The sequence below is a fragment of the Agrococcus jejuensis genome, assembly GCF_900099705.1.
GTDB classification, from domain to species: Bacteria; Actinomycetota; Actinomycetes; order Actinomycetales; family Microbacteriaceae; genus Agrococcus; species Agrococcus jejuensis.
Map to the genome: position 1 here is coordinate 282240 of NZ_LT629695.1, position 226955 is coordinate 509194.

General features: G+C 72.8%; 207 protein-coding genes, 1 tRNA gene, 3 rRNA genes and 1 riboswitch (2 of these 212 cut by a window edge). Of the genes, 61 read left to right on the forward strand and 150 right to left on the reverse strand.

Annotated elements, in window-relative coordinates; genetic code table 11:
• The 4 genes in view from BLQ67_RS01330 to BLQ67_RS01345 are tightly spaced (at most 12 nt apart) and all read right to left on the reverse strand, a layout consistent with a single transcriptional unit that may run on beyond the window.
• On the reverse strand, positions 1–655 hold the 5' portion of the coding sequence (locus tag BLQ67_RS01330) for an ABC transporter permease (RefSeq protein ID WP_092501753.1). It extends 35 nt beyond the left edge of the window; the window shows 655 of its 690 coding nt (coding positions 1–655); it begins with the start codon at positions 653–655; its stop codon lies off the left edge, out of view.
• Positions 655–1284: an ABC transporter permease gene (locus tag BLQ67_RS01335; protein ID WP_092501755.1), complete on the reverse strand. Its 630-nt coding sequence runs from the start codon at positions 1282–1284 to the stop codon at positions 655–657. Before BLQ67_RS01335 ends, BLQ67_RS01330 begins: the two co-directional genes overlap by 1 nt.
• Before the next feature lie 12 nt (positions 1285–1296).
• Complete coding sequence (locus tag BLQ67_RS01340) at positions 1297–2109, reverse strand: ABC transporter ATP-binding protein (RefSeq protein ID WP_092501757.1); 813 nt, start codon at positions 2107–2109, stop codon at positions 1297–1299.
• A complete protein-coding gene (locus BLQ67_RS01345) occupies positions 2106–2741 on the reverse strand; it encodes a TetR/AcrR family transcriptional regulator (RefSeq protein ID WP_197674621.1) in 636 nt (211 codons plus the stop codon). The genes BLQ67_RS01340 and BLQ67_RS01345 overlap by 4 nt, the downstream gene beginning before the upstream one ends.
• 149 nt (positions 2742–2890) lie before the next feature.
• Between BLQ67_RS01345 and BLQ67_RS01350 the strand changes: the two genes are divergently transcribed.
• Both BLQ67_RS01350 and BLQ67_RS01355 read left to right on the forward strand, forming a co-directional pair.
• Complete coding sequence (locus BLQ67_RS01350; protein WP_092501759.1) at positions 2891–3622, forward strand: SOS response-associated peptidase; 732 nt, start codon at positions 2891–2893, stop codon at positions 3620–3622.
• Positions 3623–3645: 23 nt separating this feature from the next.
• A complete protein-coding gene (locus BLQ67_RS01355) occupies positions 3646–4680 on the forward strand; it encodes an App1 family protein (protein WP_231945121.1) in 1035 nt (344 codons plus the stop codon).
• A gap of 25 nt (positions 4681–4705) precedes the next feature.
• Here the strand turns inward: BLQ67_RS01355 and BLQ67_RS01360 are convergent, their stop codons facing one another.
• The 7 genes from BLQ67_RS01360 to BLQ67_RS01390 all read right to left on the reverse strand — a co-directional run bounded on the left by BLQ67_RS01360 (position 4706) and on the right by BLQ67_RS01390 (position 11714).
• Positions 4706–5899, reverse strand: coding sequence for a phosphotransferase family protein (locus BLQ67_RS01360; protein WP_157674616.1), 1194 nt, complete (start codon positions 5897–5899; stop codon positions 4706–4708).
• 19 nt (positions 5900–5918) lie between these two features.
• Positions 5919–6428 carry a hypothetical protein gene (locus tag BLQ67_RS01365; protein ID WP_092501763.1) on the reverse strand — a complete coding sequence of 170 codons (510 nt, stop codon included), beginning with the start codon at positions 6426–6428 and terminating at the stop codon, positions 5919–5921.
• 79 nt (positions 6429–6507) lie between these two features.
• Positions 6508–7599, reverse strand: a complete 1092-nt coding sequence (locus tag BLQ67_RS01370) for a lipid II:glycine glycyltransferase FemX (protein WP_092501765.1) — start codon at positions 7597–7599, stop codon at positions 6508–6510.
• Positions 7600–7653: 54 nt separating this feature from the next.
• Positions 7654–8724, reverse strand: coding sequence for a lipid II:glycine glycyltransferase FemX (locus BLQ67_RS01375; protein ID WP_157674617.1), 1071 nt, complete (start codon positions 8722–8724; stop codon positions 7654–7656).
• 20 nt (positions 8725–8744) lie between these two features.
• Complete coding sequence (locus BLQ67_RS01380) at positions 8745–9806, reverse strand: lipid II:glycine glycyltransferase FemX (protein ID WP_092501769.1); 1062 nt, start codon at positions 9804–9806, stop codon at positions 8745–8747.
• Positions 9803–10858 (reverse strand): lipid II:glycine glycyltransferase FemX, encoded by a 1056-nt coding sequence (locus tag BLQ67_RS01385; protein ID WP_092501770.1) that lies wholly within the window; start codon positions 10856–10858, stop codon positions 9803–9805. The genes BLQ67_RS01380 and BLQ67_RS01385 overlap by 4 nt, the downstream gene beginning before the upstream one ends.
• A 10-nt stretch (positions 10859–10868) precedes the next feature.
• A complete protein-coding gene (locus tag BLQ67_RS01390; protein ID WP_092501772.1) occupies positions 10869–11714 on the reverse strand; it encodes an EI24 domain-containing protein in 846 nt (281 codons plus the stop codon).
• A 72-nt stretch (positions 11715–11786) separates the two neighbouring features.
• Between BLQ67_RS01390 and BLQ67_RS01395 the strand changes: the two genes are divergently transcribed.
• The 4 genes from BLQ67_RS01395 (at position 11787) to BLQ67_RS01410 (ending at position 14667) form a co-directional block, all read left to right on the forward strand.
• Positions 11787–12701: a DMT family transporter gene (locus BLQ67_RS01395; RefSeq protein WP_092501774.1), complete on the forward strand. Its 915-nt coding sequence runs from the start codon at positions 11787–11789 to the stop codon at positions 12699–12701.
• A gap of 118 nt (positions 12702–12819) precedes the next feature.
• Complete coding sequence (locus BLQ67_RS01400; protein ID WP_092501776.1) at positions 12820–13899, forward strand: DUF475 domain-containing protein; 1080 nt, start codon at positions 12820–12822, stop codon at positions 13897–13899.
• 10 nt (positions 13900–13909) lie between these two features.
• The gene (locus BLQ67_RS01405; protein ID WP_092501778.1) at positions 13910–14167 is read left to right on the forward strand and encodes a Rho termination factor N-terminal domain-containing protein; all 258 of its coding nucleotides are present in this window, start codon (positions 13910–13912) and stop codon (positions 14165–14167) included.
• Between the two features lie 2 nt (positions 14168–14169).
• Complete coding sequence (locus BLQ67_RS01410) at positions 14170–14667, forward strand: DUF6328 family protein (protein ID WP_092501780.1); 498 nt, start codon at positions 14170–14172, stop codon at positions 14665–14667.
• On the opposite strand, the gene BLQ67_RS01415 is transcribed toward BLQ67_RS01410, so the two are convergent.
• Positions 14664–16118, reverse strand: a complete 1455-nt coding sequence (locus BLQ67_RS01415; protein WP_092501782.1) for an MFS transporter — start codon at positions 16116–16118, stop codon at positions 14664–14666. The genes BLQ67_RS01410 and BLQ67_RS01415 overlap by 4 nt on opposite strands.
• Entirely contained in the window at positions 16115–17956 is a 1842-nt protein-coding gene (locus BLQ67_RS01420) for a hypothetical protein (protein ID WP_092501784.1), read from the reverse strand. The genes BLQ67_RS01415 and BLQ67_RS01420 overlap by 4 nt, the downstream gene beginning before the upstream one ends.
• Positions 17957–18218: 262 nt before the next feature.
• Here BLQ67_RS01420 and ku point away from each other — a divergent pair, with 262 nt between their 5' ends.
• The 5 genes from ku (at position 18219) to BLQ67_RS16280 (ending at position 24080) form a co-directional block, all read left to right on the forward strand.
• Complete coding sequence (ku, locus tag BLQ67_RS01425) at positions 18219–19049, forward strand: non-homologous end joining protein Ku (RefSeq protein ID WP_092501785.1); 831 nt, start codon at positions 18219–18221, stop codon at positions 19047–19049.
• Between the two features lie 10 nt (positions 19050–19059).
• Complete coding sequence (ligD, locus tag BLQ67_RS01430) at positions 19060–21411, forward strand: non-homologous end-joining DNA ligase (protein WP_172802230.1); 2352 nt, start codon at positions 19060–19062, stop codon at positions 21409–21411.
• A 147-nt stretch (positions 21412–21558) separates the two neighbouring features.
• A complete protein-coding gene (locus BLQ67_RS01435) occupies positions 21559–22899 on the forward strand; it encodes an HNH endonuclease signature motif containing protein (RefSeq protein WP_092501787.1) in 1341 nt (446 codons plus the stop codon).
• Positions 22900–22938: 39 nt separating this feature from the next.
• Positions 22939–23895, forward strand: a complete 957-nt coding sequence (locus BLQ67_RS01440) for a methyltransferase family protein (RefSeq protein WP_092501789.1) — start codon at positions 22939–22941, stop codon at positions 23893–23895.
• 26 nt (positions 23896–23921) lie between these two features.
• Positions 23922–24080, forward strand: a complete 159-nt coding sequence (locus BLQ67_RS16280) for a hypothetical protein (protein ID WP_157674618.1) — start codon at positions 23922–23924, stop codon at positions 24078–24080.
• 16 nt (positions 24081–24096) lie between these two features.
• Here the strand turns inward: BLQ67_RS16280 and BLQ67_RS01445 are convergent, their stop codons facing one another.
• The 24 genes from BLQ67_RS01445 to BLQ67_RS01555 all read right to left on the reverse strand — a co-directional run bounded on the left by BLQ67_RS01445 (position 24097) and on the right by BLQ67_RS01555 (position 50434).
• On the reverse strand, positions 24097–25110 hold the full coding sequence (locus BLQ67_RS01445) for a quinone-dependent dihydroorotate dehydrogenase (protein ID WP_092506716.1): 1014 nt from the start codon (positions 25108–25110) through the stop codon (positions 24097–24099).
• Positions 25111–25112: 2 nt separating this feature from the next.
• The gene (gene nrdR / locus BLQ67_RS01450; RefSeq protein ID WP_092501791.1) at positions 25113–25580 is read right to left on the reverse strand and encodes a transcriptional regulator NrdR; all 468 of its coding nucleotides are present in this window, start codon (positions 25578–25580) and stop codon (positions 25113–25115) included.
• Between the two features lies 1 nt (position 25581).
• Complete coding sequence (gene hisD / locus BLQ67_RS01455) at positions 25582–26865, reverse strand: histidinol dehydrogenase (protein WP_092501793.1); 1284 nt, start codon at positions 26863–26865, stop codon at positions 25582–25584.
• A gap of 53 nt (positions 26866–26918) precedes the next feature.
• Positions 26919–30419, reverse strand: coding sequence for a DNA polymerase III subunit alpha (gene dnaE / locus BLQ67_RS01460; RefSeq protein ID WP_092501795.1), 3501 nt, complete (start codon positions 30417–30419; stop codon positions 26919–26921).
• Between the two features lie 73 nt (positions 30420–30492).
• The gene (locus tag BLQ67_RS01465; RefSeq protein ID WP_092501797.1) at positions 30493–31410 is read right to left on the reverse strand and encodes an RluA family pseudouridine synthase; all 918 of its coding nucleotides are present in this window, start codon (positions 31408–31410) and stop codon (positions 30493–30495) included.
• Positions 31410–31988, reverse strand: coding sequence for a signal peptidase II (gene lspA / locus BLQ67_RS01470; RefSeq protein WP_092501799.1), 579 nt, complete (start codon positions 31986–31988; stop codon positions 31410–31412). The genes BLQ67_RS01465 and lspA overlap by 1 nt, the downstream gene beginning before the upstream one ends.
• Positions 31989–32627, reverse strand: a complete 639-nt coding sequence (locus tag BLQ67_RS01475; protein WP_092501801.1) for a DivIVA domain-containing protein — start codon at positions 32625–32627, stop codon at positions 31989–31991.
• Positions 32628–32736: 109 nt separating this feature from the next.
• On the reverse strand, positions 32737–33027 hold the full coding sequence (locus BLQ67_RS01480) for a YggT family protein (RefSeq protein WP_092501803.1): 291 nt from the start codon (positions 33025–33027) through the stop codon (positions 32737–32739).
• A 1-nt stretch (position 33028) separates the two neighbouring features.
• The gene (locus BLQ67_RS01485; protein WP_092501805.1) at positions 33029–33496 is read right to left on the reverse strand and encodes a cell division protein SepF; all 468 of its coding nucleotides are present in this window, start codon (positions 33494–33496) and stop codon (positions 33029–33031) included.
• A 25-nt stretch (positions 33497–33521) separates the two neighbouring features.
• Positions 33522–34193 (reverse strand): YggS family pyridoxal phosphate-dependent enzyme, encoded by a 672-nt coding sequence (locus BLQ67_RS01490; protein ID WP_092501807.1) that lies wholly within the window; start codon positions 34191–34193, stop codon positions 33522–33524.
• 11 nt (positions 34194–34204) lie between these two features.
• Entirely contained in the window at positions 34205–35386 is a 1182-nt protein-coding gene (gene ftsZ, locus BLQ67_RS01495; RefSeq protein WP_092501809.1) for a cell division protein FtsZ, read from the reverse strand.
• Positions 35387–35579: 193 nt separating this feature from the next.
• On the reverse strand, positions 35580–36584 hold the full coding sequence (locus BLQ67_RS01500) for an FtsQ-type POTRA domain-containing protein (protein ID WP_092501811.1): 1005 nt from the start codon (positions 36582–36584) through the stop codon (positions 35580–35582).
• Positions 36581–37987, reverse strand: a complete 1407-nt coding sequence (gene murC, locus BLQ67_RS01505) for a UDP-N-acetylmuramate--L-alanine ligase (RefSeq protein WP_092501813.1) — start codon at positions 37985–37987, stop codon at positions 36581–36583. The genes BLQ67_RS01500 and murC overlap by 4 nt, the downstream gene beginning before the upstream one ends.
• Positions 37984–39063: a UDP-N-acetylglucosamine--N-acetylmuramyl-(pentapeptide) pyrophosphoryl-undecaprenol N-acetylglucosamine transferase gene (locus tag BLQ67_RS01510; RefSeq protein ID WP_092501815.1), complete on the reverse strand. Its 1080-nt coding sequence runs from the start codon at positions 39061–39063 to the stop codon at positions 37984–37986. The genes murC and BLQ67_RS01510 overlap by 4 nt, the downstream gene beginning before the upstream one ends.
• Complete coding sequence (ftsW, locus tag BLQ67_RS01515; protein ID WP_157674619.1) at positions 39063–40181, reverse strand: putative lipid II flippase FtsW; 1119 nt, start codon at positions 40179–40181, stop codon at positions 39063–39065. Before ftsW ends, BLQ67_RS01510 begins: the two co-directional genes overlap by 1 nt.
• Positions 40182–40218: 37 nt before the next feature.
• Entirely contained in the window at positions 40219–41751 is a 1533-nt protein-coding gene (murD, locus tag BLQ67_RS01520) for a UDP-N-acetylmuramoyl-L-alanine--D-glutamate ligase (protein WP_092501819.1), read from the reverse strand.
• Positions 41741–42886 carry a phospho-N-acetylmuramoyl-pentapeptide-transferase gene (gene mraY / locus BLQ67_RS01525; protein WP_092501821.1) on the reverse strand — a complete coding sequence of 382 codons (1146 nt, stop codon included), beginning with the start codon at positions 42884–42886 and terminating at the stop codon, positions 41741–41743. Before mraY ends, murD begins: the two co-directional genes overlap by 11 nt.
• Complete coding sequence (locus BLQ67_RS01530) at positions 42883–44283, reverse strand: UDP-N-acetylmuramoyl-tripeptide--D-alanyl-D-alanine ligase (protein WP_092501823.1); 1401 nt, start codon at positions 44281–44283, stop codon at positions 42883–42885. The genes mraY and BLQ67_RS01530 overlap by 4 nt, the downstream gene beginning before the upstream one ends.
• On the reverse strand, positions 44280–45809 hold the full coding sequence (locus BLQ67_RS01535; RefSeq protein WP_231945122.1) for a Mur ligase family protein: 1530 nt from the start codon (positions 45807–45809) through the stop codon (positions 44280–44282). The genes BLQ67_RS01530 and BLQ67_RS01535 overlap by 4 nt, the downstream gene beginning before the upstream one ends.
• 16 nt (positions 45810–45825) lie before the next feature.
• Positions 45826–47628, reverse strand: coding sequence for a peptidoglycan D,D-transpeptidase FtsI family protein (locus BLQ67_RS01540; protein WP_172802231.1), 1803 nt, complete (start codon positions 47626–47628; stop codon positions 45826–45828).
• Positions 47629–47683: 55 nt separating this feature from the next.
• Positions 47684–48265, reverse strand: a complete 582-nt coding sequence (locus BLQ67_RS16565) for a hypothetical protein (protein ID WP_172802232.1) — start codon at positions 48263–48265, stop codon at positions 47684–47686.
• The gene (rsmH, locus tag BLQ67_RS01545) at positions 48262–49212 is read right to left on the reverse strand and encodes a 16S rRNA (cytosine(1402)-N(4))-methyltransferase RsmH (RefSeq protein ID WP_172802233.1); all 951 of its coding nucleotides are present in this window, start codon (positions 49210–49212) and stop codon (positions 48262–48264) included. Before rsmH ends, BLQ67_RS16565 begins: the two co-directional genes overlap by 4 nt.
• A 95-nt stretch (positions 49213–49307) precedes the next feature.
• Entirely contained in the window at positions 49308–49739 is a 432-nt protein-coding gene (mraZ, locus tag BLQ67_RS01550; protein ID WP_092501831.1) for a division/cell wall cluster transcriptional repressor MraZ, read from the reverse strand.
• A gap of 314 nt (positions 49740–50053) precedes the next feature.
• Complete coding sequence (locus BLQ67_RS01555) at positions 50054–50434, reverse strand: DUF3040 domain-containing protein (RefSeq protein ID WP_092501833.1); 381 nt, start codon at positions 50432–50434, stop codon at positions 50054–50056.
• 74 nt (positions 50435–50508) lie between these two features.
• Between BLQ67_RS01555 and BLQ67_RS01560 the strand changes: the two genes are divergently transcribed.
• A complete protein-coding gene (locus tag BLQ67_RS01560) occupies positions 50509–51633 on the forward strand; it encodes a polyprenyl synthetase family protein (protein ID WP_092501835.1) in 1125 nt (374 codons plus the stop codon).
• 14 nt (positions 51634–51647) lie between these two features.
• Here the strand turns inward: BLQ67_RS01560 and BLQ67_RS01565 are convergent, their stop codons facing one another.
• The gene (locus BLQ67_RS01565) at positions 51648–52685 is read right to left on the reverse strand and encodes a restriction endonuclease (RefSeq protein WP_157674620.1); all 1038 of its coding nucleotides are present in this window, start codon (positions 52683–52685) and stop codon (positions 51648–51650) included.
• 47 nt (positions 52686–52732) lie between these two features.
• Positions 52733–53059: an Rv2175c family DNA-binding protein gene (locus tag BLQ67_RS01570; RefSeq protein ID WP_331711984.1), complete on the reverse strand. Its 327-nt coding sequence runs from the start codon at positions 53057–53059 to the stop codon at positions 52733–52735.
• Positions 53060–53193: 134 nt separating this feature from the next.
• On the opposite strand from BLQ67_RS01570, the gene pknB reads away from it, so the two are divergent.
• Complete coding sequence (gene pknB, locus BLQ67_RS01575) at positions 53194–55146, forward strand: Stk1 family PASTA domain-containing Ser/Thr kinase (RefSeq protein ID WP_092501839.1); 1953 nt, start codon at positions 53194–53196, stop codon at positions 55144–55146.
• Between the two features lie 77 nt (positions 55147–55223).
• Here the strand turns inward: pknB and BLQ67_RS01580 are convergent, their stop codons facing one another.
• The 3 genes from BLQ67_RS01580 to BLQ67_RS01590 all read right to left on the reverse strand — a co-directional run bounded on the left by BLQ67_RS01580 (position 55224) and on the right by BLQ67_RS01590 (position 58279).
• The gene (locus BLQ67_RS01580; protein ID WP_172802234.1) at positions 55224–56588 is read right to left on the reverse strand and encodes a class II 3-deoxy-7-phosphoheptulonate synthase; all 1365 of its coding nucleotides are present in this window, start codon (positions 56586–56588) and stop codon (positions 55224–55226) included.
• Positions 56589–56637: 49 nt separating this feature from the next.
• Positions 56638–57354 (reverse strand): lysophospholipid acyltransferase family protein, encoded by a 717-nt coding sequence (locus BLQ67_RS01585; protein WP_092501841.1) that lies wholly within the window; start codon positions 57352–57354, stop codon positions 56638–56640.
• 85 nt (positions 57355–57439) lie between these two features.
• Positions 57440–58279, reverse strand: coding sequence for a GntR family transcriptional regulator (locus BLQ67_RS01590; RefSeq protein WP_157674622.1), 840 nt, complete (start codon positions 58277–58279; stop codon positions 57440–57442).
• Positions 58280–58443: 164 nt separating this feature from the next.
• On the opposite strand from BLQ67_RS01590, the gene BLQ67_RS01595 reads away from it, so the two are divergent.
• The 6 genes from BLQ67_RS01595 to BLQ67_RS01620 all read left to right on the forward strand — a co-directional run bounded on the left by BLQ67_RS01595 (position 58444) and on the right by BLQ67_RS01620 (position 65882).
• A complete protein-coding gene (locus tag BLQ67_RS01595; protein ID WP_231945124.1) occupies positions 58444–59439 on the forward strand; it encodes a 2-keto-3-deoxygluconate permease in 996 nt (331 codons plus the stop codon).
• A gap of 71 nt (positions 59440–59510) precedes the next feature.
• Complete coding sequence (locus BLQ67_RS01600; protein ID WP_092501847.1) at positions 59511–60773, forward strand: RuBisCO large subunit C-terminal-like domain-containing protein; 1263 nt, start codon at positions 59511–59513, stop codon at positions 60771–60773.
• A complete protein-coding gene (locus BLQ67_RS01605; protein ID WP_092501848.1) occupies positions 60773–62083 on the forward strand; it encodes a four-carbon acid sugar kinase family protein in 1311 nt (436 codons plus the stop codon). The genes BLQ67_RS01600 and BLQ67_RS01605 overlap by 1 nt, the downstream gene beginning before the upstream one ends.
• A 29-nt stretch (positions 62084–62112) precedes the next feature.
• Positions 62113–63156: an alcohol dehydrogenase catalytic domain-containing protein gene (locus BLQ67_RS01610; RefSeq protein ID WP_092501850.1), complete on the forward strand. Its 1044-nt coding sequence runs from the start codon at positions 62113–62115 to the stop codon at positions 63154–63156.
• 10 nt (positions 63157–63166) lie between these two features.
• The gene (locus BLQ67_RS01615) at positions 63167–63982 is read left to right on the forward strand and encodes a sugar phosphate isomerase/epimerase family protein (RefSeq protein ID WP_092501852.1); all 816 of its coding nucleotides are present in this window, start codon (positions 63167–63169) and stop codon (positions 63980–63982) included.
• Positions 63983–64061: 79 nt separating this feature from the next.
• Entirely contained in the window at positions 64062–65882 is a 1821-nt protein-coding gene (locus BLQ67_RS01620; protein ID WP_231945125.1) for an AMP-dependent synthetase/ligase, read from the forward strand.
• Positions 65883–65944: 62 nt separating this feature from the next.
• Here the strand turns inward: BLQ67_RS01620 and BLQ67_RS01625 are convergent, their stop codons facing one another.
• Genes BLQ67_RS01625 through BLQ67_RS01635 form a run of 3 tightly spaced genes read right to left on the reverse strand, consistent with a single transcriptional unit; the run spans position 65945 to position 71186 of the window.
• Positions 65945–66436: a peptide deformylase gene (locus tag BLQ67_RS01625; protein ID WP_092501854.1), complete on the reverse strand. Its 492-nt coding sequence runs from the start codon at positions 66434–66436 to the stop codon at positions 65945–65947.
• Positions 66433–67791 carry an FAD-dependent oxidoreductase gene (locus BLQ67_RS01630; protein ID WP_092501856.1) on the reverse strand — a complete coding sequence of 453 codons (1359 nt, stop codon included), beginning with the start codon at positions 67789–67791 and terminating at the stop codon, positions 66433–66435. Before BLQ67_RS01630 ends, BLQ67_RS01625 begins: the two co-directional genes overlap by 4 nt.
• Entirely contained in the window at positions 67788–71186 is a 3399-nt protein-coding gene (locus BLQ67_RS01635) for a pyruvate carboxylase (protein WP_092501858.1), read from the reverse strand. Before BLQ67_RS01635 ends, BLQ67_RS01630 begins: the two co-directional genes overlap by 4 nt.
• Before the next feature lie 75 nt (positions 71187–71261).
• On the opposite strand from BLQ67_RS01635, the gene BLQ67_RS01640 reads away from it, so the two are divergent.
• Positions 71262–72179: a ParA family protein gene (locus tag BLQ67_RS01640; protein ID WP_092501860.1), complete on the forward strand. Its 918-nt coding sequence runs from the start codon at positions 71262–71264 to the stop codon at positions 72177–72179.
• Positions 72180–72258: 79 nt separating this feature from the next.
• On the opposite strand, the gene BLQ67_RS01645 is transcribed toward BLQ67_RS01640, so the two are convergent.
• From BLQ67_RS01645 to BLQ67_RS01665, 5 genes are all read right to left on the reverse strand, one after another.
• Positions 72259–72810 carry a MerR family transcriptional regulator gene (locus BLQ67_RS01645; RefSeq protein ID WP_407922477.1) on the reverse strand — a complete coding sequence of 184 codons (552 nt, stop codon included), beginning with the start codon at positions 72808–72810 and terminating at the stop codon, positions 72259–72261.
• A gap of 164 nt (positions 72811–72974) precedes the next feature.
• Positions 72975–73676, reverse strand: a complete 702-nt coding sequence (gene ftsR, locus BLQ67_RS01650; RefSeq protein WP_092501862.1) for a transcriptional regulator FtsR — start codon at positions 73674–73676, stop codon at positions 72975–72977.
• The gene (locus BLQ67_RS01655; protein ID WP_092501864.1) at positions 73673–74122 is read right to left on the reverse strand and encodes an FHA domain-containing protein; all 450 of its coding nucleotides are present in this window, start codon (positions 74120–74122) and stop codon (positions 73673–73675) included. Before BLQ67_RS01655 ends, ftsR begins: the two co-directional genes overlap by 4 nt.
• Before the next feature lie 170 nt (positions 74123–74292).
• Positions 74293–74607, reverse strand: a complete 315-nt coding sequence (locus BLQ67_RS01660; protein ID WP_092501866.1) for an AzlD domain-containing protein — start codon at positions 74605–74607, stop codon at positions 74293–74295.
• A complete protein-coding gene (locus tag BLQ67_RS01665; RefSeq protein WP_092501868.1) occupies positions 74604–75338 on the reverse strand; it encodes an AzlC family ABC transporter permease in 735 nt (244 codons plus the stop codon). Before BLQ67_RS01665 ends, BLQ67_RS01660 begins: the two co-directional genes overlap by 4 nt.
• Before the next feature lie 58 nt (positions 75339–75396).
• Here BLQ67_RS01665 and BLQ67_RS01670 point away from each other — a divergent pair, with 58 nt between their 5' ends.
• The gene (locus BLQ67_RS01670) at positions 75397–75987 is read left to right on the forward strand and encodes a DNA-3-methyladenine glycosylase I (RefSeq protein ID WP_092501870.1); all 591 of its coding nucleotides are present in this window, start codon (positions 75397–75399) and stop codon (positions 75985–75987) included.
• A 105-nt stretch (positions 75988–76092) separates the two neighbouring features.
• The gene (locus BLQ67_RS01675; RefSeq protein ID WP_092501872.1) at positions 76093–76626 is read left to right on the forward strand and encodes a DUF4395 domain-containing protein; all 534 of its coding nucleotides are present in this window, start codon (positions 76093–76095) and stop codon (positions 76624–76626) included.
• On the opposite strand, the gene BLQ67_RS01680 is transcribed toward BLQ67_RS01675, so the two are convergent.
• The 3 genes from BLQ67_RS01680 to BLQ67_RS01690 are packed head-to-tail and all read right to left on the reverse strand — an operon-like array spanning position 76623 to position 79316.
• Positions 76623–77657: an LLM class flavin-dependent oxidoreductase gene (locus BLQ67_RS01680; protein WP_092501874.1), complete on the reverse strand. Its 1035-nt coding sequence runs from the start codon at positions 77655–77657 to the stop codon at positions 76623–76625. The genes BLQ67_RS01675 and BLQ67_RS01680 overlap by 4 nt on opposite strands.
• Before the next feature lie 11 nt (positions 77658–77668).
• The gene (locus tag BLQ67_RS01685; protein ID WP_092501876.1) at positions 77669–78850 is read right to left on the reverse strand and encodes an acetyl-CoA C-acyltransferase; all 1182 of its coding nucleotides are present in this window, start codon (positions 78848–78850) and stop codon (positions 77669–77671) included.
• A 52-nt stretch (positions 78851–78902) separates the two neighbouring features.
• Positions 78903–79316, reverse strand: coding sequence for a VOC family protein (locus tag BLQ67_RS01690; protein ID WP_092501878.1), 414 nt, complete (start codon positions 79314–79316; stop codon positions 78903–78905).
• Positions 79317–79937: 621 nt separating this feature from the next.
• Between BLQ67_RS01690 and BLQ67_RS01695 the strand changes: the two genes are divergently transcribed.
• Positions 79938–80270: a GIY-YIG nuclease family protein gene (locus BLQ67_RS01695; protein WP_231945126.1), complete on the forward strand. Its 333-nt coding sequence runs from the start codon at positions 79938–79940 to the stop codon at positions 80268–80270.
• Between the two features lie 47 nt (positions 80271–80317).
• Here BLQ67_RS01695 and BLQ67_RS01700 read toward each other — a convergent pair whose 3' ends face one another.
• From BLQ67_RS01700 to nhaA, 3 genes are read right to left on the reverse strand one after another with little or no spacing between them, the layout of a single operon-like run.
• Positions 80318–80653, reverse strand: coding sequence for a DUF7882 family protein (locus tag BLQ67_RS01700; protein ID WP_092501882.1), 336 nt, complete (start codon positions 80651–80653; stop codon positions 80318–80320).
• 41 nt (positions 80654–80694) lie between these two features.
• Positions 80695–80979 carry a hypothetical protein gene (locus BLQ67_RS01705; protein WP_092501884.1) on the reverse strand — a complete coding sequence of 95 codons (285 nt, stop codon included), beginning with the start codon at positions 80977–80979 and terminating at the stop codon, positions 80695–80697.
• A gap of 24 nt (positions 80980–81003) precedes the next feature.
• Positions 81004–82305, reverse strand: a complete 1302-nt coding sequence (nhaA, locus tag BLQ67_RS01710; RefSeq protein ID WP_092501886.1) for a Na+/H+ antiporter NhaA — start codon at positions 82303–82305, stop codon at positions 81004–81006.
• Between the two features lie 325 nt (positions 82306–82630).
• Between nhaA and BLQ67_RS01715 the strand changes: the two genes are divergently transcribed.
• The 8 genes from BLQ67_RS01715 (at position 82631) to BLQ67_RS01750 (ending at position 91753) form a co-directional block, all read left to right on the forward strand.
• Positions 82631–82720: a potassium-transporting ATPase subunit F gene (locus BLQ67_RS01715; protein ID WP_092501888.1), complete on the forward strand. Its 90-nt coding sequence runs from the start codon at positions 82631–82633 to the stop codon at positions 82718–82720.
• The gene (gene kdpA / locus BLQ67_RS01720) at positions 82720–84411 is read left to right on the forward strand and encodes a potassium-transporting ATPase subunit KdpA (RefSeq protein ID WP_092501890.1); all 1692 of its coding nucleotides are present in this window, start codon (positions 82720–82722) and stop codon (positions 84409–84411) included. The genes BLQ67_RS01715 and kdpA overlap by 1 nt, the downstream gene beginning before the upstream one ends.
• Positions 84408–86561, forward strand: coding sequence for a potassium-transporting ATPase subunit KdpB (gene kdpB / locus BLQ67_RS01725; RefSeq protein ID WP_092501892.1), 2154 nt, complete (start codon positions 84408–84410; stop codon positions 86559–86561). The genes kdpA and kdpB overlap by 4 nt, the downstream gene beginning before the upstream one ends.
• Before the next feature lie 10 nt (positions 86562–86571).
• Entirely contained in the window at positions 86572–87183 is a 612-nt protein-coding gene (gene kdpC, locus BLQ67_RS01730) for a K(+)-transporting ATPase subunit C (protein WP_092501894.1), read from the forward strand.
• Between the two features lies 1 nt (position 87184).
• The gene (locus BLQ67_RS01735) at positions 87185–89695 is read left to right on the forward strand and encodes an ATP-binding protein (RefSeq protein ID WP_092501896.1); all 2511 of its coding nucleotides are present in this window, start codon (positions 87185–87187) and stop codon (positions 89693–89695) included.
• A complete protein-coding gene (locus BLQ67_RS01740; RefSeq protein WP_092501898.1) occupies positions 89692–90417 on the forward strand; it encodes a response regulator in 726 nt (241 codons plus the stop codon). Before BLQ67_RS01735 ends, BLQ67_RS01740 begins: the two co-directional genes overlap by 4 nt.
• The gene (locus BLQ67_RS01745) at positions 90414–91295 is read left to right on the forward strand and encodes an SDR family NAD(P)-dependent oxidoreductase (protein ID WP_092501900.1); all 882 of its coding nucleotides are present in this window, start codon (positions 90414–90416) and stop codon (positions 91293–91295) included. The genes BLQ67_RS01740 and BLQ67_RS01745 overlap by 4 nt, the downstream gene beginning before the upstream one ends.
• 254 nt (positions 91296–91549) lie before the next feature.
• Positions 91550–91753, forward strand: a complete 204-nt coding sequence (locus BLQ67_RS01750) for a cold-shock protein (RefSeq protein ID WP_092501902.1) — start codon at positions 91550–91552, stop codon at positions 91751–91753.
• Positions 91754–91786: 33 nt separating this feature from the next.
• Here BLQ67_RS01750 and BLQ67_RS01755 read toward each other — a convergent pair whose 3' ends face one another.
• Together BLQ67_RS01755 and BLQ67_RS01760 are read right to left on the reverse strand one after the other, a co-directional pair.
• Positions 91787–92131, reverse strand: a complete 345-nt coding sequence (locus BLQ67_RS01755) for a DUF222 domain-containing protein (RefSeq protein WP_092501904.1) — start codon at positions 92129–92131, stop codon at positions 91787–91789.
• A gap of 103 nt (positions 92132–92234) precedes the next feature.
• Positions 92235–93803, reverse strand: a complete 1569-nt coding sequence (locus BLQ67_RS01760) for an FAD-dependent oxidoreductase (RefSeq protein WP_092501905.1) — start codon at positions 93801–93803, stop codon at positions 92235–92237.
• 77 nt (positions 93804–93880) lie between these two features.
• Here BLQ67_RS01760 and BLQ67_RS01765 point away from each other — a divergent pair, with 77 nt between their 5' ends.
• From BLQ67_RS01765 to BLQ67_RS01780, 4 genes are all read left to right on the forward strand, one after another.
• Positions 93881–94444 carry a helix-turn-helix domain-containing protein gene (locus tag BLQ67_RS01765; protein ID WP_092501907.1) on the forward strand — a complete coding sequence of 188 codons (564 nt, stop codon included), beginning with the start codon at positions 93881–93883 and terminating at the stop codon, positions 94442–94444.
• Between the two features lie 84 nt (positions 94445–94528).
• Entirely contained in the window at positions 94529–96562 is a 2034-nt protein-coding gene (locus BLQ67_RS01770; protein ID WP_157674624.1) for a bifunctional metallophosphatase/5'-nucleotidase, read from the forward strand.
• A gap of 48 nt (positions 96563–96610) precedes the next feature.
• On the forward strand, positions 96611–97972 hold the full coding sequence (locus BLQ67_RS01775; RefSeq protein WP_172802235.1) for an SWIM zinc finger family protein: 1362 nt from the start codon (positions 96611–96613) through the stop codon (positions 97970–97972).
• Positions 97969–100362 (forward strand): DUF6493 family protein, encoded by a 2394-nt coding sequence (locus tag BLQ67_RS01780; protein WP_092501909.1) that lies wholly within the window; start codon positions 97969–97971, stop codon positions 100360–100362. Before BLQ67_RS01775 ends, BLQ67_RS01780 begins: the two co-directional genes overlap by 4 nt.
• A 4-nt stretch (positions 100363–100366) precedes the next feature.
• Here BLQ67_RS01780 and thiD read toward each other — a convergent pair whose 3' ends face one another.
• The 3 genes from thiD to thiM all read right to left on the reverse strand — a co-directional run bounded on the left by thiD (position 100367) and on the right by thiM (position 103307).
• Complete coding sequence (gene thiD, locus BLQ67_RS01785; RefSeq protein WP_092506722.1) at positions 100367–101821, reverse strand: bifunctional hydroxymethylpyrimidine kinase/phosphomethylpyrimidine kinase; 1455 nt, start codon at positions 101819–101821, stop codon at positions 100367–100369.
• Positions 101818–102474, reverse strand: a complete 657-nt coding sequence (gene thiE / locus BLQ67_RS01790) for a thiamine phosphate synthase (RefSeq protein WP_092501911.1) — start codon at positions 102472–102474, stop codon at positions 101818–101820. The genes thiD and thiE overlap by 4 nt, the downstream gene beginning before the upstream one ends.
• Complete coding sequence (gene thiM, locus BLQ67_RS01795; protein ID WP_231945127.1) at positions 102471–103307, reverse strand: hydroxyethylthiazole kinase; 837 nt, start codon at positions 103305–103307, stop codon at positions 102471–102473. The genes thiE and thiM overlap by 4 nt, the downstream gene beginning before the upstream one ends.
• Positions 103299–103393: riboswitch (TPP riboswitch) on the reverse strand. Its footprint overlaps the gene before it by 9 nt.
• Positions 103394–103500: 107 nt before the next feature.
• Between thiM and BLQ67_RS01800 the strand changes: the two genes are divergently transcribed.
• Entirely contained in the window at positions 103501–105225 is a 1725-nt protein-coding gene (locus BLQ67_RS01800; RefSeq protein ID WP_092501912.1) for an ABC transporter transmembrane domain-containing protein, read from the forward strand.
• Positions 105222–106967: an ABC transporter ATP-binding protein gene (locus tag BLQ67_RS01805; RefSeq protein WP_172802236.1), complete on the forward strand. Its 1746-nt coding sequence runs from the start codon at positions 105222–105224 to the stop codon at positions 106965–106967. Before BLQ67_RS01800 ends, BLQ67_RS01805 begins: the two co-directional genes overlap by 4 nt.
• Before the next feature lie 64 nt (positions 106968–107031).
• On the opposite strand, the gene BLQ67_RS01810 is transcribed toward BLQ67_RS01805, so the two are convergent.
• Positions 107032–107658 (reverse strand): TetR/AcrR family transcriptional regulator, encoded by a 627-nt coding sequence (locus tag BLQ67_RS01810; RefSeq protein ID WP_157674625.1) that lies wholly within the window; start codon positions 107656–107658, stop codon positions 107032–107034.
• A gap of 183 nt (positions 107659–107841) precedes the next feature.
• Positions 107842–108300 carry a GNAT family N-acetyltransferase gene (locus tag BLQ67_RS01815; RefSeq protein WP_092501918.1) on the reverse strand — a complete coding sequence of 153 codons (459 nt, stop codon included), beginning with the start codon at positions 108298–108300 and terminating at the stop codon, positions 107842–107844.
• A 75-nt stretch (positions 108301–108375) separates the two neighbouring features.
• Between BLQ67_RS01815 and BLQ67_RS01820 the strand changes: the two genes are divergently transcribed.
• Positions 108376–108903: a hypothetical protein gene (locus tag BLQ67_RS01820; protein ID WP_092501920.1), complete on the forward strand. Its 528-nt coding sequence runs from the start codon at positions 108376–108378 to the stop codon at positions 108901–108903.
• 130 nt (positions 108904–109033) lie between these two features.
• Here the strand turns inward: BLQ67_RS01820 and BLQ67_RS01825 are convergent, their stop codons facing one another.
• Entirely contained in the window at positions 109034–110347 is a 1314-nt protein-coding gene (locus BLQ67_RS01825) for an SLC13 family permease (RefSeq protein WP_092501922.1), read from the reverse strand.
• Between the two features lie 103 nt (positions 110348–110450).
• Complete coding sequence (locus BLQ67_RS01830) at positions 110451–111815, reverse strand: homoserine dehydrogenase (RefSeq protein ID WP_092501924.1); 1365 nt, start codon at positions 111813–111815, stop codon at positions 110451–110453.
• Between the two features lie 167 nt (positions 111816–111982).
• Here BLQ67_RS01830 and otnK point away from each other — a divergent pair, with 167 nt between their 5' ends.
• From otnK to BLQ67_RS01860, 6 genes are all read left to right on the forward strand, one after another.
• Positions 111983–113218 (forward strand): 3-oxo-tetronate kinase, encoded by a 1236-nt coding sequence (otnK, locus tag BLQ67_RS01835; RefSeq protein ID WP_092506724.1) that lies wholly within the window; start codon positions 111983–111985, stop codon positions 113216–113218.
• Positions 113215–113895, forward strand: coding sequence for a class II aldolase/adducin family protein (locus BLQ67_RS01840; RefSeq protein ID WP_092501926.1), 681 nt, complete (start codon positions 113215–113217; stop codon positions 113893–113895). Before otnK ends, BLQ67_RS01840 begins: the two co-directional genes overlap by 4 nt.
• 37 nt (positions 113896–113932) lie before the next feature.
• The gene (locus BLQ67_RS01845) at positions 113933–114715 is read left to right on the forward strand and encodes a DeoR/GlpR family DNA-binding transcription regulator (RefSeq protein WP_092506725.1); all 783 of its coding nucleotides are present in this window, start codon (positions 113933–113935) and stop codon (positions 114713–114715) included.
• Positions 114716–114811: 96 nt separating this feature from the next.
• A complete protein-coding gene (locus tag BLQ67_RS01850; RefSeq protein WP_092501928.1) occupies positions 114812–115180 on the forward strand; it encodes a DUF6804 family protein in 369 nt (122 codons plus the stop codon).
• A 38-nt stretch (positions 115181–115218) separates the two neighbouring features.
• Entirely contained in the window at positions 115219–115521 is a 303-nt protein-coding gene (locus BLQ67_RS01855; protein WP_092501930.1) for a glutaredoxin family protein, read from the forward strand.
• 181 nt (positions 115522–115702) lie between these two features.
• Positions 115703–119140 carry an IPT/TIG domain-containing protein gene (locus tag BLQ67_RS01860; RefSeq protein WP_157674626.1) on the forward strand — a complete coding sequence of 1146 codons (3438 nt, stop codon included), beginning with the start codon at positions 115703–115705 and terminating at the stop codon, positions 119138–119140.
• 64 nt (positions 119141–119204) lie between these two features.
• Here BLQ67_RS01860 and BLQ67_RS01865 read toward each other — a convergent pair.
• From BLQ67_RS01865 to BLQ67_RS01875, 3 genes are all read right to left on the reverse strand, one after another.
• Positions 119205–119278: transfer RNA gene (locus BLQ67_RS01865), tRNA-Pro, on the reverse strand.
• Positions 119279–119350: 72 nt separating this feature from the next.
• The gene (locus tag BLQ67_RS01870) at positions 119351–119863 is read right to left on the reverse strand and encodes an NUDIX domain-containing protein (protein WP_231945128.1); all 513 of its coding nucleotides are present in this window, start codon (positions 119861–119863) and stop codon (positions 119351–119353) included.
• Between the two features lie 187 nt (positions 119864–120050).
• Positions 120051–121550, reverse strand: a complete 1500-nt coding sequence (locus BLQ67_RS01875; protein WP_092501934.1) for a S10 family peptidase — start codon at positions 121548–121550, stop codon at positions 120051–120053.
• A gap of 44 nt (positions 121551–121594) precedes the next feature.
• On the opposite strand from BLQ67_RS01875, the gene BLQ67_RS01880 reads away from it, so the two are divergent.
• Complete coding sequence (locus tag BLQ67_RS01880; protein ID WP_092501936.1) at positions 121595–122158, forward strand: hypothetical protein; 564 nt, start codon at positions 121595–121597, stop codon at positions 122156–122158.
• Between the two features lie 12 nt (positions 122159–122170).
• On the opposite strand, the gene BLQ67_RS01885 is transcribed toward BLQ67_RS01880, so the two are convergent.
• The 9 genes from BLQ67_RS01885 to BLQ67_RS01925 all read right to left on the reverse strand — a co-directional run bounded on the left by BLQ67_RS01885 (position 122171) and on the right by BLQ67_RS01925 (position 138943).
• Positions 122171–122956, reverse strand: coding sequence for a 4'-phosphopantetheinyl transferase family protein (locus BLQ67_RS01885; RefSeq protein WP_092501938.1), 786 nt, complete (start codon positions 122954–122956; stop codon positions 122171–122173).
• Positions 122953–123750, reverse strand: a complete 798-nt coding sequence (locus BLQ67_RS01890; protein WP_092501940.1) for an ABC transporter permease — start codon at positions 123748–123750, stop codon at positions 122953–122955. The genes BLQ67_RS01885 and BLQ67_RS01890 overlap by 4 nt, the downstream gene beginning before the upstream one ends.
• A complete protein-coding gene (locus BLQ67_RS01895) occupies positions 123747–124745 on the reverse strand; it encodes an ATP-binding cassette domain-containing protein (protein WP_092501942.1) in 999 nt (332 codons plus the stop codon). The genes BLQ67_RS01890 and BLQ67_RS01895 overlap by 4 nt, the downstream gene beginning before the upstream one ends.
• Positions 124742–124966: an MbtH family protein gene (locus tag BLQ67_RS01900; protein ID WP_092506727.1), complete on the reverse strand. Its 225-nt coding sequence runs from the start codon at positions 124964–124966 to the stop codon at positions 124742–124744. Before BLQ67_RS01900 ends, BLQ67_RS01895 begins: the two co-directional genes overlap by 4 nt.
• A gap of 135 nt (positions 124967–125101) precedes the next feature.
• On the reverse strand, positions 125102–135484 hold the full coding sequence (locus BLQ67_RS01905) for a non-ribosomal peptide synthetase (RefSeq protein WP_092501944.1): 10383 nt from the start codon (positions 135482–135484) through the stop codon (positions 125102–125104).
• 82 nt (positions 135485–135566) lie between these two features.
• Entirely contained in the window at positions 135567–135785 is a 219-nt protein-coding gene (locus tag BLQ67_RS01910) for a hypothetical protein (RefSeq protein ID WP_157674627.1), read from the reverse strand.
• A gap of 156 nt (positions 135786–135941) precedes the next feature.
• Positions 135942–137366, reverse strand: coding sequence for a glyceraldehyde-3-phosphate dehydrogenase (locus BLQ67_RS01915; protein WP_231945129.1), 1425 nt, complete (start codon positions 137364–137366; stop codon positions 135942–135944).
• Positions 137367–137553: 187 nt separating this feature from the next.
• On the reverse strand, positions 137554–138063 hold the full coding sequence (locus tag BLQ67_RS01920) for a hypothetical protein (protein ID WP_092501951.1): 510 nt from the start codon (positions 138061–138063) through the stop codon (positions 137554–137556).
• Between the two features lie 82 nt (positions 138064–138145).
• Positions 138146–138943: a siderophore-interacting protein gene (locus BLQ67_RS01925; protein WP_092501953.1), complete on the reverse strand. Its 798-nt coding sequence runs from the start codon at positions 138941–138943 to the stop codon at positions 138146–138148.
• A 195-nt stretch (positions 138944–139138) separates the two neighbouring features.
• Here BLQ67_RS01925 and BLQ67_RS01930 point away from each other — a divergent pair, with 195 nt between their 5' ends.
• The 3 genes from BLQ67_RS01930 to BLQ67_RS01940 all read left to right on the forward strand — a co-directional run bounded on the left by BLQ67_RS01930 (position 139139) and on the right by BLQ67_RS01940 (position 141260).
• The gene (locus BLQ67_RS01930; protein ID WP_092501955.1) at positions 139139–140386 is read left to right on the forward strand and encodes an MFS transporter; all 1248 of its coding nucleotides are present in this window, start codon (positions 139139–139141) and stop codon (positions 140384–140386) included.
• Between the two features lie 83 nt (positions 140387–140469).
• Positions 140470–140763 carry an ATP-dependent Clp protease adapter ClpS gene (gene clpS, locus BLQ67_RS01935; RefSeq protein ID WP_092501957.1) on the forward strand — a complete coding sequence of 98 codons (294 nt, stop codon included), beginning with the start codon at positions 140470–140472 and terminating at the stop codon, positions 140761–140763.
• Positions 140760–141260: a DUF2017 family protein gene (locus BLQ67_RS01940; RefSeq protein ID WP_092501959.1), complete on the forward strand. Its 501-nt coding sequence runs from the start codon at positions 140760–140762 to the stop codon at positions 141258–141260. Before clpS ends, BLQ67_RS01940 begins: the two co-directional genes overlap by 4 nt.
• Positions 141261–141431: 171 nt before the next feature.
• On the opposite strand, the gene BLQ67_RS01945 is transcribed toward BLQ67_RS01940, so the two are convergent.
• On the reverse strand, positions 141432–141890 hold the full coding sequence (locus BLQ67_RS01945) for a VOC family protein (protein ID WP_092501960.1): 459 nt from the start codon (positions 141888–141890) through the stop codon (positions 141432–141434).
• Positions 141891–141958: 68 nt separating this feature from the next.
• Between BLQ67_RS01945 and pdxY the strand changes: the two genes are divergently transcribed.
• The 3 genes from pdxY to BLQ67_RS01960 are packed head-to-tail and all read left to right on the forward strand — an operon-like array spanning position 141959 to position 144582.
• The gene (gene pdxY / locus BLQ67_RS01950; protein ID WP_092501962.1) at positions 141959–142810 is read left to right on the forward strand and encodes a pyridoxal kinase PdxY; all 852 of its coding nucleotides are present in this window, start codon (positions 141959–141961) and stop codon (positions 142808–142810) included.
• 2 nt (positions 142811–142812) lie between these two features.
• On the forward strand, positions 142813–143745 hold the full coding sequence (locus BLQ67_RS01955; protein ID WP_092501963.1) for a GTP pyrophosphokinase: 933 nt from the start codon (positions 142813–142815) through the stop codon (positions 143743–143745).
• 42 nt (positions 143746–143787) lie between these two features.
• Entirely contained in the window at positions 143788–144582 is a 795-nt protein-coding gene (locus BLQ67_RS01960; protein WP_092501965.1) for a DNA/RNA non-specific endonuclease, read from the forward strand.
• 4 nt (positions 144583–144586) lie between these two features.
• On the opposite strand, the gene der is transcribed toward BLQ67_RS01960, so the two are convergent.
• From der to BLQ67_RS01995, 7 genes are all read right to left on the reverse strand, one after another.
• Complete coding sequence (der, locus tag BLQ67_RS01965) at positions 144587–146038, reverse strand: ribosome biogenesis GTPase Der (RefSeq protein WP_092506728.1); 1452 nt, start codon at positions 146036–146038, stop codon at positions 144587–144589.
• 65 nt (positions 146039–146103) lie between these two features.
• Positions 146104–146772, reverse strand: coding sequence for a (d)CMP kinase (cmk, locus tag BLQ67_RS01970; protein ID WP_092501966.1), 669 nt, complete (start codon positions 146770–146772; stop codon positions 146104–146106).
• Positions 146754–147833, reverse strand: coding sequence for a prephenate dehydrogenase (locus BLQ67_RS01975; protein ID WP_092501968.1), 1080 nt, complete (start codon positions 147831–147833; stop codon positions 146754–146756). The genes cmk and BLQ67_RS01975 overlap by 19 nt, the downstream gene beginning before the upstream one ends.
• A 43-nt stretch (positions 147834–147876) precedes the next feature.
• On the reverse strand, positions 147877–148620 hold the full coding sequence (locus tag BLQ67_RS01980) for a pseudouridine synthase (RefSeq protein WP_092501970.1): 744 nt from the start codon (positions 148618–148620) through the stop codon (positions 147877–147879).
• Positions 148617–149258 (reverse strand): SMC-Scp complex subunit ScpB, encoded by a 642-nt coding sequence (gene scpB / locus BLQ67_RS01985; protein WP_092501972.1) that lies wholly within the window; start codon positions 149256–149258, stop codon positions 148617–148619. The genes BLQ67_RS01980 and scpB overlap by 4 nt, the downstream gene beginning before the upstream one ends.
• Positions 149248–150123 (reverse strand): segregation and condensation protein A, encoded by an 876-nt coding sequence (locus BLQ67_RS01990; RefSeq protein ID WP_231945130.1) that lies wholly within the window; start codon positions 150121–150123, stop codon positions 149248–149250. The genes scpB and BLQ67_RS01990 overlap by 11 nt, the downstream gene beginning before the upstream one ends.
• 8 nt (positions 150124–150131) lie before the next feature.
• Positions 150132–151019 (reverse strand): ParA family protein, encoded by an 888-nt coding sequence (locus tag BLQ67_RS01995; protein ID WP_092501973.1) that lies wholly within the window; start codon positions 151017–151019, stop codon positions 150132–150134.
• A 189-nt stretch (positions 151020–151208) separates the two neighbouring features.
• Between BLQ67_RS01995 and BLQ67_RS02000 the strand changes: the two genes are divergently transcribed.
• Positions 151209–151460 (forward strand): DUF3253 domain-containing protein, encoded by a 252-nt coding sequence (locus BLQ67_RS02000; RefSeq protein WP_092501975.1) that lies wholly within the window; start codon positions 151209–151211, stop codon positions 151458–151460.
• A gap of 119 nt (positions 151461–151579) precedes the next feature.
• Here BLQ67_RS02000 and BLQ67_RS02005 read toward each other — a convergent pair whose 3' ends face one another.
• Positions 151580–155050, reverse strand: coding sequence for a TM0106 family RecB-like putative nuclease (locus BLQ67_RS02005; protein WP_092501977.1), 3471 nt, complete (start codon positions 155048–155050; stop codon positions 151580–151582).
• Between the two features lie 133 nt (positions 155051–155183).
• Between BLQ67_RS02005 and BLQ67_RS02010 the strand changes: the two genes are divergently transcribed.
• Positions 155184–155780: a DedA family protein gene (locus BLQ67_RS02010; protein WP_092501979.1), complete on the forward strand. Its 597-nt coding sequence runs from the start codon at positions 155184–155186 to the stop codon at positions 155778–155780.
• On the opposite strand, the gene xerD is transcribed toward BLQ67_RS02010, so the two are convergent.
• The 9 genes from xerD to BLQ67_RS02050 form a co-directional block, all read right to left on the reverse strand.
• Complete coding sequence (gene xerD, locus BLQ67_RS02015; protein WP_092506730.1) at positions 155764–156675, reverse strand: site-specific tyrosine recombinase XerD; 912 nt, start codon at positions 156673–156675, stop codon at positions 155764–155766. The genes BLQ67_RS02010 and xerD overlap by 17 nt on opposite strands.
• A gap of 7 nt (positions 156676–156682) precedes the next feature.
• Positions 156683–157306: an NUDIX domain-containing protein gene (locus BLQ67_RS02020; protein ID WP_092501980.1), complete on the reverse strand. Its 624-nt coding sequence runs from the start codon at positions 157304–157306 to the stop codon at positions 156683–156685.
• Positions 157303–158982 carry a CTP synthase gene (locus BLQ67_RS02025; RefSeq protein WP_172802237.1) on the reverse strand — a complete coding sequence of 560 codons (1680 nt, stop codon included), beginning with the start codon at positions 158980–158982 and terminating at the stop codon, positions 157303–157305. The genes BLQ67_RS02020 and BLQ67_RS02025 overlap by 4 nt, the downstream gene beginning before the upstream one ends.
• A gap of 54 nt (positions 158983–159036) precedes the next feature.
• Positions 159037–160731 (reverse strand): DNA repair protein RecN, encoded by a 1695-nt coding sequence (gene recN, locus BLQ67_RS02030; RefSeq protein ID WP_092506731.1) that lies wholly within the window; start codon positions 160729–160731, stop codon positions 159037–159039.
• Positions 160728–161639, reverse strand: coding sequence for an NAD kinase (locus BLQ67_RS02035; protein ID WP_092501984.1), 912 nt, complete (start codon positions 161637–161639; stop codon positions 160728–160730). The genes recN and BLQ67_RS02035 overlap by 4 nt, the downstream gene beginning before the upstream one ends.
• Positions 161640–161668: 29 nt before the next feature.
• A complete protein-coding gene (locus BLQ67_RS02040; RefSeq protein WP_092501986.1) occupies positions 161669–162481 on the reverse strand; it encodes a TlyA family RNA methyltransferase in 813 nt (270 codons plus the stop codon).
• The gene (locus BLQ67_RS16935; protein ID WP_260979943.1) at positions 162478–162606 is read right to left on the reverse strand and encodes a hypothetical protein; all 129 of its coding nucleotides are present in this window, start codon (positions 162604–162606) and stop codon (positions 162478–162480) included. Before BLQ67_RS16935 ends, BLQ67_RS02040 begins: the two co-directional genes overlap by 4 nt.
• A 58-nt stretch (positions 162607–162664) precedes the next feature.
• Positions 162665–163441, reverse strand: coding sequence for an isocitrate lyase/PEP mutase family protein (locus BLQ67_RS02045; RefSeq protein ID WP_092501988.1), 777 nt, complete (start codon positions 163439–163441; stop codon positions 162665–162667).
• Positions 163442–163541: 100 nt separating this feature from the next.
• Positions 163542–164510 (reverse strand): NAD-dependent epimerase/dehydratase family protein, encoded by a 969-nt coding sequence (locus tag BLQ67_RS02050; RefSeq protein WP_092501990.1) that lies wholly within the window; start codon positions 164508–164510, stop codon positions 163542–163544.
• Between the two features lie 95 nt (positions 164511–164605).
• On the opposite strand from BLQ67_RS02050, the gene BLQ67_RS02055 reads away from it, so the two are divergent.
• Complete coding sequence (locus BLQ67_RS02055; RefSeq protein WP_092501992.1) at positions 164606–165343, forward strand: aminoglycoside 3'-phosphotransferase; 738 nt, start codon at positions 164606–164608, stop codon at positions 165341–165343.
• A 108-nt stretch (positions 165344–165451) separates the two neighbouring features.
• Here BLQ67_RS02055 and rrf read toward each other — a convergent pair.
• From rrf to tyrS, 4 genes are all read right to left on the reverse strand, one after another.
• Positions 165452–165568 (reverse strand): 5S ribosomal RNA (gene rrf, locus BLQ67_RS02060).
• A gap of 102 nt (positions 165569–165670) precedes the next feature.
• Positions 165671–168791: ribosomal RNA gene (locus tag BLQ67_RS02065) — 23S ribosomal RNA — on the reverse strand.
• A 415-nt stretch (positions 168792–169206) separates the two neighbouring features.
• A 16S ribosomal RNA gene (locus BLQ67_RS02070) occupies positions 169207–170730 on the reverse strand.
• Together the 16S, 23S and 5S rRNA genes form the textbook arrangement of a ribosomal RNA operon.
• 602 nt (positions 170731–171332) lie before the next feature.
• Positions 171333–172622, reverse strand: a complete 1290-nt coding sequence (gene tyrS / locus BLQ67_RS02075; RefSeq protein WP_231945131.1) for a tyrosine--tRNA ligase — start codon at positions 172620–172622, stop codon at positions 171333–171335.
• A gap of 125 nt (positions 172623–172747) precedes the next feature.
• Between tyrS and BLQ67_RS02080 the strand changes: the two genes are divergently transcribed.
• Together BLQ67_RS02080 and BLQ67_RS02085 are read left to right on the forward strand one after the other, a co-directional pair.
• On the forward strand, positions 172748–173359 hold the full coding sequence (locus BLQ67_RS02080) for a DNA-binding protein (RefSeq protein ID WP_197674622.1): 612 nt from the start codon (positions 172748–172750) through the stop codon (positions 173357–173359).
• Positions 173352–173867 (forward strand): hypothetical protein, encoded by a 516-nt coding sequence (locus tag BLQ67_RS02085; protein WP_231945132.1) that lies wholly within the window; start codon positions 173352–173354, stop codon positions 173865–173867. The genes BLQ67_RS02080 and BLQ67_RS02085 overlap by 8 nt, the downstream gene beginning before the upstream one ends.
• 21 nt (positions 173868–173888) lie before the next feature.
• Here BLQ67_RS02085 and argH read toward each other — a convergent pair whose 3' ends face one another.
• The 17 genes from argH to infC form a co-directional block, all read right to left on the reverse strand.
• Complete coding sequence (argH, locus tag BLQ67_RS02090; protein WP_092501994.1) at positions 173889–175289, reverse strand: argininosuccinate lyase; 1401 nt, start codon at positions 175287–175289, stop codon at positions 173889–173891.
• A gap of 9 nt (positions 175290–175298) precedes the next feature.
• On the reverse strand, positions 175299–176480 hold the full coding sequence (locus BLQ67_RS02095; protein ID WP_157674628.1) for a heparan-alpha-glucosaminide N-acetyltransferase domain-containing protein: 1182 nt from the start codon (positions 176478–176480) through the stop codon (positions 175299–175301).
• Positions 176481–176494: 14 nt separating this feature from the next.
• Positions 176495–177418 (reverse strand): ornithine carbamoyltransferase, encoded by a 924-nt coding sequence (argF, locus tag BLQ67_RS02100; protein WP_092501997.1) that lies wholly within the window; start codon positions 177416–177418, stop codon positions 176495–176497.
• A complete protein-coding gene (gene argB, locus BLQ67_RS02105) occupies positions 177415–178326 on the reverse strand; it encodes an acetylglutamate kinase (RefSeq protein ID WP_092501999.1) in 912 nt (303 codons plus the stop codon). The genes argF and argB overlap by 4 nt, the downstream gene beginning before the upstream one ends.
• Before the next feature lie 7 nt (positions 178327–178333).
• Positions 178334–179491: a bifunctional glutamate N-acetyltransferase/amino-acid acetyltransferase ArgJ gene (gene argJ, locus BLQ67_RS02110; RefSeq protein WP_092502001.1), complete on the reverse strand. Its 1158-nt coding sequence runs from the start codon at positions 179489–179491 to the stop codon at positions 178334–178336.
• Complete coding sequence (gene argC, locus BLQ67_RS02115) at positions 179488–180531, reverse strand: N-acetyl-gamma-glutamyl-phosphate reductase (RefSeq protein ID WP_092502003.1); 1044 nt, start codon at positions 180529–180531, stop codon at positions 179488–179490. Before argC ends, argJ begins: the two co-directional genes overlap by 4 nt.
• 34 nt (positions 180532–180565) lie before the next feature.
• Complete coding sequence (locus BLQ67_RS02120; protein ID WP_092502005.1) at positions 180566–181210, reverse strand: SIMPL domain-containing protein; 645 nt, start codon at positions 181208–181210, stop codon at positions 180566–180568.
• 54 nt (positions 181211–181264) lie between these two features.
• Positions 181265–183727, reverse strand: a complete 2463-nt coding sequence (gene pheT, locus BLQ67_RS02125; protein ID WP_092502007.1) for a phenylalanine--tRNA ligase subunit beta — start codon at positions 183725–183727, stop codon at positions 181265–181267.
• A complete protein-coding gene (gene pheS, locus BLQ67_RS02130; protein ID WP_092502009.1) occupies positions 183727–184761 on the reverse strand; it encodes a phenylalanine--tRNA ligase subunit alpha in 1035 nt (344 codons plus the stop codon). The genes pheT and pheS overlap by 1 nt, the downstream gene beginning before the upstream one ends.
• A 47-nt stretch (positions 184762–184808) precedes the next feature.
• Positions 184809–185723 (reverse strand): amino acid ABC transporter permease, encoded by a 915-nt coding sequence (locus tag BLQ67_RS02135; RefSeq protein ID WP_092502011.1) that lies wholly within the window; start codon positions 185721–185723, stop codon positions 184809–184811.
• A complete protein-coding gene (locus tag BLQ67_RS02140; protein ID WP_092502013.1) occupies positions 185720–186367 on the reverse strand; it encodes an amino acid ABC transporter permease in 648 nt (215 codons plus the stop codon). Before BLQ67_RS02140 ends, BLQ67_RS02135 begins: the two co-directional genes overlap by 4 nt.
• 56 nt (positions 186368–186423) lie before the next feature.
• Positions 186424–187329: a glutamate ABC transporter substrate-binding protein gene (locus tag BLQ67_RS02145; protein ID WP_092502015.1), complete on the reverse strand. Its 906-nt coding sequence runs from the start codon at positions 187327–187329 to the stop codon at positions 186424–186426.
• A gap of 29 nt (positions 187330–187358) precedes the next feature.
• Positions 187359–188096 (reverse strand): amino acid ABC transporter ATP-binding protein, encoded by a 738-nt coding sequence (locus BLQ67_RS02150; protein WP_092502017.1) that lies wholly within the window; start codon positions 188094–188096, stop codon positions 187359–187361.
• Between the two features lie 110 nt (positions 188097–188206).
• Positions 188207–188992 (reverse strand): TrmH family RNA methyltransferase, encoded by a 786-nt coding sequence (locus BLQ67_RS02155; RefSeq protein WP_092502019.1) that lies wholly within the window; start codon positions 188990–188992, stop codon positions 188207–188209.
• 7 nt (positions 188993–188999) lie between these two features.
• Positions 189000–189386, reverse strand: coding sequence for a 50S ribosomal protein L20 (rplT, locus tag BLQ67_RS02160; protein WP_092502021.1), 387 nt, complete (start codon positions 189384–189386; stop codon positions 189000–189002).
• A 24-nt stretch (positions 189387–189410) separates the two neighbouring features.
• On the reverse strand, positions 189411–189605 hold the full coding sequence (gene rpmI, locus BLQ67_RS02165; RefSeq protein ID WP_092502023.1) for a 50S ribosomal protein L35: 195 nt from the start codon (positions 189603–189605) through the stop codon (positions 189411–189413).
• An 8-nt stretch (positions 189606–189613) separates the two neighbouring features.
• Positions 189614–190813 (reverse strand): translation initiation factor IF-3, encoded by a 1200-nt coding sequence (gene infC / locus BLQ67_RS02170; RefSeq protein ID WP_407922478.1) that lies wholly within the window; start codon positions 190811–190813, stop codon positions 189614–189616.
• Positions 190814–190956: 143 nt separating this feature from the next.
• Here infC and BLQ67_RS02175 point away from each other — a divergent pair, with 143 nt between their 5' ends.
• Entirely contained in the window at positions 190957–191292 is a 336-nt protein-coding gene (locus BLQ67_RS02175) for a DUF1844 domain-containing protein (RefSeq protein ID WP_092502025.1), read from the forward strand.
• A gap of 31 nt (positions 191293–191323) precedes the next feature.
• Here BLQ67_RS02175 and BLQ67_RS02180 read toward each other — a convergent pair whose 3' ends face one another.
• From BLQ67_RS02180 to BLQ67_RS02205, 6 genes are all read right to left on the reverse strand, one after another.
• Positions 191324–192136 (reverse strand): SseB family protein, encoded by an 813-nt coding sequence (locus BLQ67_RS02180; RefSeq protein ID WP_092502027.1) that lies wholly within the window; start codon positions 192134–192136, stop codon positions 191324–191326.
• A complete protein-coding gene (priA, locus tag BLQ67_RS02185; protein WP_092502029.1) occupies positions 192133–192882 on the reverse strand; it encodes a bifunctional 1-(5-phosphoribosyl)-5-((5-phosphoribosylamino)methylideneamino)imidazole-4-carboxamide isomerase/phosphoribosylanthranilate isomerase PriA in 750 nt (249 codons plus the stop codon). The genes BLQ67_RS02180 and priA overlap by 4 nt, the downstream gene beginning before the upstream one ends.
• A gap of 37 nt (positions 192883–192919) precedes the next feature.
• Positions 192920–193558, reverse strand: a complete 639-nt coding sequence (hisH, locus tag BLQ67_RS02190) for an imidazole glycerol phosphate synthase subunit HisH (RefSeq protein WP_092502031.1) — start codon at positions 193556–193558, stop codon at positions 192920–192922.
• Positions 193555–194160, reverse strand: coding sequence for an imidazoleglycerol-phosphate dehydratase HisB (gene hisB, locus BLQ67_RS02195; protein ID WP_092506735.1), 606 nt, complete (start codon positions 194158–194160; stop codon positions 193555–193557). Before hisB ends, hisH begins: the two co-directional genes overlap by 4 nt.
• Before the next feature lies 1 nt (position 194161).
• Entirely contained in the window at positions 194162–195250 is a 1089-nt protein-coding gene (locus tag BLQ67_RS02200; RefSeq protein WP_092502034.1) for a histidinol-phosphate transaminase, read from the reverse strand.
• A gap of 130 nt (positions 195251–195380) precedes the next feature.
• On the reverse strand, positions 195381–195710 hold the full coding sequence (locus BLQ67_RS02205) for a LysM peptidoglycan-binding domain-containing protein (RefSeq protein WP_092502036.1): 330 nt from the start codon (positions 195708–195710) through the stop codon (positions 195381–195383).
• A 263-nt stretch (positions 195711–195973) separates the two neighbouring features.
• Between BLQ67_RS02205 and lexA the strand changes: the two genes are divergently transcribed.
• Entirely contained in the window at positions 195974–196603 is a 630-nt protein-coding gene (gene lexA, locus BLQ67_RS02210) for a transcriptional repressor LexA (protein ID WP_092502038.1), read from the forward strand.
• Between the two features lie 67 nt (positions 196604–196670).
• Here lexA and metE read toward each other — a convergent pair whose 3' ends face one another.
• The 3 genes from metE to hflX all read right to left on the reverse strand — a co-directional run bounded on the left by metE (position 196671) and on the right by hflX (position 201391).
• Positions 196671–198923 carry a 5-methyltetrahydropteroyltriglutamate--homocysteine S-methyltransferase gene (gene metE, locus BLQ67_RS02215; protein WP_092502040.1) on the reverse strand — a complete coding sequence of 751 codons (2253 nt, stop codon included), beginning with the start codon at positions 198921–198923 and terminating at the stop codon, positions 196671–196673.
• Positions 198920–199828, reverse strand: coding sequence for a methylenetetrahydrofolate reductase (locus BLQ67_RS02220; protein ID WP_092502041.1), 909 nt, complete (start codon positions 199826–199828; stop codon positions 198920–198922). Before BLQ67_RS02220 ends, metE begins: the two co-directional genes overlap by 4 nt.
• Before the next feature lie 78 nt (positions 199829–199906).
• Complete coding sequence (gene hflX / locus BLQ67_RS02225) at positions 199907–201391, reverse strand: GTPase HflX (RefSeq protein WP_092502043.1); 1485 nt, start codon at positions 201389–201391, stop codon at positions 199907–199909.
• Positions 201392–201417: 26 nt separating this feature from the next.
• Here hflX and BLQ67_RS02230 point away from each other — a divergent pair, with 26 nt between their 5' ends.
• On the forward strand, positions 201418–202017 hold the full coding sequence (locus tag BLQ67_RS02230; RefSeq protein ID WP_092502044.1) for a class I SAM-dependent methyltransferase: 600 nt from the start codon (positions 201418–201420) through the stop codon (positions 202015–202017).
• 12 nt (positions 202018–202029) lie between these two features.
• Here the strand turns inward: BLQ67_RS02230 and dapF are convergent, their stop codons facing one another.
• From dapF to dapA, 17 genes are all read right to left on the reverse strand, one after another.
• The gene (dapF, locus tag BLQ67_RS02235; RefSeq protein ID WP_092502046.1) at positions 202030–202878 is read right to left on the reverse strand and encodes a diaminopimelate epimerase; all 849 of its coding nucleotides are present in this window, start codon (positions 202876–202878) and stop codon (positions 202030–202032) included.
• A gap of 10 nt (positions 202879–202888) precedes the next feature.
• On the reverse strand, positions 202889–203785 hold the full coding sequence (miaA, locus tag BLQ67_RS02240; RefSeq protein ID WP_092502048.1) for a tRNA (adenosine(37)-N6)-dimethylallyltransferase MiaA: 897 nt from the start codon (positions 203783–203785) through the stop codon (positions 202889–202891).
• Positions 203785–205260, reverse strand: a complete 1476-nt coding sequence (gene miaB / locus BLQ67_RS02245) for a tRNA (N6-isopentenyl adenosine(37)-C2)-methylthiotransferase MiaB (protein ID WP_092502050.1) — start codon at positions 205258–205260, stop codon at positions 203785–203787. Before miaB ends, miaA begins: the two co-directional genes overlap by 1 nt.
• Before the next feature lie 64 nt (positions 205261–205324).
• Entirely contained in the window at positions 205325–205810 is a 486-nt protein-coding gene (locus tag BLQ67_RS02250) for a hypothetical protein (protein ID WP_092502052.1), read from the reverse strand.
• 131 nt (positions 205811–205941) lie between these two features.
• On the reverse strand, positions 205942–206364 hold the full coding sequence (locus BLQ67_RS02255) for a hypothetical protein (RefSeq protein WP_092502054.1): 423 nt from the start codon (positions 206362–206364) through the stop codon (positions 205942–205944).
• Between the two features lie 57 nt (positions 206365–206421).
• Positions 206422–206928, reverse strand: a complete 507-nt coding sequence (locus tag BLQ67_RS02260) for a regulatory protein RecX (protein ID WP_092502056.1) — start codon at positions 206926–206928, stop codon at positions 206422–206424.
• Positions 206925–207980: a recombinase RecA gene (gene recA, locus BLQ67_RS02265; RefSeq protein ID WP_092502058.1), complete on the reverse strand. Its 1056-nt coding sequence runs from the start codon at positions 207978–207980 to the stop codon at positions 206925–206927. The genes BLQ67_RS02260 and recA overlap by 4 nt, the downstream gene beginning before the upstream one ends.
• Before the next feature lie 246 nt (positions 207981–208226).
• Complete coding sequence (locus BLQ67_RS02270) at positions 208227–208448, reverse strand: DUF3046 domain-containing protein (protein ID WP_092502060.1); 222 nt, start codon at positions 208446–208448, stop codon at positions 208227–208229.
• A 74-nt stretch (positions 208449–208522) separates the two neighbouring features.
• Positions 208523–208852: a helix-turn-helix domain-containing protein gene (locus tag BLQ67_RS02275; protein WP_092502062.1), complete on the reverse strand. Its 330-nt coding sequence runs from the start codon at positions 208850–208852 to the stop codon at positions 208523–208525.
• 107 nt (positions 208853–208959) lie between these two features.
• The gene (locus BLQ67_RS02280) at positions 208960–209463 is read right to left on the reverse strand and encodes a CinA family protein (protein ID WP_092502064.1); all 504 of its coding nucleotides are present in this window, start codon (positions 209461–209463) and stop codon (positions 208960–208962) included.
• Positions 209460–210065 carry a CDP-diacylglycerol--glycerol-3-phosphate 3-phosphatidyltransferase gene (pgsA, locus tag BLQ67_RS02285; RefSeq protein WP_092502066.1) on the reverse strand — a complete coding sequence of 202 codons (606 nt, stop codon included), beginning with the start codon at positions 210063–210065 and terminating at the stop codon, positions 209460–209462. Before pgsA ends, BLQ67_RS02280 begins: the two co-directional genes overlap by 4 nt.
• 29 nt (positions 210066–210094) lie before the next feature.
• A complete protein-coding gene (locus BLQ67_RS02290) occupies positions 210095–212803 on the reverse strand; it encodes an FtsK/SpoIIIE family DNA translocase (protein ID WP_092502068.1) in 2709 nt (902 codons plus the stop codon).
• Positions 212804–212902: 99 nt separating this feature from the next.
• Positions 212903–214108 (reverse strand): ABC transporter permease, encoded by a 1206-nt coding sequence (locus BLQ67_RS02295; RefSeq protein ID WP_092502070.1) that lies wholly within the window; start codon positions 214106–214108, stop codon positions 212903–212905.
• Positions 214105–214809: an ABC transporter ATP-binding protein gene (locus BLQ67_RS02300; RefSeq protein ID WP_092502072.1), complete on the reverse strand. Its 705-nt coding sequence runs from the start codon at positions 214807–214809 to the stop codon at positions 214105–214107. The genes BLQ67_RS02295 and BLQ67_RS02300 overlap by 4 nt, the downstream gene beginning before the upstream one ends.
• Positions 214806–215993 carry an efflux RND transporter periplasmic adaptor subunit gene (locus BLQ67_RS02305; protein WP_197674623.1) on the reverse strand — a complete coding sequence of 396 codons (1188 nt, stop codon included), beginning with the start codon at positions 215991–215993 and terminating at the stop codon, positions 214806–214808. The genes BLQ67_RS02300 and BLQ67_RS02305 overlap by 4 nt, the downstream gene beginning before the upstream one ends.
• 117 nt (positions 215994–216110) lie before the next feature.
• On the reverse strand, positions 216111–217784 hold the full coding sequence (locus tag BLQ67_RS02310) for a ribonuclease J (RefSeq protein WP_092502074.1): 1674 nt from the start codon (positions 217782–217784) through the stop codon (positions 216111–216113).
• 16 nt (positions 217785–217800) lie between these two features.
• Positions 217801–218772, reverse strand: a complete 972-nt coding sequence (gene dapA / locus BLQ67_RS02315) for a 4-hydroxy-tetrahydrodipicolinate synthase (protein ID WP_231945134.1) — start codon at positions 218770–218772, stop codon at positions 217801–217803.
• Positions 218773–218804: 32 nt separating this feature from the next.
• Between dapA and BLQ67_RS02320 the strand changes: the two genes are divergently transcribed.
• Positions 218805–219323, forward strand: a complete 519-nt coding sequence (locus BLQ67_RS02320; RefSeq protein ID WP_092502078.1) for a GNAT family N-acetyltransferase — start codon at positions 218805–218807, stop codon at positions 219321–219323.
• Here the strand turns inward: BLQ67_RS02320 and BLQ67_RS02325 are convergent.
• The 4 genes from BLQ67_RS02325 to BLQ67_RS02340 are packed head-to-tail and all read right to left on the reverse strand — an operon-like array spanning position 219310 to position 221829.
• A complete protein-coding gene (locus BLQ67_RS02325; RefSeq protein WP_092502080.1) occupies positions 219310–219840 on the reverse strand; it encodes a dihydrofolate reductase in 531 nt (176 codons plus the stop codon). The two genes, BLQ67_RS02320 and BLQ67_RS02325, sit on opposite strands and share 14 nt — an antisense overlap.
• Before the next feature lie 8 nt (positions 219841–219848).
• The gene (locus BLQ67_RS02330; RefSeq protein WP_092502082.1) at positions 219849–220646 is read right to left on the reverse strand and encodes a thymidylate synthase; all 798 of its coding nucleotides are present in this window, start codon (positions 220644–220646) and stop codon (positions 219849–219851) included.
• 50 nt (positions 220647–220696) lie between these two features.
• On the reverse strand, positions 220697–221128 hold the full coding sequence (locus BLQ67_RS02335; RefSeq protein WP_331711985.1) for a hypothetical protein: 432 nt from the start codon (positions 221126–221128) through the stop codon (positions 220697–220699).
• A complete protein-coding gene (locus BLQ67_RS02340) occupies positions 221125–221829 on the reverse strand; it encodes a 4-hydroxy-tetrahydrodipicolinate reductase (RefSeq protein WP_092502084.1) in 705 nt (234 codons plus the stop codon). Before BLQ67_RS02340 ends, BLQ67_RS02335 begins: the two co-directional genes overlap by 4 nt.
• Positions 221830–221883: 54 nt before the next feature.
• Here BLQ67_RS02340 and BLQ67_RS02345 point away from each other — a divergent pair, with 54 nt between their 5' ends.
• Complete coding sequence (locus BLQ67_RS02345; RefSeq protein ID WP_092502086.1) at positions 221884–222351, forward strand: GNAT family N-acetyltransferase; 468 nt, start codon at positions 221884–221886, stop codon at positions 222349–222351.
• 31 nt (positions 222352–222382) lie between these two features.
• Here BLQ67_RS02345 and BLQ67_RS02350 read toward each other — a convergent pair whose 3' ends face one another.
• The 4 genes from BLQ67_RS02350 to BLQ67_RS02365 form a co-directional block, all read right to left on the reverse strand.
• Positions 222383–222985, reverse strand: coding sequence for a histidine phosphatase family protein (locus BLQ67_RS02350; protein WP_092502088.1), 603 nt, complete (start codon positions 222983–222985; stop codon positions 222383–222385).
• 124 nt (positions 222986–223109) lie between these two features.
• Complete coding sequence (locus BLQ67_RS02355) at positions 223110–224441, reverse strand: M16 family metallopeptidase (RefSeq protein WP_092502090.1); 1332 nt, start codon at positions 224439–224441, stop codon at positions 223110–223112.
• An 83-nt stretch (positions 224442–224524) separates the two neighbouring features.
• Positions 224525–225430: a ribokinase gene (locus BLQ67_RS02360; RefSeq protein ID WP_092502092.1), complete on the reverse strand. Its 906-nt coding sequence runs from the start codon at positions 225428–225430 to the stop codon at positions 224525–224527.
• 87 nt (positions 225431–225517) lie between these two features.
• On the reverse strand, positions 225518–226955 hold the 3' portion of the coding sequence (locus tag BLQ67_RS02365) for a polyribonucleotide nucleotidyltransferase (RefSeq protein WP_092502094.1). The gene runs 806 nt beyond the window's last position; only the last 1438 of its 2244 coding nucleotides appear in the window; the start codon falls outside the window, past its right edge; it ends in the stop codon at positions 225518–225520.

The window sequence follows — 226955 nt, forward strand, 5'->3', positions numbered from 1 at the left end:
GCACGAGCGCGAGCAGCAGGTCGACGACGATCGCGAGCACCGCCACGAGCAGCGACGCGCCGAGCATGAGGTCGTAGTCGTTGAGGTTGATGCCAGCGGCGATGATGAGGCCGAGCCCGCTGAGGCCAGCGAACGAGGCGATCGTCGCGGTCGCGATCACCATGAGCACGGCCGAGCGGAGGCCGCCGACGATCACGGGCGCTGCGAGCGGCAGCTCGACCTTCGTGAGGATCTGCCACTCCGTCATGCCCGACGCCCGCGCGGCGTCGATCGTGACGCGGTCGACGCCTTCGATGCCCGAGTACGCGCCGGCAAGGATCGACGGGATCGCGAGGATCGCGAGCGCGACGACGCAGCCGACGAGCTGCGCGGGCCGCGTGCCCAGCGGCCCGGTGAGCACCATGACGAGCAGGAAGAGCACGCCGAGCGCCGGCGCCGCGCGCGCGGCGCTCGTGATGGCGATGACTGCCTGCCTGCCCTTGCCGGTGTGGCCGATCCAGCAGCCGAGCGGCAGCGCGACCACCGCGGCGATCACGACGCACAGCAGGGAGATCCACAGGTGCTCGACGAGGCGCACGGGCACGGGGTAGAGCGCGCGCTCCGCCCACTGCTCGGGGGCGAAGATCCACGCGATGGCGCTGAGCAGGAACTCCATCAGCGCCTCCAGGGCATCGCGAGGCGGCCGGCGAGCTGCAGGATCGCATCGAACACGGCCGCGAGCAGCAGGGTGCCGACGAGGCCGGTGACGACGGCGGCGAGGTTGCCCGTCGCGCGCCCGTTCGTGAAGAGGTAGCCGAGGTTGTCGCTGCCGATGAGTGCGCCGACCGTCACCATCGCGACGGTCGAGACCGAGATGACGCGCAGGCCCGCGAGCAGCACGGGACCCGCGAGCGGCAGCTCGACCCGCACGAATCGCCCTGCGCGACCGAAGCCGATGGCCGTCGCCGCCGACAGCGTCGCCGGCGGCAGCGACGTGAACGCGTCGGTCGAGCTGCGCACCATGATCGCGACGGCGTACAGCGTGAGCGCGACCGTGAGGTTGATCTCGTCGAGGGTTCGCGTCGCCAGGATGAGCGGCAGGATGAGGAAGAGCGGCAGCGACGGGATCGCGTAGAGCAGGCTGCCCGTCGACAGGATGATGCCGCGCGCGACGCGGCTGCCCGCCGCGAGCCGGCCGAGCGGCACGGCGATGAGGAAGCCGACGACGATGGGCGCGATCGACAGGCGCGCGTGGTTGAGCGTGAGGGACCACACCTGATCCCAGTTGGCGACGACCCAGTCCATGCCGGACCGACCTCAGGCGGCGTCGAGCGTGCCGAGGGGCGTGCCGTCGCGGTCGACGACGACCTGGCGGCCGTCGACCTCCTCGACGTGGAGCGAGCGCTCCCCCGCGCTCGCGCCGATGAACTCGCGCACGAAGTCGTTGGCGGGCTCCGCCACGATCTCGGCGGGCGTGCCCGCCTGCGCGATCACGCCCTCCTTCTCGAGCACGACGACCTGGTCGGCGAGCGCGAACGCCTCCTGGATGTCGTGGGTCACGAACAGCACGGTCTTGCCGAGCTCGCGCTGCAGCCTGCGCGTCTCGCGCTGCAGCTCGAGGCGCACGATCGGGTCGACGGCACCGAAGGGCTCGTCCATGAGCAGGATGTTCGGATCGGCCGCGAGGGCGCGCGCGACGCCGACGCGCTGCTGCTGGCCGCCCGAGAGCTGGTGCGGGTAGCGGTCGGCGAGGTCGGCGTCGAGGCCGACGGTCGCGAGCAGCTCGAGCGCGCGAGTGCGCGCGGCGCCGCGGGCCGTGCCGTCGAGCATCGGCACGGTCGCGACGTTCTGCCACACGGTGCGGTGCGGCAGCAGTCCAGCGGCCTGGAGCACGTAGCCGATGCCGCGGCGCAGGCGCACGGGATCCTTCGTCGCGACGTCCTCGCCGTCGATGAGCACGCGGCCCGACGTCGGGTCGACCATGCGGTTGACCATGCGCATGAGGGTCGTCTTGCCCGAGCCCGACGACCCCACGAGCACCGTGCAGGTGCGCGGCGGGATCTCGAGCGAGCACTCGCGCACCGCGACCGCCTGGCCGTAGTGCTTGGACACCTGCTCGAAGGTGATCACGATCGCGGGGCGAGCCCGATCTTGGCCTCGGCGAGGCCGTGCTCGAGCGACATCTCGAGGATCTCCTCGTCGCCGAAGCGGTCGCGCTGGAACGCGAACATCACCAGCGCGTCGGCGACGCGGAAGCCGCGGCGCAGCGCCGAGCGGGCCGCGTCGTCGTCGGGCACGCCGAAGCGGGCGACGAGCACGCCGAGGGTCTCGGCGGCGATGAGCTCGGTCGAGTCGGCGGGACGCTCTGCGCCAACGTCGAGCCAGTCGCCCGTGCGCACGGAGCGGAACGAGGGGATCTCGCGGTACGCGCCGATGAAGTCGCGCAGCAGGGCCGTGACCGCGTCCTCCCACACCACGTGGTCGGGGTCCGACAGCGTGCGCTCGAAGCGGGCGCGGAGGCGCTCGAGGTTGCGGCCCGCGAGGGCCACGAGCACGGCGATGCGGTCGGGGAAGTACCGGTAGACCGTGCCGATGGAGGCGCCGGCCGACTTCGCGACCATCGCGGTCGTGAGCAGCTCGGAGCCGACGTCGTCGACGCAGTGCGCTGCCGCGTCGAGCAGGGCCTCGATGCGTGCGGCAGCCCGAGGCTGCACCGGCTCGCTGCGGACCGCCACCGATGCGGCGTCCGGGTGCACCGTCATGGGCATGGGGTTCGCTCCGTCCTGCTGGAGCATCGCTCATCGATCTTCGAGCGACGCTCAGTTCGCAAGACTCTACTCCCGACACGTGTCGGACATGCGTCGGACGCGCCCACCTGTGGAGACCGGTGCGGACATGGCACGATGGCCGCGTGTGCGGACGCTACGTCATGGCTGCGGATCCCAGCGATCTCGTCGCCCTGTTCGAGGTCGACGAGATGGGCGACCTCCCCGATCGCTCGTGGAACGTCGCGCCCACCGACCTCGCTCCCGTGGTCGTCGAGCCGCCGTCGCGCGACGGCACGCCGCCTGCGAGGCGGCTCGAGGCGGCCAGGTGGGGACTCGTGCCCACGTGGGCGAAGGATCTCTCGGGCGGCGTGAAGGCCATCAACGCGCGCAGCGAGACCGTGGCGGAGCGCCGCACCTTCTCGGCCTCGCTCGGCATGCGGCGCGCCCTCGTGCCCGCGAGCGGCTGGTACGAGTGGCGCAAGCCCGAGAAGACGCCCTTCTACGTGCACGCCGACGACGAGCGCCCCGTCGCGTTCGCGGGCCTCTACTCCTGGTGGAAGAGCCCGGAGGGCGCCTGGGTGCTCTCGTCGACGATCCTCACGGCCGACGCCACCGGGCAGCTCGCCGACCTGCACGACCGCATGCCCGTCGTGCTCGGCCCCGAGCTGTGGGACACGTGGCTCGACGCCGAGACCGAGGGCGACCAGCACCTCGTCGACGCCGTCGTCGAGGCGGCGGCCGAGCAGGTCGAGTCTCTCGTGCTGCGCGAGGTCGGCCGCGCCGTCGGCAACGTGCGCGCCGACGGCCCCGAGCTCGTCGCGCCGGCACCGGCCGACGCGGGCGAGCCCGACGCGTCGACCGACGCGCACGGGTAGCGTGGGATCGATGAGGCATCGACGTGGCTGAGCTCGACCCCCTGGCCCACGTGCCCGACCCCATCCTCCATCGCGCCGCGCGCATCGAGGACTGGGTGCAGGAGCGCCGTGAGGCTCGCGCGCTGCGCGGCGGCCGACGCCCCGCCGTCATCCCCTACGCGGGCTACGGCGGCGACGGCTGGGTGCGCGTGCTGTGCCGCGTGCTGCTCGTGACGCCCGGCGAGGAGCAGCGGGCGCTCTACGAGAACATGCGCGGCTGGCGCACGTTCACGTCGATCAGCCTCGCCTCGGCCGAGGTCACGGTCTCGTCGGGCGGCACGACCGCGACCGTGACGGCCGACCGCGGCGGCGTCGTCGACGCCGTCGTGCCCGTGTCGCTCGAGCCCGGATGGGGCGAGGTCACGCTGACCGTGCCGGGCTCCGAGCCCGTGCAGGCGCCGATCTTCGTCGTCGACCCCGCCACGAAGGTGGGCGTGGTCTCCGACGTCGACGACACCGTCATGGTCACGCTGCTCCCCCGCCCGATGCTCGCGGCGTGGAACGCGTTCGTGCTCGACGAGCACGCGCGCCGCCCCGTGCCCGGCATGGCCGTGCTCTACGACCGCGTGCGGCGGGCGAACCCGACGGCGCCGTTCATCTACCTCTCGACGGGCGCGTGGAACGTCGCGCCCGCGCTGCGCAGGTTCCTCTCCCGCAACCTGTACCCGCCGGGGCCGCTGCTGCTCACCGACTGGGGCCCGACGCACGACCGCGTGTTCCGGTCGGGCCAGGTGCACAAGCGCACGCAGCTGCGCAGGCTCGTGCGCGACTTCCCCGACATCCGCTGGCTGCTCGTCGGCGACGACGGGCAGCACGACGAGGCGATCTACGCCGCGTTCGCCGAGGAGCACCCCGAGTCGGTCGCGGCCGTCGCCATCCGCCAGCTGTCGCCGCAGGAGGCCGTGCTCGCGGGTGGTCGCAAGCACGAGCGGCAGGACTCCGCCGTGCCGTGGCACTTCGCGCCGAACGGCGGCGGGCTCGTGCGCAGCCTCCGCGAGGACGGCATCGCGCTCGACTGACGCCGGGCCGGAGCCGGCGCCGCCGTCAGCGCTGCTGCTGCAGCGTCGTCGCGAGGGCCAGGTCGGCCTCGTCGAGCAGGCGCGCCGCGACGGGCAGGTGATCGTCGCCGCGGCCCGCGACCGCGAGGGCGTGCCCCGTGAGGTGGATGGCGGCGATCGCCGCCGTGCGCCCGCCGTCGTCCCAGCGCGACCGCAGCGTCGCCGCGAGCCTGCGCAGCGCCTCCGCATCCGTGCGCGCGCCTGCGGATGCCGACTCGAACGCCGTGACGACGACGTGCGCCGCGAGGGCTGCGGCGTCGTCGGCCGGGTCGCCGAGGCCCGCGGTGTCGATGTCGATGAGCCCCGTGATGCGCCACGGCTCATGGCGGTCGACGAGCAGCTGCCCCAGGTGGAGGTCGCCGTGCACCGTCACGGGCGTCGGCACGGCGGTCGAGCCGTAGAGCGCCCGCACGCGCGCGACGATGTCGGCGGCGCGCGGCGCGAGCACGGGCGACGTCTCGGCCATCCGCGCCGCGTACCAGTCGGCGCGCCGCGCGAGCGACTCGCGGGCGGCGACGCCCACGCGCACGCTCGCGAGCTGCGCGACGACGTGCTCGACGCCCTGCAGGAACCTCGGATCGTCGGCGATGCGCGCGACGTGCTCGAGCGCGGGGTCGCCCGGCATGCGCTCGAGCAGCAGCAGGCCCGCCTCCGAGTAGCCGAGGCTGCGCGGCACCGGCAGGCCCGCGGCGTGCAGCGCGACGTGCAGGTCGTGGATCGTCGCGGCGAGCGCGGGCTGCACGACCTTCGCGAAGTGCTGCGTGCCGCCGGTGTCGACGCGCAGCACCGCGCGCTTGCCCGGCCGGTACGACTCCATCGTGAGCGTGGCGCCCGACGCCTCGATGCCGAACTTCGCCAGCACGACGCCCGCCGCCTCCGGATACGACACGGCGGGCAGCGAGGGCAGCGACGGGTCCTGCGGGTACGTCCACGCCGTGAGCCGGTCGCCCGTCGCCCGGTCGACGAGCTGCACCGTGTGCTCGCCCACGGGCGCGTCTGGCGACGTGTTCACGTAGATCGTGACGTGCTCGACCTGGTCGTCGGGGGCGCGCAGCGTGCACGCGTAGCCGAGGATGATGCCGTCGGACACCGGCTCGAGGTCCTGCTGCCGGAACGACAGCAGCTCACGGCCTGTGCTCGCGGCGAGGCGCCGGAGGATGCCTGCGGCGTCGTCGAGCATGGACCCCATCCAACACGACTCAGGTGGGCAGGGGCTCCGACGACACGATCGGGTGCACCGGCAGCCACTGCAGGCGCCAGAACTCGGTCGCCGACAGCTCGAACGAGTGCGTGTCGCGCGACACCATCGCGCGCACGTGGTCGGGGTCGAGGTGCGGCCGCGCGAGCAGCGTGACGGCGGGCTGGCGCACCATGGCGCTGCGACCGAAGTGCACGCTCACGATGTCGGCCGTCGCTGGGGTGTCGCTCACGACGCACGCCGTGCGGATGAGCTTCGTGGCGCCCATGGCCTTCCACGCGAAGTGGTCGCCCTTCCAGCGCAGCTCGGCGACGAGCTCGCGGTCGCCCTTGTCGGGGCGGTGGTACTCGTACGTCTCGCGCAGCTTGAGCGGCGATCCCTCGACGACGTCGATCGTCACGCGCGTGTTGCGCCGGTTCGGCGAGAGCCAGTACGGGAAGGTCGTGGCTCGGACGGCCCACTCGCCGCGCAGGATGCGGGCCAGCTCGGCAGGATCCCCGACGCGCGCCATGCAGCCAGCGTAGCCGCCTGTCCCCCATCGTTCGCTGCGCGCGTGCGGCGTGCCGCGCGTGCAGCGTGCGCTCGGCGGGCTACCAGATGCCGCCGGGCCGGCGTCGCACGCGCCACTCGAGCGGCAGCAGCAGCCGCACGAACAGCTGGAACCGCCGCTCGTCGAGCACGAGGTCGTGGCTCGGCAGGTGGTCGACGATCGGCCCGAACTGCAGCTTGAAGATGCCGGGTCCGTGCATGGGCTGCTCGGGGTCGTGCGCGAGCCACGACGGCGGCGTGACGTAGGCGTCGTAGATCGTGCGCCCGTCGCGCGAGCGGAACCACTGCATCGCCGTCCAGCGCATGAGGGCCGCGCCGCCGCGGATCGCGCGGTCGGGCACCGAGCCGCCGTCCTTCGCGATCGCCGTGCGGCCGTAGCCGATCATGAACGCCGACGCCTGCGGCCCCTCGTGCGCGCCGTCGTAGCCGAACCAGAAGTGCCCCTGGCCGCGGGCGCACAGCTCGCTCCAGAGCCGGTGGTAGTAGGCGTAGGGCCGCGTGAGCTCGCTGCCGCGCCCGCCCGAGATCGTCTGCATGAGGCGGTACATCGTGCGGTACGTGTCCTCGCCGGGCTCGACCTTCTCGACGCGGTAGCCGTTGCGATCGGCGGAGCGGATGTGGTTGCGCAGGCTCTTCGAGAAGCCGGCGAAGATCGCGTCGGGCTCGCGGTCGAGCGGCACGAGCACGGTGTGGGTGTTCTTCTGGATGACGGCGGACGCGCGCAGCCCCGCATCCTGCAGCACGGCGCGATGCTCGGGCGTGTCGACGACGAACGGCTCGACCTTGAGCGCGAAGACGCCGCGCAGCAGGCCGTGGCGCTCGGCGCGGAACGCGTCGAGCACGTCGGGCAGGTCGTCGATCGACGCGACGCCGGGGCCGGTCGGCAGGTACCAGAAGCGGCCGGCGACGCTGCGGTGCTCGAGGGCGAGCACGTGGATGCGCTCGGGCCCGGCGTCGCCGTCGCGCTCGAGCACGAGGAAGCGGGGCGTGAGGCGATCGGGCGCCTTGAGCGCCGCGAAGGCCGCGCCCTGCGTCCACTGCCCGCCGTCGGGATTCGCCTCGACCCCGGCATCCCAGTCGCGCCGTTCCGCGGGCGTGGCAGCGCGCAGCGACCATCCCCCTGCATGCCCCATGTGCGTCCCCCGCCGAGACACTATCGGCGGTGAGGACGGCTCACATGCAGCGAACTACCAGATGCCGTAGGGCCGCTTGCGGAGGCGCCACTCGATCGGCAGCACGAGACGCGAGAACAGCTGCCAGCGGCGCGGCTCGAGCAGCAGCACGTGGCTCGGCACGTGGTCGGTGATGGGTCCGAACAGCAGCTTGAACTGCCCGGGACCCCACAGCTGCTCGCTGCGGTCGTCGGCCTTCCACGACGGCGGCGTCGCATACGCGTCGTAGATCGTGCGACCGTCGTGCTCCTTGAACCACTGCATCGCGGTCCAGCGCATGAGGTGCGCGCCGCCGCGGATCGCACGGTCGGGCACCGATCCGCCGTCCTTCGCCAGCGCGTAGCGGCCGAAGCCGATCATGAACGACGACGCCTGCGGGCCCTCGTGCGCGCCGTCGTATCCGAACCACAGGTGGCCCTGGCCGCGGTCGCGCAGCTCGGTCCAGAGCCTGCGGTAGTAGCGGTACGGCTTCATGCCCGCGACGCCCTTGCCGCCCGAGACCGTCTGCATGAGGCGGTACATCGTCTCGAGGTTCTCGTCGGTCGGCTCGACCTTCTCGACGCGGTAGCCCTCGCGGCCGGCCTTGCGGATGTGGTTGCGCAGGTTCTTCGAGAACGCGGCGAAGATCGCGTCGGTCTCGGGCTCGAGGTCGACGAGCACGGTGTGCTGGTTCTGCTGCATGCGGTCGGAGGCGACCCATCCGGCATCCGCGAGCGTCGAGCGCACCTCGGGCACGTCGACGACGAACGGCTCGATGCGCACGGCGTAGAGGTGCGGCACGGTCTGCGCGAACGCGCGGAGCGCCGCCGTGAACGCCGGCACGGCCTCGACGGGCAGGCTCGGGCCCTGCGGCAGGTACCACTGGCGGCCGACGATCGAGCGGTGCTCGAGCGCGAGCATCGCGACGACGCCGTCGACGCCCGGCGCACCCTCGAGCACGAGGTGCACGGGATGCAGGGCGTCCTCGTGCTGCTTGAGCGCCGCGTACGCCTCGCCCTGCGCCCACTGGCCGCCGTCGGGGTTCGCCTGCACGAGCGCGTCCCACCCGGCGACCTCCGCCGCCGTCGCCGTCCTCAGCGTCGCCACCGCGTCCACCATCTCCCTCATCACCACAGTCCCGTGTAGCGGCGCTTCGCGCGCCACTCGATCGGTCGCACGTACCGGTCCCACAGCCGCTGCCTGCCGGGCTTGAGCTCGAGGTCGAACGACGGCACGAAGTCGGCGATCGGCGCGAACTGCGTCTTGAATCGCGCGAGCGAGTGCATGAAGTGCGTGTCGTCGTCCTTGCGCCACGACGGCGGGGCGCCCATCATGTCGAAGCCCTCGAAGCCGCGCTCGGCGTAGTGCTGCATGCGCGTCCAGCGGCCGAGGTGCGCGCCGCCGTTGATGCGGCGGTCGGGGCGCGAGCCCTCGTCCTTGTCGATGACGTCGCGGCCGAACGGGATCGTGAACGTGATCGTCTGCGGGCCGTCGCCGCCGTCGTCGCCCACCCACCAATCGGCCATGCCGTGGTCGGTGAACGCCTTCCACACCGTGCGGTAGTACTCCTCGCCGCGCATGCCGCTGAGGCCGTTGCCGCCCGAGATCGTCTGCATGCGCGCCCACATCTGGTCCATGAGCGCGGGCGTCGGCTCGACGCGCTCGACCGTATAGCCCTCGCGCTCGGCGTGACGGATGTTCTTGCGGACCGCCTTCGAGAAGCTCGCGAGGAGGGCGTCGGGGCCCTGCGCGAGGTCGGCGATGACGGTGTGCGTGTGGATCTGCACGTCGTCGGCCTCGACGAGGCCCGCGTCGCGCAGCAGGGCCATGTGCTCGTCGGTGCGGCGCAGGCGCGGCTCGAGCTTCACCGACACGAGGTCGGGGCGGTGCCGCTCGACGTACGTGCGCGTCGCCGCGACGATCGAGTCGAACCGCGGATGCCACGGACCCGACGGCACGTACCAGAAGCGACCGATGACGCCGTGGCGCTCGAGCACCAGCGCGCGCACGGGCTCGGCGCCGTCGTAGACCATGTGGTGCGTGCGGAAGCCGTCCCACCGCTTGACCTCGGCGAACGCCAGGGTCTGCGTGAACTGGCCGCCGTCGGGGTTCTGCGCCACGAGCGCATCCCAGTCGGCGATCTCGGCCGCCGTCGCCTCGCGCAGCTCGTGCACCGTCTCCCCCGTCATCGCAGCGTGTCCGGTCCGGGCTTCAGGCGCCACTCGATCCTGCGCAGCACGCGCTCCCAGAGCCGGTGCCGCACGGGGTGCAGCACGAGGTCGAACGACGGCAGGAAGCTCGTGACGGGCCCGAAGCGCGTCTTGAACTGGCCGAGGCCGTGGAACGGATGCTCCGGGTCGTCGAGCCGGTCGACCGGCGGGGTGCCCGCGAGGTCGAAGCCGGTGCAGCCGCGCGCGATGGCATCCTGCATCGCCGTGAAGAGCAGCAGCGGCGCGCCACCGGCGATGCGCCGGTCGGGGCGCGAGCCGCCGTCCTTGTAGACGGCGGTGCGGCCCGCGAACGTCACGAAGACGCCCGCCTGCGGCTCGTCGCCGTCGTCGTCGAATCCCAGGTACAGCTGCCCGGTGCCGTGGTCGGCGAACGCCTGCCAGAACCGGTCGTAGTAGGCGCGCTCGCGCATGCCGTCCATGCCCTTGCCGCCGGCGACCGTCTGCATCATCGCGTGCATGCGGGCTCGGGTCTCGGGCGTGACGTCGACGCGCTCGACGCGGTAGCCGTCGCGCTCGGCCTTGCGGATGTGCCGCCTCGTCGACTGCGAGAACGACGCGAGCAGCGCCTCCGCCCCCTGCTCGAGGTCGAGCACGACCGTGTGCGTCTGCACCTGCATGTCGCGGCTGGCCTCGAGGCCCGTGGCCTCGAGGCGGGCGACGAGCTCGGGCGTGCGCTCGAGGCGCGGCTCGACCTTGACGACGAGCAGGCCGGGCTGCTGCGCGGCGTAGGCGCGCAGCGCGGCGACGATGCCCTCGAGGTCGTCGCCCGTGGGGCCGAGCGGCACGTACCAGTAGCGGCCGAGCCACACGCGGCCCTCGAGCACGAGCACGTGGATGGTCTGCGCGCCCTCGACGACGAGGAAGCGCGGCTCGAGGCCGTCTCCCCGCTTCACCTCGGCGAACGCCGTCGACTGCACCATGTGCCCGCCGTCGGGATTCGTGAGGAGGAGGTCGTCCCAACGGTCGATCTCGTCGGCCGTGGCTGCGCGCACGAGGGTGGAGCCGGACATTCGTGACAGCCTACGCGAGCGGCGGCGGGGTCGAGGGCACCGCAGGCGGTGCCGGTGGCACGGGCGGCACGTCGTCGGCGCCAGGATCGTGCACCGTCGTGGGCGTGGTCGGCTCGCCGCGCAGCTCGCGCACGAGGAGCATGCCGCCGACGGTCGCGGCGGGCGTGCACAGCACGGCGCCGCCCGGCACGAGGAACAGCAGGTAGACGGCGAGGCCGAAGCCGCGCGCGACGTCGGGAGCCGTGTCGAGCAGCCTGCGGCGCTCGTCGAGGCTCAGGCCGCGCGCATCCGCGGGCATGCTCGACAGCTCGACCGCGAGCGCGCGCGAGCCGACGAGCGCGCCGCCGATCCAGCCGACGACAGGGCCGACCACGGGAATGAGGCCGAGCAGGAAGACGACGAGACCCGTGAGGATCGCGATCCCGGCGAGGCGCAGGCCGTCGTCGACGCCCTTCGCGATCGACTGGCCGACCGTGAGCTCGACCTCGTCGGGGATGCCGCCGAGCTCGCCCTCGGCCGCGCGCCAGATGCGCTCGTAGAACGGGGCGCCGACGAGCAGCGTCACGGCGGCGAAGAGCAGCACGCCGACAGCGGCGGCGCCCGCGACGAGCGCGATCGCGAGCACGACGCGCAGCACGGCCGGCCACGGGTCGCCCCAGCCGTCGGCGAACGGCGTGAGGGACTCGACGATCGACGTCGCGTTGACGCCCAGCACCACGAGACCCGTGACGAGCAGCGCTCCGACGACGAGCGGCGGCACCATGCCGAGGATCGCGAGCCTGGGGTTCCGCCAGCCGATGCGGAAGCCGGCAGCGAGGATCGTCATGCCGTGCAGGAGGGCTCGGATGCGGCGCACGGCCCCATCCTCCCCGACGCCGCGCCACGGCGCGCGGCGAATCGCCAGGTTGCCCGCGCCTAGGCTCGATCCGTGAGCGACGCGCGACCCATCCACACGGCCGCCGTGCTCGCCGCCGCGGTGCTGTGGGGCACGACCGGCACCGTCGCGCACTTCGCGCCCGCCGGCTCGTCGCCGCTGCTCATCGGCATGGCGACGTTCGGCTTCGGCGGCATCGTGCTCGCCGTCATCGCGTGGCGCGCCGTCGCTCGCGTGGTGCGCGACCGCACGGCGTGGCCGTGGCTGCTCGCAGGTGGGGCGGGCGCCGTGCTCTACCCCACCGCCTACTACCCGGCGATGGACCTCGCGGGCGTCGCCGTGGGCAACGTGCTCGCGCTCGGCTCCGGCCCGATCTTCGCTGCAGCGCTCGAGTGGATCCTCGACGGCCGCCGCCCGACGGCGCGCTGGGGCCTCGCGACGGCGATCGCCGCCGTGGGCGTCGCGCTGCTCGCCGTCGGGTCGGGCGAGTCGACCACGGGCTCGAACCCCATCCTCGGCATCGCCCTCGGGCTCGCGGCGGGCGTCGGCTACGCCCTCTACTCGTACGCGGGTGCGCGGCTCATCGCGGGCGGCCGCTCGTCGCAGGGGTCGATGGCGTCGATCTTCCTCGTCGGCAGCGTCGTCATGGTGCCGCTCTTCTTCGCGCTCGGCCCGGGTCCGCTGGCGTCGGGCCACGGCGCGCTGACGCTCGCGTACCTCGCGCTCGTGCCCATGGCGGCGTCGTACCTGCTGTTCGGCTTCGCGCTGCGCGCCCTCACGGCGTCGACGGCGACGACGCTCGCGCTCGCGGAGCCCGTCGTCGCGACGCTGCTCGCGGTGCTCGTCGTGCACGAGCGCCTGTCGACGCTCGCGTGGATCGGCCTCGGCGCCGTCGCGGTCGGCATCGTGCTCGTGAGCCTGCCCGCACGACGTGCCGGGCGCCTCGCGCGCGCTCGCCCGCCGGCCTGATCGCTGGCTCGCCGACCGGCGACGCGCCCGTCCATAGGCTCCGTTCACCTCCACCTGCTCGGCTGGGCCGCCCACGGCCCGACGGGGCGCCGCTCGAACCTTCGAGAGGAGCCCTTGCATGCGCTCGACCGTCCGGCTGCTGCTGCCGCCCGCATCCCTCACGCTCGTCGCGGCCTCCGCGGCGGCCGTGCTGCTCGGCCCCGAGGTCGCGCTCGCCCTGCTCATGCTCGTGGCGCTCGAGATCGCGATGGCCGCCGACTCGTCGGTGCCGATGGCGGGCGTCGCGGGGCGCATCGACTCCCCCGCCCGCCGCGTGTTCCTGTCGCTGGGGCTCGTGGTCGCGGTCGTCGTGACGCGGCTGCTGCTGCCGCCCCTCGCGGTCGCGACCGACGACGGCGACCCGGGCGACGCCGTGGTCGACGCGGTCACCGAGCCGCAGGCGTTCGCGGCCGACCTGCTCGAGGTGCGTCCGGCGATCGCCGCGTTCGGCGCCGTGTTCGTGTGGATGGTGTTCTGCGAGTACCTGTTCAACACCGATCGGCTGCCGCGTCGGCCGTGGATGGGGCGCATCGAGGGCGCGCTCGCCCGGGTACGGCACCCGTGGGTCGCGGGCTGGACGACCGCGGCGGCGGGCACGGCGCTCGTCGCGGCGCTCGTCGACGCCGCGCTCGTGCCGACGGTGCTCGTCGCCGGCGTCGCGGGCGGCCTCGCCTACCTGGGGTCGAAGCTCGTGGGCACGTGGGCGCGGCGGCGCCCGGGTCGCGTGCGCACGCACGTGCACGCCGCCACCGTCATCCTCGAGCGGGCGCTCGTGATCTTCCTCGTGTTCGAGATCCTCGACGGCATCTCGTCGCTGCAGGCCGTGCGCATCGCGCCCGCGCCGGTCGTGCAGGCGCTCGTCGCAGGCACCGCGGTGCTCGTGGGCGCCGTGTTCCTCGCGACGCTCACGTCGGGCGTCGTCTCGGCGGATGCGCTGCGCCGGCTGCGATACCTCAAGGCCGGCGCCGCGTACGTGCTCGGCGTGCTCGCGGTGCTGCTGTGGATCAGCCTCGTCGTGCCCGTGCCGGGCGTCGTCGCGGCGTGGGCGGGCTCCCTCGTGATCGGTGCCGCGCTCGTGTCGTCGCTGCGGCCGCGCGCACGACTGCGCGCCGCGCGCGTCGCGCGTCAAGGGGTTCGTGCGTCGCGCGCCGACGCGTGACGCTGAGGGCATGCCGAACCCATCGATCAAGGACGAGGAGCTCTACCGCGAGCTGCGCGACGACGGCGCGAGCGCCGAGAAGGCCGCGCGCATCGCCAACGCGGCGGCGCGCGACGGCAGGAAGGCCGTCGGACGCCGCGGCGGGAAGGCCGAGGACCTCGACGACCGCACGGTGCCCGAGCTGCGCGCCCGCGCGAAGGAGCTCGGCATCACCGGGTACTCGGGGCTGCGCAAGCAGCAGCTCGTCGACCGCATCCGGTCGCACTGAGCATGGTGGATGCCGACGGCCGCGACGAGACCGAGAACGAGCGCCTCGATCGCAACTGGCACGACATCCTGCAGGAGCTGCGCGTGGCGCTCACGGGCACGCAGCTGATCTCGGGCTTCCTGCTCGCGGTCGCGTTCCAGTCGCGCTTCGACGAGCTCACGCCCGAGCTCGTCGCCCACTACCTCGTGCTCGTCGGCCTCGCCGGCCTCGCGACCCTGCTGGGTCTCGCGCCCGTCGCCGTGCACCGCCTGCTCTTCCGCAAGCGCGTGAAGGAGGCGACGGTGCACCTCGGCAACCGCCTGCTGCTCGCGACGCTCGTCGTCGTGACGCTGCTCGTGATCGGCGTCGCCGCGTTCGTCTTCGAGTTCGTCGCCGGCGCGATCGCGGGCCTGATCGCCGCGATCGTCGCGGCCCTCGTCGCGTGCGGCATGTGGGGGCTCGGGATCGCCGCCCGCATCCGTGCGCGGTCGGACGCGGCGCGCCCCGAGATCGCTCGCTAGTCGGCGGTGGTCGTCGCCGCCGGCGCCGGGGCGTGCGCGCCGCGGTCGCGCGGCATCGCGAGGGCCGCGACGAGCACGAGCGCCGAGAGCACCGCGGTGCCCACGAACACGACCTGCGAAGCCGACACGATCGTCGCGGGGTCGGTGGCGTCGCCGCCCGCCGCATCCACCGTGGCGTTCGCGAGCGCGCCGAGGATCGCGGCGCCGATCGCCTGCCCGATCGAGCGCGCGAACATCTGCGCGCCCGTCACGACGCCGCGCTCCGACCAGTCGACGCTCGCCTGCGCCGCGACGACGCTCGGCACGGCCGTGAACCCGAAGCCCAGTCCGATGAGCAGGCACAGCGCGCCGACGATCCACGGCGACGGGATGCCTGCGAAGGCCGCGAGCGCGATGGCGGCGACGACGAGGATCGTGCCGCCGACGATCGTCGTGGCGCGGAAGCCGATGCGCAGGTACAGGCGACCCGACAGCGACGCGGCGATGGGCCAGCCGATCGTGAGCGTCGCGAGCGCGAGGCCCGCCCAGATGGGCGCGAGGCCGATCGAGCCCTCGAGGTACGTGGGCACGTAGGCGGTGAGGCCGATGAGGCCGCCACCGATCGCGAGGCCCATGAGCGCCGTCGTGCGCAGCAGCGGCCGCGTGAGCAGCATGGGCGGCAGGATCGGCTCCGCCGCACGCCGCTCGACGACGACGAAGAGCGCGAGCAGCACGGCGCCTGCTCCGAGGATGCCGATCGACAGCGGCGACGCCCACGCCCACGCGCGGCCGCCCTCGAGCACGCCGAGGATGAGCAGCGACAGCGACGCCGTGAGCAGCAGCGCACCGAGCCAGTCGAGGCGGTGCTGCGTGCGCTCGACCTTCTCCTGGAACCTGGAGATCACGAGCCAGCCGGCGAGGATGCACAGCGGCACGTTGACGAGGAAGATCCAGCGCCACGCATCCAGCTGCGCGAAGATGCCGCCGAGCGTGGGGCCGACGACGGCCGAGATCGCCCACACCGACGCGAGGTAGCCCTGCACGCGGGCGCGCTCCTGCAGCGTGTAGACGTCGCCGACGATGGTCATCGACACCGGCAGGATCGCGCCGGCGCCGATGCCCTGCACGGCGCGGAAGGCGATGAGCGAGGGCATGTCCCACGCGACGCCGCACAGCAGCGAGCCGACGAGGAACGCGGCGATGCCGAAGAGCATGACGGGCTTGCGGCCGATCGTGTCGGCGAGCTTCGCGTAGATGGGCGTCGTGACCGACGATGCGAGCAGGTAGATCGAGAAGAGCCACGGGAACGACGCGAACCCGCCGAGGTCGTCGACGATCGTCGGCACCGCCGTGGAGAGGATGGTTGCGTCGATCGCGACGAGGCCCGTCGAGAGCATCATCGCCAGCAGCAGCGGGCCGCGCTCCGAGCGGAGGCCGACGGCGGTGAGGGGTGCTGCGCCAGGAGTGCTCATCGAGAGGGCGAACCCCAGATCGGTCCCTGGCATTCCGGCCACGTCGCTCGTCGCTGCGCGGTCGCGACGGTGTCGGCGACGCGGGGGTCGAGCCTGCCGAGCTCGGCGGCGAGTCGCAGCGCGACCTCCACCTCGGTCGCGACGTCGTCGAGCACGCCGCCCTTCGCGCCCGCCATGCGGCGTCGATGCGCCTCGACGTCGGCGACGCGCGCCTGCGACAGGGGCCACTCGGACGAGTTGAGGTGCACGGCGTCGTGCCGTCGGCCCAGCAGCGCCTCGGCGACGCGCCAGCCCGCCGCGGCGAGGGCGACGAGCGCGACCGCGACGAGGCCCGTGAGCTCGCCGGCGCGCACGCTGCGCAGGTACGGCGAGTACGCGTTCGCACCGTCGACGAGGTGCGCCGAGATCGCGGCGCCCGCGGCGACGCCCAGCCACGCGATCGTCGTGGGCAGGGCGCGCAGCCCGGCGAGGCGCTCGCGGAGCTCGGCACCGACGAGCAGTGCGACGGCGAACGTGGCGCACGCGGCCGCGGATGTCGGCGACGTCGGCTGGCGGAAGTCGGATGCGCTCGGCAGCCACAGCAGCGTCGCGACCACCGCCGCGATCGACCAGCACCACCCGCCGACGACCAGTCCCGGCCACAGGCGCGACAGTGCGGTGAGGGGCTTCGTGGCTCGCGCGAGCACGGGCACGCGCGCGGCGGCCACGAGGTCGACGAGCACGCCGGCGTCGAACGGCGCTCCGCGATCCTGCCTCGTGCCTGCGACCGCCGAGACGACCCGGCGCACGAGCCTCGCATCGTGGCCGCGGCCGCGCAGGATCGCGGCGACGACGGGCAGCGGCACGTGCGGTCGCAGCACGATCGCACCGTCGGGATCGTGCGCGAGCCGCGCCGCGAGCGCCGCGTCGAAGCGACCCGCCAGCGGGCCGACGCGCAGCATGGCAGCTCGGGTGCTCGCATCGATGGCATCGGCGGCGTGCAGGCGGTCGGCCTGCGATTCCATCGCCGAGCGCAACGCGGTCCACGTGCCCTTCTGGAGTGCCCCGATGCGATCGCGGAACGTGCGCTCGAGCGCCGCGAGCCGCTCCTCCGGCAGGTCGTCGAGCGGATTCGCGCCGCCCGGCAGCAACCCCGAGCCCGGACCTCGGCGGAGGAGGACGAGCAGCGGGATCCCGACGGCGATCGCCAGTGCGTGCAGGGCGAGGCCCCCGACGACGGCACCGGACCAGCCCGAGAGCAGCGACGTCCGCACGACCAGCAGCACGACGATGAGCAGCAGCCACAGGAGCAGCACGACCATCGCGACGACGCCGCCCGGCCCCACCCCGGGTCGATGCGACGTCGGCGACCGGCGCGCTCCGCTCGGCCGCCCCTGCCGTGACGCCGTGGGTGGCACCGTGGGCGGCGCCTTCGGATCCTCGATCGCGAGCGTGGCCAGCATCGCGACGAGCATGAGGGCGCTCGCACCCGTCCACAGCGCCGCGGCGCCCAGCTCGCCGCGCAGGTCCTCGTCGGGCCGGGCGCCGAGCCAGATGGGCGCGCCGAAGAGCAGGATCGTCGCCGCGAACCCCGCGAGCGCCGCGAAGCCGCCCCAGTATCGCCACGTCGCGATGGCGTGCAGCACCGCGAGCGCACGCCGCACGGTGCCTCCGGCTCCCGACGCGCCGCGCACGGAGGAGACGAACGCGTCGTGCGCCGCGCGCACCCGCTCGTCGACGTCGTCGAGCCCGAGGGTCGCGAGCGAGCCGCGCAGCTCCTCCGCCGAGGGCGATCCCTCGACGCGCATGCCCCCGACCTCGACCGAGGCGCCGTCGACGTCGACGAGCAGCCGACGCACGGGCGGCGGTGGGGCGACGGTCGCTGCGGCGCGCGGCTTCGCACCGCGGGGTCGACGCCACCGGTCCGGGTCCGGCCGCTGCGGCTGCTCGGTGGCGCGCGAGGCATCGCGAGCGCGCTGTCGTCGCTCCCCGCGTCGCTCCCGCCGCGCCATGCCGCTCCCCTCGCCCACGCCATGCTGGCATCCGCCGGCCGTGCCCCTCCTGCACACCGACCTCCCTCAAGGGCTTGTCGAAGGTTCGGCCACGGGCCAAGGTGAGTGCATGCGCGCCATGTGGAAGGGATCCATCGCCTTCGGGCTCGTCAACGTGCCCGTGAAGCTGTACTCGGCCACCGAGACGCACGACGTGCGCCTGCACCAGGTGCACGACGAGGACGGCGGGCGCATCCGGTACCAGCGCAAGTGCGAGGTGTGCGGCGAGGTCGTGGCCTACGCGAACATCGACAAGGCGTACGAGGAGGACGGCAAGACCGTCGTGCTGCGCGACGACGACCTCGCAGCCCTGCCGGTCGAGCGCTCGCGCGAGATCGAGGTCGTGCAGTTCGTGCCGTCGAAGCAGATCGACCCGATCCGCCTCGAGAAGTCGTACTACCTCGAGCCGACCGGCTCGGCCCTCAAGGCGTACACGCTGCTGCGGCGCGTGCTCGACGAGACCGCGCGCACGGCGATCGTGCGCATCTCCATCCGCCAGCGGCAGCGCCTCGCGGTGCTGCGCGTGCACGACGACGTGCTCATGGTGCAGACGATGCTGTGGGACGACGAGATCCGCGCCGCCGAGTTCGCGAGCCTCGACGAGAAGCCGCGCATCCCGGCGAAGGAGCTCGACCTCGCGAAGGCGATCGTCGACCAGCTCTCGGGTGACTTCGCCCCCGACGAGTACCAGGACGACTACCAGGTGCAGCTGCGGCAGCTCGTGGAGGCGAAGCTCGAGCAGGGCGACGCGATCGACACGGCCGCGACGTTCGGCGAGCCCGCCGAGGAGGCCGAGGTGCTCGACCTCATGGAGGCGCTGCAGCGGTCGGTCGAGCGGCGCAAGGCCGGGGCCGCGAAGGGCACGAAGGACTCGGGCTCGAAGCGCTCGAAGTCCGCCTAGGAGCGCGCGCGTGGCCGAGCAGAGCGTGCGCGTCGGCGGTCGCACGCTCGGCGTCTCGAACCTCGACAAGGTGCTCTACCCCGACGCCGGCACGACGAAGGCCGACGTCATGGCGTACCTGCAGGAGGTCGCGCCCGTCATGCTCCCCCACGTGCGCGACCGCCCCGTGACGCGCAAGCGGTGGGTGCACGGCGTCGGCCCGGCATCCGACCCCGGCGAGGTGTTCTTCGTGAAGGCGCTCGAGCAGGGCGCGCCGTCGTGGATCCCCCGCCGCCCCATCGAGCACAAGGAGGGGCCGAAGGAGTACCCGCTCGTCGAGGACGCCGCGACGCTCGCGTGGCTCGCGCAGATGGCGGCGCTCGAGCTGCACGTGCCGCAGTGGCGCTTCGGCCCCGACGCCGCGCGCCGAGACCCCGACCGGCTCGTGCTCGACCTCGACCCCGGCGACGGCGCCGGACTGCCCGAGTGCCAGGAGGTCGCGCTGCTCGCGAAGGACCTGCTGGAGGACATGGGCATGCGTCCCCTGCCCGTCACGAGCGGGTCGAAGGGCATCCACCTCTACGCGCGCATCGACGCGCTGACGGCCGAGAAGGCGTCGGCGCTCGCGAAGGCCATCGCGCTGTCGCTCGAGGAGCTGCATCCCGACCTCGTCGTGTCGTCGCAGCGCAAGGCCAGTCGCGTCGGCAAGGTGCTCGTCGACTGGAGCCAGAACTCCGGCGCCAAGACGACCGTCGCCCCGTACTCGCTGCGCGGGCGACCGCAGCCGACCGTCGCGGCGCCGCGCACGTGGCACGAGATCGAGTCGGATGGGCTCGCGCAGCTCACGTACCTCGAGGTGCTCGAGCGCGTCGCGCGCGACGGCGATCTGCTCGCCGCCCTGGCGCCGCCGCCCATGGTCGACCGACTCGCGGTGTACCGGCAGAAGCGCTCTGCCGACAAGACGCCCGAGCCGATCCCCGAGGATGCGCCGCAGCCGACGTACGGGCGTTCGTTCGTCATCCACGAGCACCACGCGTCGAGCCTGCACTGGGATCTGCGGCTCGAGCACGACGGCGTGCTCATGTCGTGGGCGATCCCCAAGGGCATCCCCACCTCGGGCGCGAAGGACCGCCTCGCGGTGCGCACCGAGGACCACCCGCTCGAGTACGGCCGCTTCGAGGGCGTGATCCCGAAGGGCGAGTACGGGGCGGGCGAGATCCGCATCTGGGATGCGGGCGACTACACCGTGAAGGACTGGGACCCCGGCTTGAAGGCCGTGACGCTGCACGGCCGTGCCGACGGCGGCCTCGGCGGCTCGCCCGTGCGCATCGCGCTCGTGCAGACCGACGGCGACCAGTGGCTCTGCCACCGCATGCAGCTGCCCACCGCATCCGCAGAGCGGCAGTCGCGCTCGCGCGGCGCCGCCGTGCCGCGCACGCTCACGCCCATGCTCGCGTCGACGCGCACGCTCACCGACGTCGGCGACGGCTGGGTGTTCGAGCCGAAGTGGGACGGCTGGCGTGCGCTCGTGACCGTCGACGGCGACGAGGTGCGCCTGCAGTCGCGGTCGGGGCAGTCGCTCACCGACGGGTTCTCGGAGCTGCTCGCGCCCATCCGTCAGGCCGTGACTGCCGAGCGGGCGACGCTCGACGGCGAGCTCGTCGCGGGCTCTGGCGGCGGCGACTTCTCGTCGCTGCAGGGGCGGCTCGGCGATCCGCGCGCTCGCGGTCGGGCGGTGGACCGGGGCGAGCCCGTGACGCTCGTGCTGTTCGACGCGCTCGAGGTCGACGGGCGCTCGCTGCTGCGGAAGCCGCTGTCTGAGCGGCGCGAGGAGCTCGAGCGCGTCGTCGTCGTGTCGCCGCAGGTGGCGATCACCGAGCAGCTCACGGGGCGCGCGTCGGCGATCGTCGAGGCGTCGCAGCGGCTCGGCATCGAGGGGCTCGTGGCGAAGCGGCTGTCGTCTGCCTATCAGCCCGGTGTCCGCAGCGACGACTGGCGCAAGGTCGTGCACGTGCGCACGCACGAGGTCGCCGTCGTCGGGTGGCTGCCCGGCGAGGGGTCGCTCGGGCGCACCTTCGGGTCGCTCGTGCTGGCGGCGCCCTCGGCCTCGGGCGGGCTGCGCTACGCGGGGCGCGTGGGCACGGGGTTCTCCGCGCGCGATCGGGCTGCGATCCGCGACCGCCTGCCCGACCAGTCGCGCGCATCCCGCGCCGTCGACGGCGTGCCTGCCGACGTCGCCGAGCGGATGACGTGGATGCGCGCCGCCGTCGGCGAGGTGCGCTTCACGACGGTCACGGAGGCGGGCGCCTTCCGCCAGCCCGTCTGGCGGGGCCTGCGCCCCGACAAGGCGCTCGACGACCTGACGCCGTTGCCGGAGCGGTAGGCCGCGGGAGACGGCCCCCGACCTCGCGCTCCTCTCCAACCGCTCCGTGAGGTGCGAGCGGAGCGAGCCTCGAAGGGGCACCCGAGCCACCCAACTCGACCCACGACCGCGTGCTCCCGTGTCAGTGGTTGCTGGCAGAGTCAGGTCATGGCGCAGGAGATCGCAGGCACGGGGCAGGGTCCCGACGCTGCCGCGCTCGACGCCATCCAGGCCAACGCCCTGTCGCAGCTCGCCGCGGTGGACGCCGGCATGCAGGCGCTCGAGGCGCACCGCCTCCGACTGCTCGCGTCCCTCGGGCACCTCGCCCTGCATCGCGCAGGCGGTGGGAGCAGCCAGCGGTCCGCGATGGAGATGCGTGCGGTCGCCGCGGAGATCGGCGTGCAGGCTCGGGTGTCGGATGCGACCGTCGAGCGGCAGATCGGCGACGCGATGACCCTCGTCGACACGTGGCCGGTCCTGCTGGACGCGTTTGCGAACGGGCGGATCGGTCGTGGGCACGTGCGGGCGGTCACCGAGGCCGGCGGCGTGCTCTCGAGCACCGCCGTCACGCCGGAGCAGCGTGCGGAGTTCGAGCAGCAGATGGTCGCGCTCGCCGAGGCCACGACGCCCGCGCGTGTGAAGAAGGTCGCCCGCCGAGAGGCCGACAAGCACCTGACCGAGCCGCTCGTCGAACGCCACAAGGCAGCCCGCGAGGACCGCCGCATGACGTGCGACGACCTCGACGACGGCATGTCCTGGATCGGCGCCCTCGTCCCGTCGGTGCTGGCGCACGGCATCCAGGCGCGGTTCCGGGCGGGTGCGAAGGCGAAGTCGAAGGACGACCCGCGCACGATGCAGCAGTGGCAGGCAGACGCGTTCTGCGAGCTGCTGCTCACCGGCGCCGGCCAGCCGACGGTCGAGCGGACGCCCGGTGGCGCTGCGGTCGAGCACGCCGGACTGCTCGCGGCCATCAACCCCATCGTGCAGATCACGATCCCGGTGACGTCCATCACCGGCACGAACGACGCACCAGGCGGCCTCGACGGCGCCCAGCCGGTCGACGCCGAGACCGCCCGCATCCTCGCCGGCGTCGCAGCGACGTGGCAGCGGCTGCTGACCGATCCGATCCGCGGCACGGTCGTCGAGGTCGACACGTACTCGCCGACGGAGGCGCAGCGGCGACTGCTCCGGGCGCGCGACCAGCACTGCCGCTTCCCCGGCTGCGGCGCCAAGGCTCGCGACGACGACGCCGACCACACCATCGCCTGGGAGGACGGCGGCACCACCAGCCTCGGCAACCTCGCCCACCTCTGCCGCCGCCACCACACGCTCAAGCACCACACCGCCTGGGCGGTCAGCCAGCCCACGCCCGGCGTGCTCCACTGGCGATCACCCCTCGGCGCGGACTACGTCGACCGACCACCGCCCGTCGGCCCGCGATTCGTCGAGGTCCATGACCTCGCAGACGAATCCGCGACCGACCCACCCGACGCCGACCTGCCGTTCTGACGCCAGCGTCCCACCGACTCCGCTGGCTACGCTCGCCGCATGGACTCGAGTCGGGCGGCATCGCACGCGCCCGACCCGCGCTTGCGCACGCTCGGGCGCGCGTACTTCGGCGTCCAGTCCGTCGCGGGCGCCGCGTGGTGGCTGAGCGTCTTCCTCAGTCCCGCCGTGCAGCACGCGACGCTCGGCGCGCTGCCCCCGGTCGCCGTCGCCGCCTTCGACCTGCCGCTGTTCGTCGCCGCCTCGGCGCTCGCCGCCGCCGGCATCCGCTGGTCGGCGTGGATCGCCACCGCGTGGACGACCCTCGTCGCCGTCGGCATGGCCGGCTATGCCACGGTCACGCAGCTCGCGGGACTCGGGGCCGTGCTCATGGTCGCCGCAGCCGCCGCGAGCATCGCTGCGGCGATGCTCGTGCTGCTGGGCCGCATCCCGGGCGAGCTCGTCACGCGCGGCCCATTCGCGTTCGTCGTCGCGCCCGTCGTATCGGTGCGGGCGATCGCGGCACGCACGACGCGGCAGATGCTCGTGTTCTGGGGCACGTTCCTCGTCGTGCTGCCCACGATCATCGCGCTCGTCGAGGCGCGCTGGCTGCTGCGCCTCGACGCCCCGCCGGTCGTCCAGGCGCTCGGCGTCCTCCTCTTCGTGGTCGCCTCCGCCCTCGGCATCTGGTCGGCGCGCTCGTTCGCGGTGCTCGGCGAAGGCACGCCGCTGCCGTCGACGCAGCCACGCAGGCTCGTCGTCGCCGGCCCCTACCGCTGGGTGCGCAACCCCATGGCCATCGCCGGCATCGTGCAGGGCATGGCCGTGGGCCTCGCCATCGGATCGTGGATGGTCGTCGTCTGGGCCGCCGCGGGCTCGCTCGTGTGGAACCAGGTCGTGCGACCCGAGGAGGAGGCCGACCTGCACGCCCGGTTCGGTGCCGAGTACGCCGCCTACCGCGACCGGGTGCGGTGCTGGCTGCCGCGCCAGCCCCTTCCGCCGGGCACCGAGCAGGCGTAGCGTCGGCCCCCACGAAGGGAGTCGCCATGACAGAGAAGTCCGTCGACGAGTTCGGTCGCCTGCTCAGCGGCGCGCAGTCCGCCGCACCGCTGCCCGACACCGAGTGGATCCACGACGATCCCATCACCCACGAGCGTCCGACGCCCGTGCCCGACGCCACCGCGGAGGACGAGTCCGGGCTCTAGGCCCGACGGGCGCGGATCAGCGCGCGAGCAGCGCAGGCAGCTCGCGGTTGATCCGCGCTGCCCAACCGGGGCCCTCGTAGACGAACGCCGAGTAGCCCTGCACGAGCGTCGCGCCCGCGGCGAGGCGCTCGGCGACGTCGGCAGCCGTCGTGACGCCACCCACCGAGATGACGCACATTTCGGCGGGCAGCACGCGCCGCAGCACGCGCAGCACCTCGAGCGACCGCGCGGCGAGCGGCGCCCCCGACAGCCCGCCGGCACCGGCGGCCTCGACGGTCGCGGCATCCGTGCGCAGCCCGTCGCGCGAGATCGTCGTGTTCGTGGCGATGACGCCCGCGAGGCCGAGGCGCTGCACGAGCGCCGCGACGCCCTCGATGGCGTCGTCGTCGAGGTCGGGCGCGATCTTCACGAGCACGGGCGTCGCGCCCGCGGCGTCGCGCACGGCCTCGAGCAGCGGCGCGAGGCGCTCCTCGTCCTGCAGACCCCGCAGGCCAGGCGTGTTCGGCGACGACACGTTGACGGCGAGGTAGTCGGCGAGCGGTGCGAGCAGCCGCGTCGACACGAGGTAGTCGTCGATGGCGTCGTCGACGTCGACGACGCGACTCTTGCCGATGTTCACGCCGATCACGGGGCGCGACCGAGCGGCGCGCGCGGCGCGGATGCGGTCGGCAGCAGCCGCCGCTCCCCCGTTGTTGAAGCCCATGCGGTTCACGAGCGCCTTGTCGGCGAGCAGGCGGAACAGGCGCGGCCGGTCGTTGCCGGGCTGCGGGATCGCCGTGAGGGTGCCCACCTCGACGTGGCCGAAGCCGAGGGCGCCGAGGCCCGCGATCATCGACGCATCCTTGTCGAAGCCGGCGGCGAGGCCGAACGGCGTCGGGAACTCGCGCCCGAGCGCGTGCACGCGCAGCGACGCATCCGCACGCACGCCCGGTCGCAGCGACCCGGCGGCTCGCACGACCATCGCACCCATGTGGTGCGCGCGCTCGGCGTCGATCTTCGTCAGCACCCGCTCGTACAGCGCGTCGTACAGCGTCACTCGGCCGCCCCCTGGGTCTCGTGGTCGCGGCGCAGGCCCTCGATGGCCGACTCGAAGTCCTCGAGCGACTCGAACGCCTGGTAGACGCTCGCGAAGCGCAGGTAGGCGACCTCGTCGAGCTCGCGCAGCGGCGGCAGCACGGCGAGGCCGATGTCGTTCGCGTCGATCTGGCTCACGCCCGTCGCGCGGATCGCCTCCTCGACGCTCTGCGCGACCGTCGCGAGGTCCGCATCCGTCACGGGCCTGCCCTGGCACGCCTTCTTGACGCCCTCGATGACCTTGTCGCGGCTGAACGGCTCGACGACGCCCGAGCGCTTCACGACGAGGAGGCTCGCCGACTCCGTCGTCGTGAACCGGCGGTCGCACTTCGGGCACTGCCGGCGGCGGCGGATCGACAGGCCGTCGTCCGACGAGCGCGTGTCGACGACGCGGGAGTCGGGGTGGCGGCAGAAGGGGCAGTGCATGTCAGAGCCTCGCTCGGATCGCCTCGGCGTGCGCGGGCAGGTCCTCGCTCTCGGCGAGCGCGACGACGGCGTCGGCGACGCCGCGCAGACCCTCGAGGTCGTAGCGCACGACCTGCTGCGGCCGCAGGAACGTCGCGGCGCCGAGGCCAGAGACGCGCGCCGCCTGGCCGCCGGTCGGCAGCACGTGGTTCGAGCCTGCGGCGTAGTCGCCGAGGCTCACGGGGCTCGCGGCGCCGACGAAGATCGCGCCGGCGTTGCGGATGCGCGCCACGACGGCGTCGTCGTCGGCCGTCATGATCTCGAGGTGCTCGGGCGCGTAGGCGTCGGACACCGCGATCGCGTGGTCGAGGTCGGCGACGAGGATCGTGGCCGACTGCTCGGCGGCGAGCGAGACGCGCACGCGCTCGGCGTGCGGCGTCGCGGCGACGCGCACCTCGAGGGCGGCGTCGACGGCGTCGGCGAGCGCGAGGGAGTCGGTCACCAGCACGGCGGCGGCGAGCTCGTCGTGCTCGGCCTGGCTCACGAGGTCGGCGGCGACGAGGTCGGCGTCGGCCGTCGCATCGGCGATGACGAGGATCTCGGTCGGGCCGGCCTCGGCATCCACGCGCACGTGACCGCCGACGACGCGCTTCGCGGCAGCGACGAACACGTTGCCGGGGCCCGTCACGACGTCGACGGCGTCGACGACGCCCGGCACGCCGTACGCGAGCGCGCCGATCGCACCGGCACCGCCAGCGGCGAGCACCTCGTCGACGCCGAGCATCGCCGCGGCGGCGAGGATCGTGGGATGCGGCAGCCCGCCGTGGTCGGCCTGCGGCGGCGAGGCGAGCACGATGCGCTCGACGCCCGCGACCTGCGCCGCGACGACGTTCATGACGACGCTCGACGGATACACGGCCTTGCCGCCGGGCACGTAGACGCCCGCACGGGCGACGGGCACCCAGCGCTGCTCGACGACGGCACCCGTGCCGAGCGTCGTCGTGACGCCGGCGGGCACCTGCGCCGCCGTCGCGAGGCGCACTCGGCCGATCGCCGTCTCGAGCGCGGCACGCACCCCGTCGTCGAGCCCGGCGAGCGCGGCATCGAGCGCCTCCCGCGGCACGCGCAGCGTCGGCGGCTGCACGCGGTCGAAGCGCACGGCCTGCGCGACGAGCGCCTCCGCGCCGTCGACGCGCACGGCCTCGACGAGCTCGCGCGCGGCGTCGAGCACGCGGTCGACGTCATGCGCTGCGCGAGGCAGCTCGGGGACGTCGGCGCGCGCGGACAGATCGAGGCGTCGCAGCATGCCTCCAGGGTATTGCGCCCGGGATGCCCGCTCGAACCGCGGCGAGCGCGGCGTCACACGAGCGCCGACGGCCCCAGCAGGCTCTTGAGCTCGCCGAACAGCGCCGACGAGATCTGCACCTGGTGCTGCAGGCGGAACACGCGCGCCGCACCCGGCCGCTCGAGGCGCATCCGCACCTCGGTCGGCCCCTGGTGGCGCTCGAGCACCGCACGCAGGTCGCGCGTCACCGCGAGCGTCGCGCGCCGCTCCATGAGGCGCAGCTCGAGCGGCTTCGTCTCGTCGACGGGCAGCAGGTCGGGGAACTCGAGGTGGTTCGCATGCAGCGTGAAGCCCTCGTCGCGCGTGCGGAAGCGACCCTTCACGACGGCGATGCGGTCGGCCTGCATGTCGTGCTGGAACGCCGTGTACGACTTGCCGAGCACCATGACGTCGACCTCGCCGCCGAAGTCCTCGATCGTGAGGATGCCGTACGGGTTGCCCGACTGCCGCGCGACGCGGTGCTGCGCCGTCGTGATGAGGCCGGCGACCGTCACGGTGTCGCCGTCCTCCGCGTCGTCGCCGAGCGTCTGGATCTGATGGCTCGCGTGCTTCGCGAGCTCGAGGTCGAGCCCGGCGAGCGGGTGGTCGGAGACGTAGAGGCCGAGCATCTCGCGCTCGAACGCGAGCTTGTCGCGCTTCGCCCACTCGGGGCGATCGGGCACCTTCTGCTGGTGCTCCGGCTCGTCCCACAGCGAGTCGAAGTCGAAGCCGACGGCGCCGTGCTCGGCGCGCTTCTTGTCGGTGACCGCCTGGTCGACGGCATCCTCGTGCACCTCGAGCAGCGCACGACGCGTCGAGCCCATCGAGTCGAACGCGCCCGCCTTGATGAGCGACTCGACCGTGCGCTTGTTCGCCGCCGCGACGGGCACCTTCTGCAGGTAGTCGTGGAACGAGTCGTACGGCTCGGGCGAGCGCGCGCCGACGATGGCGTCGACGACGTTCGCGCCGACGTTGCGCACGGCGCCGAGGCCGAAGCGGATGTCGTCGCCGACGGCCGTGAAGCGCAGCGACGAGGCGTTGACGTCGGGCGGCAGCACCGTGATGCCCATGCGACGGCACTCCGAGAGGTAGAGCGCCATCTTGTCCTTCGAGTCGCCGACGCTCGTGAGCAGCGCGGCCATGTACTCGGGCGCGTAGTGCGCCTTGAGGTAGGCGGTCCAGTACGAGATGACGCCGTACGCCGCGGAATGCGCCTTGTTGAAGGCGTAGTCCGAGAACGGCAGCAGGATCTCCCACAGCTTGTCGCGGGCCGCCGTCGAGTAGCCGCGCTCGAGCATGCCGTTCGAGAAGCCCTCGAACTGCTTGTCGAGCTCGGACTTCTTCTTCTTGCCCATCGCGCGACGCAGGATGTCGGCCTCGCCGAGCGTGAAGCCGGCGACCTTCTGCGCGATCGCCATCACCTGCTCCTGGTAGATGATGAGGCCGTACGACTCCTCGAGGATGTCGGCGAGCGGCGCCTCGAGCTCGGGGTGGATCGGCGTGATCGCCTGCTGCCCGTTCTTGCGCAACGCGTAGTTCGTGTGCGAGTTCGCACCCATGGGGCCCGGGCGGTACAGGGCGATGAGGGCCGAGATGTCCTCGAACGAGTCGGGGCGCATGAGGCGCATGAGCGAGCGCAGCGGGCCGCCGTCGAGCTGGAAGACGCCGAGCGAGTCACCGCGCGTCAGCAGGTCGTAGGCGCCGCGGTCGTCGAGCGCGAGCGCCTCGAGGTCGAGCGTCTCGCCACGGTTGGCCGTGATGTTGTCGAGGGCGTCGGAGATGATCGTGAGGTTGCGGAGCCCCAGGAAGTCCATCTTGATGAGGCCGAGCGACTCGCACGTCGGGTAGTCGAACTGCGTGATGATCGCGCCGTCCTGCTCGCGCTTCATCACGGGGATGATGTCGAGCAGCGGGTCGGACGACATGATGACGCCTGCCGCGTGCACGCCCCACTGGCGCTTCAGGTTCTCGAGGCCCAGCGCCGTGTCGTAGACGGTGCGCGCGTCGGGGTCGGCGTCGAGGATGGCGCGGAAGTCGCCTGCCTCCTTGTACCGCTGGTGCTCGGGGTCGGTGATGCCCGAGAGCGGGATGTCCTTCGCCATGATCGGCGCGGGCATCGCCTTCGTGAGGCGCTCGCCGAGGCCGAACGGCTGGCCCAGCACGCGCGTCGCGTCCTTGAGCGCCTGCTTCGACTTGATCGTGCCGTACGTGACGATCTGCGCGACGCGCTCGGTGCCGTACTTCTCGGTGACGTAGCGGATGACCTCGGAGCGGCGACGATCGTCGAAGTCGACGTCGAAGTCGGGCATCGAGACGCGGTCGGGGTTGAGGAAGCGCTCGAAGATGAGGCCGTGCTCGAGCGGGTCGAGATCGGTGATGCGCAGCGCGTACGCGGCCATCGAGCCGGCGCCGGAGCCTCGGCCCGGGCCGACGCGGATGCCGTTCTCCTTGGCCCAGTTGATGAAGTCGGCGACGACGAGGAAGTAGCCGGGGAAGCCCATCTGGGCGATGACGCCCATCTCGTAGTCGGCCTGGGCCTGCACCTTCTCGGTGACGCCGTTCGGGTAGCGACGCTCGAGACCCGAGGCCACCTCCTCGCGGAACCACGACTCCTCCGTGTGCCCCTCGGGCACGGGGAAGCGCGGCATGTAGTTCGCCTTGGTGTCGAACTGCACGTCGCAGCGCTCGGCGATCAGCAGCGTGTTGTCGCACGCCTCGGGCCGATCCTTGAAGATGTGCCGCATCTCGGCGGCCGACTTCAGGTAGTAGCCCTCGCCGTCGAACTTGAAGCGCTTCGGGTCGTGCAGCGTCGTGCCCGACTGCACGCACAGCAGCGCCGAGTGCGCCGTCGCGTCGGCGGCGTGCGTGTAGTGCAGGTCGTTCGTCGCGACGAGCGGCAGGTCGAGCTCCTTGGCGAGGCGCAGGAGGTCGCCCATCGTGCGGCGCTCGACGTCGATGCCGTGATCCATGATCTCGGCGAAGAAGTTGTCCTTGCCGAAGATGTCGCGGAACTCGCCCGCGGCCTTCTTCGCCTCGTCGTACTGGCCGAGGCGCAGCTTCGTCTGCACCTCGCCACCGACGCATCCGGTCGTGGCGATGATGCCGTCCGCGTACTCGGCGAGCAGCTCGCGGTCGAGGCGCGGCTTGAAGTAGAAGCCCTCCATCGACGCGCGCGACGCCATGCGGAAGAGGTTGTGCATGCCGGCGGTCGTCTCGGCGAGCAGCGTCATGTGCGTGTACGAGCCACCGCCCGACACGTCGTCGCCGCCGGCGTCGTCGCCCCAGCGCACGCGCGTGCGGTCGCCGCGGTGCGTGCCGGGCGTCACGTACGCCTCCATGCCGATGATCGGCTTGATGCCGGCGTTCGTCGCCTTCGACCAGAAGTCGAACGCGCCGAAGACGTTGCCGTGGTCGGTCATCGCGATGGCGGGCATGCCCTGCTCGACCGCGGCCTCGACGAGCGGCCCGACGTGGGCGGCGCCGTCGAGCATCGAGTACTCGGTGTGCACGTGGAGGTGCGCGAACTGATCGCTCATGTGGCCTCCATCGTACGAGCGACCACCGACGCGACACGATCCCGACGCGCGCCGGATCGCGTGGATGCGGGCGTCAGCCCTCGAGCACCTCGAGCGCGTGCCGCAGGTCGGCCGAGGGCTCGCTCGTCGTCTCGAGCCACTCCCCCGTCGCGGGATGCGTGAAGCCCAGGCGCACGGCGTGCAGCCACTGCCGCTCGAGCCCGAGGCGCGCCGACAGCGTGGGGTCGGCGCCGTACATCGCGTCGCCGAGGCAGGGGTGCCGCTGCGCGGCCATGTGCACGCGGATCTGGTGCGTGCGACCCGTCTCGAGATGCACCTCGACGAGGCTGCCGTCGCGGAACGCCTCGATCGTCTCGTAGTGCGTCACGGCGTGCTTGCCGCTCGACACGACCGCGAAGCGCCACTCATGGCTCGGGTGCCGACCGATGGGTGCGTCGATCGTGCCGCGCAGCGGATCGGGATGCCCCTGCACCGCCGCGTGGTAGACCTTCTCGACCTCGCGGTCGTGGAACTGCGCCTTGAGCGAGGTGTAGGCGCGCTCGCTCTTCGCGACGACCATGAGCCCGCTCGTGCCCGCGTCGAGACGGTGCACGATGCCCTGGCGCTCGGCGGCGCCCGACGTCGAGATGCGGAAGCCCGCGGCCGCGAGGGCGCCGGGCACCGTCGGCCCCGACCATCCCATCGACGGATGCGCGGCGACGCCAGCGGGCTTGTCGACGACCACGAGGTCGTCGTCGTCGTGCACGATCCGCAGGTCGGGCACCGCGATGGGCTCGACCGTCGGCTCGCGCCTGGCCTCCCACCGCACCTCGAGCCACGCATCTCCGCGCAGCCGATCGGACTTGCCGAGCACGCGGCCATCCTGCACGGCGCCGCCGGCCTCGATCGCGTCGGCGACCGCGGTGCGGGAGAGCCCGAGCACGCGGGCGATGCCGGCATCGGCGCGCTGCCCGTCGAGGCCGGGCGGCACGATGAGGGAGCGCTCCTCCATCAGTCCGAGCTGCTCGCAGCCTCGGACTCGGGGCGCGACGCGGCCTCCGGCGCGGCCTCGGGCGTCGGCTCATCGGTACGGCGCACGCCGTCGAGGCCCTCGCCGCGCAGCACGAGCACGATGAACGCACCCATGGCGCAGACGACGAACATGTCGGCGACGTTGAAGATCGCCGGGAAGCCCCACACCTGGATGAAGTCGATCACGTGACCCTGCAGGCCGCCGGGCTCGCGGATGATGCGGTCGGTGAGGTTGCCGACGACGCCGCCGAGCAGCGCGCCGAGCACGATGGTCCACGCGAGCGACCGCACGCGGAACGCCTGCACGAGGATGACGACCGCGACGACGGCGGAGATGAGCGTGAAGATCCACGTCATCCCTGCCGCCAGCGAGAACGCGGCGCCGGGGTTGCGCACGAAGTGCCACTGCAGCACCTCGCCGAGCACCTGCACCTGCTGCCCCTCCGGCAGCGTCGCCAGCACCCACTCCTTCACGAGGAGGTCGACGCCCCAGGCTGCGACGGCGATGCCGACGAGCAGCCCGACGAGGCGCCAGGCGACGCCGCGGGTGGCGGCCACCTACTGCTGCGCGGGAGCGGAGGAGCCGCCGAACGCGAACGACGTGCGGTCGAGGTCGCGCAGCTGGCTCTCGATGTAGCCGCGCAGGCGCAGACGGTAGTCGCGCTCGAACGTCTTCAGCTCGTCGATCTTCGTCTCGAGGTCGGACTTCTCCTGCTCGAGCGTCGTCTTCGTCTTCTCGAACTCCTTGTCGAGGTCGGCGCGACGCTTCGTCGCGGCCGTCTCGATCTCCTTCGCCTGGCCCTCGGCCTCGGCGACGAGCTCGTCCTTGCGGCGCTGGCCCTCTGCCACGTGCTCGTCGTGCACGCGCTGGGCGAGGGCGAGGAGACCCTCGGGCGACACGGCGGTCGCGGAGGCGTCGGCCTCGGCGGCGGGGGCCGGCGCGGGCGCCTCGACGACGGGAGCCGGCGTGGGCTCGGGAGCGGGCGCCGATGCGACGGGCGCGGCGACGGGGGCTGCGGGGGCGCCGGACTCGAGCTCGGCGACGCGGGCCTCGAGACGCTCCTTCTCGGCGATGATCGCGCGGAACTCCGTCACGATCTCGTCGAGGAAGTTGTCGACCTCATCCTGGTCGTAGCCGTCGCGGAAGCGCGTCGTCTCGAACGTCCTCTCGACGATGTCGTTCGGCGTCAGTGCCATCGTGCAGCCTTTCCTCGAGGATCGGAGTCCACTGTAGTGCGCGGCTCCGGGGGATGGATCGAGTGTCGAGCCTACCGGCCCGACGGGGGTCGCCGAGGCGACCGTGTGGTCAGGAGGCCATGGCTCCCGAGATCACGACGACGACGAGCACGAGCGCCATGACGGCGAGCATCGACAGGTCGAGCATCGCGCCGCCGACGCGCACGGGCTTCACGATGCGGCGCGCGACGCGCAGGATCGGGTCGGTGAGCGTGAGGATCGTCACGGAGACGGCGAGCCAGAGGCCCGTGGGCTTCCAGTCGCGGCGCACCTGGCGCACGACGTCGAGGATCACACGGGCCCAGAGCACGTAGAAGAGGATGTTCGCCGCGACGTACACGGCGAAGGCGACGACCTGCACGTCAGTGCGCGAAGGCGTCGGTCTCGCCGACCTCCATGCGCCCGCCCGCGACCGCGATGTGCTCGGGCGTCAGGAGGTAGACCTTCGTCGTGACGCGCTCGATGCGACCCTGCAGACCCTGCGTGAGGCCCGCGGAGAAGTCGATGAGGCGACGTGCGTCGCCATCGGTCATCTGCGACAAGTTGATGATGACGGGCGTGCCGTCGCGGAACGCGCCGGCGATCTCCTGCGCGTCCTTGTACTGGCGCGGGTGCACCGTGAGGATCTCGTGCATCGACCCGACCTCCTGGGCTGCGGGGCGCAGCGGTGCCACGGCGCGCGGCTTCGACTCGTGGCGCTCGGGGCGGCGCTCGGCACGCTCCTCGCGCTGCTCGGGCTCGGAGGCGCGCACGGCGGGCGACTCCTGCGTCAGCTCGTCCTCCTCGGCGAAGCCGAAGTACACGGCTGCCTTCTTCAATGCGTTGCTCATGCGATCCTCCCGATCTCACTCCAGGCTACGGAGTGGTTGGCCGTTCTCCCGTGATTGCCGTGCCGATCCGCAGGTGTGTCGCGCCGTGCTCGAGCGCGACATGCCAGTCCTGGGACATGCCTGCGGACAGCCAGCGGGCCGTCGGGGCGATGCGGTGCACGCGGTCGGCGTAGGTCGCGAGGCGCGCGAACGCGGATGCGGGCTCCTCGCCGAGCGGCGCGATGGCCATGACGCCCAGCAGGCGCAGCGCCGGCGACGCCTCGACGCGCTCGGCGAGCGCCTCGAGGGATGCGGGCTCGACGCCGCCGCGACCGGGGTCGTCGGTGAGGTTGACCTGCACGAACGCGTCGCGCACCGGCAGCTCGTCGCCGGGCTCGCCGCCCTCGAGCGCATCCACGATCGCCGTGGAGTCGATCGAGTGCAGCACGTGCGCGTACCGCGCGACCTGCCGCGCCTTCTTGCGCTGCAGCTGCCCGACGTAGTGCCACGTGAGGTCGAGCGACTCGAGCTCGGCGGCCTTGTCGCGCGCCTCGGGGTGGCGCGACTCCCCCATGTCGCGCTGGCCCGCCGCTGCGAGCTCCTGCACGAGGGATGCGGGATGGAACTTCGTGACCACGACGAGCGTCGCGTCGGCGCCGTAGGGCGCCGACGCGATCTCGTCGCGGATGGCTGCGAGCCGTTCGGCCGCGGTCGACATCCGCCGGCCTCCTACTGGCGCAGGAAGTCGGGCAGGAACTCGTCCTCGTCCTCGTCGCTGTCGCCGAGCGGCTGCACCGGGCCCGTGAGGTGCTCGGGCACCTCGGGCGTCGGGCCCGCGTGGCGGCCGGCGACGGGCGCGGGCTCCACCGTCTCGGCTGCCGCGGCGCCGCCGAGGAAGCCGCCGACGCCGGCGTCGCGCGCGGGCGTGGAGCGCAGCAGCTCCTCGTCGGTGCGCGCGAGGGGCGCGCCGCCGTCGAAGCCGGCCGCGATGACCGTGACGCGCACCTCGTCGCCGAGCGTGTCGTCGATGACGGTGCCGAAGATGATGTTCGCCTCGGGGTGCACGGCCTCCTGCACGAGCTTCGCCGCGTCGTAGGTCTCGTGGATGCCGAGGTTCGACGACGCCTGGATCGACAGCAGCACGCCATGCGCGCCGTCGATCTTGGCCTCGAGCAGCGGGCTCGCGACGGCGAGCTCGGCGGCCTTGATGGCGCGGTCGGCGCCGCGCGACGAGCCGATGCCCATGAGCGCGGAGCCCGCACCCTGCATGACGCTCTTGACGTCGGCGAAGTCGACGTTGATGAGGCCCGGGGTCGTGATGAGGTCGGTGATGCCCTGCACGCCGGCGAGCAGCACCTGGTCGGCGGTCTCGAAGGCCTCGACCATCGAGATGCCCATGTCGGAGATCTCGAGCAGGCGGTCGTTCGGCACGACGATGAGCGTGTCGACCTCGTTCTTCAGCGCCTCGACGCCGGCCTCGGCCTGCGCCTGGCGGCGCTTGCCCTCGAACGAGAACGGCTTCGTCACGACGCCGACGGTCAGGGCGCCGAGGCTCTTGGCGATCCGCGCGACGACGGGCGCGCCGCCCGTGCCGGTGCCGCCACCCTCGCCCGCGGTGACGAAGACCATGTCGGAGCCCGCGAGGGCCTCCTCGATCTCCTCGGCGTGGTCCTCGGCGGCGCGGCGACCCACCTCGGGGTCGGCACCTGCGCCGAGGCCCTTCGTGAGTTCGCGGCCGACGTCGAGCTTGACGTCGGCGTCGCTGAGCAGCAGCGCCTGCGCGTCGGTGTTGATCGCGATGAACTCGACGCCACGCAGGCCCAGGTCGATCATCCGGTTCACGGCGTTCACGCCGCCGCCGCCGACGCCGACCACCTTGATGACGGCGAGGTAGTTGTTGTTCGAAGTCACGGTCCGGCCCCTCGATCGAAACCTTCAACCTCAGGTAGAGGTTTAGAGATTTCCTCAGCGTTCTTTGTCGGTTCCGACGGTACGGCCGGCGCGCGGCACGATCCCCGAGACACGCCGCGCGGATGCGAGGACGCGCAGACGATGCACCCCGCGCGTGTCGCGGGCGGTCGCCGGGGCCGGCTCGCGGCGTGCGTCAGGGACGCACGACGGGATGCTCGGGCGCACTCACGTCGAACGTGACGGGCGTCGCAGGATCCGCTGCGGCGACCAGCGCCGTGAGCACGTCGGCCTTGAGACCCGCCTCGTCGGCGCTCCCCCACACCACCTGCTGGCCGGACGCGAGCGTCATCGTCACGTCGTCGCTCGTCGTCGCCGTGATCGACGCGACCTGCTCGCGCAGCACCGTCGGCATCGCCACGAGCGACGCGGCGACGGCGCCGAACGCATCCGACCCCACCTCGACGCTCTCGAGGCGCGGGAGCGGCGTGCCGTCGGGCATGCCCAGGTGCACGCCCGCGGGGTCGAGCATCGTGTCCTGCCCGTCGAGCGACGCGACCACGACGGGCTGCCGCTCGACGACGCGCACGACGATCGTGCCGGGCGGCACGACGTCGATGACGAACGACTCGAGACCCGTGAAGCGCTCGAGGTCCTCGCGCACGCCCGCATCCGTCACCGTCGCGATCGGCTGGCCCAGGTGCCCGGCGAGCGCCGCCTGCAGCGCCGACGCCTCGAGCCGCTGCGTGCCCTGCACCTCGATCTCGCGCACCGCCATGAGCGGCGAGTGCACGAGCCCCACGAGCACCGCGAACGCTGCGGCGAGCGCACCGACGACGATGAGCGACCTGCGCAGTCGACGACGCGAGGCCGCCGTGAACCGGCGCACCTCCGACCGCTCCGCCCGCTTGCGGTCGCGGTCGGCCTGCCGCGCGCGAGCCTGCGTGCGCCGCGCGTCGATGCGGTCGAGGCGCAGCTGTCGCAGCTCGGCCTCGCGCAGCAGCCGATCCGTGCGGCTCGCGTGCGACTCGCTGCGGCGGCGCCCACGGCCGCGCGTCACGATCGCGTCGAGGTCCTCCGTCGGCGCAGCCGCGTCGACGACCGCGGGCTCCTCGACGCCCGGCGTCGGCTCGGCCGCCGCCGGCTGCTCGGGCTCCCGCCGCGGCCGCGGCGGTCCGTCGAACCCCTCCGGTCGCCTCACCCGTCGCCGTCCGTCGCCTCGAGCGACTCGAGCAGCTGCGGGATGATGCGGTACACGTCGCCGCACGACAGCGTCATCACGAGGTCGCCGTCCTGCGCGATCTCGCCCACGCGGTCGGCCGCGGCCTGCCAGTCGGGCAGGAAGTCGACCTTGGCGTCGTCGGCGAACGCGTTCGACACGAGCGCGCCCGTGACGCCGGGGATGGGGTCCTCGCGCGCGCCGTAGACGTCGAGCACGATCGTGTGGTCGGCGAGCCGCTCGTACGCGGCCGCGAACTCCGTCGCCATGTCGCGCGTGCGGGAGTACAGGTGCGGCTGGTGCACGGCGATGAGCCTGCCGCCGCCCAGCACGGTGCGGGCGCCCGCGAGGGCGGCCTCGACCTCGGCCGGGTGGTGGGCGTAGTCGTCGTACACGCGCACGCCGCGCCGCTCGCCGTGCGACTCGAAGCGCCTGCCCGTGCCCGCGAAGCTCGAGAGCGCCTCGGCCGCGGCGGCCGGCGCGATGCCGAGCTGCAGCAGCACCGCGAAGGCGCCCGCGGCGTTGACGGCGTTGTGGTGGCCCACGACGTCCATCGCGATCGCGTGCCGCTCCCCCGCGTGCTCGACGACGCAATGGATGCCCGCGCCGGTCTCGACCTCGACGACGCGCACGTCGGCATCCTCGCGCTCGCCGAACGTCACGACGCGCTCGTGGTGCATGAGGTCGCGCACGCGGCGTGCGCCGGCGTCGTCGCTCGAGATGACGACGGCCTCGGAGGCCGCGTCGGCGAACTGCGCGAACGCCGCGTCGAACGCGCCGGGCGTGCCGTAGTGGTCGAGGTGGTCGGTGTCGACGTTCGTCACGAGGGCGACCGCGACGTCGTACAGCAGGAACGAGCCGTCGGACTCGTCGGCCTCGAGCACGAACAGGTCGCTCGGCCCGTGGCCGCTCGAGCCGCCGAGGCCCGCGATCGTGCCGCCGTTCACGTAGCTCGCGCCCGCATCCAGGCGGTGCAGGGCCCACACGACCATGCCGGTCGACGTCGTCTTGCCGTGCGCGCCCGCGACGGCGACGAGCCGCTTGCCGCGCGCGAGCAGGTGCAGCGCCTGCGAGCGGTGCAGCACGGGGATGCCCCGCTCCTGCGCCGCGACGAGCTCGGGGTTCGTCGGCCAGAGCGCGCTCGTCACGACGACGGCGTCGACGTCGGCGGGCAGGTTGGCGGCGTCGTGCCCCACGGCCACGGTCGCGCCGTGCGTCACGAGGGCGTCGACGGTCGCGGAGCCCGAGCGGTCGGAGCCCGACACGCGCACGCCCTCGTCGAGCAGCATGTGGGCGATGCCCGACATGCCGGAGCCGCCGATGCCGATCATGTGCACGCGCTCGATCCCCTCGGGGATGGGCTGCGTCAGGTCGGGCTCGATCATGCGTGGTCCTCCATCGCCGTGCGCACGAGGTCGCACATGCGGTCGTCGCCGTCGGCGATGGCCGAGCCGCGCGTCGCCGCCGCCATCGCCGCGACCCGCTCGGGGTCCGCGAGCAGCGGCACGAGCGCGTCCTCGACCCATCCCTGGGCCAGCAGCGCGTCGTCGACGAGCAGCGCGCCGCCCGCGGCGACCTGGTCGTGGGCGTTGAGCGCCTGCTCGCCGTTGCCGAACGGCAGCGGCACGTACGCGGCGGGCAGGCCCACGGCCATGAGCTCGCTCACGGTCAGGCTGCCCGCGCGGCACACCACGAGGTCGGCGGCCGCGTAGGCGAGGTGCATGCCGTCGAGGTACTCGACGGCCACGTAGTGGTCGACCGTCGCGGGCTCGAAGTCGGTCTGCCTGCCGCCCGAGAGGTGGAGGATCTGCCAGCCGGCGGCCACGATCGCGGGCGCCGCGGCCACGATGGCGCGGTTGATCGACCGCGCGCCCTGCGAGCCACCCGTGACGAGCAGCGTGGGTCGGTCGGCGTCGAGCCCGAGCGTCGCACGCGCCTCGGCGCGCAGCGCGGCGCGGTCGAGCGTCGTGATCGAGCGGCGCAGCGGCATGCCGACGACCGTGCCGGGCAGCGTCGTGGGTGCGTACGTCAGGCCGACGTGGCGCGTCCAGCGCGCGCCGAGGCGGTTCGCCATGCCGGGGCGCGCGTTGGCCTCGTGGATCGCGAGCGGCGTGCGCGCGAGGTGCGCGGCGCGGTACGCCGGCGCGGAGGCGTAGCCGCCGAAGCCGACGACGACGTCGACGTCGCGCTCCGCGAGCAGGCGCCGCACGCGGGACACCGTCGGCGCCCACGAGCGCACGAAGCGCAGCGCCGCGGCATCCGGTCGTCGCGGGAAGGGCAGCTTCGGGATCGTCACGAGCTCGTAGCCCGCGGCAGGCACGAGCTCGCGCTCGAGGCCCTCCTGCGTGCCCAGCACGACGATGCGGGCGTCGGGCTCCCGCTCCCGCAGCCGATCGGCCGTCGCGAGCAGCGGATTCACGTGACCGGCGGTGCCGCCGCCGGCGAAGAGGTAGGACGACATCACGGAACAGTCTGGCGCAGTCGAGCGTCGTGCCGCGCGAGCGACAGCACGATGCCGATCGCGACGAGCGCCGCGACGAGCTGCGATCCACCTGCCGAGATGAGCGGCAGCGGCACGCCGAGCACGGGCAGCAGGCCCAGCACGACGGCGATGTTCACGACGGCCTGGCCGACGAGCCACACGAGCACGCCGCCCGTGACGATGCGCGTCATCGGCAGCGTCGCCTCGCGGATGATGCGCAGCAGCGCGACGGCGAGCACGACGAAGAGCAGCAGCACGACGACCGCGCCCACGAGACCGAGCTCCTCGCCGATGATCGCGAAGATGTAGTCGTTGTCGGCCTCGGCGAGCCACATCCACTTCGCGCGCGAGTTGCCGAGCCCGACGCCGAAGAGGCCGCCGTTCGCCAGCGCCCACGTGCCGTGCAGCTGCTGCCAGCATCCCGAGAAGTAGTCGTCGTCGGTGTTCTGGCAGCCGACGAGGAAGGACTCGAGTCGTCGCACGCGCGAGTCGGCCGAGAGGAGCACGGGGATGGCGGCGACGCCCGCCGCGATCGCGGGCAGCAGCAGATGCCACCACTTGACGCCTGCGAAGAACATCGTGCCGAGCACGAGGAGCGCGAGGATGATGACGGTGCCGAAGTCGTTGCCGCGCAGCACGAGCAGGATGAACGCGCCGGCGACGGGGGCCACGGGGATCCAGGCGTGCAGGAACTTCCGAGCCAGGTCGTCCTTCATCGTGAAGATCGCGGCGATCCACACGCACAGCGCGAGCTTGCCGAGCTCGCCGGGCTGCAGCGTGAAGCCCGCGATCGACAGCCAGTTGCGATTGCCGTTGATGACGACGCCGAGCGGCGTGAAGACCACGAGCGCCTGCAGCGCGATCGCGAGGAGCATGCCCGGCCATGCGAGCCTGCGCCACCAGTGGGCGGGCACGCGGCTCGCGACGAGCATGAGCGGCACGCCGACGAGTGCGAACAGGCCCTGGCGTTGGAAGGCGCCGAGCATGCTGCCGTACTCGGCGCGGCTCTCGATCGCCGACGACGACAGCACCATCACGAGGCCGAAGACGACGAGGAACAGCGTCGTGCCCACGAGCAGCAGCTCGTTGCCCGTCACGGTCGGGAACAGACGTCGCAGTCGGACGACCGCGCTGCTACCGCGCCCGCGGACCGCCGGCGTCGGGGGTGCGTCCACCACCGTCGTGGCCATGGGCACCTCCCTCTCGTTGCTGCTCGTCGCGCACGGCCTGCTGGAATCGCAGACCCCGGTCGGCGTAGCTGTCGAACTGGTCCATCGACGCGGCCGCCGGGGCGAGCAGCACCGTGTCGCCGCTGGATGCGTGCGCCAGGGCAGCCGTGACGGCCGTCCGCATGACGTCTCCAGTGTCGGGCTCGTCGACCTCGACGAGCGGGATGCCGGGCGCGTGTCGTGCGAACGCGGCCACGACCGGGGCGCGGTCGACGCCGATGACGACGGCCGCGCGCAGCCTGCCGACGTGGCGCTCGACGAGCGGGGCGACGTCGACGCCCTTCAGCAGGCCGCCGACGATCCACACGACCGAGCCGAACGCCTGCAGCGAGCCGTTGGCAGCGTGGGGGTTCGTGGCCTTCGAGTCGTCGACGAACCGCACGCCGCCGACCTCGCCGACGAGCTCGGTGCGGTGGTGGTCGAGGCGGAACGAGCGGATGGCCTCGCGGATCGCGGTGGGCTCGACGCCGACGGCGCGTGCGAGCGCCGCGGCGGCGAGCACGTTCTGCGCCATGTGCGGCGTCGCGAGGCCTGCGACCTCGAGGTCGTCGAGCGTCGCGAGCTCGAGCGCCTGCGAGTGGCGGTCGTCGAGGAACGCGCGGTCGGCGACGATGCCCTCGACGATGCCGAGCTCCGACAGGCCGGGCATGCCGAGGCCGAAGCCGATCGCGCGGCAGCCCTCGACGACCTCGGCCTCCTCGACCATCGCCATCGTCGCCGGGTCGGCGACGTTGTAGACGGCTGCGACGCGCGCGTTGCGGTAGACCTTCGCCTTCGCGTCGCGGTAGGCCTGCGCGCCGCCGTGCCAGTCGAGGTGGTCGTCGTCGAGGTTGAGGCACACGGCCGAGTGCGGCCACACCTCGCCGAGCGAGTGCAGCTGGAACGACGAGAGCTCGACGACGAGCACGTCGAAGCCGGCGGGATCGCGCACGGCGTCGAGCACGGGCGTGCCGATGTTGCCGACGGGCGCGACGCGCAGGCCGCCCGCCTGCAGCATGTGGGCCGCGAGCTGCGTCGTCGTGGTCTTGCCGTTCGTGCCCGTGACGAGCAGCCACTCGGCGGCGCGCACCTTGTCGCGCACGCGCCACGCGAGCTCGACGTCGCCCCACACCGTCTGGCCGCGCTCGGCGGCGCCGAGGAGCCACGGATGCGTGGGCCGCAGGCCGGGCGAGGCGATGACGAGCTCGGCGTCGGCGAGCGCCTGCGGCGTCTCGGCCGCGTCGACGACGACCGTCTCGACGCCGAGCACCGTGAGGATGCGCTCGCGCTCGGCGTCGCCGCGCTCGGCGACGACGGTCACGTGCGCGCCGAGCTCCACGAGCGTGTCGGCGGCGGCGAAGCCCGTGACGCCGAGGCCGAGCACGACCGCGCGGATGCCCGACCAGTCGTGGTGCCAGCTCGTCAGCGCATCCAGGTCGCGTGCTGCGTCACGGGACAGGGTGGATCACCCAATCGAGGTAGAAGAGGCCGACGGCCGCGGCGACGAACAGGCCCGAGACGATCCAGAACCGCACGACGATGCGGATCTCCGCCCATCCCTTGAGCTCGAAGTGATGATGCAGCGGGCTCATGAGGAAGATGCGCTTGCCGCGCGTGAGCTTGAAGTAGATGCGCTGCAAGATGACGCTGCCCGTGACGACGAGCGGCAGGCCGGCGACGAGCACGAGCAGCAGCTGCGTGTGCGTGAGGATCGCGAGCCCGGCGAGCGCGCCGCCGAGGCCGAGCGAGCCCACGTCGCCCATGAACAGCTGCGCGGGGCTCGTGTTGTACCAGAGGAAGCCGATGAGCGCGGCGGCGAGGCACGCGGCGACGACCGCGAGGTCGAGCGGCGCCTGCACCGGGTAGCAGCGGTAGAGGTCGGCGTCGACGGCGCCGCCCGGACGCACGGCGTCGGCGAGGCGGCCGAGGCACGCCTGGCCGTTCTGCCAGAAGCCGATGAGCACGAATGCCGAGGCCGAGAAGATCGTCGAGCCCGTCGCGAGGCCATCGAGGCCGTCGAGCACGTTCACGGCGTTCGACGTCGCGACGATGATGAAGACGAACCAGATGACGGCGAGGCCGATGCCGACGACGAGGCCGAGGCGGGTGAGGTCGAGCCATTCGATGTCGCGCACGGCCGAGATGGCCGTCGACGCCGGCGTCTGCCCGTACTGGTCGGGCAGCTGCAGCGCGAGCACGGCGAAGACGACGCCGACCGCGACCTGGCCGGCGATCTTCGCCCAGCCGCCGAGGCCGAGCGACTGCCTCTTGCGCACCTTGAGGTAGTCGTCGACGAAGCCGACGGCGCCGAGCCCGACCATGAGCAGCAGCACGAGCAGCGCGGGGGCGCTCGGGTAGTTCGGCACGCCGTCGAGCGAGCCGACGAGCTTGCCGCCGAAGTAGCCGACGATCGTCGCGACGATGAAGACGAGCCCGCCCATCTGGGGCGTGCCGCGCTTCGTGTGGTGCGACTGCGGGCCGTCGGCGCGGATGAACTGGCCCCAGCCGAGGCGCGTCGCGAGCCGCGTGTAGAGCGGCGTCACGGCGAGCGCGAACACGAGCGAGATGGCGGCGGAGACGAGCAGCACGATCATGCGACGCCTCCGATCGCGTCGCCGAGGTCCTTGAGGCCTGCCGAGAGCGACGACTTCACGAGCACGACGTCGCCGGGCTCGAGCGTCGCGCGCAGCAGCGCGAGCGCCTGCTCCTGCGTCTCGACGTACGTGGTCTCCTGGCCGAACGACGACTCGTGCTCGGCGGCGTCGTGCACGGGCTTCGCGCCCTCGCCGACGACGACGAGCCGGTCGATGCCGAGCCGCACGACGAGGCGGCCGACGCGGTCGTGCTCCTCGACCTGGCTCTCGCCGAGCTCGGTCATGGCGCCGATGACGGCGACCGAGCGGGCACCCGAGGTGCGCGAGACGTGCGCGAGGGTGCGCAGCGCCGCCGCCATCGAGTCGGGGCTCGCGTTGTACGAGTCGTTGATCACGACGACGCCCGTCTCGGGACGCAGGAGCTCCATGCGCCAGCGCTCCGCACGCACCATCGACTCGAGCGCCGCGATGGCATCGGGGATCGCGACGCCGAGCTCGTCGGCGACCGACAGGGCCGCGAGGGCGTTCATGACGTGGTGCTCGCCGAGGATGCGCAGCGTCATGGGCCACGTCGCGTCGCCGCGGTGGATCGTCGCGGACGTGCCGTCGATCGACGAGGCGACGTCGGAGGCCCACACGGTGTCGGGCGCGACGTCGGCGCCGGCGTCGAGGCCGAACCAGCGCACGCGCGCGGCGGTGCGGTCGGCCATCCACGCCACGCGGTCGTCGTCGCGGTTGAGCACTGCGACGGCCGTCTCGGGCAGGTCGCGCACGATCTCGTGCTTGGCGCGCTGCGTGCGCTCGACGCCGCCGAACTCGCCCGCATGGGCGAGGCCCACCTTGAGCACGACCGAGACGTCGGGCATCGCGAGGCGCACGAGCGAGGCGATGTCGCCCTCGCGGCTCGCGCCGAGCTCGAGCACGAGGAAGCGCGTCGACGACGTGGCGCGCAGCATCGTCATGGGCGCGCCGACCTCGTTGTTGAACGACTTCACGGGGCTCACGGTCTCGCCGTGGCGCTCGAGGATCGCCTGCAGCATGTTCTTCGTCGTCGTCTTGCCGTTGGAGCCCGTGATGCCCACGACGGTGCAGTGCTCGCGCACGGCCGCGACGACGTGGGCCGCGAGGGCCTGCAGCGCGGCGAGGCCCGAGTCGACGACCACGTGCGGCACGGCCTCGTCGATGGGGTGCTCGCACACGACGAGCGCGGCGCCGGCGGCGACGGCCGTGCCGACGAACCGGTGGCCGTCGGTGACCTCGCCGGGCATGGCGACGAAGACGTCGCCGGGCTCGACGAGGCGCGAGTCGGTCTGCACCGAGCCCGACACGAGCACGTCGTCGCCGACGAGCGCGCCCTCGACGGCGCGCGCGATGACGGATGCCTGCAGCGCGATCATTCGGCCCAGCCCGCCTCGTGCAGCGCCAGCACGGCCTCGTCGCGCGCGACGAAGGGCTCGCGCACGCCTGCGACGTCGCGGTAGTCGGCGTCGCCGGGGCCCGCCCACAGGATCGTGTCGCCGGGTCCGGCGATCGTGACTGCCAGACGGATGGCGTCCTCCTCGGGGCTCACCTCGTGCACGCGGGCGGGATCGACCGCGCGCGCACCCTCGAGGATCTGCGCACGGATGCTCGCGGCATCCTCGGTGCGCGGGTTGAAGTCGGTGACGACGAGCTCGTCGGCGTACGTGACGCCGATGCGGCCCATCTCGGCGCGCTTCGTCGCGTCGCGGTCGCCGTCGGCGCCGAACACGAACACGAGGCGGCCGGGCGTGACGCGGCGCAGCGCCTCGAGCGTCGCTTGGAAGGCGTCGGGGCTGTGGCCGTAGTCCACGAAGAGCGCGGGGCCGCGGTCGCCCGAGACGCGCTCCATGCGGCCGGGCAGCGTCGAGCGCACGCCGCGGCGCACGGACTCGGCGAGGGCGTCGAGCTCGAAGCCGTCCTCGACGAGCATGAGGATCGCGATGGCGGCGTCGACGGCGAGGTGCCTGCCGATGAACGGGATGTCGACCTCGATCGTGCGCTCGCGCCCCACGAGGGCGAAGCGGGTGCCGTCGACGCGCTCGTCGAGCACGTCGACGCGCCAGTCTGCCTCCGCGTCGGTCGACGACACCGTCGTGACGGGGATGCGGGTCTCCTCGGCGACGCGCCTGCCCCACTCGGAGTCGACGCACACGACGCCGCGCTCGGCGCGGTCGGGCGTGAAGAGCTCGAGCTTGACGGCGAAGTACGCCTCCATCGAGCCGTAGTCGTCGAGGTGGTCGTGGCTGAGGTTCGTGAACGACACGACGTCGAACTCGACGCCGTCGATGCGGTGGCGCTCGATGGCCTGCGCGCTGACCTCGAGCACGGCGGCGCGCACGCCGGCCTCGCGCATGCGGGCGAGCAGCGCGTGCAGCTCGCTCGCCTCGGGCGTCGTGAGCTTGGAGGTGACGATCTCGTCGCCGACGTGGCGCTCGGCCGTCGTCGACAGGCCCGTGACGAAGCCGAGGTCGGCGAGCAGGCCCTCGAGCATGAAGGCCGTCGACGTCTTGCCGTTCGTGCCGGTGATGCCGTAGAGCTTCGGCGGGTCCTCGCGCGTGCGGTAGACCCACGACGCGATCTCGCCGAGCGCCGCGCGGGGCTCGTCGAGCACGATGATCGGCGCGTCGACGCCCGCGACGGCAGCGCCGGCGGCGTCGGTCACGACGGCGACGGCGCCGCGGGCGACGGCGTCGGCGGCGAACTCGGCGCCGTGCCTGCGCAGGCCGGGCAGGGCGGCGAAGATGTCGCCGGGCCGCACGTCGTGCGATGCGTTCGTGATGCCCGTGACCTCGACGCCATCCGCGTCGCCGACCGTCTCGAGCGTGAACTCGTCGACGAGAGCGCTCAGCGGCCTGGGCGTCGGATGCTCGGGCCTCAGGATCGGCGGGACGACTCCCTCCACCGTTCCCCCGTCCATGTCAGTCGTTCCATTCGAGCGGCAGGTCAGGCGCCTGCGACGTGCTCGGCGGGATGTCGTACTCCCGGATCAGGAGACTCACCATATCGTGGAACAGCGGGATGGCTGCCGCGCTCGTGCGCTCCGTCTGCGGCAGGTCGAGCTGCACGTAGACCACGAACTGCGGGTCGTCCGCCGGGAACACGCCGGCCGTCGTCACGATGCGCTGCACGGGGTCGTAGCCGGCCGCCGGGTCGAGCACGACCTCGGCCGTGCCGGTCTTCGCCGCGACGCGGTAGCCGGGGATCGGGAAGGTCACGGCGCCGTAGTCGGTGACGACGTGCTCCATCATCGACAGCAGCGTGTCGGCCGTCTGCTCGCTGATGACGCGCGTGTCCTCGCCCTGGTCGGGCGACACGACGGTGCCGTCGGCGAGCGTGCACGAGTCGATGAGCTGCAGGTCGGAGCGCACGCCGCCGTTCGCGATCGCCTGGTACGCGCCGACCATCTGCATCGGCGTGACCTGGATGCCCTGGCCGAACAGCACGTTGAGCTGCGTCTGCGCGTCGAGGCTCGTCGGGTCGGTCGCGAGCGGGAAGGTCGACTCGCCGGGGAAGCCGACGGTCTCGGACCCGAAGCCGAAGTCGGCGAGGTAGTCGAAGTAGTCGTCGCGGCTCATGTCCTGCGCGAGCGACACCATGCCGACGTTCGACGAGTTCACGAGGATGCCCGTCGCGGTCCACTGCTCGTCGGGGTGTGCGTGCGCATCCGACACCCGCACGGGACCGTCGGGGTCGTAGCGCCACGGCACGGTGCGCTCGGTCGTCGGGTCGACGAGGCCGAGGTCGAGCATCGCCGCCATCGCCATGGTCTTGAAGATCGAGCCGGGCTCGAGGCCCTGCGTGAACGCGAAGGCGCCGTAGTCGGAGGCGTCGGTCGCTGCGGGGTCGTTGGGGTCGACGGTCGGCGTCTGCGCGACGGCGACGAGCGAGCCATCGGTGCGGGCGACGATGACGTTGGCCGACTGCGCCTGGTACTGCTGCCGGTACTGCTCGGCGAGCTGCTGCGCCTGGAACTGCACGTCGGCGTCGATCGTGAGCTCGAGCGTGCCGCCGTCGGCCGACTGCTCGGTGACGACGGTGCTGCCGGGGATCGGCGTGCCGTCGGCGCCGCGCTCGAAGGTCTGCTCCCCCGCCTCGGGCGCGAGGCACGACTGGTCCTGGGTCATCTCGAGGCCCGCGAGCGGACCGTCGGTGCCCATGAAGCCCACGAGGTTGCCGGCGACGGCGCCCGCGGGGTAGACGCGCTGCGGGTTGGCGCGCAGCGTGACGAAGCCGATCGGCAGCTCCTGCTGCAGGTCGCGCATCTGCTGGTACTGCGTGCCGTCGAGGCCCGTGTCGAGCACGAGGTAGTCGGACTCGGGGTTCGCGAGCAGCGCGGCGTCGACCGCCGCCTGGTAGACGAGCGGATCCTCGCCGGTGATCTCGGCGAGCCGCTCGAAGATCTCGCCGCCCGTGACGATCTCGCCGGCCTCGAGGCCGTCGCGCTCGGTGAGGTCGTGCACGAACTGCGGCGAGATCGTGAGGTCCCAGCGGTCGACGGTGCCCGCGAGCACCGTGCCGTTCGCGTCGACGATGTCGCCGCGCGTGCCGTGGATGGGCGCCGTCGCGCCGACGCGTCCGGCCGCCTCGGCGTTGAGCGCCTCGGCGCGCACGAGCTGGATGTCGACGAGCCGCACGACGCACGCGCCGACGAGCGCGACGACGACGATGCCCGTGAGGATCGACCGCACGCGGGTCGTGCGCCTGCTGCGCTCGTTCGTCACGGATCCCCTTCCTCCGGACGGCCTGGCGACCACCCGGCTGCGACGGTAGCGGCGGTCAGCCGCCGACGCCGGGTGCCACGCCCTCGGCGGGCAGAAGCATGCCGGGATACGGCTCGGGCTCGGTGGGCTCCTCGACGACGGGCGCCTGCGGCGCGGGCGTCGACGACTGCAGCAGCTGGTTGCCGACGAGCAGGTCGCCCGTGGTCGAGAGGCTCGGCTGCTGCATGTGCAGCGCGTCGGGACCACCGAGCACCGCGCCCGACGACAGCTGCAGGAACTGGCTCGCCTGGCCCTGCACCATGCCGAGCGACTCGGCGGCGGTCGCGACCTGCTGGGGCGACTCGAGCGTGTCGAGCTGCTCCTGCAGCGTCTGCTGCTCACGGCTGAGCTGCGCCGACGACGACTGCAGGCCCGCGATCTCGTACGCGCCCTCGCCGATCGCCATCGACAGGCCCAGCTGGCCGAGGATGATCGCGCCGAGGCCCGCGAGCGCGACGACGCCGTGCACGACGCTCGGCGCGCGGCGCACCGTGGGACGCGGGAGCGCGACGAGGCGGCGCCGGCGCTCCGGCTCCCGCTCGGGGGTACGTCCCGGTGCCCGCTCGGGCAGCGTGTGGATGCTTTCCAGCGCGCTCATGCTGCTCCTTCGATGCGCTCGGCGGCTCGCAGCCGCACGGGGATGGACCTGGGGTTCCTGGCTCGCTCGTCGTCGTCGGCGAGCTCGGCGCCTCGCAGCAGCAGGCGATACGGGGCCGCATGCTCGGGCAGGGCCGCCGGCACGCCGAGCGGCGTGCGATCGGTCGTGGCCTCGCGCAGCGCCGACTTCACGATGCGGTCCTCGAGCGACTGGTACGCCATGACGACGATGCGACCGCCGGGCTCGAGCGCGTCGAGCGCGGCGGGGATGGCCCGCTCGAGCACGCCGAGCTCGTCGTTGACGACGATGCGCAGCGCCTGGAAGACGCGCTTGGCGACGTGGCCGGGCTTGCGCGCCGCCGCGGGCGTCGCACGGTCGAGGATGTCGACGAGCCGCGAGCTCATGACGATGGGCTCCTGCTGCCGCTCGCGCACGATCGCCTTGGCGTAGCGGCCCGCGAGCCGCTCGTCGCCGTAGCGCTGCATGATGCGGGCGAGCTCGCGCTCGTCGAGCGTCGCGAGCAGGTCGGCGGCCGTCGGCCCCTCCTGGCCCATGCGCATGTCGAGCGGCGCGTCCTTCGCGTAGGCGAAGCCGCGGTCGGCGTCGTCGAGCTGCAGGCTCGAGACGCCCAGGTCGAAGAGGATGCCATCGAGCCGATCGACGCCGGCGTCGGCGAGCGACTCCTCGAGCTCGTCGTACACGTGGCGCACGATGCGCACGCGGTCGCCGAAGCGCGCGAGTCGCTCGCCCGCGAGGCGGATGGCGTCGGGGTCGCGGTCGATGCCGACGAGCGTCATGCCGGGGTGGCGCTCGAGCAGCTGCTCGGCGTGGCCGCCCATGCCGAGCGTCGCGTCGGCGACGACGGCGCCGTCGCGCGACGCGGCGGGTGCGAGCAGCTCGAGGCAGCGCTCGAGCATGACGGGGGTGTGGAGGGAGCTGGCGTCCATGATGTGCGGGGCCTGGTCCGGATCCCGGATCCCCATCCGCGGTCGCGCCACCGGGGAAGGTGCAGCGCGGCCTCGGCTGAGGGTCGAGGACTCGGTCAGAAGATGCCCGGGATCACCTCCTCCGTGGTGCTCGAGAAGTCGGCCTCCTTGGCCGCGTAGTAGTCGTTCCAGGCGTCGGTGGCCCAGATCTCCGCGCGGTCGCCGACGCCGATGACGGTGAGGTCGCGCTCGAGGCCCGCGTACTCGCGCAGCGAGGTCGGGATCGTGATGCGGTGCTGGCTGTCGGGCGACTCGCTCGACGCACCGGAGAGGAAGAGGCGCAGGAAGTCGCGGGCGCCGGCGCTCGTGAGCGGCGCCTGGCGGATGCGCTCGTGCACCTTCTGGAACTCGACGGCCGAGAAGACGTAGATGCAGCGCTCCTGGCCGCGCGTCAGCACGATCCCCGACTCGAGGTCCTGGCGGAACTTCGCGGGGAGGATGACGCGGCCCTTGTCGTCGAGCTTGGGGGCGTGGGTGCCGAGGAACACTGCGCCCCCTCTCCATCCGGCCAGTGGTTGGGACGTGCGTGCTGCACGTTCCTCCACAGTACTCCACTTTCATCCACGCAGAGCAGAGATTCGCTCGAACTCGACGCAAGTTCCCAGGAATCGCGTGGTGGAGCGGGGTGGAGGGGTTTCGCGTGTCCGAGCGTACGACGAAGCCCCGAACCTGCCAAGACGGGCTCGGGGCGATGGCGGTGGAGGGTCGTGGAGGGCCGGGATCCCTGCGGACACGCAGAAGGCCGGCCCCGTGGGGCCGGCCTTCGAAGCTGGTGTGGAGCGGAGTGGAGGCTCCGCGCGCGCTACTGCTGCTGGCGCTTGTCCCACTCGTCGCTCAGGCGATCCATGAGCGAGGAGCGCGTGCGCGCCTTCGGCGCGGCGCCGCCCTTGGGGGCGTCGCCCGACTCGGCCTCGCCCGCCTCGGCGGGACGCGAGGCCGTGAGCGCGAGCATCGCGCCGCCGACCGCGAGACCGAAGCCCGCGACGCCGATGAGGGCGAACTGCACGACGACGCCGATCACCACGACGGCGAGGCCGGCCGCGACGAGCGCGATGCCGAGCGCGACGCGCGTGTAGTTCACGGTGCGAGGGCCCGAGGACGTCGACACGATGTCGGCCTCGTGCTTGTAGAGGTTGCGCTCCATCTCGTCGAGAAGGCGCTGCTCCTGCTCGCTCAGCGGCATGTCATCCCCCAGGGCTCCCGGGATGTCGGTGTTCCCGGACGTGTCAGTGTACGCCCTGGGACTGTCACTAGGCTATGGATGTGTCGCCCGGCTCCCGCTTCTCCACGGCGGTCGACGACCGCATCCGCGAGTTCCTCGTCGAGCGGCGCTCGGCCGCTGCAGCGATCTCCGCGGATCTCTCCCCCATCTTCGACGCGGTCGAGGCGCTCACGACGGGCGGCAAGCGCATGCGCGCCGGCTTCCTGCACTGGGGATGGCACGCCGTGGCCGCCGCGCGGCCCGAGGCGAGCCACACGACCGGCAGCCCCTCGGACCCCGAGTGGGAGGCCATCGTGTCGATGGCCGCGGCCGTCGAGGTGTTCCACGCCGCAGCCCTCGTGCACGACGACGTCATGGACTCCTCCGACACGCGCCGCGGCGCCCCGAGCGTGCACCGCAGGCTCGAGGGCGTGCACCGCGACGCCGAGTGGCGCGGCCGCGCAGACGCCTTCGGGGTCAACGGCGCGATCCTCGTCGGCGACCTGCTGCTGGGCTGGGCCGACGACCTCGCGCGCGCCGGGGCCGGCGCGCTGCCCGCCGACCGTCGCGACGCCGCGATGCAGGTGTTCTCGACGATGCGCGAGGAGGTCGGCTACGGCCAGTTCCTCGACGTGCTCGAGGAGGCGGCGTGGGTGCGGCAGGAGCCGCAGAGCCTGCTGCAGCGCGCGCACACCGTCGCGGTCTACAAGTCGGCGCGGTACTCGGTCGAGGCCCCGCTGCTGCTCGGCGCGACGATGGCGGCCGGCAGCGCGCAGCAGCTCGAGGCGCTGAGCGGCTACGGCGTGCCCGTCGGCACCGCCTTCCAGATGCGCGACGACATCCTCGGCGTCTTCGGCGACCCCGCCGTCACGGGCAAGCCCGCAGGCGACGACCTGCGCGAGGGCAAGCGCACCGTGCTCGTCGAGCTCGCGCGCCGCGAGATGGCGCCGGGTCCGCGCACGACGCTCGACGAGCTGCTGGGCGATCCCGACCTCGAGGCAGCGCAGATCCAGATGCTGCAGCGCACCATCGCCGAGGCGGGCGCGCTCGAGCGACTCGAGGGCATGATCGACCGCGCCGTCGGCGGCGCGCTCGAGGCCCTGCGCGACGCGGAGCTCTCGCGCGGCGCCGTGCTCGAGCTCGAGCGCCTCGCCGCCGCAGCCGCGAACCGCGACCGCTGACGCGGTCGCCGGAGCTATTCCGCGAGAACTGGCAACAGGCCAGTGCTCACAATCTCTTTGCCCAGTCGATTTACCCCGTCGACCACGCCTGACTCAACGTTGTAATGAAGCAGTGCCATCTGCGCAGCATCCGCAAAGGCTTCGGCTTCAGCAGGGTAGATACCCGACGTCATGAAGATTGGTGCGCGGCCGTCGACAAGTGCGACGCCAGCTAGTTCGCGAATCTCTGCAATTCCAACCGCACCCACGTAGTGCTTGACCTGCGCGATGTGGCTGGGCGAGTCGACATCAATCCCACCGTCGCCCGAGAACGCTGTTGTGCGAGCCTCCGGCAGGCCCATGTGGATCAACCAATCGCGGCACCAGTACTCGGCACCGACTGCTGAAGCGCCGTAAGGGCACACGGCGGGCGCGGGGTGGAGACGTTGCCACGATGCAAGGGACTCACTCGCGAGAGCGAGCGTTGCAAGGAGTTCCAGGCGCCGACGCTCGGCCGACAAGCATTCGGTTGCGCTCTGGAGCGCGATCGCGTCGAGCTCATCCGAAGTCCAGGGGGCATGGACGTCGTATGTCCACAGCGCCGTGGTCTGTTCATTGAGGTGGCCTCGGTACACAGCCACGAAGTTGTCGGCCAGATGCTGCCACGTCGGGAAACGATGAATCGTTCCGTCGTCGAGACGCAGATCCCACTGCTGGTGGTGCGGTCGAGCGGACGAGAAAACTACTCGCCCTGCTCGCGCCAGGAGTTCGGCGACCGCTGGGGGGATCCCTTGTCCACCATGCGAGGGCCATCTGCGCACGAGCGCTCCGACGAGTCTTTCAAAATAGTCGACCGCGAACTTTGGCGTCATATCCGTGACGCCGGCTAGCTCCAGCAACTCGGCTAGTCGCGCGGAAACCTGAGAATCGACTTCCTTGCTGGCCTCAGCGGCGCGAGACATTGGCCATCCATCGCCGTCAGCCAGACCCAAACGACCGCGCAGTTCAGATATCCGGCGCGCTCGTTCACTCAGCGGGGCGGTCGATGCATCATCGTCACTGGCAGCGTTCATAGCGTCGACGATGCACGCCGCCGCTGCGCGACTGCTGGACGGGCTCGCTAGCCGAGCGCCTGCGCGACGCGACGCACCTCGGCCTTGCGGCCCGCGCGCAGCGCCTCGATGGGGCTCGTGCCGAGCGACGGCTCGGACTCGAGCAGCCATGCGACGGCCTCGTCGTCGTCGAAGCCGAGGTCGCCGAGCAGCATGACCGTGCCCTTCAGCTCGCCCATGGGCGCGTCGTCGACGAGGAAGACCTCGGGCACGACGAGCACGCCGTCGCGGCGCGTCGCCGGGAGGGCGCGCTCCTCGACGAGGCGGCGGATGCGAGAGGGGCCGAGCCCCATGCGGTCGACGAGGTCGGGGATCGTGAGCCAGGCGGTGTCCACGCCTCCAGTCTGCCGTGTCGCCGACGTGCCCGCACGACGCAGCGCCGAGCAGCCGCCCGTGGTCGCGACGAGAGTCTCCCGTGTCACCCGCGTGCCCGCACGACGCAGCGCCCCGCAGCCTCTACGATCCTGACGTGCCTGCGACCCATGACGACCCCCTCTCCGGGCGTCTCGTCGACGGCAGGTACCAGGTGGGCGATCGCATCGCCCGCGGCGGCATGGCCACCGTGTACGTCGCGACCGACCTGCGACTCGACCGGCGGATCGCGCTCAAGGTCATGCATCCGCACCTCGCCGACGACGACCAGTTCCGCGAGCGCTTCATCCAGGAGGCGCGCCAGGCCGCCCGTCTCGCGCACCCCAACGTCGTCAACGTGCTCGACCAGGGCGAGGAGCCCGGGCTCGCGTACCTCGCGATGGAGCACATCCCCTCGATCACGCTGCGCGACCTGCTGCTCGAGCGCGGCCGCATCCGTCCCGCGCAGGCGCTGCAGGTGCTCGAGGCCGTGCTCGCGGGCCTCTCGTCGGCGCACCGCGCGGGCATCGTGCACCGCGACATCAAGCCCGAGAACGTGCTGCTCGCGCACGACGGGCGCATCAAGATCGCCGACTTCGGCCTCGCGCGCGCCGCGACCGCCAACACGGCGACGGGCAAGGCGCTGCTCGGCACGATCGCGTACCTCTCCCCCGAGCTCGTGACGCGCGGCATCGCCGACGCGCGCAGCGACATCTACGCCGTCGGCATCATGCTGTTCGAGATGCTCACGGGCAAGCAGCCCTACACGGGCGAGCAGCCGCTGCAGATCGCGTACCAGCACGCGCACGAGCAGGTGCCGTCGCCGTCGAGCCTCGAGCCGTCGATCCCCCACGAGCTCGACCTGCTCGTGCACTGGGCGACGCACAAGGACCCCAACCTGCGCCCCGCGGATGCGGGCGAGATGCTCGACGAGGTCGTGCGCATCCGCGCGGGCGAGCGGTCGACGACGAGCGCGCACACGCGCATGCTGCCGGTCGCGACCGCCTCCGACGCCGAGACCACGGTCGTCGAGGCGCAGCGCCCTGCCCCGCGCCGCGGCGGCATCGCGACGGGCGACCTGCCAGCGCTCGACACCGGCGACGTGCCGCCCGCCGCGCGGGCGCTGCAGCGCAAGGCGCAGGCGCGCCGCCGCCGCGGGTTCGTGCTGCTCGTGCTCGTCGTCGTGCTCGCGCTCGTCGCCGCCGGCGTCGGCTGGTGGCTCAACGCCGGCCCCGGCGGCGAGACGACCGTGCCCGACATCGCGCAGGGCACGAGCGAGGTGGATGCGCGCGCCGCGCTCGAGGAGGTCGGGCTCGTCGGCGCCGAGCAGACGGAGGGCGAGTACGCCGCCGACGTGGTCGCCGGCACCCTCATCCGCACGGACCCCGCGCCCGGCGAGACGCTGCGCCGCGGCGAGGCCGTGACGCTCGTGCTGTCGCTCGGCATTGAGATGCTGCCCGCGCCGGAGCTGTCTGGCACGCCGAGCGCCGCCGTCGAGGCGGCGCTCGTCTCCGCCGGGTTCGCGTACTCGGGGTCGCTGCCCGTGTTCGACGACACGACGCCGTCGGGCTCCGTCGTCACCCTCTGGGTCGACGACGGCCAGGGCACGGCCGTCGCGTCGCAGGCCGAGTGGCCGCGCGGGCTCGCGATGCTCGCGATCGTGTCGCGCGGCCCGCAGCCGACGCTCGTCGGCCTCGACCAGGCGAGCGCCCAGACGGTGCTGCAGTCGGTCGGCCTCACGCTCGGCGCCGTGACGCCCGAGGCGAGCCGCGACGTGCCGGAGGGCCAGGTCATCCGCGCCGAGTATCCCGAGGGCACGCAGCCCGACTCGGGTGCCGCGGTCGCGATCGTCGTGTCGAGCGGGCCGCCGCAGGTGCAGATCCCCGCCGACATCCTGTCGATGAGCATCCCCAACGCCGTCGCGGCGCTGCAGGCGCTGAGCTTCCAGGTCGTGCTGGACTCGAACGTGCCAGAGGCGCTGCAGCCGATCGTGCAGCCCAACGCCGTGAGCCCCGAGCCCGGATCGTCGGCCGACGAGGGCTCGACCGTCACGCTCACCGCACAGTACTGATCCCGCGGGCACGCTCCGCGGATGCACGAAGGGCCGGTCCTCGCGGACCGGCCCTTCGTGCATGCGAGACGGATGGATCAGGAGATCGCGCGCAGCTCCTCGGCCACGAGGAACGCGAGCTCGAGCGACTGCATGTGGTTGAGGCGCGGGTCGCACAGCGACTCGTAGCGGCTCTCGAGGTCGGCCTCGTCGATGCGCTCCGAGCCACCGAGGCACTCGGTGACGTCGTCGCCCGTGAGCTCCACGTGCAGGCCGCCCGGGAACGTGCCGGCGGCGCGGTGCGACTCGAAGAAGCCGCGCACCTCGTCGACGACGTCGTCGAAGCGCCGCGACTTGTAGCCGTTGGCCGTCGTCATGCCGTTGCCGTGCATGGGGTCGGTGACCCACACGGGCGTCGACTCGAGCGACTTCGACGCCTCGAGCAGCGCGGGCAGCGCATCGCGGATCTTGCCTGCACCCATGCGGGTGATGAAGGTCAGGCGGCCCGGCTCGCGCTCGGGGTCGAGGCGGTCGACGAGACGCTCCATGTCGTCGGCCGTCGTCGACGGGCCGAGCTTGACGCCGATCGGGTTGCGGACGCGCGAGAAGAAGTCGACGTGCGCGCCATCGATCTCGCGCGTGCGCTCGCCGATCCACTGGAAGTGGCTCGACGTGTCGTACGCGAGGCCCGTGCGCGAGTCGACGCGCGTCATCGGCCGCTCGTAGTCGAGCAGCAGACCCTCGTGGCCCGTGTAGAACTCGACGGCGCGCAGCTCGTCGAAGTTCGCACCCGCGGCCTCCATGAAGCGGATGGCGCGATCGATCTCGCCCGCGAGCGCCTCGTAGCGCGCGTTCGCCGGGTTCTTCGCGAAGCCCTTGTTCCACGAGTGCACCTCGCGCAGGTCGGCGAAGCCACCCTGCGTGAAGGCGCGCACGAGGTTCAGCGTCGAGGCGGCCATGTGGTAGCCGCGCAGGATGCGCTGCGGGTCGGCCGCACGCGACTCCTCGGTGAACGGGTAGCCGTTCACGATGTCGCCGCGGTACGCGGGCAGCGTCACGCCCTCGCGCGTCTCGAAGTCGCTCGAGCGGGGCTTGGCGAACTGGCCCGCCATGCGGCCCATCTTCACGACGGGCATCGCGGCGCCGTACGTGAGCACGACCGACATCTGCAGGATCGTCTTGACGCGATTGCGGATCTGGTCGGCCGTCGCGCCCGCGAAGGTCTCGGCGCAGTCGCCGCCCTGCAGCACGAACGCGTTGCCCGTCGCGGCCGCCGCGAGGCGGTCGCGCAGCATGTCGACCTCGCCGGCGAAGACGAGCGGCGGCAGCGTCGCGAGCTCCGCGCGCACCGCGTCGATGGCATCCGCATCCGGCCACGCGGGCTGCTGCTTGATGGGCAGCGAGCGATACGCGTCGAGCCCGGCGACGAGGGTGGGATCGGGGCTGATGGCTGCGGTGGTCACGAGGGTCGAGTCTACGCGCGCGCAGGTGCCGCGTGACGACCGTGCCGGGTCAGGCGCTCGCGGGCTTCGCCTCGGCGGGCCTCGCCGCCGCGGGCCGCTTCGCCTTGGCGCTCGACGCGTACACGTCGACGTACTCCTGGTCGCTCAGGCGAGCGAGGGCGTACATGATCTCGTCGGTCACCGAGCGCAGCACGAAGCGGTCGGTGTCGAGCCCGTAGTAGCGCGAGAAGTCGAGCGGCTCGCCGAACACGATGCCGACGCGACCCACCTTCGGCAGGAACGTGCCCGTCGGCATGATCTGCTCGGTGCCGATCATGACGCACGGCACGACGGGCACCTGGCCCTCGAGCACCATGCGCGCGATGCCCGTGCGGCCGCGGTAGAGCTTGCCGTCGGGGCTGCGCGTGCCCTCGGGGTAGATGCCGAGCACGTCGCCGCGCGCCAGCACCTTGAGGCCCGAGTCGAGGCTCGCCTCGCTCGCCTTGCCGCCCGAGCGGTCGATCGGCAGCTGTCCCGACGCGAGGAAGAACCAGCGCACGAGCGCGCCCTTGAGGCCGCGACCGGTGAAGTACTCGGACTTCGCGAGGAAGTACACGCGGCGGCGCACGACGAGCGGCATGAGCACCGAGTCGATGAACGACAGGTGGTTGCCGGCGATGATCACGGGACCCGTGGCGGGGATGTGCTCCATGCCCTTGATCCACGGCCGGAACACCGTGAGGATGTACGGCCCCACGATCCAGTGCTTCAGCAGCCAGTTGAACATCGAACGACCACCCCCGGCGCCCCACTCTAGCCAGAGGCTCGCGCGGGGCGCGGCATCGGGTCGCGTGGCGTCTCGTGGCGCTCGGTCAGGCGTCGAGACGCGCGACGGCGCCCTGCAGCGCCGCGAGCTGCGCACGGATGTCGGCGAGCGCCTCGTCGCGGGACCCCGCCCGCACGCGCGCGTCGACGTCGAACACCGTGTCGGGTGCATGCCAGAGCGAGAAGCGCTCGAGCACCGCGCCCGACGCATCCTCGGTCACGCCCTCGAGCAGCAGCAGCGGCGCACCGGTCGAGACGCCCAGCAGCGCAGCGACCTCGGCATCGGCGGGCGCGGCGCGCAGGCGCCGAGGTCCGCCGACGGGGTCGGCGCCCTGCTGCCGCATCCAGTCGAGCAGCGACGCGTCGGTGAGCGCCTCGACCGTCGGATGCGGGAAGCGCGCGCGGGAGAAGAGGGTCTCGCCGACGACGACGGGGGCGTCGTCGATCGACCGCACGCGGCTCAGCGCCCACGCGTCGGCGACCCCGAGCTCGGTGGCGACGGCGCCCGCGACGGTGCGGGGCGCGAGCGACAGCACGCGGGTGCGCAGCGACGCGCCCTGCGCCTCGACGTGCTGCAGGAGGCCGCCAGCGCGATCGGCGCTGCGGTGCAGGGTGCGGCGCGACGCGACGACGCTCCCCCGGCCGCGGCGCCGCTCGATCGAGCCAGCGGCGGCGAGGGCGGCGAGCGCCTGGCGCACGACCGACCGCGAGACGCCGAACGCGTCCTGCAGCTCCTGCTCGGTGGGCAACGGCGTCCCCGGCGCGAGGGCGTCGGCGCCGATCGCGTCGGCGACGCGGCGCCGCAGCTGCTCGTGCAGCGGGTCGCCGGATCGGTCGAGCGGCTCGCGTGCGATGGCCTCGAGCATCCCCGCCTCCTCGTGGGTCACGATGGACCTCTCACCCTAGGCGCGACACGCCGGGTGCCGATCGCTTGACGGGCGGGAGATCCTGCCCCATTGTTGTCCGTATCTTTCGTACGGACAAAGAACGTCCCCGAGATCCGGAGCCCGCAATGACGCAGCCCCCCATGGAGCGAGCATCGCTCGTCCCGATGTTCAAGACCCTCAGCAAGATCCCCGGCGGTCTCGTGATCGTGCCGCTCGTGCTGGGCGTGCTCGCAGCGAACCTCATCCCCGACGCCCTCGCGATCGGCAGCTTCACCACCGCCCTCTTCCGCGACGGCACGCTCGTGCTCATCGGCCTGCTCATCGTCTCGACGGGCGCGCAGATCACCGGCTCCCGCACGGGCGCCGCCGCCGCCGGCACCACGCTCGTCGTGCTGGTGGCCAAGACCCTCGTGCCCATCACGCTCGCGGTCGTGCTCGGCCTCGTCGTCGGCATCGACGGCATCCTCGGCGTCTCCGTCCTCGGCCTCATCGCCGTCTTCGGCAACTCGAACGGCGGCCTGTGGCTCGCGTTCGCGAGCCAGTACGGCGACTCGCGCGACCGCGGCGCCTACATCGCGTCCGCGCTCGACGACGGCCCCTTCCTCGCGCTCATCTTCCTCGGCGCCTCCGGCCTCGGCGACATCCCCTTCCTCGCGATCGTCGCCGCGATCGTGCCGTTCATCATCGGCCTCATCATCGGCCGCCTCGACCGCGAGTGGACGCAGGTGCTCGCCGAGGTGCCCTCGATCGTGATCCCCTTCATGTCGTTCTCGGTCGGCACCGGCATCTCGTTCCTCACGGTGCTCACGGGCGGCCTCACCGGCGTGATCATGGGCGTGCTCGTCGTCGCGTTCACCGGCGGCCTCACCTACCTCGGCTACCGCCACGTGCTCAAGCGCGGCAACCAGAGCGGCATCGGCTTCTCGGCGGGCACGACGGCCGGCAACGCCGTGGCCGTGCCGGCAGCGGTCGCCGCGGCAGACCCGAGCCTCGAGCACCTCGTGGGCGCCGCGACGGCGCAGGCGGCGACCGCCGTGCTCGTCACGGCCGTGCTCGCCCCGCTCACGGCAGGCTGGGTCATGCGCAGGCAGGGCGGCATCGCGAAGGGCTCCTCGTCGAAGGAGTTCCGCGCGGCCGTCGCCGACACGGTCAACGACTGACGTCCCGTGGCCGGCCCACCGGCCGGCCACGGCATCCCCGATCACCCGCACCATCCAGAGGGAGCACCCGCATGCGCGATCCGCGCCGCATCCGAGCCACGTACCTGATCGAGGCGACCGACGTCGCGCGCGCCGCGGCGCTCCTCGCCGGCGAGCAGTCGAGCGGCACGTTCGTGCGGATCGCGGGCGAGACGGATGCGCTGCGCCAGCGCCACGGCGCCGAGGTCGTGTCGCTCGAGGAGCTCGGGCGCACGGCCCCGTCGCTGCCGTCGCGCACGAGCCCCGAGCACGTGACGGCGGCGAGGATCGTCGTCGAGTTCCCGATGGAGACCGTCGGCACCGACCTCGCGACGATCCAGACGACCGTCGCGGGCAACCTCTTCGAGCTCGGCGAGCTCTTCGCGTGCAGGCTCGAGGCGCTGGAGCTGCCCGACGAGCTCGTCGCGGCCCACGCGGGTCCCGCGTTCGGCGTCGCAGGCACGCGCGCGCTGCTCGGCGGCGCGACCGGCGCCATGGTCGGCACGATCGTCAAGCCGAACGTGGGCCTCGACGCCGACGGCTTCCGCACGGTCGTGCGCGCGCTCGTCGGTGCGGGCATCGACCTCGTGAAGGACGACGAGCTCATGACCGACCCCGGCTACCTGCCGCTCGCGACGCGCGTCGCGATCGCCGGCGAGGAGATCGACCGAGCCGCGCAGGTCACGGGACGTCGCGCGCTGTACGCCGCGAACATCACGGGCGACCTCGCGAACCTCGAGCGCCGCCACGACCTCGCGGTCGAGGCGGGCACGGGATGCGTCATGCTCGCGATCCCCGTGATGGGCGTGCCCTCGCTCGAGCTGCTGCGCACGTTCGCGAGCGTGCCCATCCACGGGCACCGTGCGGGCCTCGCCGCCTCGATGCGGCATCCCGGGCTCGGCGTCTCGTACCGCGCGTGGCAGGTGCTCGCGCGTCTCGCCGGCGCGGACCACCTGCACGCGAGCGGGCTCGGCAGCAAGTTCTCGGAGCGCGACGACGAGGTCGTCGACTCCATCCGCGCGCTGCAGGCGCCGCTCGGCGCGACGATCGCGCCCGTGCCCACGCTGTCGTCGGCGCAGACGGTGCGCTCGCCGCATCCGACGTTCGCGGCGATCGGCAACGACGACGTGCTCATGCTCGCTGGCGGCGGCATCATCGGCCACCCCGACGGGCCCGCCGCCGGCGTGCGCAGCCTGCGCGCCGCGTGGGAGGCGGCCGTCTCCGGCGAGCCGCTCGAGGCGGCAGGCGCACGGCTCGCCGGTGCGGGCGACGCGACGCTCGCCCGCGCGCTCGGCACGTTCGGCGCGGCCGCCTGATGGCGCGCACCGCGCAGGTCGGGTTCGTCGCCGACGACCTCACGGGCGCAGCCGACGTGCTCGCGCAGGCGCATGCCGAGGGGCTCGACGCCGCCCTCGTGCTCGACGCCGCGCATCCGCTGCCCGACGACGTCGACGTCGTGGGCATCGCCGGCCCGCTGCGCTCGCTCGACGCGCCCGCGCTCGAGGCCGAGGCGCGCCGCGGCTTCGCCGCGCTCGCGGCGCGCGACCTGCGCGTCGTCATCGACAAGGTGTGCTCGACGTTCGACTCGTCGCCGACGATCGGCTCCATCGGGGCGAGCATCGCGGCGATGCGCGCGACGTGGCCGGGCCGCGGCGCCGTGCCCGTCGTGCCCGCGCAGCCCGAGTTCGGCAGGTACACGGCGTTCAGCCAGCACTTCGGCACGCACGGCGGCGCCGTGCACCGGCTCGACCGGCACCCCGTCATGGCGACGCATCCGTCGACGCCCATGCGCGAGGCAGACCTGCGCCGCGTGCTGCAGGAGCAGCTCTCCGGGCATCCCGCGATCGACGGGCTGCACCTGCCCGCGCTCGCCGACCCGCACGCCCTCCGGGATGCCTGGACGGCGCTCGCCGCGACCGACGCGCCCGCGTTCGTCGTCGACGCCGTCACGCCCGAGCACATGGACGCCGTCGCGACGACGCTGCTCGACGAGGCCGACCGCGGCTCCGCGCCCGCGCTCGTCGTCGGCTCCGGCGGCATCATGGCCGCCCTCGCGCGTGCGCTGCGGCGCACGCCGCGCATCGCGCCGCCCACGACGTCGCCGTCGGGGCCCGTGCTCGTCGTCTCCGCGTCCGCGTCGGCGACGACCGCGGCGCAGCTCGACGACGCGCTCGCCGTCGGCTTCGTCGAGGTCGCGATCCCTGCCGACGCATTCGGCGACCCGACCTCCGAGGCCGACTCGGCCTGGAGTCGCGCCGTCGAGGACGCGCTCGCCGCCGGCCACCACGTCGTCGCGCACACGACGCGCGGCGGCGACGACCCGCGCATCGCCGCCTCCACGGCATCCGCCGCCGACGTCGGCGGGCTCATCGGCCGCCTCGCCGGCCGCATGGCCCGCGCCGGCCGCACGCGCGACCTCGCGATCTGCGGCGGCGACACCTCCAGCCACGCCCTCGTCGCGCTCGGTGCGCGCGAGCTGCGCGTCGACGAGCTCTTCGTGCTCGTCGGCCCCATCTGCCGCACCGACGACGCCTCCGACGCAGCGGGCTGCCGCGTGCTGCTGAAGGGCGGCCAGGTCGGCCCCGTCGACGTCCTGCGGCGCTTCGCAGGCATCCCCACTCGCTGATCACCAGCACCCCTCCAAGGACAGGACGCATGAGAGCAGTCATCAAGCCCGCACCCGCACCCGGCTTCGCGTACCGCGAGGACTGGGCGATCCGCGAGCCCGGCGCCGGCGAGGTGCTCGTCGACGTCGCCGCAGCGTCGCTGTGCGGCACCGACCGCGAGCTGTACGAGTGGACGCCGTCGGCGCAGGCCTTCCGCCTCTCGCCGCCCGTCGCGCTCGGCCACGAGGGCTCGGGCACGATCGTCGCCGTCGGCGACGGCGTCACGGGCTTCGCCGTCGGCGACCGCGTCGCCTTCGAGAGCCACATCGCGTGCGGCACGTGCTTCGAGTGCCGCACGGGCACGGCGCACACCTGCCCGAACACGCGCATCGTCGGCATGCACATCGACGGCCTCTTCGCCGAGCAGGCCGTCGTGCCCGCCCAGGTCTGCGTCAAGGTGCCCGACTCCATCTCGCTCGAGGCGGCTGCGCTGCTCGAGGGCGCCGGCGTCGGCATGCACGCCATCCAGCGCGCGGGCGGCGACGTCGCAGGCCAGAACGTGCTCGTGAACGGCGCGGGCCCCGTCGGCCTCTTCACGGCGCAGATCGCGAAGGCGCTCGGCGCCGCGAACGTCGTCGTCGTCGAGCCCAACCCCTTCCGCCGCGGCCAGGCCGAGTCGATCGGCGCCACGGCCGTCGCGCCCGGCGCGCACGTCGTCGAGCTGTGCCGAGACATCGCCGGTCACCGCGGCGGCTTCGACGCCGCGTTCGAGGTGTCGGGCGTGCGCGGCGTCATGGGCCCCATGCTCGAGTCGCTGCGCCACGAGGGCACGATCGTGACGGTGGGACACCCGAGCCAGCCCGCCGAGCTCGAGATCGCCTCGCAGATCAACAAGCGCGGCATCACGCTGCGCGGCATCTTCGGCCGCCGCCTCTGGGACACGTGGGAGCAGCTGCTGCTGCTCGTCGGCTCGGGGCAGGTCGACCTCGAGTGGATCATCACGCACCGCCTCCCCCTCTCGCAGGCGGACGAGGCCATCGAGCTGCTCACGGGCGACGCCGGCAAGGTGCTGCTCGTGCCGTCGCTCGGCTGACGGCATCCGCATGCGCGCACGCCTCGGCATCAGCACCTACGCCTACACGTGGCGCATGTCCGAGCTCGTCGAGCGTCCCCTGACGCTCGACGAGCTCGTCGTCGACGCCCAGCGGCTCGGCCTCGGCGTGCTGCAGGTCTGCGACCACCCGCCGCTCGAGGTCGCGCCGCCCGACGAGCTCGCGCACCTGCGCGCCCACGCCGACGCGCACGGCATCGCCCTCGAGGTGGGCACGCGCGGCATCGGCGCCGACCATCTGCTGCGCATGCTGGACGTCGCCGTCGCGCTCGGCTCGCCCGTCGTGCGCTCGATGCTCACGGCCGGCGACGATCGCCCGAGCGTCGACGAAGCCGTCGAGCGGCTGCTCGCGGTCGCCGACGCCTACGCCGACGCGGGCGTCGCGCTCGGTCTCGAGACGTACGAGCAGGTGCCGACCGCGACGCTGCTCGACGTCGTCGAGCGCGTCGGCAGGCCCGAGACCGTCGGCATCTGCCTCGACCCCGCCAATCCCGTCGCGGGGCTCGAGCATCCGCGCGACGTCGTCGAGCGCTGCGCCGCCGCGACCGTCAACGTGCACGTGAAGGACTTCGCGTTCACGCGCGCGCCCGGCTGGGTCGGCTTCACCTACTCGGGTGCGCGGATGGGCGAGGGCGCGCTCGACTACGCGCATCTGCTCGAGACCGTGCGCCCCGTCGAGCGCGGCCTCAGCCAGATCGTCGAGCACTGGGTCACGTGGCCGGGCACGATCGACGAGGCCGTCGCGATCGAGGCGGAGTGGACCGAGCACGCCGCCCGCGTGCTGCTCGCCGCGCATCCCGCCGACTGACCCCTCGAGCGCCCCGCGCCCACAGGCTCGCCCCATAGGATCGTGACGAGCCCTCACGTACGGAGCCGAAGGAGCCACCGTGACCGACGCCGGCCAGATCCGACCCGTGCTCGTCGAGCGCGACCCGAATGCGAACACGTGCGACCTGCTGCGCGACCGCATGACGACGTCGCCCGACGCGCCCCTGTTCGCCGTGCCCGACGGAGCGGGGTGGAAGGACGTGTCGACGCGCGAGTTCCACGCGCAGGTCGTCGCGCTCGCGAAGGGCTTCGTCGCCGCCGGCGTCGAGCCCGGCGACCGCATCGGCATCATGTCGCGCGTGCGCTACGAGTGGACGCTCATCGACTTCGCCGTCTGGTACGCCGGCGCGATCCTCGTGCCCGTCTACGAGACGAGCGCCCCCAGCCAGATCCAGTGGATCCTCTCCGACTCGGGTGCGACGCGCATCATCGTCGAGACCGCCGAGATGCTCGCGCGCCTCGACGAGGTGCAGGCCGACCTCCCCGCGATCGGCGACGTGTGGCGACTCGACTCGGGCCACCTCGACGAGCTCGTCGCCAAGGGCGTCGACGTGTCCGACGAGGAGATCGAGCGTCGCAGCCGCCTCGCGAAGGCCGACGACGTCGCGACGCTCATCTACACGTCGGGCTCCACGGGTCGCCCCAAGGGCGTCGTGCTGACGAACGCGAACTTCGTCGAGCTGTCGCGCAACGCCGCGATCGACCTCGGCGAGGTCGTCGCGCCCGGCTCGTCGACGCTGCTCTTCATCACGACGGCGCACGTGTTCGCGCGCTTCATCGCGGCGCTCGCCGTCACGGCGGGCGTCAAGGTGGGCCACCAGCCCGACACGAAGAAGCTCGTCGAGTCGATGACCTCCTTCTCCCCCACGTTCCTCCTCGCCGTGCCCCGCGTGTTCGAGAAGGTCTTCAACGTGTCGGAGCAGAAGGCGGAGGCCGGCGGCAAGGGCAAGATCTTCCGCAAGGCCGCCCAGGTCGCCGTCGAGCACTCGAAGGCCGTCGACGCCGGCAAGGTCCCGTTCGGCCTCGCGCTGCAGTTCCGCGTCTTCGACGCCCTCGTCTACAAGAAGCTCAAGGCGGCCCTCGGCGGTCGCGTGCGCTACGCCGTCTCGGGCTCGGCCCCGCTGTCGACGTTCCTCGGCCACTTCTACCGCTCGCTCGGCATCCGCATCCTCGAGGGCTACGGCCTCACCGAGACGACGGCGCCCGCGACGGTCAACCGCCCCGACAAGTTCAAGATCGGCACCGTCGGCCCCGTGCTGCCCGGCAACGGCGTGCGCATCGCCGACGACGGCGAGGTGCAGGTCGCGGGCATCGCGGTGTTCAAGGAGTACTGGAACAACCCCGAGGCGACCGCGGAGTCGTTCGACGGCGAGTGGTTCAAGACCGGCGACATCGGCGAGCTCGACGCGGATGGCTACCTGAGGATCACCGGCCGCAAGAAGGAGATCATGGTGACGGCGGGCGGCAAGAACGTCGCCCCGACGACGCTCGAGGACCCCATCCGCTCGAACCTCATCGTCGGCCAGGTCGTCGCCGTCGGCGACCAGCGGCCCTTCGTCGGCGCCCTGATCACGCTCGACACCGAGATGCTGCCGACGTGGCTGAAGAACAACGGCCTCGACGAGGGCATGCGCGTCGAGGACGCCATCTCGAACGAGGCCGTCGTCGCCGAGGTCACGCGCGCCGTGCAGCACGGCAACACGCAGGTCTCGCGCGCGGAGGGCGTGCGCAAGTTCGTCATCCTGCCGATCGACTTCACCGAGGACAACGGCCACCTCACGCCGAAGATGTCGATCAAGCGCCACAACATCGTCAAGGACTTCGGCGACGAGATCGAGCGCCTCTACGCCGACCAGTCGTACGGCGTCTCGGTGCCGTAGACCTCACCCACGCACGACGCCCCGGCGACCTCGCGGTCGCCGGGGCGTTCGTCGTGTCGGGCTCAGAACCAGGCGGAGGCGCGGATGTCTGCCATCGCCTGCGCGCGCATGTCCTTCTCGAGCGCCTGCACGTACAGGCGGCCGTCGAGGTGGGCGCACTCGTGCTGCAGCATCTGCGCCATGAGGCCGGAGCCCTCGAGGATCACGCGGCCGCCATCGAGGTCGACGCCCTCGACGCGCGCCCACGGATGCCGCGGCGTCGGGTAGCCGAGGCCGGGCACCGACAGGCAGCCCTCGTCGACGAGCTCGACGTCGCCGCGGACCTCGACGAGCACGGGGTTGAGCACGTAGCCGACGTCGCCGTCGACGTTGTAGCTGAACGCGCGGGCGGCGACGCCGATCTGGCAGGCGGCGACGCCGGCGCGGCCGGGCACGCGCACGGTCTCGACGAGGTCCTCGACGAGCTGCCTCGTGGCGGGGTCGGCGGGGTCGACGGGGTCGCCGGCCGTGCGCAGCACGGGGTCGCCGAACACGCGGATCTCGCGAACGGTCATCGGTTCAGCTCCTTCTCGGCGTCGAGCAGGACGTTCTCGATCACCTCGGTCAATGCGGGATGCGGCCAGTACAGGCTGCGGGCGAGGCCGCGCACCGACTGGCGCTGGCTCGCGGCGAGCACGAGCGGCTGGAGGAGGATGGCGGCCTGCGGGCCGACGACGTGAGCGCCGAGGATCTGCCCGTCGCGGCCGACGACGAGGCGGGCGAACGACGACTCGTCCTCCATCGCCCAGCCGTACGCCGTCGACGCGTACGCGCGGTCGACGACGACGGCGTCGGCGGGCGCATCCTGTCCGCGCATGCCGAACGACGCGACCTCGGGGTGGCCGAAGATCGCCTGCGGGATCGGGCCGAGGAGATCCTCGGTGGCCTCGCCGCGCAGGTTGGCGCGCACGACGCGCGCCTGCTCGTTCGCCACGTGCTTCAGCTGATGCGCGCTCGTGACGTCGCCGAGCGCGTAGACGCCCTCGACGGGCTCGCCACCCGCGAGCACGCGCAGCCGCGCGTCGGTGACGAGGCGGCCGTCGGGGTGCGTGTCGAAGAGCTCGGCGGCGCCGAGCGCGTCGGCGTTCGGGATGCGGCCCGTCGCGTTGAGCACGAGCCCGGTGTCGAGCACGGAGCCGTCGTCGAGGGTCACGCGGCGGTCGTCGCCGACGGCCTCGACGCCGACGACCGTGCGCCCGCGCAGCACCGTGAACCGATCGGCGGCGGCGCGCGTCGCGAGGTCGGAGACGGCGGCGTCCTCGCCCGAGAGCACGCGGTCGCCGCGCAGCACCATCGTGATCTCGACGCCGAACGCCGACAGCACGTGCGCGAGCTCGACCGCGATCGCACCGCCGCCGACGACCACGGCGGTCGGCGGCAGCGTCGGGATGCGCATGACGGTGTCGGACGTGTGCACGAGCGCGGGGTCGACGCCCGGGATCGCGCGCGGCCGCGAGCCGACGGCGATGACGAGGCGCTCGAAGCGGATGCGCTCCCCCGACGCCGTCACGAGCGTGCGCGCGTCCTCGAGGTGCACGTGCTCGCGCACGACGTGCACGCCCTCCTGCCCGAGGCGCCACCGCTCGCTCGAGGCCGCGTTGCCGTCGATGCGGCCGAAGACGCGCTCCTGCACGGCGTGCCAGTCGGCGGTCGCGGCACCCGTGACGCCGATGCGAGCGCCGTGGCGCACCGACTCGACGACGTCGGCGGGGTGCACGAGCATCTTCGTGGGGATGCAGCCGCGGTTGAGGCACGTGCCGCCGAAGGCGGGCGCGTCGTCGACGATCGCGACGGCGCGCCCCGCCCACTCGCGGCCGACGACGGCGTTGCCGCTGCCGGAGCCGACGACGGCGAGCTCGACGTCGATCACGCGATCACCGCGATGAGGTCACCCGCCTCCACGGCGCGTGTGCCCTGGATCGCGAGGCGCTGCACCGTGCCGGCGACCTGCGCCGTGATCGCGGCCTCCATCTTCATGGCCTCGATCGTCGCGACGGGCTGACCCACGGCGACGGTGTCGCCCTCGGCGACCGTCACGGTGACGGCGCCCGCGAACGGCGCGGCGACGTGGCCGGCCTGCGAGGCGTCGGCCTTCTCGGCGGCGGTCTTCTCGACCTTGACCGAGCGGTCGCGCACGTACACGGGGCGCAGCTGGCCGTTGAGGGCCGTCATGACCGTGACCATGCCGTCGTCGCCGGGCTTGCCGATCGCCTCGAGGGCCACGTTGAGCGTGACGCCGGTGCCGATGCCGACGCGGTGCTCCTCGCCGGGCTGCATGCCGTAGAGGAAGTCGATCGTGTCGACGACGGACAGGTCGCCGAACTCCTCGCGCGTCGCGAGGAAGTCCTTGGTCGGCCCGGGGAAGAGCAGCGTGTTGAGCGCCTGCTGGCGGTCGGTGCCGGGCTCGACGAGCGAGGCCTTCTGCTCGTCGGTCAGCTCGGTCACGCCGATCTTCACCGTGCGACCCTCGAGCACCTTCGTGCGGAAGGGCTCGGGCCAGCCGCCTGGCAGGTCGCCGAGCTCGCCGGCCATGAAGCCGATGACGGAGTCGGGGATGTCGTACCGCTGCGGGTTCGCCTCGAAGTCCGCGGGGTCGACGTCCTGCGCCACCAGCTGCAGCGCGAGGTCGCCCACGACCTTCGACGACGGCGTGACCTTCGTGGGGCGACCCAGCATGCCGCTCACCGCCGCGTACATGTCCTCGATGCGCTCGAAGTCGTCGGCGAGGCCGAGCGCGATGGCCTGCTGGCGCAGGTTCGACAGCTGGCCGCCCGGGATCTCGTGCGTGTAGACGCGACCGGTCGGGCCCGGCAGCCCCGACTCGAACGGCTTGTAGAGCCGGCGCACGGCCTCCCAGTACGGCTCGAGGTCGCCCACGGCCTGCAGGTCGAGGCCCGTGTCGCGCTCCGTGTGCGCGATGGCGGCGACGAGCGCCGACATCGGCGGCTGGCTCGTCGTGCCGGCCATGGCGGCCGAGGCGACGTCGACGGCGTCGACGCCCGCTGCGGAGGCGGCGAGGAGCGTCGCGAGCTGGCCACCGGCCGTGTCGTGCGTGTGCAGGTGCACCGGCAGGTCGAACTCGGCGCGCAGCGCCGTCACGAGCTGCGTCGCGGCACCGGCGCGCAGCAGGCCCGCCATGTCCTTGATCGCGAGCACGTGCGCGCCGGCATCCACGATGCGGCTCGCGAGGCGCAGGTAGTAGTCGAGCGTGTAGAGATCCTCGGCGGGGTTCAGCAGGTCGCCCGAGTAGCAGAGCGCCACCTCGGCGACCCTCGTGCCCGTCTCGAGCACCGCGTCGATCGCGGGACGCATCTGGTCGACGTCGTTGAGGGCGTCGAAGATGCGGAAGACGTCGATGCCCGTGCGCGCCGCCTCGTCGACGAACGCGCTCGTGACCTCGGTCGGGTACGGCGTGTAGCCGACGGTGTTGCGGCCGCGCAGCAGCATCTGGATGGGCAGGTTCGGCATGGCCTCGCGCAGCGCGGCCAGGCGCTCCCACGGGTCCTCGCCGAGGAAGCGCAGCGCGACGTCGTACGTCGCGCCGCCCCACGCCTCGACCGACAGCAGCTGCGGCGTGAGGCGCGCGACGTGCGGAGCGACCGCGACGAGGTCGGCGGTGCGCACGCGCGTCGCGAGCAGCGACTGGTGCGCGTCGCGGAACGTCGTGTCGGTGACGGCGAGGGCCTTCTGGTCGCGCAGCGCCTTCGCGAAGCCCACGGGGCCGAGCGTCTGCAGGCGCTGGCGCGCGCCGTCGGGCGCGGGCGTCTCGACGTCGATCGCCGGCAGCTTGAGCGAGGGCTGGATGACGCCATCTGCCGAGCCGTTGGGCTTGTTCACCGTGACGTCGGCGAGCCACGACAGCACCTTCGACGCGCGGTCGCGCGAGGGAGTGATGCGCGTGAGCTCGGGGTGCTCCTCGATGAAGTGCGTCGACACGTCGCCGGCGCGGAACTGCGGGTCGTCGAGCAGGTTGAGGAGGAAGGGGATGTTCGTCGCGACGCCGCGGATGCGGAACTCGCTCACGGCGCGATGCGAGCGCGCGATCGCCGAGGCGAGGTCGCGGCCGCGGCACGTGACCTTGGCGAGCATCGAGTCGAAGTGCGGGCTGATCTCGGCGCCCGGGTTGATCGTGCCGCCGTCGAGGCGCACGCCGGCACCGCCCGGCGAACGGTAGGCGGTGATGCGGCCCGTGTCGGGGCGGAAGCCGTCTGCCGGGTCCTCGGTCGTCACGCGGCACTGCAGCGCGAAGCCGTGCATCGTGATCGCGTCCTGCGTGAGGCCGAGGTCGGCGAGCGTCTCGCCCGCGGCGATGCGGATCTGCGACTGCACGAGGTCGACGTCGGTGATCTCCTCGGTCACGGTGTGCTCGACCTGGATGCGCGGGTTCATCTCGATGAACACGTGCTCGCCCGCGCGGTCGCCCGCGGTGTCGAGCAGGAACTCGACGGTGCCCGCGTTGACGTAGTCGATCGAGCGCGCGAACGCGACGGCATCGCGGTAGAGCTCGGCGCGCTTCTCCTCCGAGAGGTTCGGCGCGGGCGCGAGCTCGACGACCTTCTGGTGTCGACGCTGCACCGAGCAGTCGCGCTCGAACAGGTGCACGGTGCCGCCGGCGGCGTCGGCGAGGATCTGCACCTCGATGTGCCGGGGGCGCACGACGGCCTGCTCGATGAACATCGTCGGGTCGCCGAAGGCCGAGTCGGCCTCGCGCATGGCGGCCTCGAGCGCGGGGCGCAGCTCGTCGCGCGTCTGCACGAGGCGCATGCCGCGGCCGCCGCCACCGGCGACGGCCTTGCAGAAGACGGGGAAGCCGATCTCGTCGGCACCGGCGAGCAGCTCGTCGAGGTCCTTCGACGCGGGCGTCGAGCGCAGCACCGGCACGCCCGCGGCGATCGCCTGCTCCTTCGCCGTCACCTTGTTGCCCGCGGAGGCGAGCACCTTGGCGGGCGGGCCGACGAACGTGATGCCCGCCTCCGCCGCGGCCGTCGCGAGGCGCGGGTTCTCGGAGAGGAAGCCGTAGCCGGGGTAGATGGCGTCGGCGCCGGCCTCCTTGGCCACGCGCACGATGTCGTCGACGTCGAGGTACGCACGCACCGGATGCCCGGGCTCGCCGACCTGGTACGCCTCGTCGGCCTTCTGGCAGTGCAGCGAGTTCCGATCCTCGTGCGCGTACACGGCGACGGTGCGGATGCCGAGCTCGTTGGCGGCTCGGAACGCCCTGATGGCGATCTCTCCACGGTTCGCGACGAGGATCTTGCGGAACATGGGTCTCCCAAGGGATCGTTCGGATGGGGCCTGCCAGCGCGTCCTCCCACCGTAGTCGAGGTAGGCTCCCGTACCGTGCACGTCCTCTCCATCAGCTCACTGAAGGGCGGCGTCGGCAAGACGACCGTCACCCTCGGCCTCGCCTCTGCGGCCTTCGCGAAGGGGCTCCGCACCCTCGTGGTCGACCTCGACCCGCAGTCGGACGCGTCGACGGGCATGGACATCGACGTGCAGGGACGCCTCAACGTGGCCGACGTGCTCGGCAACCCGCGCGACAAGATCGTGCGCCAGGCCATCGCCCCGTCGGGCTGGACCGAGGGCCACGGCGGCACGATCGACGTGCTCATCGGCAGCCCGTCGGCGATCAACTTCGACGGCCCGCACCCCACGATCAAGGAGATCTGGCGCCTCGAGACGGCGCTCGCGACGCTCGAGACCGAGTACGACCTCGTGCTCATCGACTGTGCACCGAGCCTCAACGCCCTCACGCGCACCGCGTGGGCAGCCTCCGACCGCGTCATGGTCGTGACCGAGCCTGGCCTGTTCTCCGTCGCCGCCGCCGACCGTGCGCTGCGCGCGATCGAGGAGATCCGCCGCGGCCTGAGCCCGCGCCTCCAGCCGCTCGGCATCGTCGTGAACCGCGCGCGTCCGCAGTCGCTCGAGCACCAGTACCGCATCCAGGAGCTCAAGGACATGTTCGGGCCGCTCGTGCTCGAGACGATCCTGCCCGAGCGCACGTCGATGCAGCAGGCGCAGGGCGCTGCCCGCCCGCTGCACGTGTGGCCCGGCGAGGGCGCGCAGGAGATGGCGCTGCAGTTCGACGAGCTGCTGCAGCGCGTGCTCGACGCCGCCGCCGCGAACGGCGAGGAGGCTGCCGCAGGGGGCCGCGTGCCCGCGCCGACGGCTGCGATCGACGCGTCGAGCGCCGCAGCGGTCGAGGACGCCGAGGCCGAGGCGACCGGCGAGGACCTGCAGGAGGAGCGTCGCGACTGACGCGACGACCCCGCACATGCGACGAGGCGCCCACCGATCGGTGGGCGCCTCTCGCGTTCCGCGCGGCGCGGCGAAGGTCCTAGGAGGCCTTGGTGCGGGCGGCGCGACGGGCGGCGAGCTCGTCCATGAGCGGCTCGACGGGCGTCGTGTCGAGCTCGATGAGCTCGGACTGCACCTCGCGCACGACGGTGCCGACGGCGATGGCGAACACGCCCTGGCCGCGGTCGAGGAGGTCCATGACCTCGTCGGCGCTCGTGACGAGGTAGACGGAGGCGCCATCGGAGACGAGGCGCACCTGCGCGAGGTCGCCGACGCCCTCGTGGCGCAGGCTCGAGACGGCGACGCGGATCTGCTGCAGCGAGATGCCGGTGTCGAGCAGGCGCTTGACGAGCTTGAGCACGAGGATGTCGCGGAAGGCGTAGAGGCGCTGCGAGCCCGAGCCGCTGGCGGAGCGGATGCTCGGCACGACGAGGTCGGTGCGCGCCCAGTAGTCGAGCTGGCGGTACGTGATGCCCGCGGCCTTCACGGCGTCGGCGCCGCGGTAGCCCTGCACGGCGTCGTCGTCGGGCAGGCCGTCGGTGAACAGCAGCCCCGAGTCGTATCGGGGTGTCGTCTCGTTCTCGGCCATCATGTGCCCTTCTCAACCTTCAAGCAGGAGTTGAACCTTCATCTCGAAGCCTAGAGAGCAGGACCCTCGTCGCGGTGCAGGTCGCACCGGCGTGTCGGGCTCTCGTGGTCGAAGTCTACGCCCGGCCCCCGACGAACGGCCGGAATCGGCGCCGCGGATCCCCCGCGTCAGCGCGTGATGCGCTCGACGGCCTCGCGACCGAGCACCTCGCGGATCGACGCGATCTGCCCGGCGATGTCGCGCGCGGCCTCCGCCGCCTTCGGCTTGCCCTCGCCGCGACGCCCGAGCACGGGCCGCACGGCCGTCTCGATGAGCGCCGCCTCGCGGTCGGCAGACGCGCGCATGCCGCGCAGGTGGCGCGGCTCGATGCCGAAGCGCTGCAGCTCGACGAGCGCCGTCGCGACGCGCAGCGCGTGCTCGTCGTACGGCTCGGCCGCAGGCACGAGGCTCGCGGCGATCGCCTCCTGCACGAGCGCGCGCGACGCGCCCGAGGTCGTCTCGAGCTCGCGACGCGACAGGCGACGGTCGACGCGCAGGATGCTCGGGCCCTCCGACACGACGTTGCCCGCCGTGAACGGCTGCGCCTCGCCCGCATCCACCTGCTCGAGGTGCCCGAGGATGACCTTGAGCGGCAGGTAGTGGTCGCGCTGCAGCGTGAGGATGTAGCGCACGCGGTCGACGTCATCGCCCGAGAACTTGCGGTACCCGCTGGGGGTACGCGCCGGCGCGACGAGGCCCTGGTCCTCGAGGAAGCGCAGCTTCGACGGCGCGAGGTCGGGGAACTCGGGCGTCAGGCGCGCGAGCACCTGCCCGATCGACAGGAGCGTCGTGCGCGTGGCCCCGCTGCGCGGCGCGGCCTGCGCGCTCACGAGGTGGCGCCGAGATCGTGCCGCGACGCGTAGAACGTGAGGCGGAACTTGCCCACCTGCACCTCGGTCCCGTCGCGCAGCGGTGCGCGCTCGACGCGCTCGCCACCCGAGTAGGTGCCGTTGAGCGAGCCGAGGTCGCGGACCTCGAAGCTGCGGCCCGAGCGCGTGAACTCGGCGTGACGACGCGACACGGTCACGTCGTCGAGGAAGATGTCGGCGTCGGGGTGGCGACCGGCCACCGTGACGTCCTGGTCGAGCAGGAATCGGGCGCCCACGTCGGGGCCGCGGCGCACGATGAGCAGCGCCGAGCCCGACGGCAGCGCTGCCACGGCCTCCTGCTCGTCCTGGCCCACGCCCGTCATCATCGACGCGAGCTGCTGCTGGTAGTCCTGACCCCAGGACTGCGTGCTGTCGCCGTCGCGCTGGGCGCCGTCGGGATCGCTCATGCGTCCTCCTGGGTCGGGGTGGCCCTGGCCGGGCCTCACGTTCGAGTGCAGGTTCAGACTACGCGAGTCGTCGACGTCGCCGAGCCGTGCGTCCGGGGCCGAGGCCTCGGGGTTCTGGGCACTCTACGTCACGCGCCCGGCGCGCCGCCATGCCTGCGGGCTCGTGCGCGTCAGGCCCAGCCGGCGAAGCGCCGCAGCACGGCGGCGACCGCCGCGGCGCCGATGACGACGACGAGGAAGGGCACGCGCAGTCGGTAGAGCACGACGGCGAGCACCACGGCGGGCACGCGCGCGTCGACGACGAGCGCCGTGCCGTCGGCGAGCGTCTGCACCGCGACGAGCGCCGACAGCAGCGACACCGTGACGAGCTCGAGGATGCGGCGCGGCCGTGGCCCCTCGAGCGGGCCGGCGGGCACGACGTGCCCGAGCACCTTGAGGCCCGCGACGAGGATCGACGCGGCGAGGATGACGTGCCACGTGGTCATGCGCGGTCCCCCGTCGTGTCCTCGGTCGGCGCATCCGGCGCCGACGCCGGGCGGCCGAGCCAGTTCGTCCAGCCGACGACGATGGCGACGACGACCGCGACGAGCACGGGCACGCCGGCGGGCAGCGCGGGCACGAGCGCGGCGGCGACGACGGCGCTCGCCGCGCCGACCGCAGCCGCCTGGCGCGTCGCGAGGCGCGGCCACAGCAGACCGACGAACGCGGCGGCGGCCGCCGCATCCAGCCCCCACATGCGCACGTCGCCGAGCACGTCGCCCACGAGGGCGCCCGCGAGGGTCGTGGCGTTCCAGCCGAGGTAGATGCCGATGCCCGTGACCCAGAAGCCCACGCGACGCGCGCGCACGTCGGGCTGCGCGAGGCCCACGGCCGTCGACTCGTCGATCGTGAGGATGGCGGCGGGCACGCGCGTCGCGCCGTGCGCGCCGAGCCACGGCCGCACGCTGAGGCCGTAGAGCGTGTTGCGCACGCCGAGGATCGCCGCGGACGCGATGGCGGTCGCTGGCGCGCCGCCGCCGGCGACGACGCCGACGAGCGCGAACTGCGAGCCGCCCGAGAACATCAGCAGGCTCAGCGCGCACGTCTGCCACACGTCGAGGCCGCTCGCGACCGACAGCGCGCCGAAGGAGATGCCGTACGCCGCGGTCGCGATCGCGACCGAGAGGCCCTGGCGCCACGCCTGCCGTTCCGTCGCGCTGCGCTGCGCGCGCGTCACCGCATCCCCCGAGGTCGTCGGCTCACCTGCGTCACCGGATCAGCCTAGGGTCGAGGACATGGCGGATCTGGTGGTGGGCGACGACGGGCTCGCGAGGCCCACGTGGGCCTCGCACGACGCGCTGCTGCGCGACTACTACGACGCCGAGTGGGGCATGCCGGTGCGCGACGAGCGCGGCCTGTACGAGCGGCTGTCGCTCGAGGCGTTCCAGTCGGGGTTGTCGTGGCGCACGATCCTCGCGAAGCGCCCCGCGTTCCGCGCGGCGTTCGCCGACTTCGACCCCGAGGTCGTCGCGGGCTTCGGCGACGACGACGTCGCGCGCCTCATGGCCGACGCCGGCATCGTGCGCAACCGGCGCAAGGTCGACGCGACGATCGGCAACGCCCGCGCGACGCTCGCGCTGCGGGATGCGGGCGGCCTGCCCGCGTTCCTGTGGGGCTTCCAGCCCGCCGAGACGCCCGTGCCCCACTCGTACGCCGAGGTGCCGACGTCGAGCCCCGAGTCGATCGCGCTCGCGAAGGCGTTGCGCAAGGCCGGGTTCGCGCACGTCGGCCCGACGACGATGTACGCGCTCATGGAGGCGGTCGGCATGGTCGACACGCACCTCGTGGGCAGCCACCGCCGCGGGTCGAGCGGCGTCTGGGCCTGAGCGACGTGGGCCTGAGCGACGTGGGCCCGACGCGCTCGCACGCCGCGTGACGAGATGTGACGGGGCACCGTCGCGCCGGTCTGCCGGCCGCCGCATCCTGACCGCATGGCGTTCTCCTTCCCCAACCCCGTGAACGAGGTCGCGGCGCGCGTCGTCGCCGGGCTCGTCGTCGCCTCGACGCTCGCGATCGTCGCGCTGGGCGCGACGGTGCTGCCGCAGGCGGGCTGGGCGCTGTGGGTCGTCGCCGCCGGCTTCGCGCTGCGCGTCGGCTGGGGGCCGCGCTACTCGCCGTTCGGGCTGCTCGCGACGCGCGTGCTCGCGCCGCGCATCGCCGAGCCTCGGCTCGTGCCCGGGCCGCCGAAGCGATTCGCGCAGGCGATCGGCCTCGTCGTCACCGGCGCCGCCGCCATCGCGTTCACGCTGGGGGCGCCCATCGTCGCGTGGGTGCTCGCCGGCGTGATCGTGCTCGCCGCCTCCGCCGAGGCATTCCTCGGGTTCTGCCTCGGCTGCTGGATCTTCGCGCGGCTCATGGCCGCGGGCGTCATCCCCGCGTCGGTGTGCGAGGCGTGCGCCGACGTGACGGCGCGCCTGCAGGAGCGGTCGGCGGCGCTCCCCGCCGAGCGCACGGCTGCTGCCTAGGCGGGCTGCGGGGCGGCGACGCGCGCCGCGGCGATGAGCTCGAGCGCGCGCGTGCGCTCGTCGGCTCGGGTGCCGTGCACGGCGAGCATGACCTCGTCGGCCGACGCCTCCGCGGCGAACGCGTCGATCGCCGCCACGGCATCCTCGCCCGTGCCCACGACCGTGCGGCGCATCATGCCGAGCACCTGACGGCCCTGGGGCGACTCGGCGAGCACGTCGAGGTCCTCGTCGGAGAGCGACTCGGCCGCCGCCGCGCCGCGCAGCAGGAACGAGCGGATGCGCGAGCGGCGCACGACCGCATCCATCTCGGCCGCCTCGTCGCGCGTCGGCGCGACGATGGCGTTGAACGCGGCGATGGCGTACGGCTCGGCGAGCTGCGCCGACGGCTGGAACGACTCCCGGTAGACGCGCATCGCCTGCAGCAGCAGGTCGGGCGCGAAGTGCGACGCGAACGCGTACGGCAGGCCGTACGCGGCGGCGAGCTCGGCGCCGAAGAGGCTCGAGCCGAGGATCGTGAGCGGCACGTTCGTGCCCGCGCCCGGCACCGCCTGCACGCCGTCGACGATCGACGCGCCCGACAGGTACCCCTGCAGCTCGCGCACGTCGTGCGGGAACTGGTCGGCGACGCGCGGGTCGCGACGCAGCGCCTGCAGCGTGCGCTGGTCGGTGCCGGGCGCTCGGCCGAGGCCCAGGTCGATGCGGTTCGGATGCAGCGTCGCGAGCGTGCCGAACTGCTCGGCGATCACGAGCGGCGAGTGGTTGGGCAGCATGATGCCGCCGGAGCCGAGCCGGATCGTCGACGTGTGGGCGGCGACGTGCGCGATGAGCACCGCCGTGGCGCTCGACGCGATCGTCGGCATGTTGTGGTGCTCGGCGTACCAGACGCGCTCGAAGCCCAGCCGCTCGGCGGTCTGCGCGAGGGTCACGCTGCCCGCGAGGGACTCCGCGACGGACTCACGGCGGCTGACGGGGGCGAGGTCGAGGATCGAGAGGCGCACGTCGTAGGGCAACGTGGCTCCCCGCTCCCCCATTCCTGGCGCGGCTAGAGCGCCTCGAGCACGACCGCCGAGCCCTGGCCGCCGCCGCCGCAGATGCCGACGGCGCCGACTGCGCCCGAGCCCGCGAGCTGCAGACGGCGGGCGAGGTGGCCGACGATGCGCGCCCCGGAGGCGCCGATGGGGTGGCCGAGCGCGATCGCGCCGCCGTTCGCGTTCACGATCGCCGGGTCGACGCCCAGCTCGCGCGTCGACACGATGCCGACGGCCGCGAACGCCTCGTTGATCTCGACGGCGACGAGGTCGGAGGCGCTCGCGCCTGCCCGGCCGAGGGCCTGCAGGATCGCGTTCGACGGCTGCGCGTGCAGCGACACGTCGGGGCCGGCGACGAAGCCCGACGCGCGGACCTTCGCGAGGCCGGCGATGCCGTGCTCGGCCGCGTAGCGGCTCGAGACGAGCACGACGGCAGCGGCGCCGTCGGTGATCTGCGACGCGTTGCCCGCCGTGATGGTGCCGTGCTCGCGGTCGAACGCGGGGCGCAGCTGCGACAGCGACTCGGCGGTCGTGTCCCGCCTGCCGCCGTCGTCGGCGGCGACGGTGACCGTCTCGCGTCCCTTGCGCACCTCGATCGGGGCGATCTCGTCGTCGAGCAGCCCCGCATCCTGCGCTGCGGCGAGCCGCTGGTGCGAGGCGGCGGCGAACGCATCCTGCTCCTCGCGACTCACGCCGAGCGCGCCGTTGAACGACTCGGTCGACGCGCCCATCGAGCGGCGCTCGAACGCGTCGGTGAGGCCGTCGTGCTCCATGGTGTCGACGAGCGACAGGGCGCCGAAGCGCTGACCCGTGCGCATGGGCGCGGCGTGCGGCGCGAGCGACATCGACTCCTGGCCGATCGCCAGCACGACGTCGGCCTCGCCGAGCTGGATCATGCGATGGCCGGCGACGACGGCCTCGGTGCCCGAGAGGCACACGGCGTTGATGCCGAGTGCGGGCACCGACATCGGCACGCCCGCGGCGACGGCCGCCTGGCGCGGCGGGTTCTGACCGACGGCGGCGGGCAGCACCTGGCCGACGATCACCGACTCCACCGACTCCGGCGACACCCCCGCCTGCGCGAGCGCCGCAGCGCCGGCGTGACCGCCGAGCACCGTGGACGACGTGGACGCGAGCTGCCCGAGGTAGCGGGCGAACGGGGTGCGGGCGTATCCGGCGACGATCGTGTCGGTCATGGCTGCTCCTTCGCAGTGGCGGTGCCGCCAGCCTACGACCGCAGCGCCGGCGCTACTCGGTCGGCGTCGCGACGACGTTGACCATCCACAGCACGCCGTAGCGGTCGATCAGCATGCCGAAGATGTCGCCCCACGGCGCCTGCTGCAGGTCCTCCATGACGGTCGCGCCGTCGGAGAGGCCCTCCCACCAGCGGCGCAGCAGCGTCTCATCGTCGCCGGAGAGCGACACCTGCGGCGTGCCCCGCTCGAGCGGCATCCCGTCGGGGATGTCGGAGCCCATGAGGGTGTGGCCGGCCTCGGTCTCGAGCTGCGCGTGCATGATCTTGTGCGCCTCGTCGGGCGACCCCATGCCGGAGTCGCCGAAGGTCGAGCTGTCGAGCGTGCCGCCGAGCACGTGATGGTAGAACGCCATCGCCTCGGCGGCGGTGCCGGGGAACGCCAGGTAGGGGTTGAGCGTCGTGGCCATGGTGCGACCTCCTCGTCGATGCCGCCATGGTGCACCCGAGGCGCGAGGGCGCGCCAGGAGTGCCCAACAGCTGGTCGAGGAGCGCGCGAGCCCCTGGGCGAGCACGCGTCACGAGACCACGCGAACGCCGCTCCTGCCCAGCCACGCGCATGGTCGCGTCGAGCGGGCACCTCACGAGGTCTCGTGACGGCTCCTCGCTGCGCTCGGGGCCTCCTCGACCAGCTGGAGGTGAACGCCTCGCAGGAATGAGGGGCCGGTCCCCCAACAGCTGGTCGAGGAGCGCGCGAGCCCCTGGGCGAGCACGCGTCACGAGACCACGCGACCACCGCTCCCGCCCAGCCACGCGCATGGTCGCGCCGAGCGGGCATGTCACGAGGTCTCGTGACGGCTCCTCGCTGCGCTCGGGGCCTCCTCGACCAGCTGTGGGGAGGACACCCGCAGTGAGGGGCCCGCCTCCCCCACAGCTGGTCGAGGAGCGCGCGAGCCCCTGGGCGAGCACGCGTCACGAGACCCGAGTCAGTGCCCGGACGGTGCGTCCCGAACAGGCAGGCGTCGTCCACAGCAGCTTCGACCGCCGAACGCGACGGAAGTGCGGTGCGCCACGCTCGCCGAATGCCGCACATGGACATCCTCGAATGCGCCGACGGCTCGTACTACGTCGGCTCCGCGATCGACGCTGGCTACCGCCTCGCTCAGCATCAGGCCGGCGACGGCGCCGCCTACACGAAGCGGCGGCTGCCGGTCAGGCTCGTGTACGTCGAGGGCTTCCCGACGATCGAAGAGGCGTACCTCGCCGAGAAGAAGGTGCAGGGATGGAGTCGACGCAAGCGCCGGATGCTCATCGAAGGACGACAGGCGGATCTGCCCGGCTCGGGGAGCCGATCCTTCGCCGAGGGCCGTCGTCGCGAACGCGACGCAGCGGCCGATGACCACCCGCCGCAGTCGTGGAGGTGACTCGGGTCTCGTGACGCGCGGCGCCTCCGGCGGCGCGCCAGAGCGGGTCAGTGCTCGGGCGGCGCCTCGCCGCGGTGGATGGCCTCGGCCTCCGCCTCGCTCACGAGCACGAGGCCGCGCGCCGTGTTCGCCATCTCGGCGAGCACCTCGAGCCACACGCCGTTCAGCTGGGGCGGACGCGAGCCCGCGAAGCGGAACTCGAGCGGCACGGACGGCGACATCCACAGGCTCACGCGGCCGGAGCCCGAGTCGGGCTCGACCGTCCACGACACCAGGAAGGACTCCTGGCGGCGCAGCTTCGACGCGATGACCGTCTTGAGGTGCGCGAGCATCCGATCCTCGATCTGGTACTCGGTCGCGCCGGCGTAGGTGAGATGTCCCATCGCCGCCGATGCTAGCGGCAGCGATGGAACATCGGGGGACGTCAGCGCTCGCCGCGCTGGTCGCCCTCCTCGTACCACTGCGCCGCGGTGTCCTGCGCGCCCGGTGCTGCGTCGTCGCCGCTCCATTGCTCGGCGGCGTCCTGGGTCTCCTTCGATGACCCGCCCTCGCTCACCCACTGGTCCGCGGTGTCCTGCGGGCTCCCGTCGTGGGTGCTCTCGGCACCGTCGTCCTTCTCCCACTGCTCGGCGCGGTCCTGATGGCCGCCCGCGGCGACCCCCTCGGTCGCGATGTCGGGGTCCGTGCCCTGCACGTGCTCGTCGGTCATGGCGCCCTCCTCTCGCGGTGGACGCTACGCGCGCTCCCCCGCCGTGTCGTCGGGGTTGACGCGAGCGCCGGATGCTGGCTCGGGATCGCCGATCAGCGGCCACGGGCGGTCGGGCACGCCGTCCTCGTTCATGTCGCGCGACCGCGCTCGCCGCGCATCCCGCCGCAGGTCCACTGCCGCGAGGATCGCCGCCGTCGTCGACGCGACGAGCACGGCGAGCTTCGCCGCGTCGGTGTGCACGGCGTCGGGGAACGACAGCGCGGCGATGAGCAGCGACACCGTGAACCCGATGCCCGTCAGCAGCGCGATGGGCCGCAGGTCGCGGATGCCGATGCCGTCGGGCAGGCGCAGCGGCGTGAGACGCGTGACGAGGATCGTGACGCCGAGCACGCCGAGCAGCTTGCCGACGACGAGGCCAAGCATGATGCCGAGCGCGACGGGCTGCGTGAGCAGCGCACCCGCGCTGCCACCGACGACGGTGACGCCGGCGGCGAAGAACGCGAAGATCGGCAGCGCGATGCCCGACGAGATCGGGCGCACGACGTGCTCGACGCGATGCGTGCGCGCCTCGGTCTCGCCGTGCACGGCTCGCGCGGGGATCGTCGCGCCCAGCAGCACGCCGGCGACGGTCGCGTGCACGCCGGCCTCGTGCATGAGCCACCATGCGACGAGGGCGACGGGGATCATGGCCCACCACGGCATGCGGCGCAGGCGCGCGAGCACGCCGAAGACCGCGACGGCGACGAGCGCGCCCGCGAGCGCCAGCAGGTCGATCGACGCGGTGTAGAAGACGGCGATGACCGTGATGGCCAGCAGGTCGTCGACGACGGCGAGCGTGAGCAGGAACGTGCGCAGCGGCACGGGCAGCCCACGGCCGAAGACGGCGAGGATCGCGAGCGCGAAGGCGATGTCGGTCGCGGTGGGGATCGCCCAGCCGGACGCGGCGCCCACGTCGCCCATCGCGAGCACGACGGTGGCGAAGATCACGGCGGGCAGCGCCATGCCGCCGATGGCGGCGAGCACGGGCACGGCCGCCTGGCGCGGGTCGCGCAGGGCTCCGGCGACGATCTCGTGCTTGAGCTCGACGCCGACGACGAAGAAGAAGATCGCGAGCAGGCCGTCGGCGGCCCACGTCGCGAGCGACAGGTCGAGATGCAGCGCCGCCGGGCCGACGACCGTCTCGGACAGCGCGGCGTACCCGTCGCGCCACGGCGTGTTCGCCCACACGATGGCGGCGAGCGCCGCGACGAGCAGCAGCACCCCGCTCGTGGTCTCCTGCCGCAGCATGCGGCGCACTCGCGCGCCCGGCACGGTGATGGTGGTCATGGGACTCCCCTGATCGCGCAACCGTCACGACTCGAATCGTGACGAGCCGACCAGGCTTCCCGGCACACCAGGCTCCAGGATACCGGAGCCGTGCGGATGCCGTCAGGGTCGCAGCCGTGCCGTGAGGGTTCCGTGAGGATGCCCGTCCACCACCCGTGCGCAGGCGTTGGATCGCTCTCGGCGCCCCGCCGGGCGCCCGCATCCCGCGCCGGATGCGTCGCATCGAACGTCTGGACGCAGATCCCATGCTCGACGTCATCGTCGTGGCGACCGTCGTCGCCCTCTTCGCCCTGCTCGGGCTGCTCGTGAAGGGGGTCGAGCGGCTGTGATCGTGCTCGAGATCCTCGGCGTCGTGCTCGGCGTCGCCGCCATCGGCCTGCTCGTCGCAGCCCTGCTGCGGCCGGAGCGGTTCTGATGGACCCCGTCGCCTCCGCCTGGCTCACCGGCGGCCTCAGCCTCGTCACGGTGCTCGTCGCGCTCGCGATCGTGCACCGTCCCCTCGGCGACCTCCTCGCCCACACCTACACGTCGACGAAGGACCTGCGCGTCGAGCGCGGCCTGTACCGCGTCATGGGCGTCGACCCGCGGTCGGAGCAGACGTGGCAGGCGTACGCGCGCTCGGTGCTCGCGTTCTCGCTGGTCGGCATCCTCGCCGTCTACCTGCTGCAGCGGCTGCAGCCCGTGCTGCCGTACTCGCTCGGCCTGCCGGCCGTGCCCGAGTGGCTGTCGTTCAACACGGCGATCTCGTTCACGGCCAACACGAACTGGCAGTCGTACCTCGCGGAGCCCACGATGGGCTACGCGGTGCAGGCGCTCGGCCTCGTCGTGCAGAACGTCGTCTCCGCCGCCGTCGGCATGGCCGTCGCCGTCGCGCTCGTGCGCGGCTTCGCGTACCGCTCGACCGGCACGATCGGCAGCTTCTGGATCGACCTGACCCGCGGCACCGTGCGCGTGCTGCTGCCGATCTCGCTGCTCGCCGCGCTCGTGCTGCTCGCCGCCGGCGTCGTGCAGAACCTCGCCGGCTTCCAGGACGTGCAGACCCTCGCGGGCCTCACGCAGACCCTGCCGGGCGGTCCCGTCGCGTCGCAGGAGGCCATCCGCCTGCTCGGCACCAACGGTGGCGGCTTCTACAACGCGAACTCCGCGCATCCGTTCGAGAACCCCACGGGGCTCACGAACCTGCTGCAGGTGCTGCTCATGCTGCTCATCCCCTCGGCGATGCCGCGGATGTTCGGCACCATGGTCGGCGACCGGCGCCAGGGATACGCGATCCTCGCGGTGATGGGCGTGCTCTTCCTCGCGCTCTGGGCGGCGGCGATGGCGTTCGAGACCGCAGCGGGCGGCACGGCGACGCAGCTCGCGGGCGCCGCGATGGAGGGCAAGGAGACGCGCTTCGGCGTCGACGGCTCGGTGCTGTTCGGCATCGCCTCGACGGGCACGTCGACGGGCGCCGTCAACTCGATGCACGACTCGTGGACCGCGCTCGGCGGCATGATGCCGCTCGTCGCGATGATGCTCGGCGAGGTCGCCCCCGGCGGCGTCGGCGCCGGCCTGTACGGCATCCTCGTGCTCGCGATCATCGCCGTGTTCGTCGCCGGCCTGCTCGTGGGCCGCACGCCCGAGTACCTCGGCAAGAAGATCACCGCCAAGGAGATCAAGCTCGCAGCCCTGTCGATCCTCGTGACGCCGACGCTCGTGCTCGGCGGCACGGCGCTGTCGTTCGCGATCCCCGCCGTGCGCGCCGATGTCGAGGCGACGTCGATCTGGAACCCCGGCGTGCACGGCCTCACCGAGGTGCTCTACGCGTTCACATCGGCGGCGAACAACAACGGCTCCGCCTTCGCGGGGCTCACGGCCGACACCGACTGGTTCACCGTCGCCCTCGGCGTCGCGATCCTGCTCGGCCGACTCGTGCCGATCATCCTCGTGCTCGCGCTCGCCGGCTCGCTCGCGAGCCAGGATCGCGTGCCGACGACGGCGGGCACGCTGCCCACCCACACGCCGCTGTTCGTCGGCCTCACGACCGGCGTCATCATCCTCGTGACCGCGCTCACCTACTTCCCGGTGCTCGCGCTCGGTCCGCTCGCAGAAGGGCTGGTCGCATGACCACCGTCACCACCGAGGCGCCGACGGCGTCCGCCACCGCGCAGGCACCCGCCGGCCGAGGGATCTCGTGGGCGCAGGTCGCGCAGGCCATGCCCGGCGCCGTGCGCAGGCTCGACCCGCGCCACCTGTGGCACAACCCCGTGATGCTCATCGTGTGGGTCGGCGCGGTGCTCACGACCGTCATCGCCATCGCGGAGCCCTTCCTCGGCGGCCCGGGCACGTCGGGCGGCACGCCCGTGCCCGTCGCGTTCACGGCGATCATCGCCGCGTGGCTGTGGCTCACGGTGCTGTTCGCCAACCTCGCCGAGGCCATCGCCGAGGGGCGCGGCAAGGCGCAGGCCGACACGCTGCGCCAGACGCGCACGAGCACGATGGCGAACCGCGTCGAGGCGTACGACGCCGACGGCGACGTCGGCGCCGAGCGTGCGTCGATGGAGCAGGTCGCGTCGAGCGACCTGCGCCTGGGCGACCACGTGGTCGTGACCGCGGGCGAGCTCGTGCCGGGCGACGGCGACGTCGTGCACGGCGTCGCCTCGGTCGACGAGTCGGCGATCACGGGCGAGTCCGCCCCGGTCATCCGCGAGTCGGGCGGCGACCGCTCGGCCGTGACGGGCGGCACGCGCGTGCTGTCCGACCGCATCGTCGTGCGCATCACGGCCAAGCCCGGCGAGACGTTCGTCGACCGGATGATCGCGCTCGTCGAGGGGGCGGCGCGCCAGAAGACGCCGAACGAGATCGCGCTCGACATCCTGCTCGCCTCGCTGTCGATCGTGTTCGTGCTCGTGACGCTCACGCTCAACCCCATCGCGTCGTACGCGGCGAGCCCCGTGTCGCTCGCCGTGCTCGTGGCGCTGCTCGTGTGCCTCATCCCGACGACGATCGGCGCGCTGCTCAGCGCGATCGGCATCGCCGGCATGGACCGCCTGGTGCAGCGCGGCGTGCTCGCGATGTCGGGCCGCGCCGTCGAGGCGGCGGGCGACGTCACGACGCTGCTGCTCGACAAGACCGGCACCATCACCTACGGCAACCGACGCGCGTCGGACGTCGTGCCGCTCGCGGGCGTCGAGCGCACCGAGCTGCTCGGCCTCGCCGCCGCGTCGTCGCTCGCCGATCCGACGCCCGAGGGCCAGTCGATCGTCGACCTCGCCCGCGCCGAGGGCCTCGACGTGGCCGATCGCGAGCGCGGCGACGTCGTGCCCTTCACCGCCGAGACGCGCATGTCGGGCCTCGACCGGCCCGACGGCACGCGCATCCGCAAGGGTGCCGTCTCGGCCGTCACGGCGTGGCTCGACGCCGAGGGCGCCGCGCTCGACGCGACGCAGCGCCGCGAGCTCGAGGCGGCGACGGATGCGATCTCGCAGTCGGGCGGCACGCCGCTCGTCGTCGCGGTCGCCCCGGCGGAGGGTGCAGCACGGGCGCTCGGCGTCGTGCACCTGAAGGACGTCGTGAAGGAGGGCATCGCCGAGCGCTTCGCCGAGCTGCGTGCCATGGGCATCCGCACCGTGATGATCACAGGCGACAACCCGCTCACGGCGGCGGCGATCGCGAAGGAGGCGGGCGTCGACGACTACCTCGCCGAGGCGACCCCCGAGGACAAGCTCGCGCTCATCAGGAAGGAGCAGGAGGGCGGCAACCTCGTCGCGATGACGGGCGACGGCACGAACGACGCGCCCGCGCTCGCGCAGGCCGACGTGGGCGTGGCGATGCAGTCGGGCACGTCGGCGGCGAAGGAGGCCGGCAACATGGTCGACCTCGACTCCGACCCGACGAAGCTCATCGACGTCGTGCGCATCGGCAAGCAGCTGCTCATCACGCGCGGCGCGCTCACGACGTTCTCGATCGCGAACGACGTCGCGAAGTACTTCGCGATCATCCCCGCGATGTTCGCAGGCGTCTTCCCCGGCCTGCAGGTGCTCAACGTCATGGGGCTGCACTCCCCCGCATCCGCGGTGCTGTCGGCCGTCATCTTCAACGCCATCGTCATCGTGGCGCTCATCCCGCTCGCCCTGCGAGGCGTGCGGTACCGGCCGGTCGCAGCCTCCAGGCTGCTCGGCCGCAACCTGCTCGTCTACGGGCTCGGCGGTCTCGTCGCACCCTTCCTCGGCATCTGGCTCATCGACCTCGTCGTGCGCCTCGTCCCCGGCTTCTGAGAGGCACGTCATGTCCACCACCCGCAGCTCCCTCCGCACCCTCTGGGTGTCGGTGCGCGCCGTCGCCGTCTTCACGGTCGTCGCCGGCGTGCTCTACACGGGCGTCGTGCTCGGCATCGGCCAGCTCGTCATGCCGGCGCAGGCGAACGGATCGCTCGTGACCGACGAATCGGGCGAGGTCGTCGGCTCGTCACTCGTCGGGCAGCCGTTCGCCGACGCCGATGGTGCTCCCCTCGCGCAGTACTTCCAGCCTCGGCCCTCCTCCGCGGGCGACGGCTACGACGGCGCGTCGTCGTCCGGGTCCAACTGGGGACCCGAGCACGCCGACCTCGTCGCGGCCGTCGAGGAGCGCATCGCCCAGGTGTCGGCGTTCGAGGGCGTCGACCCGTCGGACGTGCCCGCCGACGCCGTCACGGCCTCGGGATCGGGCCTCGACCCGCACATCTCGCCCGCGTACGCCGCGATCCAGGTCGACCGCGTGGCCGCGGCGCGCGGCCTCGACGTCGCGACGGTCGAGCAGCTCGTCGCGGAGCACACGGATGCGCCGCTCGCGGGCTTCGTCGGCGAGGCTACGGTGAACGTGCTGGCGCTCAACGTGGCGCTCGACGAGCTGGAGGGCTGACATGGCACGGGGGCGGCTGCGCGTGCTGCTGGGTGCCGCCCCCGGCGTGGGCAAGACCTACGCGATGCTCGAGGAGGGCGCGCGCCTGCGCCGCGAGGGCCACGATGTCGTCGTCGCCCTCGTGGAGACCCACGGCCGCGCGGCGACGGCGGCGATGGTCGAGGGACTCGAGGTCGTCGAGCGCCGCGACGTCGCCCACCGCGGCATGACGCTCGACGAGATGGACCTCGACGCCGTGCTGACGCGCGCACCCGACGTCGCGCTCGTCGACGAGCTCGCGCACACGAACGCGCCCGGATCGCGGCACGAGAAGCGCTGGCAGGACGTCGGCGCGCTGCTCGACGCGGGCATCGACGTGATCTCGACCGTCAACATCCAGCACATCGAGTCCTTGCACGACGTCGTGCAGCGCATCACGGGCATCGTGCAGCGCGAGACGATCCCCGATCGCGTGCTGCGCGCCGCCGACACCGTCGAGGTCGTCGACCTGTCGCCGCAGGCGCTGCGCGACCGGCTCGCGGGCGGCCGCGTGTACCCGGCCGAGCGCATCGACGCTGCGCTCTCGAACTACTTCCGGCTCGGCAACCTCACGGCGCTGCGCGAGCTCGCCCTCCTGTGGCTCGCCGACGAGGTCGATCAGGCACTGCAGCGGTACCGGGCCGAGCAGGGCATCGACACGCCGTGGGAGGCGCGCGAACGCGTCGTCGTGACGCTCACGGGCGGCCGCGAGGGCGAGACGCTGCTGCGCCGCGGGGCGCGCATCGCGGCGCGCTCGTCGGGCGGCGAGCTGCTCGCGGTGCACGTGACGCAGCAGGACGGCCTGCGCGCGGGCGATCCGGATGCGCTCGCCAGGCAGCGAGCGCTCGTCGAGCAGCTGGGCGGCAGCTACCACCAGATCGTCGGCGACGACGTGCCCGAGGCCCTCGTGGGATTCGCGAAGGCCGTGAACGCGACGCAGCTCGTGATCGGCGCATCCCGTCGCGGGCGGCTGCAGACCGCGTTGACGGGTGCCGGCATCGGCCAGACGGTCATCGCGAAGGCCGGCACGATCGACGTGCACGTCGTCACGCACTCGGCGGCGGGCGGCAGGCTGCGTGCCCGGCTGCCGCGCCTCGGCGGGGCGCTGTCGCTGCGGCGCCGACTCGCGGGCTTCGCGCTCGCCCTCACGGCCGGGCCGCTGCTCACGTGGGCGCTGTGGAGCGTGCGGAGCCCCGAGTCGATCACGACCGACGTGCTCGCGTTCCAGCTGCTCGTCGTGGTCGTCGCCCTCGTCGGCGGCCTGTGGCCCGCGGTGTTCGCCGCCGTCATGAGCGGGCTCGTGCTCGACGTGCTGTTCGTGCAGCCGCTGTTCTCGATCGCCGTCGACGACCTCACGCACGCCGCCGCACTCGCGCTGTACGTCGTCATCGCCGTGCTCGTGAGCATCGTCGTCGACCGCGCCGCCCGGCAGACGCGCGCCGCGCGCCGCGCCGCCGCCGAGGCCGAGCTGCTCGCGACCGTCGCGGGAAGCGTGCTGCGCGGCACCGGAGCGGTGCAGGCCCTGGTCGACCGCGCCCGCGAGGCGTTCGCGCTCGACGGCGTCGTGCTCGTCGACGACGGCGCGCCCATCGCGAGTGCCGGCGCCGCGACGGGCGACGCGACCCGCATCGCCGTGGGGGCCGACGCATCCCTCGACCTCCACGGCCGCGATCTCGATGCGAGCGAGCGCCGCCTGCTCGCCGCGATCGTCGCGCAGCTCGAGGCGGCGCTCGAGCGCGACGACCTCGCCGAGACGGCGAGCGAGATCGCGCCGCTCGCCGCGACCGACAAGGTGCGCTCGGCCCTGCTCGCCGCGCTGAGCCACGACCTGCGTCGCCCGCTCGCGGCCGCCGGTGCGGCGGTCGGCGGGCTGCGCGCCGCCGGCGCTCGCCTGTCGGAGGAGGATCGCGCCGAGCTGCTCGCGACGGCCGAGGAGTCGCTCGCGGCCCTCACGACCCTCGTGACCGACCTGCTCGACGTGTCGCGGCTGCAGGCGGGCGTGCTCGCGGTGTCGGCGACGCGCGTCGACCCCGCCGACGTCGTGCTGCCCGCGCTCGAGGAGCTCTCGCTCGGCCCCGACGACGTCGAGCTCGACCTCGGCGACGCGACCGACGTCGTCGCCGACGCCGTGCTGCTGCAGCGCGTCGTCGTGAACCTCGTCGCCAACGCGCAGCGCCACGCCCCCGAGGGCTCCTGCGTGCGCGTCGCGACGAGCACGTTCGCGGGCGTCGTCGAGCTGCGCATCGTCGACCACGGCCCCGGCATCCCGCCCGAGCGCCGCGACGACGTGTTCGTGCCGTTCCAACGCCTCGGCGACACCGACAACACGACGGGCCTCGGGCTCGGCCTCGCGCTGTCCCGCGGCTTCGTCGAGGGGATGGGCGGCACGCTCGAGGCCGAGGACACGCCCGGCGGCGGCCTCACGATGGTCGTGACGCTGCAGGCCGCGGATGCGCTGGATGCCGTGCCCGAGCCGATCGAGGAGGCGTCGTGAAGGTGCTCATCGCCGACGACGACCCGCAGCTGCTGCGGGCGCTGCGCATCACGCTCGGCGCCAAGGGCTACGACGTCATCACGGCGGGCGACGGCGCCGATGCCGTGCGCGTCGCGATCGACGAGCACCCCGACCTCGTGATGCTCGACCTCGGCATGCCGCGGCTCGACGGCGTCGAGGTGATCGAGGCGATCCGCGGCTGGTCGGCGACGCCGATCCTCGTCGTCTCGGGCCGCACGGGTGCCGCCGACAAGGTCGAGGCGCTCGACGCGGGCGCCGACGACTACGTGACGAAGCCGTTCCAGATCGACGAGCTGCTCGCCCGCATCCGCGCCCTCACGCGCCGCATCCCGGCGCAGGAGGCCGACCCCGTCGTGCAGTTCGCCGACGTGCGCGTCGACCTCGCGGCGCGCACGGTCGTGAAGGCGGGCGCGCCCGTGCGCCTCACGCCGACCGAGTGGCAGATGCTCGGCATGCTGCTGCGCAGCCCCTCGCGGCTCGTCACGCGGCAGGCGCTGCTGCAGGAGGTGTGGGGCACGCATCACGTGCGCGACACCGGCTACCTGCGCCTGTACGTGTCGCAGCTGCGCAAGAAGCTCGAGCCCGAGCCCGCGCATCCCCGCCATCTGCTCACGGAGGCGGGCATGGGCTACCGATTCGAGCCCGGCGCGCCGACGACGGTGGACGCGGCGGGCGAGGATGCGGGAGCCTCGGGAGGGTGAGCCGCACGATCCTCGTCACGGGTGCCTCCGACGGCATCGGCGCCGTCGCGGCGCGCCGCCTCGCAGAGCGCGGCCACCGCGTGCTGGTGACGGGCCGCGACCGGGCCCGCACCGAGGCCGTGGCAGCCGCGGTCGGCGGCACGGGCTTCGTCGCCGATCTCTCCCGGCTCGACGACGTGCGCGCCCTGGCGGCCGACGTGCTCGCCGCGACGGACGGCCGCCTCGACGTGCTCGTGAGCAACGCGGGCGGCATCCTCGGCCTGCGGCGCCTCACGGTCGACGGCAACGAGGCGACGATGCAGGTCAACCACCTCGCACCCTTCCTGCTCACGCACCTGCTCGCCGACGCGCTGCGCGCCGGTGCGGGCATCGTCGTGCAGACCGCGAGCGAGGCGCATCGGTGGGGTCGCATCCCGATCCGCGCGACGGGCGCCGACCTCACGCTGCGCCGCGGCTACTCCCCCGGGCGCGCATACGGCACCGCGAAGCTCGCGAACGTGCTCTTCGTGCGCGGCGTCGCCGCGCACCTCGACGACCTGCACGCCGTCGCGCTGCATCCGGGCGTCGTCGCCACGTCGTTCGGCACCGGCTCCACGAGTCCCCTGCGCCTCGTGTACCGAGGACTCGCCCGACGGCTGCTCACGTCCGACGAGCACGCGGGCGAGACGCTGGCGATGCTGGCCGCCGGCACGCCCGGCGCCGAGTGGGCGCCCATGACGACGTGGACGAGCGGCGGCTACTACGACCAGCGGCGCGTCGGCCGCGCCTCGCGGGCCACCCACGATCCTGCGCTCGTCGACGCCGTCTGGCGGGCGAGCGCGGCCGCCACGGGACTTCCGATCCACGACTTGGAGGCGAACCGAGCCAAGAACCCCTAGCATGGAGTCACGGACCCGCACTCCTGGGGTCCGCTTCGAGGGTCATCCGTCGGGTTCGCGCCGGCGGCATCGATGGCTGTTCGCTGCAAACTCGCGACACGCTTCCCCTCCTCCCATCTGCGCGAGGCGCCTTCCGGCACCCTCGCCCCCAAGCTGCGGCCCGTGCACCTGCACCGGGTCGCGATCCGCATCGATTCACCTCGCTGCGCACACCCGGGTCGACGAACGTCGGCCCCGAACGAAGGAAACGACGCATGGCCAAGGGCACCGTCAAGTGGTTCAGCTCCGAGAAGGGCTTCGGCTTCATCGCTCCCGAGGACGGCTCCGCCGACCTCTTCGCGCACTTCTCGGCCATCGAGGGTTCGGGTCGCCGTGACCTGTTCGACGGCCAGGCTGTGGAGTTCGACGTCGAGCAGGGCCAGCGCGGCCCGCAGGCGACGAACATCCGCGCCCTCTGAGCTGACGCTCTAGAACCCGAAGGGCCCGCATCCTCACGGATGCGGGCCCTTCGTCGTTCGTGCGCGCTTCACGTGCGCAGGGGCGAGCGCGTTGCAATGGCGGTCGCGGGCGACGATCGCGCGACGCTGCGCCTTCGTGAAGAGCCGCTGCCGTCGGCCCATGCGCAGCGGATGCCCCTGCTCGTCCTGCACGATCGTCTGCACGAACGCATCGCAGAGGTACCGGGCAGCGATCGACACGGGGACCGTGTCGCCCGTGCGGGACAGCGTCGGGAGGTCGTCGAGGCTGCGAGCCGGTCGCCCGGCGAGCACGTCGGCGGCGACCGTGACGCTTGACCTCGGTGTCGAAGCACGCCGCGATCGAGGCTCGCCGGGGATGGGCGGGCACGAGGTGACGCCCTGAGCGCCTTCATCCGCACATCGCGCGGCAACAGGCGCTCAGCGTCACTTCGTGCCCGCCCATCCCCGCCCCGCGCGACCCCTACCCCTCCCGCCGCAGCAGCACCACCGCGTCGTCGAGCGTCGCCGGCGCGCCGTCGGGCGACGTGACCGCGCGCGTGCGCACCTCCGCGAGCTCGACGCTCCACGCATCCCCCAGCGCGAGCTCCGCGACGATGTCGTCGGGCTGCGGCAGGTCGTGGTGGCCGTGGTGCATGGATGCGGGCGCCCACGACGGCGCCGCGGCGTGCGCGACGACGAGCACGTGCCCACCCGGCGCGACGCGTGCCGCGTGCCGCCGCACGATCGTGCCGCGGTCGAGGTGCACGGGCGACTGCAGGAAGCTGGCCGTGACGAGGTCGACGTCGCCATCGGCCTCCCACTCGGCGAGGTCGGCGGCGACCGCCGTCACGCGGTCGCCGACCCCGGCGCGCTCGGCCGCCTGCTGCGCTCGGCGCGCGGCGGTCGGTGCGATGTCGACGCCCGTCGCGTGCCACCCCTGCTGCGCGAGCCACACGAGGTCGCCGCCCTCGCCCGAGCCGAGGTCGAGCGCACGGCCGGGCGTCAGCGTGGCGACGACGTCGACCATCGACGCGTTCGCGTGCCCCGACCAGTGGCGGCGCTGCGCGTAGCGCTGCTCCCAGTACGCGACGGGCGCCTGCTCGGGCCATGCCTCGGCATCCTGCGCCTGCAGCGCCACGGCCTCCTCCGCGTCGGCGGCGACGAGCGCGGCGTTCGCCCCGCCACCTGCCATCGAGCCCGCGCCCATCGCGAGCGGCACGGTGCCGAACGGCACGACGACGTTGCCGGCGGCGAAGACGCGCGGGTGGCTCGTCGCGCCGCGCGGGTCGACGACGATGAGGTCGCCCATCGGGCCGTCCTGCCGCGCGAGGCCCAGCGGCGCGACGACGGCGTCGTGCGGCACGAGCGTGCCCGCCGTGAAGATGGCGTCGACGCGATGCTCGGCGCCGTCGACCGTGCGCACGTGGTCGATCGCGGTGCCCTCGCCGACGACCTCGGCGACCTCGGCATCCACGATGCGGATGCCGCGGGCACCGATGCGCTCGAGCGCGTCGGCGGGCAGCTCGCCCATCGCGTGCACGAACGCGACGACGTCGTCGGTCCACTGCCGCAGCAGCTCGATCTGGTGCAGGCTCGCGGGTCCCGTCGCGACGACGCCGAGCGTGCGGTCGCGCACCTCCCACCCGTCGCAGTACGGGCAGTGCAGCACCGTGACGCCCCAGCGCTCGGCGAGGCCGGGGATGGGCGGCAGCTCGTCGGTGACGCCGGTCGCGAGCACGGCGGCACGCGCACGGATCGTCGACCCGTCGGCGAGCGTCGCGACGAGGTCGCCGCCGTGCTCGTCGACGCTGGCGACGTCGGCGGCGCGCACCTCGACGCCGTACGCCTCGACCTCGGCGCGGCCGCGGCGCACGAGCTCGGCGGGGTCGAGGCCGTCGTGACCGAGCACGCCGTGCATGTGGGCGGCGAAGCGGTTGCGGGGGCTGCCGGCGTCGAGCACGACCGTGCGCCGACGGGCGCGGCCGAGCATGAGGGCTGCGGAGAGGCCGGCGGTCCCTCCGCCGATGACGAGAGCGTCGTAGCGTTCCATGCCTCCCACTCTCGATCGTGGCATGAGATGATGGCAAGCGCGCTTGCAGAATCGGCAAGCGCAGGATCGGAGGACTCGTGGATGCGCTCGACCAGGTCGGCCCGCGGCTGCGCGCCGCACGCCAGGCCCGCGGCTGGACGCTCGACGACCTCGCGGGCCGCGCCCGCATGTCGGCGTCGACGCTCTCGCGCCTCGAGTCCGGCAAGCGCCAGGCGTCGCTCGAGCTGCTGCTGCCCCTCACGACCGAGCTCGGCATCCGCATCGACGACCTCGTGACGCGCGAGCAGCCCGATCCGCGCGTCAAGCGCCCGATCGTCCGCCGCGACGGCATGGTGCTCGCGCCCCTGTCGCGCGAGCGGTCGAAGGTGCAGGCGCTCAAGGTCACGTACACGCCCGAGCACGAGTGCGGCGAGCCCCGCGTGCACGAGGGCTACGAGTGGCTGTACGTGCTGTCGGGGCGGCTGCGGCTCGTGCTCGGCGACCGCGAGCTCACGCTCACGCGCGGCGAGGCGGCCGAGTTCGACACGTCGGTGCCGCACTCGATGACCGCCGTCGGCGGCAGGCCGTGCGAGGTGCTGAGCATCTTCGACGAGACGGGCGCGCGTATGCAGACGCACACGGCGGAGGCGTCGGCCGACTGACGCTCGTGCGTGGGCGAGTTCATCGGCTCGTCATGTCGGATGCGTAGGTTCGGGGTACCCCCTTCCACCTCGAGAGGATCCTCCATGCCCGCTCGCAGACGCGTCGCCGCCACCGCGGCGCTCGCCACCGCAGCCCTCCTCGCCGCTCCCGCGGCGGCCGTCGCAGCCCCGCCGCCCGGCGGCGTCACGCTCACGCTCATGGCGACGACCGACATCCACGGCCACCTGCAGGACTGGGACTACTTCCAGAACGCGGCCTACCCCACCGAGGACGCGCTCGGCGTGGCCCGCATCGGCACGGCGATCGACGAGGTGCGCGCCGAGCAGGGCGAGGAGTCCGTCGTCGTGCTCGACAACGGCGACGCCATCCAGGGCACGCCGCTCACCTACCTCTACGGCTACGGCGACGAGCGCGACGCCGTGCTCGCCGACGAGGTCGACCACCCGATGGCGCAGGCCTTCGACGCCATCGGGCTCGACGCCGGCACCGTGGGCAACCACGAGTTCAACTACGGTCTCGACCTGCTCGAGGCGTACGAGGACGACCTCACCGCTCCCCTCCTCGGCGCGAACGTCGTCGACGTCGCGTCGGGCCAGCCTGCGCTCGATCCGTACACGGTCATCGAGCGCGTGATCGACGGGCAGACGGTGCGCGTGGGCGTGCTGGGCCTCGTGACCCCCGGCGTGCGCGTGTGGGACCGCCAGCACGTCGAGGGCGTGCTCGAGTTCCAGGACATGGTGACGGCCGCCCAGGAGTGGGTGCCGCAGGTCGCCGCCGAGTCCGACGTCGTCGTCGTGCTCGCGCACACGGGCCAGGGCACCGTCGAGGATGCCGCGTACGACCCGAGCACGCTGCCCGAGGACGTCGCGGGCAACATCGCCCGCATGGTGCCGGGCATCGACGTGCTCGTCGCCGGCCACAGCCACCAGGACCTGCCCGAGACCGTCGTGACGAACGCGGCAGGCGAGCAGGTGCTCATCACGCAGCCCGCGTACTGGGGCACGTCGGCGAGCGAGGTCACGCTCGAGCTCGCGCCGACGGCCGAGGGCTTCGAGGTCTCGTGGGACGAGGGCTTCGCGCCCGTCGTGACGCCGCACTACGGCCGCGACATCCCCGTGGAGTCGCAGACGGTGCTCGACGCGATCGGCGACGAGCACCAGGCGGCCGTCGACTACGTGAACACACCCGTCGCCGAGTCGGTCGAGGAGCTGCCGGCGGCGACGTCGCGCTACGAGGACACCGCGATCATCGACTTCATCAACCAGATCCAGCTCGACACGGTGGATGCGGCGCTCGACGGCACCGAGTGGGCCGACACGACGGTCATCTCGCAGGCGTCGCCGTTCTCGCGCACCGCCCGGTTCCCGCAGGGCCAGGTGACGATCCGCGACATCGCCGGGCTCTACATCTACGAGAACACGCTCACGGGCGTCGAGCTCACGGGCGCGCAGCTGCGCGACTACCTCGAGTACTCGGCGCGCTACTTCGTGCAGACCGAGGTGGGCGCGACGTTCGACCCGGCGACGGGCACGAATGCCGCCTACCCCGACCGCCCGGAGGGCGTGCCGGACTACAACTACGACGTCATCTCGGGCCTCGACTACGTCATCGACGTGTCGCAGCCCGTCGGCTCGCGCATCGTCGGCCTCGCGCACCCCGACGGCACGCCGATCGCGGACGACGAGACGTTCGTCATGGCGGTGAACAACTACCGCCAGTCGGGCGGCGGCGCGTTCCCGCACGTCGCGGCGGCACCCGTCGTCTACGACGACCGCCTCGAGATCCGCCAGCTGCTCATCGACCGGGCCAGCGCCGCCGGCACGATCGACCCGGCCGACTTCTTCGTCGAGAACTGGTCGCTGACGACGGATGCGCAGGTCGAGCCGACGGACCCGCCGGTCGACCCCGAGCCGACGACGCCGGCGCCGAGCGACCCGGCACCCACGTCGCCCGCGCCCACGGACGGCGTCGGCGACGACGTCGCGCCCGGCGCAGGCAGCCAGGGCTCGCTGCCGCAGACGGGCGCCGAGGGGCCGACGGCGGCGCTGATCGCGGTCGCGCTCGCGCTGCTCGTCGGCGGCGCGCTGCTCGCGCGCCGTCGCGTGCTGCGCGGCTGACGCACGGTCGCGGCGCACTAGCCTGGCGCTCATGCCAGCTGGTGCGCCGTGACCGTCGAGCAGGCGTACGCGTACGCGGCGCCCTCGGTGCTCGACCGCGTCGACGACGGTGCTCGCCTCGCGCTCGCGACGAGCGGCGGGGCGACGATCGACGGTGCGTCGGCGCATCCCCAGTGCCTGCGCGCCGTCGCAGGGCATCCCGACGTCGTCGCCGCCGGCCTGCTCGTCGTGGCGCGCGTCGCTCGCACGCGGTACCACGTGCCGCCCGGCACGCTCGCGCGCATCCTGCGCGAGGCCGATCCGGTCGTGACGGTGGCGGCCGACGTCGTGCGCTTCGAGTCGTTCAGCGCCTGCGGCAGCGTCGCCGCACGCCTCGACGTCGACGTGGACGCGCTCGACGTCGAGCACCTCGTGCCCGGTGCGACGAACGTCGACGTCAACCCACCCCTGCGCACCGCGCTCGCGGGCGTGCGGGCCGACGAGCCGCTGCGGATCGAGGTCGGCGACGACGGCGTGCGCGTGCGGACGCGCGACGACGACGTCGTCGAGGAGCGCGTGCCGCTGCCCGATCGCTGGCTGCGCGGCTTCGGCGAGGCGCAGGCCGCGAGCAGCGCCATGCGCCCGACCCTGCGGCTCGACGCCCCCGCAGCGCGCCGGTTCGTGCGCGGGCTGCCGAAGGGCGAGCGCGCCGTGACCTGGGCGACCGCGACCCCGCGCGGCGTGCGCCTCGCGACGGTGCCGACCGCCGGCGCGACGTGCCTCGCCGGGCCCGAGCGCCTGCGCACGCTCGAGCCGCTGCTGGGCGCCGCCCTCGCGCTCGAGGCGCACGGCGCCCCCGTCGACGCGACCTCTGGCCCGCAGGCGAGCGCGTGGGTGCTGTCGCTGCCGGGCGCGCGCCTCACGCTGACGCTCAGCGCCGAGCAGCACCGCGGCTTCTCGGGCGAGGGCAGCCTGCTGCACGCCGTCGCCGGCGCGACGGCCGACGACGACGCCGACCTCGTCGCCGCCCTGCTCGCGTACGACGCGACGATCGACGTCGCCCGCCTCGCCGCCGATGCCGCTCTCCCCCGTGACCGCGTCGACGCGGCGCTGGCGGTGCTCGCGTCGTCGGGCGTCGTCGGGTTCGACGTCCACCGCAGCGCCTACTTCCACCGCCCGCTGCCGCTCGTGCCCGACGTGCTCGCCGCCATGCATCCGCGACTCGTCGCCGCCCGGGCGCTCGTCGCCGACGGCGGCGTGGCGGTCGGCGACGACGGCGTCGTGCGCGTGACGTCGGGCGGGCAGCCGTACCAGGTGCGACTCGGCACCCCCGACCGGTGCACGTGCCCGTGGTTCGCACGGCATCGTAATGCGCGCGGGCCGTGCAAGCACGTGCTCGCCGTACGGATGGTCGTCGAGGCGCGACCGTGACGACCTACGAAGCGATGTGGCAGCTGCAGCGCGACCTGCCCGACCTGCTCGACGCGGGCGTGCCGCTGCGCGACGTCCACGACCTGCTGCCGCCGACCGACCCCCGCTTCGCGTGGGGCACGACGCCAGGCTCCCTGGCGCGCCGACGCGTGATCGACGGCACGGGCGCCGCCGAGTTCGTGCGCCTGCACCTGCACGAGCGCTTCGGCGGGCTGCCCGTCGAGCGCGACGACGACTACGTGCTGCTGCTCATGGGCACGATGGGCCATGGCGCGATGCTCGACGTCGTCGATCGACTCGCCGCCGACGACCCGACCCTCGAGGCCACGATCTGGCGGCTCCTCGAGGTCGAGGGCGGCGGACGCGTCTCGCTCGCCAACCTCGACTCCGGCTCAGGATGGACGGCGTGGTTCGCGCGACGCGCCGAGGCGGACCCCGCCGTGCGCGAGCGACTGCTCGATGCCGTGCTCGACGGCCTGCTGCGCGACTTCTCGGCCTACCGCGCCGGCTGGTTCTCGCGCGCATTCGACGCGTACAGGCCCACGCTCGACGAGCTCGCGGCCCGCGAGGACCGGCTGCTCCGCGTGCTCGGCACCGGCATCCGCGCGAGCGTCGCCCTCGCGGTGCGGCACCTCGCCCGACTGCAGGACGTCGACCGGTGCACGCTCGCGGCGCTGCCTGCTGCTACGCCGAGCCTCGACGGCCAGCCGAAGGCGACGGCGCTCGCCGTGCTCGCGCTGCTCGTGCCCGCCGTGGCCGTCCCCGATGCGCGCCCCGCGGCGCTCGCGGCGATCGCGACCGGGCTCGAGCATCCGCACCGTGACGTGCAGCGGCGCGTCGCGGCGGTGCTCGCCGACCTGGGGGCATCGGCCGCGGTCGACGACGCCGCCGACCTGCTCGCACCGTCGGTCGCGGTCGGGCTGGGGGTCGCGCTCGTGCCCTCGCGCCCGCCGCACGTGCCGACGCCCGTGCCGACCGCGCGCGCCGTCGAGCCGTGGACCGACGAGGAGGCGCTCGAACGTGCGTCGGCGCTGCTCGAGCACCCGGAGGACGCGCTCGAGCACGAGCTCGCGCTCGCCTGGGTCGCGTCGACCCCACGGGCCTCGAGCGTGCTCGCCCCGCTCGCTCGCCGTGCGAGGGCAAGGACGCACGGCGCGGCCGAGGACGTCGCGAGAGTCGTGCTCGCCACCGTGGATCCCGCGCGCATCCCGGCGCTCGACCGCTGCGGGTGCTCCCCCGACGACCCGCATCTGCACGACGGCTTCTGCCCGCGCTGCGGGTGGGCGACGCGCGAGCGCAGCCTGCAGCGGCTGCCGTGGCCGCTGCCGTCGCTGCGCACCGAGGAGGTCGTGGCCCGGCTGCGCGATGGCGCCCCGAGCGTGCCGCTGCTCGCGACGCCGACCTCGACCGACGGAGCCATCGCCCCCGCGACGCTCCTCGATCGGCTCGAGCACCTCGCCGACCTCGGCGCGGCGCCGGCGCCGCTCGACCTCGCGCAGGCGCTGCTGCGCACGCCCGTCGACCCGGCGCACGATGTGCCGGAGCTGCCCGCCGCGCATCCGCTGCACGCGGCGAGCGAGCGCATCCGGGCGCACCTCTCCGACGCCGTGCGGGTCGATGGCGCCGACGACGCGATGCTCGTCTGGCTCGGGCGGGTCGGCGAGTGGCAGGAGGAGCGCGGCGGTCGCGTCGTCACGCGCTCGCATACGTGGTGGCAGCCGCTGCCGACCGGACCGGTCGCGGCCTTCGACGGCACCGACCCCGCCGCGATGCTGAGCGGTCGGGCGAGCGAGCATCGGCTGCACGATCGCGAGCTCGATCCGTCGCCCGCCGCGCTCGCGCTCGCACGCCCGTCGTCGACCGGGCCGCTCGTCGCGCACGGCGTCATGCCCATGCTCGCCGCCCAGCACATGACGGCACCGCAGGGCGAGGATGCCGTGCTCGCGGCCCTCGCGACGCACCGCGGCGCGTGGACGCCCGCGACGATGCAGCTCGTCGGCCTCGGACTCTCGGCATCGCGCGGGCCCGCGCGTGCCGCCGCGGCAGAGCTGCTCGTGGCGGCCGTGCCGACGCGCATCGCCCTCGACGACGCGGTCGCCGGCCTCGTCGCGTGCGCCCGCGTGTGCTCGCTCACGCGCTGGACGACGGCGTTCGCCGACGTCGCGACGCTCTCGCCCGCGCTCGCCGTCGACGTGCTCGTGCGTCTGCTGCCCGCGCTGCCTGCAGACGCCCGCGGCGTCGGCGGGCTCGTGACGCTGCTGCACGACGAGCTCGTGCGCGGCGGCGGCGTCGACGACGCGGCGCTGCGCGCGTGGCTCGCGTCGCTGCGCGGGTCGTCGGCGGCGACGCGAGCCGCGCGCACGATGCTGCGCGACGGGCTCGTGGGCTGAGGCGTCAGCCCAGCATCGCCGCCTCCAGCCGCACGCGCACCGGCGCCTCGAAGAACGCGAGCTCGAGCGCCATCGAGCGGTCGAACGCCGCGTCCATGCGCCCGCGCAGCGTGGGTCCGGCGGCGCACGCCGCGGCATCCGCGATCGCGATCGCCTGCCTCGTCGCCTCGGCGAAGCCCGCGTCGCCGTACGCGACGAGCCAGTCGTGGAACGGATGCGCAGCGTCGTCGAGCGCCGCGAGCCGCGCGCCGACGTCGGCGTAGAGCCAGAAGCACGGCAGCACCGCGGCGACGACCTCGGCGTAGGCGCCGTGCGCCGCCGCCTGCAGGTGATCGACGTACGCGCGCGTGTCGGGAGCGCGGTCGGGCACCTCGGTGACGTGGCTGCGGTGCAACGACGCCTCCTCCTCGATCGCGCTGGCCGCCGAGCGCGCCCAGAACGCCTGCTCGTCGCCCGTCGGCGCGAGCGCGCTCGCACGGGCGAGCACGCGCGCGTACTCGCCGAGGTAGATGGCGTCCTGCGCGAGGTACCAGCGGAACCGCTCGGGCTCGAGCGAGCCGTCGCCGAGGCTGCGCACGAAGGCGCACGCGTCGACGTCGGCGCGCACGCCGGCGGTCCGGGCCCACGCATCCGACGCCCACGACGTCGTCGGCATGGCGCCGCGCAGCGCGTGGAGGTGGTCGACGGGGCCCGCGCCCGCGCCGACGTCGAGCGACTCCCCCGCCGCGATGGCCGCGGCGAGCCACGGCTTGGCGACGTCGAGCGCCGCCCGCCACGTCGCGCCGCCCGCGGCGAGCGTCGCCATGGTCGACGACAGCGTGCAGCCCGTGCCGTGCGTCGACGTCGCCGCGAGGCGCGAGCCCGCGACCACGTGCACGCCGTCGGCGTCGACGATCGCGTCGAGGCACGTGGCGCCGTCGAGGTGGCCGCCCTTCAACAGCACCGCAGCACCCGTGCGCTGGTGCAGCGTGCGCGCCTGCGCGAGCGCCGCATCCCACGTCGCCGCCACGGGCTCGCCGACGAGCACCGCGAGCTCGGGCACGTTCGGCGTCACGAGGTCGGCGGCGGTGCAGAGGCGGCGGATGGCGTCCTCGGCGTCGCTCGCCAGCAGCCGATCGCCGCTCGTCGCGACCATGACCGGGTCGAGCACGACGAGCGGCGGGCGCACGTCGGCGAGCCAGCGCTCGACGACCGCGACGACGGGCGCCGACGCCAGCATGCCGAGCTTGACGGCGTCGATCGCGACGTCGTCGCTCAGCGTGCGCAGCTGCGCGTCGAGGAAGGGCAGCGGCGGCACGTGCACGTCGACGACGCCGCGCGTCGATTGCGCCGTGAGCGCTGTGACGACGGCCATGCCGAAGCCGCCGTGCGCCGCGATGGCCTTGAGGTCTGCCTGGATGCCGGCGCCGCCAGACGGGTCGCTGCCGGCGATCGACAGCACGCGAGGGATGCGGCTCATGCGCGCACCCCCGCCGCGGTCTGCCACGCCGCGACGAGCGCCGCGGCGGCCGCGCGCGGATCGGCGGCGGCGCTCACGGCCGAGACGACCGCGACGCCCGCGAGGCCCGCGACGGCGAGGCCGGGCACGTCGCGCACGTCGACGCCACCGATCGCGATGCACCGCAGGTCGGTGGCGGCGGCGACGGCGCGGATGCCGGCGACGCCGAGGGCGGGCGGATGGTCGGGCTTCGTCGCGGTGGCGCGCAGCACGCCGACGCCGAGGTAGTCGAGCGTGCCGACGGGCATGGCCGCGGCGGCGGCGAGATGCTCGGGCGTCGACGCCGTCCAGCCGACGATCGCCGTCGCGCCGAGGTGGCGCCGCGCGGTCTCTGGCGGCACGTCGGACTGCCCCAGGTGCACGCCGTCGACGCGCGCACCTGCGCCGCGGGCGGCGAGCACGACGTCGAGCCGGTCGTCGACGAGCAGCGACGCACGGCCGGCGACGACCGACGAGAGCGCGACCGCCTGCGCGACGAGCTCGCGCGCCGTCGCGTGCTTCGCACGCAGCTGCACCACGCGCACGCCCGCGCCGACGGCGGCGTCGACGACCGAGAGCAGCCGATCGACCGGCAGCCGCTCGTCGGTGACGAGGTGGATGCCCGCGACGCTCATCGTGCGACCTCCACCATGCGACGCTCGAGGCGCGCCTCGTCGAGGTCCGCGGGCTCGAGCGCCGCGAGGGCGTCGAGGAAGCGCACGGCGAACGAGCCGGGACCGTCGGCACCCGCCGCGGCGACCTCCGCCGCCCGCGCGTGCACGAGCGACGCCGCGACGGCCGCCGACAGCGGTGCGCAGACGCCGAGGAACGCCGCCATCGTCGCGCCGAGCGAGCAGCCGCCGCCCGTCACGCGCGTGAGCAGCGGCGAGCCGCCGGGCACGCGCACGACCTCGCGGCCGTCGGTCACGAGGTCGACGACGCCAGACACGGCCACGACCGCTCCCGTCTCGGCCGCGAGACGCATCGCGGTCTCGGCAGCCGCTTCCGGCCCGTCCGTCGCATCCACGCCGCGACCGCCTCCGCCCGCGCCGGCGAGGGCGAGGATCTCGGAGGCGTTGCCGCGCACGATCGCCGGACCGTGCGCGAGCAGCTCGTGCGCCAACGCGGTGCGCACCGGCAGGGTGCCGACCGCGACGGGGTCGAGCACCCAGCGATCGGTCGCGGCGACGACCTCGCGCGCCGCGGCGCGCTGCTCGGCCGTGGGCGTGCCGAGGTTCACGAGCACGCCGTCGGCGACGCCCGCGAACGCGCCGGCCTCGTCGGGGATGTCGACCATCGCGGCACTCGCGCCGAGCGCGAGCAGCACGTTGGCCGTGAAGCCCGTGACGACGTGGTTCGTGATGCACTGCGTGAGCGGCGCCGCGGCGCGGAGCGCCGCCAGGGCCTCCGCCGGCGTCAGGTGGGCCGCGTGCAGCGGCATCGGGTGGGCAGGGTGGACGTGTGCCATGGATGACATCCCTCCGCGAGTACGAGCTCGATCAGGTTCGCCGGGTGTGATCTCAGCCCCAGGCAGGGGCACCCCGTGTCGTGGAGGCGACGCTAGCACGGTGCGCGCAGCGTGCAGGTAAGGGTACCCTTGCTGCAAGGCCTCGCTGCGCGCTGCGCGCAGGCCCACCCCCAAGCCCCCCCCGGAAGGTCCCATGTCCGCGCGCGCCCACGCATCCCCGCAGGCCGGTCCCTCGAGCTCGGCGACCTCGGCCGGACCCCGGCGACTCGTCGCCGGCACCGCCGTCGGCGCGTGGCGCCGCGTGCTGCCCGGCCTCGCCGGCATCACGGTGCACCAGGTGTGCGAGATCGCCGTGCCCGTCGTCGTCGGCCTCGTGATCGACCGCGGCATCGTCGCGCACGACCCCGTCGCGCTGTGGACGTGGATCGGCGTGCTCGTGGGCGTGTTCCTCACGCTCGCGCTCGCCTTCCAGGTCGGCATCTTCTTCGGCCTGCGCGGCATGGAGGAGGCGCACCACGGGCTGCGCATGCGCACGACGTGGCGCATGCTCGACCCGCGCGGCTTCGGCGACCGGCCGCGCTCGGCGGGCGAGCTGCTCGGCATCGGCGGCACCGACGTGCAGACGGTGTCGGGCGGCGTCATGCTGCTCGTCTTCCCCATCGCCGAGCTCGCCGCCGTGATCGTCGCCGGCATCGTGCTCGTCGGCATCTCGTGGCCGCTCGGCGTCGCCGTCATCGCCGGCGGACCGATCTTCCTGCTGCTGCTCGATCGCATCGGCAAGGCCCTGCGCCAGCGGGCGGAGGCCGAGCAGCAGGTGACGGCGGATGCCGCGACGCTCGCCGCCGACGTCATCGGCGGCTTCCGCACGCTCTCGGCGCTCGGCGCGACGGCGCAGGCGAGCACGCGCTACCGCGCCGCGAGCAGCCGCGCGCTCGACGCGGCGATCGCCGCACGACGCACGGAGGCGTGGTTCGTCGCGCTCTCGAGGATCGCGACGGGCTCGTTCGTCGCCGGCATCGGCATCGCCGCCGTCGCCATGGCCATCGGCGGCTCGATCACCGTCGGGCAGCTCATCACGGTCGTCGGCGTCGTGCAGGTGGTCATGGGCCCGCTGCAGGCGCTCGCCGTCAACGTCGGCGCCACCTGGGCGCGCGCGACGGCCTCCGCGACCCGCGTCCTGTCGCTGCTGCACGCCCCGCCGGCGCACGACGCGGATGGCGATGCCCGCGCGCCGCTCGGCGCGGGCATCCGCATGCGCGACGTCGTGGGCGAGCACGTGCGCGGCGTCTCGCTCGACGTCGCGCCCGGCGAGGTCGTGGGCGTCGTGGCCGACGCGCCGACCGCTGCCGAGCTCGTGGCGCTGCTCGGCGGCACGCGCGTGCCCGAGGCGGGCACGGTCGAGGTCGACGGGCACGACCTCGCAGCGCTGCCCGCGAGCCGTAGGTACGAGCACGTCGTCGCCGCACCGCACGCCGCGCATGCGATCGCGGGCTCCGTTGCGCGCAACGTGCTCGGGCGCTCGTCGGGCGACCCGCATCCGGCCCTCGCAGCCTCGGCGTTCGACGACGCCCTCGCGACCCTGCCGAGCGGCACGGCGACCGACGTGGGTCCCTCGGGCCGCTCCCTCTCCGGCGGGCAGCGGCAGCGCCTCGCCCTCGCCCGCGCCTACGCGGCCCCGGCGGCGGCGCTCGTGCTGCACGACCCGACGACCGCGGTCGACGCCGTCACCGAGCTGCGCATCGCCGAGCGGCTGCGCGACGCGGTCGCGGACCGCGCCGTCGTCGTCGTGTGCTCGACGCCGCAGCTGCTCGCGCGCGCCGACCGCGTCGTGGTGCTCGAGGGCGGCCGCGTCGCCGCCACCGACCGGCACGAGGCGCTCATGGCGTCGAGCGCGACCTACGTGGAGGCGGTCTCGTGAGCGCATCGACCCTGCCGATCGCCTCCGGCCGCGACACCGCGCGGCTCGCGTGGGGCATCCTGCGCCGTCGGCCGTGGACGCTCGCGGGCGCGCTCGTGCTGCTCGCCGGCACCGCGACGGCCGGCCTCGCCGTGCCGACGGGGCTCGGCATGCTCGTCGACGTCGTCGTCGACGGCGGCGACCCCGTGCTCGCGATCGCGCTCATCGCGGTCGGCGTCGTCGGCGGCTCGCTGCTGGGCGCCGCCGGCGCCATCGTGCTCGCGCTCGTGCTCGAGACGGCACTGGCCAGGCTGCGCGAGGACGTCGTCGACGCCGCCCTGTCGCTCTCCCCCGCTGTCGTCGACACGATCCCCGACGGCGAGCTCGTCGCGCGCACCACGCACGACGTCGAGGCCGTCGGCGAGGTGACGACCGAGGCGATCCCCGCGTTCGCGGGCTCGCTGCTCGCGGTCGTCGCGACCGGCATCGGGCTCGCGGCGCTGCATCCGCTGCTGCTCGTGGCGATGCTCGCCGTCGTGCCCGTGCACGCCGTCGCGCTGCGGCACTACATCCGCCGTGCGCCCCGCATGTACGCCGCCGAGCGCGCCGCCGTGTCGGCCAGGTCGCGCGAGATGCTCGCGGCGATGCGCTCGCTGCCGACGCTGCAGGCCTACGGCTGGACCGAGACGGCCGGCGAGCGCATCGGCCACCGCTCGTGGACGGTGCTGCGCTGGGCGCTGCGCACGCGCCTCGTGCAGGCGCGGCTCGGCTTCGGCATGAACATGGCCGAGGCCGCGGGGCTCGCGTCGATCCTCGCGGTCGGCGGCTGGCTCGCCGGCTCGGGCACCGTGACCGTGGGCGAGGTCACGACGGCATCGCTGCTCTTCCTCGCGCTGTTCGGGCCCCTCGCGGTGCTCGTCATGCTCGTCGACGACCTGCAGGCGGCGTCGGCGGCGCTCGCGCGCATCGTGGGCGTCGTGCGCTCGGCGCGCACCGATCGCGGTCGCACGGCCGACGCGAGCATCGACGCCCCCGCCGCCATCGCGGTGACGGGCCTGCGCGCCGGCTACCCCGACCGTGAGGATGCGCTGCACGCCGTCGACCTGCACGTGCCGCACGGGCAGTGGGTCGCGATCGTCGGGTCGTCGGGTGCTGGCAAGACGACGCTCGCCCGTGCGATCGTCGGCCTGCTCGAGGCGCGCGCCGGCTCGGTGTCGGTCGCGGGCCACGACCCCGTGACGCTCGACGAGGCGTCGCGCGCCGAGCGCGTCGTCATGGTCGGGCAGGACGTGCACGTGTTCTCGGGCTCCGTGCGCGACAACCTGCTCGTCGCGGCCCCGAGCGCCGACGACGCCGCGCTCGTCGCGGCGATGGATGCCGTGGCCGGCGCCGCATGGCGCACGCGGATCGGCGATCTCGACGCGCTCGTGGGCGACGGCAACGCGCACGTGGAACCGGTCGACGCGCAGCGCATCGCCCTCGCGCGCGTGCTGCTGTCGTCGGCGTCGATCGTCGTGCTCGACGAGGCGACCGCCGACGCCGACACGCACGACGCCCGTGCGCTCGAGCTCGCCGCTCGGCGCGCGTTCGCGGGGCGCACGGTGCTCACCGTCGCGCACCGCCTGTCGCAGGCGCGCGACGCCGACCGCATCCTCGTGCTCGACGCTGGTCGCGTCGTCGAGGACGGCGCGCACGACGACCTCGCGCACGCGGGCGGCCCCTACGCCACCCTGTGGGCGGCGTGGTCGTCGCAGCGCGGCTGAGGGCGTCCGCACACGACACGGGCCCGAGGGATGCGATCCCTCGGGCCCGTCTTCGCGCGTGGCGTCAGCCGACGACGCGGCGGATGCAGCCGCGCGCGACCAGACGCGCATGCTGCAGGAACGTGGGCTCGCCAGTGGGGTGGTCGCGGAACGCGAGCTCGACGAGCGCGTCGACCATGGGCGCAGCGGTGTCGATCGCGACGACCGCGAGCGCCGCCGGCACGCCGTGGTCGCGCACGAGCGCGTCGACGACGGGCGACGCGACCTCGGTCCACGCCACGTGCTCGCGGTCGGCACCGAGGTCGATCCGGTCGCCGAGGCCGATCGACCGCACGGAGGGCTCGGCGCGGTAGTGCTGCGCGACGGTGTCGACGAAGGCGTCGATCGCCTGCTCGAACGTCGGCTGCCCCATGCTCGTGGCGGCGAGCAGTCGGTCGTGCAGCCGCTCGCGGCTGCGGCGACCGAGCTCGACGAGGATCGCGACGCGATCGGGGAAGTACCGGTAGATGCTGCCGATCGCGAGGCCCGTCGCGTTCGCGATCGCGGCGGTCGTGAGGCGCTCGGCGCCGCGCTCGTCGACGATGCGGGCGGCGGCGTCGACGATCTGCGCCATGCGACGCGCGGCGACCGCGGTCTGCGGTGCGCGCGGGGCGCTGGCGACGTCGGGCGTCATGGTGATGGTTCGTGGCACGGTGAGACCTCCGTACCCGAGACGAGCGACGGATGCCATGCGTGACGCCTCATCTGGCGTTCGTCCCCCGAGCATGTTCGTACGAGGCAGAGTTGCACGATCCGCGTCATCCGTCGGCACGCGCCGATCGTCGCACCGCTCACTCGCGTGCGCACCGAGCGGGGGACGCTGGCCGTCCCCTCGTCAGAGCGATCGGCGCACGACGAACGCGCGCTGCCCCGTCGTCGCGTCGGCGAGCGGCAGGCCCTCGCGGTCGTAGAAGCGCTGCGCGTCGACGTCGGGCTCGTCGACCTCGACCTCGAGCCCCGTCGCGCCGCGCCGCGCCGCCTCCTCGGCGACGAGCGCGAGCACGCGTGCGCCGATCCCGGCACCGCGGGCATCCGGCTCGACGTACAGCTCGTCGAGCAGCGCGACGGTGCCCGCCCACACGTTGGGCCGCAGCGTCACGAGCGCGACGGCGTTCGGCGGCGAGCCTGCGACGACCGCGAACGTGTCGTCGCGCTCGACGAGCGTCGCGAGCCGCTCGGCGAGCACCTCGGCGCGCGGCGTGGGCGTGTCGAACTCGGCGTTGAACGCGTGCAGCAGCCGGGCGACGTCGCGCGCGTCGGCGACGGTCGCGAGACGGAGATCCGCATCGACCATGGGGCGACGATACGCCCGCCCGAGCAGACCGCGGCAGGGGTCGCGCATCCAGCCGCGGGGGCTACCGTGCTCGGCATGCGCCGCGCATCCGCCCTGCTCGCCGCAGTCGTCGCGCTCGCGCTCGCCGGCTGCGTCGTCGCGCCTCCGCCCATCCCCGACCGCGGGGCGGCGATCGGGCTCAGCGGCCACCTCGTGCTCATCGACCTGCCGCCGACCGCCGAGGTCGGCGACCCGATGACGCAGGTCGTGTGCGCCACGTCGTCGGCGTCGGTGAGCATCGGCGACCAGGATCGCGGCCACATCGTGGCGATGACGACGACGGCCGACGCGTCGTGCCCCGACGAGGAGGCGCTCAACGGACGCGTGCCGACGTGGGGGCCGGGCGACGCGCTGCCCGCCGACGCGGTGCCCGTCGACGTCGCGGGCGCCGTCGAGGCGCATCGGTTCGCGTTCGAGTACACGGAGTGCACGAACTCGTGCAGCACCATGACGCGCGAGGTGCTGCTCGCGGTGCTCGACGACGACGTGGCGGTCATGCTGCTGACCCGACGGGTCGACGCGGCGACGTTCGACCGGTGGGTCGAGTCCGTCGCGATCGTCTGACCGCACGTGGCTCGACGCCGCGAACGACGACGCGGCGACATCCCCATCGGGATGCCGCCGCGTGCGTGCGATGCGAGCGCTGCAGGCCGTCGAGCGCTCCAGGCCGTCGAGCGCTGCAGGCCGTCGAGCGCTACAGGCCGAGGAACGGCACCACGAACAGCAGCAGCGTGACGACGGGGCCGATGACGACCATCGACAGTCCCCACGTCGCGAGGTGCTTGTAGAGGCGCGGGCGGTCGTCCTCGTGGCCGGAGGCGACGATCGTCGCGCCGGTCGTGCCGAACGGCGCGCAGTCGACGAGCGACGCCGAGATGGCGAGGGCGTAGATGAAGCCCGTCATCTCGAGGCCGCCGCCGGGCACGAGCAGCGGCACGGCGAGCGGGATGAGCGCGCCGATGATGCCGATCGTCGAGGCGAATGCCGACACGAGGGCGGCGATGACGCACATGACGAACGCGGCGACGAGCGGGATGCTCACCGAGCGGGCGACCTCGCCGAGCTGGTCGATGGCGCCGAGGCGCGTGAGCACGCCGACGTACGTGATGATGCCGCCGAGCAGCAGGATCGTGTTCCAGTCGATCTTGCCGAGCGCCTGCTTGCCGACCTTGGGGTCGACGAACGCGAGCGCGACGGCGAGCGTCAGCGCGACGGCGCCGAGGTTGAGGTCGATGTCGAGCATCGTGACGGCGGCGAAGCCGACGATGAGCACGGGGATCGCGACGAGCGTGAGCACGCCGTAGCGCGTGAGCACGGGAGCCTCGGTGTCGACGGCCGTCGTGACGGCGGTACGGCCGCCCGAGCCGAGCGGTGCGTCCTCGGCTGCTGCGAGCCTGGCGGCGCGACCGCGCGCGATGAGCTCGCGGCCGCCGAACATGAAGAACGCGACGGTCGACACGAGCACGTTGATGCCGATCGACAGCCCGAACATCAGCGCGGGGTTGTACGCGATGTCGGCCGTGCTCGCGACCGTCATGACCGTGATGCCGACGATGCTCGTCGGGGCGAGCGCGCCACCGACGATCGCCGACGACATGAAGATGCCCATCATCGTCGAGTGGATGCGGTGCTTGTGCGCGAGCGACATCGCGATCGGCACGATCGTGAAGGCGGCGTGCGACGTGCCGAGGCAGGCCACGAGCGTGCCGACGAGCAGCATGGCCCACGGGATGAGCGCGACGCGGTCGCCGATGAGGCGCACCGAGCGGTCGACGAGCCAGTCGACGGCGCCGACGGTGCGGGCGATGCCGAACAGGTACGTGATGCCGAGCAGGATGAGCAGCGCGTCGACGGGGAAGCCGCCGAGCACGTCGTCGAGGGGCTCGCCGACGACGAGCACGCCGACGAGCAGCGCGGCGACGAACGCGAGCGCGCCCATGTGCACGCCGCGGATCGCCGAGACGGCGAACACGGCGACGAGGACGACGAGGGCGATGACCTCGATCATGCGGTCGCCTCCGTCTGGTGCGCGGGGGTGGTGGGCAGGTGCATCGTCGTCGATCTCCTCGGCTGTGCGGTGCTGGTGGTGCGGATGGTGTGGATGCGGTGCGTCAGACGCCGAGCGCGAGGCCGGCGCGATACGCCTCGAGCGCGGCCTGCGGCACGTCGTCGAGATCGGCGAGCTGCACCAGCTCGCCTGCGGGGACGTCGCGCACGAGGCGCGCGCCCGAGAGCAGGTAGTACGGGGCGATCTCGCCCGCATCCGGGTCGACGATCACGGGCGCGACGCCGGCGATCTCGTGGTGGTGGCCCTCGACGCGGAACGTCGTGCCGGCCTCGAGCGCACCCGTGGAGCGCGCGGCCATGATCGTGTGCTGGCGCGGCTCGCGCAGCGTCGACGTGCCGTCGACGGCGGCGGCGAGCGACAGCGGCGTCTCGATGCCCATGTAGTGGTACGGCCAGTAGATGGCGGCGAAGTCGCCTGCGCGCGAGACGACGTGGCCCTTGCCGCGCAGGATCTCCCACGTGACGGGGTCGCCCGTGCGCACGATGGCGAAGACGCCGCCTGCGAACGATGCCTCGCCGGGCAGGCGCAGCATCGAGAACACGTCGATCGCGCCCGTGCGGCCGACGAGGCCGCCGGCTTCGCGCGTCGCGTAGACGTCGGCGAGCTCGTCGGGGCGCACGACGGGGTAGTGCATCGACTCGACGTCGGCGACGGCGCCCGTGTAGAGCGAGACGACGTTCATCTCGCACGCGTCGGCGGCGGCGGACCGCTTGAGGCTCGCGACCTGCGCCGCACGTGCGTCGAGGGTCGCGTGGAGATCGTCGCCGAGCAGCAGGTGGTCGGCGAGGCCCGGCGCGTCGATCGTCACGCCGTTCTGGTCGACGACGCCCGTCGCGGGGTCGAAGCGCAGGTCGTACTCGCTCGACTTGCCGAGCGCGACGATCTCGAAGCCGACGGCGAGCACCCAGTCGACGAGGCGCAGCAGGTCGGCGGGCTGGTCGCCGTCGCCGGGCAGGTAGCGCAGCCCCTTCGCACGGGCCTTGGCGGCGAGGGCGACGCCCGCGACCGACTCGATCTCCTTCGAGACCATGACGACGTGCGTGCCGTGCTCGAGGGCGGCGTCGGCGTAGCCGTGGCCGGCGTCGATGCGGCCGGTGGCCTCGACGAGCACGTCGATCGAGGCGAAGTCGATCGCGGCACCGTCGGCGAGCACGGCGATGCGGCCGGCGGCGACGGCCGCGGCGGTCTCGTCGCTCGTCGCGGGCGTCGCGACGGTCGCGGGGTCGACGCCGAGGTCGGCGAGCATGCGGCCGACGCCTGCGACGTCGGGGTCGATGAGCTGCACGGACTCCATGTCGGGCAGGCGTCGCAGCTGGTCGAGCAGCGTGCGGCCGTAGCCGCCGTTCGCACCCGTGAGGGCGACGCGGATGGGCGTGCTGCGCCGGGGCGCGGTGCTTCGGATCACCATCGTTCCTGATTCGTCGTCGAGCGTTCGCGTCGCCGCGGGAGGCGAGCGTCGCCAACCGTATCGCAGATTCACAACCTGTCAACAATCGTCACAGATCATCACGTAGAGTGGTCCTCGGTCATCGGCGATGCGTCGATGCCGCACCCGCCATCGACCGCAGGAGCCCCATGCACATCGGAGCCGTCGCCGACGACTTCACCGGCGCGACCGACCTCGCCACGACGCTGCAGGCGCGCGGGATGCGCGCCGCCGTCGTCGTCGAGGATCGCCCTGTCGACGCTGCCGACCTCGAGGGCGTCGACGCCGTCGTCGTCGCGCTCAAGTCGCGCACGGCACCCGTCGACGAGGCCGTCGCCGACTCCACCGCGGCGCTCGAGCGACTGCTGGGCTGGGGCGCCGAGCGCGTCTACGTGAAGTACTGCTCGACGTTCGACTCGACCGACCGCGGCAACATCGGCCCCGTGCTCGACGCCGTGCGCGACCGCCTCGGCGTCGACCGCACCATCGTGGTGCCGTCGTTCCCCGCGAACGGCCGCACCGTCGAGGGCGGCGTGCTGCGCGTGCACGGCGCGCTGCTCGAGGACTCCCCCATGCGGCACCACCCGCTCACGCCCATGACGCGGTCGCGCATCCGCGACCTGCTGCAGCCGCAGACGGCGACGCCGGTCGGCGAGATCGGCCTCGACGTCGTGCGCCAGGGCACCGTCGTGCTGCGCGACGCCATCGAGGCCGCCGACCCCGGCTACCTCGTGGTCGACGCCGTGACCGATGCCGACGTGCGCACGATCGCAGCCGCGACGAGCCACCTGCGCATGCTCTCGGGCGGCGCGGCGCTCGGCGCCGGCATCGACGCCGCCGGCGCGCACGGCACGGCGCCGCTGCAGACCTACGCGGGTGGCCGTCTCGTCGTCGCCGGCTCCGCCTCCGAGGCGACGCGCGGCCAGGTCGCCGCCGCAGCCGCCGCCGGCCACGCCATGCACAAGGTCGACGTGGATGCGGCGCTCGCCGATGCCGACGCCGAGGCCGAGCGCATCGCCGCATGGATGCGCGCGCTGCCCGCCGACGCCCTGCCGGTCGTCTACTCGGTCGGCGAGCTCGCCGACATCCGCTCCGACCCGTCCGGCGCATCCGCCGCCGCCGTCGAGCACGTGCTCGCGGGCCTCGTCGCCCGCGTCGTGCGCGCCGGCGACGTCGACCGCATCGTCGTCGCCGGCGGCGAGACGAGCGGCGCGGTCGTGCAGGCGCTCGAGGCCGGGCTGCTGCGCATCGGCCCGCAGCTCGCGCCCGGCGTGTGCTGGAGCGGCGTCACGACGCCCGACGGCCACGAGGTCGCCGTCGTGCTGAAGAGCGGCAACTTCGGACGCGAAGACCTGTTCTCGACCGCATGCGAGGCGCTGGCATGAGCGCGCTGCAGCAGCTGATCGACGCCGGCCGCACGCTCGTCGACGCCGGACTCTCCCCCGGCTCCTCCGGCAACCTGTCGGTGCGCGACGGCGACCGCATCCTCATGACCGGCACGGGCACGAGCCTCGGCGCGCTCGACGCGTCGTCGATGGCGACGCTCGACGCCTCGGGTGCGCACCTCGGCGGCGCGACGGCGTCGAAGGAGGTGCCGCTGCACCTCGCGACGTACGCGCGCGACGCGGCGTTCCAGGCGATCGTGCACGTGCACTCCCCCTACGCCGTCGCCGCCTCGTGCCTCGCGCCGTGGTCCGACGAGTCGGCCATCCCGCCGCTCACGCCGTACGTGCTCATGCGCGTCGGCCAGGTGCCGCTGCTGCCGTTCGCCGCCCCCGGCGACCCCGCCCTCGGCGCGCTCGTGACGGCGTGCCCGCATCCGTTCCGCGGCGCGCTGCTCGCGAACCACGGCGCCGTCGTGGCGGCCGAGGACCTGCCGACCGCCGTCGGCGCGGCGATCGAGCTCGAGGAGGCGTGCCGCATCGCCCTGCTCACCGCGGGCGCCGAGCGCACGCTCATCGCGCCCGAGCACGTGCGCGCGATCGCCGACCGCTGGGGCATGCCGTGGACGGGCTCGTACGGCGCCGCGTCGATCGACGCCGCGGTGCCCGCGCGCTCGTAGGCTGAGGCCAGGCGTGCGTCCGACGAAGGGTGGCCAGGTGACCGAGACCGCTCCGCTCATCCCCGAGCAGCGACGCGAGTCGATCGTGCAGCACCTGCAGCGTGAGCGCGTGCTGTCGTTCCGGCAGCTCACCGAGCTGCTGGGCGTGAGCCACATGACGGTGCGGCGCGACGTCGCCGTGCTCGAGGAGCAGGGCCTCGTCGCCGCGACGCCCGGTGGCGCGAAGCTCGCGCCGCGCCTGCTCGCCGAGCCGAGCCGCGCCGTGAAGGCGGGCGTCGACGTCGCGGCGAAGGATGCCGTGGCCGAGGTCGCCGCGTCGCTCGTACACGACACGATGACGATCTACCTCGACGCGGGCACGACGATGCAGGCGATGCGGCCGCACCTGCAGGACGTGCGCGACCTCACGGTCGTGACGAACGACCTCGTGACGGTCGAGGCCTTCCTCGATCACCCGTCGATCGACCTCATCTCGGTCGGCGGCCGCGTCGTGACCGCGAACCTGTCGACGATGGGCCGCCTCGCGCGGCTCGTGCTGCAGGAGCTGTCGATCGACGTCGCGTTCGTGTCGTCGTCGTCGTGGGACCTGCAGCACGGCGTCACGACGCCCGTCGAGGCGAAGGTCGAGGCGAAGCGCGCCGCCGTCGCGGTCGCCGAGCGCTCGGTGCTCGTCGCCGACGCGTCGAAGTACGGCCGCTTCGCGAAGTACCGCGCGCTGCGCCTCGACGAGCTCGACACGGTCGTGACGGATGCGTCGCTCGACGACGACGCGGCGGCCGCGTTGCGCGACGCGGGCGTCGAGCTGCGCGTCGCGGGCTGACGCAGCGCAGACCGCTCCGTGAGGTGCGAGCGCAGCGAGCCTCGAAGGGAGCCCACCGAGGACGCCAGCCTCTCGCGCATGCGCGAGACTGGACCCATGCCCGCATCCCGCCCGCAGCGTCAGCCCCGCGGCCGCGCCCGTGACGCGAAGCCGCAGTTCCAGCGCAACGCGCTCGCGCCCGGCATCCTCGGCGCCGTCGCCGCGTTCGTCGGTCCCGCGCTGCTCGGCCAGGGCATCCACGTCGTCGTGCTGTTCGCGATGGCGATCCTCGCGCTCATCGTCGCCGTGTTCGCCGGTCGCGCCGGGCAGTGGTGGTGGATCCCGTTCCTCGCGGCGATCGCCGTCGCGTGGAACCCGCTCTACCCGTTCCCGATGGAGGGGCCGTGGTGGATCGGCGCGCACGTCGCCGCAGGCTTCCTGTTCCTCACGGTCGGCGCGCTCGCGAAGGAGCGCGTCGAGGAGTGACGCGGAATCGCGTCGAGCCCGGCGCGGTTGCATCCGACATGGATGCCGTCGCCTCGCCTGCGCTCGGTGCGGGCGTGCGCCTGGAGCTCTTCTCGACGTCGTTCTGCGGCGCGTGCCGGCAGACGCGCGCGGTGCTCGACCGCGCCGCGTCCCTCGTGCCCGGCGCCGTCGTGGTGGAGCACGACCTCGCGCTCGAGCCCGAGCTCGGCGACGCGAACGTGATCACGCAGTCGCCTACGACGATCGTGCGCTCGGCGTCGGGTACCGAGGTGCTGCGCGCTGCGGGCGTGCCGACGGTGCCGCAGGTGCTCGCGGCGGCGGCGAGGGCGCTCGACGCCTGATCGGAGCCGCTGCGCACGAGTCGACACCTCACGTGTCCCCCGGTTCCTGCGCTCGTCACCGCATGCGCATCCCGCTCGGCGCGGCGAGATTGCGCCGCGACGTCGTGTCCCCCACGATGAACGGAAGGTGAGGCTGTCTCATCTGACTGCCTGCGTGCTCGCAGGATCCGACGGAGGACCCGTGACCGCTCCCCTGCCGCTCCGCATCCCCAAGCCGCTCGCCGCGGCCACCGCCGTGCTGCTCGCGCTCGCCGCGACGCTCGTCGCGCCGCTCGCGCCGGCACAGGCGGCCGCACCGACGGCGTCCACGATCACCCCGAGCAGCGGCGCGCTCGTCGGCGGCGAGACCGCGACCATCACCGGCGTGGGCTTCCTGCCCGGCATCACGAGCGTGACATTCGGCGGCACGACGACGCCGTCGGTCGTGCTGTCGGCGACCCAGCTCATCCTGCCGGTCCCTGCCGGCGCCGTCGCCGGACCGGTCGACGTCGTCGTGTCCAACGCCCCCGGCGAGTCGGCAGCCCCGCTCACGTACACATACGCCGCCCCGACGCTCGTCGCCGCCGACACCGTCGCCGGAGCACCCTCGGCCCTGACCGGGACCGGATGGCGTGGGAACAGTGCCGTGACGGTCCAGCTGGTCGACGTCGCCAACATCCCCGTGCCCGGCGCGAGCGTGGCCCTCACGACGACCGGCCTCGGCGCCCTCCCGACCGGCGCGGCGCTGCCCGTGCCCGCAGGGACCCCGATCGGGAACTACACCGCGGTCGCGACCGATCCAGCCGGCAACGCCGCGAGCGATGCGCTCTTCGTCGGCTTCCCGGTGCCCGGCGCTCCCGTCATCACCGCGGTCACGCCCGGCACGTCCCCGCTCGCCGGCAGCCCCATGGCGACCATCACGGGCACCAATCTCACGCCGCTCCTCTTCGTGTCGGTGAACGGACTGCCGGCGACGACCGTGGTGCAGACGCCGACCGCGGTCTCGATCGTCGTCCCGGCTGGTACGGCGCCCGGCCCCGTGCCCGTGCAGATCTTCGGCCTCTTCGGCCTGTCGAACACGGTCTTCCTCACCTACGCCGCACCGACGGCGAGCGCATCCGGACCCGCGACCCCGGGCGGCTCGACGCTCGTGTCGACGAGCGGCTGGAACGCGCTGGTGCCGCTCACCGCGCAGCTGCGGACGCCGAGCGCGCAGCACGTCGAGGCACCGATCTCCGTCGTCACCAACAGTGCCGGCGCCACCGACATCGTCGTGCCGGTGCCTGCGAGCGCCGCACCCGGCACCTGGTCGGTGCTGCTCTCCAACGGATCGTTCACCGCGACGGCATCGTTCGAGGTCGCTGCCGCCGTGCCGACGTCCACGGCCCTGTCGCCGTCCAGCGGACCGGTCGCAGGCGGCCAGACGCTGACGGTGACCGGCACCGGCTTCGCGCCCGGCATCACGAGCGTCACGATCGACGGGTTCGTCGTCGCGGCCACGGTCCTGTCGTCCACGGCCCTCATCGTCACGACGCCCGCGCACACCGCAGGCCCCGTGCCCGTCGTCGTGCAGAACCCCGGCGGCGCCTCCACGCCGCTCACGTACACGTACGCACCGGCGCCGACGGCTTCGTCGCTGACCCCGGATGCGGGGCCGATCGTCGGCGGCGCGACCGTGCAGGTCACCGGCACGGGCTTCACTCCGGGCGCGAGCGTCATGGTCGGCGGCGTCCCCGTCGTCGCGGTCGTCGGCTCGTCGACGAGCCTCTCGTTCACGGCGCCGCCCATGGCGCCCGGCCCGGTGAGCGTCGTCGTCACCACCCCCGGCGGCACGTCGGCGCCGCTCGTCTACCGCGTCCTGCCGTCGCCGCTCATGGCGGCGCTCTCGCCGAGCGTGGGCTCGACGGCCGGCGGCGACGTCGTGACCGTCACGGGCTCCGGCTTCGACGCGGGCACGACGCAGGTGACGGTCGATGGCACCACCGTGCCCGCGACCGTGCTGTCGCCGACGAGCCTCACGTTCGTCACGCCCGCGCACGCCGCTGGATCCGTGCCGGTGGTGCTGAGCACGGCCGGCGGCCAGGCGCCGCTCGGCCTCGGCTTCGGCTACTTCGACGCTCCGACGATCTCGAGCCTGTCTCCGGATGCCGGCACGACCGGCTCGGCGGACGTCACGATCAGCGGCTCCGGATTCACGCCAGATGCCGTCGTCACGATCGACGGCCTCCCCATCGCCGACGTGACGGTCGAGTCGACCGAGACGATCGCGGCGACGCTGCCTGCGCACGCGGCAGCCGACGTGTCGATCGTCGTGACGACGCCGATCGGCTCGAGCGAGCCCGTGACGTACCGCTACCTCGCGGCGCCGACCGTCGCATCGGTCGAGCCCGGCGTCGTCAGCACGACCGGAGGGGTCGTCGCGCTGGTCGGCACCGACTTCCAGCAGGTCGGCACGATCGTGACGGTCGACGGTTCGACGCTGCCGGCCGAGCTGTCGCTCGTGCTCGGACCGGGCCTCATGCTCGTGGCGATGCCTCCGCATGCGGAGGGAGCAGTGCCGGTCACGGTGACGACGCCGGGCGGCACGAGCGCGCCGGTCACGGTCACCTACGTCGCGCTGCCGACGCTCGCATCCCTCGCCCCCGCCTCGGGTCCGCTCACCGGCGGCACGACGGTGGTGGCGACGGGCACGGGATTCGTCGACGGCGCGACCGAGGTGCACGTCGACGGGGCCATCGTGCCCGCGACGATCGTGTCGGCGACCGAGGCGACGTTCGTGACGCCCGTCGGCACTTCCGTCGGCGACGTCGACGTCGTGGTGACGACGGCCGGGCAGCCCACGGCGCCGGTCGCGTTCTCGTACGACGCCCCGACGCTCACGGCATCGGCGAGCGACGGCGCCGCGCCCTACGCGGTCGCCGGCTCGGGCTGGCGCCCGAACGACGTCGTGACGGTGTCCGTGCTCGACGCCGACGGCTTCGCGATCGCCTCGACGGCGACGCCCGTCACCACGACCGCCGACGGCGCGTTCCCCTCGGACGCGACGGCAGCGATCTCGAGCGTGCTCGCGACCGGCGTGCACGGCCTCGTCGCGGTCGACGCGAACGGCAACGCTGCGACGTCGAGCGTCGAGCTCGTGCGCCCCACGCTCACGATGTCGTCGCCCGTCGTGCGCTCCGGCGCCGGCGCGACGCCCGTGACGATCACGACCGAGGGTTGGGAGCCGTTCGTGGGCGTGTCGGTCGAGGTGCACTCCGACCCCATCCCGCTCGGCACGTTCGAGCCGGATGCGACGGGAGCGTTCGCGCTGACGCTGCCGACCGACCTGCCCGTCGGCTCGCACTCGGTCGTGCTGACGCAGGTGCGCTCGGACGGCGTCGTCGTGACCCGCTCGTTCCCGATCGAGGTCGAGGCCGTGCCGGTCGACGCCCCGACGCCGACGACGCCCGCACCCTCGGCGGCACCGCCCTCGGCAGCGCCGACCGCGAACGCCCCCGCATCCGGCTCGGCTCCCGCAGCGGGCGCACTCCCGCGCACCGGCGCCGACGCGTCGGGCCTCGGTGGCCTCGCGATCGTCGCGGCGATGCTCGTCGCGGCCGGTGCGCTCATGGTGCGCCGCCGGGTGACGTCGCACCGCTGAGCCCGCGCATGCGAGAAGCCCCGGAGCCGTGAGGTTCCGGGGCTTCTGCGTGTGAGGTGTTCGGTCGGGCTGACAGGATTTGAACCTGCGACCCCTTGACCCCCAGTCAAGTGCGCTACCAAGCTGCGCCACAGCCCGTGGCATCCGATCTCGCGATCGGGCCTTGGAGAGTCTAGCCGCAGATTCGGGTCTCGGCTGACCAGATCGAGGTCAGTCTGCGAATCGGTCGCGGATGCCGGCGAGCAGACCCGGCCACGCGGCCGCGAACCCGGGGTGCAGGTCGAGCGCATCCACCTCGGCGACGGGCACCCAGCGCAGCGCATCCGACTCCGCGTCGCCGATCACGGGCTCGAAGCGGCGCGTCGCGCGGGCGACGACGGTCGTGTACGACCAGACGTCGAGGTCGAGCACGTGCTCGAACAGCACCTCGAGTGCGTCGCGTGGCACCGACGCCTCCTCGGCCGCCTCGCGCAGCGCGCCTTCGAGGGCGTCCTCGTCGAAGTGCCGCGCGCCGCCGGGCAGTCCCCACGTGCCGCCGTGGTGGCCCCACGCGGCACGCAGCTGCAGCAGCACGGCATCCTCGTCGGGCAGCCACACGAGCAGCCCTGCGGCACCCGCGAGGCCCCAGAAGCGGCGCCCGTCTGGCAGCTCGACCCACGCATCCGCCGGATCGCGGTTCGCCGGATCGCGCAGGTGCGCGGGCGGCAGCGGTCGGTCGGTCACCCTCCGACGCTATCGCCCGGCGCGTGCGCGGTGACCTCCCGCGTCGATTGGCCAACTTCTGCGACGCGCGCCCGTCGATTGGCGCCAATGAGCGCCAATCGACGGGGTCGCGTCGCAGAACGCGACCACTCGATCGCAGAAGTTGGCCAATCACCGCAGAAGATGGCCAATCGACGCAGCGAGGGCCTCAGCGACGCGTCGCCGACTGCACGAAGGCCGCGAGGTCGGCCGCCTGCTGCACGCGCGACGGCTCGTGCACGTACATCATGTGCCCGGCCTCGTAGTAGCGGCGCTCGAGGTTCTCGCGCAGCGCCTCGGGGATCTGCAGGTGCGCCAGGTCGTCCTCGGCGCACCCGAACGGCGTCGCCCCGTCGTAGTAGCCGAACGCCACGTGCACCTTGAGGTGCGGGTTCTGCCGCATCGCCCGCGACAGGCGGTCGAGCACCGTCACCGACGTGTTCTCGAACTCCTTGTACGACCACTCCTGGATGACGCCCGGCCCGAACACGTGGAACGGGGATGCATCCTCGACGCCCAGCTCGGCGCGGAGGTAGTGCTGGTACGCCGCCGAGTACGGGCCGAGGATGGCGTCGATCGACGGATCCGCATCCTGGTGCTCGGCGATCCCCGACGCGGCGTAGCCCGTGAAGCGCGAGTCGATGCGACCCACGGTGAAACCCTCGTCGCGGCGCAGCTCGCCGAAGTACCGCCAGTGCTCGAGGCGCAGGTCGGCGCGCGAGACGTAGTCCTCCGAGACGCCCGTCAGGCGCGCGAGCGTCGCGACCGCCTCCGCCCGCTCCTCCGCCGACAGCCGCGCACCGCGCGCGAGCACGTACGGGTAGTCCCGCTCGGCGTAGCCTGAAGCCTCCGCGACGACCTCCTGCAGCGTGCGGCCGGGGTGCTTGCCGTGGAAGTGCGCCGTCGCCGCGTAGAACGACAGGAACCGCGGGTAGGCGGCGTCGTTGCCGGGCTTGAAGTCGTGCACGGCGAAGTTCAGCACCGCCGAGATGAGCATGAGCCCGTTGAGGTACATGCCCGAGCCCTGCAGATGCTCGGCGAGCGCCGACGCCCGAGTCGTGCCGTACGACTCCCCCGCGAGCAGCTTCGGCGACAGCCACCGACCCTCGGCCGTGACCCACTGGCGGATGATCTCGCCCACCGACTCGACGTCGGCGGTGAAGCCGTGGAAGTCCTTCGCGGAGCCGCCGTCGACGACGCGCGAGTGGCCGGTCGAGACGGGGTCGATGAGCACGAGGTCGGAGACGGCGAGGATCGTCTCGGGATTGTCGGCGATGCCGTACGGCGGCGCGTGCAGGTCGCCGGCGTCGCCCATGATCACGCGCCGCGGGCCGAGCACGCCCATGTGCAGCCACACGCTCGCCGAGCCGGGCCCGCCGTTGAACGCGAAGGTCACGGGCCGGGTCAGCGGGTCGGCGCCGTCGAGCGTGTACGCGGTGATGCCGACCTGCGCCTTCGCGACGCGGCCCTTGCGCGTGCCGTCCTCGACCTCGTCGGCGTACAGCACGACGCGGCCGGCCTTCGCCGTGTAGGCGAGCTCGCCGTGCGGCGTCGAGAGCGTGTGCTGCGTCGTCACGAGCTCGTCGACGACCTTCGGCGGCGCAGGCGCGTCGGGCGCGGATGCGGTGGTGGCGGATGCGGTCTCGGGCTTCGGGGCGTCGTCGCTCATCCCCGGCAACGCTACTCCCAGCGGCTCGGCATAGCGTTGGCCGCATGCGCGCCTCCCGCCTCCCCGCCCTCGTCGCCGCCGCAGCGCTCGCGCTCGGCCTCAGCGCCTGCGTGCAGTTCCCGACGGCGCCCGCACCCGGGCAGACGCAGGGTGCCGACGGAGGCCAGGGCGGCTCGGGCGGCGGTGCCGGCCCGACGATCGGCCCGAACGGCGAGGTGTCCGACGCGCTCGCCGAGGAGCTCTACCTCACCTACTTCTGCCAGCGGAACGCGCGCATCGCCGACTTCAACGCCGCGCTCGATGCCGGCGACGTCGACGAGCTCGAGCGCGTCGGCCGCGAGACGCTCGACATCGTGCAGGCGGCGCACGGCGCGTTCGCGAACCCCGACCTCGTGTGGCCGGCGGACCTGCAGGGCCCCGTCGACGCGTTCGTCGAGGGCCTCGCGCTCGAGCAGATCCCGCTGCAGGCAGCGATCGACGCCGAGACCGAGGCCGACCTGGCCGATGTCGACTTCACCCCGTCGCTCGACGCGTTCGGCGATGCAGGCAACGAGTACCGCGCGGCGCTGGGGCTGCCATCGGATCCGCTCGTCGCCTGCGGGCTCTGAGCGTCGCGGCGCTCAGGCCGCAGAGGGGTGCGCGGCGGCGAGATCGTCGAGCGTCCACCGACGGATGGGCTGCGGCGTCGCCGCCGCGAGCATCCACCACGCGTCGTCGGCCCCGTCGAGGGATGTGACCCACGAGCCGGCTGCGTCGCGCACCTCGGTCGTCGCGACGGGTCGCCACGCGCCGGGGTCGAGCATCCCGGCGCCCGACGGCCACGCGCCCGGCGTCTCGACCGCCGAGATGCGCAGCCGTGCCGGCGCGGCCCGCAGGCCGAGGCCGACGGACTTCAGCACGGCCTCCTTCTGCGCCCATGCACGGATGCGCTGCGAGACGCCGTCGGCGCCATCGGGCATCGACCCGCGCTCGTCGGGGTGCAGCGCGTACGCGTCGAAGCCCGTCCAGAGCTCCTCGGGCACGACCTCCACGTCGACCCCGACGCGCGCGTCGGCGTCGCCGACCGCGACGAGCACGTGCGTCCCCGACGTCGACGACGAGACCGAGAGCCCGTCGACGCGCGGCTGTCCGTGCTGCTCGCCGCACTGCGTGCACGTGCGATCGATCGCGAGCGCCGCCGCATCGCTCGTCGGCACGCCGACGCGAGCGGCGAGGAGCATCCGCAGCGCCGCGCGTCCGGCGAGCGTGCGCCGCGAGTCCTCGGCGCGCAGCCTCGCGCCCGCGGCCACCCGGTCGCGATCCGACACGAGCCGCTCCGCGCCGAGGCCCGACCCGGGCACGGCGTGCCCGAGCCGGTCGGCGAGCGCGTGCACGTCGTCGACGGAGGCCGCCAGGACGTCGATCACCGCTTGCTGATCCTGCGGTACTGGGTCACGGCGATCGGCGCGAAGATCGCGATGATCGCGACGCAGCAGAGGAACGCGTAGAGCAGCGCGTTGTCGGCGGGCCAGCCGCCCGCCGTCGCGAAGCCTGCGGGCGCCTCGTTGCCGAAGCCCTGGCGCACTGCCGTCGCGACGGCCGTGACGGGGTTCCACTCCGCGATGACGCGGAGCGGGCCCGGCAGCATGTCCGCCGAGACGAACGCGCCCGAGATGAAGCACACGGGGAACAGCCACAGCAGGCCGAGGCTCTGCGCCACCTCCACGCTGCGCGCGGTCATGGCGATGAACGCGCCGATCCACGAGATCGCGAACGCGTAGAGCAGCAGGAGGAGGAACACGACGACGATCTGCAGCACGTTCGCCTCGAGCCGCCAGCCGATCGCGAAGCCGCAGGCGACGATGACGAGGATCGAGATGACGCTCGTCACGAGGTCGGAGGTCGTCCGCCCCAGGATCACGCCGACGCGCGACATCGGCAGCGCTCGGAAGCGGTCGATCAGGCCCGTCTGCAGGTCCTTCGCGAGGTACACGGCCGTGAACGACGAGTTGAACGTGAGCGTCTGGGCCAGGATGCCGCCGATGAGGAACTGGCGGTAGTCGTCACCGCCGAGCGCCCCGCCGAAGACGAAGGCGAGGATGAGCACGAAGATGATGGGCTGCGCGACGCCCGTGACGAGCGCGCCCGGGGTGCGGCGCACGCCGAGGATGTTGCGACGAGCGACGATGCCGCCGTCGCGGATGGCGCCTGCGATGCTCATGCGGGGACCCCCTCGGATGCTGCGACCCGGTCGGCGGGCGGATCGCTCTCGTCGGCGGGCTCCTCGGTCGCGGGCTGGCCCGTGATGCGCAGGAACACCTCGTCGAGCGTCGGCTGGCGCAGCGCGGCCTCGGAGACCGCGATGCCGGCGCGCTCGAGCGCGTGCAGCACGGCGACGAGGCCGTCGCTGCCGTCGGCGGCAGCGCCGGTGAGTCGGCGAGCGCGCTCGTCGAGGTCGGCGTGATGGCCGGTCGAGCGCACGGCCGCGAGCGCTGCGGCGGCGTCGGCACCCGGAGCGAGCACGACGTCGATGCGCGCGCCGCCCGCCTGCGCCTTCAGCTGGGTCGCGGTGCCCTCGGCGATGATGCGTCCGGCGTCGATCACGGCGATGGAGTCGGCGAGCTGGTCGGCCTCCTCGAGGTACTGCGTCGTGAGCAGCACGGTCGTGCCGCCCGATGCGAGCGACTCGATCGCATCCCACGTGTCGCGTCGGCCGCGCGGGTCGAGACCCGTCGTCGGCTCGTCGAGGATCACGACCGGCGGGCGCGCCACGATGGCACCTGCCAGGTCGAGCCGGCGCCGCATGCCGCCGGAGTACTGGCCGGCGCGACGCGTGTCGCCGACGTCGTCGAGGCGGAAGTCGCGCAGCAGCTCGCGCGCCCGCGCCTTCGCCTCACGGCGTCGCATGCCGTAGAGCTCGCCGACCATGGTCAGGTTCTCGAAGCCCGTGAGCTTCTCGTCGACGGCCGCGTACTGCCCCGAGACGCCGAGGCGACGGCGCACCTCGTGGCCCTCGGTGATGGCGGAGTGCCCGGCGACGATCGCCTCACCCTCGTCGGGGTCGAGCAGCGTCGTCAGCACGCGCACCGTCGTCGTCTTGCCCGCGCCGTTCGGCCCGAGCAGTCCTTGCACGGCGCCCTCGGGCACCTCGAGCTCCACGCCGTCGAGCGCCTGATGGTCGCCGAATCGCTTGCGGATGCCCTGGATGGAGATCACGAGGCGACGCGGTCGCTCTCGACGCGCTCGCGCTCGGGGACGGGCGTCACGTCGACCCAGTGCTGCGAGACGTAGGCGAGGCTCTCGTCCTTCGACGCGGGGCCGAAGACGGCGACCCATCCCTTGGGCACGTCCGCGAACTCGGGCCACAGCGAGTGCTGGTTGGCCTCGTTCACGAGCACCCGGAAGGTGCCGTCCTGGTCGTCGAAGGGGTTCGTCATCGTCTGCTCCACTCAGTCTCGAAGTCGCTCTGGTCTCGTCATGGAGTGCTTCGGGACCGCGCGGGAGATGGTTCGAAGTCGAATCCGTCTCAGCGTTGCGGGCGTGTCGCGACCGGCGCGACACGCCCGCGACGCTCAGTCCCGACGCCCGGCCCGATCGAGCAGGTCGTCGAGCACGGGGCCGAGGTCGTCGAGCGCGCGGTCCGACAGCATGTCCTGATGCCGCACGCCCACGAGGCTCGAGGTGACCTCGCCCGCCGCGAACGGCGCCCACGCCTCCGGCTCGGGACGGTCGGCCGGCACCTGCTCGGTGGCGGCGAACACGTGCATCGACCCGTCGAACGTCGGCACGTCGGCGGCGTCGAGCAGCTCGCCGAGTCGCAGGAAGCGGCGCACCATGCGCTCGACGGCCTCGGCAGGCACGTCGGCGAGCGGGCTGCCCGCCTCCTCGAGCAGCGCGAGCACGCGATGCACGTCGAGGTCGCCCTCCGGCGGCACGACGCCGTTCGCGTCGAGGAAGCCGCGCCACATGTCGTCGGGATGCGCGACGCCGTCGAGCGCCGATCCCTCGGTCGGGTAGGCGTCGAGCACGGCGAGCAGCGCCACCTCGTCGCCCTCGGCCTGCAGCCGCGCGGCGATGTGCTGCGCGAGGCGACCGCCGAACGAGAAGCCCGTCAGGTGGTACGGGCCGTGCGGCTGCTCGGCCCTGATCGCCGCGACGTAGGCGTCCAGCAGCTCGTCGAACGACTCGGCGGTCGGCGGCTCGGCCTCGTCGGGCGCGATGCCGGGCATCTGCACGCCGAGGATGGGGCGCGTCGTGCGCAGTCGGGACACGTAGGAGGTGAACTTCCACGCGACGCCGCTGGCGGGATGCACGGCGAACACCGGCTCGCCCTCGCCCTCGCGCCGCAGCGGCAGGATCGTGCGGAGGCTCTCCGCGACGTCCGCACCACCGGAGGCGACGAGCGCCGCGAGCCCTGCCACGGTCGGCGCCTGGAACAGCGCCTGCACGGGCAGGCTCGCGCCGAGCGCCGCGTTGACGGCCTGGATGGTCGGCTGGGCGACGAACGAGTGGCCGCCGAGCGCGAAGAACGAGTCGTCGGCGCGCACGTCGTCGACGCCGAGCGCGTCGGCGAAGGCCGCGGCGACCGCGACCTCCGCGTCGCCCTCGGGCGCACGACCGTCGCCGCCGCCCGTGCGCAGCTCGGGCAGCGCGCGCGCGTCGACCTTGCCGTTGGGCGTGCGGGGCACGGCGTCGATCGCCGCGACGCCCACGGGCACCATGTAGTCGGGCACGCGACCGCGCACGCGGTCGACGAGCCCGCGGGCGAGCGCGCTGCCGTCCTCGCCAGCGTCGGCGACGATCCACGCGCCGAGCGCGGCGCCGCGCGCCGTGTCGATCGCACGCACGACGGCCTCGGCGACGCCGTCGACGCCGCGCAGCAGCGCCTCGACCTCGCCGGGCTCCACGCGGTGGCCGCGGATCTTCACCTGGCCGTCGCTGCGGCCCAGCGAGACGACGCTCGGCCGCTCCCCCGCATCCGCGTCGCGCACGACGACGAGGTCGCCCGTGCGGTACATGCGGCTGCCGTCGGCTGCGAACGGGTCGGCGACGAAGCGGTCGGCCGTCGTGTCGGGCCGGCCGGCGTAGCCGTGCGCCAGCTGCGCCCCGGCGAGCCAGAGCTCGCCGACGCTGCCGACCGGGGCGGGCCGCAGCCTGCCGTCGAGCACGTAGCCCACGACGTCGACCGTGGTCGCGCCGAGCTCGGGCCGCTCGACGTCGGCGACGCGCGCGACCATCGAGTCGACGCCGACCTCGGTGGGGCCGTAGAGGTTCCACGCGTCGACGGCCGTGCGCTCGCGCAGCCACGTCCACAGCCCGGCGTCGAGCGCCTCGCCGCCGAGCAGCATCGTGAACGGCTCGGATGCGTCACGTCGGTCGAGCACGTCGGCCAGGCGCGTCTGCGCCGCGAGCGCCGCGACGTAGCTCGGCGTGGTCTCCCACGCGCCGATGCCGCGCTCGTCGAGCAGGGTCGTGAGGGCCTGCGGGTCGCGGCGCGTGGCGTCGTCGACGACGTGCACCTCGTGGCCGGCGGCGAGCCAGACCACGGGGTCCATCGCGGCGTCGAAGCCGACGCCCGTCGTGTGGGCGAGGCGCACGCGACGCTCGTCGGCGTCGGGCAGCAGCGTCGCACGGTGACTGGCGAGCAGGCTCGCGAGCGCGCGGTGCGGCACCTGCACGGCCTTCGGCTCGCCCGTCGTGCCCGACGTGAAGATGAGGTAGGCAGGGGCATCCAGCGCGACGTCGACGCGGTCGACGGGCTCCGCCGATGCGAGGTCGTCGACGAGCACGACGCGATCGCTCGCGAGGTCGGCATCGGCGGCCGCGGCAGCCGACGCCTCGTCGGCCCCAGCGTGCACGAGCAGGCGCGCCCGGGCCGTGCGCAGCATCGAGACGACGCGCTCCTGCGGCAGCTCGGCGTCGATCGGCGAGACCACGGCACCCGCGTGCCACACGGCGAGCAGCGCCGCGATCGTGTCGGCGGAGCGGGGCAGTCGCAGCGCCACGACGTCGCCCGGCACGACGCCCGCGGCGACGAGGCCGCCGGCGATGCGCGCGACGCGATCGCCGAGGGCGGCGCCGTCGAGCCTCGCGTCGGGGGCGACGATCGCCGCCGCCGACGGTCGGGCGGCGAGCGACGCGGCGAGCGCATCGAGCAGCCCCGGCCGCGCGTCGTCGGTCGTCGGCCACGCGGCGAGCGTGCCCGCGCTCGGCTCGACCACGGCATCCCGCAGCCGCTCGCGCGGTGCCTCGGCTGCCGCCGCGAGGAACGCGATCCACCGGTCGACGAGGCCGCGCGCGGCGCGGTCGCTGAACATCGCGGCGTCGTGCTCGAGCACGCCCTCGACGTCGCCGGAGGGCTGGGGGCGCAGCGTGAACGACAGGTCGACCTTGGCTGCACCCGTCGTCTCGGGCTCGATGGGCGTCGTCGCGACGCCCGGCAGCTCGAGCGCGACGCCCGAGGGCTCCTCGACCGACAGCATGGTCTGGAACAGCGGATGCCTGCCGAGCCGGCGCTCGGGCGCCATGGCCTCGACGATGCGCTCGAACGGCACCGACTCGTGCTCGATCGCGTGCAGCGTCGCCGCGCGGGCGCGCTCGATCGCGTCGACGAGCGTCGGTGCATCGGTGAGGTCGATGCGCAGCGGCAGCGTGTTGACGAAGAAGCCGACGAGCTCGGCGACGTCGGGATCCGTGCGGCCGGCCGAGGGCGAGCCGATCACGACGTCGTCGCCGGCGCCGATGCGATGCAGGTAGCCCGCGAGGCCCGCGAGCCACGCGTGGAACCCGCTCGCCTGCGCCTGACCGGCCGCCGACTGCACGGCCGTCGCGACGTCGGCGGGGATCGTGAAGCGCACCTGACGCGCGGCACGCGCCGCCGTCTCGGGGCGGCGTCCGTCCGCAGGCAGCTCGAGCTCGTCGGGGATGCCGGCGAGCCGATCCGTCCACGCGGCGAGCGAGGCGTCGTGGCGTGCGCCGTCGCCGTCCTCGAGCGCGCGCTGCATGCGCGCGAAGTCCGCGTACTGCACGGCGAGCGGACGCTGCACGCGCGCCGTGCCGCCCGCGCGCGCGGCGTAGGCGGTCGCCACGTCGCGGGCGAGCGGCGCGAGCGAGGCGCCGTCGGTCGCGATGTGGTGGATCACGAGGTCGATGCGCCACTGGCGCTCCCCCGTCTCGACGAGGGCGGCGCGCACGGGCTGGTCGACCGCGAGGTCGAAGCCGGCCGACGTGTCCACGGCCTCCGTGCCCAGCACGCCCGTGCGGGGTGCGTGGATGCGCTGCACGGGCCGACCGTCGACCTCCGGGTACGTGGTGCGCAGCACCTCGTGGCGTGCGACGAGGTCGTCGATCGCCTGGCCGAGGGCCTCGACGTCGAGGTCGCCCTCGAACGACGCCTGCAGCACGACGGAGTACTCGGCCGACGACACGTCGAGGCGGTTCAGGAACCACAGGCGCGCCTGGTTCGGCGAGAGCGGCAGCGACTCGCCCTCGACGCGCGGATGCTCGGCAGCCCACGCGCGCAGGGCCGGGGCGGCCTCGGCGCGACCACCGGCATCCGCCGCCACCGCGCCCGAGCCGATCGCCGCGAGCAGGCCCGCGGGCGTCGGCGCGTCGAAGACCGTGCGCAGCGGCAGGGTGGCGCCCAGCTCGTCGCGGATGCGGCCCATGAGCGACACGGCGAGCAGCGAGTGACCGCCGAGCGCGAAGAAGTCGTCGTCGAGCCCGACGTCGTGCACGCCGAGCACGTCGCCGACGATGCGGCACATCGTGCGCTCGTCGTCGGTCTCGGGCTCGCGCGATCCGCCCGTGGCCGACGGCTCGGGCAGCGCAGCCACGTCGACCTTGCCGTTGGGCGTCAGCGGGATCTCGTCGACGACGGCGATTGCCGTCGGCACCATGTAGTCGGGCAGCTCGGCGGCGGCGGTGCGCCGTGCCGCATCGGCGTCGACGTCACCGGCCACCCACGCGACGAGGCGCGCGGACTCGGCATCGCCGACCACGCGGGCGACGGCGGCGCGCACGCCGGGCGTGCGCTCGAGCGCGCTCGACACGTCGCCGACCTCGATGCGATAGCCGCGCAGCTTCACCTGATCGTCGTCGCGGCGCAGGAACTCGAGCTCGCCCGTGACGCGGCGGCGCACGACGTCGCCCGTGCGGTACATGCGCGTGCCGTCGCCGTGCGGGTCGGCGACGAAGCGACCGGCCGTCTCGGCCGTGCGGCCGCGATAGCCGTGCGCGAGCGTCGCGCCCGAGAGGTACAGCTCGCCCTCGACGCCGGGCGGCACGGGCTGCAGGAAGCGGTCGAGCACGCGTGCCGTGACGGTCGCGACGGGTGCGCCGATGTGCACGGCGCCCGGCTCGATGCGCGCGACGACGGCGTCGACGGTCGACTCGCTCGGCCCGTAGAGGTTCCAGCCGTCGATCGCGTCGGATGCGGCGAGCCGGTCCCAGAGCGCCTGCGGCACGGCCTCGCCGCCGACGGCGACCGTGAGCGGGGCCGCGCGGTCGGCGATCGCGTCGAGCAGGCCGACCGCGACGAGCTGCTGCGCGTACGACGGCGTCGTCTCGAGCACGTCGATGCCGTGGTCGGCGATCGCACGCACGACGGCCTCGGCGTCGGTGCGCGTCGCGTCGTCGGCGACCTCGAGCGTCGTGCCGGCGACGAGCCACAGGATCGGGTCCCACGCGGCGTCGAAGCCGAGCCCCGAGAGGTGCAGCATGCGCGGCGCGCCGTCGACGCGGGCGCGCACGGTGCCGATCATGGCCTCGTCGTGCTGCGCGAGCACGGTCGCGAGCGCCGAGTGCGCCACCTGCACGCCCTTCGGCGCACCGGTGGTGCCCGAGGTGTAGACGAGGTACGCGGCGTCGTCGGGGGCGGGTGCGTCGGGCACGCTCGCGTCGGCGCCCGCCGCATCCACGTCGGCGACGGCGACGACGCGCGGAGCGTCGGCGAGGTCGACGTCGGCGACGACGCGCGCGGCGCGCTCGCCGTCGGCCGTCACCACGACGGTCGGCTCGGCGCCGACGAGGATCTGCCCGATGCGCGCATCGGGGTAGGCGACGTCGACGGGCACGGCGACGGCACCGGCGCGGAGCGCGCCGAGCACGAGCGCGATGGCGTCCGACGAGCGCGGCAACGCGATCGCGACGCGATCGCCGCGAGCGACGCCGAGGGCGGCGAGGCCGGCTGCGAGACGGTCGATGCGCGCGCCGAGCTCGGCGAACGTCGTCGTGCCGTCGGCGTCGACGAGCGCGTCGGCGTCGGGCTGCGCATCCACGGTCGTGGCGAGCCGGTCGAGCACGGTGCCGGAGACCTCGAGCGCGCGACCCGTCGCCTGCTCGTCGAGCACGCGCACCGTGGCGGCGTCGACCGAGGGGATGTCGGACACGCGGCGGTGCGGCGCATCCACGAACCCTGCGAGCACGCGGTCGAGCGCGTCGCGCATGCGCTCCGCCGTCGCCTCGTCGAACAGCGCGCGGTCGAACCCGAGGGTCGCGACGAGCGGGCCGTCGTCGCCCTCCGGCGTCGCGACGTCGATGAGCAGGTCGGCCTTGACGCCCGCGCTCGTGACCTGGCCGGGCACCGTCACGGTGACGTCGCCGAGGTCGAGGGATGCGGGCTCGGTCGACTGCAGCGTGAGCAGCACCTGGAAGAGCGGGGGCCGGTCGGCGACGCGCGGCGGACGCAGGGCGTCGACGACGGCGTCGAAGGGCACGTCCTGGTGCGCGTACGCCTCGGTGTTGCTCGTGCGCACGCGCTCGAGCAGCTCCTCGAGCGTCGGATCGCCCGCGAGCGAGGTGCGCAGCACCACGGTGTTCACGAAGAAGCCGACGAGGTCGTCGAGCTGCGGGTCCGTGCGGCCGGCGACGGGCGTGCCGACCACGACGTCCTCGCCGGCGCCCTGCTGCTCGAGCATGGCGGCGACGGCGGCGTGCAGCACGATGAAGAGGCTCGTGCGGTGGTCGCCCGCGAGCTCGCGCACCGCAGCGTGCCGGGCGGCGTCGAGCGTGAGCGCGACCTCGCCGACGCCGCGCTGCGCGGGATCGGCCGGGTCGGCGGCGCCGCGTGCGCGGTCGCGCGGCAGCGCGATCTCGTCGGGCGCGCCGTCGAGCACGCCGCGCCAGTGCGCGAGCTGCGTCGACAGCTCGCTGTCGGGATCGTCGGCCGAGCCGAGGTGCTCGCGCTGCCACAGCGCGAAGTCCGCGTAGTCGACGGCGAGCGGCGCCCAGCCGGGCTCCTCCCCCGCCGCGCGGGCGGCGTACGCGGTGCCGAGGTCGCGCGCGAACGGCGCGAGCGACCAGCCGTCGGAGGCGATGTGGTGCATCGTCGCCACGAGCACGTGGCGCTCGGGCGCGACGCGCAGCAGCACGGCGCGCAGCGGCGTCTCGGCCGTGACGTCGAACGGACGCATCGCCTCCTGGCGCACGACGGCCTCCACGCGCTCCTCGGGCACGTCGATCGCCAGGAACGGCGGCTCGCCGTCGACGCCCGAGAGGATGCGCTGCACGGGCTCGCCGCCGACGAGGGGCGTCACGGTGCGCAGCGGCTCGTGCCGCTCGGCGACGTCGACGAACGCGGCGCGCAGCGCGGGCACGTCGAGCGGGCCGTCGAGGTGCAGCACGACGGGGATGGAGTACGCGGCCGAGTCGGGCTCGAGCCGGTTGAGGAACCACAGGCGGCGCTGCGCGAGCGACACCGGCAGCGGGTCGGGACGCGTCGCGCGCGACAGGCGCGACGGGCGGTCGTCGACGCCGGCGTCGCCGGCGCGCTCGGCGAGCGCCGCGACGGTGGGCCGCTCGAAGACGTCGCGCACCGTGATCTGCCGCTCGAGACGCTCCGAGAGCGTCGACGCGAGCCGCGTGGCGAGCAGCGAGTGCCCGCCGGCCGCGAAGAAGTCCTCGTCGATGCCCACGGCATCCACCTCGAGGGTCTCGGCGAACGCCTCGGCGACGATGCGCTGCACCGTCGTCTGCGGCTGCTGGGCAGGGTCGGCGCTCGAGCGCTCGGGCGTCGGCAGGGCGCGGCGGTCGAGCTTGCCGTTGGGGGTCATCGGCAGGTCGCTGAGCGCCATGATCGTCGACGGCACCATGTAGTCGGGCACGCCGCGACGCATCGCCTCGCGCACGGCGGCGCCGAGGCCGTCGAGGTCGCCGTCGGCGGTGACGTAGCCGACGATGCGCGCCGTGGCGCCGTCGCCGTGCACGACGGCGGCGGCGCGCGTCACGCGGTCCTGGCGACGCATCGCGGCCTCGACCTCGTCGAGCTCGACGCGGTAGCCGCGGATCTTCACCTGGTCGTCGATGCGACCGACGAAGCGGAGGGAGCCGTCGCGGCGACGACGCACGACGTCGCCCGTGCGGTACATGCGCGAGCCGTCGTCGGCGAACGGGTCGGCGACGAAGCGCTCGGCGCTGAGGTCGGGGCGGCCGACGTAGCCGCGGGCCACGTTGGCGCCTGCGAGGTAGAGCTCGCCGACGGCGCGGTCGGGCACGGGCGTGAGGCTCGCGTCGAGGATGTAGTGGCGCGCGTTGCGCACCGACGTGCCGATGTGCGGCTGCACCCCCGGCTCGATCACGGCGATGAGGCTGTCGACGGTCGTCTCGGTCGGTCCGTAGAGGTTGACGGCGTGGATGTCGTCGCGCTGCGCGAGCGCATCCCACAGCGCGGGCCCGACGGCCTCGCCGCCGAGCGCGATCTCGGTGGGGTGGCGGTCGGCGTCGAGCATGCCGGCGGCGATGAGCGCCTCGGCGAACGACGGCGTCGTCTCGATGGCGTCGATGCGACGGTCGGCGAGCAGCTGCACGAGTCGCTGCGGGTCGCGCCGGGCGTCGTCGTCGATGACGTGCAGCTCGTGGCCCGCGAAGAGCCAGAGCAGCGGATCCCAGGCGGCGTCGAACGACAGGCCTGCGGTGTGGGCGACGCGCACGGGGCGCCCGAGCCGCTCGGCTGCCGGCTCGAACATCTCGGCACGGTGCTGCTGGAACAGGTTGCGCAGCGCGATCCGGTCGACGCCCACGCCCTTCGGGCGCCCCGTGCTGCCGGAGGTGAACACCACGTAGGCGAGATCGTCGTCGGCAGCGGTCGGCAGGGCCGTCGCATCCGGCGTGCCACGACGCCAGCTGGCGGTGTCGGCGTCGACGGCGAGGGTCGGCACCGCCCAGTCCGCTCCCGCGGCGCGGTCGCGCTCGAGCTGACCCGTGCTCGTGAGCAGCAGCACGGGGTCGGCGTCCTCGACCATCCCCGCGACGCGGTCGATGGGGTACTCGGGGTCGAGCGGCACGTAGGCGCCGCCCGCGCGCAGCACGGCGAGCACGAGCATCGGCAGCAGCGCGCTGCGCTCGATGCGCACCGCGACGCGCGCACCGGGGCCGACGCCCTGGGAGACGAGGTGGTGCGCGAGGCGCGTGGCGTCGGCGTCGAGCATCGAGAACGTGACCATGCCGTCCTCGGCGACGACCGCGGGCTCGTGCGGACGCTGCGCCGCGATCGCGGCGAAGGCCTCGAGCACCGTCTCGGGCGCGATCGCGACCCGACGGCCCGCACCCTGCTCGAGCAGGCTCGACGCCTCGTCGACGCCGAGGATCGTCGCATCCGTGACGACGAGCGCGTGGTCGTCGAGCGCGTCGCCGACGAGCGCGAGCAGTCGCTCGGCATGCTCGAGCAGGCTCTCGCGCGTGTGCAGGTCGGCGTCGCCCTCGAGCTGCAGCGTCGCGTCGGCCGCGTCGCTCTCGAGGCCCGAGAGCACGATCGACAGGTCGTGCACCGGCCCGGTCGACAGGATGCGCACCTCGCCGGTCGCCGCGCCGAAGCGCAGCGCGTCGATGACGGGCAGCAGGTTCACGGAGGGGCCTGCGAACGTCGGTGCACCCGACACGCGCTCGACGCGGAACCGCTGGTGCCGCACGGCGCCGCGCACGACGTCGCCGGCCTCGGCGACGACCTCGCCGACCGTCGCGGCCGGATCGACGTCGACGCGCAGCGGCAGGATGCTCGACAGCATCGACGGCGTGGTCTTCGCCACGGAGCCGCGGCGAGCCGTGACCGGCAGGCCCAGGGAGACGCGCGCCTCCCCCGTCACCTTCGCCATGTAGACCGCGATGACGCCGACGATCGTCTTCGGCAGGTCGCGGCCGAGCCCGGCGAGGCGCTCGACGAGCGCCTCGTCGAGCGGCACCGACACGCGCTCGACGCGCGAGGCGACGCCGTCCGCCGAGCCCTCGAGCCCCTCGACGACGGCCTCGTCGGCGAGCACCTCGGTCCAGTAGGCCTCGTCGGCGTCGCGCTGCTCGGACGCCTCGTAGGCGTCGATCGAGGCGTGCAGCTCGGCGAGCGACGGCAGCGGCGAGGGGATGCGCGCGGCGACGCGCGCGACGATGCCGTCGACGAGGTCGAGGGCCCGTCCGCCGGGCGTGAAGCGCGCGAGGCTCGTGTAGACGCCCGCGAGGTAGCGCAGGGCGACGACGGCGCCGTAGCCGTCGAGCAGGATGTGGTGCACGCGCTGGAAGAACAGCGAGCGGTCGCCGCCGAGGCGGAAGAGGATGGCGCCGAAGAGCTCGTCGCCCGTGAGGTCGCGCGGCGTGGCCATCTCGACGTCCATGCGCTCGCGCGCCTGCGCGAACGCAGCGTCGGCGTCGATGCCGCGCAGATCGACGACCTCGAGCAGGTCGTCGGTCGCCGCGGGCGGCGCCGCGACGGCGTACGGGCCGTCGCCGTCGTCGCGCAGCCGCAGGTGCACGGCGTCGAGGTCGGCGACGATCTTCGTCACCGCGACGCGCATGAGCGCAGGCTCGATGCGGCCGCGCAGGTCGAGGTACTGCCCGATCTGGTACGTCGGGTTCGCCTCGTCGAGCTGCTGCGCGTACCAGATGCCGCGCTGCGCCGCGGTGAGCGGGATGCGCGCATCGGCGCTCGGGGTGTCGGTCGATCGGTCGTTCGTGGGCGTCGTGCTCGTCACGGATGGCGCTCCTGAAAGACGTCAGCCCCGCGCAGCGCGCGGGGCTGACGTGGTCCTGTATCGGTCGGTCGAGGCGCGATGCCTACTGGAACTGGCCGATCTGCAGGAAGTTCAGGATGCCGCCGACGTCGACGAGCGGGCCCTGCACGAGCGGTCCCTCGATGAGCGCCGCCTGCGGCATCGGGGTGGTGGTGGTCGAGTGCATGCCCACGGAGTACGACGCGTCCGAGGCCATGGCAGCGGGTCCGCCGATGGCGACGCCACCGATGGCCAGCGCAGCCGTCATGGCTGCGGCGCTCATGGTCCGAGTGGTCTTCTTCATGGGATGTCCCTCCTGAGCCTGCGTGCCCGCTCCGGGCACTGGTGGTCGTTCGGGACGGGTCGGGCCGCGGGTTGGATCGCGGCCCGACCCGGGCGCGGCGGATCCTGAGCCTGGCTCAGGACCCACCGCATCCGGTCAGCCGATCGCTGCCTCTGCGGCCACGCCGCCGACGGGCTCGCGCGTCACCTCGACGCGCGCGGCCTGCATCTGCTCGGCCATGTGCTCGAGCACGCGCACGACCTGCGACGAGTAGCCGTACTCGTTGTCGTACCAGACGTACACGACGAGGTGGCGGCCGGATGCGATGGTCGCGAGGCCGTCGACGATGCCTGCCCGGTTGTTGCCGACGAAGTCGGTCGAGACGACCTCGGGCGAGTCGACGAAGTCGATCTGCGTGCGCAGGCGCCCCTTGAGCGACGCGCGGCGCAGCAGCTCGTTGACCTGGTCGCGCTCCACGGCCTCGTCGAGCGTGAGGTTGAGGATCGCCATCGACACGTCGGGCGTCGGCACGCGGATGGCGTTGCCGGTCAGGCGGCCCTCGAGCTCGGGCAGCGCCTTCGCGACGGCCTTCGCGGCGCCGGTCTCGGTGAGCACCATGTTGAGCGCCGCCGAGCGGCCGCGGCGGTCGCCCTTGTGGAAGTTGTCGATGAGGTTCTGGTCGTTCGTGTACGAGTGCACGGTCTCGACGTGGCCGTGCTCGACGCCGTACGCGTCGTGCAGCACCTTGAGCACGGGCGTGATGGCGTTCGTCGTGCACGACGCGGCGGTGACGATGCGGTCGTCGGCGGCGATCATGTCCTGGTTGATGCCGTACACGACGTTCTTCAGCGGGCTCTTGCCCGGGGCGGTCAGCAGCACGCGCGCGACGCCCTTCGCCTGCAGATGCAGCGACAGGCCCGCCTCGTCGCGCCAGCGGCCCGTGTTGTCGACGACGATGGCGTCGCGGATGCCGTGCGCCTCGTAGTCGACGGTCGCGGGGTCGTCGGAGTGGATGACCTGGATGAGCGTGCCGTTCGCGAGGATCGTCTGCGCCTCGTGGTCGATCTGGATCGTGCCCTCGAAGGGTCCGTGCACCGAGTCGCGGCGCAGCAGGTTCGCGCGCTTCTCGAGGTCGTGCTCGCCGCCCGAGCGCACGACGATCGCGCGCAGGCGCAGGCCGAGGCCGTTGCCGGCGTGGCCGACGAGGATGCGGGCGAGCAGTCGGCCGATGCGGCCGAAGCCGTAGAGCACGACGTCGGTGGGCTCCTGGTGCTCCCACGACGGCAGCGCGCCGAGCGCGTCGCGCACGTACGCCTCGAGGCCCGACACGTCGTCGGGCGCGCCGTCGAGCAGGCGGCCGAGGTCGAGCGACACGCCCTGCAGGCGCAGCTCGTCGGCGACCTGCAGCGCGAGCAGCGAGTGCGCCACGTCGAGCTCGCCGTCGCTCACGCGTCGCGCCCAGCGGTGGGCACGCAGCACCTCGATCGCCGAGCGGTTGATGATCTTGCGGCCGTGCACGTGCGGGATGACGTTCCGCTCGCGGTACAGCCTGCCGATGAGGGGGATGGCCGACTCGGCCATCGCGACGCGCTCCAACCATGCGTCCTGGGATCGCTGCACTGCGTCCGTCACTCGCTCTTCGCTCCTCGTGCGCCCCGGTCGGGCGCTGGTCCGTCGCGGCGGATCTCGCCGCATCCCCATCCTTTCGCTGCAGCGCACGAATGCGGGGCGGATCGGGCGGGTCAGGCTGCGAGCGCTTGCCGCACCGTCAAGAAGCGGCGTTCTTGCCGCCACCGCGCTGCTCTCGTCGGTACGCGTCGCGCATCCGATCGGTCGTCAGCAGGTCGCCGATGCCGATCATGAGCAGCGAGAACACGATCTGCTCGATCGTCATCCACAGCGGGTAGAGGCCCGGGATGGCGGCGACGACGAGCGTGACGATCGGGAAGATGCGCGAGAACAGTCGCAGGCGCGAGTACGCCCACCACCACCGCTGCTCGGCGCGCAGCGCGAAGTAGCCGAGGCCGAGCGTGAGGCCGAGCACGACGAGCGACCGGAACCACACCATGGGGTGGTCGAGCTCGCCGCGCGCCGTGAGCACGGCCGCGACGACGATCGCCGCGAGGCCGATGGCGATCTCGGCCGTGAGGATCCAGCGGATCGCTCGCCAGTCGCGATGCAGGCGTGGATCCGCGAGCCGCTCGGGCGGCATGCGCACGTCGCGCGCGCGGCCGGCGGCGACGCGGTCGATCCGCAGCAGCAGCGCGTCGAGGCTCACGAGCGCGATCGTACGCCCGCGACCTGCGACGACGCCGCCCTCCGGAGGTGGAGGACGGCGTCGGCAGAGCGCTGGGCGCGGGTCAGGACACGTAGGCCTTGCCGAGGCGCCAGTAGCCCGTGAACGTGACGTTGGCCTTGTCGACGCCGCGGTGCTTCACGAGGTGGCGGCGTGCGCCGGTCGCGAGCGACTGCTCGCCGGCGGCGTACGCGTAGGCGATGTCGCCGGGCAGGTCCAGCTCGGACAGGGCGCGCAGGCCGGCCTGGCCCTCGCGCTCGGAGCCGCGGTGGATCCAGTGCACGTCGATGCCATCGGGCTGGCCGAGGTCCTGCACGTCGTCCATGTGGCCGACCTCGATCACGGCGATGCCGCGCGTCGCGCGGTCGATCGAGCCGCACACGCCGGCGATGGCGGGGATGACCGACTCGTCGCCGACCATGAGCACGTCGCCCTCGACGCCATCGTCGTTGTAGAGCAGGCCCTCGTCGAGCAGCGCGGCGCGCTCGCCGACCTTCGCGTCGATCGACCACTGGGCGCCGGGGCCCGGGTCCTCGTGCACGACGAAGTCGATGTCGAGCTCCTGCACGTCGCGGCGGAACGCGCGGATCGTGTAGTTGCGGATGTGGGGGCGCTTCGCCTCCGACATCAGCAGGTACTGCGGGAACCACTGCTTCGGGCTCGTCGGCACCTGCAGCGCATCCTGGTCGGGACGGCGCATGAAGAAGCGGAACCACTGGTCGTAGCCCTGCGGCGTCATGTTCGCGACGTCCTCGCCACCGAGCGTCACGCGACGCAGGTGGGGGGAGATCTGCTCGTTGCCGAGCACCTCGAGGTCGATGAATCGAGGTGCGACGGCGGCGACGCGTGCGGGTCCGGCCATGCGGGAGCTCCTTCGTGCAGCGGCGCTGCGGGAGGGGGATGTGCGGTAAGGCTATCCTCACCGTACCCGACGACGCATCCGGCCGTCGACCCCGGCCGTCGATCCACAGGCCTCTCCAGCGAGCCCTGAGGGAATACCATGGTGGTGCGCAGCGCTGCACAGCCCTGTCCCCACGCACCGTCCGGAGACTCCCCCATGCAGCAGCTCACCCCCACGCGTCGCGTCCTCGCACTCTTCGCGCTCGCCCTCGGCGGCTTCGGCATCGGCACGACCGAGTTCGCCTCGATGGGCCTCCTGCCGCTCATCGGCGACGACCTCGTGTCGGGCTTCGCGCAGAACCCCGAGCGCGGCATCCAGACCGCCGGCTGGCTCATCTCGGCCTACGCCCTCGGCGTCGTCGTCGGCGCCCCCGCGATCGCGGTGCTCGCGGCGCGCATGTCGCAGACGCGCCTCGTGCTCATCCTCGCCGCCGCGTTCACGGTCGCGAACCTGTCGAGCGCCCTCATGCCCACGTTCGAGCTCACGATGCTGTCGCGCTTCGTCTCGGGCCTCCCGCACGGCGCCTACTTCGGCGTCGCCTCGCTGCTCGCCGCCCGCATCATGGGCCCCGGCCGCCAGGGCGCGGGCGTCGCGCTCGCCCTCTCGGGCCTCACGGTCGCGAACGTCATCGGCGTGCCGCTCGGCACCTTCCTCGGCCAGACGGCCGGATGGCGCTGGTCGTACGTCGCGATCGCAGGCATCTTCGCGCTCACGCTGCTGCTCGCGTTCCGCACGCTGCCGCAGGTCGCCGGCAACCCCGAGCGCAACCCGCTGCGCGAGCTGTCGGCGCTGCGCGACGGCCGCCTGTGGCTCATGCTCGCGGTCGGCGCCATCGGCTTCGGCGGGTTCTTCGCCATCTACTCGTACATCGCCGAGACCGTGACGCGCGTCGCGGGCCTCAGCGAGAGCACGGTGCCGTGGGTGCTCGCGACGCTCGGCATCGGCATGACGATCGGCAACATCCTCGGCGGCGTGCTCGGCGACAAGGCGCTCGTGCCCACGATGCTCGGCGGGTTCCTCGCCGTCATCCCCGTCATGGGCCTGTACTCGCTGCTCGGCGGCGAGCCCGTCGCGCTGTTCGTGCTCGCGTTCCTCATCGGCCTGTCGACGTCGATGCTCATCCCGTCGATCCAGTCCCGCATCATCCAGATCGCCGGCGAGGCCGAGCTGCTGGGCGCCGCGATGAACCACGCGGCGTTCAACGTCGGCAACGCGCTCGGCGCAGCCGTCGGCGGCGCCGTGATCGGCGCGGGCCTCGGCTACCTCGCCCCCGGATGGGTGGGCGTGCTGCTCGCGACGGCCGGCATGGGCCTCGCGGTCGTGAGCGTGCTGCTCGACCGCCGCTCCGCATCGCTGCGCCGCCTCGAGACGCACGAGCAGGGCATCGTCGAGCGCGTCGGCTAGCGGCCGTTCCCCCGTTACCGCATCCGGCTGGCTGCGGCCAGCCTCCATTCCCGCACCGTGCCGCCGTGCGTAGGCTCGGGTGCATGCAGGGCACCGCGACCGACGTCGACCTCTCGGTCGACGACGCCGCCCTGGCGTCGACCGACGGCGACTGGGTCACCGTCGTGTGGGACGACCCCGTGAACCTCATGACGTACGTCACGTACGTGTTCCGCTCGTACTTCGGCTTCGACGAGGCGAAGGCCGAGCGCCTCATGATGCAGGTGCACACGAAGGGCCGGGCGATCGTGTCGGCCGGCGGCCGCGAGCAGCAGGAGCTGCACGTGTCGGCGATGCACGGCTACGGCCTGCTCGCGACGCTGGAGCGTGTCGAGTGAAGCCGTGGAAGCGCGACGGCGATGCGCTCGTGCTCGTGCTCACCGCCGACGAGGCGACGATGCTCACGCGGCTCGTCGCGCAGGTGCGGCAGGTCTTCGTGGCGGTGCGCGACGGCGAGGCCGACCACGCCGATCCCGTGATCGAACGGCTGTTCCCGGCGGCGTACGAGGATGAGGAGCTCGCCGACGAGTTCCGCAGGCTCACCTCCGACGACCAGGCGGCGCTGCGCCTCGACCGGCAGCGGGCGATGGCGCGCGACCTCGCGGCCCACGCGACGGTCGAGGACGAGCGCGTGCGCGTCGAGGTGCCCGAGGAGTCGGCGGATGCGTGGCTCGCGGGCATCGGCGACATCCGCCTCGTGCTGCACACGCGCGTGCAGCAGGGCCCCACGAACCACCTCGACCTCACGGCCGAGGACCTCGCGCAGTTCCAGGCCGTCGTCGACTGGCTCGGCTACGCGCAGGGCAGCCTCGTCGAGGCCGTCGTCTCGGAGTGACGCTCAGCGCTCGGGCACGAGGCGCGGCAGCAGCCGCACGAGCTCGCGAGCGTCCGTGGACTCCACGAAGGCGCGCGGCTCGTCGCACGACGTGGCACGAGGTGACGCTGAGCGCATCTTCTCGTGCGACATGCGCATGAAGCCACGCTGAGCGTCACCTCGTGCCCGTGCTCAGTGCTCCCCCGCGCCGAACCCCTCGCGCTGCGACCGCTCCTCGAGCGACTCCAGCTCCTCGAAGAGCGTGATCTGCAGGTCGGCCGGCGCCTGCAGGCGCGCGTTCACCGAGCGCCACGGCGTCTCGCGCGGCGTCGCGAGCACCTCGGCGCCCGCGGCCTCGAGCGTCGACGTCGTGCCGGCGGCGTCGTCGACCTCGAACGCGAGGCGGATGCGCGGGCTCGTCACGCCGTCGGTCTCGACGGCGTCGATCGCGCGCACGTGCGACGGGTTCGCGAGCTCGAGCGTCGCCCGGCCCGCCTCGAGGATCACGACGCGCTCGTCGCCCTCCCCCGCGTACGCGGCCTGCTCGGGCAGCCCGAGCGCGTCGCGGAAGAACGCGACCGCCGCGTCGTGGTCGTCGGCCTCGACGACGATGCGCAGCTGACGGACGGTCGGACGGGCTGCCTCGCTCATGGCGGGTGCAACCGCCGCTCGCCCGGGTCGATTCCGCATCCGCTCGCGACCGGTGGGAGGATCGCAGGATGAAGATCCTCTCGATCCAGTCGTCGGTCGCGTACGGCCACGTCGGCAACTCGGCCGCCGTGTTCCCGCTGCAGCGGCTGGGGCACGAGGTGTGGCCCGTCTCGACCGTCGTGTTCTCGAACCACACGGGCTACGGCGCGTGGCGCGGCCCGCTGCTGCCCGCGACCGACGTCGCCGACGTCATCCTCGGCATCGAGGAGCGCGGCGCGCTCGCGCAGGTGGATGCGGTGCTGTCGGGCTACCTCGGCGGCGAGGCGATCGTCGACGTCGTCGTCGACGCCGTGCAGCGCACGAAGGCGCTCAACCCCGCCGCGACGTACACGTGCGACCCGGTCATGGGCAACGCGAAGTCCGGCTGCTTCGTCGCCCCGGCGATCCCGGCGCTCATCCGCGAGCGCGTCGTGCCGGTCGCCGACATCATCGCGCCGAACCAGTTCGAGCTCGGCTTCCTCACCGGCACCGAGCCCGCGACGCTCGACGAGACGCTCGAGTCCGTCGACCGCGCCCGCGACATGGGTCCGCGCACGGTGCTCGTGACGAGCGTCGAGCGCCCCGACCGACCCGAGGGCACCATCGAGATGCTCGCGGTCGACGACGAGGGCGCGTGGATCGTGCAGACGCCGTACCTGCCGTTCAAGGCCAACGGCTCGGGCGACGTCACCGCCGCGCTGTTCACCGCGCACTACCGCACGTCGGACTCGGCGTGGGATGCGCTCGAGGCGACGGTGTCGAGCGTGTTCGACCTGCTGCAGATCACCCACGACTCGGGCGAGCGCGAGCTCCAGCTCGTCGAGGCGCAGGAGGCGTACGCGCACCCGCGTCGCCAGTTCCAGGTGCGCCAGGTGCGCTGACCATGACCGATCCCACGACCGCGGTGCGGCGCGCGTACGAGACGCGCGCCGATGCGTGGGACTCCGCCATGGGCATGGTCGAGGGCTGGCTCGACGAACGTGCCGACGCGCTGCTCGCCGACGCCGACCGCATGCGCCTCGTCGTCATGCCCGGCCGCATCAAGGAGGAGGCGCGCACCATCGACCGCCTCTCGCGCGCCGCGACGGAGCTCGACCTCGCCGACGTCACCGTCGACCAGGTCGAGGAGCTCGTGCGCGACGTCGTCGGCGTGAAGGTGCTGTGCAAGTCGACGCGCGACCAGGTGCTGCTCGCCGACGACGTCGCGACGGCGCTGCAGGCCGGCATCCACCTCGTCGAGATGCGCGACTACGTCGCCGAGCCGAAGCCGTCCGGCTACCGCGCCGTGCACGCGCTGCTCGACGTCGACGTCACGACGCCTGCAGGCACGACGGTCGTGGCCGTCGAGGTGCAGATCAAGACCCGCGTGCAGGATGCGTGGGGCGAGCTGACGCACGAGGACCTCTACAAGCCGGGCGGCGGGCTGCGCCCGAGCGACTTCCACCGGTCGGTGGGGCGCACGATGGCGAACCTGCTCGCCGAGGTGGATCGTCTCGCCGACGACCTCGCGGGCGAGTTCGACGTCGCGACCGACGAGCCCGCCTCCGAGCGTGCGCACGCCGTCGCCGGCCGCATCCCGATCCGCTCGGTCGTCGTGCGCTCGACCGGCCCCCGGTACGCGCTGGCCGTCGACGACGAGGGCCGCCAGGGGCTCATCCCCGCGTTCGCCGTGCGCGCGCTCGCACCCACCGACGGGCACGTCGACGTGGATGCGTTCGTGCCCGAGGGATCGACGCTCGAGGCGCGGGTCTTCGAGGACGAGCGCGGCCTCTACTACCTCCCGGTCGCCCTGCCGGAGCTGCCGACCGAGGTGTGATCCCACGCGCGCCGTCACCCGTCGCACCTACCATCGCCCTCGATGGCCAACACGAAGCCCCCAGCCGGCTACGACGCCCGCTTCCTCGGCATCGTCGTGCCCGCGCCGACGCCCGTCGACGACTCCGACGCACCCGTGCTGCCGTACACGCACTTCTCGGTGACGATGCATCGGCAACGGCGCCTCGCGTGGTCGGTGGCCTGGGCGATCGACGGCCTGCGCCTCTTCCCCGACATCCCGCGCCACCGCGACTTCTTCCCCGACGATCGGCTGCCGCTCGACGAGCAGACGACCGACGAGGTCTACGCGGCCAACGACCTCGACCGCGGCCACCTCGCACGCCGTGCCGACCTGCTGTGGGGCACGCTCGCCGAGGCGCGCGCCGCGAACCGCGACTCGTTCTGCTTCACGAACATCACGCCGCAGCACGCCGACTTCAACCAGTCGGGCCGGGGCGGTGCGTGGGGCGAGCTCGAGCACGCGGTCCTCGACCTCGACGGCCTGCACGAGCGCCGCGTCGTCGTGTTCGCCGGTCCCGTGCTCGGTGCCGCCGACCCCGAGTACCGCGGCGTCGTGCGCCTGCCGCGAGAGCACTGGAAGATCGTCGTCTACCGGCTCGGCGAAGCCATCCGTGCCCGCGCCTTCCTGCTCGCGCAGGACCTGTCGAACGTGCAGCCCGCGTACCTCGACGGCTTCGAGACGTACGAGGTGACCCTCGACGACCTCGCCGAGCGCACCGGACTCGACCTGTCCCGCATCCCCGTCGGCAAGCGCAGCCGCACGGCGACGCCGACGACGCCGCGCCTCGTGGCGAGCGTCGACGACGTCGACTGGTGACGCGCTAGCGGCGCTCGCGGCGCTCGCGCACGCGCACATTGACCTGGATCGGGCTGCCCTCGAAACCGAACTCCTCGCGCAGGCGACGCGTGATGAAGCGTCGGTACTGCGGGTCGAGGAAGCCCGTCGTGAACAGCACGAAGGTCGGCGGACGCGTGCCCGCCTGCGTCGCGAACAGGATGCGCGGCTGCTTGCCGCTGCGCACCGGGTGCGGGTTCGCCGCCGACAGCTCGGCGAGGAACGCGTTGAGCTTGCCGGTGGGGATGCGCGTGTCCCACGAGTCGAGGGCGAGCTCGAGCGCGGGCACGAGCTTCTCGAGGTGGCGGCCCGTGCGGGCCGAGATGTTCACGCGCGGCGCCCAGGCGACGTGGTGCAGGTCCTTCTCGATCTCGCGCTCGAGGTACTTGCGGCGCTCGTCCTCGAGCTGGTCCCACTTGTTGAACGCCAGCACGAGCGCGCGGCCCGACTCGAGCACGAGGTCGACGATGCGCACGTCCTGCTCCGACAGCACCTCGGTGACGTCGAGCAGCACGACGGCGACCTCGGCCTTCTCGAGCGCGGCCTGCGTGCGCAGCGTCGCGTAGAAGTCGGCGCCCTGCTGCAGGTGCACGCGGCGACGGATGCCTGCCGTGTCGACGAAGCGCCACACGCGGCCGGCGAGCTCGATCTGCTCGTCGACCGGGTCGCGGGTCGTGCCTGCCATCTCGTTGACGACGACGCGCTCCTCGCCCGCCGCCTTGTTGAGCAGCGACGACTTGCCGACGTTCGGGCGACCGAGCAGGGCGACGCGGCGGGGTCCGCCGATCTCGACCTTCGCGACGGCCGACTCGTCGGGCAGCACCTTCATGGCGGCGTCGAGCAGGTCGGCGACGCCGCGGCTGTGCAGCGCCGACACCGGGTACGGCTCGCCGAGGCCCAGGCTCCACAGGCTCGAGGCCTCGAGGTCACGGCGGGCATCGTCGGCCTTGTTGGCGACGAGCATCACGGGCTTCGACGACGAGCGCAGCATGCGCACGACGTGCTCGTCGGTCGACGTCGCACCCACGGTCACGTCGACGACGAACAGCACGGCGTCGGCCAGGTCGACGGCGATCTCCGCCTGCTGCGCGACCGACTTGTCGATGCCGCGCGCATCCGGCTCCCAGCCGCCGGTGTCGACGACCGTGAACGCACGGCCCTCCCACTCGGCGCGGTACGTGACGCGGTCGCGCGTGACGCCCGGGGTGTCCTCGACGACGGCCTCGCGGCGGCCGATGATGCGGTTCACGAGCGCCGACTTGCCCACGTTGGGGCGGCCGACGATCGCGAGCACCGGCAGCGCCGGCAGGGTGATGACCTCGTCGGGGCCGAGCTCGGCTGCGAGCAGCGCGGCGTCGTCCTCGTCGAGGTCGTAGTCGGCGAGGCCGGCGCGCAACGAGGCGACGCGCGCCTCGTCGAGCTCGCGCGCCTCGTCCATGTCGGTCGGGTAGGCCTGCACGACCTCGACGTCGTCGAAGTCCGGCTCCTGGGGCTGGTCGGTGGTCATGCACGCTCCTGCGTTCGAACGAGCTCGACGACCGCCTGCACGGTCTCGTCGAAGTCGAGGTGGGTGGAGTCGACCAGCGTCACGCCCGGTGCGGGCGTCATGAAGTCGACCACCTGGTTGTCGGATCGGTCGCGCGCGCTCAGGCGCTCGGCGACGCCTGCCGCATCCCCCACGTCGCCGATGCGGCGGCGGATGCGCACCTCCTCGTCGGCGGTGAGCAGGATGCGCACGTCGGCGTCGGGGGCGACGACCGTGGTGATGTCGCGGCCCTCGACGACGATGCCCGGGCGGGCGTCGGCGATGAGGGCGCGGAAGCGCACGTTGACGGCCTCGCGCACGGCGGGCACGCGGGCGACGCCCGAGACGGCGCCCGAGATGCGCTCGGTGCGGATGGCGCCCGTCACGTCGACGCCGCCGACCGAGAAGCGCTGCGTCTCGCCCGAGACGTCGACGGCGTAGTCGAAGTCGTCGAGCAGGCTCAGCACGTCGGCCTCGACGTACGGGTCGAGGCCGCGCTCGAGCACGAGCCATGCGAGCGAGCGGTAGGCGGCGCCGGTGTCGAGCAGGTGGAAGCCCAGCTGCTCGGCGGCGACGCGTGCGACGGAGGACTTGCCCGAGCCCGCGGGCCCGTCGATGGCGACGGTCGTCACGAGACCACCGCCCATCCGCGCGCGTCGAGGGCCTCGAGCAGTCGCTGCTCGGTCTCGGGCGCGATGAGGATCTCGGCGACGCCGAACTGGGCGCCCTCGGCGTGCTCGAGGCGCACGTCCTCCATGTTCACGTTGGCGTCTCCGATGTCGGTGAGGAGGCGGGCGAGCTGGCCGGGGCGGTCGTCGACGCGCACGGCGATGCGCGTGAAGCGCGACCGCTGTCCGTGCTTGCCCGGCAGGCGCTCGACGCCCGCGCGGCCGTCGGCGAGCACGTCGGCGAGCGTGCGGCGCGCGCCCTCGCGATCGACGTCGTCGAGCGCGTCGACGATGCGATCGAGGTCGGCGCGCAGCGCGCGCAGCTGCTCCGCGACCGCCGGCGCGTTCGCCGAGAGGATCTGCACCCACAGGCCCGGGTCGCTGCCCGCGACGCGCGTCACGTCGCGCACGCCCTGGCCCGCGAGGCGCAGCGCCTCGTCGGCGGCCTCCTGCAGGCGCGCGCCCATGAGCGTCGAGACGAGCTGCGGCACGTGGCTCACGGTCGCGACCGAGCGGTCGTGCTCGGTGGGGTCCATCTCGATCGGGATGGCGCCGAGGTCGAGGATGAGGTCGTCGACGACGCTGCCCTGCACGTACGAGATGGCGTCGTGGTCGGCGATGACCCACGGGCGGCCGACGAAGAGGTCGGCTCGGCCCGCGAGGGCGCCGGAGCGCTCGCGGCCCGCCATGGGATGCGTGCCGAGGTACCGGCTGACGTCGGCGCCGGCGGCGCGGAGGTCGGCCAGGATGGGCGCCTTGACGCTCGCGACGTCGATCACGACCGCGTCGCGGTGCGTGTCGAGCTCGCGCGCGACGACGTCGGCCGTCACGTCGGGCGGCACCGCCACGACCACGAGCGCGGGGGCGTCGCCGATGCCCGCGGGGCGCCCGGCGCCGTAGTCGGCAGCGAGGCGCACGGCCGTCGGGCTGACGTCGGCGAGCGTCACGTCGACGCCCAGCCTCGTCAGACCCATCCCGATGGAGGATCCGAGGAGCCCGGTGCCGACGATGCGCACGGGTCCGCGGAGTCGATGGGTCACCGGTCAAGGGTACGCGACCGGCAATGGCACCGGTCACCACTCCCTAGCGCGCGAGCCTCAGGATCGCCCCGCGCTCCTCCTTCGTCAGCTCCCGCGTCGCACCCGACGCGAGCGTGCCGAGCGTCAGCGGGCCGAAGCGGCGCCGCACGAGGTCGATGACCGGGTGGCCGACGTGCTCGAGCATCCGACGCACGATGCGGTTGCGGCCCGAGTGCAGCGTGATCTCGAGCATCGACGCCTGCCTGCCCGGCGTGCCGAGGATGCGGGCCTTGTCGGCGCGGATGAAGCCGTCGTCGAGCTCGAAGCCGTTGCGCAGCGTGCGCACGATGCGCGAGTCGACGCGTCCCTGCACCTTCGCGACGTACGTCTTCTCGACGCCGAACGACGGATGCGCGAGCACGTTCGCGAGCTCGCCGTCGTTCGTGAGCAGCAGCAGGCCCGACGTGTCGTAGTCGAGGCGGCCGACGTTGTAGACGCGCTCGTCGAGGTCGCGCGTGTACTGCGTGAGGTCGGCGCGGCCGCGGTCGTCGGCCATCGACGACACGACGCCCGTCGGCTTGTTGAGCATGACGTACCGCTTCGACACGTCGAGCTGCACGGGCGTGCCGTCGACCGTGACGCGCGCGTCGGGCGTGATGCGCGTGCCGAGCTCGGTGACGACCTCGCCATCCACCTCGATGCGGCCGTCGACGATCATGTCCTCGACGACGCGGCGCGAGGCCACGCCGGCAGCGGCGAGCACCTTCTGCAGGCGCTCCCCCTCGGTGGGCAGGTCGTGGTCGGTCACGCGTCGTCCTCGTCGGAGTCGGGCAGCAGGGGCGAGATGGGCGGCAGCTCCTCGATCGAGCCGAGGCCCATCTGCTGCAGCAGCAGGTCGGTGGTCTCGTAGTGGATCGCGCCGGTCTCGGGATCCGTGAACGCCTCGGTCACGAGGCCGCGGCCCAGCAGCGTGCGCACGACGGAGTCGACGTTCACGGCGCGGATGGCCGCGATGGCGCCGCGCGTGATGGGCTGCTTGTAGGCGATGACCGCGAGCGTCTCGAGCGCCGCCTGCGACAGCCGCGTCGGCGTCTGCGTGAGCACGAATCCCTCGACGTCGGCGTCGTACTGCTCGCGCACGTACATGCGCCAGCCGCCGGCGACCTCGCGCAGCTCGAAGCCGCGCTCGGGGCCGTCGGCCTCGCCGGCGTAGTCGGCGCGCAGCCCCTCGACGGCGTCGCGCACGGCGGCGACGGGCGCGCCGAGGGCGCTCGCGAGGTGCACGACGCCTTGCGGCTCGTCGGCGACGAGCAGGATGGCCTCGAGCCGGCGCGCGAGCGGCAGGTGCGAGCGGTCGGGCCGCTGCTCCTCGTCGGGCTGCGCCTCGGATGCCTCGGCTGCGTCGAGCGCGTCGGCGTCGGATGCGACGGGTGCGTCAGTGGTCATAGTCGGCTCCCAGGGTGCTGAGCTGGTCGTCGCGGAAGTCGTGGCCGGTCCACGTGATCGAGAGCTCGCCGAGCGGCTCGACCTGCTCGAAGCCGAGCGCACCGCGACGGTAGAGCTCGAGCACGGCCAGGAAGCGCGCCACGACGACGCCGCGGCTCTCGGCGCCGGCGACGAGCTCGCGGAACGATCGCGTGCCGCTGCCGCGCAGGATCGACACGACGTGCGCCGCCTGCTCGCGGATCGACACGAGCGGCGCGTGCAGGTGCGCGAGCCCCACGACGGGGATCTCGCGCGGCGTCATCGCGAGCAGCGCGAGGGCGGCGAAGTCGTCGGCAGACAGCGTCCACCGCAGCTCGGGTGCGCGGTTGCGGAATCGCTCCTCGAGCCGCACCGAGCGCGCGTGCCGCGTCGACTCGGCCGTGAGGCGTTCGTCGAACCAGGCGGCGGCGCCCTTGAACGCGCGGTACTGCAGCAGGCGGGCGAAGAGCAGGTCGCGCGCCTCGAGCAACGCGACGTCCTCGGCATCCACGACCTCGCCGGCGGGCAGCAGGCTCGCAACCTTCAGGTCGAGCAACGTGGCGGCGACGACGATGAACTCGCTCGCCTCGTCGAGCATCCCCTCGCCCTCGAGCGTCGACAGGTACGCGATGAACGCGTTCGTCACCTGTCCGAGCGCGATCTCGGTCACGTCGAGCCTGCGATTGCCGATGAGCGTCAGCAGCAGGTCGAACGGGCCGTCGAAGTGCTCCTGGTGGACGCGGAATCCGGTCGCGTCGTCGGCGGCGGCCTCGGGCTCGCCGTCGACCGTCGCGACGGCGGCGTCCTGCTCGGTCGACGCCTCGGGCTCGACCACGCGCTCCGTCACCGCGCGCCTCAGGCGACGGCGCCGCGGGCGATGAGCTCGCGCGCGACCTGGCGGTACGCATCCGACGCGGAGTGCTCGGGTGCGTACTGCGTGATGGGCGTGCCGGCGACCGATGCATCCGGGAACTTCACCGTGCGTCGGATGACGGTCTCGAGCACCGACGGCCCGAACGCCTCGACGACGCGCTGCAGCACCTCGCGCGAGTGCAGCGTGCGCGAGTCGTACATCGTCGCGAGGATGCCGTCGAGGCGCAGCGCCGGGTTGAGCCGGTCCTGCACCTTGTCGATCGTCTCCTTCAGCAGCGCGACGCCGCGCAGCGCGAAGTACTCGCACTCGAGCGGCACGAGCACGCCGTGCGCAGCCGTGAGCGCGTTGACCGTGAGCAGGCCGAGCGACGGCTGGCAGTCGACGAGGATGAGGTCGTAGTCGTCGGAGACCTGGCGCAGCACGCGCGCGAGGATCTGCTCGCGGGCGACCTCGCTCACGAGGTGCACCTCCGCGGCCGACAGGTCGATGTTCGCCGGGATGACGTCGAGGCCCTCGACGCTCGAGTGCTGGATCGCCTCGCGCGTGTCGCGCTTCGACGACAGCAGCAGGTCGTAGATCGTCGTCGCCTCGTGGTTCTCGATGCCGAGACCGGCCGAGAGCGCACCCTGCGGGTCGAAGTCGACGGCGAGCACGCGACGGCCGTACTCGGCGAGCGCGGCGCCGAGGTTGATGGTCGTCGTCGTCTTGCCGACGCCGCCCTTCTGATTGCACATCGCGATGATGCGCGCGGGCCCGTGTCCCGTCAGCGGGGCCGGCACGGGGAACTCCTGCAGCGGACGCCCCGTGGGTCCCATGGCGGGTGCGTCGAGGCCCGGCAGCGCTGCCGCCTGCTCCGTCCCACCGCTCATGTCGTCGAGTCTAGGTGCGCGCCGCGCACGCTCCTCGCAGCGCGAGCGGGCGTGTATCTCAACCACTGGTCGAAGGTTCGGGCGGGGTCCCAGCGGTCTCGACGGCTCGTGCGACGCGGTGCATGCCGGTCGACGGGTCGGCGCAGCAACCCCCTCCGTCGCGAGGATCGGATGCGCCATCGTGGAGCGATGGACCGCGACGCCGACCTCGAGCGCACGATGCTGCGCCTCGTCGACGAGCGCGCCCCCGATCGCACGATCTGCCCGAGCGACGTCGCCCGCGCCGTCGGCGACGCCGACTCGTGGCGCTCGCTCATGGACGCGACGCGCGCCGTCGCCGCCCGCCTCGCCGACGCCGGCGAGGTCGAGGTCACGCAGCGCGGCACGGTCGTCGACGCGCGCACCGCCCGCGGGCCCGTGCGCATCCGCCGCCCGCGCTGACCCCGGCCCGAGCGTCGCCGCGCGCTTGCGTTCTGCAGGCGATCAGGGGTGGCAGAGGGGCATCTTCCCTCCGCCCACCCGAATCGCCTGCGAAGCGCAGACGGGAAGGCTGGACGCAGTCAGGCCGAGCCCGTGAGGCGCAGGAAGCCGGAGAGCTGCGCGAGGCCGTCGGCCTTGTACGGCAGCGAGTCGGCGATGCGGGGCGAGAAGACGACGTACGACGACCACTGCGCGCGCGAGATCGCCACGTTCATGCGGTTGCGATCGAGGGCGAACTCCGGGCCGCGCGGGGCGTCGTCGGCGCTCGACGCCGTCGTCGACATGATCGCCACGACCGCCTCCTGGCCTTGGAAGCGGTCGACGGTACCGACCCGCGTCTCGTGCAGGCCTGCGGCGTCGAGCGCGCGGCGCAGCAGCGACACCTGCGCGTTGTACGGGGCGACCACGATGACGTCGGCGGCCGTGAGCGGCCGCGACTCGTCGGATCGCGATGGATCGAGCCACTCGCGACCGAGCTGGTCGCGCACGATGCGCACGACCTCGACGGCCTCCTCGGGCGATTCGACGCCGTTCCCCACGTGGTCGACGGGCACGGCGTGCACGCCCGGCGAGCCCGCGAGCCTCCGCGCCGCCGCGACGGGCGCCGACGTCAGCTGTCGGTCGTACGACAGCGCCGACACGGCCTCGCACAGCACGGGATGCATGCGCCACGACTGCGCGAGGAAGACGCCGAAGCGGTCGGGCAGCACGTGATCGTCGCCCGACAGCCAACCGAGCGCCGAGCGGTCGATGGGCTCGGGATGCGTGCCCTGGCTCACCTGCGGCAGCTGCTGCGGATCCCCGAGCAGCAGCAGGCGGTCGGCGGCGATCGAGCACGCGATCGTGTTCGCGAGCGAGAACTGCCCGGCCTCGTCGATGACGAGCAGGTCGAGCGCGTGCCTGGGCACCTGGTCGGCGTTCGCGAACGTCCACGCCGTGCCACCGACGATGCGGCCGCCGTCGCGCGCGAGGAAGGCCGCGATGTCGCGCGTCTCGAGCGGCGTGCCCGGCACGGTCGTCGCGCCGCTCTTCGGCTTCTTGCCGACGCGGTCGGCCGGCACGCCCAGGTCGATGGCCTTCTGCAGCAGGTGCTCGACCACGTCGTGCGACTGCGCCACGACGCCGATCTTCCAGCCGCGCTCCGCGAGCGCGCGCAGCACCGTCGCGCCGACGTGCGTCTTGCCCGAGCCGGGCGGTCCCTGCACGGCGAGGTACGACCGGTGCATGCCCTCGAGCGCGTGCACGATGCGCTCGGCGGGCGTGCCGGCGTCGGCGGCGAGCAGGCCGCCGCGTACGCGCGGGGGCTCGCGGCGCAGCAGGTCGAGCGCCGAGTCCGCGATCGGCGTGGCGCTGGCGGCCACGTGCTCGCCCCACTCGAGGATCGCGGCACGCTGCTTCGGCGTCGGGATGGGGCGCGACGGCGTGAGCGCGAGCGGCAGCTGCGACCAGCCGACGCCGTCGGCGGCGCGCTCGTCGAGCACGACCGTCCACGTGCCGGAGTCCTCGGTCGCCTCGACGACCTCGACGTCGGCGTGCGCGCGGTACGTCGCGCCGTCGTCGACGTCGCCGAACGGCGCGGGCGAGTCGTAGACGACGAACGGGCGGTCGCCCGTGCTCAGGCGAGAGCCCGCAGCCATGGGCCCGACGAGTCGCAGCCGGCGTCGCGGCTGCCTGGCGCGCGGCGGCGTCTGCCAGCCGTCGACGACCTCGATCGCGACGTCGGTGGGCGCGAGCACGTCGCGCTGGTCGCGCCACAGGTCGACGTGCCCGTCGAGCCGTGCGAAGTGCTCGCCCCAGTAGGCCGTGTCCTCGCGTCGGTGGTACTCGACCGCCGCGGCGGCGAGGGCGACGGCGGCTTGGTCGTCGGTGCGCTCCTTCGCCGGCACGTGCGCGATCGTGGCGCGCAGGCGCGCATCCACCGCGTCCTCCCGCGCCTCGAGGCGCTCCGAGGCCGTCGACTCCACGACGATGCGGCGGCGTCGCGGCACGCCCGCGTCGTCGGCGAGCCCCACGAGCCAGTCGCGCAGGCCCGCGGTCGCGGCGCAGTCGTACTGGTTGTAGTCGCCGATCTCGCCGAGCAGCGCATCCGCCTCGTCGGCCCGTCCCTCGCCGCGCAGCTCGCCGACGCGCTGGTAGGCGACGATCGACGCGCCACCGTCCTTCACGGCGCTGTCGCGCAGCCGCGAACCCATGAACAGCGGCTCGAGGCGCTTGAGCGAGTACGACGACTCCGAGATGCGCACGGCGCCGCGCACGATCGGGTAGAGGTCGACGAGCACGTCGTCGGCGAGCAGGTCGCGCACCTCGTCCTCGCGGATGCCGTGGCTCGCCGAGATCGACCGCAGATGCGTCACCTCGTAGGGCGCGTAGTGGTAGACGTGCAGGTCGGGCCACCACTGTCGCCGTGCGGCGAGCCAGTCGAGGAAGTCCTCGAGCGCGCGCCCCTCGGCGGCGAAGTCGTGCGCCCAGAAGGCCGTGAAGACCTCCTCGCCGGTGTCGTACGTCGTGGCGCCGAACAGGTAGTCGATGCCCCAGTGCTCGCCGTCCCACCAGAGCGGGTCGCCCTCGAAGTCGAAGAAGACGTCGCCGGGGCTCGGCTCGGGCAGCCGACCGAGCACGCGCGCGTCGAAGAGCTCGTGCAGCACACCCGTCTCGGGCGCCGCGAGCTGCAGCCGCGCCTGCACGCGCAGCGAGGCGAGCGTCGCGTCGCCCACGCCCGGCACGGCGCCCGACGATGCAGCGAGGTCGTCGATCGTGGCGATGCCCGCAGCCCGCATCCGCTCGCGCTGCGTCACGCGCAGGCTCGCGACGAGCAGCAGGTCGCGCGTGCGCCCGACCTCCACGGTGCACGTCGCGCAGCGACCGCACTGGCGGATCCCCGGCGTGTCCCACGCGATGGGCTCGGATGCCGCACGGCGTTCGGCGAGCAGCGTGCGCATGCGCCCCACGGCGCGCTCGAAGACCGGGAGCACGTCGTCGAGGCTGTGCGTCGTGGTCTCGCCGGAGCCGAGCATGAGGTGCACGTCGTCGTGCACGGGGATGCCCTCTCGCTGCAGCTCGAGCGCGTAGGCGGCGAGCTGCAGCAGCGCCGTCGTCTTCGCGCTGCGCGCGAGCTTGGCGTCGTAGACGGCGTACGCCCACGAGCCGTCGCGCCGCTGCTCGCGCACGAGGAAGTCGGCGAAGCCCATGAACCCCGTCGTCTCGTCGAGGAACGTCGCCTGGAACGCGACGTCGGCGCCATCGCGCATCGCCGCGAGCGACGCATCGCGGGCTGCAGCGAGGCCGGCGATCGACATGGGCTCGGGCCTCGCGATCTCGACGACGCGGTAGCCGGGCTCGCGCGCGGCGCGATCGCGGTACGTCTGCAGGATGCGCTCCTCGTGCGCGTCGCCGAGGCGGCCGGCGCGCGCGAGCATCGGGTCGTCGACGTCGTCGACCTTGTCGATGCGTCCGAGCTTCGCGTCGAGCGCGCGCAGCATCGCGAACTCGCACTCGCTCGCGGCCTTCAGGTCGCTCGCACTGTGCAGCAGCAGACCCTCGCGCACGAACATGCTCGTCACGGTACCGGCGACCACCGACGCGCGAGGCGTGGGCCAGACACCGCAGCCGGGCGCTGACGCCCGACCGTCACCACCCGGCCACCCCGGCGTCACCCGTGCCGCGTAGCCTCGCGCCGGGAGGCCCATGGACCCGGTGCTCGACGCGATCGTCGCGATGGCGGCGTCGCCGTGGGCGCTCGTCGTCGTCGCGGCGCTGTGCATCGTCGACTCGATCGTGCCGCCGCTGCCGACCGAGGCCGTCGTCATCGCGCTCGTCACGCTCGGCGCGGCGGGCGACGCCCCGCATCCCGTCGCGATCGGCGCGACGATCGCGATCGCCGCGACGCTCGGCGACTCGCTCGCCTACGTGCTCGGTCGCACGGTGGCGTCGCGCAGGTGGCTGCGCCACCGTCGCATCCGCACGCTCGCCCGGCAGGCGTCGACGCTGCTGCGCCTCCGCGGCGCCTCGATCGTCGTCGCCGCGCGATTCGTGCCGGGCCTGCGCGTCGCCGTGAACGCGACGGCCGGCGCCGTGCGGATGGATGCGCGCCGCTTCGTGCCGCTCGTCGCGACCGCCGCGACGCTGTGGGCGACGATCACGGTGCTCATCGGCGTCGGCGCCGCGTGGGCGCTCGGCGACTCCCCCGTGCTCGCGGCCCTCGCAGGTGCGATCGCGGGCCTCGGCGTCGGCCTCGCGGTCGATGCGATCCTGCGCCGCCGCGGGGTCACGACGCCGGCGTGACCGACCGCCGCGCCCTCGGGTGCGCCGTCGTGTACATGTCCCGCAGCGTGTCCGCCGTGACCCTCGTGTAGATCTGCGTCGTCGCGACGCTCGCGTGGCCGAGCAGCTCCTGCACGACGCGCACGTCGGCGCCGCCCTCGAGCAGATGCGTCGCGAACGAGTGGCGGAAGGTGTGCGGCGACACGTGCTCGACCTCGGCCTCGGCGGCGACGCGCTGGATGATCGACCACGCCGCCTGCCGCGACAGCCGTCCGCCGCGCGCGCCGAGCAGCAGCGCCGGCCCGCCCCGCCCTCGCACGGCGAGCAGCGGCCGCGCCCGCACGAGGTACGCGTCCACCGCGTCGCGCGCGTACGAGCCGACGGGCACGAGCCGCTGCTTGCCGCCCTTGCCCGTGAGCCGCAGCAGCTCCTCGTGCGCGTCGTCGACGTCGAGGTCGCACACCTCCGAGATGCGCGCGCCCGTCGCGTAGAGCAGCTCGAGCAGCGCCCGATCGCGCAGGCCGTTCGCGTCGTCGCCGCCCGCGTGCTCGAGGATGCGCTGCATCTGCGCGATCGTCACGGCCTTCGGCAGCGGCATGCCCTGCTTGGGCGGCCGGTGGTCGCGTGCGACGTCCTGCTCGACGAGCCGCTCGTCGACGAGGAACCGGTGGAGGCCGCGCACCGCCGACAGCTGGCGCGCGACGCTCGAGGCCGCGAGGCCTCGGTCGGCGAGGGATGCGTGGAACGCCTGCACGTCGGCCGCCTCGATCGCCGCGACGGCATCCCGCCCGCGCGACGCGAGCACCGCGAGGTACCCGTCGAGGTCGCGCCGGTAGGCGGCGAGCGTGTGCCGCGAGAGCCCGCGCTCGATCGTCAGCTGCCGCAGGTAGCGGGCGACGGCATCCGCGGGGCGCATGCGCGCGTCAGCGCTCGGGACGCGCGGGGCGGTGCCAGTCGAACGGCACGTCGGCGGGCTGCGGTGCGCCGTCGCGGGCACGCAGCGCCTCGTAGGCGAGCACGGCCGTGAGCATCGTGGCGTTGTGCAGGCGGTTCGACAGCGCGGCGGCGACGACCTCGGCGCGCGGCACCCAGCGCGCCTCCATGTCCGCCTCCTCGTCGGTGCGCGCGAACGTCTCGGGCGCATCCGACACGTCGGTCGCGAGGTAGATGCGCAGCATCTCGCTCGAGCCGCCGCCCGACGTCGAGATGTCGCACAGCACGCCCCATGTCGCGGCGACGGTGTCGGTCTCCTCGGCGAGCTCGCGCTGGGCGCCGACGAGCGGGTCCTCGCCCTCGACGTCGAGCAGTCCCGCGGGCAGCTCCCACATCGTGGCGCCGACGGGGTGGCGGTACTGATGCACGAGCAGCACCTCGTCGCGCTCGTTCACGGCGAGCACGGCGACGGCGCCGGGATGGTCGAGCAGGTCGCGCACGATCGTCGTGCCCGAGGGCAGGTCGACCGTGTGCCGCTCGACGTCCCACACGCGCCCGTGGAACACCGTCTCGCGGTGCGTCACCGGCAGGCTGCCGAGCGTGTCCTCGATCATGCGGTCGCGGCCTCGGTGGCCGACTCCGCCGACTCGGCGTCGACGTCGAACAGCTTCGACGCGCGCTGGCGCTCGAGCGACGCCTCGACGAGGCCGCGGAACAGCGGATGCGCGTGGTTCGGGCGGCTGCGCAGCTCGGGGTGCGCCTGCGTGGCGATGTAGTACGGGTGGCCAGGCACCTCGACGTACTCGACGAGGCGGCCGTCGGGCGACGTGCCCGAGAACGACAGGCCCGCCTCCGACAGCTGGTCGCGGTAGTGGTTGTTCACCTCGTAGCGGTGGCGGTGGCGCTCGTGCGACACGGGCGCGCCGTACACGCGCTCGGCGAGCGAGCCGGGCGCGAGCGCCGCCTCGTACAGGCCGAGGCGCATGGTGCCGCCGAGGTTGCCGCCGTGCACGTGGGCCTCCTGCTCCGCCATCGTCGCGATGACGGGGTGCGGGGTGCCCTCGTCGAACTCGCTCGACGACGCGCCCTCGATGCCGGCGACGTTGCGCGCGTACTCGATGACCATGCACTGCAGGCCGAGGCACAGGCCGAGCGTGGGGATGTCGTTCTCGCGAGCGAAGCGCAGGGCGCCGAGCTTGCCCTCGATGCCGCGCACGCCGAAGCCGCCGGGCACGCAGATGCCGTCGACGTCGGACAGCTGCTGCGCGGCGCCCTCGGGCGTCTCGCACAGGTCGGAGGCGACCCAGCGGATCTTCACGGCCGTCTGGTTCGCGAATCCGCCGGCCTTGAGCGCCTCGGTCACCGAGAGGTAGGCGTCCGGCAGGTCGATGTACTTGCCGACGAGGCCGATCGTCACCTCGTGGCGCGGGTGGTGCACGGCGTCGAGCACGGGCTGCCAGCGGCTCCAGTCCACGTCGCCCGCGTCGAGGCCGAGCTGCTCGATGATGTAGCCGTCGAGGCCCTGCTCGGTGAGCATCGTGGGGATGTCGTAGATCGAGGGCACGTCGACGGCGTTGACGACGGCGCGCTCGTCGACGTCGCACATGAGCGCGATCTTCGTGCGGTTCGACGCGCTCACGGGGCGGTCGGAGCGCAGCACGAGCGCGTCGGGCTGGATGCCGATCGAGCGCAGCGTCGCGACGGAGTGCTGCGTGGGCTTCGTCTTCTGCTCGCCCGACGCGCCGAGGAACGGCACGAGCGACACGTGCACGAAGAACACGTTCTTGCGGCCGAGCTCGTGGCGCACCTGACGGGCGGCCTCGATGAACGGCTGGCTCTCGATGTCGCCGACGGTGCCGCCGATCTCGGTGATGATGACGTCGGGCTGCGGCACGTTGTCGGCCTGCAGGCGCATGCGGCGCTTGATCTCGTCGGAGATGTGCGGGATGACCTGCACGGTGTCGCCGAGGTACTCGCCGCGGCGCTCGCGCTCGATGACGCGCGAGTAGATCTGGCCCGTCGTCACGTTGGCGGCCTGCGAGAGCTCGATGTCGAGGAAGCGCTCGTAGTGGCCGATGTCGAGGTCGGTCTCGGCCCCGTCGTCGGTCACGAAGACCTCGCCGTGCTGGAACGGGTTCATCGTGCCCGGGTCCACGTTGAGGTACGGGTCGAGCTTCTGCATCACGACGTGGAGGCCACGAGCCGTGAGGAGATTGCCGAGGGAAGCGGCCGTGAGGCCCTTGCCCAGGGACGAGACGACGCCGCCCGTCACGAAGATCTGCTTGGTCACCCGGGAATCGCTCGCCACGGGCTCTCACACTATCGGACCCGGAGGCGGCGTCCGTCAGCGACGCGGCTGCGGCGTGGCGTGCGCGTCGGCGAGCAGCTCGGCGGCGTGCGCGAGCGCGGTGTCGGATGCGGTGCCGGCGAGCATGCGGGCCAGCTCCTCGACGCGCGCGTCGTCGCGCACGGTCTGCACGCTCGACGCCGTCACGGAGCCGTCGGTGGCCTTCACGACCGTGATGTGGCGGTCGGCGAACGCGGCGACCTGCGCGAGGTGCGTCACGACGATGACCTGCGCGTGCTGCGCGAGCGCCGCGAGGCGACGCCCGATCTCGATCGCGGAGGCGCCGCCGACGCCGGCGTCGACCTCGTCGAACACGAACGTCGGCACGTCGTCGGCCGCGAGGGCGACCTCGAGCGCGAGCATGACGCGCGAGAGCTCGCCGCCCGACGCCGCCTTCGCGACGGGACGGGGCTCGGCGCCCGGATGCGGCGCGAGCAGGATCGCGACGTCGTCGCGCCCGTGCTCGTGGTGCTCGTCGCCGGGCGTCACCGCGATGCGCAGGCGCGCATCCGGCATCGCGAGCGCTCGCAGCTCGTGCTGCACGCGCTCCTCGAGGTCGGCGGCGGATGCGGTGCGCACCTCGGTGATGCGGGTCGCGAGGGCGTCGGCGGCGTCGCGCTCGGCGGCGATGCGCTGCTCGAGCTCGAGCGTGCGCTCGTCGTCGGCGTCGAGCTCGACGAGCCGCAGGGCGCCGAGCCTGCCGTGCTCGAGCGCGGCCTCGATGGAGTCGTAGCGACGCACGACGGGCGCGAGCACCGCACGGCGCTCCTGGATCTCGTCGATGGGCCGTTCGGGCGCCTCGAGCGTGTCGGCGTAGCGCGTGAGCTCGGCGGCGGCCTCCTGCACGGCGGCCTCGGCGTCGGCGAGCAGCGACAGCGCGGTCGCGAGGGCGGCGTCGTCGCGCTCGCCGCGCTCGACGAGGCGGCGGGCGGTGCCGACGAGCGTCGTCGCGTCGATGCCGTCCTCGCCCGTGATGGCCGTGTGCGCCTCGGCGACGATGGCGCGCAGCGACTCGACGTGCTCGAGCCGGTGCGCGAGCGCGTCGAGCTCGGCGTCCTCCCCCGGCTGCGGGTCGATGGCCTCGAGCGCCTCGAGCTCGGTGCGCAGCTCGTCGGCCTCACGGCGGCGCGCGTCGCGCTCGGTCGTGATCGTCGTGAGCTCGCGCTCGGCGTCGCGCCACGCGTGCAGGTGCCCGCGGTAGTCGACGAGCAGCGTCTCGAGCGCCTCGCCCGCCGCGCGGTCGAGCGCTGACAGCTGCGCCTGCGCGCCGCGCAGCCGCTGCTGGTCGGACTGCCCGTGCACGGCGACGAGCGAGTCGGCGAGCGACTGCAGGGATGCGGCGGGCACGTTCGCGCCGCCGATCTGCGCGCGGCTGCGGCCCTCGCGCGACACGGAGCGCGCGACGAGCAGCTCGCCGTCCTCGACGACGCCGCCCGCGTCGTCCACGAGCTCGCGGTCGGTCGCGTCGTCGAGCATCCACACGCCCTGCACCGCGGCGCGGTCGTCGCCGGCGCGGATGAGGCCGGCATCGGCGCGCGCGCCACGCAGCAGCGACAGCGCCTGCACGACCATGGTCTTGCCAGCGCCGGTCTCGCCGGTGATGGCGGTGAAGCCGGGCGCGAGCTCGAGCACGGCGTCGTCGATGACGCCGAGGCTGCGGATCGCGAGCTCCTCGAGGCGGGTCCTGCTCACGAGGCGCTCCTGGCGGCGTCGCGCCACCCCTGCACGGGCAGGTCGAACTTCGCCACGAGCCGGTCGGCGAACGGCGCGGGCGTCAGGCGCGCGAGGCGCAGCGGCGTCTCCGAGCGGCGTGCCTCGACGCGTGCGCCCTGCGGCAGATCGACCGAGCGGCGCGAGTCGCACCACAGCACGGCGTCGCTCGTCGAGTGGGGCGAGATCGTCACCGACATCGTCGACTCGGGGCCGACGACGAGCGGACGCGTGAAGAGCGCGTGGGCGCCGAGCGGCACCATGAGCATCACCTGCGCCGTCGGCCACACGATGGGGCCGCCCGCCGAGAACGAGTACGCGGTGGATCCCGTGGGCGTCGCGAGCAGCACCGCATCCGTGCCGAACGACGAGATGGGTCGGTCGTCGACCTCGAGCAGCGCCTCGATCATGCGGCCGGCGCCGTGCTTCTCGATCGCGGCCTCGTTGACGGCCCAGGTCGCGGCGACCTCGACCTCGTCGATGAACACGCGCACGTCGAGCGTGAGTCGCGACTCGACCTCGTAGTCGCCGGCGACGGCGTGGTCGACGACGGCCTGCACGTCGGCCACCTCCGCCTCGGCGAGGAAGCCGACGTGGCCCATGTTGATGCCGAGCAGGGGCGCTCCCGTGAGCCGCTGCAGCTCGGCGGCGCGCAGGATCGTGCCGTCGCCGCCGAACGTGACGACGAGCTCGATGTCGCCGGGCGCGTCGGCGTCGAACGTCGACACGACCTCCGCCTCCGCGGCGTGCGCGACGAGCGCAGCGCGCTCCTCGGGCACGAGCACGGGCGTCACGCCGACCTCGACGAGTCGGCGGCACACGCTCGAGGCGGTGCGCAGCGTCTCGTCGCGACCCGGGTGGAACACCACGAGGAAGCGGCGCTCGCTCATTCGCCCTCCGTCCGCGCTCACGTGCATGCTCATTCTGTCGGATGCGCGCCGTGGGCGTCGTCGGTTGCGCTGCGAGCGAGGAGGTCGGGCCGATCGCCGAGCTGTGCGGGATCCATGGCGCCCGCCCGCAAGTGCGCGAGGTACTCGCGGTTGCCGTGGGTGCCGACGACGGGGCTCGCGGCGAGGCCGGCGGTGCCGAGGCCCAGGGCCCACGCGGCGTCGAGCACCTGGCGGATGGCGCCGGCCCGGGCCGCGGGGTCGTCGACGATGCCGCCCCGCACACGGCCGCGGCCCACCTCGAACTGCGGCTTCACGAGCACGAGCCAGTCGGCGTCGGCGGTCGCGACGGCTCGCACGGGCGGCAGCACGAGCGCGAGCGAGATGAACGAGACGTCGGCGACGACGAGCGACGGCTGCGGATGCATCGGCGGGCGCAGGTCGCGCACGTTGACGCCCTCGCGCAACGTGATGCGGTCGTCGAGCGGCACCTGGAACTGGTCGTGCCCCACGTCGAGCGCCGTGACGTGACGAGCGCCGCGCGCGAGCAGCACCTGCGTGAAGCCGCCCGTCGAGGCGCCGACGTCGAGGGCGTCGCGGCCGGCGGGGTCGACGTCGAACGCGTCGAGCGCCGCGAGCAGCTTGCCCGCCGCGCGCGACACCCAGCCGTCGTCGTCGACGTCGATGCGCGCATCCGGCGCGACGGGCGCGGAGGGCTTCGTCGCGACGACGCCGTCGACGCGCACGGCACCGGCCGCGACGAGGCGCGCGGCGTGCGTGCGGCTGCGCGCGAGGCCACGGGCGGCGAGCGCCTGGTCGAGGCGCGTCGGCGAGAGGTCGGTCACGACCCGGCGAGCGCCGCCTCGAGGCGGTCGTGCAGTGCCGCGAAGGCCTCGGCGCGACGCTCGAGCGGCTGCTCCTCGATGACCTCGATCTCGTCGAGGAGGCCTGCGCTGGTGTCGTCGGTCACGGCATCCACGGTACCGCTGCGGCGTCGCCTCGCGCGGGAGGCGACGCCGCGGCGACGGTCAGTTGAGCTCGCGGAACCCAGGAAGCTCGCCGTGCGCGAGCGCGGTCTCGGCGAGCTCCTGCAGCGCCGTGAGCGCGACGCGCTGCGAGATCGGCCCGAAGGAGACGCGGGCGACGCCGAGCTCCTGGAGCTCGTCGAACGACGGCGTGCCCGGCAGCGCGATGGTCGTGAGGCGCTGCTTCCCGAACGCGTCGACGAGGGTGCGCACCTCGTCGCTCGTGAGCGGACCCGGCACGAACACGATGGGTGCACCGGCGTCGAGGTAGGCGCGGCCGCGCGCGAGCGCGTCGGCGATCACGACGTCGCGGTCGCGGTCGCCACCGACGGGGAACGCATCGGTGCGCGCGTTGAGCACGAAGTCGGGCACGCCGGCATCCTTCGCGGCGCGCATGATGGCCTCGACCTGGCTCGCGGCCTCGTCGAGCGGCTTCAGCTGGTCCTCGATGTTCGCGCCGACGACGCCGAGCTCGATCGCACGGCGGATGGTCTCCGGCGCGTCGCCGTACCCGCCCTCGAGGTCGGCCGAGACGGGCAGGTCGGTGACGGCGAGGATGCGGCGGATCATGTCGAGCATCTCGTCGACGGGGATCTGCTCGCCGTCCTCGTAGCCGAGGGTCGCGGCGATCGAGTGGCTCGCGGTCGCGAGGGCGACGGTGCCCTGGGCGCCGGCGACGGCCGACGTCGAGATCGGATCCCAGACGTTGACGACCTTCAGCAGGGCGGGGTCGCGGTGGAGGCGCAGCAGCTCGGATGCGCGGTCTGCGGTGGTGCTCATGATGGCTCCTTCTGTCGTGGGTCGGCCGCGCGTCGTCCGGATGCGCGGCGTGATTCGGATGGGTCGGATCGGATGGGGCGGATCGGATGGGTCGGATCGGTCAGTCGCCGGCGAGCGCCGCGAGCACGGCGAGCTCGTCGGCACGCGAGATGCCGCTGGCACGCGCCCGCTCGAGGCCGCGCTCGCGCTCGTCGGCGACGACGTCGCGCGCGGTCTCGGCCGTGGGGCGCAGGTGCACGCCGTCGTCGAGCAGCGCGGCGTTCGAGCGCGACCCGTGACCGTCGTACCCGACGGGCAGCCAGAGCGCGAGCGATCGCGGGCCGCCCCACGGCTGCACGTCGAGGCGCTCGAGGTCCGCATCCGACGCGAGCACGACGGGTCCCGCGTGCCCGGCGGCGGCGCGGATCTCGTCGACGAGCCCGTGCAGCGTCGAGACGGGGCCGACGGCGGTGCGCACGCCGACGACGCCGCGGGTGCCGAGGTCGACGACGGCGTCGGCGAGGTCGCGCACGTCGATGACCTGGGCGGCGACGTCGCGCTCGGGCACGAGCAGCGGGTCGTCGCCGGCGAGCGCCGCGCGCGCCGCCCACGAGCCGTAGCGGTCGCTCGGATCCCCGGGGCCGACGATGAGGCCGGGCCGCAGCACGAGCAGCCGGGCGCCGAGCGCCTGCTGCATGGTCTGCTCGACGTGCACCTTGGCACGGCCGTAGTCGTCGGGTTCGGCTGCAGGCTCGAGCAGCGGCGCCGACTCGTCGTCGCCCACGCGGTCGACGTCGCGGTGGACGGACACGGTGGACACGAGCGTCCAGTGCCGCGCGCGCTCGGCGAGCGCCTGCGCGGCGGCGGAGGCGTGCGCGGGGATGCGCGTGACGTCGACGACCTCGTCCCACTCCCCCGTGAGCGCGGCGAGCGCATCCGCTCCATCGTCGCGATCGGCCTGCACGAGCGTCGCGCCGTCGGGCACGGCGGCGCCGCGGGCGACGCACGTGACGTCGTGACCGGCGGCGAGGTGAGCGGCGGCGATCGCGTGGCCCAGCCAGGCGGTGCCACCGAGGACGAGGACGCGCATGCTGCGAGCATGGCACCGCGCGGGCACGGATCGCGCGGCCTTCGCGGCAGGCGAACCGACGGCCTAGGCTGCGCCTCCCGGGCTAGCGTCGAGCCATGGAGCTCGCGAGCGCACCGCCTGCCGACACCCCCGTGCCTGCATCCGTGCTCGCGATCGCCGCCGGACGTGCCACGCGCATGCTGTGGCGCAACGATCTCGGCGGCCTGACCATCGCCATCGATGGCGACGACCCGCTCGTCGCGAAGTGGAGCCCACCCGGCGGCCCTGCCCTCGCGGGCGAGGCAGAGCGGATGCGGTGGCTCGCCACTCGCCATCCCGCGCCGCTCGTGCGCGAGCACGTCGTGGTCGACGACGGCGAGCTGCTCGTGACCGAAGCGCTCCCCGGAGACGGCGCGGTGGCGAACCGGTGGCTCACGGACCCCGAGACGGCCGTGCGCGCGATCGCCGAGGGCCTGCGCCGGCTGCACGCGCTGCCGACCGACGACTGCCCCTGGACGTGGCTCCCCGCGGACCGGATCAGCAGCGCTCGCGCGCACGGCAGCATCGTGCCGACCCCGCTCGAGCACGCACCGAGCATCGACCACCTCGTCGTAGGCCACGGCGATGCGTGCGCACCGAACACCCTGCTCGATGACGCCGGCGCGTTCCTCGCGACCGTCGACGTCGGCAGGCTCGGTCTCGCCGACCGGTGGTCGGACCTCGCGGTCGCGACGATGTCGCTCGAGTGGAACTACGGACCCGGATTCGAGCCCGCGTTCTGGCAGGCGTACGGCATGGAGCCCGACGTCGAGCGCGTCGCCTACTACCGCGCGCTCTGGGACGTCGCCGACTAGCGCCTCAGCGAGTCATGTCCCGAAGACGCGAAAGGGCCCCAGCATCATGCTGGGGCCCAAAGGCGAAAGGGGCCCCAGCGTCATGGCTGGGGCCCCTTTCGAAAAGAAGTCCGGCGGTGTCCTACTCTCCCACAGGGTCCCCCCTGCAGTACCATCGGCGCTGTGAGGCTTAGCTTCCGGGTTCGGAATGTAACCGGGCGTTTCCCTCACGCTATGGCCGCCGAAACACTATGGATGTTTCAGTCTGAATCCTAGCGGATTCTTCGTTCTCGACCGTCCATCGAGAACCACAAAGTGGACGCAAGCATCACAACAGTCATGTGATGAGTTATCAAGTCATCGGCCTATTAGTACCGGTCAGCTCCACGGGTCGTTAGTCCCCGCTTCCACATCCGGCCTATCAACCCAGTCGTCTGGCTGGGGGCCTCTCGCCCGAAGGCATGGAAGTCTCATCTTGAGGCCGGCTTCCCGCTTAGATGCTTTCAGCGGTTATCCATCCCGAACGTAGCTAATCAGCGGTGCTCCTGGCGGAACAACTGACACACCAGAGGTTCGTCCAACCCGGTCCTCTCGTACTAGGGTCAGATCCTCTCAAACTTCCTACGCGCACAGAGGATAGGGACCGAACTGTCTCACGACGTTCTAAACCCAGCTCGCGTGCCGCTTTAATGGGCGAACAGCCCAACCCTTGGGACCTACTCCAGCCCCAGGATGCGACGAGCCGACATCGAGGTGCCAAACCATGCCGTCGATATGGACTCTTGGGCAAGATCAGCCTGTTATCCCCGAGGTACCTTTTATCCGTTGAGCGACAGCGCTTCCACAAGCCACTGCCGGATCACTAGTCCCGACTTTCGTCCCTGCTCCAGTTGTCACTGTCACAGTCAAGCTCCCTTGTGCACTTACACTCGACACCTGATTGCCAACCAGGTTGAGGGAACCTTTGGGCGCCTCCGTTACTTTTTGGGAGGCAACCGCCCCAGTTAAACTACCCATCAGGCACTGTCCCTGCACCGGATCACGGTGCGAAGTTAGATGTCCAGAGTGACCAGAGTGGTATTTCAACGATGACTCCACCTGAACTAGCGTCCAAGCTTCACAGTCTCCCACCTATCCTACACAAGTCACGCCGAACACCAATACCAAACTATAGTAAAGGTCACGGGGTCTTTCCGTCCTTCTGCGCGTAACGAGCATCTTTACTCGTAGTGCAATTTCGCCGAGTTCGCGGTTGAGACAGCTGGGAAGTCGTTACGCCATTCGTGCAGGTCGGAACTTACCCGACAAGGAATTTCGCTACCTTAGGATGGTTATAGTTACCACCGCCGTTTACTGGGGCTTAAATTCAGAGCTTCGCTTGCGCTAACCCCTCCTCTTAACCTTCCAGCACCGGGCAGGCGTCAGTCCGTATACATCGTCTTGCGACTTGGCACGGACCTGTGTTTTTAGTAAACAGTCGCTTCCCACTGGTCTCTGCGGCCGTCAAACGCTCAGGGAGCAAGTCCCATCACGCCTCAGGCCCCCCTTCTCCCGAAGTTACGGGGGCATTTTGCCGAGTTCCTTAACCACGATTCTCTCGATCTCCTTAGTATTCTCTACCTGACCACCTGAGTCGGTTTGGGGTACGGGTGACTTGAACCTCGCGTCGATGCTTTTCTCGGCAGCATAGGATCGTCGACTTCCCTCTAGGGTTCGGCATCGGCTCTCAGGGAATGTTGCAGACGGATTTGCCTATCTGCACCCCTACGACCTTGCCCGGACTCAACCATCGGCCCGGTTCGACTACCTTCCTGCGTCACACCTGTTAATACGCTAGCCGCACCAGCATGGGGTCGAGTGCTAGCTCAAGGACCGTCACCCCGAAGGGATCGGGTCCAAGAATTCGGACTCTTAGCACCACTGGATTGACTTGGGCGGTTCTTCGCCAGCGCAGGAATATCAACCTGCTGTCCATCGACTACGCCTGTCGGCCTCGCCTTAGGTCCCGGCTTACCCAGGGAAGATTAGCTTGACCCTGGAACCCTTGGTCTTTCGGAGGACATGTTTCTCACATGTCTTTCGCTACTCATGCCTGCATTCTCACTCGTGCAGCATCCACGGCTGGTTTCCACCGCCGCTTCACTCGCTGCACGACGCTCTCCTACCGATCCGCACGCCTGGACAGCCATCAAGTGGCTGCCGAGCTGTTGCGCGAATCCCATAACTTCGGTGGTGTGCTTGAGCCCCGTTACATTGTCGGCGCCGAATCACTTGACCAGTGAGCTATTACGCACTCTTTCAAGGGTGGCTGCTTCTAAGCCAACCTCCTGGTTGTCTAAGCAACTCGACATCCTTTTCCACTTAGCACACGCTTAGGGACCTTAGTTGATGGTCTGGGTTGTTTCCCTCTCGACTATGAAGCTTATCCCCCACAGTCTCACTGCTGCGCTCTCACTTACCGGCATTCGGAGTTTGGCTGACGTCAGTAACCTTTTGGGGCCCATCGGCCATCCAGTAGCTCTACCTCCGGCAAGAAACACGCAACGCTGCACCTAAATGCATTTCGGAGAGAACCAGCTATCACGAAGTTTGATTGGCCTTTCACCCCTATCCACAGCTCATCCCCTCAGTTTTCAACCTAAGTGGGTTCGGTCCTCCACGAGGTCTTACCCTCGCTTCAACCTGGCCATGGATAGATCACTTCGCTTCGGGTCTAGGACATGCGACTGAATCGCCCTATTCAGACTCGCTTTCGCTACGGCTACCCCACTCGGGTTAACCTCGCCACATATCGCTAACTCGCAGGCTCATTCTTCAAAAGGCACGCCGTCACAGCTACCAGGGCTGCTCCGACGGTTTGTAAGCAAACGGTTTCAGGTACTATTTCACTCCCCTCCCGGGGTACTTTTCACCTTTCCCTCACGGTACTTGTCCGCTATCGGTCATCTGGGAGTATTTAGGCTTACCAGGTGGTCCTGGCAGATTCACACGGGATTTCTCGGGCCCCGTGCTACTTGGGATCCCCCTCGCACCATAACGACATTTCGACTACCGGACTGTCACCGTCTGTGGTCAGCCTTTCCAAGCTGTTCGTCTATGTCGCGCTGTAATGCTTGCCGATCGGCAGATCGACTGAAGGGTCCCGCTACCCCGACCATGCAACGCCTGCCGGCTATCACACATGATCGGTTTGGCCTCTTCCGGTTTCGCTCGCCACTACTAACGGAATCACGGTTGTTTTCTCTTCCTGTGGGTACTGAGATGTTTCACTTCCCCACGTTCCCTCTACCCGCCCTATATATTCAGGCGGGAGTCACTGGGTCGGCACGCCGCCCAGCGGGGTTTCCCCATTCGGAAATCCTCGGATCGAGGCTCGTTTATCAGCTCCCCGAGGCTTATCGCAGATTACTACGTCCTTCATCGGCTCCAGATGCCAAGGCATCCACCGTTTGCTCTTAAAGACTTGATCACAACATGAGTATTGTTGGTCATCGGAAGCACCCGCCAAGAGCAGGTGCACCAAATAATTTTGATCAGAACATCCGAACTCGAAAGTCCGGAAGCTCTAAGATGCTCGCGTCCACTGTGTAGTTCTCAACATACGGTCGGTCCCACCACTCCCACAGCCTCCTGGCTGGATCATGATGGTCCGAGGGTCAGCACGGATCGCCGAAGCGACTCGTCCGGTCCCTCAGGACCCAACAGCGTGCATGCGCCCCCGTCTACGCTGCGCCTTCGTTCCTTGCCGACCAAAGCCGGCCGTACTAGAAGGCAACAGCGCTCGAGGAGCGCCAATGTCAATGTTCCACCCATGAGCATCCACCGGTCGACATTCGCGACCATGGTGGCTCTGCGCAAGACGAATCCTGCGAGAAGCTCCTTAGAAAGGAGGTGATCCAGCCGCACCTTCCGGTACGGCTACCTTGTTACGACTTAGTCCTAATTACCGATCCCACCTTCGACGGCTCCCTCCACAAGGGTTAGGCCACCGGCTTCGGGTGTTACCGACTTTCATGACTTGACGGGCGGTGTGTACAAGGCCCGGGAACGTATTCACCGCAGCGTTGCTGATCTGCGATTACTAGCGACTCCGACTTCATGAGGTCGAGTTGCAGACCTCAATCCGAACTGAGACCGGCTTTTTGGGATTCGCTCCACCTTACGGTATCGCAGCCCATTGTACCGGCCATTGTAGCATGCGTGAAGCCCAAGACATAAGGGGCATGATGATTTGACCTCATCCCCACCTTCCTCCGAGTTGACCCCGGCAGTATCCCATGAGTTCCCACCATGACGTGCTGGCAACATAGGACGAGGGTTGCGCTCGTTGCGGGACTTAACCCAACATCTCACGACACGAGCTGACGACAACCATGCACCACCTGTTTACGAGTGTCCAAAGAGTTCACTGTCTCCAGTGCGTTCTCGTATATGTCAAGCCTTGGTAAGGTTCTTCGCGTTGCATCGAATTAATCCGCATGCTCCGCCGCTTGTGCGGGCCCCCGTCAATTCCTTTGAGTTTTAGCCTTGCGGCCGTACTCCCCAGGCGGGGAACTTAATGCGTTAGCTACGACACGGAGACCGTGGAATGGTCCCCACATCTAGTTCCCAACGTTTACGGCGTGGACTACCAGGGTATCTAAGCCTGTTTGCTCCCCACGCTTTCGCTCCTCAGCGTCAGTAACGGCCCAGAGATCTGCCTTCGCCATCGGTGTTCCTCCTGATATCTGCGCATTCCACCGCTACACCAGGAATTCCAATCTCCCCTACCGCACTCTAGTCTGCCCGTACCCACTGCAAGCCCGAGGTTGAGCCTCGGGTTTTCACAGCAGACGCGACAGACCGCCTACGAGCTCTTTACGCCCAATAATTCCGGATAACGCTCGCACCCTACGTATTACCGCGGCTGCTGGCACGTAGTTAGCCGGTGCTTTTTCTGCAGGTACCGTCACTCTCGCTTCTTCCCTGCTAAAAGAGGTTTACAACCCGAAGGCCTTCGTCCCTCACGCGGCGTTGCTGCATCAGGCTTGCGCCCATTGTGCAATATTCCCCACTGCTGCCTCCCGTAGGAGTCTGGGCCGTGTCTCAGTCCCAGTGTGGCCGGTCACCCTCTCAGGCCGGCTACCCGTCGTCGCCTTGGTGAGCCATTACCTCACCAACAAGCTGATAGGCCGCGAGCTCATCCCTGACCGAAGTTCTTTCCAACCGATGCAGATGCCTGCTCGGCTCGTATCCGGTATTAGACGCCGTTTCCAGCGCTTATCCCAGAGTCAGGGGCAGATTGCTCACGTGTTACTCACCCGTTCGCCACTAATCCAGAGGAGCAAGCTCCCCCTTCATCGTTCGACTTGCATGTGTTAAGCACGCCGCCAGCGTTCATCCTGAGCCAGGATCAAACTCTCCGTAAAGAAAATTTGCATACCACCGAAGTGGCAGCGAGTTTGAATCTGACAAGTGGATTGTCACTGACAATCTCAATGTGTCCAAAGGAATCTCAACGCATCCGAAGACACGACGAGGTAATTTGGCATTTGACATTGTGCACGCTGTTGAGTTCTCAAGGATCGGGCGCTCCCGACCGCACCCTCCCGGGATTGCATCGAGGCCCTACTTGGCTGCCACGCGACTCTCCGCGAGATGGCAACCTGTTGAAGGTAGCACCCCGGTTCGGCCGGAACAAATCCGGCGTGTCGCACCCTGGCCCGGCATGAACCGTGCGAGGACTGCGACGTGCGTCGAGTGGCTCTCCACCATACGAGCGGCAGCAGCGAAGTGCAAGACCAGCTGGCCGGCTCTGAGTGGAGGTGGTCCCCGCTTGAGGTCCTGGCCGCTTCGGGCCGGGCACCTTTGGGGTGACGAGTTAGAACAATACGTTGCCGACCCGCCCCTCCCCCAAATCGGGCGCATCCCGGGCGTGTCGCAGCGGATTCCCAGGTTCGCGATCGCCCGCCGGCGCACAGACGCACGAAGGGGCCCCGCGCGATGCGGAGCCCCCTCGGTGCGGATGCGATCAGCCGGCGTCGACGCCGGCGAGCGTCTTCTTGCCTCGACGCAGCACGGCGAACCTGCCGTGCAGCAGGCGACCCTCGAGGGTCGCGGCCTCGTCGTCGATGCGCACGTTGTTGACCGAGACCCCGCCCTGGGCGATCGCGCGTCGCGCCTCCGAGAGCGAGTCGACGAGTCCCGACTCCTGCAGCAGCTGCAGCAGCGGTGCGTCGGGCGTCGCGGTCACGAGCTCGAGCGACGAGATGGCTGCCTGGAGCGTGCCGGCCTCGAGCGCGGCGAGGTCGCCCGACCCGAAGAGCGCGGCCGACGCATCCATCGCCTGCTGGGTCGCGGACTCTCCGTGCACGTAGGCCGTGACCTCGGCGGCGAGCACCTTCTGCGCCTCACGGCGGAACGGCGCATCGGCGACCGCGGCCTCGAGCTCGTCGATGCGCTCCTTCGGCAGGAACGTGAACGACTTCAGCAGCTGCACGACGATCGCGTCGTCCTGGTTGAGCCAGAACTGGTACATCGCGTACGGCGTCGTCAGGTTCGCGTCGAGCCAGACGGCGTTGCCCTCGCTCTTGCCGAACTTGCGCCCGTCGGGCTCGGTGATGAGCGGCGTGCCGATCGCGTGCACGTGCGCGCCCTCGGCCTTGCGGATGAGCTCGGTGCCCGCCGTGAGGTTGCCCCACTGGTCGGAGCCGCCGGTCTGCAGCGTGCACCCGTACGTGCGGAAGAGCTCGAGGTAGTCCATGCCCTGCAGGACCTGGTAGCTGAACTCGGCGTACGAGATGCCCTCGTCGGAGTCCATGCGCGCCGCGACGGCGTCCTTCTTCAGCATCGTGCCGACGCGGAAGTGCTTGCCGACCTCGCGCAGGAAGTCGACGGTCGAGAGCGGCGCGGTCCAGTCGAGGTTGTTCACGAGGCGCATCGGGTTGTCGCCATCGGTCGCGAGGAAGCGCGACACCTGCCCCTGCAGGTACGAGACCCACTCGGCCACGGTCTCGCGCGCGTTCAGCTGCCGCTCGCTCGTGGGCTTGGGGTCGCCGATGAGGCCGGTCGATCCGCCGACGAGGCCGAGCGGGTGGTGGCCCGCGAGCTGCAGGCGACGCATGACGACGAGCTGCGCCAGGTTGCCCAGGTGCAGGCTCGGCGCCGTCGGGTCGAAGCCGCAGTAGAACGTGATGGGCTCGCCGCCGAGCGCGGTGCGCAGCGCATCCGCGTCGGTCGAGACGTGCACCGAGCCGCGATAGACGAGCTCGTCCCACACGGTCTCGAAGGACGTGTCGAGCTGGATGGGCGCGGTCTGCACGTGCTCCAGCGTATCCGTCCCCGGCCGATCGGCGATGCCGGAGATCAAGTCGTGAGCCTTGATTGCTGGCAATCAAGCCTGTAGCCTTGTGCATCCGGCCACAAGCCTGAGGACTGGAGGACCCGATGCATCGGATCGTGCTCACGATCGACCGCCGCGGCTCGCGCCGCCACGCCGACGACGTCGAGCAGATGCGCGTCGCGCTCGCCGACCGGTGGTCGCGTGCGCTGCGCTCCCCCGTCGCCCGCTTCGCCGGCGACGAGCTGCAGCTCGTGACCGACGACGCCGTCGCCGCCGTGCGCATCGCCCTCGACCTCACCCGCACGCGCGACTGGAGCGTCGGCATCGGCGTCGGCGCCGCGACGCTCGCCGACGATCCCGCCGCCTCGACAGGGCCGGCGTTCTTCGCCGCGCGCCGCGCGGTCGACCGTGCGAAGCCCTCGCCCACGCGCCTCGCCGTCGCCGTCGACGACGCCGACCTCGAGCCTGCCGCCGAGGACGTCGAGGCCGTGCTCTGGCTGCTCGTCGCCCTGCGCGACCGCCGCTCGAAGGAGGGCTGGGAGGTCGTCGACCTGCTCGAGCGCGTCGCGACGCAGCGCGAGGTCGCCGACGAGCTCGGCATCTCGGCGAGCGCCGTCTCGGCCCGCGCCGTCGCCGCCGGCATCCGCGTCGAGTCGGTGGGCGTCGCTACCGTCGAGGGCATGCTCATGAGGCTCGCGGGAGGCGCGGATGCGTGACACGACCCGGATCGCGCTGCACGCGACCGCCGCGATCGGCGGGCTCGTGGTCGTCGGCGGCCTCGTCGCCGCCGGCATCGCCTGGCGGCTCGAGCCCGCGTGGCTGCAGGTGCTCGCCGTCGCTGCGATCGCCGCGGCGGGCACGGCGCACGGCGCGAGCGTCGTCACGATCGTCTTCCGCGTCGCCGACCCGCCGGCGTCGCGCCTCGACGCGCCGGGCTCCGAGCCCAGGCAGCAGCCCGACCTCGCTCCCCCGAAGAACTCGATGCGCGGCGGCTGGATGATCGGCGTGCTCGAGCGCGCATCCACGATCCTCGCCATCGCGGTCGCCGAGCCCACGATCATCGCCGCGATCGTCGCGATCAAGGCCGTCGGCCGCTTCGGCGAGCTCGCCGGCGACGGTCAGGGCGCCGCGGCCCGCATGCGCGAGCGATTCCTCGTCGGCTCGCTCGCGAGCCTCACGATCGCCGGGCTGTGGGGCGTCGCCGCCTGGCTGCTCGTGCGCTGAGGCCGACGCCCGTCAGCCGAGTCAGGCGTCGAGCGCCGCGAGCCGATCGCGCAGCGTCGCGAGCTGCGTCGCCACGGCCGACGGCGCCGTGCCGCCGACGCCCGAGCGGCTCGCGATCGCGCCGTCGACGTCGAGCACGGCGCGCACGCCGGCCGTGAGTCGCGGGTCGATCGCCGCGTAGTCGGCGTCGCTCGGCTCGTGCAGCTCGATGCCGCGCTCCTCGCAGTGCTGCACGAGCGCACCAGCGATCTCGTGGGCCTCGCGGAACGGCACGCGCTCGCGCACGAGCCACTCGGCGACGTCGGTCGCGAGCGCGAAGCCCTCGGGGGCGAGCGAGCGCATCCGCGCCTCGTCGAACGTCAGCGTCGCCACGAGGCCGGCGAAGGCGGGCAGCACGAGGTCGAGCTGGTCGACGATGTCGAAGATGGGCTCCTTGTCCTCCTGCAGGTCGCGGTTGTACGCGAGCGGCAGTGCCTTGAGCGTCGCGAGCAGGCCCGTGAGGTCACCGAGGATGCGGCCGGCCTTGCCGCGCGCGAGCTCGGCGACGTCGGGGTTCTTCTTCTGCGGCATGATCGACGACCCCGTCGAGAACGCGTCGTGCAGGCGCACGAACCCGAACTCGCGCGTCGACCAGAGGATGATCTCCTCCGACAGGCGCGACACGTTCGTCGCGATGAGCGTGCCGATGAAGGCCAGCTCGGCGACGACGTCGCGCGCGCTCGTCGCGTCGAGCGAGTTCTCGGTGGGGCCCGACAGGCCCAGCTCGCGAGCGACGAGCGCCGGGTCGAGACCGAGCGACGAGCCGGCGAGCGCGCCGGCGCCGTACGGCGAGGCGCTCGCGCGCACGCGCCACTCGGCGAGGCGCTCGAGGTCGCGCACGAGCGGCCACGCGTGGGCTAGCAGATGGTGCGAGAGCAGCACGGGCTGCGCGTGCTGCAGGTGGGTGCGGCCGGGCATCGCAGCGCTCGGGTGCGCCTCCGCCTGCTCGACGAGGGCCGCGATCACGGCGCGCACGCCGCGCTCGACGCGGTCGGATGCCTCGAGCATCCACATGCGCACGAGCGTCGCGATCTGGTCGTTGCGGCTGCGACCGGCACGGATGCGGCCGCCGAGGTCGGGGCCGGCGATGGCGATGAGGCCGCGCTCGAGCGCGCCGTGCACGTCCTCGTCGGTCGCCGCCGCGACGAACGTGCCGTCGGCGACCTGCGCCGAGAGCTCGTCGAGCGCCGCGTGCATGCCGGTCAGCTCGTCGTCGGTGAGGTGCCCGGCGGCGTGCAGCGCGGTCGCGTGCGCCTTCGAGCCGCGGATGTCGTGCTGCGCGAGCCGCCAGTCGAAGTGCGTCGAGCGCGACAGCGCCACGAGCTCCGGGCTCGGTCCGTCGGCGAACCGCCCACCCCACAGCGATCCCTCACGCGTTCCCATGCTTCGAGGCTATCGGCCCGCCGGCGCCCTCGAGGACACGTCGCTCGTCGCCCGCGAGATGGCCGAGAGCCCCCACTCGAGCGGTCCCTTCGGCAGCAGCGCGCGCCACAGGGTGCAGCCGAGCACGACGCCGACCGAGAGGCGCACCCACGACCACGGGTCCGCCGAGAAGCCGTCGACGAGCAGGAACACGAGCGCGTGCGCCGTGTACGCCGTGAGGCTCATCGAGCCGACGGCCGCGATGGGGAACAGCACCCAGCGCAACCACCGCTGCGTCAGCAGGCACAGGGCGATGACGACGCACGCGACGCCTGCCGAGCCGAGCAGGTCGAACGTCGACCCCGAATGACCCTCGGGATCGAGGAGGCTCGCGAGGTCGGTGCCCTGCACGCGGCCGCGCCAGCCGGCGAGCAGGAAGTCCTCGATCGGCGCGAGCGCGAGCGGCACGAGGTTCGCGGCAGCGATCGCCACGACGCCGGCACCGAGGATGACGAGCTGCACGCGCCAGCGCTCCATGTGCGCACGGCCGATCGCCATGCCGACGAGCGTGTAGCCGAACCACGTGAGCGCCGGGTAGAAGCCCGTGAGCGCCAGCTCGACGATCGCGGTGTCGACCATGTGCGCATCCCGCAGCCCGTCGACGAGCAGCACGCGCACCTGCGGCATCAGCAGGATCCAGCCGATGCCGAACGCCGCGAGCCCCCACCACGGCATGCGCAGGAACGGCAGGCTCATGGCGAAGAACAGTGCGTAGAACTCGATGATGACGACGAGCTCGGTGCCGAGCGCGACGATGATGCCGCCGACGGCGAAGATGAGCGCGGCGCGCACGAGGATGCGCATGCGCGCCTGCAGCAGCGGCACCCCGTCCGGGATGCTCGTGCGGCCCGCGATGATCGCGACCGCGACGCCCGCGAGCACCGCGAAGGTCGCGGAGGCGTTGCCCCACGCGAGCTCGCTCCACGTGCCCGGCTCGAGCCAGTGGAACTCGTACGCGATGACGCCCGTGTGCACGGCGAACATGCCGAGCACCGCGAGCCCGCGCGCGACGTCGAGGCCGATGACGCGGCCGCCCGAGCCGACGAGCTCGCGCAGGCGGCGCACGATCCACGGTCGCCGCTGCGGCGCCACGGGCGCGGGCGCCGCGGTTGCGTCGGCCGCGCGCGGCTGCGCAGGTGCCTCCGTCGCCACCCGCGCCTCCACGGTCAGTCCTGCTCGAGCAGCCAGGCCAGCAGCGCCTTCTGGGCGTGCAGCCGGTTCTCCGCCTCGTCCCAGATGACCGACTGCGGGCCGTCGATGACCTCCGCCTCGACCTCGAAGCCGCGGTCGGCGGGCAGGCAGTGCAGGAAGATCGCGTCGCCCTTGGCCTTCGTCATGAGCTCGCGCGTCACCTGGTAGCCGGCGAACGCCTCGAGGCGCGCGGCCTTCTGGTCCTCGCGACCCATCGACACCCACGTGTCGGTCACGACGACGTCGGCGTCGGCCATCGCCTCCGCCGGGTCGGACAGCAGCGTGATCGAGCCGCCCGTCGACGCCGCGATGCGGATGGCGTCCTCGACGATCTCGCGCCGCGGACCGTACGACGCGGGATGCGCGACGCGCAGGTGGATGCCGGCCGTCGCGCACGCGAGCAGGTACGAGTGCACCATGTTGTCGCCGCCGTCGCCGACGAACGCGACCGTGAGGCCCTGCAGCGCGCCCTTGTGCTCGCGGATCGTGAGCAGGTCGGCGAGCAGCTGGCACGGGTGGAAGTCGTCGCTGAGCGCGTTGACGACGGGCACGGTCGTGCCTGCAGCCATCTCCTCGAGCCCCGACTGCGCGTACGTGCGCCACGCGATGGCGGCGACCTGGCGCTCGAGCACGCGCGCCGTGTCGCTCGCGGTCTCCTTGCCGCCGAGCTGGCTCGACGCCGTCGAGATCACGAGCGGCACGCCGCCGAGGTCGGCGATGCCGACCGCGAACGAGACGCGCGTGCGCGTCGACGACTTGTCGAAGATCACGGCGACCGTCTGCGGACCCTCGAGCGGGCGCTCGGCGAACCGATCGGCCTTCATGCGCTCGGCGCGGTCGAGGATCGCGGCCTGCTCGGCAGGGCTCAGGTCGTCGTCGCGCAGCAGGTGGCGGGTCATGCGTGTCCTTCGGTGTCGGGGTGGACCTCCGTGCCGGAGCCGGAGTCCGTGAAGATCTCGAGCAGCACGGCGTGCGGCTCGCGGCCATCGACGATCGCCGCCTTCGCGACGCCGCCCTCGACGGCGTCGAGGCACGCCTGCATCTTGGGGATCATGCCGCTCGCGAGGCTCGGCAGCAGCGAGTGCAGCTCGGTCACGCCGATCGACGAGACGAGCGACGCCGTGTCGGGCCAGTCGCGGTAGAGGCCGGCGACGTCGGTGAGCACGACGAGCTTCTCGGCGCCGAGCGCGATCGCGAGGGCCGCGGCGGCGGCGTCGGCGTTGACGTTGAGCGACTCCCCCGGCCGGTCGCGGTCGGGCGCGACCGACGAGACGACGGGGATGACGTCGTCGTCGAGCAGGCGCTGCACCGCGCGGGGGTCGACGGCGACGACGTCGCCGACGTGGCCGAGGTCGAACTCCTCGCCATCGACGATCACGCCGCGGCGCACGGCCTGGAAGAGCCCCGCATCCTCGCCGGACAGGCTCGCGGCGTGCGGGCCGTGCTCGTTGACGAGCGACACGAGCGTGCGCGACACCTCGCCCGTGAGCACCATGCGCACGACCTTCATCGCCTCGGCGCTCGTCACGCGGTAGCCGCCGACGAACTCGCTCGCGATGCCGTGACGCTCGAGCTCGGCCGAGATCTGCGGCCCGCCGCCGTGCACGACGACGGGCTTGATGCCCACGTGGTGCAGGTAGACGACGTCCTGCGCGAACGAGCGCTGCAGCTCCTCGTTCACCATGGCGTTGCCGCCGTACTTGATGACCATCGTCGCGCCGCGGAAGCGCTGCAGCCAGGGCAGCGACTCGATGAGGGTCGCGGCCTTCGCGGCGGCGGGCGCGGTGGTGTCGTCGTGCGTCGTCATGCTCGGCTCAGCTCGCGTAGGCGGAGTTCTCGTGCACGTAGTCGTGCGTGAGGTCGTTCGTGCGGATCGTCGCGGCCGCGTCGCCGACGCGCAGGTCGACGAGGATGCGCGTGGCGCGCGGCGTGAGGTCGACCTCCTCGCGCGGACGGTCGGGTCCGCCGGCGTGGCAGACGCGCACGCCGTTGAACGACACGTCGACGTCGTACGGGTCGAACGCGGCGTCGGTCGTGCCGATCGCGGCGAGCACGCGGCCCCAGTTGGGGTCGTTGCCGAAGATCGCGGCCTTGAAGAGGTTGTTGCGCGCGATCGACCGGCCGACGACGACGGCGTCGTCCTCGCTCGCCGCGCCCACGATCTCGATGGCGATGTCGTGGCTCGCGCCCTCGGCATCCCCCTGCAGTCGTGCGGCGAGGTCGTCGCTCGCGGCCGTGACGGCTGCGGCGAGCTCGTCGGCGGTGGGCGCGACGCCGGAGGCGCCGGAGGCGAGCAGCACGACGGTGTCGTTCGTCGACATGCAGCCGTCGGAGTCGAGGCGGTCGAACGTCACGCGCGTCGCGGCGCGCAGCGCGGCGTCGAGCGTCGCGGCGTCGGCGACGGCGTCGGTCGTGAGCACGACGAGCATCGTCGCGAGGCCGGGTGCGAGCATGCCCGCGCCCTTCGCCATGCCGCCGACGCTCCAGCCGTCGCGCTCGACGTGCACCTGCTTCGCGACCGAGTCGGTCGTCATGATCGCGTGCGCCGCGTCGTCGCCGCCCTCGGTCGACAGCGCGGCGGCCGCATCCGTCATGCCCTGCAGCACGCCGGCGCGGAACGTCTCGTCGCCCACGCCGATGAGGCCCGTCGAGCACACGACGACGTCCTGCGCGTCGACGCCCACGAGCTCGGCGACGCGCTCGGCGGTCTGATGCGTGGTCTGGAACCCGAACGAGCCGGTGAAGCAGTTCGCGCCGCCCGAGTTGAGCGCGACGGCGCGGGCGCGGCCGTCGGCGATCGCCTGCTCGCTCCAGAGGATGGGGTTGGCCTTGGCACGGTTCGACGTGAAGACCGCGGCGGCGGCGTCGAGCGGGCCGTCGTTGACGACGAGCGCGACGTCGCGCGCCCCCGACGACTTGAGACCGGCGACGACGCCGGCGGCGCGGAAGCCCTGCGGCGCGGTGACGCTCACGGGGCGACGCCGTCGGTCGTGAGCCCGAGGTGCTCGTCGAGGCCCAGCGCGATGTTCGCCGACTGGATCGCGGCGCCCGCGGTGCCCTTGCCGAGGTTGTCGATGGCGCACACGACGACGACGCGACCCGCGCGCTCGTCGACCGTGACGCCCATGACGGCCGAGTTCGAGCCGACGACGTCGCTCACGCGCGGCGTCTCGCCGTGCGGCAGCACGTGCACGTAGCGCTCGTCGGCGTATGCGGAGTGCCATGCCGACAGCACGTCGTCGACGCTCGTGCCCTCGACGAGTGGCGCCGTGACGGTCGCGAGGATGCCGCGCGCCATCGGCACGAGCACGGGCGTGAACGAGATGCGCACCTCGGCGGCGCCAGCGGCGCGCAGGTTCTGCTCGATCTCGGGGATGTGGCGGTGCGTGCCGCCGACGGCGTACGCCTGCGCGTTGCCGAGCAGCTCGGACGCGAGGAGGTGCGGCTTGAGCGCGCGACCCGCGCCGCTCGGGCCGACCGCGAGCACGGCCACGACGTCGGTCGCATCCACGATCCCCGCCTGCACGCCCGGCGCGAGCGCGAGCGTCACGGCCGTGACGTTGCAGCCGGGCACGGCGATGCGGCGCACGCCGCGCAGGTTGCGGCGCTGCAGCGCGTCGCCCACGGGCAGCTCGGGCATGCCGTACGGCCAGGATCCGCCCCAGCCGTCGCCGTAGAACGCCTGCCAGTCGGCCTCGCTCGTGAGGCGGTGGTCGGCGCCGCAGTCGACGACGAGCACGTCGTCGCTCAGCTCGGCCGCGATCGCCGCCGACTGGCCGTGCGGCAGGGCGAGGAAGACGACGTCGTGCCCCTGCAGCTGCGCCGCGGTCGTCTCGACGAACGAGAGGTGGCCGAGGGATCGGAGGTGCGGGTGGACGGCGAGGAGCGGCTGCCCGGCGTTCGAGTGCGCCGTGACGGTCGCGACCTCGAGCTCCGGGTGCTGGGCGAGCAGGCGCAGCAGCTCGCCACCGGCGTAGCCGCTCGCACCCGCCACGGCGACGGAGACAGACATGCTCCCAGGCTACCCGTGGGCGCGTGCCCGGCCGTCACGCCTGGAAGTCGACCTGCACCTCGCTCGTGACCTCGATGTCGCTGCCCTCGAGCGCGATCGACGTGTCGGCGGCCGCGGCGCCACGCATCGTCGCCGCCATCGGCTGCGCCTTGAACCGCACGGGCTCGTCGGCGGCGCCCTCGCGGATGCTCGCGACGCGCGGCGACGACAGGCCGGCCGCGGAGGCGAAGTCGACGGCCTTGCGCTGCGCGTCGGCGATCGCCTCCGCGCGGGCCTTCGAGCCGAGCGCGTGGCTCGTCGCATCCGAGAGCGACCACTGGATGCCGCCCACCTGGTGCACGGGGCGGGTCGCGACCGCGCCGATCCACGTGCCGAGCGCCTCGAAGTCGACGAACGTCACGTGCACGCTCGCCGCGGCGTCGAACACGAGGTCGCGGCGCTTGCCGTCGCCGACCCACTGCTCGTGGTGGCTCACCCACACGCGGTCGGCGTGCCAGCGCTCGGCCTGCCCGCCGTCGACGAACGCGCGCGCCTGCGCCGCGATCGCGGCGTGCGCCTCCGAGACGACGCGGATCGCCTCCTCGGGGTGGGCTGCGCGGTGCTGCGTCTGCACGACGACCGTCGCGCGCTCTGCGGGGGCGCGCTCGACGCCGAGGCCGGACACGGTGATCTGGGTCATGGCCCGGATGCTACTCGCGGCATCCGTGCCATGACCCAGGATCGGCAGGACGCGTCAGTCGCGCAGCGTCGCGCCCGTGCGCTCGGTCGCGAGTGCGAGGCCCGCGAGCTTCGCCTCGGTCGCCTGCGCCGCCGTGAGCGTGCGCTCGGCGTCGCGGAACCGCAGCGCGAACGTCAGCGACTTCGCGCCGTCGAGGCCGGCGCCGCGGAAGTCGTCGACGAGCGCGACGTGCTCGAGCAGGTCGCCTGCACCCTCGCGCACGGCGGCGAGCACGTCGCCGGCGGGCACGGAGGCGTCGACGACGACCGAGAGGTCCTGCGTCGCCGCGGGCGTCGCACCGATCGTCGCGGTGTCGAGGCTCACGCGAGCGGATGCGACGAGCGCGTCGAGGTCGAGCTCGACGACGGCGACCTGTCGGGGCAGGTCGGCGTCGGCGGCGAGCGACGGCAGCAGCTCGCCCGCGACGCCCACGACCGTCTCGCCCAGCAGCACCTCGGCCGTGCGGCCCGGGTGCAGCCAGTCGCGCTGCGCCTGGCGCACGTCGACCGCGAGGCCGAGCGTGCGGGCGACGCGACGCGCGACGTCGATGGCGTCGGCGACGCCGTAGACCTCGCGCGCCTGGCCGGGCTGCTTCGCGACGCGCGCGCCGAGCAGCAGCGCGCCGACGTGGCGCGGCTGCGTCGGCAGCGCGTCGAGCGTCGCGAGCACGTCGGCGTCGGGGCGCACGGCACCGGCCGGCACCGCATCCGTGCCGTGGTCGCCCTCGACGCGGAAGATCGCGCCGAGCTCGAACAGCGCGAGGTCGGTGAGGCCGCGGCCCACGTTGCGCTGCGCGGTCTCGACGAGGCCGGGCACGAGCGAGGTGCGCAGGAACGGACGGCGCTCGTCGAGCGGGTTCGTGAGGCGCACGGGCTCCGCACCCACGCGGCGCGCATCGGCCTCCGCCTGGAACGGCGCGACGAGCACCTCGGTGAGGCCGCTGGCCGCGAGGGCGTTCGCCACGTTGCGGCGCAGGCGCTGCGGACGCGTGAGGCCGCTGCCCGACGGCGGCGACGGCAGCACCGAGGGGATGCGGTCGTAGCCGACGACGCGAGCCGCCTCCTCCACGAGGTCGACGCGCTCGGTGATGTCGGGGCGCCACGTCGGCGGCGTCACGCGCCACGTCGGTCCCTCGCCCGCGACGACGGTCGCGCCGATGCGCACGAGCGCATCCCGCGTCTCGTCGTCGGAGTAGTCGGCGCCCGTGACGCGCGAGGCGTCCTGGGGCGCGAACGCGATCGTCGGCTGCGCGGGCGTCTCGCCCACGGAGGTGCCGAGCGGGTCGGCCGTGCCGCCCGCGAGCTCGACGAGCAGGTCGACGACGCGCTGCGCCGCGACGGCCTGCAGCGCGGGGTCGACGCCGCGCTCGAAGCGCTTCGACGCCTCGCTCCACAGGCGGTGCCTGCGCGCCGTCCGTGCGATGGAGACGCCGTGGAACCACGCGGCCTCGATGAGCACGTCGGTCGTGCGGTCGCTCATCTCGGTGCGGTTGCCGCCCATGACGCCCGCGAGACCCACGGGGCCCATGTCGTCGCAGATGAGCAGGTCCTCGGTCGACAGCGTGCGCGTGACGTCGTCGAGCGTGACGATCGTCTCGCCCTCGGTCGCGCGCCGCACCGTGATGCCGCCCTGCAGCAGGTCGAGGTCGTAGCCGTGGATGGGCTGGCCGAGCTCGAGCATGACGTAGTTCGTGATGTCGACGGCGAGCGAGATCGGGCGCATGCCGGCGAGCGTCAGCCGCTGCTGCATCCAGCGCGGCGTCGCCTTCGTGGCGTCGATGCCGCGCACGGCACGCGCGACGAAGCGGCCGCAGCCCACGACGCCGCGGATCGGGGCGTCGTCGGCGATCGTCACGGGGAAGCCCGTGCCCTCGCCGGCCTCGATCGCGGCGGGGTCGCGGAACGCCCAGCCGGTCGAGAGCGCGAGCTCGCGCGCCATGCCGCGGATCGACAGCACGTAGCCGCGGTCGGGCGTGACGTTGACCTCGACCGCGACGTCGTCGAGGCCGAGCAGCGCGAGCGCGTCGTCGCCGGGCGTGGCGTCGTAGCCCTTCGCGTTGAGGCGCAGGATGCCGTCGTGGTCGTCGCCGAGGCCGAGCTCGCGCTCGGAGGCGATCATGCCGTCGGACACGTGGCCGTACGTCTTGCGTGCGGAGATCTCGAAGCCGCCGGGCAGCACGGCGCCGGGCAGCGACACGACGACGAGGTCGTCGACGAGGAAGTTGCCCGCGCCGCAGACGATGCCGCGAGGCTCGTCCTCGCCGACGTCGACCTGCACCCAGCGGATGGTCTTGCCGTTCTTGTGCTCCTCGGCCTCGAACGACAGCACGCGGCCGACGACGAGCGGGCCCGTGACGTCGCCGCCGTGCAGCGCCTCCTCCTCGAGGCCGACGCGCACGAGCGCGGCGTGGACGTCGTCGCCCGTCGTGCCCGCGGGGACGTCGACGTGCTCGGCGAGCCAGGACATGGGGGCGCGCATCAGATGACCATCCCGAACTGCTCGGAGAAGCGGACGTCGCCCTCGATCATGTCGCGCATGTCGTCGAGCTGGTAGCGGAACTGGAGGGTGCGCTCGATGCCCATGCCGAACGCGAAGCCCGAGTAGCGGTCGGGGTCGACGCCGGCGGAGCGCAGCACGTTGGGGTGCACCATGCCGCAGCCGCCCCACTCGACCCAGCGCGGGCCGCCGCGCATGCCGGGGTGCCACACGTCCATCTCGGCGCTCGGCTCGGTGAAGGGGAAGTGGTTGGGGCGCAGGCGGATGCGCGCCTCCTCGCCGAACATCTGGCGCGCGAGGTGCTCGAGCGTGCCACGCAGGTGGGCCATCGTGATGCCCTCGTCGACGGCGAGGCCCTCGATCTGCGTGAAGACCGGCAGGTGCGTCGCGTCGATCTCGTCGGTGCGGTACGTGCGGCCGGGGGCGACGACGTAGACGGGCAGGTCGCGCGTCAGCAGCGAGCGCACCTGCACGGGGCTCGTCTGCGTGCGCATCACGAGGTGCTTCGAGGCGGGCTCGACGTAGAAGGTGTCGGACTCGCCGCGCGCCGGGTGGTCGGGGTCGACGTTGAGCGCGTCGAAGTTGTACCACTCGTGCTCGAGCTCGGGGCCCTCCGCCACCTCCCAGCCCATGCCGGTGAAGATGTCGGCCATCTCGTCCATGAGCATCGTGAGCGGATGCCGCGAGCCGGGACGCTGGTGCGTCGCCAGGGCCGTGACGTCGACGGCCTCGGCCTGCAGGCGGGCCTGCTCCTCGGCGACGGCGAGCTCGCCCGTGCGGGCCTCGATCGCCTGGCCGACGCGGCCGCGCGCCTGCCCGATGGCGGCGCCGGCCTCCTTGCGCAGCTCGGGGGCGAGGTCGCGCAGCGAGCCGTTGAGCGAGGCGAGCTCGCTCCCCTGGCCGTTGTGCGCGGTCTTGGCGGCTTGCAGCTCGGCGACGGTGGTCGCGGCGGCGATGGCCTCGAGCGCGGCCGTCACGGCGGCGTCGAGCCTCGTCGTCAGATCGGGGTTGGACACAGTCGTCCATCGTATCGGCGGCGCGCCCGTGGGCGCGCCGCCGTCGATCACGTGGCGCGACCGGTCTCCGAGTCCGTCCCGACCTGGATGGCGATGAGCTTCGTGGTCGAGGTCTCGCCGCCGACCATCTTGCCGCGCTTCGGGGCGGCACCAGCCTTCGGGCCCTTGCTGATGCGGCGCTCGACGATCGTCGCGACCCACGAGAGCAGGAGGCACATCGCGATGTAGACGACGGCGATGACGATCGCCGACTGGATGATCGGGCTGCCATAGGTGGCCTGCGTGCCGAGCAGCTTCGCGACGTAGAGGAGCTCCTGGTACGTGATGATCGAGCCGAGCGCCGTGTCCTTCAGGGTCACGACGAGCTGGGCGATGATCACGGGCAGCATCGCGCGGATCGCCTGCGGCATCAGGATGAGGCGCAGCACGCCCGTCTTGCGCAGGCCGATCGCGTAGCCCGCCTCCTTCTGCCCGTTGGGCAGCGACTCGACGCCGGCGCGGATGACCTCGGCGAGCACGGAGCCGTTGTAGGCGATGAGCGCGATGACGACGGCGAAGTACGGCTCCATGCGGATGCCGATCGTGGGCATGCCGTAGTAGAGCAGCATCATGAAGATCAGCACGGGGATCGCGCGCATGACCTCGACGACGACCGTGACGGGCACGCGGATGACCGCGTGGTCCGAGAGCTTGCCGACCGCGAGGATGAAGCCGAGGATCAGCGAGCCGATCGCGGCCGCGACGAACGCGGCGAGGGTCTGCACGAGGCCGTCGATGACGCGCTGCCACACGGTCGAGTACGTGAAGATGTACCACTTGTCGTACGAGAACTGGCCGGTGACGGCCATGCGCCAGAGGATGAAGCCGACGAAGGCGCCGACGATGGCGATCGTGACGACCGCGAGGATGCGGTTGCGCGCGATCGCGCGGGGGCCGGGGACGTCGTAGAGGACGGAGCTCATCGTGCGACCTTCCAACGACGCTCGAGTCGGTTCTGGATCCACGTGAGGACCAGGACCATCAGGACGAACAGCACGGCGACCCAGAGCATGACCCCGAGGGCGTTCTCGCCGCGCTCGGAGAGGTAGGCGCGCACGAGGCCGAGGTTCACGACCGAGAAGCCGGCGGCGACGGTCGTGTTCTTCAGCAGTGCGATGAGGACGTTCATCATCGGCGGGATGACGCTGCGACCGGCCTGCGGCAGCACGACGCTGCCCATGACCTGGCCGAACGTGAGGCCGAGGGCGCGCGCTGCCTCGGCCTGGCCGACGGGCACGGTGTTGATGCCGGCGCGGATCGTCTCGGCGACGTACGTCGCCGTGTAGATGCCGATCGCGAGGATGCCGAGCGTCAGGAAGTCGAGGCGCACGATGCGCAGCGCCGGGAAGGCGAGCGCGAAGGCGAAGAACACGAGCGTGAGGGGCGTGTTCCGAATGGTGTTGACGTAGAGGGCGCCGATGCCGCGTGCGATGGGCACGGGCGAGACGCGCATGGCCCCCACGATGAAGCCGAGGACGAGCGCAAGGGCACCACCACCTAGGAACAGCCAGATCGTCCCGAGGAGCGCCTCGCCCCACAGGTCGAGGTTGTCGGTGATGATGCCCATGCGTCGCCTCTCTCACGCGTGGGCGGGCAGCTCGCGCCCGCCCACGCTGCGATGGATCAGTAGCGGTCGACCTCGGGCTGCTCGACCTCGATGCCGGTCGCGCCCAGGTTGTTGTCGTAGATCGCGGTCCAGGTGTCGCCGCCGTCCTCGAAGAGGTCGTTGATCCACGTGCGGAGGGCGTCGTCGCCAAGCGGCAGGCCCACGCCGTAGCGCTCCTCCGTGAAGGGCTCGCCGACGACCTGGATCTCGTCCGAGTACAGCGCGGCGTAGCCGAGCAGGATGGCCTGGTCGGTCGTCACGGCGTCGACCGTGCCGTTGCGGAGGGCGTCGACGCACTGCGAGTACGTGTCGAACTCCTGGACGGGGACCTCGGGGTAGTTGTCGCGGATGTTCTGGATCGGCGTCGAGCCCGTCGCCGAGCAGACCGTCGTGTCGGCCGACAGGTCGGCCTCGCTCGCGATGTCCGAGTCGGCGCCGACGAGGATGCCCTGGCCGGTGATGAAGTACGGGCCGGCGAAGTCGATCTGCTGCTTGCGCGCGTCGGTGATCGAGTAGGTGCCCACGTAGATGTCGATGTCGCCGTTCACGAGCGCCTGCTCGCGGTTCGCCGACGGGATGGCCACGAACTCGATGTCCTCCTCGTCGAAGCCGAGCGAGGCTGCGATCCAGCGGGCGATGTCGACGTCGAAGCCGGTGCGCTCACCCGTGACGGCGTCGAGGTAGCCGAGACCGGGCTGGTCCTCCTTGACGCCGATCGTGATGACGCCGTCCTCCATCATGGCGTCGTACGTCGGCGAGCCGGTCAGGTCGACGTCGGTCGCGACCTCCCAGGGCGTCGACGAGCCCTCGGCGCCGGGCTCGGCGTCGGGGTCGGCGGTCGGGGCGCCGGAGTTGCAGGCGGTCAGCGCGAGCAACGCTGCGGCGCCGACGACGCCGATCTTCGAGAGGCTGGAGAGCTTCATGCTCTTCTCCTTCGTGTCGTGGTGCGGGGTCAGTGGGTGATGAGCTTCGAGAGGAAGTCCTTCGCACGATCCGTCTCCGGGTTCGTGAAGAACTCCTCGGGGGTGCGGTCCTCGAGCACCTCGCCGTCGGCCATGAAGACGACGCGGTCGGCCGCCTTGCGGGCGAAGCCCATCTCGTGGGTGACGACGACCATCGTCATGCCGTCCTTCGCGAGGCCGATCATGACGTCGAGGACCTCGTTGATCATCTCGGGGTCGAGCGCCGAGGTCGGCTCGTCGAAGAGCATGACCTTGGGCTTCATCGCGAGGGCGCGCGCGATCGCGACGCGCTGCTGCTGACCGCCCGAGAGCTGCGCGGGGTACTTCGCAGCCTGATGGGCGACGCCGACGCGGTCGAGCAGCGCCATCGCCTCCTCCTCGGCCTGCTTGCGCGAGATCTTGCGCACCTTGATCGGGCCGAGCGTGACGTTCTCGAGGATCGTCATGTGCGCGAAGAGGTTGAACGACTGGAAGACCATGCCGACGTCGGCGCGCAGCGTCGCGAGGGCCTTGCCCTCCTTGGGCAGCTCCTTGCCGTCGATCTTGATCGACCCCGACGTGATCGTCTCGAGGCGGTTGATCGTGCGGCACAGGGTCGACTTGCCCGAGCCCGACGGGCCGATGACGACGACGACCTGGCCCTTGTCGACCGTGAGGTTGATGTCCTTGAGCGCGTGGAAGTCGCCGTAGTGCTTCTCGACACGCTCGATCTCGACCAGAGGCTGCATGGGAACAGTCAAGCGCACGCCATGTGACGGCGATGTTTCGTCACGGCTATCGAGACCGAATGGTTATGGCGACGATCGAGGTACCTCGACCGTCGCCATCACCAGGGCCATCAGGCGTCGGCGCGCGCGATCGCCGACTGGTAGAGGCACACCGATGCTGCGGTCGCCAGGTTGAGCGACTCGGCGCGGCCGTAGATGGGCACGCGCACCGGCAGGTCGGCCAGCGCGAGCGTCGCGTCGTCGAGCCCGCGCGCCTCGTTGCCGAAGAGCCACGCCGTCGGGCGCGCGAGCCGCTCGCGCACCGACGGCGCCGTGAGCTCGTCCCCCGACACGTCGGCGGCGAGCACCTGCAGGCCCGCCTGGCGTGCGGCGAGCACGGCATCCTCGGTGCTCGCACCCACCGAGTGGCGGATGTGCAGGATCGATCCGGTCGTCGCGCGCACGACCTTCGGGTTGTACGGGTCGACGCTCGAGCGCGTGACCACGACCGCGTCCGCGCCCGCCGCGTCGGCGACGCGCAGGATCGTGCCGAGGTTGCCGGGATCCTGCACCTCGTGGAGGATCACGACGAGCGACGCCCCCTCGAGGGCGGCGTCGAGCGACGTCGGCTGCTGCCTGCACATCGCGACGACGCCCTGCGGGCGCACGGTGTCGCTCATCGCGGCGAGCGCCCGCTCCCCCACGAGCTCGAGCGCGTCGCCGAGGGCGGCGGCGAGGTCCGGATGGCGGTCGACGAACGGCTGGGTCGCGAACGCCTCGACCACGGCATCCGCCGCGATCGCCTCGCGCAGCGCGTTCGGGCCCTCCAACAGGAACAGCCCGGTCTCGGACCGGGCTGCTCGCTGCTGGAGTCTCGCTGCCGCACGCACTCGCTCGTGGCGCGGAGACTCGATCAAGAGGTGACTACTCGGCGCTCTTGGCGGCCGACGTGTCGGCGGGCAGTGCCGCCTTCGCCGTCTCGACGAGCGACGCGAACGTCGCGGGCTCGTTGACCGCGAGGTCGGCGAGGATGCGACGGTCGACCTCGACGCCGGCCAGGTTCAGACCCTGGATGAGGCGGTTGTAGGTGAGGCCGTTCTGACGCGATGCGGCGTTGATGCGCTGGATCCACAGGCGACGGAACTCGCCCTTCTTGGCGCGACGGTCGCGGTATGCGTAGACGAGGGAGTGGGTGACCTGCTCCTTCGCCTTGCGGTAGAGGCGCGACCGCTGACCGCGGTATCCCTCTGCGCGCTCGAGGATGACCCGACGCTTCTTGTGGGCGTTGACTGCCCGCTTGACACGTGCCATTGCTGTTCTCCTACGTTCCTACGCTCAGCGACCGAGCAGCTTCTTGATGACCTTGGCGTCCGCGGGCGCCAGGACCTTGTCCTTGTTGAGGCGGCGCGTCTGGACCGACGACTTCACCTCGAGGTTGTGGCGCATGCCGGCCTGCTGCTTGCGGATCTTGCCGCTGCCGGTGACCTTGAAGCGCTTCTTCGCACCGGAGTGCGTCTTCTGCTTGGGCATGGATGCTCCTACTTCGATGCGGGCTTGGCGGCAGGGGATGCCGGCTTGGCCGCGGGCTTGGCGGCAGCGGGTGCTGCCGGCTTGGCCGCGGGACCTGCGGGCTTCGCAGGAGACGCGGCGGGCTTCTTGGGCGCTGCCTTGTCGGCAGCGGGGGCGTCGGCAGCCGGCTTCGCCGGAGCTGCGGACGGGGCCGATGCGGGCTTCGCGCCGAGCATGCGGGCAGCAGCGGATGCGGCTGCGCCCGGACGGGCGGCGGGCACCTGCGGCGCGCTCGAGCTCGAGCCCGAGCCCTGACGCGGCGGACGCGAGTCGCCGCGCGGCTCGCGGGGCTCCCTCGAGTCGGAGCGCTCGCGGTCGTCGCGGTCGCGACGCGGCGGACGGTCGTCTCGGTCGCGGTCACGACCGCCACGCGACGGACGCTGCGAGGCCTGCTGGTTCGCCAGGCGAGCCGCACGCGTCTCGCGCACGGGCTCGACGACGCGCGCCGGGCGCGACGCCTCGATCTCGGCCTGGTGCGCAGCCTGCTCCTCGGCGGCGGCGCGACGCTTCTCCTGCTCGGCCTGACGCACCTGCTGGCGCGCGGCGTTCTGCTCGGCCTTCGCGTCGCTCTTCGAGCGCAGCGGACCCACGACCATCGTCATGTTGCGGCCGTCCTGCGTCGGACGGTTCTCGACGACGCCCCACTCGGCGATGTCCTCCGCGAAGCGCTGCAGCAGGCGCACGCCCATCTCGGGACGCGACTGCTCGCGACCGCGGAACAGGATCATGGCCTTGACCTTGTCGCCGTCCTGCAGGAAGCCCTCGGCGCGCTTGCGCTTCGTCTCGTAGTCGTGCTCGTCGATCTTCAGACGGAACCGGACCTCCTTGAGGACCGTGTTCGCCTGGTTGCGTCGGGCCTCCTTGGCCTTCTGCGCCTGCTCGTACTTGAACTTGCCGAAGTCCATGATCTTCGCGACGGGCGGGCGCGCCTCAGGGGCGACCTCGACGAGATCGAGGTCCGCCTCGCGGGCGAGACGCAGCGCGGCGTCGACGCTCACGATGCCCACCTGCTCCCCACCGGGGCCGACGAGTCGGACTTCGGGGACGCGGATGCGCTCGTTGGTACGGGGATCGCTGATGTGATGCTCCTGGTGCAGTCGAACTCGATGGCACGGACGAGGAGCCTTCGGAACGCGTGAACGTTCCGGCTCGGCACCCGCGGCCGTCACCGGCGGGGCGCCATGACCCGGTAGCCTGACATGCGGCTGCGGGTGGGAGAGACTCCACTTCCATGAGCCTGGGCGAGCCCAGACCAACCGCCAGCATAGCAGAGGCCCGCGATCGCGGGCCAGCAGTCTGAAGGGGACGATCGGTGCAGGACGACGACCTGACCCGCGACATCGCAGAGGTGCCCGCGGTCGAGCTCATCAACACGGTGGCCATCCACCTCCTGAGCGCGGCTGCGGTGAAGCTCGGGCTCGGCGACGGCCCCGATGCCGAGACCGAGGTCGACCTCGACGAGGCGCGCAAGCTCATCAACGCCCTCGCGGGACTCGTGACGGCCGCGGCACCCGAGGTGGGCAGCGTGCACGCGGCTCCCCTGCGCGACGGCCTGCGCTCGGTGCAGCTCGCGTTCCGCGAGGCGTCGACGATCCCCGACGCACCCGGCAAGGGTCCAGGCGAGAAGTTCACCGGCTCGGTCGTCTGAGCCACGGCCGCCTCGGCGGCCCGCACCGCCGTCAGCGCGCGCGGTAGACGGCGACGTGCTCGCCCGACGCGATCCGCGTGGGCTGCGTGAGCCAGACGACCTCGATCGCGACGTCGGTCACGGCGTCCTGCCACGATGCGCGGCGGGCGCCGATCGCGGCGACCGTGCGCTCGAACGCCGCCTGCACCGTCTGCCGGTCGACGCCGGGCGACGCGACAGCGCGCACCTCGAGCTCGCGGCCGGCGAGGCTCGCCGCCGGGTCCGCGTCGGCGAGCGCCACGGCCTCGATGCCGTCGACCCGCAGCAGCGGACCCACGATCTCGGCCTGCACGACCGGATGCTCGTGCGGCGGCATCCACGGATCCCCCGTGAGCAGCGCCACGAGCGCGCTGCGGCGCAGCACGACCTGCGTCGGCGAGCCCGGGTCGATCACGATGCGACCCGCATCCTCGAGCGCCGCAGCCGCGCACCGCTCGATCGACGCCGGCACCGGGCGGGCGTCGGGGCGCCACGCGCGCATGGCGTCGGCGCTCGACGTCATCGGCAGGATGGGCGCGCCATCCGGCCCCGCGACCGCCACGATCGACAGCTCCTGGCTCTTGTCGACCGTGCGACCGTCGACCGTCTCGGTGTCGCCGGCCTCGGCGACGAGCGGCACGAGCAGTCGAGACTCGCGCAGCGCCTCGACGACGCCGGCGACGCTCGCCGAGCCGTCGCGCACGGCCGCCGCGGCCGCGAGGAACGCGGGCGGCGCGCTGCCGTCGTCGTCGGCGTACGCCGTGTCGTGATGCTGGAACGTGCGGCCGACCCACGGCCGCCCGGCGGAGTCGCCCGTGCTCGTCACTTCCCGGCGACGTCGAGCGCCGCGGCGAGGGTGAAGTTGCCCGCGTAGAGCGCCTTGCCCACGATGGCGCCCTCGACGCCGATCGGCACGAGCTCGCGCAGCGCGGCGATGTCGTCGAGGCTCGAGACGCCGCCCGAGGCGACGATGGGCCGGTCGGTGCGCTCGGCGATCTGCTGCAGCAGCTCGACGTTCGGGCCGTTGAGCATGCCGTCCTTCGTGACGTCCGTCACGACGTAGCGGCTGCAGCCGGCCTCCTCGAGGCGGTCGAGCACCTCCCAGAGGTCACCCGAGTCCTGCGTCCAGCCGCGCGCCGCGAGCGTCGTGCCGCGCACGTCGAGCCCGACGGCGATCTGGTCGCCGTACTCGGCGATGACGTGCGCCGTCCACTCGGGGTTCTCGAGCGCCGCCGTGCCGAGGTTGATGCGCTTCGCACCCGTCTCGAGCGCCGCCTCGAGCGAGCGGTCGTCGCGGATGCCACCCGACAGCTCGATCTGCGCGTCGCCCTTCACGGCCTTGATGACCTTCTTGATCGCACCGCGGTTCTCGCCGCGACCGAAGGCGGCGTCGAGGTCGACGAGGTGGATCCACTCGGCGCCCTGGCGCGTCCAGTCGAGGGCGGCGTCGACGGGGCTGCCGAACGACTGCTCCGTGCCGGCCTTCCCCTGCGTGAGGCGCACGGCCTTGCCGCCCGCGACGTCGACGGCGGGGAGCAGCGTCAGGTGGGGTGCCTGGGAGAAGTCGGTCATGGCTCGCTTTCGTGTGTCGGTGCGACGATCGAGGATGCTACTCGCTGCGCAGCGTGCCGACCCAGTTCGTCAGCAGGCGGGCGCCCGCCTCCCCCGACTTCTCGGGGTGGAACTGCGTCGCGCAGAGGGGGCCGTTCTCGACGGCGGCGAGGAATCGCTCGCCGTGCTCGGCCCAGGTGGTGATGGGGCGCTGGATGCGCGGGTGGGGATCGATGAGCCACTCGGTCGCGGCGTAGGAGTGCACGAAGTAGAACCGCTCGTGCTCGACGCCGGCGAAGAGCCTCGACCCCTCGCCCGCCTCGACGGTGTTCCACCCCATGTGCGGCAGCACGTCGGCCTCGAGCCGGCGCACCGTGCCGGGCCACTCGGCGAGCGCCGCGGTCTCCTCCGCGCCCTCGAGGCCGCGCTCGAAGAGCACCTGCATGCCCACGCAGATGCCGAGCACCGGCCGACCGCCCGCAAGGCGGCGGCCGATGAGCTCGCCGCCGCGCACGGCGTCGATGCCCGCCATGCACGAGGCGATCGAGCCGACGCCGGGCACGACGAGGCCGTCGGCCTCCATGATCGTCGCGCGGTCGGCGGTGAGCGTCACCCGCGCACCTGCGGCCTCGAGGGCCTTGGCGGCGGAGTGCACGTTGCCCATGCCGTAGTCGAGCAGCGCGACGGTGGGGGTCAGAGCGCCCCCTTGGTGGAGGGGATGCCCGTGACGCGCGGGTCGGGCTCGACCGCGACGCGCAGCGCGCGGGCGAGCGCCTTGAACTCGGCCTCGGCGACGTGGTGGGGGTCGCGGCCGCCGAGCACCTCGACGTGCATCGTGATGCGGGCGTTGAAGGCGATGGCCTCGAGCACGTGGCGCACGAGCGAACCGGTGAAGTGGCCGCCGATGCGGTGCAGCTCGAAGCCGGCGGGCTCGCCGGAGTGCACGAGGAACGGGCGGCCGGACAGGTCGACGACGGCGCGCGCGAGCGCCTCGTCGAGCGGCACGGTCGCGTCGCCGTAGCGGCGGATGCCGGCCTTGTCGCCGAGGGCCTCGCCGAGCGCGAGGCCGAAGGCGATCGCGGTGTCCTCGACCGTGTGGTGCGCGTCGATGTCGGTGTCGCCCGTCGCCACGACCTTGAGGTCGATGAGCGAGTGCTTCGACAGCGCCGTGAGCATGTGGTCGTAGAACGGCACGGTCGTCGAGATCTCGCTCGCGCCGGTGCCGTCGAGGTCCAGCTCGAGCTCGATGGATGACTCGCTCGTCGTGCGAACGATGCGTGCAGTGCGCATGGTCTCGATCCTACGGTCGTGCGGAGGGCGCGAAGCGCGCCACGGAGGCCAGGAACGCGTCGGTCTCGGCGGGCGTGCCCGCCGTGACGCGCAGCGTGTGCGGGATGCCGACGTCGCGGATGAGCACGCCGTCGGCGAGCATCCCGTCGAACGCGGCGTGCGGGTCGGCGAGCCCGCCGAACAGCACGAAGTTCGCATCCGACGCGTACGGCTCGAAGCCCATCGCGGCGAGCTCGGCGACGATGCGGTCGCGCTGCACGCGCAGCTCGTCGACGCGGGCGAGCATCGTCGGGGCGTGACGCAGCGCCGCGAGGGCAGCCGCCTGCGTCAGCGCCGACAGGTGGTACGGCAGGCGCACGAGGCGCAGCGCGTCGACGACCGCCGGGTCGGCGGCCAGGTAGCCCACGCGCACGCCCGCGTACGCGAACGCCTTGCTCATCGTGCGGGACACGATGAGGCGCTCGAAGCGCGGCAGCAGCGCGAGCGCGGTCTGCGCGCGGTCGTGCGCGAACTCCGCGTAGGCCTCGTCGACGAGCACCATGCCGCGCGCGGCCTCGCACGCCGCCTCGATGACGTCGAGCGACAGCGCCGTGCCCGTGGGGTTGTTGGGCGCGCAGAGGAACACGATGTCGGGGTCGTGCCGCTCGATCGCGGCGACGACCGTCGCGGCGTCGAGCGTGAAGTCGTCGGCGCGCGGCTCGGCGACGTACGTCGCGCCCACGCCCTGCGCCAGCAGCGGGTACATCGAGTAGGTCGGCGCGAACGACAGCAGCGAGCGGCCGGGGCCGCCGAACGCCTGCAGCACGTGCTGCAGCACCTCGTTCGAGCCGTTCGCCGCCCAGATGGACTCGGCCGTCAGGCCGTGGCCCAGGTAGCCGGCGAACGCCTCGCGCAGCTCGGTGAACTCCCGGTCCGGGTAGCGATGCACGCCTGCGATCGCCTCGCGCACCGACGCCACGACGTCGGCGATCACGACGTCGGCGATGGGGAACGCGTTCTCGTTGACGTTGAGCCGCACGGGCACGTCGAGCTGCGGCGCCCCGTAGGGCACGCGGCCGACGAGGTCGTCGCGGAGCGGGAGGTCGTCGAGCGATGCCACCCGACCAGCCTAGGCGCGGGCACGTGCCGCGACGGACAGGCGGCAAGCGCCGCAGCGCGCTGCCCGAACGCGACGGCGCCCCATCCCCTGCACGGGATGGGGCGCCGAGATCGCGGCCTGCGGTGCGCTGCTAGCGCGTGTACTCAGCCGGGATCGCCAGCTGCTGACCGGGCTGGATCGCGCCGCCGATGTCGTTGAGGCTCTGGATGTCGGCGATGACCTCGCGCGGGTCGGCGTCGGGGGCGACGGCCGAGGCGATCGACCACAGCGTCTCGCCCGGCTGCACGACGATCGACTCGTGCACGACGGTCGAGGCCTCGAGGCCTGCCGTGGCCGTGGTGGCCTGCAGCGCACCGAGCGCCGCGAGCACCAGCACGGGTGCGGCGACGACGATGGCGAGCGCGCGGCGACCACGCGCGGTGATGCGCAGCTGGGGGGCCTGGATGGCGATCGCGGTCATGGTGTGCTCCTCGTCTGGATCGGATCGCGGGTGCGGCGCTCGGCCGGGAGCGCTGCACCCGCGTTCCATGATTCGAACGTACCTTCGGATCATCCGTTCGTCAAGACTCGGATTCCGCCGGATTCCTGGGCGACACGCTCGAACATCCGTACCCTTTCGAACATTCCGTCGGATACGCTTTCGAACGAGGCACAGGCTGTTCTCGAACGAGGACGAGTCAATCGGCGACCACCGACACGGTCGCGCGGAGAGGACGACGGACCATGGCACAGCGGCAGCTCACCGAGAAGCAGGAGGCGATCCTGCGCTGCATCCAGCAGTCCGTCAAGCAGCGCGGCTACCCGCCGAGCTACCGCGAGATCGGCGACGCCGTGGGCCTCTCGTCGCTCTCGAGCGTCACGCACCAGCTCGGCCAGCTCGAGCTCGCGGGCGCCATCCGCCGCGACCCCGCTCGTCCCCGCGCCATCGAGGTGCTCGTCGAGTCCGACGACTCCGCCGACGGCGCCGGTGCCGACGCCACGGCGTTCGTGCCGCTCGTCGGCCGCATCGCGGCCGGCGTGCCCATCACGGCAGAGCAGCAGGTCGAGGAGGTCTTCCCCCTCCCCCGCTCGCTCGTCGGAGGCGGCGACGACCTCTTCATGCTCAAGGTCGTCGGCGAGTCGATGATCGACGCCGCGATCTGCGACGGCGACTGGGTCGTCGTCAAGCAGCAGCAGACCGCCGAGAACGGCGACATCGTCGCGGCGATGCTCGACGAGGAGGCCACCGTCAAGGTCTTCCGCCAGCGCGACGGCCACACGTGGCTGCTCCCCCGCAACTCCGCCTTCGAGCCCATCCTCGGCGACGACGCCGTCGTGCTGGGTCGCGTCGTCGCGGTGCTGCGGTCCGTCTGACCTCGCGCACGCGACGGAGGCCGGCTGGGGATCCCCAGCCGGCCTCTCGTCGTGCATGCGCCTGCGCTCAGACGGTCGCGCCGATCCGCTCGCGCGCCCGCTCCGCCGCGGCGACGAGGCGCTCGAGCGACGCCTCCGTCTCGGCGTAGCCGCGGGTCTTGAGCCCGCAGTCGGGGTTGACCCACAGCCGCCCCGCGGGGATGCCCGCCGTGGCCGTCGCGAGCAGCTCGTCGAGCTCGTCGGCGCCGGGCACGCGCGGCGAGTGGATGTCCCACACGCCGGGCCCGATGCCGCGCGGGTAGCCGTGGCCGGCGATGTCGTCGACGATCTCCATGCGGCTGCGCGCGGCCTCGATGCTCGTGACGTCGGCGTCGAGCCCGTCGATCGCGTCGATGATCGAGCCGAACTCCGAGTAGCAGAGGTGCGTGTGCACCTGCGTGCCCGGCGCCGCCCCTCCCGTGGCGATGCGGAAGGCGCGCACCGACCAGTCGAGGTAGTCGGCGCGGCGGTGCTCCTCGAGCGGCAGCAGCTCGCGCAGCGCCGGCTCGTCGACCTGCACGATGCGCGTGCCCGCCGCCTCGAGGTCGGTCACCTCGTCGCGCAGCGCGAACGCGACCTGCGCGGCGGTGTCGGCGAGCGGCTGGTCGTCGCGCACGAACGACCAGGCGAGGATCGTGACGGGGCCCGTGAGCATGCCCTTGACCGGCTTGGCCGTGAGCGACTGCGCGTAGGCGGTCCACGGCACCGTGATGGGCGCGGGGCGCGCGACGTCGCCCCAGAGGATCGAGGGGCGGGTGCAGCGCGAGCCGTACGACTGCACCCAGCCGTGCGCCGTCGCCGCGAAGCCGTCGAGCGACTCGGCGAAGTACTGCACCATGTCGTTGCGCTCGGGCTCGCCGTGCACGAGCACGTCGAGGCCCAGGCGCTCCTGCAGCGCGACGACGTCGCGGATCTCGGCCTCCATCGCGGCGCGGTAGCCGGCGTCGTCGAGCTCGCCCCTCGCGTGGGCGGCGCGGGCGCGGCGGATGTCGCCCGTCTGCGGGAAGGATCCGATCGTCGTCGTGGGCAGCGCGGGCAGCACGATGTCGGCCTGCGCCGCGACGCGCTCGTCGTAGGCGACGCGCTCGGCGTCGCCCGCCGACGCGGCGGCGACGCGATCGCGCACCACGCCGTCGGCGACGCCGGGGGCGACGCGGCGGGCGGCGAGCGCATCCCGAGCCCGGCCGAGCGCCGCCGACTCGTCGGCACCCGAGAGCGCCGAGGCGAGCGTCACGACCTCGGCGACCTTCTGGTCGGCGAACGCGAGCCATGAGCGCAGCTCGTCCGAGAGCGTCGTCTCGCGGTCGACGTCGTGCGGCACGTGGAGCAGCGACGTCGACGTGCCGACCACGACGTGCGCGTCGATGCCGCGCAGCGTCTCGAGTGCGGCGTCGAGGTCGGTGCGCCACACGTTGCGGCCACCGACGACGCCCGCGACGACCGTGCCGCCGATCGCGGGCACCGAGCCGCGCACGAGGTCCACGGCCACGGCGTCGGCGAGCGGCGCGAGCGCCTCGACGCGGCCCGAGGCGTCGCCGTTCGGCACGGCGAGCAGGATGCGCACCCCCGTGCCGCGCACGGCCTCGAGCCCCGCGCGCACGGCGGCCTCGACCTCGGCGCGCGAGACGTGGCCCCAGTCGCCGACGAGCGCGGGCTCGTCGATCTGCAGCCAGGGCGCGCCGGCCTCGGCGAGCGCCTCCGCGAGGGCGCGGTAGGCGGGCACGAGGCGGTCGACGAGCTCGATGGGGCGCACGCCGCCGCCCGTCGCGAGCGTCAGCAGCGTCGCGGGTCCGACGATCGAGGGGCGCGTGACGACGCCGGCGTCGCGCACGGCGGCGAAGCGCTCGACGATGCGGCGGTCCTGCAGCGCGAACGTCGACGCGGCGTCGAGCTCGGGCACGAGGTAGTGGTAGTTCGAGTCGAGCCACTTCGTCATCTCGAGCGGCGGCACGTCGCCCTCGCCGCGTGCGAGCAGCCACTCGTGCGCGAGCGACACGGGGCCGGCGGGCACGACGTCGCGCAGGCGCGGCGGCACGGCGCCGAGGGTGATGGCGGCGTCGAGCACGTGGTCGTAGTGCGCCCACTCGCCGGGCACGGCGGCGTCGCCGACGAGGCCGAGGTCGACGAGGCGGCGCGCGTCGGCGACGCGGATCTCGTGCGCGCGCTCGTGGAACGCGGCATCGTCGATCGCGCCGCGCCAATGCTGCTCGAGCGCGCGCTTGAGGTCGCGGTCGCGGCCGATGCGGGGGTAGCCGAGGATCGTGGCTGCGGGAAGGGTCATGCGGATGCTCCAGCGATCGAGCCGACGCCGCGCAGCACCTCGAGCGCGGCGCGATGGCGGTTGAAGGTGTACAGGTGGACGCTCGGTGCGAGGTGTCGCAGCTCGTCGACGAGCGCGACGGTCGCATCGATGCCGATGCGCTCGGCGTCCTCCGGCGAGGCGCCGTCGAGCGCCGCGAGCAGGGCGGCCGGCGGCCGCTCGTTCGCGAGCTCGGCCGCGCGCACGAGGCGGCGCGCGGAGTCGGGGATGATGATGCCCGGCACGATCGGGATCGTGATGCCGCGCGAGCGCGCGAGGTCGACGAACCGCTCGTAGTCGTACGGGTCGAAGAACAGCTGCGTGATCGCCAACGTCGCGCCCGCCGCCTGCTTGGCGAGCAGCGCATCCACGTCGTGGCGCGCCGAGCCCGCACCCGAGCCGGGGTGGCCGTTGGGGAAGGCCGCGACGGCCACCTCGACCGCGCGCGGCCGCTCGGCGACGACGCTGCGGCCCTCGCGACCGATCTCGCGGTACGGTGCGCGCTCGGCCTCGACGCGCTGGATGAGCTGCACGAGCTCGCTCGCCGAGCCGAGGTCGCCGAGCGGCGCCCCGTCGACGGGCGGGTCGCCGCGGAGCGCGAGGAAGCGCGTGATGCCCGCGTCGAGGAAGTCGCGCACGAGCACGCTCGCCTCGCGCACCGTGAGGCCGACGCACGTGAGGTGCGCCATGGGGCGGGCGTCGGCGGCGAGCAGCTGGCGCAGCACCGCGAGGGAGCCGTCGCGCGTCGAGCCGCTGGCGCCGTACGTCACCGAGACGAACGACGGGCCTGCGGCGACGAGGCGCGCGAGCGAGTCGTCGAGCGTGTCCGTCGCCGACGCGTCGCGCGGCGGGAACAGCTCGAAGGAGAACGGGAGACAGTGCGACATCGCAGGCGAACGTAGCGACGCCCGCCCCTCGAGCAGAAGGGGCGGGCGTCGCGGGGCGTCGCACGACGACGCGGGGCGTCACACGACGACGCGGAACTCCTCGAGCCCGTCCACGGCATCCTCGGTCACGAGCACGTCGACGCGCGTGCCGGTCGCCTCGTACGTCTCGCGCTCGACCGTGAAGCGGTCGTGCAGTCGCGAGACGACGTCGCCGCGGTCGAACGGCACGAGCAGCGCCATCGCGACCGTGGGCCGCGGCAGCAGCTCGGCGATGCGCTCGCGCAGCTCGTCGACGCCCATGCCCGTACGCGCCGACACGAACACCGCCGTCGGCACGAGGCCGCGCAGCACGAGCAGGTCGTCGTCGGAGACGAGGTCGGCCTTGTTGAACGCGACGATCTCGGGGATGTCGCGCGCACCGGTCTCGCCGATGACCTCCCGCACGGTCGCGAGCTGCGCGGCGGGGTCGGGGTGGCTCGCGTCGACGACGTGCACGATGACGTCGGACTCGCCGACCTCCTCGAGCGTCGAGCGGAACGCCTCGACGAGCTGGTGCGGCAGGTTGCGCACGAAGCCGACGGTGTCGGCGAGCGTGTAGAGGCGTCCGTCGGGCGTCTCGGTGCGGCGCACCGTCGCATCCAGCGTCGCGAACAGGGCGTTCTCGACGAGCACGCCCGCGTTCGTGAGGCGGTTGAGCAGGCTCGACTTGCCGGCGTTCGTGTAGCCGGCGATCGCGACCGACGGCACCTCGAAGCGGTCGCGGTTGGCGCGCTTCGCCTGACGCGCGGGCGCGAAGCCCTTGATCTGCGTGCGCAGCCTCGCCATGCGATTGCGGATGCGCCGACGGTCGAGCTCGATCTTCGTCTCACCGGGTCCGCGCGAGCCCATGCCGGCGCCCTGGCCGCCGACCTGTCCACCGGCCTGGCGCGACATCGACTCGCCCCAGCCGCGCAGGCGCGGCAGCAGGTACTCGAGCTGCGCGAGCTCGACCTGCGCCTTGCCCTCGCGGCTCTTCGCGTGCTGGCTGAAGATGTCGAGGATGACGGCGGTGCGGTCGATGACCTTGACCTTCACGACGTCCTCGAGCGCACGCCGCTGGCTCGGTGCGAGCTCGGTGTCGGCGATGACGGTGTCGGCGCCGGTCTCCTTGACGAGCTCGGCGAGCTCCTGCGCCTTGCCGCGGCCGACGTACGTCGCCGGGTCGGGCGTCGGGCGCCGCTGCAGCACGCCGTCGAGCACGAGCGCGCCGGCGGTCTCCGCGAGGGCCGCGAGCTCGCGCATCGAGTTCTCGGCGTCGACGACCCCGCCGGCGTGCACGCCCACGAGCACGACGTTCTCGAGGCGCAGCTGGCGGTACTCGACCTCGGTGACGTCCTCGAGCTCCGTGCGCAGGCCGCCGACGCGGCGCAGCGCCGCGCGATCGGCGCGATCGAGCTGCTCGCCGTCGAAGTCGCCGTCGGTCGCATCGGCGCCGAGCGCCTGGGCCGACTGGTCGAGCAGCCGCTCGTCGCCCGGATCCGCCCACTCGAGGATGCGGTCCACGCGCGAGGTGCCGTCCGCCATGCTCTTCCCTCCACTACGGTCGGTGCGTGACCGACCACTACTTCTCCGCCGCCTCCGGCGACGCTCCCACGCGCGAGGTGCGCGCGACGCTCGCCGGCCACGAGCGCTCGCTGCTCACGGCGCCCGGGGTGTTCTCGGGCGACGGCCTCGACGTCGGCACGAGCGTGCTGCTCGACGAGACCCCGGAGCCGCCGCGGACCGGCGACCTGCTCGACCTCGGCACCGGCTGGGGCCCGGTCGCCCTGTCGCTCGCGCTCCGCGCACCGGAGGCGCGGGTGTGGGCGGTGGATGTGAATCCGAGGGCGGTGGACCTCGTCCGGCGCAACGCCGAGCGTGTCAGCGTAGCAAACGTGACGGCGGCGCTGCCGGGCGAGATGCCCGATGTTCGCTTCCAGGGGATCTGGTCGAACCCGCCCATCCGCATCGGCAAGCAGCAGCTGCACGCGCTGCTGCTCGAGTGGCTGCCGCGGCTCGTGGTCGGCGGCGAGGCGTGGCTCGTCGTGCAGAAGCACCTCGGCTCCGACTCGCTGCTGCGCTGGCTCGACGAGCAGGATGGGCTCGCGGCCGAGCGCTGGACGTCGAAGAAGACGTTCCGCATCCTGCGCGTGGAGCGCGTCGAGGGCTGAGCCCCCGCGCCCTCAGAGGATCGCGGTCTCGCCGCGGTAGACGATCTCGGCGGGGCCCGTGAGCCACGCGTGCTCGCCGTCGGCCTGCTGGTCGACGTCGACGTGCACGACCCCGCCCGGCACCTCGACGCGCCAGCGGTTCGGCGCGCCGCCCGCCCAGTGCCGCGTCGCGAACGCCGCCGCGACCGCGCCGGTGCCGCACGAGAGCGTCTCGCCCGAGCCGCGCTCGTGCACGCGCATGCGGATGCGGCCCTCGTCGCCCGCGATGCCCTGCGGCACGACGAGCTCGACGTTGACGCCGCCGGGCGTCGCGGGCTCGAGCTCGGGCGCCGTGTGCAGGTCGAGCGCCGCGAGCTCGGCGTCGTCGGCGATCGCGACGACGACGTGCGGGTTGCCGACGTCGACGCGCTGGCCGGGGCGCGCGACGGGCAGACCCGCGGCGCGCACGAGCGGCTCGCCGTCCTCGAGGCGCACGGCACCGAGGTCGGCCGAGAATCCGCCGTCGACGGCGCGCACGTGCTTGATGCCCGCGCGCGTGCCGACCTGCAGATCCGTCACGTCGGCGAGGCCCTCCTGCTCGAGCAGGCGGGCGAAGACGCGGATGCCGTTGCCGCACATCTCGGCGACGCTGCCGTCGGCGTTGCGGTAGTCCATGAACCACTCGGCGCCGCCGCCGAGCGCGCGCTCGTGCTCGGGCATCGCCTCGGTGCGCGTCGCGACGATGAGGCCGTCGCCGCCGATGCCGAAGCGGCGGTCGCACAGCGCCACCACCTGCTCGGGCGTCGGCGAGAGCTCGCCTGCCGGGTCGACGAGCAGCACGAAGTCGTTGCCCGTGCCCTGTCCCTTCGCGAACGCCACCACGACGACGAGCCTACGGGCTCTGCAGCAGCCGCTCGGCGATGCCCTCGGCGCCGACGGGGCCGTCGACGTCGAGCGCCGGGTAGCGCTGGAACCACGACACCTGCCTGCGCGCGTACCGCCGCGTGAGGTGCTGCGTGCGCGCGATGGCCTCGGCCTCGTCGATCGTGCCGTGCAGCTGGTCGAGCGCCTGCCGGTAGCCGATCGCCGCCCGCGCCGTCGTGCCGCGCTCGAGGCCGGCGTCGACGAGCGTGCGCACCTCGTCGAGCATGCCCTGCGCCCACATCCGCTCCACGCGGGCGTCGAGGGCCTCGACGAGCGCAGAGCGCTCGCGGCGCACGTGCACGATCGTCGTGCCGGGCAGCACGTCGGGCAGGCCCACGGGGAACGGCTCCCCCGTCGAGGTCACGACCTCGAGCGCGCGCACGAGCCTGCGGCCGTTGTGCGGGCCGATCGCCTCGGCGGCGCGCGCGTCGACCGCCGCGAGCCGCGCGTGCATCGCCGCGGCGCCGTCGCGCTCGAGGTCGCCCTCGAGCTGCTGGCGCAGCGCGACGTCGGTGCCGGGGAAGTCGAGCGGCCCCAGCACGCTCGACGCGTACAGCCCGCTGCCGCCCACGAGGATCGGCACGGCGCCGCGCGCCTCGATCGCCGCGACCACCTCGCGCGCCCGCGGCTGGTACCAGGCGACGCTCGCCTCGGCCGTGACGTCGAGCGCGTCCATGAGGTGGTGCGGCACGCCCTGCCGCTCGTCGAGCGACAGCTTCGCCGTGCCCACGTCCATGCCGCGGTACAGCTGCATCGCATCCGCGTTCACGACCTCGGCGGCACGACCGCGCTCGGCGAGCGCCGCGGCGACGTCGAGCGCGAGCTGCGACTTGCCGGTGCCCGTCGCTCCGACGACCGCGAGCATCAGACGCGCAACGTGGGCATGCCGAGGCTCACGGGCACGGGCCCGACGGGCTGTGCGCCCAGCGGCGTGCCTGCGCGCACGGGCACGCCGCACGAGTCGGCCTGCGCGAGATCCCACGCGTCGCCCCCGCGCGTGCGGCGCACGGCGACGGGGCCGGCGTCGGCCTCGAGGAAGAACGGTGCGGCGCGCGTGATCTCGACCGTCGCGACGTCGCCGGGGCGCAGCGCGTGATCGCCGGGCACGAGGTGCACGAGGCGGTTGTCGGGCGCTCGACCGGAGATGCGGTGCGTCTCGGCATCCTTGCGGCCCTCGCCCGCGGCGACGAGCACGTCGACGACGCGGCCGACCTGTCGCTGGTTCTCCTCGGCGCTGATGTGGTCCTGCAGCGCCGTGAGACGCTCGTAGCGCTCCTGCACGACGGCCTTCGGCACCTGGTCGGGCATGGTCGCGGCCGGCGTGCCCGGGCGGATCGAGTACTGGAACGTGAACGCCGACGCGAAGCGCGACTGCTCGACGACGCGCAGCGTGTCCTCGAAGTCCTCGTCGGTCTCGCCGGGGAAGCCGACGATGATGTCGGTCGTGATCGCCGCGTCGGGGATGCGGTCGCGCACGCGGTCGAGGATGCCGAGGAACCGCGCCGACCGGTACGAGCGACGCATGGCCTTCAGGATGCGGTCGGAGCCCGACTGCAGCGGCATGTGCAGCTGCGGCATGACGGCCTCGGTCTCGGCCATCGCGTCGATGACGTCGTCGGTGAAGGCGGCGGGGTGCGGGCTCGTGAAGCGGATGCGCTCGAGGCCGTCGATCTCGCCGGCAGCGCGCAGCAGCTTGCCGAACGCGAGCCGATCGCCGAACTCGACGCCGTACGAGTTCACGTTCTGGCCCAGCAGCGTGACCTCCACGACGCCCTCGGCAGCGAGCGCCTCGAGCTCGGCGAGGATCTCGCCGGGCCTGCGGTCGCGCTCCTTGCCGCGCAGCGACGGCACGATGCAGAACGTGCACGTGTTGTTGCAGCCGACCGAGATCGACACCCAGCCCGAGTACGTCGACTCGCGCTTCGTGGGCAGCGTCGACGGGAACGTCTCGAGCGACTCGAGGATCTCGATCTGCGCCTCGTCGTTGTGGCGCGCGCGATCGAGCAGGGTCGGCAGCGAGCCGAGGTTGTGGGTGCCGAACACGACGTCGACCCACGGCGCCTTGTCGAGGATCGTGCCGCGATCCTTCTGCGCCAGGCAGCCGCCGACGGCGATCTGGAAGCCGTCGCGCTCGCGCTTCGTCTTCGCGAGCTGGCCGAGCGTGCCGTAGAGGCGCGTGTCGGCGTTCTCGCGCACGGCGCACGTGTTGATGACGATGAGGTCTGCCTCGGCGCCGTCGGCCTCGGCGTAGCCGGCGTCGAGCAGCGAGCCGCGCAGGCGCTCGGAGTCGTGCACGTTCATCTGACAGCCGAAGGTGCGCACCTCGAACGTCCTGGTCATGCCCTCCAGGGTACGACGAAGGGGGACGGCACCCGTGCCGTCCCCCTCGTGGTCTCGCAGTCGGTCAGCCCTGCGTGAAGGTCGCCGTGTAGCCCGACGCGCCGTTGCCGTCGACGCCCGTCAGCGAGAGCGAGCCGCCGCCCGAGTAGGCGCCCGTGAGGTCGATGCGGTCGATGTCCTCGATCTGCGACAGCGTGATCTCGAGCGTGCCGCCCGCGACCGACCACGTGTCGCTCGGGGAGTCGAACGGCACGTTCGTGAGGTCGTTCCACTGCGTGATGTAGAGGGTGCCGTCGGCCTCGAACGTGAAGACGAGGTCGATGCCCGCGTCGACGCCCGAGACGCTGCCGGTCCACTGCGTGTCGACGAGCGCGTCGCCCGCGTCGGTCGCAGGTGCCGACGTCGCCGGCGCCGTCGTGCCGGGGTCGGTCGTGGTGGGCTGCGTCGTGGTGGGAGCCTGCGGGATGGAGGGCAGCTGGATGCAGCCGGCGAGCGTGAGGATCGCCGCTGCGCCGAGTGCTGCGACGCCTGCGATGCGAGGGAGCTTCATGCCTCGAGCGTACGCTTGCGCTCCCCTCGGCTCCTGCATGCCGCGTGGATGTCACCTGACCGCACGCGACATGCCACGAGGGCGACGGGGCTCTCGCCCGCCGCCCTCGTGGGGATGGATCTGGAAGGGGGTCAGCCCTGCGTGATGCTGAGCGTCTGGCCGGCGGCCGTGCCCGAGCCCGTGAGGCTCATCGAGCCGGTGGCGGCGGGGCCGGTGTAGACGAGGTTGCCCTCGTTCGTCGTGATCGTGAGCGTCACGTCGGAGCCCGACACGACCCACGTGTCCTCGGGGACGTCGAAGCCGCCCTGGTCGTTCCACTCCGAGAAGTCGATCGAGCCGTCGGCGTTGAGCGTGAAGGACATGGTGTTGCCGCCGTCGCCGCCGCTCCAGCTCGTGCCGGCGAGCTCGGTCGACGCGCCGTCGCCGCTGCCGCCGTCGGCGGGGGTCGTGGTGCCCGGGGACGTGGGGGCGCCGGGCAGCTGGAAGCAGCCGGTCATCGTGAGCACAGCTGCCGCAGCGATCGCGGGCAGCGCAAGGAGGCGCGAGGTCTTCATGGGGTCACCATAGCCCTCGACACGGGGGCCGTCGGTGAACGTGCGCTGAATCTGCGCTCAGCATGCCCCGGACTCGCCGAGGCGCTCGCGCGCCTGCTCGATCGCGCGCCTGCAGATGCCCGACGAGAAGCCTCGACGAGCGAGCATGCCGGCGACGCGGCGCTCGGCGACCTCGTCGATCGGTCCGCGGCGCAGTCGCTGCTCGGCGAGCGCGAGGGCGCGCTCGAGCTCGTCGTCGTCGGAGGGCGGCGCAGCGCGATGCTCCTGGTCGATGCCGCGACGCGCGAGCTCCTGCTCGACGACGCGGGCGCCCGCCTTGCGGCGACTGCGCACGCGCTCGGCGACGGACTCCGCGAGGGCACGATCGTCGATCGCACCCTCCTGCTCGAGACGCTCGAGCGCGGCGTCGCGATCCTCGGGCTCGACGCCGTGCTCGTCGAGGCGCTTCGCGACCTCGGCACGGCTCAGCGCACGACGACCGAGCGCGCGTCGCGCGACGTCGAGCGCCTCGTCCGAGGCGCGCGCCTTCGCGGCGCGCACCTCGGCGAGGTCGACGACCCTCATGCGCCCATGCGCTCCGCGCGACGCTCGTCGAGCGACTCGACGGGCGCAGCGCCAGCCTTGCCGACGCCGAGCTTCGTGAGGATCTTCGTCTCGATCTCGGCGGCGATGTCAGGGTTGGTGCGCAGGAACTCGCGCGCCTTCTCCTTGCCCTGACCCAGCTGGTCGCCGTCGTACGTGTACCAGGCGCCCGACTTCTTCACGATGCCGTGGTCGACGCCGAAGTCGATGAGGCTGCCCTCGCGCGAGATGCCGACGCCGTAGAGGATGTCGAACTCCGCCTGCTTGAAGGGCGGCGCCATCTTGTTCTTCACGACCTTGACGCGCGTGCGGTTGCCGACCGCGTCGGTGCCGTCCTTGAGCGTCTCGATGCGACGGATGTCGAGGCGCACCGAGGCGTAGAACTTGAGCGCCTTGCCGCCGGCGGTCGTCTCGGGGCTGCCGAAGAACACGCCGATCTTCTCGCGCAGCTGGTTGATGAAGATCATCGTCGTCTGCGTCTGGTTCAGGCCACCCGTGAGCTTGCGGAGCGCCTGCGACATGAGGCGGGCCTGCAGGCCGACGTGGCTGTCGCCCATCTCGCCCTCGATCTCGGCGCGCGGCACGAGCGCCGCGACGGAGTCGATGACGACGAGGTCGATCGAGCCCGAGCGCACGAGCATGTCGGCGATCTCGAGCGCCTGCTCGCCCGTGTCGGGCTGCGAGACGAGGAGCGCGTCGATGTCGACGCCGAGCTTCTTCGCGTACTCGGGGTCGAGCGCGTGCTCGGCGTCGATGAACGCCGCGATGCCGCCGTTGCGCTGCGCGTTGGCGATGGCGTGGAGCGTGAGCGTGGTCTTGCCCGAGGACTCGGGGCCGTAGATCTCGATGATGCGGCCACGCGGGAGTCCGCCGATGCCGAGCGCGACGTCGAGGGCGATCGAGCCCGTCTGGATCACCTCGACGGGTGCGCGCTCGTCGCTGCCGAGGCGCATGACCGTGCCCTTGCCGAACTGCTTGTCGATCTGGGCGAGCGCCGCCTCCAGCGACTTCTCGCGATCTGCTTGCGTAGGCATCCTTGAACCCTTTCGTCGTGTCCGCTCGCCCACAGGCAGCCGATGCTCGGCCGGGCGCAGCCACCGGGGTGACCGGCGGCGTTCCTTGACCCGGATCACGCTAGGTGGGACCGCCGACACGAGGTCGACCGGGGCTCCACCTGTGCAGAGCGCCGGGCTGTGGAACGCTGCGGGATCAGCGTACGACGGGTTCGAACGAATCTTCGAACGCGGAGGCGGCGTGTCGCGCCGAGCGGAGTGCGCGCGTCAGCGCAGCGGCGCGCGGCGACCGGCGCCGTGCCTGCGCGACGCGGGCACCTCCTGCGCCTCGCACAGCGCGAGCCACACGTCGCGCGGCGCGACGCCGTCGGCGAGCGCCTGCTGGCCCGTGCGGCCGTCGAGGCCGGGCAGCACCTGGTCGGCGAGCAGCACGGCGCCGAGCCGACCGAACTCGTCGTCGACCGCTCGCTGGAGCTCGCTCGTGCGCATGGTCCCTCACGATAGGCGAAGAGGGGCCGCGTCTGCGGCCCCTCCTCGAAGGTCTGGTCTGGTCGACGCGCGCGTCAGCCGGCGAACGACGACAGCTCGCGGACGAGCTCGTCGGGCACGGCATCCGGGATGCGCTGCAGCGCGGGGTCGAGCGCGGGCACCTCGATGCCCTCCATCACGGCGAGACGGTCACCCACCTCTCGCAGGATGCTCGACAGCGGCACCTCGAGCGCCTCTGCGACGGCGGCGAGGATCTCGCTCGACGCCTCCTTCTGGCCTCGCTCCACCTCGGAGAGGTAGCCGAGCGCGACCGAAGCACGCGACGCGACCTGGCGCAGCGTGCGCCCCTGCTGCAGGCGAACGTCGCGCAGCACGTCGCCCAGCTCCTGTCTCAGCAACACCATGGGATCCCCCTTCACCCTCGGCGGACGACCAGCCTACCGCTGTCGCCCCGCCAAGATCTGACAACGTCAGTGTCACATCTCGTATTCCGGTTCGGACCCCGACCCGCCTATGGATGGGCTGTGATCGTGGGCGGATGCGCGGCGAGCTCCGCGACGAGCGCGTCGAGCGCCGCCGCGACGGTCGCGGCACGGATCGCGGCGCGGTCGCCCGCGAGGTCGAGGCGGATCGAGCGGGCGCCCGCGGCGGTCGCGACGCCGACGTGCACCTCCCCCACCGCGTGCCCGTCCTGCGGCTCGGGACCTGCGACGCCCGTCGTCGCGACGCCGACCGTCGCGGGGCCGGCGACGTCGGCGAGCAGGCGAGCACCCGCTGCCATCTGCGCCGCGACGTCGCCGTCGACGGCGCCGCGCTGCGCGAGCAGCTCGGCGTCGACGCCCAGCACCGCCGCCTTCATGGCCGTGTCGTACGCGACGACGCCGAGGCGCAGCACGGCGGAGGCGCCCGGCACGTCGACGATGGCGCTCGCGAGCGCGCCGCCCGTGAGCGACTCGGCGACCGCGATCGTCGCACCCGCCTCGCGAGCGAGGCGCACGACGTCGGCGGCCGTCATCGGCGGCGCGGCCGCACGTGCCAGAGGTACTCGAGCCCCGAGACGATCGTGAGGATGACGGCGATCGTCATCGTGACGACGTGCACGATGCCAGCCGCGCCCTCGCCGAGCCACAGCGAGAGCGGCAGCAGCGCCGCCGACAGCGCGATGGCCTGCGCCCACGTCTTCGCCTTGCCTGGCCACGTCGCCGGGATGACGACGTCGCTCGCGATCGCGAGCCGGTGCACCGTGATGCCGATCTCGCGCACGAGCACGAGGATCGTGATCCACCACGGCAGCTCGCCGAGGATCGACAGCACGACGAAGCCCGAGCCCGTGATCGCCTTGTCGGCGATGGGGTCGAAGAGCTTGCCGAAGTCGGTGACGAGGTTGCGGCTGCGCGCGATGTGCCCGTCGACGAAGTCGGTCGCGATGAGCACGATGAAGAGCACGGCCGCGACGGTGCGCACCGCGACGTCGTCGGCGCCGAGGAGCGCGAGCCACACGAAGACGGGCGTGAGCACGACGCGCACGACCGAGATGAGGTTCGGCACGCTCGCGACCGACGCCGGCGTCTCGCCGCGAGCCCACACGCGTCCGCGCCAGGGGCTCAGGATGCTCATGCGTCCAGGCTACCTCCGCGCGGAGGACGTCAGTCGCGACCCGTGAGGCCCCACGCGTCCTCGGACTCGTCGCCGTCGGCCTCGACGACCTCGAGCCCGCGGTTCGCCTCCGCCTCGGCCTCGGCGACGAGGTCGCGCTGCGGCGCCGGCGCGGGCGGCGCGTCGCCGCGCAGCGACGCCAGCACCGCCGCGAGGCCGTCCGGCGGCACGAGCACGTCGCGCGCCTTCGAGCCCTCGGAGGGGCCGACGATCTCGCGGCTCTCCATGAGGTCCATGAGTCGACCGGCCTTCGCGAAGCCCACGCGCAGCTTGCGCTGCAGCATCGACGTCGATCCGAACTGCGTCGTGATGACGAGCTCGGCGGCGGCGCACAGGTCCTCGAGGTCGTCGCCGATGTCGGCGTCGATCTCCTTCTTCGCCGCCACCTCCTCGACGTCCTGGCGGTACTCCGGCTGCGCCTGGCCCGTGACGTGCTGCACGACGCGCGCGATCTCGGCCTCGTCGACCCACGCGCCCTGCACGCGCATGGCCTTCGACGCGCCCATCGGCAGGAAGAGGCCGTCGCCCTGGCCGATGAGCTTGTCGGCGCCCGGCTGGTCGAGGATGACGCGCGAGTCGGTGACCGACGACACCGCGAACGCGAAGCGCGACGGCACGTTCGCCTTGATGAGGCCCGTGACGACGTCGACCGAGGGGCGCTGCGTCGCGAGCACGAGGTGGATGCCGGCGGCGCGCGCGAGCTGCGTGATGCGCACGATCGAGTCCTCGACGTCGCGCGGCGCGACCATCATGAGGTCGGCGAGCTCGTCGACGACGACGAGCAGGTACGGGTACGGCTTGAGCACGCGCTCGCTGCCCGGCGGCAGCGCGAGCGATCCCTCGCGCACGGCGGCGTTGAAGTCGTCGATGTGGCGGAAGCCGAACGACGCGAGGTCGTCGTACCGCATGTCCATCTCCTTCACGACCCACTGCAGCGCCTCCGCCGCCTTCTTGGGGTTCGTGATGATGGGCGTGATGAGGTGCGGCACGCCCTGGTAGGCGGTGAGCTCGACGCGCTTGGGGTCGACGAGCACCATGCGCACCTCCGACGGCTTCGCGCGCATGAGGATCGACGTGATCATCGAGTTCACGAACGACGACTTGCCCGAGCCGGTCGAGCCGGCGACGAGCAGGTGGGGCATCTTCGCGAGGTTCGCGACGACGAACCCGCCCTCGACGTCCTTGCCGATGCCGATCGTCATGGGGTGCGTCGACGTCGTGGCGCGCTTCGAGCGCAGCACGTCGCCGAGCTTCACGGTCTCGCGGTCGGGGTTCGGGATCTCGACGCCGATCGCCGACTTGCCCGGGATGGGCGCGAGGATGCGCACCTCGTTCGAGGCGACGGCGTAGGCGAGGTTGTTCGAGAGCGCCGTGACGCGCTCGACCTTGACGCCCTGGCCGACCTCGATCTCGTAGCGCGTGACGGTCGGACCGCGCGAGAAGCCCGTGACGCGGGCGTCGACCTTGAAGTTGTCGAGCACGCCCGTGATGGCGGCGACCATGTCGTCGTTCGCCTGCGAGCGCGACTTGCCGGGCTCGCCCTGGTTGAGCGACTGGATGCTCGGCAGGCGGTACGGGCGGTCGGTCGGCGGGCCGGCGAGGGGCTGCATGCCCTCGGGCTCGACGGGCTCGGGCTCGAGCGCGGGCGTCTCGGCCGTGATGCGGCGCACGGCCTCCTCGGCGTGCTCGAGGTGCCCGAGCACCTCGGTCTCGTACGCATCCTGGTCGGCCCACTGCTCGAGCACGCTCGTCGCGTCGTCGGAGGCGGCGATGGGTGCGGGGCCCGTGAGCTCGCCCGTGCCACGGTCGACCATGACGGGGGTGTCGTACGCGGGGTCGACCTCGCGGCCCGTCGCGTTGCGGCGCCAGAACGGCAGGGACTCGTCGTCGCCGCCCTCCTCGGTGTCGCCCTCGCGCTCGGCGCGGGCCGCGAGGCGCTCGGCACGGCGGCGCTCGCGCTCGTCCTCCGTCTCGGGGTCCATGCCGAACAGGTAGCGGTACAGGTCGCCGACGCGCTGCACGATGCGGTTCGGCGGCGTCGCCGTGATGACGAGGATCGAGACGGCGATGAGCAGCGCCGCGACGACGCCGGCGCCGGGCAGCTGGATGAGCGCCGCGATCGGGGTCGCGACGAGCCAGCCGAGGATGCCGCCGGCCGTCGAGACCGCGGGCAGGCCCGCCGACGCCTGCGGCGCGCCGAGCGTGACGTGGCACAGCGTCGCGACGGACACGAGCAGCATGACGAGGCCCACGCCGACGCGGCCGTTGTCGGCGACCGACGCGGGGTGGCGGAACATCCACAGCGCCAGCAGCGCCAGCACGACGGGCAGCGCGAGCGCGACCTGCCCCAGCAGGCCGCCGAACGTGTAGTCGCTCAGCGCGCCCGTGACGGGGTTGGCAGGCAGGATCCACTCGACGACGCCGCCGGCGATCGCGAGCAGCGTCAGCAGGAACGGCACGCCGTCGCGGCGCTCCTCCTTCGCGAGCGACTCGCGACCGAAGACGCGGGCGGCGCCGCCCGTGAGGTGCGCGAGCCCCATCCAGGCACGTGCGAGCGCTCCGGGGCGCTCCTCGGCGGCGGGCAGGACCTTCGTCTGCGCACGCGTCGACGACGTGCTGCGCGAGGACGTCTTCGAGGACTGCGTCTTCGAGGTCGCGCGCTTGGCGGCAGGCGTGCGCGTCGGCTTCGTGGTGGCCATGGCGTCACGGTAGCCGCGAGGCGGCGCGCAGCCCGTGAGGCGCACCGTGCCGCGCCACGACTCCCCGGTCGTGGCGCGGCAGACGGCGCGTGCGACGCATCAGAACCGGATGGCGTCGATGACCTTCGACCGCACGGCGACGACGGCCGGGATGATGCCGGCGATCGCGCCGACGGCCGTCGCGACCGCGAGGCCCACGATCGCCGCCCACACGGGGAAGGCGGGCAGGTCGCCCGGCAGGCCGAGCGGGATGACCTGCTCGACGAGCAGCAGCCGGTACGCGAGGACGACGACCATGATGCCGACGACGCCGGCCACGACGGTGCCGACGACGGACTCGAGCATGACGCCGACGAACACGCGCGACAGGCTCGCGCCGAACGCTCGGCGGATGCCGAGCTCGCGCACGCGATGCCGCACGGTGATGACCGCGATGTTCACGAGGCTCAGCGCGCCCAGCAGCAGCACGACGCCCGAGATGCCCAGCAGGATCTGCTGCACGAACGCCGTCGGGTCGCCCGCCTCGTCGAAGTACGCCGCGTAGTCCTGTCGGTACGAGTCGACCTGCGCGTCGGGGAAGGCGCCCTGCAGGTCGCGCGTGACCATCGTCTGCACGGCATCCGCCGACTCCTCGGGCACCCACATCTCGATCGTCGGCTGCGCGTACGCGGGGTCGGCGCCCGAGATGGCCGCCGCCGTGTCCGGCAGCGCCCACAGGTACGGCCACCCCTGGTACATCGGGCTGTCGATGACGCCGACGACGACCGCCGTGCGCCCGTCGGGCAACGCGATCGTCGGGTGCTGCGCGGCCGACGCGAACCCGAGCATGTCCATGACGTACTGGTTCACGACCACGGGTGGCGCGAGCCGCTCGGCGTCCGACTCGACGAACCAGCGCCCGTCGGTCACCTCGACGCGATGCATCGCCTGGTAGTCGACGCCCACGCCCATCACCTGGGCGTCGGTGCGCACGTCGCCGAGCTGCACGGAGCCGCCGAGGTACGTCACGGGGCTCATGTAGCGGATGTCGTACCGCTCGGCGATCGCCTCGGCCTCCTCGACGAGCGCGTCGGCGTCGATCGGGTCGCCCTCGAGCGAGTACGCCGAGAAGCCGAACGTCGCGGGACGTCCCGACGACTGCTCCATCGACTCGATCGACGTCTGCCGCACGATGTCGCCCATCGCGACCGACGCCGTGAGGGCCGCGACCGCGACGGCGACGCCGACGAGGCTCAGCATCACGCGCACGCGGTGGATGCGCAGCTGCGCGACCGCCTCGACGAACGTCGCTGCGATCACCCTCATGCGGCGACCTCCGCGACCTGCTCGGCCGGCGACAGCACGCCGGCATCGAGGCGGTGCATGCGCTCGGCGCGCGCCGCGACGTTGACGTCGTGCGTGATCGTGACGAGCGCCGCCTGCGAGTCGCGCGCCACGGACTCGAGCAGATCCATGATCTGGGCGCCCGTCTCGAGGTCGAGGGCGCCCGTGGGCTCGTCGGCGAGGATGAGGCGCGGCGAGCGCACGAGCGCACGAGCGATCGCGACGCGCTGCTGCTCGCCGCCCGACAGCGTCGTCACCTGCGAGTCGGCGCGGTGGCCGAGCGAGACGCGGTCGAGCATGTCGCGCGCGAGCCGATCGCGACGCCAGAAGTGCGTGCCCGAGCCGTACAGCAGCGGCATCTGCACGTTCTCGAGCGCCGTGAGCCCCTCGATGAGGTGGAACTGCTGGAAGACGAACCCGACCGCGAGGGCCCGGAGCCGGTCTCGACGGCGCGCGGACATGAGCAGCACGGGCTCGTCGTCGAAGCGCATCCTGCCGGTCGTCGGCTGGTCGAGCAGGCCGAGGATGTTGAGCAGGGTCGACTTGCCCGAGCCCGACCGGCCCACGATCGAGACGCGATCGCCCGCATCCACCTCGAGGTCGATGCCGCGCAGGATCTGCAGCGGCGGCGCGTCGGGCAGGGCGACGTGGCGCGTGACGCCCTCGAGCGACAGCAGCGTCACGGCACGACCTCGCCGCACGCGATCGGGTCGTACGTCATCGACATGGGGTCGGCGCACGGGTCGTCGAGCGGCTCGCCGCCCGGCACGAACTGCATGACCTGCTCGCCGTCGGCGAGGCCGCTGCGGATCTCGATGACCTGGCCGTCGGTGAGGCCCAGCTCGACCTGCACCTCCTCCTGCGCGCCGTCGGCGCCGATGCGCACGACGCGGCCGGTGTCGGCGCTGCCGAGCACCGCGGTCGTCGGCAGCGTGAGCACGTTCTCGGCGACGCCGCCCGCGATCGTCACGTCGGCCGCGAGGCCCGAGAAGACGCGCACCTCGGCGGGCACCTGGCAGCGTGCCGTCGCCGTCGAGACGCCGGCCGACCCCTCGCCGCCGGGCGTGCCGCCGCCCGAGCCCGTCGACGGCTGCAGCACCTGCAGGCCCGTGCACGTGAACGGCGCGGGGCCGCCGGGGATCTGCACCTGCGCCTCGGTCGGCTGCGTCGTGAGGCGGTACTGCTCCTGCGCCGTGAGCGGCGCGTCGACGTGGAACGTCGCCGGCTGGACCGAGCCCGTCTCGGTGCCCACCTGCAGCTCCTGGTTCAGCAGCACCTCGAAGCCCGTCAGCACGCCCGCCGCGGGCGACGTGATCGTGAAGAGCCGCACCGTCGGGGCCGGCAGCGATCCGTCGGCGTTCGGCTGCGTCGGCTGCGTCTCGACGCGCACGACGTACAGCTCGCTGCCCGCCGAGACGCCCTGGCCGTTCGACGCGAGGATGCGCGACACCGTGCCGGTCTGCGTCGAGCGCACCGCCACGGCGTCGTCGGGCAGCACCTGGCCCGTCAGCGACAGGTCGTTGCGCACCGTGCCGACGGTGGCGGCGACGAGCGGCTCCTCCATCGACGCCGTCGGCGGCAGGTCGACGCCCGCCTCCGACGCCGACGCGTCGGGGAAGAACGCGACCTTCACGAGCGCGACGGCGATGACGGCGAAGACCGCGAGGCGCAGCACGGGCCACACGACCGTGCGCCACACGCCCGGCCCGCGCGACTGCCGCTCGGCCCGCTTCGAGGCCTTGCGCTCTGCGGCCTCGAGGCGGCGCTGGGCCGCGGCGGCCCGGCGATCGTCGGCCGCGTGCTGCGGCCGGTCCTCGGGCGTCGTCGCCCCATCCGCCTCGTCGATCCGACCGTCGTCAGCGCTCATGCTCGCCTCGCTCCTGGCACGCGCGTTCGGCGGGCCAGGAGCGAGGCTATGGGCGCGCCCTGCGAGCCCGCCTCATCCGTACGGACGAGAACGGGTCACGCTTCGGTCACGGCCGGGTCAGGCCTCGATGACGACGGGCACGATCATCGGCCGGCGGCGGATGCGCGTGCCCACCCAGCGACCGACGGTGCGGCGCACGGTCTGCGAGAACTGGTGCGTGTCGCGCACGCCCTGGCCGGCGGCCTCCTCGAGCGCCTTCACGATCTTCGGGCGGATCTCGTCGAAGATCGAGTCGTCCTCGGCGAAGCCGCGCGCGTGGATCTCGGGGCCGACGACGCACTTGCCCGTCTGGGTCTCGATCGCGACGAAGATCGAGATGAAGCCCTCCTCGGCGAGGGTGCGGCGGTCCTTGAGGTCGGCGTCGTCGAGGCGACCCACCGACGAGCCGTCGACGTAGACGAAGCCGATCTCGACCTGGCCGGCGACGCGGATGTCGCCGTCCTTCATGTCCCAGACGGTGCCGTTCTCGCCGACGAACGCACGCTCGGTCGGCACGCCCGTCTGGCGCGCGAGCGACGCGGCCGCGTGCAGGTGGCGGAACTCGCCGTGCACGGGGATGACGTTGCGCGGGCCGAGGATGTTGTAGCAGTACAGGAGCTCGCCGGCCGAGGCGTGGCCCGAGACGTGCACCTTGGCGTTGCCCTTGTGCACCACGTTGGCGCCGAGCTTCATGAGGCCGTTGATGACGCGGTAGACGGCGTTCTCGTTGCCCGGGATGAGGCTCGACGCGAGGATGACGGTGTCGCGCTCCCCCACCACGATCTGGTGCTCGCCGTTCGCGATGCGCGACAGCACGGCCATGGGCTCGCCCTGCGAGCCCGTCGACATGAAGACGATCTTCGACTCGGGCAGGTCGTGCGCCTTCTTGGCGTCGATGAGCACGCCCTCGGGCACCGTGAGGTAGCCGAGGTCGGCGGCGATGCCCATGTTGCGCACCATCGAGCGCCCCATGAACGCGACGCGGCGGCCGTGCGCGTGGGCGGCGTCGAGCACCTGCTGCACGCGGTGCACGTGGCTCGAGAACGACGCCACGACGACCTTGCCCTGGGTCGCGGCGATGACCTGCTCGAGCACGGGGCCGATGCCCCGCTCGGGCGCGGTGAAGCCCGGCACGTCGGCGTTCGTCGAGTCGACGAGGAACGCATCCACGCCCTCCTCGCCGAGGCGGGCGAACGCGCGGAGGTCGGTGATGCGGTCGTCGAGCGGCAGCTGGTCCATCTTGAAGTCGCCCGTCACGAGCGCCATGCCGGCCTTCGTGCGGATCGCGACGGCCAGCGCGTCCGGGATCGAGTGGTTCACGGCGACGAACTCGAGGCCGAACGGCCCGAGCTGCTCGGTCTCGCCCTCGCGCACCGTGTGCGTGTAGGGCTTGATGCGGTGCTCCTTGAGCTTCGCCTCGACGAGCGCGAGCGTGAGCTGCGAGCCGATGAGCGGGATGTCCTGGCGCAGCTTCAGCAGGTACGGCACGGCGCCGATGTGGTCCTCGTGACCGTGCGTGAGCACGACGGCCTCGACGTCGTCGAGGCGGTCTCGGATGGGTCCGAAGTCGGGCAGGATCAGGTCGACGCCCGGCTGGTGCTCCTCGGGGAAGAGCACGCCGCAGTCGACGATGAGCAGACGACCGTCGATCTCGAAGACCGTCATGTTGCGGCCGACCTCGCCGAGGCCGCCGAGCGGGATGATGCGAAGGGTGCCGGGCTCGAGCGGAGCCGGCTGTGCGATGGCCGTCATGGGCCTCCTCGTGGTGTCAGCGCGTCGTGCCGTGGACCTTCGGCAGCGCGCCACCCGCAGCCGCGTTCCGGTCGGGCCGGAAGCGGGAGAGGTCGAGGCCGTCGATGTCGCGCACCAGCGCGATCTCGTCCTCGATGAGCGCTGCCTCGGAGTCCTCGGGACCGACGAGCGGCAGGCGCACGCGCGGCGAGCCGATGCGGCCGAGCGCGTGCAGGATGTACTTGGTCGCGACCGTGCCAGGCACGTGCGTCATGGTCGCTCGCACGAGCGGCTCGAGCGCCTTGTGCTGCGCCTGCGCGGTGTGCAGGTCGCCGGCGTTCACGGCGTCGATGATCGTGCGGTAGGGGCGTGGGGCGATGTTCGCCGTCACGCCGATGAGTCCCACGGCGCCCACCGCCAGGTGCGGCAGCACCATGGCGTCGTCGCCGGAGAAGTAGAGCAGGTCGGTCTGGTTGAGCACGCGGCTCACCTCGGCGAGGTCGCCCTTGGCGTCCTTCACGGCGAGGATGTTCGGGTGCTTCGCGGCGCGCAGGATCGTCTCGTACCGGATCGGCACGCCGGTGCGGCCGGGGATGTCGTAGAGGATGACGGGCAGGTCGGTCGCGTCCGCGATCATGCGGAAGTGCGTGAGCAGGCCCGCCTGCGTCGGCTTGTTGTAGTAGGGGGTCACGATCATGACGCCGTCGGCGCCGGCCTGCTCGGCCTGGCGGTACAGGTCGATCGCGTGGGCGGTCTCGTTCGAGCCACCGCCCTGGATGATCTTCGCCCGGTTGCCGGCCACCGACTTCGCGACCTCGACGAGCTTGATCTTCTCGGGGTCGGTGAGCGTCGACGTCTCGCCGGTGGTGCCCGAGACGACGATGCCGTCGGCACCCTGGGTCACGACGTCGTCGATGAGTCGCTCGACGCCCGGCCAGTCGACCTCTCCGTCGGCCTGCAGCGGCGTGACGAGGGCGACCAGGACCTGGCCGAAGGGGTTGTGGATCACGCCCACCAGGCTATCGCGGGTAGCGTCGCCGCATGATCGCCCTCGTGCTGCCCGCTCACGACCGCCGCGACTCGTGGCTCGAGAGCGTGCGGGAGTTCGCCGGCGCGACGCTGCACGGCTACGCGACGTTCGGCTTCGAGGCGGATGCGCTGGCCGATTCGGCGACGTTCGACCGTTGGCTCGCGCGCGAGGTGGCGCAGCGCACGGAGGGGCAGGACGGCTTCGTGCCCGCGACGGTGTTCTGGATCGTCGACGACGCCGCGCCGGAGCGCGTGCTCGGGTCGATTCACCTGCGCCACGAGCTGAACGACTGGCTGCTCGCCGACGGCGGGCACGTCGGATACGGCATCCGCCCGTCGGCACGCGGCCGGGGCGTCGCGACCGCGGCGCTCGCGCTCGTGATCGACGAGGCTCGTGTCATGGGCATCGACCGGCTGCTGCTCATCTGCGACGCCGACAACCCGGCGTCGCGCGCCACGATCGTCGCCGCCGGCGGCGAGCTCGAGGACGTGCGCGGCGCGTACGAGCGGTACTGGATCAGGCTGACGTGACGCGCGTGAGCGTGCGGAAGCGGTAGCGCAGGCCACCCTTCGACTCGTGCCAGCCGTCGACGGGGTCGAGCACGAGGGTGGCCCACTCGGGGCCGAGGTCGGGTGCGGTCGTGTCGCCATCGAGGGACGCGTCGATCTCGGTCAGCTCGATCGTGTCGGCGAGCGCGAGCGCCTGCCGGTAGACCTGGCCGCCGCCGATGATCCAGATCGTCTCGGCGTCGTCCTCCTCGGCGACGATCCGCGCCACCTCGAGTGCGGTCTCGAGCGTCGCGACGACCGTCGCGCCCTGCGCCTCGTACGACGCGTCGCGCGAGATGACGACGTTCGTGCGGCCCGGCAGGGGCCTTGGCGGCGTGCCGAACGACTCCCACGTGCGGCGCCCCATGACGACGGGCGAGCCGAGCGTGATGCGCTTGAACCGCTGCAGGTCCTCGGGCAGCCGCCACGGCATGTCGCCCCCCGCGCCGATGACGTGGTCGTGGGCCTCGGCCCAGATGAGGCCGACTCGCTGGGTCACGGTCGGCCTCAGACGGCGACGGGCGCCTTGATGCCCGGGTGGTGCTCGTAGCCGACGACCTCGATGTCGTCGTACTCGTAGTCGAGGATGCTGTCGGGCTTCCGGGCGAACCGCAGCGTGGGCAGCGCGAACGGCTCGCGGCTCAGCTGCCGCTCGACCTGCTCGACGTGGTTGTCGTAGATGTGGCAGTCGCCGCCCGTCCACACGAGCTCGCCCACCTCGAGGCCCGTCTGCTGCGCGAGCATGTGCGTGAGCAGCGCGTACGAGGCGATGTTGAACGGCACCCCGAGGAACATGTCCGCCGAGCGCTGGTAGATCTGCAGCGACAGACGACCGTCGGCGACGAAGACCTGGAAGAACGCGTGGCACGGCGCGAGCGCCATCGACGGGATGTCGGCCGGGTTCCACGCCGAGACGATGAGCCTGCGCGAGTCGGGGTTCGAGCGGATCTGCTCGACGAGCTCGGAGAGCTGGTCGATCGACTCGCCCGACGGCGTCGGCCACGAGCGCCACTGCACGCCGTACACGGGGCCGAGGTCGCCGTCGGCGTCCGCCCACTCGTCCCAGATCGTCACGCCGCGCTCCTGCAGCCACCGCACGTTCGAGTCGCCGCGCAGGAACCACAGCAGCTCGAGCGCCACCGACTTGAAGTGCACGCGCTTCGTCGTGACGAGCGGGAAGCCCTCGGCGAGGTCGTAGCGGAGCTGACGGCCGAACACGCTGCGCGTGCCGGTGCCGGTGCGGTCGCCCTTCGCGACGCCGTTCGCGAGGACGTCGGCGAGCAGGGTCTCGTAGGGCTGGCTCATGATGGCTCCCAGTGTGGCACCGACGCCCGACGCTCGGTCGCGACGCGCCCTCAGGCGCGGCTGAGGCGGATCGCCTCGCGCGCCGCCTTGCGCGCACGGCGACGGTCGCGGGCGGCGTCGTACGCCATCGAGAGGCGCAGCCACGACTCCCACGACTCGGGATGCGCCTCGACGTCGGCCTTCGCGACGGGGAACGCCTCGTCGGCCGCATCCTTGTCGGCCCGTCCGCTCGGTGCCTTCGGCAGCGGCGTCGGCATGCCGCCCGCCGCATCCAGCCGCCGCACGAGCCGATCGAGTTGCACGCCGAACACGAGCTCGGTCACGAGCGCCCACGCGCCGATGCCCGCGAGCACCACGAGCGCGATGCCGAGCCCGATGCCGAGCGGCTCGCCGCTGCCCATGAGCTGCACGGCCCACGAGCCGGCGAGGCCGATGTAGAGCGCCAGGACGGCGCCCATGACCCACGCGAACGCGCGGCTCACGCGGGTGCCTGCAGGCCGAGGAGGTCGTCGAGGCCCACGACGACGCCCGCGGGCGCCGCGGCGCGCAGCGCGAGCAGGATGCCGGCGGCGTACGCGTCGTGCCCGAGCGTGTCGTGGCGGATCGTGAGGGTCTCGCCCGTGCCGCCGAGGATGACCTCCTGGCGCGCGCTCACGCCCGGCAGGCGCAGCGCATGCACGGGGATGCCGGCCACGAGCGTGCCGCGACCCGGCTCGTCGGGCGTCGGCGCCACGACGGCGCGCACGGCGCCGATGGCCTCGGCCGTGCGCACGGCGGTGCCGCTCGGCGCATCCACCTTGCGCTCGTGGTGCGTCTCGACGATCTCGATCGCGCCGAGGTGGCGCGCCGCGATCGTCGCGAGATGCGTGCCGACGACCGAGCCGATCGAGAAGTTCGGCACGACGCGCACGCCCGTCGCGCCGGCGTCGCGCAGCGCGTCGACGCGCGCCGCGCTCCAGCCGCTCGTGCCGACGACGATCGGCACGCCCTGCGCGACCGCCGCGTCGACGATGCGCTCGGACGCGGCGAGGATCGTCGCGTCGAACGCGACGTCGACGTTCGCGAGCTCGAGGCCTCCCCGCGGGTCGAGCTCGACGACCTCGAGGTCGTCGGCCGAGTCGATGGCGGCAACGGCGGCGGCGCCGAGCCGTCCGCTCGCACCGAGGACGCCCACGCGCAGCATGAGCCGAGCCTACCGGCGCACGGTGGCCCGCCAGGACGGCGCTAGCGTGGCCACGTGCTCACGCTCCACGACGCCTCCCCCGACGACGCCGACGCCCGCGCCCTGCTCGACGCGTACATCGCCGATCGGGTCGCGACCTGGGCCGACGACTCGCGGCCGTACCAGCCGAAGACGGCGCCGACCGAGCAGCTGACGCCCCCGAACGGCGCGCTGCTCGTCGCGCAGCTCGACGGCGCGCCCGTCGGCGTCGGCGGCGTGCGCCGCATCCCCTCCGACGAGGGCACGTGGTTCGAGGTCAAGCATCTCTTCGCCTCCCCCGCCGCGCGCGGCCACGGCGTCGGCAAGACCCTGCTCGCCGCGCTCGAGCAGCGGGCGATCGCGCTGGGCGCGACCGACGTCGTGCTCGACACGAACGACTCCCTCGCAGCGGCAGGCGGCCTCTACCTCGCCGCGGGCTTCCAGCGCGTCGAGCCGTTCAACGACAACCCCAACGCGAACGCCTGGTTCCGCAAGCGCGTCTGACGCTCGCGCGCCCGATCCCGGGCGGATCCGGTCAGACCGGCAGCGCCGTCGGCATGCCCGTGCGCAGCTCGACGGGCAGGTGGCCCAGGTCGTTGTGGCACAGCAGCTGCGGCGGACGCCCCGCGCGCATGTGGATGACCGTGAGGCCGCCGTTCGCCTGGTTCAGCGTCATCCACTTCCAGTCCGGCGCGTCGAGCACGTGCCGCACGAACCAGCCGATGACGAAGTTGTGGGTCACGAGCAGCACGTCGCTGCGCTCGCCGCGCGGCGTGAGCCACTGCTCGACCGCGTCGGCCATCTGCGCCTTGCCCGCCTCGACCTCGGCGTCGGTGACGCCCGAGAAGAACGACTGGTACGAATGCGGCATCTCGGGGTCGACGCCAGACGGGATGCAGTCCATGAGCAGGGCGTGGGGCGAGAACTCCGTCGCGGGCAGCCGCTCGTGCATGACGCGCGCCGTGTGCTCGGCGCGCACGAGCGGCGAGTGGTACGCCTCGGTGAAGCCGACGCCGCTGAGGCGGTCGGCCACGAGATGCGCCTGGCGCACGCCGCGTGCCGACAGGGGCCCGTCCTCGACGCCGTGCTCGGCATCCTGCTGCTCGCCGTGACGGACGAGGTACAGATGATGCGGCACGTCGATCCTTCCTTCGCTGCTCGCGCTCCGTCGCGCGAACGACCTCGCACACCCTACCCGCGCGACCCGTGCGGATCGCCCAGGGTGACGTGCATGCGGGCCGGATGCGCCCGAGGCGCTCGCGTCAGGCGAGCCCGGCGAACGCGTCGGCGCGCACGGGACCGACGGCGGCGACCGAGCGGCGGCCTCCCGCGAGCTCCGCGGCGATGGCGCGCACGTCGTCGGGCGTGACGCGGTCGACGAGGGCCAGCACGGTGTCGAGGTCGGCGAACTCGCCCATCGTCAGCTCGGATCGGCCGAGGCGCGACATGCGCGAGTCCGAGTCCTCGAGCGCGAGCGCGCTCGCGCCGGCGATCTGCCCCTTCGCGCGCAGCAGCTCCTCGTCGGTCACGCCGTCGGCCGCGAGACGGTCGAGCTCGCCGAGCATGATGCGCGCGACCTCGCCCGCCTTCGCTGGCGTGCAGCCCGCGTACATGCCGAACGAGCCCGCATCCGAGTACAGCGACGAGTACGAGTACACCGAGTACGCCAGGCCGCGGCGCTCGCGCACCTCCTGGAAGAGGCGCGACGACATGCCGGCGCCGAGCACGGTGTTCATCACCGACATGTGGGTGCGACGCCGGTCGGAGGCGAGCAGGCCCGGCATGCCGATCATGAGGTTGACCTGCTCGAGCGGGCGGTCGATGACCTCGATGCCGCCGCCCGAGATCGTCGCGGCGTCGGTGACGCGACGCGCACGGGGCGTCGCCGCCTCGTCGGACCAGCCGCAGTCGGCGAGCGCCCGCTGCACGAGCGCGACGAGCTCGTCGTGGTCGACGGCGCCCGCGACCGTCACGACGAGGTCGCGTGCGCGGTAGTGCTCGCGGTAGTGCGCGGCGACGTCGTCGCGCGACACGGCCTTGATGGTCTCCTTCGTGCCGCCGATGGGCCGGCCGAGCGCGTGGTCGCCGTAGACGAGGCGCGCGACGAGCTCGCCGGCGACGTCGCCCGGGTCGTCGTCGGCCATCGCGAGCTCCTCGAGGATGACGCCGCGCTCGCTCTCGAACTCGTCGACGTCGAGCAGCGACGACGTGACCATGTCGGTGAGCACCTCGACGGCCATCGGAAGGTCGCGGTCGCGCACCTTCGCGTAGTAGCAGGTGTGCTCCTTGGCGGTGAGCGCGTTGTGCTCGCCGCCGACGGCGTCGAACGCGACGGCGATGTCGAAGGCCGTGCGGCGCTGCGTGCCCTTGAAGAGCAGGTGCTCGAGGAAGTGCGTCGAGCCGTACGTGACGGGCTGCTCGTCGCGCGAGCCGACCGGCACCCAGAAGCCCACCGTGACGCTCGACGCGCCCGGCACGTGCTCGCTCAGCACGCGCAGGCCCGTCGGCAGCACCGTGCGGCGCACGAGCGCACCGCCCGATGCGGCGATGGTGGTGTCCGGGGACTCGAGCGGCAGCGGCACGGGGGCAGACATGCTCCCCAGCCTACGTTCGCGACGGCGTCTCGCCGGACGCGTCCGCCGACGGCGCAGCGCCCGGCGGCCCCGACGTCAGGGCGTCAGGCGTCGGCGAGGAAGGCGTCGACCTCGGCGCTCGACGGGATGGATGCCGTGGCACCGACGCGCGTGACCGAGATCGCCGCGGCAGCCATGGCGCGACGCGCGGCCTCGTCGAGGCTCGCGCCGTCGGCGAGGGCCGCCGCGAGGTAGCCCGAGAACGTGTCGCCCGCGGCGGTCGAGTCGACGGCGTCGACGACGTGGCCCGCGAGCATGCGCGCGCCGTCGGCGTCGACGAGCACGGCGCCCGCCTTGCCGAGCGTCACGATCGCCGCGTCGACGCCGCGATCGAGGAACCAGCGCGCCGCCTGCTCGGCGCTCGCGGCATCCGTCACCTCGACGCCCGTGAGCAGGCCCGCCTCGTGCTCGTTGGGCTTCACGAGCGCCACGTGCTGCCAGATCGACTCGGGCAGCGGTGCCGCCGGTGCGGGGTCGAGCACGACGCGGATGCCGCGCGCGTGCGCGCGCTCGGCCGCGGCGAGCACGACCTGCTGGTCGACCTCGAGCTGCAGCAGCAGCGCCGACGCGTCCGTCGCGTCGATCGCCGCGTGCGCCTGCTCGACCGAGAGGGCCGCGTTGGCGAGCGGCACGACGACGATCGAGTTGTCGCCGCCCGCGACGCGGATGTGCGCGATGCCCGTGCCGCCCTCGACCGTGGCGACGCCCGCGACGTCGACGCCCGCCTCGCGCAGCCCGTCGAGCGCGACGTCGGCGAACGCATCCGAGCCGACGCAGCCGACCATCGTCGTCGCAGCCCCCGCGCGGGCTGCGGCGGCCGCCTGGTTCGCACCCTTGCCGCCGAGGCCCGTCTCGAGCGCGGTGCCGGTGATGGTCTCCCCCGCCTGCGCCATGCGATCCGCGACCACGGTCACGTCCACGTTGATGCTGCCGACGACGATGACGCTCATGCGTTCGAGCCTACGGCGCTGCGGGCATCGTCCGGACACGACGAAGGGGGCGCACCCGCAGGTGCACCCCCTTCGCTCGGGACCGGACTACTCCGCGGCGGGAGCGTCCTCGGCCGGCGCCGCAGCAGCCGACTCGTCCTCGACGAGCTCGAGCGACAGCTTGCCGCGGTCGTCGACCTTCGTGATCGTGACCTGGAGCTTCTGACCGACCGACACGACGTCCTCGACGGCCTCGATGCGCTTGCCGTCGTTCAGCGGACGCATCGCGGTGACGTGGAGCAGACCGTCGCGACCCGGCATGAGCGAGACGAACGCGCCGAACGACGCGATCTTCACGACCGTGCCGAGGAAGCGCTCGCCGACCTCGGGGTTCGAGGGGTTCGCGATCGCGTTGATCGCAGCGCGTGCGGCCTCCGCGGACGGACCGTCGACGGCGCCGATGTAGACGGTGCCGTTGTCCTCGATCGAGATCTGGGCGCCCGTGTCGTCCTGGATCTGGTTGATGACCTTGCCCTTGGGGCCGATGACCTCGCCGATCTTGTCGACCGGGATGTTCACGCTGATGACGCGCGGCGCCGTGGGCGCCATCTCGTCGGGCGTGTCGATCGCCTGGTTGAGCACGTCGAGGATCTTCGTGCGCGCCTCCTTCGCCTGCGTCAGCGCGCCGGCGAGGACCGAGGCGGGGATGCCGTCGAGCTTCGTGTCGAGCTGGATCGCCGTGACGAACTCGGGCGTGCCCGCGACCTTGAAGTCCATGTCGCCGAGGGCGTCCTCGGCACCGAGGATGTCGGTGAGCGCCGCGTAGCGGGTCTCGCCGTCGACCACGTCGGAGATGAGGCCCATCGCGATGCCCGCGACGGGTGCGCGCAGCGGCACGCCAGCGTTGAGCAGCGAGAGCGTCGAGGCGCACACCGAGCCCATCGAGGTCGAGCCGTTCGAGCCGAGCGCCTCGGAGACCTGGCGGATGGCGTAGGGGAACTCCTCGCGGCTGGGCAGCACGGGCACGAGCGCACGCTCGGCCAGGGCGCCGTGACCGATCTCGCGGCGCTTCGGGCTGCCGACGCGGCCCGTCTCGCCCGTCGAGTACGGCGGGAAGTTGTAGTTGTGCATGTAGCGCTTCGAGGTGACAGGCGACAGCGAGTCGATCTGCTGCTCGAGCTTCAGCATGTTCAGCGTCGTGATGCCCATGATCTGGGTCTCGCCGCGCTGGAAGATCGCCGAGCCGTGCACGCGCGGGATGACCGCGACCTCGGCGTCGAGCGCGCGGATGTCCGCGAGCCCACGGCCGTCGATGCGCACGCCGTCGGTGAGGACGCGACCGCGCATGGCCTTCTTCGTGACGGCCTTGTAGGCAGCCGAGACCTGCGGGGCGATCGACGCGTCGAGCTCGCCCGCCTCGATCTTCGCGTTGACCTGCTCCTTGACGCGCTCCTTGAGGGCGTCGTCGGCGTCCTGGCGCTCGATCTTGTCTGCGATCTGGTAGACCGCTGCGACGTCCGTCGCGGCGATCGCCGAGACGGCGTCG

Bases quoted from the DNA above. Each gene is read 5' to 3' on its own strand.
- BLQ67_RS01335 (WP_092501755.1), bottom strand. From the start codon at position 1,284: ATGGACTGGGTCGTCGCCAACTGGGATCAGGTGTGGTCCCTCACGCTC.
- BLQ67_RS01345 (WP_197674621.1), bottom strand. From the start codon at position 2,741: ATGACGGTGCACCCGGACGCCGCATCGGTGGCGGTCCGCAGCGAGCCG.
- BLQ67_RS01360 (WP_157674616.1), bottom strand. From the start codon at position 5,899: ATGCTCGACGACGCCGCAGGCATCCTCCGGCGCCTCGCCGCGAGCACA.
- BLQ67_RS01365 (WP_092501763.1), bottom strand. From the start codon at position 6,428: ATGGCGCGCGTCGGGGATCCTGCCGAGCTGGCCCGCATCCTGCGCGGC.
- BLQ67_RS01370 (WP_092501765.1), bottom strand. From the start codon at position 7,599: ATGGGGCATGCAGGGGGATGGTCGCTGCGCGCTGCCACGCCCGCGGAA.
- BLQ67_RS01380 (WP_092501769.1), bottom strand. From the start codon at position 9,806: ATGACGGGGGAGACGGTGCACGAGCTGCGCGAGGCGACGGCGGCCGAG.
- BLQ67_RS01385 (WP_092501770.1), bottom strand. From the start codon at position 10,858: ATGTCCGGCTCCACCCTCGTGCGCGCAGCCACGGCCGACGAGATCGAC.
- BLQ67_RS01400 (WP_092501776.1), top strand. From the start codon at position 12,820: ATGCGCTCGACCGTCCGGCTGCTGCTGCCGCCCGCATCCCTCACGCTC.
- BLQ67_RS01405 (WP_092501778.1), top strand. From the start codon at position 13,910: ATGCCGAACCCATCGATCAAGGACGAGGAGCTCTACCGCGAGCTGCGC.
- BLQ67_RS01410 (WP_092501780.1), top strand. From the start codon at position 14,170: ATGGTGGATGCCGACGGCCGCGACGAGACCGAGAACGAGCGCCTCGAT.
- BLQ67_RS01415 (WP_092501782.1), bottom strand. From the start codon at position 16,118: ATGAGCACTCCTGGCGCAGCACCCCTCACCGCCGTCGGCCTCCGCTCG.
- ku (WP_092501785.1), top strand. From the start codon at position 18,219: ATGCGCGCCATGTGGAAGGGATCCATCGCCTTCGGGCTCGTCAACGTG.
- BLQ67_RS01435 (WP_092501787.1), top strand. From the start codon at position 21,559: ATGGCGCAGGAGATCGCAGGCACGGGGCAGGGTCCCGACGCTGCCGCG.
- BLQ67_RS01440 (WP_092501789.1), top strand. From the start codon at position 22,939: ATGGACTCGAGTCGGGCGGCATCGCACGCGCCCGACCCGCGCTTGCGC.
- BLQ67_RS16280 (WP_157674618.1), top strand. From the start codon at position 23,922: ATGACAGAGAAGTCCGTCGACGAGTTCGGTCGCCTGCTCAGCGGCGCG.
- nrdR (WP_092501791.1), bottom strand. From the start codon at position 25,580: ATGCACTGCCCCTTCTGCCGCCACCCCGACTCCCGCGTCGTCGACACG.
- hisD (WP_092501793.1), bottom strand. From the start codon at position 26,865: ATGCTGCGACGCCTCGATCTGTCCGCGCGCGCCGACGTCCCCGAGCTG.
- dnaE (WP_092501795.1), bottom strand. From the start codon at position 30,419: ATGAGCGATCAGTTCGCGCACCTCCACGTGCACACCGAGTACTCGATG.
- BLQ67_RS01465 (WP_092501797.1), bottom strand. From the start codon at position 31,410: ATGGAGGAGCGCTCCCTCATCGTGCCGCCCGGCCTCGACGGGCAGCGC.
- BLQ67_RS01475 (WP_092501801.1), bottom strand. From the start codon at position 32,627: ATGGCACTGACGCCGAACGACATCGTCGAGAGGACGTTCGAGACGACG.
- BLQ67_RS01485 (WP_092501805.1), bottom strand. From the start codon at position 33,496: ATGAGCAACGCATTGAAGAAGGCAGCCGTGTACTTCGGCTTCGCCGAG.
- BLQ67_RS01490 (WP_092501807.1), bottom strand. From the start codon at position 34,193: ATGTCGACCGCGGCCGAACGGCTCGCAGCCATCCGCGACGAGATCGCG.
- murC (WP_092501813.1), bottom strand. From the start codon at position 37,987: ATGATCGAGCCCGACCTGACGCAGCCCATCCCCGAGGGGATCGAGCGC.
- BLQ67_RS01510 (WP_092501815.1), bottom strand. From the start codon at position 39,063: ATGTCGTCCTACCTCTTCGCCGGCGGCGGCACCGCCGGTCACGTGAAT.
- mraY (WP_092501821.1), bottom strand. From the start codon at position 42,886: ATGATCGTGCTGCTCGTCTCCGCCGCCATCTCGCTCGTGTTCGCGCTC.
- BLQ67_RS01530 (WP_092501823.1), bottom strand. From the start codon at position 44,283: ATGATCGCGCTGCAGGCATCCGTCATCGCGCGCGCCGTCGAGGGCGCG.
- BLQ67_RS16565 (WP_172802232.1), bottom strand. From the start codon at position 48,265: ATGAGCGCGCTGGAAAGCATCCACACGCTGCCCGAGCGGGCACCGGGA.
- rsmH (WP_172802233.1), bottom strand. From the start codon at position 49,212: ATGGACGCCAGCTCCCTCCACACCCCCGTCATGCTCGAGCGCTGCCTC.
- BLQ67_RS01555 (WP_092501833.1), bottom strand. From the start codon at position 50,434: ATGCCGCTGAGCGAGCAGGAGCAGCGCCTTCTCGACGAGATGGAGCGC.
- BLQ67_RS01560 (WP_092501835.1), top strand. From the start codon at position 50,509: ATGGATGTGTCGCCCGGCTCCCGCTTCTCCACGGCGGTCGACGACCGC.
- BLQ67_RS01565 (WP_157674620.1), bottom strand. From the start codon at position 52,685: ATGAACGCTGCCAGTGACGATGATGCATCGACCGCCCCGCTGAGTGAA.
- BLQ67_RS01585 (WP_092501841.1), bottom strand. From the start codon at position 57,354: ATGTTCAACTGGCTGCTGAAGCACTGGATCGTGGGGCCGTACATCCTC.
- BLQ67_RS01595 (WP_231945124.1), top strand. From the start codon at position 58,444: ATGTTCAAGACCCTCAGCAAGATCCCCGGCGGTCTCGTGATCGTGCCG.
- BLQ67_RS01600 (WP_092501847.1), top strand. From the start codon at position 59,511: ATGCGCGATCCGCGCCGCATCCGAGCCACGTACCTGATCGAGGCGACC.
- BLQ67_RS01605 (WP_092501848.1), top strand. From the start codon at position 60,773: ATGGCGCGCACCGCGCAGGTCGGGTTCGTCGCCGACGACCTCACGGGC.
- BLQ67_RS01610 (WP_092501850.1), top strand. From the start codon at position 62,113: ATGAGAGCAGTCATCAAGCCCGCACCCGCACCCGGCTTCGCGTACCGC.
- BLQ67_RS01615 (WP_092501852.1), top strand. From the start codon at position 63,167: ATGCGCGCACGCCTCGGCATCAGCACCTACGCCTACACGTGGCGCATG.
- BLQ67_RS01625 (WP_092501854.1), bottom strand. From the start codon at position 66,436: ATGACCGTTCGCGAGATCCGCGTGTTCGGCGACCCCGTGCTGCGCACG.
- BLQ67_RS01635 (WP_092501858.1), bottom strand. From the start codon at position 71,186: ATGTTCCGCAAGATCCTCGTCGCGAACCGTGGAGAGATCGCCATCAGG.
- BLQ67_RS01645 (WP_407922477.1), bottom strand. From the start codon at position 72,810: ATGATGGCCGAGAACGAGACGACACCCCGATACGACTCGGGGCTGCTG.
- BLQ67_RS01655 (WP_092501864.1), bottom strand. From the start codon at position 74,122: ATGAGCGATCCCGACGGCGCCCAGCGCGACGGCGACAGCACGCAGTCC.
- BLQ67_RS01660 (WP_092501866.1), bottom strand. From the start codon at position 74,607: ATGACCACGTGGCACGTCATCCTCGCCGCGTCGATCCTCGTCGCGGGC.
- BLQ67_RS01670 (WP_092501870.1), top strand. From the start codon at position 75,397: ATGGCGGATCTGGTGGTGGGCGACGACGGGCTCGCGAGGCCCACGTGG.
- BLQ67_RS01675 (WP_092501872.1), top strand. From the start codon at position 76,093: ATGGCGTTCTCCTTCCCCAACCCCGTGAACGAGGTCGCGGCGCGCGTC.
- BLQ67_RS01680 (WP_092501874.1), bottom strand. From the start codon at position 77,657: ATGGGGGAGCGGGGAGCCACGTTGCCCTACGACGTGCGCCTCTCGATC.
- BLQ67_RS01685 (WP_092501876.1), bottom strand. From the start codon at position 78,850: ATGACCGACACGATCGTCGCCGGATACGCCCGCACCCCGTTCGCCCGC.
- BLQ67_RS01690 (WP_092501878.1), bottom strand. From the start codon at position 79,316: ATGGCCACGACGCTCAACCCCTACCTGGCGTTCCCCGGCACCGCCGCC.
- BLQ67_RS01695 (WP_231945126.1), top strand. From the start codon at position 79,938: ATGGACATCCTCGAATGCGCCGACGGCTCGTACTACGTCGGCTCCGCG.
- BLQ67_RS01700 (WP_092501882.1), bottom strand. From the start codon at position 80,653: ATGGGACATCTCACCTACGCCGGCGCGACCGAGTACCAGATCGAGGAT.
- BLQ67_RS01705 (WP_092501884.1), bottom strand. From the start codon at position 80,979: ATGACCGACGAGCACGTGCAGGGCACGGACCCCGACATCGCGACCGAG.
- nhaA (WP_092501886.1), bottom strand. From the start codon at position 82,305: ATGACCACCATCACCGTGCCGGGCGCGCGAGTGCGCCGCATGCTGCGG.
- kdpA (WP_092501890.1), top strand. From the start codon at position 82,720: ATGGACCCCGTCGCCTCCGCCTGGCTCACCGGCGGCCTCAGCCTCGTC.
- kdpB (WP_092501892.1), top strand. From the start codon at position 84,408: ATGACCACCGTCACCACCGAGGCGCCGACGGCGTCCGCCACCGCGCAG.
- kdpC (WP_092501894.1), top strand. From the start codon at position 86,572: ATGTCCACCACCCGCAGCTCCCTCCGCACCCTCTGGGTGTCGGTGCGC.
- BLQ67_RS01735 (WP_092501896.1), top strand. From the start codon at position 87,185: ATGGCACGGGGGCGGCTGCGCGTGCTGCTGGGTGCCGCCCCCGGCGTG.
- BLQ67_RS01750 (WP_092501902.1), top strand. From the start codon at position 91,550: ATGGCCAAGGGCACCGTCAAGTGGTTCAGCTCCGAGAAGGGCTTCGGC.
- BLQ67_RS01760 (WP_092501905.1), bottom strand. From the start codon at position 93,803: ATGGAACGCTACGACGCTCTCGTCATCGGCGGAGGGACCGCCGGCCTC.
- BLQ67_RS01770 (WP_157674624.1), top strand. From the start codon at position 94,529: ATGCCCGCTCGCAGACGCGTCGCCGCCACCGCGGCGCTCGCCACCGCA.
- thiD (WP_092506722.1), bottom strand. From the start codon at position 101,821: ATGAGCCGCATCCCTCGCGTGCTGTCGATCGCCGGCAGCGACCCGTCT.
- thiE (WP_092501911.1), bottom strand. From the start codon at position 102,474: ATGAGCGTCGCGGGCATCCACCTCGTCACCGACGAGCGGCTGCCGGTC.
- thiM (WP_231945127.1), bottom strand. From the start codon at position 103,307: ATGGCACACGTCCACCCTGCCCACCCGATGCCGCTGCACGCGGCCCAC.
- BLQ67_RS01800 (WP_092501912.1), top strand. From the start codon at position 103,501: ATGTCCGCGCGCGCCCACGCATCCCCGCAGGCCGGTCCCTCGAGCTCG.
- BLQ67_RS01815 (WP_092501918.1), bottom strand. From the start codon at position 108,300: ATGGTCGATGCGGATCTCCGTCTCGCGACCGTCGCCGACGCGCGCGAC.
- BLQ67_RS01820 (WP_092501920.1), top strand. From the start codon at position 108,376: ATGCGCCGCGCATCCGCCCTGCTCGCCGCAGTCGTCGCGCTCGCGCTC.
- BLQ67_RS01825 (WP_092501922.1), bottom strand. From the start codon at position 110,347: ATGATCGAGGTCATCGCCCTCGTCGTCCTCGTCGCCGTGTTCGCCGTC.
- BLQ67_RS01830 (WP_092501924.1), bottom strand. From the start codon at position 111,815: ATGGTGATCCGAAGCACCGCGCCCCGGCGCAGCACGCCCATCCGCGTC.
- otnK (WP_092506724.1), top strand. From the start codon at position 111,983: ATGCACATCGGAGCCGTCGCCGACGACTTCACCGGCGCGACCGACCTC.
- BLQ67_RS01840 (WP_092501926.1), top strand. From the start codon at position 113,215: ATGAGCGCGCTGCAGCAGCTGATCGACGCCGGCCGCACGCTCGTCGAC.
- BLQ67_RS01850 (WP_092501928.1), top strand. From the start codon at position 114,812: ATGCCCGCATCCCGCCCGCAGCGTCAGCCCCGCGGCCGCGCCCGTGAC.
- BLQ67_RS01855 (WP_092501930.1), top strand. From the start codon at position 115,219: ATGGATGCCGTCGCCTCGCCTGCGCTCGGTGCGGGCGTGCGCCTGGAG.
- BLQ67_RS01875 (WP_092501934.1), bottom strand. From the start codon at position 121,550: ATGAGCGACGACGCCCCGAAGCCCGAGACCGCATCCGCCACCACCGCA.
- BLQ67_RS01880 (WP_092501936.1), top strand. From the start codon at position 121,595: ATGCGCGCCTCCCGCCTCCCCGCCCTCGTCGCCGCCGCAGCGCTCGCG.
- BLQ67_RS01890 (WP_092501940.1), bottom strand. From the start codon at position 123,750: ATGAGCATCGCAGGCGCCATCCGCGACGGCGGCATCGTCGCTCGTCGC.
- BLQ67_RS01900 (WP_092506727.1), bottom strand. From the start codon at position 124,966: ATGACGAACCCCTTCGACGACCAGGACGGCACCTTCCGGGTGCTCGTG.
- BLQ67_RS01910 (WP_157674627.1), bottom strand. From the start codon at position 135,785: ATGAGCGCCGCAGCCATGACGGCTGCGCTGGCCATCGGTGGCGTCGCC.
- BLQ67_RS01915 (WP_231945129.1), bottom strand. From the start codon at position 137,366: ATGGCCGAGTCGGCCATCCCCCTCATCGGCAGGCTGTACCGCGAGCGG.
- BLQ67_RS01925 (WP_092501953.1), bottom strand. From the start codon at position 138,943: ATGGCCGGACCCGCACGCGTCGCCGCCGTCGCACCTCGATTCATCGAC.
- BLQ67_RS01930 (WP_092501955.1), top strand. From the start codon at position 139,139: ATGCAGCAGCTCACCCCCACGCGTCGCGTCCTCGCACTCTTCGCGCTC.
- clpS (WP_092501957.1), top strand. From the start codon at position 140,470: ATGCAGGGCACCGCGACCGACGTCGACCTCTCGGTCGACGACGCCGCC.
- BLQ67_RS01945 (WP_092501960.1), bottom strand. From the start codon at position 141,890: ATGAGCGAGGCAGCCCGTCCGACCGTCCGTCAGCTGCGCATCGTCGTC.
- pdxY (WP_092501962.1), top strand. From the start codon at position 141,959: ATGAAGATCCTCTCGATCCAGTCGTCGGTCGCGTACGGCCACGTCGGC.
- BLQ67_RS01955 (WP_092501963.1), top strand. From the start codon at position 142,813: ATGACCGATCCCACGACCGCGGTGCGGCGCGCGTACGAGACGCGCGCC.
- BLQ67_RS01960 (WP_092501965.1), top strand. From the start codon at position 143,788: ATGGCCAACACGAAGCCCCCAGCCGGCTACGACGCCCGCTTCCTCGGC.
- der (WP_092506728.1), bottom strand. From the start codon at position 146,038: ATGGACGAGGCGCGCGAGCTCGACGAGGCGCGCGTCGCCTCGTTGCGC.
- cmk (WP_092501966.1), bottom strand. From the start codon at position 146,772: ATGGGCGGTGGTCTCGTGACGACCGTCGCCATCGACGGGCCCGCGGGC.
- scpB (WP_092501972.1), bottom strand. From the start codon at position 149,258: ATGACCACTGACGCACCCGTCGCATCCGACGCCGACGCGCTCGACGCA.
- BLQ67_RS01995 (WP_092501973.1), bottom strand. From the start codon at position 151,019: ATGAGCGGTGGGACGGAGCAGGCGGCAGCGCTGCCGGGCCTCGACGCA.
- BLQ67_RS02000 (WP_092501975.1), top strand. From the start codon at position 151,209: ATGGACCGCGACGCCGACCTCGAGCGCACGATGCTGCGCCTCGTCGAC.
- BLQ67_RS02005 (WP_092501977.1), bottom strand. From the start codon at position 155,050: ATGTTCGTGCGCGAGGGTCTGCTGCTGCACAGTGCGAGCGACCTGAAG.
- BLQ67_RS02010 (WP_092501979.1), top strand. From the start codon at position 155,184: ATGGACCCGGTGCTCGACGCGATCGTCGCGATGGCGGCGTCGCCGTGG.
- xerD (WP_092506730.1), bottom strand. From the start codon at position 156,675: ATGCGCCCCGCGGATGCCGTCGCCCGCTACCTGCGGCAGCTGACGATC.
- BLQ67_RS02020 (WP_092501980.1), bottom strand. From the start codon at position 157,306: ATGATCGAGGACACGCTCGGCAGCCTGCCGGTGACGCACCGCGAGACG.
- BLQ67_RS02035 (WP_092501984.1), bottom strand. From the start codon at position 161,639: ATGAGCGAGCGCCGCTTCCTCGTGGTGTTCCACCCGGGTCGCGACGAG.
- BLQ67_RS02045 (WP_092501988.1), bottom strand. From the start codon at position 163,441: ATGAGCACCACCGCAGACCGCGCATCCGAGCTGCTGCGCCTCCACCGC.
- BLQ67_RS02050 (WP_092501990.1), bottom strand. From the start codon at position 164,510: ATGCGCGTCCTCGTCCTCGGTGGCACCGCCTGGCTGGGCCACGCGATC.
- BLQ67_RS02055 (WP_092501992.1), top strand. From the start codon at position 164,606: ATGGAGCTCGCGAGCGCACCGCCTGCCGACACCCCCGTGCCTGCATCC.
- BLQ67_RS02080 (WP_197674622.1), top strand. From the start codon at position 172,748: ATGCATCGGATCGTGCTCACGATCGACCGCCGCGGCTCGCGCCGCCAC.
- BLQ67_RS02085 (WP_231945132.1), top strand. From the start codon at position 173,352: ATGCGTGACACGACCCGGATCGCGCTGCACGCGACCGCCGCGATCGGC.
- argH (WP_092501994.1), bottom strand. From the start codon at position 175,289: ATGGGAACGCGTGAGGGATCGCTGTGGGGTGGGCGGTTCGCCGACGGA.
- argF (WP_092501997.1), bottom strand. From the start codon at position 177,418: ATGACCCGCCACCTGCTGCGCGACGACGACCTGAGCCCTGCCGAGCAG.
- argB (WP_092501999.1), bottom strand. From the start codon at position 178,326: ATGACGACGCACGACGACACCACCGCGCCCGCCGCCGCGAAGGCCGCG.
- argC (WP_092502003.1), bottom strand. From the start codon at position 180,531: ATGTCTGTCTCCGTCGCCGTGGCGGGTGCGAGCGGCTACGCCGGTGGC.
- BLQ67_RS02120 (WP_092502005.1), bottom strand. From the start codon at position 181,210: ATGACCCAGATCACCGTGTCCGGCCTCGGCGTCGAGCGCGCCCCCGCA.
- pheT (WP_092502007.1), bottom strand. From the start codon at position 183,727: ATGCGCGCCCCCATGTCCTGGCTCGCCGAGCACGTCGACGTCCCCGCG.
- BLQ67_RS02135 (WP_092502011.1), bottom strand. From the start codon at position 185,723: ATGAGCTCCGTCCTCTACGACGTCCCCGGCCCCCGCGCGATCGCGCGC.
- BLQ67_RS02140 (WP_092502013.1), bottom strand. From the start codon at position 186,367: ATGGGCATCATCACCGACAACCTCGACCTGTGGGGCGAGGCGCTCCTC.
- BLQ67_RS02145 (WP_092502015.1), bottom strand. From the start codon at position 187,329: ATGAAGCTCTCCAGCCTCTCGAAGATCGGCGTCGTCGGCGCCGCAGCG.
- BLQ67_RS02150 (WP_092502017.1), bottom strand. From the start codon at position 188,096: ATGCAGCCTCTGGTCGAGATCGAGCGTGTCGAGAAGCACTACGGCGAC.
- rplT (WP_092502021.1), bottom strand. From the start codon at position 189,386: ATGGCACGTGTCAAGCGGGCAGTCAACGCCCACAAGAAGCGTCGGGTC.
- rpmI (WP_092502023.1), bottom strand. From the start codon at position 189,605: ATGCCCAAGCAGAAGACGCACTCCGGTGCGAAGAAGCGCTTCAAGGTC.
- priA (WP_092502029.1), bottom strand. From the start codon at position 192,882: ATGACCGACTTCTCCCAGGCACCCCACCTGACGCTGCTCCCCGCCGTC.
- BLQ67_RS02205 (WP_092502036.1), bottom strand. From the start codon at position 195,710: ATGACCGCGATCGCCATCCAGGCCCCCCAGCTGCGCATCACCGCGCGT.
- lexA (WP_092502038.1), top strand. From the start codon at position 195,974: ATGGCACAGCGGCAGCTCACCGAGAAGCAGGAGGCGATCCTGCGCTGC.
- metE (WP_092502040.1), bottom strand. From the start codon at position 198,923: ATGACCCTTCCCGCAGCCACGATCCTCGGCTACCCCCGCATCGGCCGC.
- BLQ67_RS02220 (WP_092502041.1), bottom strand. From the start codon at position 199,828: ATGTCGCACTGTCTCCCGTTCTCCTTCGAGCTGTTCCCGCCGCGCGAC.
- hflX (WP_092502043.1), bottom strand. From the start codon at position 201,391: ATGGCGGACGGCACCTCGCGCGTGGACCGCATCCTCGAGTGGGCGGAT.
- miaA (WP_092502048.1), bottom strand. From the start codon at position 203,785: ATGCTCGCGGTCGTCGGAGCGACGGGCACCGGCAAGTCGCAGCTCGCG.
- miaB (WP_092502050.1), bottom strand. From the start codon at position 205,260: ATGACCAGGACGTTCGAGGTGCGCACCTTCGGCTGTCAGATGAACGTG.
- BLQ67_RS02250 (WP_092502052.1), bottom strand. From the start codon at position 205,810: ATGAAGCTCCCTCGCATCGCAGGCGTCGCAGCACTCGGCGCAGCGGCG.
- BLQ67_RS02255 (WP_092502054.1), bottom strand. From the start codon at position 206,364: ATGAAGACCTCGCGCCTCCTTGCGCTGCCCGCGATCGCTGCGGCAGCT.
- BLQ67_RS02260 (WP_092502056.1), bottom strand. From the start codon at position 206,928: ATGAGGGTCGTCGACCTCGCCGAGGTGCGCGCCGCGAAGGCGCGCGCC.
- recA (WP_092502058.1), bottom strand. From the start codon at position 207,980: ATGCCTACGCAAGCAGATCGCGAGAAGTCGCTGGAGGCGGCGCTCGCC.
- BLQ67_RS02270 (WP_092502060.1), bottom strand. From the start codon at position 208,448: ATGCGCACGAGCGAGCTCCAGCGAGCGGTCGACGACGAGTTCGGTCGG.
- BLQ67_RS02275 (WP_092502062.1), bottom strand. From the start codon at position 208,852: ATGGTGTTGCTGAGACAGGAGCTGGGCGACGTGCTGCGCGACGTTCGC.
- BLQ67_RS02280 (WP_092502064.1), bottom strand. From the start codon at position 209,463: ATGACGGCCGCCGACGTCGTGCGCCTCGCTCGCGAGGCGGGTGCGACG.
- pgsA (WP_092502066.1), bottom strand. From the start codon at position 210,065: ATGAGCATCCTGAGCCCCTGGCGCGGACGCGTGTGGGCTCGCGGCGAG.
- BLQ67_RS02290 (WP_092502068.1), bottom strand. From the start codon at position 212,803: ATGGCCACCACGAAGCCGACGCGCACGCCTGCCGCCAAGCGCGCGACC.
- BLQ67_RS02295 (WP_092502070.1), bottom strand. From the start codon at position 214,108: ATGAGGGTGATCGCAGCGACGTTCGTCGAGGCGGTCGCGCAGCTGCGC.
- BLQ67_RS02305 (WP_197674623.1), bottom strand. From the start codon at position 215,993: ATGAGCGCTGACGACGGTCGGATCGACGAGGCGGATGGGGCGACGACG.
- BLQ67_RS02310 (WP_092502074.1), bottom strand. From the start codon at position 217,784: ATGACGGCCATCGCACAGCCGGCTCCGCTCGAGCCCGGCACCCTTCGC.
- BLQ67_RS02320 (WP_092502078.1), top strand. From the start codon at position 218,805: ATGATCGCCCTCGTGCTGCCCGCTCACGACCGCCGCGACTCGTGGCTC.
- BLQ67_RS02330 (WP_092502082.1), bottom strand. From the start codon at position 220,646: ATGAGCCAGCCCTACGAGACCCTGCTCGCCGACGTCCTCGCGAACGGC.
- BLQ67_RS02340 (WP_092502084.1), bottom strand. From the start codon at position 221,829: ATGCTGCGCGTGGGCGTCCTCGGTGCGAGCGGACGGCTCGGCGCCGCC.
- BLQ67_RS02355 (WP_092502090.1), bottom strand. From the start codon at position 224,441: ATGTCTGCCCCCGTGCCGCTGCCGCTCGAGTCCCCGGACACCACCATC.
- BLQ67_RS02360 (WP_092502092.1), bottom strand. From the start codon at position 225,430: ATGAGCGTCATCGTCGTCGGCAGCATCAACGTGGACGTGACCGTGGTC.